189 protein-coding genes and 1 riboswitch are annotated in these 174,568 nt (G+C 39.3%); of the genes, 61 read left to right on the plus strand and 128 right to left on the minus strand.

The features are described from left to right. Nucleotides 1–57: 57 nt before the first annotated feature. Nucleotides 58–231: a gamma-type small acid-soluble spore protein gene (locus P4V41_RS11065; RefSeq protein WP_328084953.1), complete on the minus strand. Its 174-nt coding sequence runs from the start codon at nt 229–231 to the stop codon at nt 58–60. Nucleotides 232–371: 140 nt separating this feature from the next. Here P4V41_RS11065 and P4V41_RS11070 point away from each other — a divergent pair, with 140 nt between their 5' ends. Further along, complete coding sequence (locus tag P4V41_RS11070; protein WP_328084954.1) at nt 372–596, plus strand: hypothetical protein; 225 nt, start codon at nt 372–374, stop codon at nt 594–596. A 143-nt stretch (nt 597–739) separates the two neighbouring features. Here P4V41_RS11070 and P4V41_RS11075 read toward each other — a convergent pair whose 3' ends face one another. Genes P4V41_RS11075 through P4V41_RS11085 form a run of 3 tightly spaced genes read right to left on the minus strand, consistent with a single transcriptional unit; the run spans nt 740 to nt 2,929 of the window. Then, the gene (locus P4V41_RS11075) at nt 740–1,495 is read right to left on the minus strand and encodes an SDR family NAD(P)-dependent oxidoreductase (protein WP_328084955.1); all 756 of its coding nucleotides are present in this window, start codon (nt 1,493–1,495) and stop codon (nt 740–742) included. Then, nucleotides 1,492–2,613: an A/G-specific adenine glycosylase gene (gene mutY / locus P4V41_RS11080; protein WP_328084956.1), complete on the minus strand. Its 1,122-nt coding sequence runs from the start codon at nt 2,611–2,613 to the stop codon at nt 1,492–1,494. Before mutY ends, P4V41_RS11075 begins: the two co-directional genes overlap by 4 nt. A 1-nt stretch (nt 2,614) precedes the next feature. Further along, complete coding sequence (locus P4V41_RS11085; protein ID WP_328084957.1) at nt 2,615–2,929, minus strand: hypothetical protein; 315 nt, start codon at nt 2,927–2,929, stop codon at nt 2,615–2,617. A gap of 36 nt (nt 2,930–2,965) precedes the next feature. Between P4V41_RS11085 and P4V41_RS11090 the strand changes: the two genes are divergently transcribed. Then, the gene (locus P4V41_RS11090) at nt 2,966–3,967 is read left to right on the plus strand and encodes a metal-dependent hydrolase (RefSeq protein WP_328084958.1); all 1,002 of its coding nucleotides are present in this window, start codon (nt 2,966–2,968) and stop codon (nt 3,965–3,967) included. A gap of 13 nt (nt 3,968–3,980) precedes the next feature. Here P4V41_RS11090 and P4V41_RS11095 read toward each other — a convergent pair whose 3' ends face one another. Then, nucleotides 3,981–4,247: a YfhJ family protein gene (locus P4V41_RS11095; RefSeq protein WP_328084959.1), complete on the minus strand. Its 267-nt coding sequence runs from the start codon at nt 4,245–4,247 to the stop codon at nt 3,981–3,983. Between the two features lie 100 nt (nt 4,248–4,347). Here P4V41_RS11095 and sspK point away from each other — a divergent pair, with 100 nt between their 5' ends. Both sspK and P4V41_RS11105 read left to right on the plus strand, forming a co-directional pair. Beyond that, nucleotides 4,348–4,503, plus strand: a complete 156-nt coding sequence (gene sspK / locus P4V41_RS11100) for a small, acid-soluble spore protein K (RefSeq protein WP_328084960.1) — start codon at nt 4,348–4,350, stop codon at nt 4,501–4,503. Nucleotides 4,504–4,542: 39 nt separating this feature from the next. Then, entirely contained in the window at nt 4,543–4,710 is a 168-nt protein-coding gene (locus P4V41_RS11105) for a YpzG family protein (RefSeq protein WP_077364736.1), read from the plus strand. A gap of 228 nt (nt 4,711–4,938) precedes the next feature. Here P4V41_RS11105 and P4V41_RS11110 read toward each other — a convergent pair whose 3' ends face one another. Next, nucleotides 4,939–5,250 carry a YfhH family protein gene (locus P4V41_RS11110; protein ID WP_328084961.1) on the minus strand — a complete coding sequence of 104 codons (312 nt, stop codon included), beginning with the start codon at nt 5,248–5,250 and terminating at the stop codon, nt 4,939–4,941. 58 nt (nt 5,251–5,308) lie between these two features. Here P4V41_RS11110 and P4V41_RS11115 point away from each other — a divergent pair, with 58 nt between their 5' ends. Beyond that, nucleotides 5,309–5,989, plus strand: coding sequence for an SDR family NAD(P)-dependent oxidoreductase (locus P4V41_RS11115; RefSeq protein WP_328084962.1), 681 nt, complete (start codon nt 5,309–5,311; stop codon nt 5,987–5,989). Here the strand turns inward: P4V41_RS11115 and recX are convergent. The 3 genes from recX to P4V41_RS11130 form a co-directional block, all read right to left on the minus strand. Continuing rightward, on the minus strand, nt 5,976–6,791 hold the full coding sequence (gene recX / locus P4V41_RS11120) for a recombination regulator RecX (RefSeq protein ID WP_328084963.1): 816 nt from the start codon (nt 6,789–6,791) through the stop codon (nt 5,976–5,978). The two genes, P4V41_RS11115 and recX, sit on opposite strands and share 14 nt — an antisense overlap. Nucleotides 6,792–7,194: 403 nt before the next feature. Beyond that, the gene (locus P4V41_RS11125; RefSeq protein ID WP_328084964.1) at nt 7,195–7,401 is read right to left on the minus strand and encodes a CstA-like transporter-associated (seleno)protein; all 207 of its coding nucleotides are present in this window, start codon (nt 7,399–7,401) and stop codon (nt 7,195–7,197) included. Beyond that, on the minus strand, nt 7,398–9,500 hold the full coding sequence (locus P4V41_RS11130; protein ID WP_328084965.1) for a carbon starvation CstA family protein: 2,103 nt from the start codon (nt 9,498–9,500) through the stop codon (nt 7,398–7,400). The genes P4V41_RS11125 and P4V41_RS11130 overlap by 4 nt, the downstream gene beginning before the upstream one ends. A gap of 103 nt (nt 9,501–9,603) precedes the next feature. Here P4V41_RS11130 and P4V41_RS11135 point away from each other — a divergent pair, with 103 nt between their 5' ends. The 5 genes from P4V41_RS11135 to P4V41_RS11155 all read left to right on the plus strand — a co-directional run bounded on the left by P4V41_RS11135 (nt 9,604) and on the right by P4V41_RS11155 (nt 12,993). Next, nucleotides 9,604–10,497: a TIGR01777 family oxidoreductase gene (locus tag P4V41_RS11135; RefSeq protein WP_328084966.1), complete on the plus strand. Its 894-nt coding sequence runs from the start codon at nt 9,604–9,606 to the stop codon at nt 10,495–10,497. A 30-nt stretch (nt 10,498–10,527) separates the two neighbouring features. Next, nucleotides 10,528–11,658: an amidohydrolase gene (locus P4V41_RS11140; protein WP_328084967.1), complete on the plus strand. Its 1,131-nt coding sequence runs from the start codon at nt 10,528–10,530 to the stop codon at nt 11,656–11,658. Nucleotides 11,659–11,912: 254 nt separating this feature from the next. Further along, a complete protein-coding gene (locus P4V41_RS11145; RefSeq protein WP_328084968.1) occupies nt 11,913–12,479 on the plus strand; it encodes a GNAT family N-acetyltransferase in 567 nt (188 codons plus the stop codon). A 90-nt stretch (nt 12,480–12,569) separates the two neighbouring features. Continuing rightward, nucleotides 12,570–12,707, plus strand: a complete 138-nt coding sequence (locus P4V41_RS11150) for a hypothetical protein (protein ID WP_328084969.1) — start codon at nt 12,570–12,572, stop codon at nt 12,705–12,707. Between the two features lie 121 nt (nt 12,708–12,828). Next, the gene (locus tag P4V41_RS11155) at nt 12,829–12,993 is read left to right on the plus strand and encodes a YfhD family protein (RefSeq protein ID WP_082861253.1); all 165 of its coding nucleotides are present in this window, start codon (nt 12,829–12,831) and stop codon (nt 12,991–12,993) included. Between the two features lie 231 nt (nt 12,994–13,224). Here P4V41_RS11155 and P4V41_RS11160 read toward each other — a convergent pair whose 3' ends face one another. Together P4V41_RS11160 and rlmD are read right to left on the minus strand one after the other, a co-directional pair. Then, entirely contained in the window at nt 13,225–13,788 is a 564-nt protein-coding gene (locus P4V41_RS11160) for a maltose acetyltransferase domain-containing protein (RefSeq protein WP_328084970.1), read from the minus strand. Nucleotides 13,789–13,815: 27 nt separating this feature from the next. Beyond that, nucleotides 13,816–15,207, minus strand: coding sequence for a 23S rRNA (uracil(1939)-C(5))-methyltransferase RlmD (gene rlmD, locus P4V41_RS11165; RefSeq protein ID WP_419181304.1), 1,392 nt, complete (start codon nt 15,205–15,207; stop codon nt 13,816–13,818). Nucleotides 15,208–15,501: 294 nt separating this feature from the next. Between rlmD and P4V41_RS11170 the strand changes: the two genes are divergently transcribed. Then, nucleotides 15,502–17,934, plus strand: coding sequence for a carbohydrate binding domain-containing protein (locus P4V41_RS11170; RefSeq protein WP_328084971.1), 2,433 nt, complete (start codon nt 15,502–15,504; stop codon nt 17,932–17,934). Between the two features lie 104 nt (nt 17,935–18,038). Here the strand turns inward: P4V41_RS11170 and pdaA are convergent, their stop codons facing one another. The 3 genes from pdaA to P4V41_RS11185 all read right to left on the minus strand — a co-directional run bounded on the left by pdaA (nt 18,039) and on the right by P4V41_RS11185 (nt 21,001). Continuing rightward, on the minus strand, nt 18,039–18,854 hold the full coding sequence (gene pdaA, locus P4V41_RS11175) for a delta-lactam-biosynthetic de-N-acetylase (protein ID WP_328084972.1): 816 nt from the start codon (nt 18,852–18,854) through the stop codon (nt 18,039–18,041). 301 nt (nt 18,855–19,155) lie between these two features. Further along, a complete protein-coding gene (locus tag P4V41_RS11180) occupies nt 19,156–20,703 on the minus strand; it encodes a fumarate hydratase (protein ID WP_328084973.1) in 1,548 nt (515 codons plus the stop codon). Between the two features lie 106 nt (nt 20,704–20,809). Continuing rightward, on the minus strand, nt 20,810–21,001 hold the full coding sequence (locus P4V41_RS11185; RefSeq protein WP_066243343.1) for an SE1561 family protein: 192 nt from the start codon (nt 20,999–21,001) through the stop codon (nt 20,810–20,812). A gap of 134 nt (nt 21,002–21,135) precedes the next feature. Between P4V41_RS11185 and yfkAB the strand changes: the two genes are divergently transcribed. Beyond that, on the plus strand, nt 21,136–22,254 hold the full coding sequence (yfkAB, locus tag P4V41_RS11190) for a radical SAM/CxCxxxxC motif protein YfkAB (RefSeq protein ID WP_328084974.1): 1,119 nt from the start codon (nt 21,136–21,138) through the stop codon (nt 22,252–22,254). Nucleotides 22,255–22,365: 111 nt separating this feature from the next. Further along, nucleotides 22,366–22,683 (plus strand): winged helix-turn-helix transcriptional regulator, encoded by a 318-nt coding sequence (locus P4V41_RS11195; RefSeq protein WP_066243338.1) that lies wholly within the window; start codon nt 22,366–22,368, stop codon nt 22,681–22,683. A gap of 239 nt (nt 22,684–22,922) precedes the next feature. Here the strand turns inward: P4V41_RS11195 and P4V41_RS11200 are convergent, their stop codons facing one another. Further along, nucleotides 22,923–23,768, minus strand: coding sequence for a YfkD family protein (locus tag P4V41_RS11200; RefSeq protein WP_328084975.1), 846 nt, complete (start codon nt 23,766–23,768; stop codon nt 22,923–22,925). Nucleotides 23,769–23,889: 121 nt separating this feature from the next. Then, nucleotides 23,890–24,273, minus strand: a complete 384-nt coding sequence (locus P4V41_RS11205) for an OsmC family protein (RefSeq protein WP_328084976.1) — start codon at nt 24,271–24,273, stop codon at nt 23,890–23,892. 91 nt (nt 24,274–24,364) lie between these two features. Here P4V41_RS11205 and P4V41_RS11210 point away from each other — a divergent pair, with 91 nt between their 5' ends. Together P4V41_RS11210 and P4V41_RS11215 are read left to right on the plus strand one after the other, a co-directional pair. Further along, the gene (locus tag P4V41_RS11210) at nt 24,365–25,543 is read left to right on the plus strand and encodes an MFS transporter (protein WP_328084977.1); all 1,179 of its coding nucleotides are present in this window, start codon (nt 24,365–24,367) and stop codon (nt 25,541–25,543) included. Between the two features lie 123 nt (nt 25,544–25,666). Further along, the gene (locus tag P4V41_RS11215; RefSeq protein WP_328085113.1) at nt 25,667–26,116 is read left to right on the plus strand and encodes a redoxin domain-containing protein; all 450 of its coding nucleotides are present in this window, start codon (nt 25,667–25,669) and stop codon (nt 26,114–26,116) included. Nucleotides 26,117–26,188: 72 nt separating this feature from the next. Here the strand turns inward: P4V41_RS11215 and P4V41_RS11220 are convergent, their stop codons facing one another. Further along, nucleotides 26,189–26,635 carry a VanZ family protein gene (locus P4V41_RS11220; protein ID WP_328084978.1) on the minus strand — a complete coding sequence of 149 codons (447 nt, stop codon included), beginning with the start codon at nt 26,633–26,635 and terminating at the stop codon, nt 26,189–26,191. 377 nt (nt 26,636–27,012) lie between these two features. After that, the gene (locus tag P4V41_RS11225) at nt 27,013–27,888 is read right to left on the minus strand and encodes a YihY/virulence factor BrkB family protein (RefSeq protein ID WP_328084979.1); all 876 of its coding nucleotides are present in this window, start codon (nt 27,886–27,888) and stop codon (nt 27,013–27,015) included. A 160-nt stretch (nt 27,889–28,048) separates the two neighbouring features. On the opposite strand from P4V41_RS11225, the gene P4V41_RS11230 reads away from it, so the two are divergent. Continuing rightward, nucleotides 28,049–28,303: a GlsB/YeaQ/YmgE family stress response membrane protein gene (locus tag P4V41_RS11230; protein ID WP_066391095.1), complete on the plus strand. Its 255-nt coding sequence runs from the start codon at nt 28,049–28,051 to the stop codon at nt 28,301–28,303. Nucleotides 28,304–28,548: 245 nt separating this feature from the next. Here P4V41_RS11230 and P4V41_RS11235 read toward each other — a convergent pair whose 3' ends face one another. The 12 genes from P4V41_RS11235 to P4V41_RS11290 form a co-directional block, all read right to left on the minus strand. Beyond that, nucleotides 28,549–28,974: a GNAT family N-acetyltransferase gene (locus P4V41_RS11235; RefSeq protein ID WP_328084980.1), complete on the minus strand. Its 426-nt coding sequence runs from the start codon at nt 28,972–28,974 to the stop codon at nt 28,549–28,551. 15 nt (nt 28,975–28,989) lie between these two features. Beyond that, the gene (locus P4V41_RS11240) at nt 28,990–29,460 is read right to left on the minus strand and encodes a low molecular weight protein-tyrosine-phosphatase (RefSeq protein ID WP_328084981.1); all 471 of its coding nucleotides are present in this window, start codon (nt 29,458–29,460) and stop codon (nt 28,990–28,992) included. A 228-nt stretch (nt 29,461–29,688) separates the two neighbouring features. Continuing rightward, complete coding sequence (locus tag P4V41_RS11245) at nt 29,689–30,396, minus strand: ABC transporter ATP-binding protein (protein ID WP_144703945.1); 708 nt, start codon at nt 30,394–30,396, stop codon at nt 29,689–29,691. Between the two features lie 11 nt (nt 30,397–30,407). Continuing rightward, nucleotides 30,408–31,184 carry an ABC transporter ATP-binding protein gene (locus P4V41_RS11250; protein WP_328084982.1) on the minus strand — a complete coding sequence of 259 codons (777 nt, stop codon included), beginning with the start codon at nt 31,182–31,184 and terminating at the stop codon, nt 30,408–30,410. Nucleotides 31,185–31,198: 14 nt separating this feature from the next. After that, nucleotides 31,199–32,488 (minus strand): branched-chain amino acid ABC transporter permease, encoded by a 1,290-nt coding sequence (locus tag P4V41_RS11255; RefSeq protein WP_328084983.1) that lies wholly within the window; start codon nt 32,486–32,488, stop codon nt 31,199–31,201. Between the two features lie 10 nt (nt 32,489–32,498). After that, the gene (locus P4V41_RS11260) at nt 32,499–33,485 is read right to left on the minus strand and encodes a branched-chain amino acid ABC transporter permease (RefSeq protein WP_197192103.1); all 987 of its coding nucleotides are present in this window, start codon (nt 33,483–33,485) and stop codon (nt 32,499–32,501) included. A gap of 91 nt (nt 33,486–33,576) precedes the next feature. Then, nucleotides 33,577–34,776 carry a branched-chain amino acid ABC transporter substrate-binding protein gene (locus P4V41_RS11265; protein ID WP_328084984.1) on the minus strand — a complete coding sequence of 400 codons (1,200 nt, stop codon included), beginning with the start codon at nt 34,774–34,776 and terminating at the stop codon, nt 33,577–33,579. 230 nt (nt 34,777–35,006) lie between these two features. Continuing rightward, entirely contained in the window at nt 35,007–35,408 is a 402-nt protein-coding gene (locus P4V41_RS11270; RefSeq protein WP_419181305.1) for a secondary thiamine-phosphate synthase enzyme YjbQ, read from the minus strand. A 135-nt stretch (nt 35,409–35,543) separates the two neighbouring features. Continuing rightward, nucleotides 35,544–36,605 (minus strand): ribosome small subunit-dependent GTPase A, encoded by a 1,062-nt coding sequence (rsgA, locus tag P4V41_RS11275; protein ID WP_328084986.1) that lies wholly within the window; start codon nt 36,603–36,605, stop codon nt 35,544–35,546. A 597-nt stretch (nt 36,606–37,202) separates the two neighbouring features. Next, a complete protein-coding gene (locus P4V41_RS11280) occupies nt 37,203–38,258 on the minus strand; it encodes an SDR family oxidoreductase (RefSeq protein WP_328084987.1) in 1,056 nt (351 codons plus the stop codon). A gap of 130 nt (nt 38,259–38,388) precedes the next feature. Continuing rightward, nucleotides 38,389–38,562 carry a hypothetical protein gene (locus P4V41_RS11285; RefSeq protein ID WP_328084988.1) on the minus strand — a complete coding sequence of 58 codons (174 nt, stop codon included), beginning with the start codon at nt 38,560–38,562 and terminating at the stop codon, nt 38,389–38,391. Between the two features lie 2 nt (nt 38,563–38,564). Beyond that, on the minus strand, nt 38,565–39,032 hold the full coding sequence (locus tag P4V41_RS11290) for a redoxin domain-containing protein (RefSeq protein ID WP_328084989.1): 468 nt from the start codon (nt 39,030–39,032) through the stop codon (nt 38,565–38,567). Between the two features lie 445 nt (nt 39,033–39,477). On the opposite strand from P4V41_RS11290, the gene P4V41_RS11295 reads away from it, so the two are divergent. Further along, a complete protein-coding gene (locus P4V41_RS11295) occupies nt 39,478–40,209 on the plus strand; it encodes a Bax inhibitor-1/YccA family protein (RefSeq protein WP_328084990.1) in 732 nt (243 codons plus the stop codon). Nucleotides 40,210–40,278: 69 nt separating this feature from the next. Here the strand turns inward: P4V41_RS11295 and P4V41_RS11300 are convergent, their stop codons facing one another. From P4V41_RS11300 to P4V41_RS11310, 3 genes are all read right to left on the minus strand, one after another. Further along, the gene (locus P4V41_RS11300) at nt 40,279–40,926 is read right to left on the minus strand and encodes a hypothetical protein (protein ID WP_328084991.1); all 648 of its coding nucleotides are present in this window, start codon (nt 40,924–40,926) and stop codon (nt 40,279–40,281) included. A gap of 63 nt (nt 40,927–40,989) precedes the next feature. Beyond that, nucleotides 40,990–41,142: a hypothetical protein gene (locus P4V41_RS11305; protein ID WP_191754565.1), complete on the minus strand. Its 153-nt coding sequence runs from the start codon at nt 41,140–41,142 to the stop codon at nt 40,990–40,992. A 103-nt stretch (nt 41,143–41,245) separates the two neighbouring features. Next, nucleotides 41,246–41,689, minus strand: a complete 444-nt coding sequence (locus P4V41_RS11310; protein ID WP_328084992.1) for a DUF6376 family protein — start codon at nt 41,687–41,689, stop codon at nt 41,246–41,248. Nucleotides 41,690–41,841: 152 nt separating this feature from the next. Here P4V41_RS11310 and P4V41_RS11315 point away from each other — a divergent pair, with 152 nt between their 5' ends. Beyond that, nucleotides 41,842–42,024 (plus strand): hypothetical protein, encoded by a 183-nt coding sequence (locus tag P4V41_RS11315; protein ID WP_328084993.1) that lies wholly within the window; start codon nt 41,842–41,844, stop codon nt 42,022–42,024. 303 nt (nt 42,025–42,327) lie between these two features. Here P4V41_RS11315 and P4V41_RS11320 read toward each other — a convergent pair whose 3' ends face one another. From P4V41_RS11320 to P4V41_RS11345, 6 genes are read right to left on the minus strand one after another with little or no spacing between them, the layout of a single operon-like run. Then, complete coding sequence (locus tag P4V41_RS11320) at nt 42,328–42,774, minus strand: Hsp20/alpha crystallin family protein (protein ID WP_197132664.1); 447 nt, start codon at nt 42,772–42,774, stop codon at nt 42,328–42,330. A 12-nt stretch (nt 42,775–42,786) separates the two neighbouring features. Beyond that, nucleotides 42,787–42,987 carry a spore germination protein GerPB gene (locus tag P4V41_RS11325; protein WP_197132661.1) on the minus strand — a complete coding sequence of 67 codons (201 nt, stop codon included), beginning with the start codon at nt 42,985–42,987 and terminating at the stop codon, nt 42,787–42,789. Further along, the gene (locus P4V41_RS11330) at nt 42,984–43,379 is read right to left on the minus strand and encodes a spore germination protein GerPE (RefSeq protein ID WP_328084994.1); all 396 of its coding nucleotides are present in this window, start codon (nt 43,377–43,379) and stop codon (nt 42,984–42,986) included. Before P4V41_RS11330 ends, P4V41_RS11325 begins: the two co-directional genes overlap by 4 nt. A 10-nt stretch (nt 43,380–43,389) precedes the next feature. Further along, nucleotides 43,390–43,566, minus strand: coding sequence for a spore gernimation protein GerPD (locus P4V41_RS11335; RefSeq protein WP_328084995.1), 177 nt, complete (start codon nt 43,564–43,566; stop codon nt 43,390–43,392). Further along, entirely contained in the window at nt 43,535–44,161 is a 627-nt protein-coding gene (gene gerPC / locus P4V41_RS11340) for a spore germination protein GerPC (protein ID WP_197132655.1), read from the minus strand. The genes P4V41_RS11335 and gerPC overlap by 32 nt, the downstream gene beginning before the upstream one ends. A 55-nt stretch (nt 44,162–44,216) precedes the next feature. Continuing rightward, entirely contained in the window at nt 44,217–44,438 is a 222-nt protein-coding gene (locus P4V41_RS11345; RefSeq protein WP_328084996.1) for a spore germination protein, read from the minus strand. 162 nt (nt 44,439–44,600) lie between these two features. Here P4V41_RS11345 and P4V41_RS11350 point away from each other — a divergent pair, with 162 nt between their 5' ends. Beyond that, on the plus strand, nt 44,601–44,819 hold the full coding sequence (locus P4V41_RS11350) for a spore germination protein (RefSeq protein ID WP_066391061.1): 219 nt from the start codon (nt 44,601–44,603) through the stop codon (nt 44,817–44,819). Between the two features lie 11 nt (nt 44,820–44,830). Then, nucleotides 44,831–45,376, plus strand: a complete 546-nt coding sequence (locus tag P4V41_RS11355) for an Hsp20/alpha crystallin family protein (protein ID WP_328084997.1) — start codon at nt 44,831–44,833, stop codon at nt 45,374–45,376. A 95-nt stretch (nt 45,377–45,471) separates the two neighbouring features. Here the strand turns inward: P4V41_RS11355 and P4V41_RS11360 are convergent, their stop codons facing one another. Beyond that, nucleotides 45,472–46,215 carry an AIM24 family protein gene (locus tag P4V41_RS11360; protein ID WP_328084998.1) on the minus strand — a complete coding sequence of 248 codons (744 nt, stop codon included), beginning with the start codon at nt 46,213–46,215 and terminating at the stop codon, nt 45,472–45,474. Between the two features lie 111 nt (nt 46,216–46,326). Between P4V41_RS11360 and P4V41_RS11365 the strand changes: the two genes are divergently transcribed. Further along, on the plus strand, nt 46,327–46,668 hold the full coding sequence (locus P4V41_RS11365; RefSeq protein ID WP_328084999.1) for a DsrE family protein: 342 nt from the start codon (nt 46,327–46,329) through the stop codon (nt 46,666–46,668). Nucleotides 46,669–46,991: 323 nt separating this feature from the next. Here the strand turns inward: P4V41_RS11365 and P4V41_RS11370 are convergent, their stop codons facing one another. Both P4V41_RS11370 and P4V41_RS11375 read right to left on the minus strand, forming a co-directional pair. After that, on the minus strand, nt 46,992–47,375 hold the full coding sequence (locus tag P4V41_RS11370; RefSeq protein ID WP_328085000.1) for a YggT family protein: 384 nt from the start codon (nt 47,373–47,375) through the stop codon (nt 46,992–46,994). A gap of 56 nt (nt 47,376–47,431) precedes the next feature. Then, nucleotides 47,432–48,295 carry an aminoglycoside N(3)-acetyltransferase gene (locus tag P4V41_RS11375; RefSeq protein WP_419181306.1) on the minus strand — a complete coding sequence of 288 codons (864 nt, stop codon included), beginning with the start codon at nt 48,293–48,295 and terminating at the stop codon, nt 47,432–47,434. A 128-nt stretch (nt 48,296–48,423) separates the two neighbouring features. Between P4V41_RS11375 and P4V41_RS11380 the strand changes: the two genes are divergently transcribed. Genes P4V41_RS11380 through P4V41_RS11390 form a run of 3 tightly spaced genes read left to right on the plus strand, consistent with a single transcriptional unit; the run spans nt 48,424 to nt 52,001 of the window. Beyond that, a complete protein-coding gene (locus tag P4V41_RS11380; RefSeq protein ID WP_328085002.1) occupies nt 48,424–49,176 on the plus strand; it encodes a DeoR/GlpR family DNA-binding transcription regulator in 753 nt (250 codons plus the stop codon). After that, the gene (gene pfkB, locus P4V41_RS11385) at nt 49,173–50,087 is read left to right on the plus strand and encodes a 1-phosphofructokinase (RefSeq protein WP_328085003.1); all 915 of its coding nucleotides are present in this window, start codon (nt 49,173–49,175) and stop codon (nt 50,085–50,087) included. The genes P4V41_RS11380 and pfkB overlap by 4 nt, the downstream gene beginning before the upstream one ends. Before the next feature lie 15 nt (nt 50,088–50,102). Further along, nucleotides 50,103–52,001: a fructose-specific PTS transporter subunit EIIC gene (locus P4V41_RS11390; RefSeq protein WP_328085004.1), complete on the plus strand. Its 1,899-nt coding sequence runs from the start codon at nt 50,103–50,105 to the stop codon at nt 51,999–52,001. Nucleotides 52,002–52,346: 345 nt separating this feature from the next. Here the strand turns inward: P4V41_RS11390 and P4V41_RS11395 are convergent, their stop codons facing one another. From P4V41_RS11395 to nhaC, 3 genes are all read right to left on the minus strand, one after another. Next, on the minus strand, nt 52,347–53,132 hold the full coding sequence (locus tag P4V41_RS11395) for a phosphatidylserine decarboxylase (protein ID WP_328085005.1): 786 nt from the start codon (nt 53,130–53,132) through the stop codon (nt 52,347–52,349). Nucleotides 53,133–53,257: 125 nt separating this feature from the next. Continuing rightward, nucleotides 53,258–53,791 (minus strand): helix-turn-helix domain-containing protein, encoded by a 534-nt coding sequence (locus P4V41_RS11400; protein ID WP_328085006.1) that lies wholly within the window; start codon nt 53,789–53,791, stop codon nt 53,258–53,260. A gap of 106 nt (nt 53,792–53,897) precedes the next feature. Continuing rightward, entirely contained in the window at nt 53,898–55,298 is a 1,401-nt protein-coding gene (gene nhaC / locus P4V41_RS11405; RefSeq protein WP_328085007.1) for a Na+/H+ antiporter NhaC, read from the minus strand. A gap of 154 nt (nt 55,299–55,452) precedes the next feature. Between nhaC and P4V41_RS11410 the strand changes: the two genes are divergently transcribed. Next, complete coding sequence (locus tag P4V41_RS11410) at nt 55,453–55,923, plus strand: NUDIX domain-containing protein (RefSeq protein ID WP_328085008.1); 471 nt, start codon at nt 55,453–55,455, stop codon at nt 55,921–55,923. A gap of 44 nt (nt 55,924–55,967) precedes the next feature. Beyond that, nucleotides 55,968–56,135 carry a hypothetical protein gene (locus tag P4V41_RS11415; RefSeq protein ID WP_328085009.1) on the plus strand — a complete coding sequence of 56 codons (168 nt, stop codon included), beginning with the start codon at nt 55,968–55,970 and terminating at the stop codon, nt 56,133–56,135. 69 nt (nt 56,136–56,204) lie between these two features. Here the strand turns inward: P4V41_RS11415 and treR are convergent, their stop codons facing one another. The 3 genes from treR to treP form a co-directional block, all read right to left on the minus strand. Continuing rightward, on the minus strand, nt 56,205–56,921 hold the full coding sequence (gene treR / locus P4V41_RS11420) for a trehalose operon repressor (RefSeq protein ID WP_328085010.1): 717 nt from the start codon (nt 56,919–56,921) through the stop codon (nt 56,205–56,207). A gap of 26 nt (nt 56,922–56,947) precedes the next feature. Continuing rightward, a complete protein-coding gene (gene treC, locus P4V41_RS11425) occupies nt 56,948–58,633 on the minus strand; it encodes an alpha,alpha-phosphotrehalase (RefSeq protein WP_328085011.1) in 1,686 nt (561 codons plus the stop codon). Nucleotides 58,634–58,715: 82 nt separating this feature from the next. Next, entirely contained in the window at nt 58,716–60,119 is a 1,404-nt protein-coding gene (gene treP, locus P4V41_RS11430; protein WP_328085012.1) for a PTS system trehalose-specific EIIBC component, read from the minus strand. 296 nt (nt 60,120–60,415) lie between these two features. On the opposite strand from treP, the gene pdxK reads away from it, so the two are divergent. From pdxK to P4V41_RS11465, 7 genes are all read left to right on the plus strand, one after another. Next, on the plus strand, nt 60,416–61,228 hold the full coding sequence (gene pdxK, locus P4V41_RS11435) for a pyridoxine/pyridoxal/pyridoxamine kinase (protein WP_328085013.1): 813 nt from the start codon (nt 60,416–60,418) through the stop codon (nt 61,226–61,228). 616 nt (nt 61,229–61,844) lie between these two features. Next, nucleotides 61,845–62,195 carry a YojF family protein gene (locus P4V41_RS11440; protein WP_328085014.1) on the plus strand — a complete coding sequence of 117 codons (351 nt, stop codon included), beginning with the start codon at nt 61,845–61,847 and terminating at the stop codon, nt 62,193–62,195. A 14-nt stretch (nt 62,196–62,209) separates the two neighbouring features. Beyond that, a complete protein-coding gene (bshB2, locus tag P4V41_RS11445) occupies nt 62,210–62,854 on the plus strand; it encodes a bacillithiol biosynthesis deacetylase BshB2 (protein WP_328085015.1) in 645 nt (214 codons plus the stop codon). 202 nt (nt 62,855–63,056) lie between these two features. Beyond that, entirely contained in the window at nt 63,057–63,332 is a 276-nt protein-coding gene (locus P4V41_RS11450) for a spore morphogenesis/germination protein YwcE (RefSeq protein ID WP_066243203.1), read from the plus strand. 290 nt (nt 63,333–63,622) lie between these two features. Beyond that, a complete protein-coding gene (gene proB, locus P4V41_RS11455) occupies nt 63,623–64,756 on the plus strand; it encodes a glutamate 5-kinase (RefSeq protein ID WP_198771305.1) in 1,134 nt (377 codons plus the stop codon). A 63-nt stretch (nt 64,757–64,819) separates the two neighbouring features. Then, a complete protein-coding gene (locus P4V41_RS11460) occupies nt 64,820–66,091 on the plus strand; it encodes a glutamate-5-semialdehyde dehydrogenase (protein ID WP_328085016.1) in 1,272 nt (423 codons plus the stop codon). Between the two features lie 112 nt (nt 66,092–66,203). Continuing rightward, nucleotides 66,204–67,166, plus strand: a complete 963-nt coding sequence (locus P4V41_RS11465) for a nuclease-related domain-containing protein (protein WP_328085017.1) — start codon at nt 66,204–66,206, stop codon at nt 67,164–67,166. Nucleotides 67,167–67,375: 209 nt separating this feature from the next. On the opposite strand, the gene qoxD is transcribed toward P4V41_RS11465, so the two are convergent. The 5 genes from qoxD to P4V41_RS11490 form a co-directional block, all read right to left on the minus strand. Next, nucleotides 67,376–67,813, minus strand: coding sequence for a cytochrome aa3 quinol oxidase subunit IV (qoxD, locus tag P4V41_RS11470; protein ID WP_328085018.1), 438 nt, complete (start codon nt 67,811–67,813; stop codon nt 67,376–67,378). After that, nucleotides 67,806–68,426 carry a cytochrome aa3 quinol oxidase subunit III gene (gene qoxC / locus P4V41_RS11475; RefSeq protein WP_144704062.1) on the minus strand — a complete coding sequence of 207 codons (621 nt, stop codon included), beginning with the start codon at nt 68,424–68,426 and terminating at the stop codon, nt 67,806–67,808. The genes qoxD and qoxC overlap by 8 nt, the downstream gene beginning before the upstream one ends. 14 nt (nt 68,427–68,440) lie before the next feature. Beyond that, nucleotides 68,441–70,381 (minus strand): cytochrome aa3 quinol oxidase subunit I, encoded by a 1,941-nt coding sequence (gene qoxB / locus P4V41_RS11480; RefSeq protein ID WP_328085019.1) that lies wholly within the window; start codon nt 70,379–70,381, stop codon nt 68,441–68,443. An 18-nt stretch (nt 70,382–70,399) separates the two neighbouring features. Beyond that, nucleotides 70,400–71,380 (minus strand): cytochrome aa3 quinol oxidase subunit II, encoded by a 981-nt coding sequence (qoxA, locus tag P4V41_RS11485; RefSeq protein ID WP_419181307.1) that lies wholly within the window; start codon nt 71,378–71,380, stop codon nt 70,400–70,402. 409 nt (nt 71,381–71,789) lie between these two features. Further along, the gene (locus P4V41_RS11490) at nt 71,790–73,142 is read right to left on the minus strand and encodes an L-cystine transporter (RefSeq protein ID WP_328085114.1); all 1,353 of its coding nucleotides are present in this window, start codon (nt 73,140–73,142) and stop codon (nt 71,790–71,792) included. Nucleotides 73,143–73,597: 455 nt separating this feature from the next. Here P4V41_RS11490 and P4V41_RS11495 point away from each other — a divergent pair, with 455 nt between their 5' ends. Continuing rightward, nucleotides 73,598–73,759: a hypothetical protein gene (locus P4V41_RS11495; RefSeq protein WP_186320646.1), complete on the plus strand. Its 162-nt coding sequence runs from the start codon at nt 73,598–73,600 to the stop codon at nt 73,757–73,759. A 140-nt stretch (nt 73,760–73,899) separates the two neighbouring features. Then, entirely contained in the window at nt 73,900–75,456 is a 1,557-nt protein-coding gene (locus P4V41_RS11500; protein WP_328085021.1) for an ABC-F family ATP-binding cassette domain-containing protein, read from the plus strand. Nucleotides 75,457–75,508: 52 nt separating this feature from the next. On the opposite strand, the gene P4V41_RS11505 is transcribed toward P4V41_RS11500, so the two are convergent. The 3 genes from P4V41_RS11505 to P4V41_RS11515 form a co-directional block, all read right to left on the minus strand. Further along, nucleotides 75,509–76,486 carry a nuclease-related domain-containing protein gene (locus tag P4V41_RS11505; RefSeq protein ID WP_328085022.1) on the minus strand — a complete coding sequence of 326 codons (978 nt, stop codon included), beginning with the start codon at nt 76,484–76,486 and terminating at the stop codon, nt 75,509–75,511. A gap of 278 nt (nt 76,487–76,764) precedes the next feature. Then, the gene (locus P4V41_RS11510; protein WP_328085023.1) at nt 76,765–78,675 is read right to left on the minus strand and encodes an ABC-F family ATP-binding cassette domain-containing protein; all 1,911 of its coding nucleotides are present in this window, start codon (nt 78,673–78,675) and stop codon (nt 76,765–76,767) included. A 103-nt stretch (nt 78,676–78,778) separates the two neighbouring features. Further along, on the minus strand, nt 78,779–78,985 hold the full coding sequence (locus tag P4V41_RS11515; RefSeq protein WP_328085024.1) for a hypothetical protein: 207 nt from the start codon (nt 78,983–78,985) through the stop codon (nt 78,779–78,781). 108 nt (nt 78,986–79,093) lie between these two features. Here P4V41_RS11515 and putP point away from each other — a divergent pair, with 108 nt between their 5' ends. Then, complete coding sequence (putP, locus tag P4V41_RS11520; RefSeq protein WP_328085025.1) at nt 79,094–80,569, plus strand: sodium/proline symporter PutP; 1,476 nt, start codon at nt 79,094–79,096, stop codon at nt 80,567–80,569. A 37-nt stretch (nt 80,570–80,606) separates the two neighbouring features. Here the strand turns inward: putP and fni are convergent, their stop codons facing one another. Genes fni through P4V41_RS11535 form a run of 3 tightly spaced genes read right to left on the minus strand, consistent with a single transcriptional unit; the run spans nt 80,607 to nt 83,259 of the window. Then, nucleotides 80,607–81,650, minus strand: coding sequence for a type 2 isopentenyl-diphosphate Delta-isomerase (fni, locus tag P4V41_RS11525; protein ID WP_328085026.1), 1,044 nt, complete (start codon nt 81,648–81,650; stop codon nt 80,607–80,609). Then, nucleotides 81,610–82,155 (minus strand): glycosyl-4,4'-diaponeurosporenoate acyltransferase, encoded by a 546-nt coding sequence (locus tag P4V41_RS11530; RefSeq protein WP_328085027.1) that lies wholly within the window; start codon nt 82,153–82,155, stop codon nt 81,610–81,612. The genes fni and P4V41_RS11530 overlap by 41 nt, the downstream gene beginning before the upstream one ends. Then, nucleotides 82,156–83,259: a glycosyltransferase family 2 protein gene (locus P4V41_RS11535; protein ID WP_328085028.1), complete on the minus strand. Its 1,104-nt coding sequence runs from the start codon at nt 83,257–83,259 to the stop codon at nt 82,156–82,158. 259 nt (nt 83,260–83,518) lie between these two features. Between P4V41_RS11535 and P4V41_RS11540 the strand changes: the two genes are divergently transcribed. The 5 genes from P4V41_RS11540 to P4V41_RS11560 all read left to right on the plus strand — a co-directional run bounded on the left by P4V41_RS11540 (nt 83,519) and on the right by P4V41_RS11560 (nt 89,082). Beyond that, entirely contained in the window at nt 83,519–85,024 is a 1,506-nt protein-coding gene (locus P4V41_RS11540; RefSeq protein WP_328085029.1) for a phytoene desaturase family protein, read from the plus strand. A gap of 2 nt (nt 85,025–85,026) precedes the next feature. Then, the gene (locus tag P4V41_RS11545; protein ID WP_328085030.1) at nt 85,027–85,866 is read left to right on the plus strand and encodes a carotenoid biosynthesis protein; all 840 of its coding nucleotides are present in this window, start codon (nt 85,027–85,029) and stop codon (nt 85,864–85,866) included. Nucleotides 85,867–85,871: 5 nt separating this feature from the next. After that, complete coding sequence (locus tag P4V41_RS11550; RefSeq protein WP_328085031.1) at nt 85,872–86,978, plus strand: glycosyltransferase family 2 protein; 1,107 nt, start codon at nt 85,872–85,874, stop codon at nt 86,976–86,978. Then, a complete protein-coding gene (locus P4V41_RS11555) occupies nt 86,975–88,468 on the plus strand; it encodes a phytoene desaturase family protein (RefSeq protein ID WP_328085032.1) in 1,494 nt (497 codons plus the stop codon). The genes P4V41_RS11550 and P4V41_RS11555 overlap by 4 nt, the downstream gene beginning before the upstream one ends. A gap of 110 nt (nt 88,469–88,578) precedes the next feature. Further along, entirely contained in the window at nt 88,579–89,082 is a 504-nt protein-coding gene (locus tag P4V41_RS11560; protein WP_328085033.1) for a GNAT family N-acetyltransferase, read from the plus strand. A 378-nt stretch (nt 89,083–89,460) separates the two neighbouring features. Here P4V41_RS11560 and P4V41_RS11565 read toward each other — a convergent pair whose 3' ends face one another. The 12 genes from P4V41_RS11565 to P4V41_RS11620 all read right to left on the minus strand — a co-directional run bounded on the left by P4V41_RS11565 (nt 89,461) and on the right by P4V41_RS11620 (nt 103,400). Beyond that, the gene (locus P4V41_RS11565) at nt 89,461–90,303 is read right to left on the minus strand and encodes a phytoene/squalene synthase family protein (protein WP_328085034.1); all 843 of its coding nucleotides are present in this window, start codon (nt 90,301–90,303) and stop codon (nt 89,461–89,463) included. Nucleotides 90,304–90,308: 5 nt separating this feature from the next. Beyond that, nucleotides 90,309–91,748, minus strand: coding sequence for a phytoene desaturase family protein (locus tag P4V41_RS11570; protein ID WP_328085035.1), 1,440 nt, complete (start codon nt 91,746–91,748; stop codon nt 90,309–90,311). After that, nucleotides 91,745–93,241, minus strand: coding sequence for a phytoene desaturase family protein (locus P4V41_RS11575; protein ID WP_328085036.1), 1,497 nt, complete (start codon nt 93,239–93,241; stop codon nt 91,745–91,747). Before P4V41_RS11575 ends, P4V41_RS11570 begins: the two co-directional genes overlap by 4 nt. A gap of 278 nt (nt 93,242–93,519) precedes the next feature. Beyond that, the gene (locus P4V41_RS11580) at nt 93,520–93,690 is read right to left on the minus strand and encodes a hypothetical protein (protein WP_186320649.1); all 171 of its coding nucleotides are present in this window, start codon (nt 93,688–93,690) and stop codon (nt 93,520–93,522) included. A gap of 43 nt (nt 93,691–93,733) precedes the next feature. Next, the gene (locus P4V41_RS11585) at nt 93,734–95,002 is read right to left on the minus strand and encodes an ATP-binding protein (protein ID WP_328085037.1); all 1,269 of its coding nucleotides are present in this window, start codon (nt 95,000–95,002) and stop codon (nt 93,734–93,736) included. Between the two features lie 118 nt (nt 95,003–95,120). Further along, nucleotides 95,121–96,920 (minus strand): ABC transporter ATP-binding protein, encoded by a 1,800-nt coding sequence (locus P4V41_RS11590; protein ID WP_328085038.1) that lies wholly within the window; start codon nt 96,918–96,920, stop codon nt 95,121–95,123. Next, nucleotides 96,886–98,643: an ABC transporter ATP-binding protein gene (locus P4V41_RS11595; RefSeq protein ID WP_328085039.1), complete on the minus strand. Its 1,758-nt coding sequence runs from the start codon at nt 98,641–98,643 to the stop codon at nt 96,886–96,888. Before P4V41_RS11595 ends, P4V41_RS11590 begins: the two co-directional genes overlap by 35 nt. A gap of 135 nt (nt 98,644–98,778) precedes the next feature. Then, the gene (locus P4V41_RS11600) at nt 98,779–99,777 is read right to left on the minus strand and encodes a cation diffusion facilitator family transporter (protein ID WP_328085040.1); all 999 of its coding nucleotides are present in this window, start codon (nt 99,775–99,777) and stop codon (nt 98,779–98,781) included. A 298-nt stretch (nt 99,778–100,075) separates the two neighbouring features. After that, on the minus strand, nt 100,076–101,497 hold the full coding sequence (locus P4V41_RS11605; RefSeq protein ID WP_328085115.1) for an alanine/glycine:cation symporter family protein: 1,422 nt from the start codon (nt 101,495–101,497) through the stop codon (nt 100,076–100,078). A 366-nt stretch (nt 101,498–101,863) separates the two neighbouring features. Then, nucleotides 101,864–102,319 (minus strand): threonine/serine exporter family protein, encoded by a 456-nt coding sequence (locus P4V41_RS11610; protein WP_328085041.1) that lies wholly within the window; start codon nt 102,317–102,319, stop codon nt 101,864–101,866. A 15-nt stretch (nt 102,320–102,334) separates the two neighbouring features. After that, entirely contained in the window at nt 102,335–103,096 is a 762-nt protein-coding gene (locus P4V41_RS11615) for a threonine/serine exporter family protein (protein ID WP_328085042.1), read from the minus strand. A 142-nt stretch (nt 103,097–103,238) separates the two neighbouring features. Continuing rightward, nucleotides 103,239–103,400, minus strand: a complete 162-nt coding sequence (locus tag P4V41_RS11620; RefSeq protein ID WP_328085043.1) for a hypothetical protein — start codon at nt 103,398–103,400, stop codon at nt 103,239–103,241. 90 nt (nt 103,401–103,490) lie between these two features. On the opposite strand from P4V41_RS11620, the gene P4V41_RS11625 reads away from it, so the two are divergent. Continuing rightward, complete coding sequence (locus P4V41_RS11625; protein WP_328085044.1) at nt 103,491–104,453, plus strand: LacI family DNA-binding transcriptional regulator; 963 nt, start codon at nt 103,491–103,493, stop codon at nt 104,451–104,453. 37 nt (nt 104,454–104,490) lie between these two features. Here P4V41_RS11625 and P4V41_RS11630 read toward each other — a convergent pair whose 3' ends face one another. From P4V41_RS11630 to P4V41_RS11665, 8 genes are all read right to left on the minus strand, one after another. After that, nucleotides 104,491–105,507: a DUF4179 domain-containing protein gene (locus tag P4V41_RS11630; RefSeq protein ID WP_328085045.1), complete on the minus strand. Its 1,017-nt coding sequence runs from the start codon at nt 105,505–105,507 to the stop codon at nt 104,491–104,493. After that, a complete protein-coding gene (locus tag P4V41_RS11635) occupies nt 105,488–106,027 on the minus strand; it encodes a sigma-70 family RNA polymerase sigma factor (RefSeq protein WP_328085046.1) in 540 nt (179 codons plus the stop codon). Before P4V41_RS11635 ends, P4V41_RS11630 begins: the two co-directional genes overlap by 20 nt. 791 nt (nt 106,028–106,818) lie before the next feature. Next, nucleotides 106,819–107,241 (minus strand): DUF6526 family protein, encoded by a 423-nt coding sequence (locus P4V41_RS11640; RefSeq protein WP_328085047.1) that lies wholly within the window; start codon nt 107,239–107,241, stop codon nt 106,819–106,821. A gap of 27 nt (nt 107,242–107,268) precedes the next feature. After that, nucleotides 107,269–108,366 carry an ABC transporter permease gene (locus P4V41_RS11645; RefSeq protein WP_328085048.1) on the minus strand — a complete coding sequence of 366 codons (1,098 nt, stop codon included), beginning with the start codon at nt 108,364–108,366 and terminating at the stop codon, nt 107,269–107,271. Next, nucleotides 108,363–109,289: an ABC transporter ATP-binding protein gene (locus P4V41_RS11650; RefSeq protein ID WP_328085049.1), complete on the minus strand. Its 927-nt coding sequence runs from the start codon at nt 109,287–109,289 to the stop codon at nt 108,363–108,365. Before P4V41_RS11650 ends, P4V41_RS11645 begins: the two co-directional genes overlap by 4 nt. A gap of 23 nt (nt 109,290–109,312) precedes the next feature. Next, complete coding sequence (locus P4V41_RS11655; protein ID WP_328085050.1) at nt 109,313–109,642, minus strand: metalloregulator ArsR/SmtB family transcription factor; 330 nt, start codon at nt 109,640–109,642, stop codon at nt 109,313–109,315. A gap of 53 nt (nt 109,643–109,695) precedes the next feature. Continuing rightward, nucleotides 109,696–110,379, minus strand: coding sequence for an SIMPL domain-containing protein (locus P4V41_RS11660; RefSeq protein WP_328085051.1), 684 nt, complete (start codon nt 110,377–110,379; stop codon nt 109,696–109,698). A 316-nt stretch (nt 110,380–110,695) separates the two neighbouring features. Beyond that, nucleotides 110,696–111,625, minus strand: a complete 930-nt coding sequence (locus tag P4V41_RS11665; protein WP_328085052.1) for a dipeptidase — start codon at nt 111,623–111,625, stop codon at nt 110,696–110,698. A 126-nt stretch (nt 111,626–111,751) separates the two neighbouring features. On the opposite strand from P4V41_RS11665, the gene P4V41_RS11670 reads away from it, so the two are divergent. Then, complete coding sequence (locus P4V41_RS11670) at nt 111,752–113,413, plus strand: glutamine--tRNA ligase/YqeY domain fusion protein (RefSeq protein WP_328085053.1); 1,662 nt, start codon at nt 111,752–111,754, stop codon at nt 113,411–113,413. A 202-nt stretch (nt 113,414–113,615) separates the two neighbouring features. Here P4V41_RS11670 and P4V41_RS11675 read toward each other — a convergent pair whose 3' ends face one another. The 17 genes from P4V41_RS11675 to P4V41_RS11755 form a co-directional block, all read right to left on the minus strand. Beyond that, nucleotides 113,616–114,143 carry a M15 family metallopeptidase gene (locus tag P4V41_RS11675; RefSeq protein WP_419181308.1) on the minus strand — a complete coding sequence of 176 codons (528 nt, stop codon included), beginning with the start codon at nt 114,141–114,143 and terminating at the stop codon, nt 113,616–113,618. 45 nt (nt 114,144–114,188) lie between these two features. Next, nucleotides 114,189–115,529, minus strand: coding sequence for an FAD-binding oxidoreductase (locus tag P4V41_RS11680; RefSeq protein ID WP_328085054.1), 1,341 nt, complete (start codon nt 115,527–115,529; stop codon nt 114,189–114,191). A gap of 119 nt (nt 115,530–115,648) precedes the next feature. Further along, entirely contained in the window at nt 115,649–116,482 is an 834-nt protein-coding gene (locus P4V41_RS11685; RefSeq protein ID WP_328085055.1) for an STAS domain-containing protein, read from the minus strand. A gap of 41 nt (nt 116,483–116,523) precedes the next feature. Beyond that, nucleotides 116,524–116,754 carry an excisionase family DNA-binding protein gene (locus P4V41_RS11690; protein ID WP_066243091.1) on the minus strand — a complete coding sequence of 77 codons (231 nt, stop codon included), beginning with the start codon at nt 116,752–116,754 and terminating at the stop codon, nt 116,524–116,526. Between the two features lie 91 nt (nt 116,755–116,845). Continuing rightward, on the minus strand, nt 116,846–118,018 hold the full coding sequence (locus tag P4V41_RS11695; protein ID WP_328085056.1) for an MFS transporter: 1,173 nt from the start codon (nt 118,016–118,018) through the stop codon (nt 116,846–116,848). Between the two features lie 115 nt (nt 118,019–118,133). Beyond that, nucleotides 118,134–119,312, minus strand: coding sequence for a hypothetical protein (locus P4V41_RS11700; protein WP_328085057.1), 1,179 nt, complete (start codon nt 119,310–119,312; stop codon nt 118,134–118,136). Between the two features lie 14 nt (nt 119,313–119,326). Beyond that, nucleotides 119,327–120,286 carry a PDR/VanB family oxidoreductase gene (locus P4V41_RS11705; RefSeq protein ID WP_328085058.1) on the minus strand — a complete coding sequence of 320 codons (960 nt, stop codon included), beginning with the start codon at nt 120,284–120,286 and terminating at the stop codon, nt 119,327–119,329. A gap of 12 nt (nt 120,287–120,298) precedes the next feature. Then, nucleotides 120,299–120,754 (minus strand): hypothetical protein, encoded by a 456-nt coding sequence (locus tag P4V41_RS11710; RefSeq protein ID WP_328085059.1) that lies wholly within the window; start codon nt 120,752–120,754, stop codon nt 120,299–120,301. Next, entirely contained in the window at nt 120,751–121,707 is a 957-nt protein-coding gene (locus P4V41_RS11715; RefSeq protein ID WP_328085060.1) for a DUF3445 domain-containing protein, read from the minus strand. The genes P4V41_RS11710 and P4V41_RS11715 overlap by 4 nt, the downstream gene beginning before the upstream one ends. Before the next feature lie 91 nt (nt 121,708–121,798). Then, a complete protein-coding gene (locus P4V41_RS11720; RefSeq protein ID WP_328085061.1) occupies nt 121,799–122,218 on the minus strand; it encodes a VOC family protein in 420 nt (139 codons plus the stop codon). Nucleotides 122,219–122,307: 89 nt separating this feature from the next. Continuing rightward, complete coding sequence (locus P4V41_RS11725; RefSeq protein WP_328085062.1) at nt 122,308–123,615, minus strand: DUF4179 domain-containing protein; 1,308 nt, start codon at nt 123,613–123,615, stop codon at nt 122,308–122,310. Beyond that, nucleotides 123,608–124,129 carry a sigma-70 family RNA polymerase sigma factor gene (locus P4V41_RS11730; RefSeq protein WP_328085063.1) on the minus strand — a complete coding sequence of 174 codons (522 nt, stop codon included), beginning with the start codon at nt 124,127–124,129 and terminating at the stop codon, nt 123,608–123,610. The genes P4V41_RS11725 and P4V41_RS11730 overlap by 8 nt, the downstream gene beginning before the upstream one ends. Before the next feature lie 105 nt (nt 124,130–124,234). After that, the gene (locus P4V41_RS11735) at nt 124,235–125,242 is read right to left on the minus strand and encodes an iron ABC transporter permease (protein ID WP_328085064.1); all 1,008 of its coding nucleotides are present in this window, start codon (nt 125,240–125,242) and stop codon (nt 124,235–124,237) included. Next, the gene (locus P4V41_RS11740) at nt 125,239–126,282 is read right to left on the minus strand and encodes an iron ABC transporter permease (RefSeq protein WP_328085065.1); all 1,044 of its coding nucleotides are present in this window, start codon (nt 126,280–126,282) and stop codon (nt 125,239–125,241) included. Before P4V41_RS11740 ends, P4V41_RS11735 begins: the two co-directional genes overlap by 4 nt. 29 nt (nt 126,283–126,311) lie before the next feature. Further along, complete coding sequence (locus tag P4V41_RS11745) at nt 126,312–127,262, minus strand: iron-hydroxamate ABC transporter substrate-binding protein (RefSeq protein ID WP_328085066.1); 951 nt, start codon at nt 127,260–127,262, stop codon at nt 126,312–126,314. A 66-nt stretch (nt 127,263–127,328) separates the two neighbouring features. After that, nucleotides 127,329–128,141: an ABC transporter ATP-binding protein gene (locus P4V41_RS11750; RefSeq protein WP_328085067.1), complete on the minus strand. Its 813-nt coding sequence runs from the start codon at nt 128,139–128,141 to the stop codon at nt 127,329–127,331. Between the two features lie 175 nt (nt 128,142–128,316). Next, a complete protein-coding gene (locus P4V41_RS11755) occupies nt 128,317–129,063 on the minus strand; it encodes a L,D-transpeptidase family protein (protein ID WP_328085068.1) in 747 nt (248 codons plus the stop codon). A 144-nt stretch (nt 129,064–129,207) separates the two neighbouring features. Here P4V41_RS11755 and P4V41_RS11760 point away from each other — a divergent pair, with 144 nt between their 5' ends. Further along, nucleotides 129,208–129,777, plus strand: coding sequence for a GNAT family N-acetyltransferase (locus tag P4V41_RS11760; protein ID WP_328085069.1), 570 nt, complete (start codon nt 129,208–129,210; stop codon nt 129,775–129,777). 38 nt (nt 129,778–129,815) lie between these two features. On the opposite strand, the gene P4V41_RS11765 is transcribed toward P4V41_RS11760, so the two are convergent. From P4V41_RS11765 to P4V41_RS11775, 3 genes are all read right to left on the minus strand, one after another. Next, complete coding sequence (locus P4V41_RS11765) at nt 129,816–130,988, minus strand: toxic anion resistance protein (protein ID WP_328085070.1); 1,173 nt, start codon at nt 130,986–130,988, stop codon at nt 129,816–129,818. Further along, a complete protein-coding gene (locus P4V41_RS11770) occupies nt 130,975–131,640 on the minus strand; it encodes a 5-bromo-4-chloroindolyl phosphate hydrolysis family protein (RefSeq protein ID WP_328085071.1) in 666 nt (221 codons plus the stop codon). Before P4V41_RS11770 ends, P4V41_RS11765 begins: the two co-directional genes overlap by 14 nt. A 455-nt stretch (nt 131,641–132,095) precedes the next feature. Beyond that, a complete protein-coding gene (locus P4V41_RS11775; RefSeq protein WP_328085072.1) occupies nt 132,096–132,887 on the minus strand; it encodes a DUF4240 domain-containing protein in 792 nt (263 codons plus the stop codon). Nucleotides 132,888–133,641: 754 nt separating this feature from the next. On the opposite strand from P4V41_RS11775, the gene P4V41_RS11780 reads away from it, so the two are divergent. Beyond that, nucleotides 133,642–134,745, plus strand: coding sequence for a PRK06851 family protein (locus tag P4V41_RS11780; protein WP_328085073.1), 1,104 nt, complete (start codon nt 133,642–133,644; stop codon nt 134,743–134,745). A gap of 88 nt (nt 134,746–134,833) precedes the next feature. Further along, nucleotides 134,834–135,286, plus strand: a complete 453-nt coding sequence (locus P4V41_RS11785) for an SgcJ/EcaC family oxidoreductase (RefSeq protein WP_328085117.1) — start codon at nt 134,834–134,836, stop codon at nt 135,284–135,286. 45 nt (nt 135,287–135,331) lie between these two features. Here the strand turns inward: P4V41_RS11785 and P4V41_RS11790 are convergent, their stop codons facing one another. From P4V41_RS11790 to recQ, 5 genes are all read right to left on the minus strand, one after another. Further along, nucleotides 135,332–135,520 (minus strand): hypothetical protein, encoded by a 189-nt coding sequence (locus P4V41_RS11790; RefSeq protein WP_066390930.1) that lies wholly within the window; start codon nt 135,518–135,520, stop codon nt 135,332–135,334. 210 nt (nt 135,521–135,730) lie between these two features. After that, nucleotides 135,731–136,570, minus strand: coding sequence for a 1,4-dihydroxy-6-naphthoate synthase (locus P4V41_RS11795; protein ID WP_328085118.1), 840 nt, complete (start codon nt 136,568–136,570; stop codon nt 135,731–135,733). A 5-nt stretch (nt 136,571–136,575) separates the two neighbouring features. Next, nucleotides 136,576–137,238, minus strand: a complete 663-nt coding sequence (locus P4V41_RS11800; protein WP_328085074.1) for a futalosine hydrolase — start codon at nt 137,236–137,238, stop codon at nt 136,576–136,578. A 19-nt stretch (nt 137,239–137,257) separates the two neighbouring features. Then, nucleotides 137,258–138,454: a class I SAM-dependent rRNA methyltransferase gene (locus tag P4V41_RS11805; protein WP_328085075.1), complete on the minus strand. Its 1,197-nt coding sequence runs from the start codon at nt 138,452–138,454 to the stop codon at nt 137,258–137,260. Beyond that, nucleotides 138,451–140,592 carry a DNA helicase RecQ gene (gene recQ, locus P4V41_RS11810; protein WP_328085076.1) on the minus strand — a complete coding sequence of 714 codons (2,142 nt, stop codon included), beginning with the start codon at nt 140,590–140,592 and terminating at the stop codon, nt 138,451–138,453. Before recQ ends, P4V41_RS11805 begins: the two co-directional genes overlap by 4 nt. 164 nt (nt 140,593–140,756) lie before the next feature. Here recQ and P4V41_RS11815 point away from each other — a divergent pair, with 164 nt between their 5' ends. The 5 genes from P4V41_RS11815 (at nt 140,757) to P4V41_RS11835 (ending at nt 144,136) form a co-directional block, all read left to right on the plus strand. Next, nucleotides 140,757–141,104, plus strand: coding sequence for an ASCH domain-containing protein (locus P4V41_RS11815; RefSeq protein WP_328085077.1), 348 nt, complete (start codon nt 140,757–140,759; stop codon nt 141,102–141,104). Between the two features lie 17 nt (nt 141,105–141,121). Next, on the plus strand, nt 141,122–141,559 hold the full coding sequence (locus tag P4V41_RS11820; RefSeq protein ID WP_328085119.1) for a DUF2269 family protein: 438 nt from the start codon (nt 141,122–141,124) through the stop codon (nt 141,557–141,559). 301 nt (nt 141,560–141,860) lie between these two features. After that, nucleotides 141,861–142,154 (plus strand): hypothetical protein, encoded by a 294-nt coding sequence (locus P4V41_RS11825; RefSeq protein WP_328085078.1) that lies wholly within the window; start codon nt 141,861–141,863, stop codon nt 142,152–142,154. A 278-nt stretch (nt 142,155–142,432) separates the two neighbouring features. Then, nucleotides 142,433–142,633, plus strand: coding sequence for a DUF3311 domain-containing protein (locus P4V41_RS11830; RefSeq protein WP_328085079.1), 201 nt, complete (start codon nt 142,433–142,435; stop codon nt 142,631–142,633). Further along, nucleotides 142,634–144,136, plus strand: a complete 1,503-nt coding sequence (locus P4V41_RS11835; RefSeq protein ID WP_328085080.1) for a sodium:solute symporter — start codon at nt 142,634–142,636, stop codon at nt 144,134–144,136. 79 nt (nt 144,137–144,215) lie between these two features. Here P4V41_RS11835 and P4V41_RS11840 read toward each other — a convergent pair whose 3' ends face one another. From P4V41_RS11840 to P4V41_RS11850, 3 genes are all read right to left on the minus strand, one after another. After that, on the minus strand, nt 144,216–144,659 hold the full coding sequence (locus tag P4V41_RS11840; RefSeq protein ID WP_328085081.1) for a hypothetical protein: 444 nt from the start codon (nt 144,657–144,659) through the stop codon (nt 144,216–144,218). A gap of 18 nt (nt 144,660–144,677) precedes the next feature. After that, complete coding sequence (locus P4V41_RS11845; RefSeq protein ID WP_328085082.1) at nt 144,678–145,115, minus strand: LytTR family DNA-binding domain-containing protein; 438 nt, start codon at nt 145,113–145,115, stop codon at nt 144,678–144,680. Between the two features lie 232 nt (nt 145,116–145,347). Continuing rightward, nucleotides 145,348–146,328 carry a spermidine synthase gene (locus P4V41_RS11850; protein WP_328085083.1) on the minus strand — a complete coding sequence of 327 codons (981 nt, stop codon included), beginning with the start codon at nt 146,326–146,328 and terminating at the stop codon, nt 145,348–145,350. Nucleotides 146,329–146,470: 142 nt separating this feature from the next. On the opposite strand from P4V41_RS11850, the gene P4V41_RS11855 reads away from it, so the two are divergent. Together P4V41_RS11855 and P4V41_RS11860 are read left to right on the plus strand one after the other, a co-directional pair. After that, nucleotides 146,471–147,232, plus strand: coding sequence for a ferritin-like domain-containing protein (locus tag P4V41_RS11855; RefSeq protein ID WP_328085084.1), 762 nt, complete (start codon nt 146,471–146,473; stop codon nt 147,230–147,232). Nucleotides 147,233–147,244: 12 nt separating this feature from the next. After that, nucleotides 147,245–147,922, plus strand: coding sequence for a peroxiredoxin (locus P4V41_RS11860; protein WP_328085085.1), 678 nt, complete (start codon nt 147,245–147,247; stop codon nt 147,920–147,922). Nucleotides 147,923–147,968: 46 nt separating this feature from the next. Here the strand turns inward: P4V41_RS11860 and P4V41_RS11865 are convergent, their stop codons facing one another. Both P4V41_RS11865 and P4V41_RS11870 read right to left on the minus strand, forming a co-directional pair. Continuing rightward, nucleotides 147,969–148,334 (minus strand): YbaN family protein, encoded by a 366-nt coding sequence (locus P4V41_RS11865; protein ID WP_328085086.1) that lies wholly within the window; start codon nt 148,332–148,334, stop codon nt 147,969–147,971. Nucleotides 148,335–148,555: 221 nt separating this feature from the next. Further along, nucleotides 148,556–149,035, minus strand: a complete 480-nt coding sequence (locus P4V41_RS11870) for an acyl-CoA thioesterase (RefSeq protein ID WP_328085087.1) — start codon at nt 149,033–149,035, stop codon at nt 148,556–148,558. Between the two features lie 160 nt (nt 149,036–149,195). Next, nucleotides 149,196–149,375: riboswitch (cobalamin riboswitch) on the minus strand. 126 nt (nt 149,376–149,501) lie between these two features. Here P4V41_RS11870 and P4V41_RS11875 point away from each other — a divergent pair. Next, entirely contained in the window at nt 149,502–150,629 is a 1,128-nt protein-coding gene (locus P4V41_RS11875) for an MGDG synthase family glycosyltransferase (protein ID WP_328085088.1), read from the plus strand. Between the two features lie 13 nt (nt 150,630–150,642). Next, nucleotides 150,643–151,665: a metal-dependent hydrolase gene (locus P4V41_RS11880; RefSeq protein ID WP_328085089.1), complete on the plus strand. Its 1,023-nt coding sequence runs from the start codon at nt 150,643–150,645 to the stop codon at nt 151,663–151,665. A gap of 396 nt (nt 151,666–152,061) precedes the next feature. Here P4V41_RS11880 and P4V41_RS11885 read toward each other — a convergent pair whose 3' ends face one another. From P4V41_RS11885 to P4V41_RS11920, 8 genes are all read right to left on the minus strand, one after another. After that, nucleotides 152,062–152,274 (minus strand): hypothetical protein, encoded by a 213-nt coding sequence (locus tag P4V41_RS11885; RefSeq protein ID WP_328085090.1) that lies wholly within the window; start codon nt 152,272–152,274, stop codon nt 152,062–152,064. Between the two features lie 114 nt (nt 152,275–152,388). Next, a complete protein-coding gene (locus tag P4V41_RS11890; RefSeq protein WP_328085091.1) occupies nt 152,389–153,756 on the minus strand; it encodes a GH1 family beta-glucosidase in 1,368 nt (455 codons plus the stop codon). A gap of 15 nt (nt 153,757–153,771) precedes the next feature. Beyond that, nucleotides 153,772–154,674 (minus strand): carbohydrate ABC transporter permease, encoded by a 903-nt coding sequence (locus P4V41_RS11895; RefSeq protein WP_419181309.1) that lies wholly within the window; start codon nt 154,672–154,674, stop codon nt 153,772–153,774. Between the two features lie 3 nt (nt 154,675–154,677). Then, nucleotides 154,678–155,577, minus strand: coding sequence for a carbohydrate ABC transporter permease (locus tag P4V41_RS11900; RefSeq protein ID WP_197222921.1), 900 nt, complete (start codon nt 155,575–155,577; stop codon nt 154,678–154,680). A 66-nt stretch (nt 155,578–155,643) separates the two neighbouring features. Continuing rightward, nucleotides 155,644–156,954: an ABC transporter substrate-binding protein gene (locus tag P4V41_RS11905; protein WP_328085092.1), complete on the minus strand. Its 1,311-nt coding sequence runs from the start codon at nt 156,952–156,954 to the stop codon at nt 155,644–155,646. A gap of 102 nt (nt 156,955–157,056) precedes the next feature. Beyond that, nucleotides 157,057–158,067 carry a LacI family DNA-binding transcriptional regulator gene (locus P4V41_RS11910; RefSeq protein WP_328085093.1) on the minus strand — a complete coding sequence of 337 codons (1,011 nt, stop codon included), beginning with the start codon at nt 158,065–158,067 and terminating at the stop codon, nt 157,057–157,059. A 142-nt stretch (nt 158,068–158,209) separates the two neighbouring features. Next, entirely contained in the window at nt 158,210–159,451 is a 1,242-nt protein-coding gene (locus P4V41_RS11915; RefSeq protein WP_328085094.1) for a helix-turn-helix domain-containing protein, read from the minus strand. Nucleotides 159,452–159,600: 149 nt separating this feature from the next. Continuing rightward, nucleotides 159,601–161,346: a M4 family metallopeptidase gene (locus P4V41_RS11920; protein WP_328085095.1), complete on the minus strand. Its 1,746-nt coding sequence runs from the start codon at nt 161,344–161,346 to the stop codon at nt 159,601–159,603. 226 nt (nt 161,347–161,572) lie between these two features. On the opposite strand from P4V41_RS11920, the gene P4V41_RS11925 reads away from it, so the two are divergent. The 3 genes from P4V41_RS11925 (at nt 161,573) to P4V41_RS11935 (ending at nt 163,443) form a co-directional block, all read left to right on the plus strand. Further along, entirely contained in the window at nt 161,573–162,235 is a 663-nt protein-coding gene (locus tag P4V41_RS11925; protein ID WP_328085096.1) for a DUF4047 domain-containing protein, read from the plus strand. Next, nucleotides 162,204–162,746 carry a signal peptidase I SipW gene (sipW, locus tag P4V41_RS11930; RefSeq protein ID WP_328085097.1) on the plus strand — a complete coding sequence of 181 codons (543 nt, stop codon included), beginning with the start codon at nt 162,204–162,206 and terminating at the stop codon, nt 162,744–162,746. Before P4V41_RS11925 ends, sipW begins: the two co-directional genes overlap by 32 nt. A gap of 82 nt (nt 162,747–162,828) precedes the next feature. Next, nucleotides 162,829–163,443 carry a TasA family protein gene (locus P4V41_RS11935; RefSeq protein ID WP_328085098.1) on the plus strand — a complete coding sequence of 205 codons (615 nt, stop codon included), beginning with the start codon at nt 162,829–162,831 and terminating at the stop codon, nt 163,441–163,443. Between the two features lie 72 nt (nt 163,444–163,515). On the opposite strand, the gene P4V41_RS11940 is transcribed toward P4V41_RS11935, so the two are convergent. The 6 genes from P4V41_RS11940 to P4V41_RS11965 all read right to left on the minus strand — a co-directional run bounded on the left by P4V41_RS11940 (nt 163,516) and on the right by P4V41_RS11965 (nt 168,063). Further along, the gene (locus P4V41_RS11940; RefSeq protein ID WP_328085122.1) at nt 163,516–164,616 is read right to left on the minus strand and encodes a threonine aldolase family protein; all 1,101 of its coding nucleotides are present in this window, start codon (nt 164,614–164,616) and stop codon (nt 163,516–163,518) included. A gap of 16 nt (nt 164,617–164,632) precedes the next feature. After that, nucleotides 164,633–165,334, minus strand: a complete 702-nt coding sequence (locus P4V41_RS11945; RefSeq protein WP_328085099.1) for a hypothetical protein — start codon at nt 165,332–165,334, stop codon at nt 164,633–164,635. Continuing rightward, nucleotides 165,331–166,074, minus strand: a complete 744-nt coding sequence (locus P4V41_RS11950; RefSeq protein WP_328085100.1) for a hypothetical protein — start codon at nt 166,072–166,074, stop codon at nt 165,331–165,333. Before P4V41_RS11950 ends, P4V41_RS11945 begins: the two co-directional genes overlap by 4 nt. Then, nucleotides 166,055–166,957, minus strand: coding sequence for an ABC transporter ATP-binding protein (locus tag P4V41_RS11955; protein WP_328085101.1), 903 nt, complete (start codon nt 166,955–166,957; stop codon nt 166,055–166,057). The genes P4V41_RS11950 and P4V41_RS11955 overlap by 20 nt, the downstream gene beginning before the upstream one ends. After that, a complete protein-coding gene (locus P4V41_RS11960) occupies nt 166,954–167,340 on the minus strand; it encodes a GntR family transcriptional regulator (RefSeq protein ID WP_328085102.1) in 387 nt (128 codons plus the stop codon). Before P4V41_RS11960 ends, P4V41_RS11955 begins: the two co-directional genes overlap by 4 nt. A 138-nt stretch (nt 167,341–167,478) precedes the next feature. Further along, on the minus strand, nt 167,479–168,063 hold the full coding sequence (locus tag P4V41_RS11965) for a vWA domain-containing protein (RefSeq protein ID WP_328085103.1): 585 nt from the start codon (nt 168,061–168,063) through the stop codon (nt 167,479–167,481). 97 nt (nt 168,064–168,160) lie between these two features. On the opposite strand from P4V41_RS11965, the gene P4V41_RS11970 reads away from it, so the two are divergent. Beyond that, nucleotides 168,161–168,661: a hypothetical protein gene (locus P4V41_RS11970; protein WP_328085104.1), complete on the plus strand. Its 501-nt coding sequence runs from the start codon at nt 168,161–168,163 to the stop codon at nt 168,659–168,661. A 268-nt stretch (nt 168,662–168,929) separates the two neighbouring features. Here P4V41_RS11970 and P4V41_RS11975 read toward each other — a convergent pair whose 3' ends face one another. The 4 genes from P4V41_RS11975 to P4V41_RS11990 form a co-directional block, all read right to left on the minus strand. Then, nucleotides 168,930–170,042: an FAD-dependent oxidoreductase gene (locus P4V41_RS11975; protein WP_328085105.1), complete on the minus strand. Its 1,113-nt coding sequence runs from the start codon at nt 170,040–170,042 to the stop codon at nt 168,930–168,932. A gap of 62 nt (nt 170,043–170,104) precedes the next feature. Further along, complete coding sequence (locus P4V41_RS11980) at nt 170,105–170,965, minus strand: amidohydrolase family protein (RefSeq protein ID WP_328085106.1); 861 nt, start codon at nt 170,963–170,965, stop codon at nt 170,105–170,107. A gap of 116 nt (nt 170,966–171,081) precedes the next feature. Beyond that, nucleotides 171,082–171,420 carry a hypothetical protein gene (locus P4V41_RS11985; RefSeq protein ID WP_328085107.1) on the minus strand — a complete coding sequence of 113 codons (339 nt, stop codon included), beginning with the start codon at nt 171,418–171,420 and terminating at the stop codon, nt 171,082–171,084. A 143-nt stretch (nt 171,421–171,563) separates the two neighbouring features. Next, nucleotides 171,564–172,685 (minus strand): NADH-dependent flavin oxidoreductase, encoded by a 1,122-nt coding sequence (locus P4V41_RS11990; protein WP_328085108.1) that lies wholly within the window; start codon nt 172,683–172,685, stop codon nt 171,564–171,566. Between the two features lie 134 nt (nt 172,686–172,819). Here P4V41_RS11990 and P4V41_RS11995 point away from each other — a divergent pair, with 134 nt between their 5' ends. Then, a complete protein-coding gene (locus P4V41_RS11995; protein WP_328085109.1) occupies nt 172,820–173,074 on the plus strand; it encodes a hypothetical protein in 255 nt (84 codons plus the stop codon). A gap of 145 nt (nt 173,075–173,219) precedes the next feature. Continuing rightward, nucleotides 173,220–173,678 carry a TspO/MBR family protein gene (locus P4V41_RS12000; protein ID WP_328085110.1) on the plus strand — a complete coding sequence of 153 codons (459 nt, stop codon included), beginning with the start codon at nt 173,220–173,222 and terminating at the stop codon, nt 173,676–173,678. A 59-nt stretch (nt 173,679–173,737) separates the two neighbouring features. On the opposite strand, the gene P4V41_RS12005 is transcribed toward P4V41_RS12000, so the two are convergent. Next, nucleotides 173,738–174,451: a VCBS repeat-containing protein gene (locus P4V41_RS12005; protein WP_328085111.1), complete on the minus strand. Its 714-nt coding sequence runs from the start codon at nt 174,449–174,451 to the stop codon at nt 173,738–173,740. Between the last annotated feature and the right edge of the window lie 117 nt (nt 174,452–174,568).

Consider the following 174,568-nt stretch of genomic DNA (forward strand, 5'->3'; position numbering starts at 1 on the left):
GGTTTGTCTACGTTCTGAAATGCTCCCTAGTGATTAGGGAGCATTCCTGGATAGAGGTTATTTTTGTTGTTGGTTTTTACCTTGTTGAGACTGTTGGTTTTGTTGGCGAACTTCTTGAGCGTTAGTTTCGCTAGCAAATTCAGTCCCGTAAGATTGACCAGCTTGTTGTTGAGCGTTTTGTTGCTTTTGACGAGCTTGTTGCTGTTGTTTTTGTTGTTGTTGTTTGTCCATGTTTTTCACCTCCACGAAATATAATTTACCCGGGGTAATCAAATTTTATAAGTATTTTTAATAATATATTTTTCCAGTATTAAAACCAGTAAATATGGGGGATAAATGAATGATTACCCTAATTTAAGGAGGGATAGCAAATGTATGTAGGAAGAGATATGACTGAACTTAGTATGACTAGCAAGAATGATTGGAGAGATGAAGAACTTGCTTATTTTCACCACTCGTTGCAACAGGTGGCTCCTTATTTGAACGAAGAAGGCACTAGTTTGCACCGCGAGATCATTAAAGAGATCGAAGCAAGAGGCGGCATGAAACGCGATGAAGCTGATTGGACGCATGGGACTGAGGTTAAGTACGATTGATTTAAAGTTTTAGTTCATGATTGCTTGGAATTGGGATTGCTCATAAACTTTGTGAATCGCTCGTCCAACTTCCAAAATTAGCCGCTGAACGAGCATAAAAACAAGCCCTGCGCTTCGCTGGGGCTTGTTTTCCTTCATATCCATTAAAAATTACTATAAGACTGGCCGCCATCCACGTTCAACGTGCTCCCGACGACCCAAGATGCCTTTTTAGATGCCAAGAAGACAACTACATTCGCCACTTCTTCCACTGTCCCAAACCGTCCAGCAGAAATATGTTCTTCCACAAACGAATTGATTTTATCTTGATCTTGTTCCAATCTTTTTTTCCAGTTTCCTGTTTCATGCAAGATCGATCCAGGTGCAACACCGTTTACACGAATCCCCTTCTTGATCATCTCGTCACCAAATGATTTTGTGAACGAGATCATGGCTGCCTTACTTGCATTGTACGTAGGCTTACCGCCAGACTCTCGGCCAAAAATAGAGGAAATATTAATAATAGCTCCACCGTCTGAGTTCCCGCCAATTATCGCAGCTGCTCTCTTACTTAAATCAACAGCTGAAAGAAAGTTCAAATGCATGGCTTCTTCAAACTGCTCGATGCTTGTCTCCATAACAGAAGAACCATTGCTCCCACCTGCATTGTTAACCAAAATATCGATCGTTCCAAACCTCGTAACAAACTCATCCATTACACGCTCACGATCATCCGCAATCGTTACATCACCTTGGAAAATTTCAATCCCATTTTTTTGAGCAGCTTCCAGATCAGCTAAATTACGACCGACGATTCCTACTTTTGCACCTTCTTCTAAAAAGGCATGAGCGATGCCTTGACCGATCCCTTTTGATCCACCTGTAACAAGCACAACTTTTCCTTCAAGTTCTAAATTCATACGATTAACGCCTCCTTTATGAGCCGAATAATTTTTTGATGAGAGACAGGGAACGGATGATTTTCAAGCTCATCTACACTGACCCATTTCCAGTCATCAGGCAGTTTTTCTAAATTATCTTCACTTTCAATTTCCCCTTGCAAAATTTGAATTTCCCACTTCAAGTGAGAAAAAACATGCTCAATGTAGCCCGCTTTCCCCTCTACACCAGCTCGCAAATTCGTCTGTTCCTGCACATATCCAACTAACGCAGCTATCTCAGCATCCTTGTGCTCTCCAACATACTCGGTGTTTGGAAATTCCCACATGTTAGCAAGCAATCCTTCTGATGGTCTTTTGTGAATGAGAATTTCTCCATTACTATTAACCAAAACACCTGCAGTCATCTTAGCTTTCCGTACTTTTGTTTTTCCTAACTTTACAGGAAGTTCGGCTTGCCTTCCACTTTCAAACCCTCTGCATAATTCTCGCATCGGACATAATAAGCAAGCTGGTGATTTCGGCGTACATATTAGTGCACCTAGCTCCATTAAAGCTTGATTAAAAGAAGATGGATCTTCGTGTGAGATCAACTCCCTTACTGCTTTTTCAAAAAGCACACGCGTTTTTGGTTTACTGATGTCTTCTTCGATCAATAGAATTCGTGATAAAACACGCATAACATTACCATCAACTGCTGGCTCTGGAATACCGTACGCAATACTAAGGACCGCTCCTGCTGTATATGGGCCAACTCCCTTTAAACCTGCGATCTCTTTTGGCGTATTCGGTACTTTTCCTCCATAAGATTCGCATACTTCTTTTACTGCGGTTTGTAAGTTTCGAACTCGGGAATAATAACCTAGACCCTCCCATGCTTTTAAGACTTTTTCTTCATCCGCATAAGCGAGGTCCTGAAGCGTTGGGAACAGTTGAGTAAATCGTTCGAAATAAGGAATAACCGTATCTACTCTTGTTTGTTGAAGCATAATCTCAGAGACCCAGACACGATAAGGATCTTGATTTTCTCTCCAAGGCAATGTTCGTTTGTTCTCATTATACCAAGTTAACAAATGGTCTTGAAATTGTTTCACATATGAATCATTGAGGGAAAATATACTATTACTTGTTGTGTTCAATTTACAGATCTTCCTTTGTGTTTAGCTTTTCAAACGCCCAGCAATGGATTTTTTCTAGCCCTCCTGTTACACATTCGTTAAGGACTGAAAAAACAGGATGCTGAAGTGTGGTTCGATTTTTTTTAATCGTATCATATGATTCTTGATCATTAACTTGGAAACATTCAACATATAGGGAAGGCTGATCTGCCGCCCTATACCATTGAATATCAGAAGCTCCAAAAGCTTTAAGTTCACTAATCACAGAAACCATTTGAGACTCATAATATTGAATGGAATCCGGACTTACTTTATACTCCATAAAAACCGTTAACATATTATTCACTCCATTCCTACATAGGAGGTGATCGCCTTGGATACAGGCACACATATTGTAATGGGGCTCGGGTTAGGTGGATTAGCGATGCTGGACCCTGCGATTGCAAATGATCCAGTGACCTCCCAAGCCATTCTTGCTGGGACACTAATCGGTTCCCAAGCACCAGACTTTGACACAATACTTAAACTTAAAAATAATGCGGTATACATCCGCAATCATAGAGGGCTTACCCATTCATTGCCTGCTCTTGTGATCTGGCCGCTACTTTTATTCGGTATCATCTCTTTATTTGTTCCTGAAGCCGACAACGGAAAGCTTTTGTTATGGACAGCAATCGCAGTTTTCCTTCATGTGTTCGTTGATATCTTTAACGCTTACGGTACACAGGCACTTTACCCTGTTTCAAAGAAATGGATCGCGCTAGGTGTCATTAGTATCTTTGATCCCTTTATCTTTTTCTTGCATCTAGGAGGCTTGCTGCTCTGGTATGTCGGTGTTGATCCAGGATACACGTTTCTAACGGTATATATCATACTCGTCGTTTATTACATCATTCGAATCAAGTCCAGACAGCGAGTAAATAAGATTGTGCTGAAAAAGATACCAGAGGCTGAAGAGATTTATGCTAGCCCTACGATTCGTTGGGGACATTACCATCTAGCGATAAAATCAAAGCATGAATTCTTTGTTGCGGGTTTAAAAAATGGAAAAGTTACCGTTTGGGACACTTTTGATCGTCTTGCTGTTCCAAAAACCAAATTGATCGATGCTGCGAAAAAAGATAAAAACATATCTGCCTTTCTGTCCTTCTCTCCTGTGCACAGGTGGGAAGTCGAGAAAAACGATCACGGGCATCTCGTTCAATTTATTGATCTTAGGTATCGAAGTAAAGGACACTACCCCTTTGTCGCGATGGTACAGCTTGATGAAAACTTAAATATCATTACTTCATTTACGGGATGGGTCTATTCTGAAGACCGCCTGAAAAAGAAGATGGAATTCTCTCCACTCGACCTCATCAACAATAATGAATAGTAAGAAGACGGGCTTATTGAATAGGCCCGTCTTTTTTTACAAATCGCTGAAATTTAGGATTGTTTGAAAAATACTCGTGAAGCTTATGGCCATATGAAGTAATCAGCTGAGTTACCATTTTCTCTGTAACTTCTTGTCCTTCATATTCCCACCCAGCCTTCGCTCGAGTAGACTCAAAATCTTCCCATAATCCTTCCACCCATTCCCTTGCTTCTTGATTATTAAGAGCTGGGTTCTTTTTTTGCAGTAGTTTCGCCAATCTGTCAAAACGCTCTTCCATTATTCTCCCTCCTTATCCAATTTTTAAAGAAAACCCCGTCACATAAAGGGTTCTCTCACGTTTCATACTAGTTGAGAACCGATAATAAGGAGGTAATCACATGCGCAATAAATCGAAAAACTTCCCTAATCGGATCTCCTTCTCAGGTGAGCCGAGATCAAAAGAAGAATTCTCTTCTAAACGGCCAGATGGAACCATTCGTGACCATCCGCAAGAACGAATGTTTTTATCCAATCAACACCGAGATGATCAGTAACTCTTGCGGTTATGAATTTTATTCTGGGGGGTGAATCAGTTGAACAAGAAAGACTACTTCTCATCAACGCGATTTAACGGTAAATATTCTGACCCCTTTCACTCACCGCGTGCCAATTCGAAGCATGCGTACAATCAAGTGAACGGGGAGACCCAGCAAGCATTAAATAACTATGTGCTTGAAATTCAAACACGTAAGCGTTCATAGTGACGAATAAAGGAGCGGTCCTGTACCGCTTCTTTATTTTGTTCACGGTGTTTTAAGTGGTTGATCTCCGTTACAGGTGCTCGCTTTCCGGGGAGGCGTGCGGTGAGCCACCTCGTCGCCTTGCGACCTTAGGTGTCTCACCTGTCCCGCTGATCCCCCAGGAGTCTCGCACCTTACACTCCAATCAACTTCAAAGAAGCTTTGAACAAAAAACAAAGAAAAGAGCCTTCAAAATTTTTCAAGAACTGAAATCGGCAATGCTTCTAGTGCACTTTGTTTATTTTTATAACCCCAGGCAAAAATACCATTTAGGTACAGCACAGAAAAGGTTGAACCTGGATCTCCTTGAATTCCGTACTCTTTTCCGCTTTCGATCGTTGACGGGTCCATCAGATAGCATTTACCCATTGCGATCTTGCGTTCATAAACAGCGTATTCACTTACCATACCCATTTGTTCTGCTTTTTGTGCTTTTGCTCGAAGGGAAGCAATTTCGCCTTTAATTTCAACTTCTGTCATCTCGCTGAATCTTTTTTCCATTTGATTACTTCCTTTCTTTTCTGTACCCTATATATGCTTGAGAACTAACTACATAGGAGTGATATCTTTGAATAAGACTGTCATTATTACGGGCGGCGGCTCTGGCTTAGGACTCGCACTAGCCCGTGAATATAATAAGAAGTACAACGTATATCTTGTTGGCCGTGATGAGCAAAAATTAGAGCAAGCTGTTCAATCATTCGCTCACAGTGATAACAAAGTATCGTTTAAAGTTTGCGATATTACTGATTACGAAAAAACCGAATCCATGCTTCAATCCATTTTTCAATCTGAGAACGTTCACTTGTTAATCAATAATGCAGGTATGGGAGTTTTCGAGCCTCTTGAAGACTTATCAAAAACAGATATCACAGGAATGCTTGAAACAAATGTTTATGGCACCATTTTTCCGACTAAAGTCGCTTTTAGGCTATTTAAACAGCAAGGCGCAGGTAAGGTCATGAACATCATTTCCACAGCCGGCTTACGCGGAAAGGTAAATGAATCCGTCTATTGTGCTTCTAAGTTTGCCGTTAGAGGATTTACAGAGAGCCTCGTAAAAGAATGGGATGGCACTAATATCTATCCAACAGCCGTTTATATGGGCGGAATGGATACCCCTTTCTGGGATGACTCCAATCATATTGCAGATCGCTCACGCTTAAAATCTCCAGAGCAAGTTGCAGCACTAATTCTTGAACAAGACGACAACAGACCTGAAATCTTCATAGATCGTTAAGTTCATCACTGCTAAGCAGTTCTGAAATCACTCCGGAATCGAAGCCTTTGCTGTAAAGAAATTTCTTCATGCGTGACTCGTATTCAAAGCCACTAAACTTTTTATATTTTTGATGAGCTTTGCTAGCATGCGCCAGCAAGGCTTCTTTTTCATCTTCGGCAGATTGACTGATCTTTGCTTCTTGAAAAGCCATTTCAATCACTTCCCACGAATAGCCTTTTTGCTGAAGCTGCTGAGCGATCCTCTGCTTCTGTTCTTTTTCAGATCGTTTCTTGCCACTTGAAAATTGCTTTTGAATAAATGTAATACTAGCTTCAAGTTGATCTTCATAACTGAATTGATCAAGAGCCTCTTCCGTGTTGTGATCACTGATTCCTTTTTTCTTCAGCTCCTGCCGAATCATTCCAGGTCCTTTGAACGATGTGTTCATACGGCTTCTTACGAGTGATTTTGCGAATGTTTGGTCATTCACAAAATCATACTCCGAAAGTTTTTGTAGAACGCGTTTGATCGTAGCTTCAGGAACTTCCTTCTTTTCTAGATATACCTCAATCTCATGAGCCGTTCGCATTCGAAAAGATAAATAGTGAAGAGCTTTATTAAAAGCTTTTCGATATTGATCTTCTTCAATGATGGATTCCCATTCTTTTTCATCGATTTCCATACCTTTTTGAAGTGAAAACTTTATTAAAACATCTGCGTCTACGCTAAACGCAAATTCTTCTTTTGGGCCATTTTGTATAAAAATATTGAATCGTTCGTCGTTTTTTTGCTGAGCAGAAATCCTTGTTATAACAGCCATCTACCCACCTTCTTTCACCAATTAGTGTACCATATTTATTGAATTTCGTACTGTTTGAACAGTCTGCGAACCATTGATTTGTAACTATAAGAGAATGTTAACGAAACAAGCACTTTATCGTTGGATGAAGCAGAGGATATAAGCAGCATTGGTGGTTAGAGTTGATTTTCAAGTGTAGAAAGTCCAGTTACAGGTGCTTACGCAGCATTCTCAGGTGCAATTCCGTACATTACAGGTGATTAACCTCACTTTCCCGGCGAACGCGTAATAAGTAAAAGAACACGTACCGTAAAAAGCAGATTCCACACCAGAGGCTCATCTACTCATCAAATAAAAAAAGCACCCTCCCCGTTTAGAGAGAATGCTTTTTCTTGAAAGTGCAACCTGCACTTATGAAGGCTTATCAACAACGTTTTGCATTTGCGCCATATTTATTTTCAAGCAACTCCTCAAAAAACTCTTTTTCAGTCGGCGGTGTGCGCTCTGGATGATTTTCTTTTAGGTGCTTCACATAAGCTTGATAATCAGGCAGATTTGAGATGCCTTTTCCGATATATAAAAGGATCTGAAAGATGTCCCTTACCCATTTCCAAGCTGCTTGGAATGTCACGAAACATCACCAAGCTTTGTTTGCACAAATGGCTCTTCTGATGTTTCTAAAGGCTTCTCGCTCTTGACCGCCTTGTACCAGATGCGCATCGCATCAATTAGAACACCTAGAATAAGCAACATAAAGATCGCGGTTAAATAAGCGTTTAACGTATTGTTGAAGACTAGCTTTTCAGCAGCTTCCATGGAAGGTACAGTTGCAGGCAAGTTCCCGCTTGCTATAGCCTCTTTCATGACCTCAGCTTGTTTCAAGAAACCAATTTTCGGAACATCAGAAAAAATCTTTTGCCAAGCAGCTGAGAACGTGACAATCATCAGCCAAGTAAGAGGAACTAATGTAACCCATACGAACTTCTTCTTGCCCATCTTCAAGATAACAGTTGTTGCCACGATAAGTGCGATGGCCGCTAACATTTGGTTAACGATACCGAACAACGGCCATAGTGTATTGATTCCGCCTAACGGATCAGTTACACCGACAACTAAGAAATAACCCCAGCCCGCAACGACTAACGCACTCGTGAAATATACAGCCGGCATAGAGTCTGTTTTTCGAAGCGGCTTATATATTTGTCCGAGAAGGTCCTGAAGCATAAACCTGCCTACACGAGTACCTGCGTCAATGGTGGTCAATATGAACACAGCTTCAAATAGTATCGCAAAATGGTACCAGAATGCCATCAACTGTGGTCCACCGATCACTTGCGAAAAGATTTGGGCGATCCCAACGGCTAACGATGGAGCACCACCTGTACGAGAAAGAATCGATTCTTCATCCACATTTTTAGCGAGCTCATTGATTTCATCCGCTGATACCGTGAATCCCCAGGAAGATATCGTTGTAGCAGCGGTCGCGACATCCGTTCCGATCGCAGCACCTGGTGAGTTGATCGCAAAATAGATCCCAGGAGTTAAGAGCGTTGCCGCTACCATCGCCATAATCGCAACAAATGATTCAGTTAACATTCCTGCGTATCCGATCATAGGAGCATGCTGCTCGTTCGCAATTAATTTAGGAGATGTTCCTGAAGAGATCAGAGCATGGAAACCAGAGATAGCTCCGCAAGCAATCGTAATGAACAAGAACGGAAAGAGATTCCCTGCGAAAACAGGTCCTGTACCATCAATAAATTTAGTAAGTGCAGGCATTTGAATCTCAGGCATTACGATAAGAATGCCGAGTGCCATCATTCCGATTACCCCTACTTTTAGGAATGTACTTAAATAGTCTCTTGGTGCAAGAAGCATCCAAACAGGTAGAACGGATGCAAGGAAGCCGTAAACAATAAGCATCCAAGCTAAAGTCTCACCATCGAATGTAAAAAGAGGTGCAAGTGTTGGTGAGTCCGCTACCCATTGTCCGCTGACTAAAGCAAAAATCAACAATACAAAGCCAATAATAGACGCTTCACCTACTCTTCCCGGACGTAAATATCTCATATAAACACCCATGAAAAGAGCGATTGGAATGGTCATCGCAATCGTATATGTACCCCATGGGCTGGACTTAAGAGCATTAACAACGACTAGTGCAAGCACGGCAATTAAAATAACCATAATAGCAAAAACACCGATAAGCGCTAGCATTCCACCAACTGGCCCTATTTCTTCTTTTGCAATCTGACCAATTGATTTACCTCTACGTCTCATGGAAATAATTAATATAACAAAGTCTTGTACAGCACCAGCAAGAACGGCTCCGACAATGATCCAGATCGTCCCAGGCAGATATCCCATCTGTGCGGCTAAAGTGGGACCAACTAGTGGACCAGCACCTGCGATCGCTGCGAAATGGTGTCCATAAAGAACCCATTTGTTTGTTGGTACATAATCCTTCCCATCTGCATATCTCTCTGCAGGTGTTGCATTGTTTTTATTAAGGCTGAAGATTTTTGTAGCAATAAATCGTGCATAAAAGCGGTAAGCAATAGCATACGTACACAATGACGCAACAACAAACCAGATCGCATTGATCTTTTCATCTCTTTGGAGCGCGATAATCGATAAGGCGATTCCTCCAGCTAAAGCAATACCAATCCATAACAGCGCTTTCAAAAAGGGGTTCTTCTTTTTTGTTTGCACATTTCTTTGGAGCTCCATAAGCCTTCTTTCCTCCTCAATAGGGTAATATAATATGTACAAGATGAATTATAACAAATATTCTTAATTTTTAAATAAATAAAATGGAAAGAGGTGGATTATCTTGAAAAAAATCTTAGTAACCGGAGGCACTGGCTTTGTAGGCGGCTTTCTGACCAAACACCTTACATCGCTTGGAAATGAGGTCTTTATTCTGACAAGAAAAGATAAACAGTCAGTAGAAAAAGGCGTTCATTATGTTCAATGGATGGGAAGCAATGAACCTGACCTGCCTCCGATTGATGCGGTTGTTAATCTTGCTGGAGAATCTATAAATGGCAGATGGACTGATGAAAAGAAAAAGTCGATCTTAAACAGCCGTTTAAAGGTAACAGAAGAACTATTAAAGCTTGTTGAAAAGATGTCTCAAAAGCCTTCTGTTTGGGTTAATGCTTCTGCCATTGGGTATTATGGAACTTCTGAAACAGAAACTTTCACAGAGAGGTCATCCAAGCATGGATCTGACTTTTTAGCTGAAGTCGTAAAAGCATGGGAAACGAAAGCATCAGAAGCAGAATCTCACAGCATCAGAACGGTTTTTACACGTTTCGGTTTAGTTTTAGGTAAAGAAGGTGGGGTACTTCCCCAGCTAAGCCTTCCCTATCGTTTTTTTGTAGGTGGTACGGTTGGTTCAGGAGAACAGTGGGTTTCATGGGTACATGTGGAAGATGTAGCAAAACTCATAACAGAAGCTATTGAGAATGAAGAATATTCAGGACCTGTAAATGTCACTTCCCCACACCCTGTTAGAATGAAAGAATTTGGTCAAATAACTGGTGACGTTATGCATCGCCCACATTGGCTTCCTGCACCTTCTCTAGCTTTTAAAATCATGTTTGGAGAAATGAGTATGTTGATTCTAAAGGGACAGCAGGTACTTCCTGAAAAAGCGCAAAATCTAGGCTATGTTTTCTCTTATCCAAACTTAAAGGGGGCTTTACATGATTTGTTACAATGATAATAAAAATAATTTATCAGGTGACACATTATGAAAACATTAATCCAACAAGCGAAAGTATACCCAATCACAAGCAGCGAACTTCAGCAAGGAGATGTTCTAGTAGAAAACGGCAAAATCATAGCTGTAGAAACACATATAGAACCGTCAGCTGACATGGAGATCATCCCAGCTGAAAACCTGCATCTTCTTCCCGGATTCATTGATGTTCATACACATCTAGGTTTGTATGATGAAGGAACAGGCTGGGCTGGAAATGATGCTAACGAGACGCATGAGGTGCTAACTCCTCATATTCGTGCAATCGACGGCTGCCATCCTTTAGACATCGCCTTTAAAGATGCTGTTCGTTTTGGAGTAACTACAGCGCACATCATGCCCGGAAGTGCAAATGTTATTGGTGGAACGACCTCTGTCATTAAAACGCATGGTCATGACATCAGAAAGATGATTATTAAGGAAACAGCAGGACTTAAAATTGCGTTGGGTGAAAACCCAAAACGAATTCATAGTGGACGTCATAATGATTCCATCACTCGTATGGGAATTATGGGCATGCTGCGCGAAGCCTTTTACCAAGCAAAAGATTCAGCTTATCAAGATAATTTACGTGTGGCGCCTATCGCAGCTGCTCTAAACCGTGAAATTCCTGTTCGCATTCATGCTCACCGTGCAGATGATATTCTTTCAGCGATTCGTTTTGCTGAGGAATTTAACCTAGATTTTCGTATCGAACATTGTACAGAAGGTCATCTTATTGCAGACTCATTTAAAGACTTAAACCTGAAAGTAAGCGTTGGCCCTACGCTGACACGAAAATCCAAAATTGAATTGAAAAATAAATCATGGGAAACGTATCGTATACTATCCGAAAATAATGTTGAAGTCTCCATCACGACCGATCACCCTTACATTCCTATACAATATTTAAATGTTTGTGCGGCAATTGCCGTAAGGGAAGGTTTGAGTGAAAAAAAAGCGCTTGAAGGCATTACGATCGCTCCTGCCAGAAATCTTGGAATAGATGATCGAGTAGGCAGTATTGAGCCAGGGAAAGATGCAGATTTATCCCTTTGGACAGAGCATCCGTTCCACTTTTCTGCTACCCCTGTTTTGACCATGATCGACGGTGAAATAATTTACAAAAAATCTACAAAATAACTATTTTCTTTTTTGAAAAAATGTCTTATGATACAAATAGAGCAACATGCGGATTAAGCGAATCCGGAACATTTTAAAAGTCGCTCAAGAATTCAATACAACATTATTTTCATAAATTAAATATTGAAGCAAGGGAAGGCAATTGGTGCGCCACCAGCTATGACTGGTCCTAGTGGGTTCGATTCCCACCCCGAATTAATTTTTATTCTTAATTCGAGGGTGGGGGATACTTCTGCCCTCTAGGAGGGATTAAATTGTTGAAAAAGCGTGATTTATCAGAAAGTCATGTTCTTTACAATTTAATGGTGCACCCAGACGTCTTCCCTTTTGTGCGTCAAAAAGCTGCTTCTTTTGAAGAATTTTTATTTTTAACGAAGCAAACGATCGAGGAAGAAGACCAAGGAAACATTATTTCCAGAACGATTTTGGATGAGTGGCATAATCCAATCGGCACCATTAATTTATTTGATGTCCAAGATGGCTATGGCTTTCTTGGCACCTGGATTGGTCAGCCTTATTTCGGAAAAGGGTATAATTCTTTAGCAAAAGAAGCTTTCTTTTCTGAATTGTTCTATGAGAAAGATATCCACACAATCTTTATGCGTATTCGCAAAGTAAATATTCGTTCACAAAAAGCTGCTGAAAAAATTCCATATGTGACTTTAGCTAACGAAACAAGAAAAGATGTTTATGATCAGCTCAATCAAGGACAGGATATCTACAACCTTTATCAGATTGAAAAAGATAATTATCTTATGCACATGCTTCGTACGCAATCACAGCCTCTTGAAATTGTGGAAGAACAGTTAAAGGAAGCTTAATACAGGTAACTTGTACACCAACTCTGCACATACTAATAACCATCACTCCAAATTTGGGTGATGGTTATTTTATTTTAAGGAGGTTACATCATGGAAAGTAAAAAACAACAAGCAAAAGAAAGAAATGATGACCTAACTAAAGCACAAGAAATTTTATATAAAGAGGAATTAAAGTCAGCAGAATCAATCGCAGAAACACAAGAGATGACAAACGAAGATAATTCGTAAAAGGATGATTCTTCCTCTAATATTTAGCTGAAAAATGCACATTCTATAGTTGAGGACAAGTTCCTCAAATGCTTTTGTTTTACGTTTCAAAACATCGTGATATCTTTAAGGAGGTATTTGTGTGGAAAAACGTAACCGAAAGTCCTCATTGCACAACAATGCTAAAGCTTCTCAAGCCAAAGGACTTGATGTCGAGTACTCAAGTGAATTGGCAGATCAAAACGATCTTGAAGCACAAGCACGTGCTCAAGCCGCTGACCGACGCCAGAAAAAAGGTCGTCGCTAAGTGCAAAAAGACCTGCTGGGATAGCAGGTCTTTTTTTAGTATAGAATTCCTTATGCTCTTATTATGTTGTGGACAAAGTTATCCACAACGCTGTTGATAATGTTGATAATTTAAATTTGCATGAAAGTTATTGTGTGCAAATTTGTGCAAAACACAATAGTTATACACATTTTCTGTGGAAAAACATGTGGATAGTGTGTATATTTCTGAATTTTTTAAGCTTTAAATATATTATTTCATTTCAATGGTTTTAATGATTTTTGCTGGATTTCCCCCAACTACTACGTTAGCCGGAACATTTTTGGTCACTACAGCTCCAGAAGCTACAACCGCATTATCTCCAATTCTTATCCCGGGATTGATAATGGCTCCTCCACCGAGCCAAACATTATTTCCAATCTCAACAGGCTTTCCATACTCTGCACCTGAATTTCTTTCAATATGATCTATAGGGTGAGTAGCTGTATAGATATGAACGCCAGGTGCTAACATGCAATTGTCTCCAAATCGAACTTCACACACATCTAAAATGGTGCAGTCAAAGTTGGCATAAAAGTTTTCTCCAACATGAATGTTATAGCCATAATCACATTTAAAGTTCGGTTCTATTCCAACATTCTGACCGGTTGATCCGAATAATTGTTTTATCAAAGAAGTACGTTTAACCCCTTCCTCTTCTGTTGTTGCATTGTACTCTCTTGTCAGCCTTCTCGCTTGAATTCGTTCGTTTACAAGCTGCTGATCATCTGGACGATACATCTCGCCATCTATCATTTTTTCTTTTTCCGTTTTCACTCAGCATCATTCCCTTCCCGTCTTGTTCTATTTCAGTACTAATGTACAAACAGCTTCAACTTGTGATGTTTGAGGGAACATATCCACAGGAGTGATTTGCTCTACTTTATAACCATTACTTATTAACATGTGGACATCTTTTGCTAATGTTGAAGGATTACATGATACGTAAACCATTTTTTTAGGTTTTGTTTTTATGATTGTATCTAAGAAAACAGGATCACAACCCGTTCTCGGTGGATCTACTACTACAACGTCAGGTTGCCAGCCTTCTTTAACCCATTTTGGGAGAAGTTTTTCAGCTTTTCCCGCCTCATAATAAGCGTTCTTAATTTGATGTTTCTCAGCGTTCTTTCTTGCATCTATGATGGATTCTTTAATAATATCCATCCCTCTCACTTCTTGGGCATCTTTTGCTAGCCACATGCCGATCGTGCCTGATCCACAATATGCATCGACGACCTTTTCATTACCAGTGAGATTTGACTGCCTTTTTACCTCATTATATAAATTTACGGTTTGCTCAGGATTCAACTGGAAAAATGCACGCGCTGAGAGCTCAAAACGAAGATCGCCAAGATGCTCAGTAATCGTATCTTTTCCATAAATGCCTTCCGTCTGTTCACCAAAAACAAGCGAAGTTTTCTCTTCGTTTACATTTTGAACAAAGGATGTCACTTGAGGTAGTCTTTTCTTGATCTCTTCAACAAAAAGTTCTTTTTTCGGCAACTCATTCGTTGCGGTTACGATTACTAATTGAATTTCGTCTGTACGGAAAGCCGTCCTAACTACAATCGTACGGATGCTTCCAGTTTGCTTTTTTTCATCATATACAGGCAGGTTCAGATCTCTAATAATCTGTTTCACTTTATTCGTTACAATATTCGTATCTTCGTGTTGTACGAGACAGTGATCAATGTTAATCAGTTTGTGTGAGTTGCTGCTGTAAAGTCCTGCTATGATAGTATCATCGATCTTACCTACTTGGAACTGAGACTTGTTACGATACGCCCAAGGCTCTTCCATTCCAATTGTTTTTCTCACGTTTAATTTATCCCTATGAATCTTTGTGTATCGCTCAAAGGCTTGCACAACAATATCTCGTTTTTCTTTTAGCTGCGCCGGATAAGACATATGCTGAATCTGACATCCGCCGCAAGTCTCATAGATCGGGCAAGGTGGTGTAACTCTATCTTTTGACTTCTTAAATACTTTTTTTATTTTTGCTTCTGCTCGATTTGGAAAGACTTTTGTAATAATAACCGACATTTCTTCACCCGGAATCCCTCCAGGAACAAAGACTACCTGCCGTTGATGAAAACCGATCCCTTCTCCATTGATGCCTAAGCGTTTGATGGATAGAGGAATTGTCTCACCAATCTTCATAATAGGGTTATTTTGTTTAGTATTCTTCATCATTCTATTCACTCGTTTCTTAGCTAAAAGTGGCTTTCCTTATTGTAGACGAAACTTGCTTGTTCTACCAACTTCAATATTCAATTTTCAAAGGGAGGCAAAGCTTTTTGCACTGCAACACAATCAAATAAAACTTTTTGTAATCAAAAAACCATACTAAAGTCAGATTGTGTGGATTTTTCAAAATCTCTATAATAGCTATAACGAAAGCGCTTTCGTAAATGAAGCTCCTATTTTTTTATTCGTTTTCGAAACCGCTTTCGTTTCGATACTCAAAACAAAGGAGGAAGATGTTCAGTGAAAAAAATCTGTGCTTTTGCAGTCTCTGCTTTATTAATGATGCCAAGTGGGGTAATCGCATCAACTGAAGATGAGGTGAATAAAGAACTTCAACAAAAGAAAGAAAAAACAAAATGGGCCCTCACATGGTCCGATGAATTCAACAAGCTAACAATTGATCCGAAGAAATGGACATATGATACCGGCAACTGGATAAAAGATGACGATGGCAATCTCATTACACCAGGCTGGGGAAACAATGAAAAGCAGTATTATACGAACTCAGATGAAAACTCATTTATCAAAGACGGTAAATTGATTATCCGTGCTAAAAAAGAAGTTACTACTGATGACTCAGGCACTTATGATTATACGTCGGCAAAATTAAAAACGAAGGGGTTATTCAGTCAAACGTATGGGCGGTATGAAGTTCGCGCTAAATCTCCTACAGGTAAAGGATTTTGGCCAGCGGTTTGGATGTTGCCCGAAAAGGATCGATATGGTGGATGGGCCGCATCAGGTGAAATTGATATCATGGAAGCTTGGGGAAGTAAACCAAATAAAGTGGCTGGCACGCTCCATTATGGTGAGACATGGCCAAACAATCGCTATACAGGTAAAGAGTTTGTATTCCCTTTTAACGATGGAATCAATGCATGGCACACTTACGCTATTGAATGGGAACCCGGTGAAATCAGATGGTATGTAGACGGGGAACTATACCAAACGCAAAATGAGTGGTATGCAAAAGGACAAAATAATCCGATAAAGTTTTCTTATCCAGCACCTTTTGATCAAAATTTTTACTTAGTAATGAACCTTGCTGTTGGGGGATGGTTTGATGGAGATCCAGATGAAACGACTACATTCCCTCAACAGATGGAGATTGATTATGTTCGTGTGTATGAAATAAAAAATCGAGATTATCGAGAACCTGTGGAACCTACTCCAAAGCCTGTTGAACTTCCTGAAGAAGCTAAACAACCTCTTGAAGACGGAAATCTCGTTTATGACGAAAACTTTGAAAGACCTTTTACTCGTATCGATCAAAATGAAACACCATTCGATCCAACCTACTGGAACCTTGTCACTCTTCCCGACTTTGGTGGTGAGGCTTCAGCTGATAAAGAAATGATCGATAATAAGAATTTTGCAGTGATCACTCCACAAGTTCCTGGAGCATTTTCACATTCTGTTCAAGCGATTCAACTTCTTTCACTCGGCAAAAGCGGACGTTACAAAGTTAGTTTTGATGCAAAAGCAGCATCTGATCGACAAATGACTGTTAAAGTTGGCGGTGGCGCAGAGCGTGGCTGGGGCAAATACTCGAATGAAGAAATGATTAAATTAGGTGATACACTTGAAGCTTATACCTTCACGTTTGATATGCTAGCAGATACGGATCTTGCCGCTCGCTTAGAGTTTAATCTAGGGAACAATGGAAGCATTCCTGTTTGGATAGGTAACGTGCGTGTAGAAGAAGTAACAAATGAGCCTATTGATGAGTCCGCCACAAAGCCCCCACTTCCAGATGGTAACCATATATACAATGGCACATTTGATCAAGGCGATATGGATCGACTGACGTATTGGGAGTTTGTTTCAAATCATAAAAAAGATAGAGCAGTTGTTAACGATAAAACTCGTGAATTTCATGCTTATTTAAAGAGTCATTCTACTAAGAAATCAGATAAATACCTTATTCAAAAAGGAATACAGTTGATAAAAGGAAATGAATACCTTTTAACTTTTAAAGGAAAAGCCGATAAGAATCGATCCATTTCCGTTGGTGTGTTAGATGAGAGCGGCAATAAATCGTATGTAACACCTGCAAAAGTGAACCTAAACAGAAGAAGTAATACGTACGAGGTAAAATTTAGGTATGATGGTGAAACGTCAGACTACAATAGCCAGTTAATTTTTTATTTAGGTGGAAATTCAGCTGATGTTTACTTAGATGATATTGTTTTGAAAAAACTATCCAATATTCCGGATTACAACGATGTGGATATGAAACCCTTAAAAAATGGAGATTTTCTTTCCGGACTTTCTTTTTGGAACCCATACATCCATTACGATGCAAATGCTCAAATTGTGAGTGAGGAAGGTAAAGCCATAATTAACATCAATTCTGAAGGAAATGAGCCATGGAGCGTTCTTTTAGAACAAGGCAATTTAAAGTTAGTTGAGGGATTGAATTACGAACTACGTTTTTCGGTTTCCTCACAGATTGCTCGCAACATAGAGGTAACGTTTGAAAACGCACAGTACAAGCGTTATTTTGCTGAGAGCATTGAAATCGGAACTGAAAAAACCACCTATACGTACAAAATAACTCCTACTGATACAGATACGTTGTCTTTAAAGTTCCTGTTTGGAAAAAGTTCAGGATCACCACTAGGCGAACATGCGATCTATCTCGATGACGTGCAGCTATCTGTTTTAAAATAATCCTTGAACGCTTAATCCACTGTTTTCTCAAAAGCAAAGGTTTAAGCGTTTTTTGTATCCTTTTAGTACAAAAAGAAACACCTTCACAATTTATGCAAAAGTGTTCAAGACTTAAATAATAATGGTGTTGGCACAGATTTCTTAAGCTGTAAGTCGTCTAAGCTTTTGAATGTGTAGCCTCTTTTTTGAAGAGCTTCAATCGTCCGTTCGAGTGCATCTGCATTGTCTTTAGAAACCGTATGCAAAAGCATGATGCTACCTGGATGAATCTGCTTCATGATCTGGTTGTACGAATATTGCCAACCACGCTGTTTATTGGTTTCCCAATCTAAAAAGGCAAGTGACCAGAACACGTGTGTATAGCCTTCTTGTTTAGCAAGCATAATCGTTCTTTCGCTAAACACTCCTCTTGGAGGTCGAATATAATTCATATCGGTTCTTCCCGTTATCTCCGTGTATCTATGCTTTACTTTTTCAAGCTCATTCTTCAAACGTGCATCAGACACTTGGGTAAGATCTGGATGGTAATAAGAGTGATTCCCAACAATATGCCCTTCTTCAGCCATTCGTTTTATTAGGTGAGGGTGAGTCTTCATAAATTGTCCGGTTACAAAAAAGGCTGCAGGTACTTTCTTTCTCTTCAACACATCCAAAACGTTATCGGTATAACCATTTTCGTATCCATTATCGAAGGTTAAATAGATATCTTTTTTTGCTGGATCGCCAACAAAAAGGCTATCGTATTTATGGACGAGCTCCATGTATCTTGCATCTGTGATGGGAGGCTTCTCTTCCCCTTTTTTCTCAAAGTACCATTCCAGTCTTTGATTGGATACGCCTCTTTTAGCATAAATAACATGCGTTTGTGTAAAAAATATGATTGAAACCAATATTAGGCACAGGAGCCGATTGATTTTCATTAAACTTCCTCCTTCAAGCGACAACCTATACCTTTATTTTGTTGTAATTGTAGAAAACCATGCTAGGGATATAAAGGAAACGAGTGTAATGGTGATATTTTCTGCTTCAATCCACAAATTTGGATGCTCAATCCTAAAGTTTTGTGCTTCAATCCACAAGTTTTAATGCTCAATCCTAAAGTTTTTGCGATTTATCCACGAGTCTACAAAAATAGACATTTTTCTATACTCCCTATTCATCTCACGCGGTAAAAATAAAAAACCACAGTTCCAAATCAGAACTGTGGCTCACACATTCATTTTATTTAAATACAGGATCTTTAAATTGCTCTAACTTCTGTAAGGATGATTTCTCCACATGCTCATGAAGACTGTTTCCGTGTGAATCCATCGTTACTACTGCTGTAAAGCCATTTACGCGAATGTGCCACATTGCTTCTGGAACACCGAATTCCATCAGGTCGACACCTTCTACTTTTTCCATACACTCAGCGTAATATTGGGCAGCCCCACCGATAGCGTTCAAATAAACACCACCATGCTCTTTAAGAGCTGCTAATGTTTTTGGACCCATTCCACCTTTACCAATAACTGCGCGGATTCCGAACTTTTTCATGATGTCACCTTGGTAAGGTTCCTCACGAATACTTGTAGTCGGTCCTGCCGCTTTTACGACCCAATTTCCTTCAGCGTCTTTTGCCATTACTGGTCCACAGTGGTAGATGATCTGACCGTTCAGATCGATTGGCGCCGGATTATCCATTAAATGTTTATGAATAGCATCTCGACCTGTGTGCATCATTCCGTTGATCGTAACAACATCTCCAACTTTTAGTTCACGAATCTGCTCTTCGGTAATAGGAGCTTCAAGTGTAACGCTTCTCGTCTTCTCTTCTTGCTGTTCAACTGCGGCTGCAGCTTCTTCTTCAGCTTTAGTGAAGTCCACTTCTTCGCCTTCTGTATACAACCAATCTTGAATTTCTCCCGTTTCAGGGTTCAGTTTTACCCCTAAACGACGGTAAGCCCAGCAGTTATAAGCTACTGATACAAAGAAACTCGCTGGAATTCGGTTGATAACACCAACTTTACAGCCTAGCAATGTCGTTTCACCGCCAAAGCCCATTGTGCCTATTCCAAGTTTATTTGCATTCTCCATCACATACTCTTCAAGTTTACGAAGGTTTTCGTTTGGATTAACATCATCTACAGAACGGAATAACATCTCTTTAGCAAGCTCATAACCAGATGTACGGTCGCCACCAATCCCAACACCGATGAAGCCGGCACTACAGCCTTGGCCTTGTGCTTGATAAACGGAGTGCATGATACACTTACGAATACCGTCTAAATCACGACCCGCGCGTCCTAAGCCTTCTAATTCGGCAGGAAGACTATATTGAATATTTTTGTTCTCACAACCGCCGCCTTTTAGTATCAGACGAGCATCGATATAATCTTCTTCCCACTGCTCAAATTTAATAACAGGCGTGCCGTCTCCTAGGTTGTCCCCACTGTTATCTCCTGTGATCGAATCGACTGAGTTCGGTCGAAGCTTCGTATCTTTTGTTGCATCCGCAATAGCTTGACGGATCGCTTTTTTCATCTTAATCTGGTTAGCTCCTACAGGAACTTTGATTTTAAAAGTAGGAAGTCCAGTATCTTGACAGATCGGTGAAACATTTTCATCAGCTTTTAAAATATTATCAGTAATCGTATCTAAAGACATCGCAGCACGCGTTCCGGCGTTTTCTTTTAGCTTAGCTGCAAGAATGGCACGGCGAACGTCTTTTGGCAATTTCGTTGATGTTTCTACAATCAGCTTGTACATGCTTTCTTGAAATTTCTCCATCTCTTCACTTCCCCTTTATGACTTGCTATTGTAAGCGTAATCAAAATTATCAATGAGTTCATTATAACAAAAAAACCGTCTCTAAAAAAAGAAACGGTTTTCGAGCTTATTTTTCTTCCCAATCGTGACGGAACTGTTTGCACTTTTCTTCTAAGTCATCCAGCATTCCGATGATTCGGTCGATCTCTTCAATTCCAGCTGTTTCAGCATCTATAGAATCTAAAACATCAACTAATAAGTCAATACGATTTTTAATATATTCTTTTTGAGAGGATTTATCCTGAATAGAGTTACCCATGTTGATCTCTCCTTTCCATCCCTTCTACTTTAACAAGGTCAGCCGTTTTTGCCAACAGAATATTATCCTTTTTCTTTAATGTACGTTCGGTTAAGATAGATACTGTCCATTTATGGTCGCAAAGGAGATGTATGATGGTGTTAAAAACCGAATTAAAAGCGATAACCCCAAAGCATGATCCGTGGGAAGCTTATTTAGATATGAGTGAACATAAAAAACTTCAGCTATCCAATATAGAAATAACAACAACTACATTGTGTAATATGCGTTGTGCGCACTGTGCAGTGGGATACACGCTGCAAACAAAAGATCCTGAGCCTCTTCCGCTCGATCTAGTCATCAAACGACTTGATGAGATTCCTCAATTAAGAGCTTTCAGCATCACAGGCGGTGAGCCTATGCTTTCATTAAAGTCAGTAAATAATTACGTTGTTCCTTTATTAAAATACGCCAGAGAACGTGGTGCACGCACTCAGATTAATTCAAATTTAACTTTAGATTTAGCGCGCTACGAAAAAATTATTCCATACTTAGATGTGCTTCACATTTCCCATAACTGGGGAACACTGGAGGAGTTTTCTGATACAGGCTTTGCCATGATGGATAAAAAGCCTTCTGTAGAACAACGCCAAGCGTACTTTACCCGCTTAGTCGAAAACGCTCAGGCTTTAACAAAAGCAGGTGTGATGGTTTCTGCTGAAACGATGTTAAATAAAAAGACATTGCCCTATTTAGAAGAAATACATAAACACGTTCTTGAGATGGGCTGTCAGCGTCACGAGATTCACCCTATGTACCCGAGCGATTTCGCGAGTACTTTAGAAACAATCTCTCTAAAAGAAATGCGTGAAAGTATTCATCATCTACTTGATATTCGTGATAAAAACACTTGGATGCTATTTGGAACTCTACCCTTTTATGCTTGTTCTGAAAACGAAGAGGATTTGAGATTGATCAGAAGACTTCAAACAGAAGAAAATGTTACAGTGCGTAATGACCCTGATGGAAGATCGAGGTTAAACATCAACCTTTTTGATGGCAATATTATTGTTACAGACTTCGGTGACGCTCCAGCTCTTGGCAACATTAAAGACACGAGCTTACTCCAAGCTTATGAAGCTTGGAACGAATCAGCTCTAGCAAAAGAACTGAGCTGTCATTGTCCCGCGGTTCAATGTTTAGGACCGAACGTACTTGTTAAACATTCTTACTATAAAGATGTGGACTTCAAAAATAATACATCAAAGCTTTAAAGCGTTAAAAAGTTATAAACTTTACAAAAGTAAGTTTAAATCGTATAATAGGAGGCAAATATAGACTGTAGAAAAAGCATCGTTTTTTCATATAGATAGAGGTGAATGATAATGGATTATAGCACGATGTGTCCGAAGTATGAAGTAGCCATGGATATTATCGGCAAAAAATGGACAGGACTCATCATTCGCGTTTTGATGGATGGCCCTAAACGGTTTAAAGACATCAAATCCCAGATTCCCGAGATGAGCGATCGTATGCTTACAGAACGGATGAAGGAATTAGAGTCTGTGGGAATTGTGAAACGTAACGTTTACCCAGAGACACCTGTGCGAATTGAGTATTCACTGACGGATAAAGGTAATTCTCTAAAAACAATCATCAATGCCATTCAAGACTGGAGCGAACAATGGGTGGACCATTGTTAATGGCTAACCCGAGAGTGTTAATTTCCGTTTCAGGTGCTCGCTTTCCGGGGGGCGTGCGGTGATCCTCTTAGCGCTATTGCGCTGTTAAGAGTCTCACCTGTCCCGCTGATCCCCCAGGAGTCTCACACCTTACACTCCAATTAACTTTTCAATGAAGCATCATGGGGAATCCAGCACCATCTTGGGTATAACTTTAATACGCAAAAAGGAAGGACAGCTGTTTAAGGAGCTGTCCTTTTTTACATATTGCTTGTATGAAAACTAAATGATACGTGGTCTTGAACCGGAATCCAAGCACCAATTCCTTGCTGTGTAACGTTTTGGATGACGATCTCTCTTTTACCGCCTTTTAAAACGATATACACTTCTCCATAAGTAACTCGTCCTCTTTCATTTACGGCTGGAACATAACTATTTAAATATCCTACCTGTTTCGGCGACACATGGTATACATTCGATTTCTTTGTACCCGCACCAACTGCTGTCTGGAACGATAGGGGTAGCTTCGATTTTTCTGCTGCTGTGATGAGCATCATTTTTTGAACGGCTTCACTATTTGGAATAGATGCAGTTAAACCACCGCTAACTTTTTTATGAGCCGTTTGGTTATAAGACAACTTCGCAACTGCTTTTGCCCCTCTGTTATCTAAACGGTTCGTATTAATTTGTTGATGTTCCCAATTCACCGTCGTTTCTGTTGATTGATAAGACAGTGGCCATTGCCCTAAGTAAATTTTTGCACGATACCAAAAAGCTACTTTTGATCCATTTATAGACGATTCATTCAATAAACGAATTAAATCTGGATTTGTAATTGGAACATCCGACGTTTTAAGCATGGCTTTTGCGAGCTTGCTCGGTTCTAAGTACGGAAGATCTTGTGCAGAGTTAGGATACGTGTTCTCTTTTGAAATGCTAAGAACCGAACTCGGTACTTTTATATCTGCTTTTGGAGCAGCTTTTTCTATTTTTTCTGCTTGTTTTTGTTTTTGTTCTGGCTGTTGTTTTGTCTTTTCAGCTGCTAATGCTGTATTCGTTAACACAAAAAGCATAACAAAAATAATAATAAAAATTCTCTTTTTCATAATATCCTCCTTTCCCCTATTTTTTTCTAACCCACAAAATTTATCCATGCTCCTTGCTTTGATTCGTACGGGTATTGTTGGAAAATAAAAACCCTGATTCGTTAAAGAACCAGGGTATTATTTAAGCTTGAATTGTGAAACTTTCGGTAATGTTTATACTATCTTTAACGGATTGCACCATCGAGCAGTTTTTTCGAGTTACATTTAATGCTTTTTCAACCTTGTCTTCTGATAATTCTTTCCCTTTGATCAAAAAATGAAGATGGATTTCAGATACGCGGTTTGCCTCTTTTTCCACTCTGATTATTTTAGCTTGTACCGTAATATCGTCATAAGACATTCTCATACGCTCTAATACTTTACGAAGGACGCCACCGCTGCATACAGCTATAGAAGAAACGAGAAGTTGAAACGGACGATAACCATAATTCGCGTTTCCGCTTACTTCGAGTGTTCCATATTCTACTTCGGTTTCAAAACCATTTTCAGTCATTCTAAATTCCAAATTCATACACCCCTAATCTTGAAATTTACACTCAACTTTTTATGGTATCCATTGTACAATGGTTTTAGTTTGTTTTGAAAAGGAGATGCTCATGCAGCTTTCTACGTATAAATTCTCAGTTTTAGTTAGCATTGTTTTTATTTCAGGTTTCGCTCAAGGCATGCTGCTTCCTTTAATTGCAGTCATTTTTGAACAGGATGGTACATCGGCTTCCTTAAATGGTTTTCATGCAACAGCTCTTTATATAGGTATCTTGATCGCTTCTCCATTTATCGAGAAGCCTCTTAGAAGACTCGGCTATAAACCACTCATATTAGCAGGTCTGTTAGCTGTCGTATTCTGTTTTGCCATGTTTCCCGTCTGGAAAGTATTTTGGTTTTGGTTTGTTTTAAGGCTCTTGATCGGTATTGGAGATCACATGCTGCATTTCTCAACGCAAACCTGGATTACGACTAATAGTCCTGAAAAGAAGAGAGGTAGAAATATTTCTATATATGGCATTGCGTTTGGAGCAGGGTTTGGAATTGGACCCCTTATGACGAAGATGTTAGAAGTAAATGAAAACCTTCCTTTTTGGCTTGCTGCAGGTCTTTGTTTTCTCTCTTTTCTTCTAATGACGACAATACGCAACGAAAGACCTGAAACAGAGTCTGCCCGTACTTCTGGCATTACAGCCATCGATCGTTATAAGGATGTGCTGAAATTAGCATGGGTATCATTGTTGCCGCCATTTGGCTATGGATTTTTAGAAGCTACCCTTCATGGTTCCTTTCCCGTGTTTGCACTACGTAACGGGATAAGCTTAGATTGGGTAGCGCTTCTCTTGCCAGCCTTCGTGTTAGGCAGCCTTGTACTCCAACTGCCACTTGGTATTCTTAGTGATAGATTAGGCAGGAAACCGATCCTAATTTTTTCTTTCGTCTCGGGGTTCTTCTCGTTTTTGGCAACATATTGGAGCATGCATAACTTTTGGCTTCTTATCAGTTTGTTTTTCTTATCTGGAATGTTTGTCGGTTCGATGTTCTCTCTAGGAATTGCGTATATGAGTGACCTGCTTCCTAAATATCACCTGCCAGCAGGCAATATCTTAGCAGGCATCAGCTTTAGCATAGGCAGTATGTCTGGTCCTATGATTGGAGGAAGCTTCATAAGCTTGTTTGATGACGGTGCTTTTGTATTTGCGATATGCGGTATGTTATTTATACTTTGTTTACCGATACTTTTTATTAAAAATAAACATGAAATCGCGATTAAGTCCAAAACAGCTTAGAAATAATATTTTTCTTTTTACACCATATTAGTAGAGCAGGATTTTTGACTTTAGTTGCTCAATCTTTAAACTAGAAATTAGATAACTTAACTATCTTCAAAACAAGGAGTAGATATTTTTATGATGAGATTACGTTCGGATATGCCAGAACTTAGTGGAGCTACACAATGGATAAATGGAGAAGTTTCTAAAAGTGACTTGATTGGAAATAAACCAACACTTATTCACTTTTGGTCTGTAAGCTGTGGATTATGTAAGGATGCAATGCCTAACATTAATCAATTTCGCGATGACTATAAAGACGAACTGAACGTTATTGCCGTTCATATGCCTCGTTCAGAAAAAGATCTAGATATTAACCAGATTAAAGAAGTAGCAGCAGAACACGATATTACACAGCCAATCTTTGTTGATAACGATCATGCGCTAACAGACGCGTTTGAAAATGAATACGTGCCTGCTTATTATGTTTTTGATGCAGAAGGCAAGCTGCGTCATTATCAAGCAGGTGGAGATGGCATGAAGATGCTAACAAAGCGTGTTAACCGTGTACTAGGAAAAGAAACGAAGTAAGTATACAAAACCGGACAGCTTTATCGCTGCCCGGTTTCTTTTATCTTCTAAAAATATTGGTTTAGACACCATTTATTTTAGCAATCGTTCAATCCATCGAAAGAGTACAGCTAAAAACTTGAATAAAAAAAGTCCTAGCATTGCTCCCATACCATTAAGAAATATATCATCAATATCGAATATTCGTTTGAAATACTCATATTGAAGAACCTCAATAATAAAACTTGTACCAAAACCAAAGATAAAAATAAAACGCCAAGAGTTAAACACTCGGTAAATTAAAGGCAGCAACAAACCAAATGGTACAAACAAAAGCACATTCCCGATTATGTTTTTCAGGATAAGCCAATCATTATCGCTTCTCCACATCAGCCTTATGCTGTCAAACAAAACAAGATTAGCTGATCTTCCATAAACATACTCATTAAATGAGAAAAGAGTGGCTTTAATAAGAACTGCCAAATACACAATAAATACAAGTGTACCTAAAACGCTAAAGATGAATCTAACTTTTTTCATACTGCCTTTCTCCTGCCTTTTTTAAAGAAATTCCCATAAGTGCCTTTTTAGTGTAACACGCAAAGCTCTTAAGGAGATACAGGTAAAAGACACAAACTTTCTCCATTACTTATACACATTTCGTATTATCCACTCAAAACATGTACTTCTTATAAATTTTTTCATAATAGTTCCTGAAAGGATAAAAAAGCCGCCCTGCTAAGAGGACAGCTTCGTACTTGTTCGCTTTAAATTAATGAAAGTCATTCTTTTTGTTCGAGGATTTACTCGTTTTGTGCTGACTATCATTTTTATTGTTCTTATTGTTGTGGGTCTGCTTGTTGCTTTTTCCCATATTCAATAATACCTCCTTAACGACAAGGTATGTATAGTTTTACCTAGGATTCAGCCTTTAACAAGCCCCTTTTCTTGGCAAAATCAATTTTAAACTTATGAAATGTTGCATTAAGGACTCCACCTGATAATAGCACGATACCTGTTAGGTAGAACCACAGCATAAGAACAATAATCGCCCCAATACTTCCGTAAGTAGCAGAATAATTACCGAAATGATCCACATAAAAAGCGAAACCGAACGAAACAACCTGCCAAAAGAATGTAGCAACGAGTGAACCGTACCAAATTTCACTATATTTGAGCTTTTTACATGGTGCTAAATAATATAGAACAGACACAACCGTCGCGATGATAAGAAAGCTAATCAACCAACGTAAAACTCCCCAGATCATCAGGAACTCATCACTTAATCCTAAATAAGAAAAGGCTGCATTCCCAAGCATTTTTCCGAATACAGGAAAAACAAGTGCAACTACGAAAGCAAAAATAACGCCAAACGTTAAGAATATAGCCAGCAACCTTGTTTTAATGAAGCTTCGGCATTCTTTTACTCCATATGCTTCGTTTAAAGTCTTGATTACAGCGTTGATTGCATTAGAAGCTGACCATATCGTAGCTAGAATTCCAATTGATAAGAGTCCACCACTTCTTCCTTCTAATACAGCAAGTAAATTCTCCCGAACAGAATCCATTGCCTCTGTTGGGACAAAATGCTCTAACAAATCGAGTGCTTCTTTCGGTTCAATAAAAAAGGCACCAAGCGTTAATAAGAAGATAAGAAAAGGGAACAGCGAAAGCAGAAAATAATAAGCAAGCTGTGCTGCGAGTCCTGTAACGTCTCCTCGTTGAAAACCATGTATGAATTCAATTCCAAATGCTTTAGCTTTCATGTGTTTGAGTATATGCCATAATGTCAAAGTTCCTCTCACCCCTTACTTATTTTTATACATTTCCCTTTATCTTTCCCCTTCCTTAAGGTGATAAAAACTTTTTTCAGGATAAGTTTATATTTTTTTATAATGGGTAACTTAAGAATAATTCCATATTACAACCTACAAAAAAAAGGAGGAATTTTAAATGAGTTTATTATGGGCACTTATAATTGGAGGAATCATCGGTTGGTTGGCAGGTCTTTTAACAGGACGTGACGTACCAGGCGGAATCATCGGTAACATCATCGCAGGTTTTGTTGGTGCATGGTTAGGTGGATTATTATTAGGTGATTGGGGACCAATGGTAGCAGGATTTGCAATCGTTCCAGCTATTATCGGTGCAGTTGTAGTAGTACTTATCGTAAGCTGGATCATGCGCAGTATGCGTAGCCGTGCTTAATAAGATTTACTAAAACATAACCCCTTTTTCAAGTGAAAAGCTGGCTAAGGTCGATCATGATATGATCTTCCTTGGCCAGCTTTTTGCTTTGTTACAATAGTTACTAGCTTTTCTTTAGTTTGCATAAAGAATTATGTCCGTTTATTCGTTATGAACGCCCTGATTTATGATTGCTCACGATGATTTATGATCGCTGGCCAAAATTTATGATCGTTCATCAGGTTTATATTCGCTTACGATTAACATTAAAATCTCTTTTTAAACACATAGCTCGGCATCTCATAATTCATCTTTTCTGTATAAAAACGGTGAGCGTCTAAACGGTTTACATTAGAACTTAGCACTACACAATTACAGTTATTTTGAAGTGCAAAGGACTCCAAAAATGCAAGAAGTTCCTCACCATATCCTTTTGATCGTTCGTTAGAATCAGTGATCAGATCGTACAAATAAATATGCTTTCCGTCGTAAAGATTAGTCAGCATCGCAAAACCCGCCAAAGCAACAATTTTTTCTTCATGAACATTGGCGAATAACGTATAACCTTCTTTCTCCATCTGTAAAAATAGTTCATAGAAAAGATCTTCTGAAAGATGCGTACGAAGCTGATTCATTACCGGAAAAGCATCACGCACTTCTTGTTCTGATGATAATTGACGAATTTCACCCATCCAATATCCTCCTGATTATAACGATTCTCTATTTTTTATTTCAATAAGTAGCCTCTCACACCCAACAGTTACAAGGTCATACACTTCTTGAAAATTACCAGTAAAGTACGGATCAGGAACATCCTCTTCTTCAACTTCAGGTACAAGATCCATAAGTCTTGCGATCATGCCTGTTTTAGTTTGGCCCGCCATCCTATGCATGTTCCCAATATTCTCAGCGTCCATCCCAATGATATAATCGTAGTCTGTTAAATCTCTCGCCTTAACTTGCCGTGCTTTTTGACCTTCATAGGATATTTGCTTTTCTTTCAAGATATTCCTTGTTCCCTCATGCGGTGGTTCGCCTGCATGCCAGTTTCCAGTACCAGCAGAATCAATGGAAATGATTTCAGATAATCCTTCTCGTTTTACAAGATCTCGAAAAATAGCCTCCGCCATAGGAGATCGACATATGTTTCCTAAGCATACGAAGAGTACTCTAATCATGAATCATACCCCTTTCGTCTTCCTTATTAAGGTATAACAATTTCATCCAATAATAAAGAGCAAATATACACATAAATAAAACCAGGCTGCTAAAGCCCGGCTTTATATGCATATGCTGTTGAAAATAACGATGATAGCATGCAGTCTTTAATAAGCTTAACGCCCCGCGGAAAGCGAGCACCTGGAACGGAAATCAACTACTAACTAAAGCAACAAAGAATACGAAAGTTAAGCCAGATAAGCCTCTCGAACGGACTCATTTGTAATGAGCTCATTCCCTTGACCAGCCATCACAATCTCTCCTGTCTGCAGTACATACCCTCGATTCGCGATCTGAAGAGCTTGAAACGCGTTTTGTTCAACTAGAAGAATCGTCATTCCTTCTTTATTAAGATCACTTATAATATCAAAAATTTGTTCTACAATAACAGGAGCTAACCCCATTGAAGGTTCATCAAGCAGCAATAGACGCGGCTTTGACATAAGTGCACGGCCCATGGCGAGCATCTGCTGCTCACCGCCACTCATCGTACCCCCTTTTTGAGTCAATCGTTCTCTTAACCTTGGAAAATAGTCAAAAACCTGTTCCATCCGTTCCTTAATTACCTTTTTATCTTTTACGATAAAAGCACCCATCTCTAGGTTCTCTTTTACCGTCAATCTTGGAAAAATTCTTCTCCCTTCAGGAACGTGTGCAATACCCGTTTGAGCGGTAATGTGCGCAGGTTGTTTAGAGATATCCTTTCCTTCATAGATAACAGAACCTGTTTTCGGCAGAACCTGTCCACTGATCGTTTTTAAAGTGGTTGATTTCCCTGCACCGTTCGATCCGATTAATGTAACGATTTCCCCTTTTTCAACAGATATGCTGATACCTTTTAGCGCATGAATACCACCGTAATATGTGTTAATATCTTTTAATTGCAGAATACTCATCGTTCTCCTCCTTACGCTGGTGTTACGGCACTTTTTCCAAGATAAGCTTCAATCACTTTTACATCATTGCGGATTTCAGCAGGCTTTCCTTCAGCGATCTTTTCACCATGATCCAAAACAAAGATCTGTTCAGATATCTCCATTACTAGCTTCATATCATGTTCAATCAAAACGATCGTTACGTCCAGGTCCTCTCTCATTCGCTGGATAAACTCCGTTAACTCACGTGTTTCTCTCGGGTTCATCCCTGCTGCTGGTTCATCTAAAAGCAAGAGTTTAGGTTTCGTAGCCAGCGCACGTGCAACCTCAAGTCTACGCTGAGCTCCATAGGATAAATTTTGGGCATCTTCGTTCAGATGTTTAGCAAGGCCGACATATTCAAGCCAGTGGTACGCTTCTTCTTTTGCCAGCTGTTCTTCTTCTCTTACCTTTTTTGTTTGAAACAGAGTACCAACGATTCCAGCTTTCAACTGTTTGTGCAAACCTACCATTACATTTTCAAGAACGGTAATGTTTGAAAAAAGACGAATGTTCTGGAATGTACGGGCGATTCCATGTCTGGATATCTCATGTGGTTTCAGCCCTACTAAAGAAGTCGATCCGAGCTGCACATTCCCATTATCCGGCTGGTATACCCCTGTGATTAGGTTGAAAAAGGTGGTCTTGCCTGCTCCGTTCGGTCCGATTACTGCTGTTATTGAACCTTTTTCCACCGTCATATCTACTGAATTTACGGCAACTAGTCCGCCAAACTGTTTAGTAAGATTACTAACTGTTAAAATTGACATCTTTATACCGCCTCCTATGCCTGAAACCCTTTGTCAGGTTCAACCGTAATCTGTTCATTTCTGTGCTTTTTAGATCCCTCTTTAAGAGACTCTTCATCAAACACTGGGTTTTTGGATGGTATTAACCCTTGAGGGCGATAGATGGCAAATATGATTAAAATCGCTCCAAAGATAAATCGTTGCATCTTTGCTGGAGCAAGCGCTTCTGGAAAGCTGATCACACCATCAAGACTCAATTGATTTAAGTAATTTGTTACCTCTGTAAGTACCTGTAAATTTAGTATGGTAATCACGGCTGCCCCGAGGATTACACCTGGCACACTTCCCATTCCCCCTAAGATAACCATTACTAGGATGGTGATAGACTCTAGTAGCGTAAAACTCGTAGGATCAACGAATGTTTGTTTCGCTGCAAAAACAACCCCCATCATTCCTGAAAAAGAAGCCCCGATTGCAAATGCTAAAAGCTTCGTACGTACAAGGTGGATACCCATTGATTGTGCTGCGATCTCGTTTTCTCTAACCGCTTTCCATGACCGGCCGATCTTTGAGAACTCAAATCTTCTAACAGCTAAAATAACAAAAAACAAGATAGCAAGAACAATAAAGTAGAATTGATTTGGATATACAAACTGATAACCGAAAATCTCTGGAGGTTTAACAGACGCTAACCCCATTGCTCCATTCGTAATATTCACCGGCTTATCAAGGTTATTAAACACAATTCTAATGATCTCACCAAAACCAAGCGTAACGATCGCTAAATAGTCTCCTTTTACACGAAGTACAGGAATCCCTAATAAAACACCAAAAAGTGCAGCTACAAAGCATCCTATTAAAATGAAGATCCAAAAGCTTTCACCCGATAACGGGAACGTTCCGAATGGCATAAAATTAGCAGCTTGTCCTGTTGCAAAGATTCCATACGTATATGCCCCGATTGCAAAAAAGGCTACGAACCCGAGATCCAATAAACCCGCTAAACCAACTACGATATTAAGTCCCAAAGCCATCGCAACATAGATACCAACAACCGTAGCGACCTCCATATACGATTGATAACCCGGTCCTGTGCTTGAGACAAAAGGTATTACGCCAATGAGGACGACGCCTGCGATTAACCACTTTAGACGATCTGGCAACTCTGTATAGTACAGCAGCAATAACGAGAACAAAAGTAACAGAAAAGCTGTTACAGATGCTTGAGCAAGATATAGGCTCAACGAGGTAATCAGTACATAAAGGACGAGCAGAATAATTTGTGCCAGCTTGTTGCCTTTTAGTTTACTTGTCAGCTTATTCATCGCTCTTCACCTACACTTTCTCAGTAACTGCTTTGCCAAACAGTCCTTCTGGTTTGAAAATTAATACGACGATTAGGATTGCGAAAGCAAATACATCTTTATATTCTGCACCAAAGATACCACCCGTTAATAGCTGCAGATTTGCAGCTGCAAACATTTCTAAAATCCCTAACATTAATCCTCCAGCCATAGCACCACGTATATTTCCGATTCCTCCAAGAACAGCAGCTGTAAATGCTTTTAAACCTAGGATAAACCCAATATACGGATCAATCGTTCCATATTGAACAGCAAACAGAACACCCGTTGCTCCACCTAATGCTGACCCGATAAAAAAGGTCAACGAGATCACTTTGTTGACATTGATAGACATGAGCGAAGCCGTTTCACGATCTTGAGCTACTGCTCTCATCGCCATACCCCACTTCGTTTTATTAACAAAAAAGTCCAGTCCGATCATCATGATTACTACTGCAATGATCAAGATCAATGTAGAAGTTTTAAAAAACGCATCACTAAACGAAGAGGAGATACTAGAAAATTTAATTGAAAATTGCTCATTAAACATGGATGGACCTGTTAATATGTAATTTCCTCTTTTATATTCTGTAATAAAACGAACGAGATCCTGCAGCAAGAACGATACACCTATAGCCGAGATTAACGTGATCAGTTTAGGCGAATTCCTGAGTGGTCTGTACGCCATACGCTCTATCCCAACACCCATGAAACCTGTTAGAATCGACGTAACCACCAATACAAGGATTAAAGCAAGAATAGCAGGCATCGCGGCTAACCAGCCCATTCCAGTCATAAGAATCAGCATCGCAACTCCAATAAAAGCACCTGTCATAAAAATTTCACCGTGGGCGAAATTGATAAGTTCTAATATCCCATAAACCATCGTATAACCAAGTGCAATAACGGCGTAAATCGCACCAAGAGCAATTCCATCTACAAGTACTTGAGGCAGACTTTGTAAAATTTCAGCTAACATAAATATTCCTCTCTTTCACGTCTGGGGAGTGTATGTAAAAAAGAAGAGGGACATGGCCGTTGGGGTCATTCCCTCTCTTGTAAACATAAGTTTACTTACTGATTTCGCCTTCTTGAACGCCTGGATATTTAGCTTCACTGAATTTGTAGATGTATACTTTTGCAAACTTGTTGTCTCCGATATCATCGAAGCCAACCTTCGTAACAACACCTTGGAAATCTTGGATCTTACGAATTTCTTCTGCTACTTTTTCACGTGCAGGTAGATCTCCGTCACTTCCTTCAATCGCTGCCTCAAGTCCTTTTAATAGAACGCTCATAGAATCGTAGCCATAAGCTGAATAAGACTCTACGTTCTTGTTGAACTTCTCTTTGTATTTAGAAGAGAAATCTTTGCCTTCTGTTGATTTGCTCGCATCAGCTGCTACAGATGTGTAGTATACGTTCTCTACAGCATCGCCTGCGATCTCAACTAGTGTAGATGAGTCCATTCCATCACCACCCATGAATGGAATCTTAATTCCTTTGTCACGAGCTTGTCTGATCAACTGACCGCCTTCAGTGTATAATCCACCGAAGAACACTAAATCAGGTTTCTTTGACAACACTTGAGTAAGAACTCCGTTAAAGTCCTTCTCACCAACTGTGATTCCTTCATAGCCAAGAATTTCTGCTCCAGCTTCTTCAGCTGCCTTCTTAAACGCATCGGCAAGCCCTGTTCCGTAAGCTGTTTTGTCTTGGATAACGAAGATTTTCTTCGCTCCTAATTTATTAATCGCAAAGTCTGCACCTGCAGGACCTTGGAAATCATCACGTGCTACGATACGGTTCACTGTTTTAAGCCCTCTGTCCGTTACCTCTGTCGCAGTATTTGCCGGGGATACCATCGGCACTTTATACTTTTCATAAACTTCAGAAGACGGGATGGATACGCCTGAATTCAAGTGACCCACTACCCCAAGGATTGATTTATCTGAACCAATCAGCTGAGCGTTCGCTACACCTTTTTTCGGATCCGCTTGATCATCATACGGCTGAAGCTGAAGCTTGTACCCTAGATCCTCAAACTTCTTCTTGTTCTCTTCCAATGCCAGTTGCGCACCAAGCTTAATAGATTCCCCAAGTGTTGCACTTCCGCCAGACAAAGGAGTTTGCGTCGCAATTTTTATTACTTTTCCGCTTCCTCCCCCTCCATTGCTTCCTTCTGAACCACCAGAAGAGTTACAACCTGCCAAAAGTCCTAGTGATAATGCAGAAACCGCTAATACTTTTAACCCTCTCTTAATCCCCACCTAAAATCCCCCTTGTTTTGAATATTATGATAATTTCCACTATTTAAAAAAATAGTACATGAAGAAAAGGGATTAGACAACTAAATTTTTGGAAAAATAGAATTTTTATGTTAAATTTAAAAGTTTTCCCTAAAATTCAACAGATTTCTTTGATGTTCGATGTCCTAGAACTTTAGTAGGAAATAAAAAAAGACCCACTATTTGATATAGTGAATCTTTTTTGAGTATATCTATTTGCTTAGGATCTTCACATGATACTTTCGTGATCGTGGGCCATCAAACTCGCAAAAGTAGACACCTTGCCAAGTTCCTAAGAGAAGCTTGCCGTTCTGTATAAATACCACTTGCGAAGAACCAACGGTACTTGCTTTAAGATGTGAAGCAGAGTTTCCTTCAGCATGGCGATACTTAGGGTGTTCCCAAGGATACACTTCATCCCAGCGCATTAGCATATCATGAACAACATCTGGATCTGCATTCTCGTTAATTGTTATTCCTGCTGTCGTATGCGGACAATATATGTACATCACACCATCGTTTACACGCTGCTCTTCCAGATAAGCCTCCAATGTACTCGTAATCTCATACATCTCATCTCTTTGATGCGTTTGTATCGTAAATACTTGTGACAATCTCATCCCTCCTCATTCTTCTTATTTTGATGTTTCCCTATGAAAATCCTTTTTAATACTTGAAAGTTAATCTGTCAGTATCAATAGGCAAAAAAAGAGAGGAGTGGTTAGAAAACCATTCCTCTTCCATTTCAATTATTTACGGTGTACGCGTGTGCGGTCACCAGCTAGTTTTTTCCATTTTGCTCTTTCTGCATTCGCTAACTTTTGATCTTCTTTGCGAGCGAAGTACGCTAATTCACGCTGAAGTTTTACGTAACTGTTATATCGATCTTCCTTTAACTCACCTGTTTCAATCGCTTCTTGCACTTTGCACCCTGGTTCATTTTGATGAGTACAATCGCGAAAACGGCATTGATCGGCATACCCTTCAACATCCTGAAAACTGTGGCTTAAGCTGTTGTCGCCTTCCCACAATTGAAGTTCTCTCATTCCCGGAGTATCGATTAAGATCCCACCACGATCAAGAACAAGTAGTTCACGATGAGTAGTCGTATGCTTTCCTTTTCCGTCTTCTTCACGAATAACGTTTGTTTTCAATACCTCTGACCCAAAAAGTTTGTTTGCAAGTGTTGATTTTCCAACACCAGAGGATCCTAATAGAGCAACGGTTTCACCTTCTGAAATATAGGCTGCCAGATCATCAAGACCTGAACCTGTTTCTGCACTAACTGCAAATGTAGGAACTCCAAACGCAATGGTTTCCACTACATCTAAAAACTTTTGAACATCATCACAGAGATCCGCCTTGCTTAAGACGATAACAGGAGTCGCGCCGCTTTCCCATGCCATTAATAAATAGCGTTCAAGTCTGCGAAGGTTGAAGTCTTGATTTAGAGCATTTACTAAAAAGACCGTATCCACGTTCGTCGCGACAATCTGTTCATCTGTTGTTAAGCCCGCTGCTTTTCGAGAAAACTTACTTTTGCGCGGCAGTATTCCGTGCACGTAAGCTTTTCCTTCTTGGGGATTCGCCTGAACAGCCACCCAATCTCCAACTGCCGGAAAATCATGACGGCCTGTTGCATTAAAGCGAATCTTTCCTGTGATTTCACCTAATAATTCACCATGCTCTGTCAGTACACTATATAGTCCTTTATGCTCTACACTAATTCTTCCTGGAACAAGATCTTGATTTTCAAATGTTTGAAACGATTCTTCAAATGTTTGATTCCAACCTAGTGATTTTAAATTCAATGTAATACCCTCCGAATAAATGTTGTCATTTTTTTATAAACTTTTCCTAATACATTGTTGTCCTAGTATGTGGTTGATTTCCGTTCCAGGTGCTCGCTTTCCGGGGGGCGTGCGGTGAGCCACCTCGGCGCTATGCGCCCTTAGGTGTCTCACCTGTCCCGCTAATCCCCCAGGAGTCTCCCACCTTCCACTCCAATCACCTTTTCAAAGGAGAAAAAAGGAACAAAAATTATTACATAAAAACAAGGATTTTAGTTATTTAGTTAAAAGTCTTTCTTACAAATGAAAAAGAACCTAATATACATACTTAGGTTCTTTACCGAAAGAAAGGTACATAAATACCCCTCTTCATATAAAAAACCATGGCACTGTTGTACAGCCCATGGTTAAATGACAAATTTAAGCGAAGAGATTACATACGCAAATAAACTACTTGCGCTCCTTCATTGTCCCAATAGGCTGTACATAAATTACACTCTCTGAAGTCAATCCATTAAGTTGTCTCATTATACATACCTCCTTGGGTTTCATTAAGATTAGTTACTTTACTTCTACACTATAGCAGTATATGCATAAATTGTAAATAGATGCATATTTTTATTTTTTAACTGAAGCATTCTGATAGCCTTCAATGATTCGTTTTATCATCTGCATGTCCATGTGAAGGGGTGCTGCTTCTATTTGTTTGAGCATTTGTTGCGTGTTGTTGTCATCGAACGTGATGTTTCTGTTCAAGTAGTTTTTATATACGTCAATCACGCTGTTGAGAAGCTGTTCTTCTTCATTGAGAGACGGCTCGTAATCATAAGGAGCAAGCTTAAACAGTTCAAGTCCAGCTTTTTCCCTCATTATTTGAAAAACATCTGCACTAAGCGGTGGATTGTTATTTGTAATATGATAGATCTTCATTTCTCTTCCCTTTTGTAGAACACCAGATAAGACATCAGCTACATAATCAACAGGAACAAGATTTTGTGTACTGCCTTCTTCACACAATAAGTGGAACACGCGATCTCCCATTCCTTTTCTTTGAAATCTTTTCTTAAAGACTTCAAGGCTACGGAGTAAACCATAAAGCGTAAACTTTGAATCTGCTTCTCCGGTTTTAGAGTCGCCAATAATAATTGCCGGTCTTAAAATACTTACGTTAAAGCTTTCTGTAAACTCCATACATAAATGTTCAGCTTTACATTTACTTTCTTCATATGGATTGTTGAATGTATTGTTCATGCTGTGTAATTCTTCTTTAGCAAATTCTTCTTTTCCAAGAGTATATGCTGTGCTTACATAATAAAAATGTGATACCCCCATTTTCTTTGCAGCATGAAGTGCATGTTGAGTACCTGTATAATTTATTTCAAAAAGTTCATCTTTGAGATCCAAGTCAAATTTCACAAGAGCAGCCATATGATAAAACACATCAATTTGATTTGAAAGTTCTTGTTCTGCTTCCTTCGTCATACCTAAGTGAGGAGCTGTGATATCCCCTTGAATGATATGAATAACGCCGTTCAAATCAGCTGTCTTGTGAAGAAGCTGTTCAGCTTTTTGTAAGTTTCGCGCTAACACATAAAGTGTATGACCTTCACGCGCCAAATTTTGAATTAAGCGACCACCTAAAAAACCAGTTGCTCCAGTTAAAAATATATTCATTCAGCTGTTCCTTCCTATTCCTATATCAGCATACTTCTGCTTATATAGTACCACAACATGACTTGTCTGTTGCCGGTTTCAAGAGATATGCTAAATAAAGCCCAAATATAAAAGCTGCTAAAAAGCAGCCTTATTTTTCATCATCAGGTTTAGCAATATTAACAGCAGGCATCTCACTATTCATATAATCAGTAGGATGACCATCGGTTTGTTGATTCTCGTCATAAAAATAAGCATTGATCTCTTGTTCTGCATGAGCAGTCGGATCTTCAATGGGTTTATGATTCTTGCGTTTTTGGTCCACAGCTAATCTCCTTTTTTACATGTTTCACAAGCTTTAAATACTTCTTCATACTGAAGTTTTTCATTCGCATCAAACGTATGGTTGCTAAATTGAACAATGCCTTCTTGATCAATAACAAAACAAGATCGAATGGCAGTTCCATTCTCTTCGTCAAGAACACCGAACTTCTGCGTTACTTTTTTATGCCAATCGGCTAAAAGGGGATAAGGTAAAGTTCCAAGAGCTGCCGCAAAGACATTGTGTGAGTATATGTGATCAACACTGATCGCAAGCACTTCCGTATTGGCATCTTCAAAGCGTTTGTAATCCTCTTTCCAAGAGGTTATTTCCTTAATTCAGCCAGGTGTAAAATCTAGCGGATAAAAGGCCACAAGGACATTCTTCTTCCCTTTAAAGTCTGATAATGAAATATCTTTTTTTAATGTAGATGGTAACGTAAAATCGGGTGCAAAATCACCTTTTTGTAGCAACTATCCCACCTCCTTGCGTCTTTAAGAATATACTTCCCCGAACATATAAAAGAAAACGTTGGAATATATAGTCATTGCATGGTGTTGTCTTAAAAGCTGAAGACTTATAAAAACCATTTCAAGACTTATAAATTTTTTTGAGGACGTATAATAAAGTTTGGAGACTTATAAAAGAATTTTTCAGTACAAAAAAGCCAGGGAATGCAAATCCCTGACTTCATTTTTACTATTTTGTTTCAGTATCTACTATGATTTCAACTGTTTCTTCAGTTTTATCTTTAAAAACATCTTCTACTGCCAAAATTGTCGCTTTAATAGCTGCATGTAGCTTTGCATTTTTAGAAGCGTGCTCAGCTGCTAATGAACGAATGACATATTATTTTAACGCATGAAACTTTGATGATGTTTGTACGTATTTTATGTATAGAAAAAAGGAGGAATTTTCATGAGAAGTGCGAATCCCGCTTTAAAAGGCTCAACTTTTGATAAGTTCAGGGGGACGTCTTTTAGCAAGAAAATGACTTTATCAGGAACAGTAAACAAAACGTTTATTCTACTGCTTGTTTTAATGGCTACTGCTATATTTACATGGTATCAATACAATTTAGGTAACCCCGTCGGTCATTTTATCGTGATCGGTTTGGTCGGAGGTCTTGTTACAGCATTAATCGTTGCATTTGTTCCTAAAACAGCACCATTACTTGCACCGTTATATGCTGCACTGGAAGGTCTTGCGGTAGGGGGAATATCAGCCAACTTCGAAGCTCAATTCAATGGCATTACATTGCAAGCTGTCGCTTTAACATTTGGAACGTTGTTCGCCTTATTGCTCGCATATATGTTTAGGATCATAAAAGTCACTCACAATTTCCGTTTGATTGTTTTCTCAGCGACTATGGGAATCATGCTTGTTTATCTTACAAGCTTTATCTTAGGTTTTTTCGGAATGAGCGTACCTTATCTACACAGTACAGGTCCGATTGGGATTGGAATTTCACTGTTTATCGTTGTGATCGCCGCATTAAACTTAGTGTTAGATTTTGATTTTATCGAATATGGAGCAGATCGGGGAGCTCCTAAATATATGGAATGGTACGGTGCTTTTGGGCTAATGGTCACGTTGATCTGGCTGTACTTTGAAATCTTACATTTGCTTGCAAAATTAAGAAGAAACTAAAAAAGAGAAGCCAACAAATGAACTGCACCCCGAATTTTAGACACAGTCTTAAATCTGGAGGTGCTTTTCTTATGTCAGTATGTTTATCCATCTGTAGATCGTCCAGCATCCTACGCCTATATTTACTGCATATAATGCCGCTAGCATGACTTTGTTACGATGAGTAACGAGCTGCACGAAATATAACGTTCCCCATAGGATGAGAATAAACAATGTCCATATGAGGCTTCTTTCATTTCCTTGCATGACTGCTCCATAGCTAAAGATCCATGTATATGGAAGTAAGAGGCTTCCCGTAACAAAGTACATGCTATGAACACCGTGGGTTTGAAGCTTGCTTGCTAGTGGTGCTCCTTTAATCATTACCCCATATAGCAAACAAATCCCAATCATCACACCGAGAAAAAATCCGATCTGGAAGATGTCATAAAAGAAAGCTGGCAGTACAGAAAACGCCTCCATCCAAAACAATCTGCTAAAAAAGAGAATCGTTAATCCAAACAATGTATAAGGGATGGAATAAAGAGTACGAATCCCCTTCCAAACTGTATGACCTAATAAGAGTAAGCCATAAATAAAAAACAAAAAACCAAGCAGTTTGCTGGAAAAAAGCATAAGAAAACTGTATAAACAGAAAAGAACGGCAAACGCAATATGATAGAAGTAATCATATGTTGTATGCCTAGCTTTTTCAAGCGTATTATTTATTAGAATCATGTTGCACCTGCCAAGACTAGTCGTGTTTATACATTTATCGTCAAAGACTGGTTATTTTTCAAGTTAGTCCTTTGGCACTTTAACCACGCCTCGAATGTGCCAGAGATGAATGAGCTCTAATCGTTTTCGATATTGTTTCGCCTGAAGCCTGCCTTTTTTGTATCTTTTCTTCAATAGCTGCATATAATCTTCAATCTTGATATGATAGTCATCCATTCTTTTTACCCACCCTCACCAATTATCTCATTGTCATATTCCCGAAATTAGTCGAAATGTAACATGAAATTTTAAATAAATGAGTAAAAGTAAGAAAAAAGGATTACTCTCCTAATTGCTTAATATCGTTCAATAAGTCAGTGTACACTTTCACATCTTCTAACAAACCACTCTTCTCTAAGAAATCAGGGGTTAGTTCTCCGTTTTCTACCGCAGTTAAATATTTATCTATTCCATCTTGGAATGTTTGATTCTGTTCCATCACCTGATTATGAATATCTTCGAATACAGAAGGTGGTGAAAGTTCATTAAATTCCTCAATCGTCGTATTCATTTCTTGAAGTGCCTTCTCTAACTCAACACGTGCATTTTGATCTGAGACAGCTTTCTCCGCTAATGAAGGAATTTCTTTAGAAAATTGTTGTACATCGTTAATGTATTCTGTTGCTTCTGGTACATAATTAATACCGTTCGTTACGTCTTCCACCGCTGAACAGCCTGTAAGAACACTGAACGATAAAAGAACAGCCACTATTGTTTTTTTCATTTTAATCTCCTCATTTCATTAAATTTATCTTTATTTATTTTTATTTGAGGCTATATAAATTCGATTTTCACTTGTTTTTTATACGTCTTGACTGCAATTAAGTTTCAAAATAGGACATTCTAATACTAGTTAAAAACGGAAAGGCTGATAACATGTCAAAAAAAGATAAAGAAAATGAAGGTAAAAAAGATTTATATCTAGACGTTGACCGTATGATGAATGAAGGAATGGCAGGAGGTACGGTAGCTGATAAAAAGGATTTAAATCAGATCAGCTATGATTCAGGAATCGATGATCAAGAAGAACCACCAATAAAAGTAGATAAAAAGAAGTAGAGCCGCTCATTTTGAACGGCTCTTTTCAATTGATGATTATGATCGTAACTTATTCATCCTATGCAGTACTTCAATCTAATAGCAGCATAAAAAAACCTCCCCTATTAACTAGAGAGGTCTGCCCAAACCAAAATAAGTATCACAAAAAAACAGGCCTGTAATGAAGTCCTAAAAATAGGCAGAGAAATCCTATCTAGCGTTCTACTTTTTATTCAAGTAAAATAGCTAAAATCAGATTAATTGCGCATTGGACGAATACACCTGTTCCTTCCGTTGTTTTTCTAGTCGTCAAGAACACACTCGCTACTCCTGCACCCAGTTTAAGTTTACCTTTCGCTGATTAGCCCCAGGTCGTGTATCTTTTAATAACCGAATAAATAACAACCCTTTTCGATAAAAAGCTTGAACAGGCTCCTGTAAAACTTTTTCGGGCAGATGAATTTCTCGATTAAATGTGCCGAGTTGAAATTCCTCCGAACTTAAGTGATAGGAATCTAACGTTAACGATAACTTCCCCTGCACGGTCAGCTTAAACGGATCAACCATAACTTCAACATCCTCTGTACGATTCAAACCTGGCAGTGCCAACACACAGCATATTTCCTGTGGTGTGTCATAAATGTTACAAAGAGGACTCTCATTATTTTGATTAGCATTCGACCTTTGATTCTGATTTGGTGTAAAGAACTGATCACCAAAGTATTCTTCAGCCATCCTCTTCCAGTCCATCATTTGTTTCCAAGTGTCCAATTCAATCACCTCTTATGAAGGCGGCCCTAAAGGAACAGAAGGAGTATCCGGATCCGGAATCTGAGGGGCAGGACCTGTAAAACCGCCTGTGTTAAATAATTGCGATATCGGCTGTATAACCCCGGCGCTTCCTATTTGGAGCACAGATGAGTTTTGTATGCCATCCACTCTTATCTGCTGAATAACGATTGTCTGACTAACAAAAAGGTTCATGATTCCTCCTCCTCACTTTCCGGATAAGGATTTGTTAAGAAATTACGAACATGCTTAACACGTGATTGAAGCTTTAAATCATTAACTGATCCAATATGAAGGATCGATGAACTGGAAACCCCAAGAATATCTATTTTCCCTACTCTAATATAAGGGTTAGCATGATACGTTTGTTTTACCTTATACACTGGACACACAGGAACTAATACGGGCTGTGAAAAAACTTTGTATTTGCTGTATGGAACATTGAACGTCCCAAACTTTGTACTTTCTCTTTGAATAGCAAGAGCAGCAGAGAAACTATTGATCTTGTCAGTATCTCCTGTTTGTAGGACACCTGAGTTAGCAAGAGAATTCAGGATGACACAGTCTACGACAGATGTTCGATACATAGAGCACCTCTTATAGGGGAACGAGTGATGTACCTAAAACCAATGATTCAGGCGGTGTGTCAAATGCGGATCCTAGACTGATACAATCTGTATCTCCGATTAATACGACCGATGACAGCCCAACGCCGATGATGTGAATCTCTCCCACAAACAACTCATGATTGGTTACGCAAAATTTCACTTTCATCCCCTCCAGTAGACTTAGAATCTCTCAAATGCACGATAAAGGTTTCGATTCCACGATAGATGTCCTCTTTTGTTTTTTGAATAATGTCTCTTCTGCCCCGCTCATCCTTGGGCTCATATTTTGTTAGATAGTGCTTAATTCTTCCAGGAACTTGTCGCTGTACATCTTCTAATATAAAGATTCGATAAGGTTCATCTAAAGGTATATTCATTTTACTTTCAAGTGATTTTAAATAAACAGGAGCCTCTTTCTCAAAAAAGCCATCCATCACTTGAATCATCTCACGGTAGTTTGGATTTTCAATCGTACTTCGTTCCATCTTTCCTGGCATTTGAAGGGTGTTCTGACCAATATTAAACTGTTCGATCAAGTCTTTGCTATCATCCGAGTGACCGAGCCCGATGTGCAAGGTGCCTTCGAGCTTTTCTATTTTTAATTGATCAAACTTATATTCTACATTTTGAGGTTGAGACGATAGATCGCTCACTTGTTTCTTTAATGCTTTTATCTGGTCTTCTAAGTCTCTTATCTTATCATTTTGATCGAGAATCATCTGTTGAAGCTTGCTCAAGTAATAGTTGCTCTCTTCATTCATACAATCAGCTCCTTAGTTAGATGTATGCCCTCTACCTAAGGAATTTGCTTGTTAACTAAAAATTTGCTACGGCATTACTGTCATTTACATCAGGGTCTTGCGTAAACGTAACATTATAGCCGTTCTCTAGACGAAGATTATCCCCTGTATTGAACGATCCCGCTCCTGCATACGTCTTTGCATAACTTACTGGGCATATGGTCTGGACATCTCCCACATGAAAAACGCTGCCGCTCGATATGGAGTTTACTGATACAGATCCCACTATTGCTGGCATATACGTTCATCCCCACTTTCAAGTACTTCTCACATGATATGCATACGCCCAATCTTTTGTGCCTAAACCTTCCCATTCACCATTAGGCTTCTACCTACATAAATTATCTGTAAAGGACGACGTCACAATCGTTATTTTTTTAGAAAAAGGGAGGTGCTAATAGTGCCCTGTTTAATTGTAGCTCCTATTAATATTAATGCAGCAGAAGGGGTTGTGAATTTTGGCGATACCCTCGTCATTAATCCCAAATCTACAGGTAAAGGATATAACGGCTCTGGCGGAGGTAACACAGGGAATTTTATACAGACGACCAATGTGGTTAACGCAACAAACACATTAGATCCTGATATCTTTGATTCTAATAATGCCGGCAATGCTTAGGGGGTATGAGAATGTTAGGCAAAGGTCCATTAATGCCTTTTTTTAATAACCGTTCTATGGATGACTGGCTAAAATCTTTTGATCAATACGTCAATAAAGGACTCACTCAATTTGAGAAATTTGCTGACCAGATGTCATTTGAAGTGGATACAGAAGAAACAGCGGACGACTATAAGATTCGTGCAAACCTGAAAGACTATAACCCAGAAGACCTTCAGATTGAAATCCTCAATCAAGGACTTCAGATTAAAGCACAACGCGAAGAAATACGCTCTACAAAAAATAAACGAACGGGACATTTTCAACAAAGGAAGTCCATGAAACGAACGGAGCGGTTCGTACAATTGCCTTTTATGTTTCGAAATGAAGATGTAAAAGCTCAATATACGAATGGGATCTTAGCCATTTCTGTTAATAAAAATGGCGGAGAAGTGATGAATCCGACTGTACCTATACAAGTGACTTCAAACGATACCGGCGATACAAGTGCTGAGAACAGCATGAACCTCACCAACACAGCTGATGTAACAACGAACGACGAGCAGTTTGAAGAGTAGATGAAGCATTTCGTTTTCGATATGTACTTTTACTACAATAAAAAATGCTGACATGAAAGGATGATGCGTTCAACCTTTTCTGTCAGCTTTTTCTTTTATCTTCCTAGTGTCGGTGCTATCCAAACCTCCCCGGTTCCTTCAAAAACGTGCAGGTAACCCTCTCCACTTGTCGCCGATCCGATGATAGAAGAGGAAGCTCGTTTTACAGAAAAATCGATATCCCCTTTTCTTAAAAGTGCAAAGTTTCCATCCACTTGTAGTTTTTCATCATGAAGCTGTATCTTCATAATCTGTTGAAGGGGAACAGGACTTTGAAGCACGCAAAATCCAGAGCCTCTTAATCTCGTTTGAAAGAGTCCATCTTCTCCTTTTATAGAAGACGTTAGTTTTTGCCTGGCTACTCCTAATTGCACGGATGGTTCTGCCGCATAAAACATTCCGCGATCAGCAACAACTTCTTCGTCGTTTAAGTTCAACAACAAATAATGACCATATGACGGTTCTAGAAAGATTTCTCCCGTTCCCTCATACAAAGGCTTGAACAGTGATTCTTCTGTTAATATATTGGAAGCCATCTTCTTCATGAACCCTCCAACTCCACCTGCATTGCTTTTCAGTCCTAGATCACCCTTCATAAACTGCAATGCTCCTGCCTCAGCTTGAACAGCTCCTTGGCGCAAAGTGATACGAACTTGTTTTAACGATATTCCGGTTTCTTTCGCATAATACGAGGAACTTGAACCTGCACTTGTTACAGGCAGTTGCTTATATTCAAGGACTTCAAATGTCGCTCGACGTCCTTCTTGTTTTTCAATAACGTTAAAAAGAGATTCATTCATAACCATCATCCTCCTCTTCCTAGCATAACAAACTCTGACTTTGTTTAAACGAAGCGTGTTATAATTCACACAAAGATATTGGTTAAATTTAAAAGAGAGGCGTGATTAGACGTGCAAAACAAAATCGTTCTTGTAACAACTGACTCATTTGGTACTGGCAATGATCCTGCTCTTGGAGAAAACGTAATGGAAACGTATTTTACTGTTCTAAAGCAGCAATCCGATCTTCCTGCTGCAATCTTTTTCATGAATCGTGGCGTGTATTGCCTCACAGAACAGTCTCTATGTTCTCTTCATCTTAAAGAAATGGAAGATAAAGGTGTTAAAGTATTCGCCTGCAAGACATGTGTTGATCACTATAACGTAGAAAATGAGCTGGCTGCTGGCGAAATTTCAGGAATGGCACATTTTGTAGAGCTATCTGCTACATATGAAGTTATTACGATTGCATAATATATAAGAATTTTAATAGCTTATATAGCACTCGATGTTGGGATTGAATGTGGTTGATTTCCGCTCCAGGTTGCTCGCTTTCCGCGGGGCAGGCGGTGAGCCCCTTGCCGCTTTGCGCCCTTAAGGGTCTCACCTGACCGCCAGTCCCGCAGGAGTCTCGCACCTTCCACTCCAATCAACTTGCACTGAAGTGAAGAAAAAAATTCAACGCAACAATCCTCGAGCAAAAAAGAAGATTATCTACTTTCCATCTTCTTTTTTCTACAAATTTTCGAGGCATTAAAAAAACGTACACCTAGCTTGCTGGTGTACGTTTTCTGGTTTTATCTTCTTTCTTCTCGAATAATTCTCTTTTCTCTAGTCGTGCCTTCGTCTCGGACAACGGGCTCTTCTCTAATCACCGTTTCACGATGAATGTGATCTGCTTTTCTCACTGAAAATAGCCGTTTTAATAACATGCCGACTACCCCATACACAACGATGGCTACGATCGTAGACAATTCTACTATGAATCCATTGGCTAGTTCGATGTTTGGAAAAATCGCTGCAAATGGTAGAAGAAGCGGTTGACTCAGTCCGTATATGAGCTGTACAAAAGCAGCTCCTTCATTTGCATTAAACAGTTGAAAAATAAAATGTAAAACTAAGATTAGCTGAATGATGCCGACTATGAATGAAATAATTGTGGCTGGAACGGAACGCCTCATCGCAATTCCCTCATTTCATTGGATTTGCTACTAAACATACCCTTCTTTCCATAACATTATGCATTCTCGATCGGTTTACCGCACTTGTCATACTGAAGCAACCATTCTTCAGTAAAATCCACCAGTTCTTTCTGTGCAATCAACCGGCAATCAGCACTTCCTACTTTTCCTTTTTTGACAGATTGACTATTTTTCTCGTAAACCTCTCCAATCTCTTCGAACAATTCTTCTCGGTAAGAAATTTGAGTGAACGACTTCCATACTCGTTGTCCATCGCTTAAAAATGGACCTGCGTTTTTTTCTGTACTCGGTGTCGGAACACGATGTTCGGCTAAGTGTATGGAGGTATTCGAATCATAACCTACACCTAGCAGCAGAACATGCCCCTGAAGTTCATAAACTCTCCCAAGTGGTGACTGTTCACCTAAACCGAAGTCCACTGAATGATCGTTTATGATCGTTTCTTTATTTTTACCCCATGCAGCAAAAGATTCTGTTGGATGATTACTTCTTAAAACACCCGGAAACGTGCGAAAGGCTTCTACAATCGCTCCCATAAAATATGTCGGTGTTACAGCTGGATCAAACGCTGGCATCTCTTCTATTATTGTTGGCCACCAATCCTTTGGAACTGGTGGATTCAACCACCCTGCCGGATCAGAATAATGTGCCGTATGTGTAGGCATAACCAATGTTCCTTCTTCTGTAATAACGTCCATTAACGCTTGTACAACGGCCACAGGCCCTCCTACCACCCAACCTAGTGACTTCAAACTAGAATGAACGATAACGGTCATCCCTTTTTTCAGTCCTAGTCTTCGGAGATCTTCCGCTAAAGACGTTCTCGTTTTCGGATAATCTGTATGTAATTCTATGCTACTCACGCTTCTCACAACCTTAAGTTTTTTATGTACCACCATTATACCAAAAAGAAATGGAATACTTTGGTTATGATTGTTTTTGATTATTTTTGGTTGTTTATGATTGAAAAATGTAAGGGCTTACGCTACAATGTTGTCAAAGATAGAGAACATATGGAGGTGTCAGGATGCTTACACCTGAAAGACATCGTAAAATCATTGAAGTATTAGGCGAAAAGTCAGTAGTAACTATACAAGAACTCGTTGAAGTAACTAATTCATCTGAGTCTACAATACGCAGGGATCTCAGTCAGCTGCAAAAAGAAAAGAAACTAAAACGCGTTCATGGCGGCGCTTCCCTTACTCAGCAAAAAAGTGAGGAATTAAGTGTATTTGAAAAATCAGAGAGAAATTCTTCAGAAAAAGAAAGAATTGCACAATATGCTTGCGACTTAGTCGAGACTGGAGATTGCATCTATCTCGATGCAGGCACGACAACGCTAAAGATGATTCCTTATCTTAAGGATAGAGAGATCACAGTTGTAACGAATGCCATCTCCCACCTTGAAGCGTTAAGTCAGCACGAGATTAAGACGTATTTGATAGGCGGCCTCGTTAAGTCTAAAACGAAAGCACTTGTCGGAAGCAGTGCGATTAAGAGTTTGAGTTCGTACCGATTTGACAAGGTGTTTCTCGGAATTAACGGCATTCACATTGACGCTGGTTTTACTACTCCGGATCCGGAAGAAGCAGCCTTAAAAGGATTAGCGATTTCCCTTTCACAAAAAGGATTTATACTAGCCGATCATACTAAGTTTCATGAAACTTCGTTCTCAAAAGTAGCAGAACTAAGTGAGGCGATCATTATAACGGACGATATTGATGATGACGTCATCTATGATTTTCAAGACAAGACAGAAATAAGGGTTGTGACATCATGATTTATACTTGCACACTGAATCCGTCCATTGATTATGTAGCTCGAGTGGATGATTTTAAAGAAGGACAGTTAAACCGTACGTCAGATACATTTGTATACCCTGGTGGTAAAGGCATCAACGTTTCACGCGTCCTGAAGCATCTTGGGATAGACAGTACTGCACTTGGTTTCACTGGTGGTTTTACAGGTGCTTTTATCAAAGACTTTTTAACAGAAGAACAAATTCTTCATGATTTTATTAATGTTTCAGAAGTTACAAGAATTAATGTAAAGCTCAAATCTCTTAAAGAAACTGAGATTAATGGTCAAGGACCTTCAATCTCTATAGAAAATCAACTCGAATTACTGCAAAAGATCAACAACATGAGCGAAGGTGATTTCCTCCTTCTTGCTGGAAGCATTCCACCATCGATCTCAGATGATTTTTATGCAGATATCACTGAAAAATGTAATAAAAAAGGAATTCATGCCGTGATTGATACTGCTGGAGAGGGACTGCTCAAGACTTTACCGTTTCGGCCCTATTTGATTAAACCAAACCATCAGGAACTGGGAGAACTTTTTCAAGCAGACGTTAACAGCAAAGAGGATGCTATTTTTTACGGTAAAAAGCTGCTAGAAGCCGGTGTACAAAATGTCATCGTATCCATGGCTGGAGATGGAGCGATCTTTCTTGATCAAGAACGCGTACTCTTATCAAACGTACCTGTGGGAACCGTTAAAAATTCAGTAGGTGCTGGAGATTCTGTTGTAGCAGGTTTCCTTTCTCAGATCATCCAAGAGCGTGACCTCTCAACCGCGTTTCAGTACGGAGTTGCGGCAGGAAGTGCGACTGCTTTTTCAGAAGACCTATGCACATTAGAACAAGTTGAATCTTTACGAAAACAAATCGTCATAGAAGAAATACGGTAATAAGGAGGAATTAAGATGAAAATTACAGATGTATTAACAAAAGATACAATCTTATTAAACTTACAGTCTCAATCTAAAGAAGCCGTCATAGATGAACTGATTGATAAACTCTATGCAGCTGGAAAACTGAATGATAAAAAAGCTTATAAAGAAGCTATATTAAAAAGAGAAAACCAAAGTACTACGGGAATCGGAGAAGGAATAGCCATACCACATGCAAAAACGAATGCCGTTAGCGAGCCTGCCATCGCTTTCGGTCGTTCAACAGATGGCATCGACTATGAATCCTTGGATGGCCAGAACGCACATCTTTTCTTTATGATCGCCGCATATGAAGGCGCTAACAACGATCATTTAGCGACACTTTCCAGACTTTCTAGCTTTTTAATGGACCCTAACTTTAGAAAAAGTCTGGAAACTGCAGCAACGGAAAAAGAAATACTAGACGCGATCGACGCAAAAGAAAAAGAGATACAAAAAGAAGAAAACCCTACCTCTTCTTCTTCTAAACAAAAGATACTAGCTGTTACAGCTTGTCCTACAGGCATTGCTCATACGTATATGGCAGCTGATGCGCTAAAAGCAAAAGCGAAAGAAATGGATGTCAACTTAAAAGTAGAAACCAATGGTTCGAGCGGAATTAAAAACGCACTTACAAAAAAGGATATTGAAGAAGCTCATGCAATCATAGTCGCTGCAGACAAACAAGTTGAATTGGAACGCTTCAACGGCAAACATGTGATTCAAGTTCCAGTAGCTCAAGGCATCCGAAAGCCTGAACAGCTCATTCAGCAAGCGTTGGATCAAGATGCTCCTGTTTACAACAGTAGCGGAGAAGCATCGAATGTTGATGAGAAGAAAACTACTTCTCCAGGAAGATCTGGGTTTTATAAACACTTGATGAGCGGTGTGTCCAACATGCTTCCCTTCGTTGTTGGTGGAGGAATTCTAATTGCGATCTCGTTTATTTTCGGGATTAATGCAGCTGATCCGAAAGATCCTTCTTATCATCCGATCGCTGAAGCACTGAGCACGATAGGTGGCGGTAACGCGTTTGCTCTTATGATTCCTGTTTTAGCAGGTTTTATTGCGATGAGTATCGCAGATCGTCCAGGATTTGCTCCAGGTATGGTTGGAGGATTCATGGCGGCTACAGGTGGAGCTGGTTTCCTTGGTGGGCTGATTGCTGGTTTCTTAGCAGGATATCTAGTTCTTGGATTAAAAAAGTTGTTTAAGAGCTTACCTCAATCATTAGAAGGAATCAAACCTGTTCTTCTTTATCCATTATTCGGCATACTTCTAACCGGTCTGATCATGATGTTCATTGTGATTGAGCCCGTTAAAGCATTGAACGACGCATTAACGTTGTGGTTAAAAGGAATGGGAACTGGAAATCTCGTGTTCTTAGGTTTAATCCTAGGCGGAATGATGGCCGTCGATATGGGTGGACCTATCAATAAAGCAGCTTTCACATTCGGTATCGCGATGATCGATGCAGGTAACTTTGCACCTCATGCAGCCATTATGGCTGGTGGCATGGTTCCACCGCTTGGACTAGCACTATCAACAACATTATTTAAAAAGAAATATACAAAAGCAGAGCGAGAAGCAGGTAAGACAAATTACATTATGGGAGCTTCCTTTATTACTGAAGGTGCTATACCATTTGCTGCTGCCGATCCTGGTCGGGTAATCCCAGCAGCTATTATCGGTTCCGCTGTAGCTGGTGCTTTATCTATGGTATTCGGTATCGGACTACCAGCACCACATGGAGGCGCGTTCGTTATTCCAATCGTGAACGGAAATCCTTTGTTATACGTATTAGCAATTCTGATCGGTTCAATCGTTACCGCTTTTATTGCTGGTATCCTGAAAAAAGAAGTTCAAGAAGACAAAAAAGAACTCGCAGCGTGATGTGAGGGATAGAAAATGAAACAGAAAAAGGATAAAACTAACTCGCATTGGCGATAAGTTTTATCCTTTTTTGGTATTTTATTAAAATTGAAATAGTTCTTCTCAAACAGAGTTTTAATCCGAAATGTGGAGGTGGCTCGTTCAGTCCCGACAAGTAAAAGTTGAATGGGCTATGAAGGCTCACTTTGCTCATCACAGACTGTTTAACTTTTGACCTCGAGGGGCTAGTCACTAGAACTAGGCAGGAGGCTTGCCGGTCGCCCCATGGAAAGCGAGCAACCTGGAGCGGAGATCAACTACTATCAGAGCTACTAAGTAAATTGAAAAAGCTTTTTAGTTTGATAATTAAAATTCTCTCGGAATCCATTCACCAAGAAGCTCACCCATCTTAACTCTTCCTTTTTTTCCAGTGAACTTCAAAGCACCTTTTGGAATACACAATACAACGGTAGAACCAAACGAAAAATACCCAAAAGAATCTCCTCTTTTTACAACAGATTCATGATTTGTCCGTTCAATCGTATTTACATTCAAAGCACCAACCATAACATGTGCAAGAGGTTGACCACCTGCATTCATTCTAGTAACTAATCTGTAGTTACGTGTTAATGGTCGTAGTCCATGACGTAATCCAAGCTCGTTGACCGGGGCAGCTTCTCTTCCTAGTGTGTAAACGGACTCAACTTCAGCATCCAGTGGTACATGCACTTGATGATAATCCGTAGGACTTAAATAGAAAACAAATACTTGTCCCCCGCTGTATCTCTTTGCTTCTGATTCAGATCCTAACAACTCGGCCACCGTATATTCCTGCCCCTTTACGGTAAAACGGCTCTCTTCAGTAAGATGATCTACAACTGATAACACAGCGTCACAAGGACTCACAAATGCATGATCTTCTGGTGGGATTGGACGAGCATCAGATTTTAAATCACGGATAAAAACATCATGAAGAGAATGATACTCTTTTAGCTCACGAGTCGCTTCGTTTATATTTATCTTATATAATCTCACAAATGAAGGAATGAAAGGTTTACTTACTTTTGATTGTGCGAATTTTTTTAATGAACGTGCCACAACTGGATGTCCGTTCAGTTCAAATAGATTTCTATAAAATCTAGTCATGTTCATGCTCTATCACCTAACTTTAATTTAGTCTATGAATGTTATCATTATTGATAACGGTTTTTATTTGGCATTTTTTGATATACATACAGTATAAAGCATTCTACTAAATATATCAGCGTTCCCTCTTCTTAATTGCTCTTCTTAGGCTCAGGTACTAACATCTGAACGAGCTTAACCTTTTTATTATGCTTCGAAGGTCTGTTTGGCACATATTTGCCGATCAGTTCCTGCATTCCCTGACTAAGCTCTTCCCACTCTTCATCACTTAAATAAAGATCCAACTGGTTATATCCGAAAATGTCTGTTTTAAGGTCCGTATTGCCGTTAAAGTAAGCTTCCACCTCGCCAGTTACACTGGATACAAACGTCATAAACATTTTCATATGCTCTTCTTTAGACAAATTGGCTGCCTCTTCGGCGGTAATATAAGTTGAGTTTTGATTCATAGCATACGTCCGTTCTACAGCACCACGGACTTTTTTTTCTTGTACTACATAAATGATCTCATTTTTACTAAGAAGATTTAAATGCCTGTATAGCGTGGCTTGAGGAACTTCAGATACCCATTCTTTTAATTCCATTACGGTAGCGGGACCTTTGGAAAGCTGCTGTATAATTTTCATTCGAACAGGATGTAAGATAAAATCTGCTTTACTTTGCATAATACAGAATCATCCTTTTTTTATTATTGTTATCAATAATGATAATAATAAACCTTTTTATTGTCAATGAAAAAGAAGCATCCCGAAAGATGCTTCTCATTAATTGTTATGCTGCTGTATGATTCTTATCTAATTGATCAGTTTTTTTTTGCCCGATACTCCAACCTGTATAAGCAAGTAATAATGTGAACATTGGAGACAGCCATAAAAATAAAGCATATGGAATATAATCGATAACCGAGACTCCTAGAGTTGATGCAAAGAATGCACCACTCACGCTCCAAGGAACGAGCGGGTTCACAAGTGTTCCACCATCTTCTACCGTTCTAGATAAGTTTTTTAACGGAACTCCTGATTTAATATATGCATCCTTTAAAGCCTGACCTGGTAACAGGATGGAAAGATACATTTCTCCTGCAAGCAAATTGATTCCTACTGAAGAAGCTAGGGTAGTCGCGATTAACTTGCTTGCTTTTTGAGTTGTGTTTTTCACAGCTCCAAACAATAGCTCAAACATTCCTAACGCTTGGATGACTCCACCTAGTCCTAATGCAATTAGTACAAGTGAAATCGACCACATCATAGACATTAATCCACCTTTATTTACGATGGTATCTACTGTTTCATTACCTGTCTGTGTTTGTAAACCATTCTGCATAACATTGATCACTTTTTGTAGCGTCAGGTCTGGTACTAAGAAGAATCCAACGATGATTGACACCGTTACTCCAGCTAAAAGAATAGGAATGATAGGCAATTTACGGAATGCCAAAACCAATACAACGACTGGTGATATCAAAGTTAACAGATGGATTGGAAATTCACTCGAAAGCACGGATTGAATCTCTTTGATCTCTTGAAGATTCGCATTGCCTCCACTACCACCAAGTACGAAAAAGGCAATAGCAGTCAGAATGAATGCCGGAACCGTTGTCCACATCATGTGTCGAATATGATCAAACATATTTACGCCAACGACTCCTGGTGCAAAGTTTGTTGAGTCAGACAGTGGTGACATCTTGTCTCCGAAACATGCTCCAGAGACAATAGCTCCAGCAGCTAATGCTGGGTTCACACCAAGCACGTGACTGATACCCATTAATGCTACACCAACCGTACCAACAGTTGTAAATGAACTCCCTGTAAAAGAAGAAACAATAACTGTAATGATGAGTGCACTTACTGCAAACCACTCAGGCTGAATGATATCCATTCCGTAAAATAATAATGTAGGAACTGTTCCACTTAACATCCAACTTGCAATAACAAGTCCTACTGTTAAAAGAATCATGATCGGCTGCAATCCGGCTATGATTCCGTTCAATATTCCTTTTTCTATTGTCTTCCATGGTGCGCCGAAGACAACGCCTACTGCTCCCAATAAAATCAAGCAGGCTAATAAAGGTATATGTGGTTCAACTTTTATATACACGAGACTCGTGAACATCACAGCAAAAATCATTGTAAATAATCCAAGAGCCACCGGTAACTTCATTTGTTTTTTCATGAAAATCTCTCCGTTCATCTTCTTACACTTATTTACTTAAACGCTTTTACGCGTTGAAGCGTGTTGGTAACTGTTATAATACTAACGAACTTTACAGAAGCTGTCAACATTACAAACATGGTAAATTAAAGAAGACATATTTATGGAGGGCTGTATGAATAGAATTAGAAGTTCAGTGAAAGCATTAATCATTCATGATCAACATGTTTTAACAATAAAAAAAGGAAACGAATATGAAGCGAAATATGTTATACCAGGTGGTGGACAGGATTTTAATGAATCTTTATCAGACGCTGTGATTCGAGAATGCTTAGAAGAACTTGGTGTAAAAGTAGAAGTTGGTCCATTGTTGTGGGTTCGGGAATTCATTAGCAAAAATCACATTGTGAATCAAAAAGAGGAGGACGGAATACATATTGTAGAGCATATATTTGAAGCTTTCTTAGAGAATGTCCCAAAACAATTTCAGCCGCTTTCTCCAGATTCTAGTCAATTAGACATCAAGTGGCTTTCGATCGATCAGCTCTCAGAGTATAATTATTACCCCCGTGATATCATTCCTTTGATTCAGGATATGAGCTTTTCCAAATACAAAGGACCTACTTATGTTGGCGATATTAATTAAAATTCTGAGCTGAAATCATTTTTTAATAAAAGGGGGAAATCACTTTGTGGTGGTTACTACTATTCATCATAGGGATTTTAACATTAGCATTTATCATAGATTACAGAAGAAAGAAAAGAAATGATAAACATATTAGTAGCGTTGATCCTAGTGTAAGAAAAGGTGAAGTTGGTAGTCATTGGAATAGTGGTGATGGTCCTAATGGATTATAGTCACATAAAAACCGCTAAGGATAGTAATTCCTCTGCGGTTTTCTGTGTGACTTTGCTGTTTTCTATTAATTATCTTCCCCGCCTCGCAAAATCCACAAATCGAAAACGATCTAGACGATGGCGAGATTCAGTGTATTGAAAGAGGCTCGCATCTTCCAAGTACACATAGTTTTTTACAACGACAATATGTTCGAAAGTACCGAGATCCAACAATTTCTTGTCTTCTTCTGTACAATCTACAACGACAATTTCCTTTTTTGCAAAACTGATCTTCAGTCCCAACTCATTCTCTAAATAAGCGTAGATGGACCGTTCAGCAATTTCTTTCGTGAGCTTTGGTACGTATTTTTTTAAAAAGTAATCCTTGTCCAAAATGATGGTCTCTCCATCAAGTTGTCGTGATCGAATGACTTTCCATGTTAGCTCTTCAGGCTCTGTTTGAAGCTGCTGCTGTAGAAACTCATCAGGCTCGATCAAACCAAACTCATGAACTGACGTTACACTGTTTTTCCCCATGGACTCTGATAACTCTTGAAAACTTACCAAGCCCGAAACAGGGAAGCTAAACTTGTTTGTCTCTAGAACAATCGATCCTTTACCACGGATTTTTTGTATAAAGCCATTTTGGGATAGGAGGTTTAGTGCCTTCCTGACCGTTTCCCTCGATGTTTCGTATTGGTCAGCTAAATCGTGCTCGGATGGAAGCTGATTATTGGCTTTTAAGACACCATCTTGAATTTGAGTAGATATTTCTTGATAGATCTCTTGAAATTTATTTTTTCTCATCATTATTCACCATATTTAGTGTAGCATTATTTTTTCAAGTGAAAAACGATAGATTCATACGGTCTTAATGAAAATGAAGATAGATCTGTAGGTGTTCCCTCATAGTTACTGATCAACACTTCCGCAGATAGACCTGTAAGATCAATGGATTTTGGCAACTCAAAATCTGTGCTATTACCATAGAAGTTGTTTACGACAAGCAGTTTATCACCATTGTCTGCGTTACGAACATATGCGAAAATATCAGGATGATCTTCAAGGATTAATTGATAGTCACTGTATGTTATTACATCTAGTTCTTTTCTTAGTTTATTGAGCTTTTGGTAATGATAAAAAATAGATTTTTCATCTTTTATCGCTGCCTCGGCATTAATTTCTTTAAAGTTAGACGCAACCGGTATCCAGGGTTCCCCTGTCGTAAAGCCAGCATTTTCGCTATCATTCCATTGAACAGGCGTACGAGAATTATCACGTGATTTATGCTTTAGAATTTCTAGAACTTCCTCTTCGGTATAATTTTCTTTTAATAGATTGAACATATTTAACGACTCTACATCACGGTATTGATCAACCTTTGTGAATTTAGGGTTTGTCATCCCAAACTCTTCACCTTGATAAATATAAGGTGTCCCTTGCATCATATGAATCGTAGTCGCAAGCATTTTTGCGGATTGTACACGGTATTCACCGTCATCACCGTAACGTGATACGATTCGTGGCTGGTCGTGGTTGCACCAGAATAAAGCGTTCCAACCCCCACCCCTATGCATCTCAACTTGCCATGTTGAAAGAATTTCCTTTAATTTAAGAAAATCAAAATCAGCGATACTCCATTTCTCACCATTTGGATAATCAACTTTTAAATGATGGAAATTGAATGTCATACTTAATTCGTTTCGGTCAGGATTCGTATACTTGACGCAGTTATCTATCGTTGTAGATGACATCTCACCTACTGTGAGCACATCGTATTTTGAGAACACTTCCTTGTTCATCTCTTGCATAAATTCATGCACGCGCGGTCCATCTGTGTAGAATTTCCGTCCGTCTCCTGGCGCTATAGAGCCATCATCGTTAGGGAAATCTTGATTTTTTGAAATCAGGTTAATCACATCTAAACGGAAGCCATCTACCCCTTTTGCAAACCAATAGTTCATCATCTCATAAACTCTTTGACGAACTTCTATGTTTTCCCAGTTCAGGTCCGCTTGTGTCACATCAAATAAGTGGAGATAGTATTGCCCGGTTTCCTCATCAAACTTCCATGCCGATCCACCAAATTTTGAGATCCAATTAGATGGCTCTTCACCTTCGACGGAATCTTTCCAAATATAAAAGTCACGATAAGGGTTGTCTTTTGATGAGCGTGATTGTTGAAACCATTCATGCTCTGTACTTGTATGGTTTACTACGATATCCATAATGATTTTCAAATCTCTTTGGTGAGCCTCTTGAAGAAGACGATCAAAATCCTCCATCGTTCCGTAATCTTCAAAGATTTTATAATAGTCCCGGATGTCATATCCGTTGTCTCGTTGAGGCGAGTCGTAGATCGGAGTTAGCCATAATACATCTACTCCTAAATCTTTTAGATAATCTAATTTCTCTATGATTCCGTCGATATCTCCTGTTCCGTTTCCTGTCGTATCGTTAAAGCTCTTTGGATAGATCTGATAAACAACAGATCGTTTCCACCATGGTTCTTTCTTCATACTTTCACCGCCATATATGTTTTAGTAATGAAAACAACCGGAAATAAAATGTTGCTATCCCGGTCGTTTTTGTTTAATTGTCTTACTTAGATTTTTTTACTTTTGCATAAAGGTACGTTAATACAAACGGTACGACAAGTGCGATTCCCATACCGATAAAGAATGATCCCCAGCTTCCTGGCAGAATTGAAAGGAATCCTGGTATACCGCCAACGCCAATGGATGACGCACGAACACCCGCAACTGTAATTACGATTCCAGCGATTGCAGAACCAATCATCGCAAAAATGAACGGATAACGGAAGCGTAAGTTCACTCCGAACATCGCTGGTTCAGTGATTCCAAGGTATGCAGATAATGCTGAAGTTCCAGCAAGTCCTTTAAGCTTTTCATCTCGTGTTGCTACAAACATCGCAAGCGCAGCTGATCCTTGTGCAATATTGGATAGTGCAAGCATTGGCCAGAGAAAAGTACCACCTGTGTTAGAAATTAGCTGTAAGTCCACTGCTAAGAACGTATGGTGCATACCCGTAACAACAAGTAATGAGTAGAACCCACCATAGATCAAGCCGCCTAACCATGCAAAGTTATCAAAGATTGATACGAAAAAGTCTGTAACGCTATTACCAATCGTGAACGTGATCGGTCCGATAACGATAAATGCTAAAAATCCTGTTACTAGTAATGTGATTGGAGCTACCAATAATAGTTGCAAAGCATCAGGAATACGTTTTTTCAAGAAAAGTTCGATTTTCGCTAAGAAGTAAGACGCGATTAGAACGGGTAACACTTGACCTTGATAACCCACTTTTTCAATTGGCAGACCAAATAAGTTCCATGTTGGAATATCCTTTGTCTTCCCGTAATCCCATGCGTTCAAAAGGTCTGGATGGACAAGCATCAATCCAAGAACGATACCGAGTAAAGGACTTCCGCCAAACTTTTTAACGGCTGACCAACCGATCAGACCAGGTAAGAACACGAAAGCAGTATTCGCGATCAAGTTAATCATTCCAGCAAGATCAGCCCAGTTCTGGTGAACATCAATGAATGATTTCTTATCATAAAAAATACCCGGACCAGTCAGAATATTGTTGATCCCCATCAATAGACCTGCCGTTACGATTGCAGGAAGAATTGGGATAAAAATGTCTGCTAACGCTTTTATCGCTCGTTGAAGTGGATTAAGCTTTTTACTCGCTTCATCCTTGATGTCTTCTTTTGACGCGCGCCCTGTACCTGTAATATCAATGAACTCGTTGTACACTTTGTCGACCGTTCCTTGCCCAATCACGACTTGATATTGACCGTTTGTTGAAAAAGAACCTTTTACGAGATCAATGTTCTCCAGAGCTTTCTCATCTACTTTTCCTTCATCTTTAAGAGCAAGACGAAGGCGCGTTACGCAGTGAGTAGCTGCTGATATATTTTCTTTACCACCGAGAGCTTCGACGATTTGTTCAGCTGATTCGCGTATTTTGCTCATTCTGTTCCCTCCTAGAAACCGTTTCCATTTCATTTGTTAAAAAAAGCGATATTACTCTATACCCTTAATTAACATTCAATGAAAACTTGTTTACTTCTTTAATATGTCTAAGCGTTTTCATAAAAATCAAAACTTGTATATACATCTTACAAAAACAATTTAACCTGTATATACAAATATGTCAATCACTTCGATTACTTGGTGGAATTTACCGTTGTGAGCTACTTTTTCTTTTCTCCTTATTTTTTGCTATAATCTGTTACATATAGAGAAACGAGAATAAAGGAGATTTTATGATGTCACCTAAAAAAGCACTTACGATTGCAGGATCAGATACAAGCGGTGGAGCTGGTATTCAAGCTGATTTAAAAACCTTTCAAGAGCTAGGCGTATACGGAATGACTGCTCTTAATGTTGTGGTTGCACAAGACCCACATCGTGAATGGTTTCATGAAGTATTCTTGCTTCCAAGCGATCTTTTTAAAGCACAATTAGAAACAGTTGTCTCCGGAATCGGTGTTGATGCGCTTAAAACAGGCATGCTAGCTTCAATTGAAGCTATCGAGATTACTGCAGATCTGATTGAAAAACACAATCTTCAAAACGTGGTAGTAGACCCTGTTATGGTTTGTAAAGGTGCAGAACCTCTTCACCCTGAACTCGCTAGTACATTACAAAATGTTTTGGTACCTAAAGCGACGGTTGTAACGCCAAACCTATTTGAAGCTGCACAACTTGCTGGTATGGAACCGATCACAACAGTTGAACAGATGATGGAAGCGGCTCATAAAATTCAATCTAATGGAGCTAAATATGTAATCGTTAAAGGCGGCGCTAAATTAGAACATGAAAATGCAGTTGATGTCCTTTATGATGGACAAGAATTTGAAGTTTTAGAATCTGAAAGAATTGAAACAACGTGGACGCATGGCGCAGGATGCACATTCTCAGCCGCGATTACAGCAGAACTTGCTAAAGGAAAGCCAGTCCGAGAAGCTATCTTAACAGCAAAAGATTTCATTACAGAAGCAATCGCAGCAGGTTTTGAATTAAACCAATATGTAGGACCAACATGGCACGGCGCTTACCGTGATAAATTAAACAAATAATTTATGGAGAGACTGATCCTGTTGATTAGTCTCTTTTTTATGATTCACAAACTTGATGCTTTTGAAAGTGGTTGATTTCCGTTCCAGGTGCTCGCTTTCCGCAGGGCAGGCGGTGAGCCACATTTGTACGTTTCACTTTTAAGTGTCTCACCTGCCCGCCTGTCCTGCAGGAATCTCGCATCTTACACTTCAATCAACAAATCATAGAAGACAACATTTGAAAGCAACAATCTTTTAGAAAAGCGTTTTTATTAAGGAGATAACTGCTTATCCCATGAGACACTTCTCGCAGGAGGCAAAGCGCAGAAAAAAGCGAAATAAAGTTTGCAAAAAAAATCTTTGTTATTCTACTTTGAATCCTAAACGTCTTCAATGACTAGTTGATTGGAAAGGAAGATGGCAAGACTCCTGCGGGAGCAGCGGGACAGTTGAGACTCCTAAGGACGCAAAGCGTCGAGGAGGCTCAACGTACGCCCCGCGGAAAGCGAAGCCACCTGGAGCGGAAATCAACTACTTTCATACAACAGAGAGTAAATAAAACACAGGCATATCATACACGTTATTTTGAGTTTTGAATTATAATAAGTACATCTATTCTGCACTGGAGTGTGAAGATATGCAGCTCATACAGACTAACGAGGTCCAGGAAACACTGGATCAGCTTATTGGAAAAGATCTTTATTTACATTTAGAAACAACCAATGGCGCATATGCCAATCATAATAACGAGAGTGTTCTAACCGTTAACGCATATATCCGAAATGGTAAAGTCACACCTTTATCAGGAAAGATCATGGGGAGCGGTCCATACCGTGTTGGCTTAAAAATTGAGCTAGGATGGATTTATGCAGAGGGGTTAACACATTGGGAATTTGATTCTGAAGGAAGATTACTTATGGCAGGTCACGATGCTGAAGGTAGACTTGCTGTAGCTCTTCAACTTAGTTCTTCCCCATTTGACGTATAAGGAGGTTATATTTTATGGATGATCATTTACTCGTGATCTTTCCCCACCCAGATGATGAAGCATTCGGGGTGTCTGGAACGATTGCTCAACATACAAAAAAAGGTCTACCCGTTACTTATATTTGCTTAACGCTCGGCCAGATGGGTAGGAATATGGGAAACCCGCCATTCGCTACACGCGAATCGCTTCCACTTATTCGTCAAAAAGAGCTAAAAGACGCTTGTGACGCAATAGGCATTCAAGATCTGCGGCAATTTGGATTACGCGACAAAACAGTAGAGTTCGAAGATGAGAAATTTTTAGCTGATCAATTCTTAGCTGTAATTGATGAGGTAAAGCCTACTCGCCTTATCACTTTTTATCCAGGATATAGCGTACATCCTGACCATGAAGCTACAGCAAGAGCGGTAGTTCGTGCGGTGGAAAGCATGCCTGAGATGGATCGCCCGGAACTATTATGTGTCGCTTTCGCAAAAAATTCTGAGGCCGATCTTGGAGCACCACATGTTGTAACTGATATCTCGGATGTTTTTGAAGAAAAAATGAATTGCATCAAAGCACATCGCTCTCAAACACAATGGCTTGTTGATAGCGTTGATAAAGATCCAGCTATGCTCGCTTGGGTAAAGAATGAAAGATTTTGGCGTTACCCATTATAGAAACAACTATAAAATAACCCGTAATCCAAACTAGGATGCGGGTTTTTTTATGCGCAAATACTTGAATTTTCAAAAAAATGCACAAATCCATGTAGCATTTTCCTAATATTGTGGTATACTAATTGTAACAAATCGTTCACAATTTAGACGCTAATTCGTCAAAATTGTAAGCGTAAACAATACTTCAAGGGGTTGATTTGTAATGGATGTTTTTATGGTTTACTTATTTGTAGCGACTGCCACACCACTATTCTTATGGAATGATAGTCGTAAGTTAGCCTTATGGCAAACGCCGTTCATCGCCCTTTTATGGACTTACGTTGTGTTATTCATGGCTAATGATAGCTTAAGCTTATTCGTACACAGTTTCTTCATCACCGTATTTATCGCAAATGTCGTTTTTGCTCATTATGCAGCATACATCGTATGGGGTCGTCCATATTTGGCGAAGCGCAAGATGGAAAAAGCAAAATATTAATCTAAACTATAATCCCCTCTTTTATTAGAGGGGTTTTTGCATTTTATGGTATTTTTTCTCATTCAAATATCCTGATATACTCTTCCATATCCCGGTCTCACATTCCCTCATCTCCTATGACCTATATATCCCCTTTTTCTTCTGTTTTCTTCACTTTTTGCTTGTTTTCTACACTATCTCATCAATACCTGTTGTGTTTAAATCTTACCATGTTATACTCGTTACCGTTGAAATTTTGACCGGAAAACTAGTTGATATAACTTACAAAACAGGAGTGATTTTTAACAGATATGATTTTAAATGAATCAAAAAACAAACGAATTGTTATTAAAATTGGATCTAGTTCTTTAACGAGTAGACTTGGTGATATTAGTAGACATAAATTAGAGCGACTTGTTGATGAGGTCGTGAAATTGAAAGATGAAGGACACGAGGTGTTGCTCGTATCTTCCGGCGCAGTTGCCGCAGGGTATAGACGTTTAGGTTGTTTGAACCGTCCGACTTCCCTAGCCGAAAAACAAGCGGCTGCATCAATAGGACAAGGTTTGTTGATGGAATCTTACTCTGAACGTTTTATCTCTCACGGTTATACCGCTTCACAGATCTTAATTACGAGAAGCGACTTTTCCGACCGTGACCGTTATCATAACGCTCGAAATACGATTAACGTTCTTTTAGATCGCGGAATCATACCAATCGTAAATGAAAATGACACAGTTACAGTAGAGAGACTTAAGTTCGGTGACAACGACACACTTTCTGCTAAAGTAGCAGGACTTGTGGATGCCGATCAGCTCATCATTCTCTCTGATATCGATGGCCTGTACACGGATGATCCTCGAAAAAATCCTGATGCAAAACTCCTAACAAAAGTTAGTGAAATCACACCAGAAATTGAGGAATCTGCAGGAGAACCCGGAAGTGCAGTGGGTACAGGCGGCATGCGTTCAAAGATCGATGCAGTTAAAATTGCGATGGCATCTGGCATTTCATCTTTCCTTGGGAATGCAACATCACCAGATATCATTCACAAAGCAGTCATCGGCAAAGCTAGAGGAACATACTTTGTCCCTGGTAAAAATGAATTCAACCTGGATACAAAGCGTCAATGGATTGCTTTCCATTCTGGTCCAGAAGGTGAAATTGTGGTCTCAAATAAAGCTAAACAAGGCATTGATGAGCTCAAAAGCCTTTATCCTACAGGCATTCGCTACGTAAGTGGTCATTTTAAAAAAGGGTCTGTGGTTCGTATTAAAGATTTAGATGGAAATGAAGTTGGTCTTGGTGTTTCAAATTATTCTTCTAAGCAGTTAATCAAGATTAAAGGTATCTCTCGAGACGAGCTAGCTGATGTCGGACCTGAAGAAGCCATTAATAACAACGATCTAGTCTGCCACACTCGTCTGGCAGTACCTATTCACTAATATAAGAAGTAACGAAAAGTTGATATAAGAATGTGTGTTTTTTAAATAACAGGGAGGCGTTGGATGAGTACTTTTAATAGTACGACCAAAAATGTTCATGTGAAAGACCAAGCAAAGTTAGCACAGAAAGCTTCAAAAAAGCTTGCACTGCTTAGTGAAAAAGAAAAAAACGAAGCTTTATTGATTATTGCAGACACGTTAGAAAGAGAAACAAACTTTATTTTAGAACAAAACAAAAAGGATCTAGTCAATGGTGAGAACAATGATTTCTCTGAAGCTTTGATGGATCGTTTACGTTTAACAGAACACCGCGTTAAAGAGTTTGCAAACGGCCTACGGGAGGTAGTTGAGTTAGAGGATCCTGTAGGTGAAATCTTGTCTGACTGGACGCTGGATAACGGATTGAACGTAGAACAAGTTCGTGTACCCCTTGGTGTAATCGGCATGATTTACGAAGCACGACCGAATGTAACTGTTGACGCAACAGGACTTGCTTTAAAATCAGGAAACGCCATCGTGCTAAAAGGTGGATCGAACGCTATTCATTCGAACTCAGCGATTGTATCTGTTATTCATAAAGCGTTGGGAACAACAAAAATTTCAGAAGATGCTGTTCAATTTATTGCTTCTACAGATCGCGAAGCGGCGGGTCAATTGTTTACGATGAAGGAGCATATTGATGTCTTGATTCCTCGTGGTGGCGGTAATCTGATTAAAACGGTTGTCGAGAATGCTACGGTTCCTGTCTTAGAGACAGGTGTCGGCAACTGTCACATCTATATCGATCAGTTTGCTGATGTTAGTAAAGCTATTAACATCATGGAGAACGCAAAAACAGATCGTCCAGCTGTATGTAATGCCGCAGAAACGTTTATTTTTCATGAAGCGTGGCTCAATGAGCATGCGGAACAAGTTACAGCTCTATTTGAAAAGCACGGTATTGAAGTGCATGGAGACGAAAAAGCAGCAGAGTTCTTGCCAGATGTGATACCAGCCAATGAAAAGGATTGGGCGGAAGAGTATCTAAGCTTGGCTGTAGCAGTGAAAGTAGTTAGCTCTGTCGAAGAAGCAGTCGCTCATATTGAACGATATGGCACAAAGCATTCAGAAGCGGTCGTGACGGAAAATGCAGAGAATGCCGTTGCTTTCTTAAACAGTGTTGACGCAGCTGCCGTTTACCATAACGCATCTACTCGCTTCACTGATGGGTCAGCGCTTGGATTCGGAGCTGAGATCGGCATTTCTACCCAAAAATTACATGCTCGCGGTCCAATGGGTCTGCCAGCACTTACGACAATCAAGTATCGTATGACAGGTGACGGTCAGGTTAGGTAATTTTTTTGAAAGCAGTCCCTTTTGGGGGCTGTTTTTTTTGTCGATTTTTTGTAGACACAAAGAAGGTGAAGTTATATTGGTAAGAGAATTTGATTAGAAAAGGAGGTCATCTATGTTAGTTAAAGATCGCAGTAAATCTATAAGGATAAGAAAGCTTGAAGTTATGCAACGACGAGTTATTAAGCATCATCCCAAATATTTTACCATGGAAGATGAATTAAGCGGCAGGTTAGCCGGACATTTCGGTGAGCAATCAAATGACTACTTTTTAAAGCCTTTTCGAGACTTTTCTGTTGTGCATGACCTTAGGCTTACAGCGCACGAAAGTTATTTTCAGATCGACACCCTGCTTCTTTCCCCTCGTTATCTTTTGAACCTCGAAGTGAAGTACATTACCGGAACACTAATTTTTGACCACCTTAATCAAGTCATCCGCGTTAAAGATGATGGAACGGAAGAAGCTTTTAAAAATCCTATTTTTCAAGTAAAGCGACAACAGTCACATTTAATCGAATGGATGACAAAGAACCGTATACCTCCTATTCCCGTTCGGTCTCTGGTTGTGATGAGCAATCCAAGGACCATTATTAAAGCCCCTCCCTCAAATAAAGATGTGCTTCAATATATTACCCATAGTCCCTATTTGCAGGAGAAAATTAAAGTGATTGATAAGATGTATACGGACGAGAAGCTGACGATAAAAGAAGTCACTAAACTCTCCAATATGCTTGTACGACATCATGTCCCTGAAAACCCTGATCTTTTAAAAAGGTATGGTATTGAAGACAAAGATATTATCAAGGGTGTTTATTGTACGGAGTGTTTTTATTTGCCTGTGGTGCGAAAAAAAGCTGTTTGGCTTTGTCCTAAATGTTTGAATAAAAGTAAAGACCTTCACCTTTCTTCACTTTCTGATTATGTACTTTTGTTTGGGAAAAACATCACTAATAAAAAATTATGTGAGTTTCTGTGTCTTTCATCCAGACATACAGGGAAGCGACTACTTAATGAAATGAACTTACCTCATACTGGTGGAAAGAAAGGGAGAGTTTACACACTACCTGATCCGTATTGAGATTATTCATGAGTCGATGACAAACTTTTTAAATCGCTCATAAACTTCTCGAATCGCTCATAAACTTCTCGAATCGCTCACAAACTTCTCAAATCGCTCACAAATCGACAATTTACTTAATACAAACACGTGCAAGAGCCAATAAACACAAAAAACCTCTTGCTAAAAGATCAATCCCTTAGCAAGAGGCTTTAACATACTAATTCTTATTAATGACTCCCATGATCACCGTGATCACCAGAATCATGTTCACTTCCGCCGCCATGATCACCGTGATCTTCATGATTCTCAGTGTTCGGTGCGTGCTGGTGCTTATCGTGCTTCGCGTGACCTGCTGTCATTACCCAAACAGAACCGATGACGATAACGATCGCAACGAATGCTGCAAATAGGATGTTACCGATCTGTACACGGCTCGTTAGGTTACTCTTAGTCGAGTTCTCGGTTACGTGCATGAACATCAAGAGCTGAAGAGCAGCTTGTAGGAACGCAAAACCGAAAATGATAATTAAAATCCAAGTCATAGAAAGATCTGTTTCAAGCGCAATCCATAGTGCGAATAATGTTAGCACGATGGATAACACAAAACCGATTAAATGTTTCCACGGAAAGCCGTGGTGTTCATTAGCTGCAGTTTTACTAGCCATTATGCATCACCATCCCCATCAGATAAACGGCTGTGAAGATAAAGATCCACACTACGTCTAAGAAATGCCAGTATAGACTGGTGATGAAAACTTTTGCAGATGTAGCTGGCGTTAAACCGCGTTTCGCTACTTGGATCAAGACCATCGTTACCCAGAAGATACCGAACGTTACGTGGGCACCGTGAGTACCGACAAGAACGAAGAACCCTGACCATGCTGCACTTGTACCAATGTTCGCACCTTCATGAATGAAGTGTAAGAACTCTTCAATCTCAAAGTAAAGGAATCCAAGACCAAGACCCAAAGTGATGGCCATCCACGTGATCAAACCTTTTACATTTTGACGGCGCATCTCATGAACCGCAAGTCCACAGGTAAAACTACTTGTTAAGAGCAAGAAAGTTTGGATCAACAAACTCTTTACTTCAAATAGCTCACCAGGTGATGGACCATCAGCGATACGATGTTCTAAAACCATATAAGTTGCAAATAATGTTGCGAACAACGCAATTTCTGCCCCGAGGAAAATCCAGAAACCGAGAATATTTAAACGCCCAGTCTCCGAACGATACTCTAAAGGCGTGTTGGGGTCGTGTGTTTCTGCATGTGCCATTTTTTCACGCCTCCTTATTTAGAAATCTTTTCTGTTTCGATTACTTCTTCAACACTTACATAATAACCATCATCATACTCGAATGAACGATAGAACAATGTTCCAAACACACCGATTATTCCAGCGATCGCCATCCACATCCAGTCGAATACCATTCCGAATCCGGCAACAAAGAAGAAGGATGCCATGATGAAAGGAACACCAGAGTTACTTGGCATATGAATCGGTTTAATATCTTCAGCTTTTAGCTTCTCAACTTTTCCAGCTTGCTTCTGTCTCCAGAAGTGATCAAGACCTGTTACCTCTGGAATTTTAGCAAAGTTATAGAATGGAGGCATTGCTGTAGGAGTAGACCATTCTAAAGTACGGCCATCCCAAGCATCTCCAGTTGTTTCACGCTTCGCATAACGGAAGCTGTAGTACATGTTGTAAACAAGGATTAAGAACGCGATTCCCATCATGAATCCACCGATCGTAGATACCATGTTCAATGGACCCCAGCCAGACTCTTCACTGTACGTGTAAACACGACGAGGCATACCATCTAGACCAAGGAAGTATTGTGGGAAGAAACATACGTTAAATCCGATTGTGAATACCCAGAATACCCATTTACCGATACGTTCGTTCAGTTTGTAACCAAACATCTTCGGATACCAGTAGATCAAACCAGCGAAACAAGCAAATACTGTACCTGCGATCAACACATAGTGGAAGTGAGATACTAGGAAGTATGTGTTGTGGTACTGATAGTCAGCAGCTGCCATGGCTAACATGACACCCGTAACCCCACCGATTACGAAGTTCACGATAAATCCGAGTGACCAAAGCATCGGCGTTGTAAATTGAATCTTACCTCTGTACATCGTAAACAACCAGTTAAAGATCTTAACACCGGTTGGAATACCGATTGCCATCGTTGTGATCGAGAATACAGAGTTAACAAGTGCTCCAGAACCCATCGTAAAGAAGTGATGGACCCATACCAAGAAACTGTATCCTGCGATTAAAAGCATAGACCAGATCATGGCTTTGTAACCAAATAGCGTTTTTCTAGAGAACGTAGAGATGATCTCTGAGAACATACCGAATGCCGGTAGAATTACGATATATACCTCTGGGTGACCCCATAGCCAGAAAAGGTTCGCCCATAGCATATCCATTCCTGCTCCTTGCAGAGTGAAGAAATGGCTGCCGAATAAACGGTCAAATGTCATAAGTGCTAGTGCAACAGTAAGGATTGGGAAAGCGAAAATAATGATAACCATTGTTACAAGTGATGACCAAGTAAACATCGGCATACGGAACAATGTCATTCCCGGTGCACGCATCTTAAGGATCGTCACTAAGAAGTTAATACCCGTTAAGAGCGTACCAATACCTGCTATCTGTAGCCCGAGCAGATAATAGTTCTGTCCAGGTCCTGGACTAAGCTCGTTACTCGCAAGCGGCATGTAACTCGTCCAGCCTGCTGATGGAGAACCACCAATTACGAATGAGATGTTGAACAACATCGCACCAATAAAGAACGTCCAGAAACTAACTGCGTTTAAATAAGGATAAGCTACGTCACGTGCTCCGATTTGTAATGGAACAACGACGTTAATTAAACCAATCAAGAACGGCATCGCCATGAAGATGATCATGATCGTACCGTGCGTTGTAAAGATTTCGTTATAGTGCTGTGAATCGAGGAACTTAGCCTCTGGAACCGCTAGCTGTGTACGCATTAAGAGGGCATCTACCCCACCGCGGAACAGCATTAATACAGCGGAAACGATATACATGATACCAAGTTTTTTATGGTCAACAGTTGTAAGCCATTCGTCCCACAACCATTTCCACTTATTATATTTAGTAAGATAGAACAGGATACCCACCATCGTTAGTACGATGGATACGTCAGCACCATATATCATCGGGTCGCCTGTTACGAAAAATTCATCCCATTTCATATTGAAATGCCTCCTCTGTTAATGGGCATGAGAATCCCCATGAGACTCTGATTCTGATTCTTCTAGCTTCTTCATCTCTTCTTCACGCTTTTTCTTTTCTTCCTTCGCTGCTCTTGAGTGAGGAATTTTCTCTTCATAACCTAAACGTTCACGAGCATCTAGCGCGTACTCAGCATTTGTAGCATGGTCTACCCAATCTAAGTGAGTGGAAGAGAAAGTCATTTCTTTTACGTGACCAGGAAGCATCAGCTTGTCATATTGCCCCTTGGAAAGTTCAGGAGCATGAGCTTTCGTTTCACTCGCCCATTTTTCAAACTCTGCATCAGACATAGCCATCACATCAAACGTATGATTTGTAAATCCTTCTCCTGTAAAGTTGGAGTTACGTCCTTCATACGTCCCTTGCTCGTCAGCTTGCAGATAAAGCTCTGTCTCCATGCCTGCCATCGCATATTTCTGACCACCTAACTGAGGTACCCAGAACGATGCCATTGAATCAGCTGAAGTCAGCTTGAACAAAACAGGTCGATCTTCAGGAATGTGAAGATAGTTAACTGTTTCAATATCTTGCTCTGGATAAGAGAATACCCATTTCCAGTTTACAGATGTTGCATGAATCACCAATGGCTTTTGATCTTTCGATTCTTCAGGAGGTCCTTCAAGAGAATAGATACTCTTAACCGTTGGAATCGATAATGCAATAACGATAATGATAGGAATGATCCACCAAATCGTTTCAAGAAGATGACTTCCTTCATTATCAGGATCATAGCCTTTGTGGTTTTTGCGATCACGATATTTATAAACAATAAAAGCAGTAAGTGCGTAAACAACTAGTAGGATAAATAACATAAACCAGATGGAATACATGATCAGATCCCTCTGTTCAGCTCCTACAGGTCCTTTTGGATCTAAAACAATCATATCGCTGCAGCCGCTAAGCATAAATACGGCCATCAATAACCCGAATGTAAAAAACGGCTTCAACCGTCGCATCACCAGGTCCACCTTCCTTTCTCTATTTACAAGCATTTACTTTTGCCTAATAAAAAACGAACCAAGAGTGATTATAGAGCATTGTGAATTAAATCACAATGTAAAACATAGGCAAAAATTTAAATGACAAAAACCTTTGCTTTCATAGTACCAGAATCCTAATAAATGTGACTCTATCCACAACAAATGTCACGATTACTTCAAATAAAGCTCACAACTTTATCACAGTTTTGACATAGAATGTTCACGATTTTGGAAGAGACTTCTTTCATTGGTAAAGACTCTTGAGCTTTTTAAAAGTTCAGTTTTTACTTTTTACCCTAAATCCAGCCAACATACACCTGCCTATGTAAATTTTACAAATAAAAAACGACCTTGTCTTTTTAGGACAAGATCGTGATTTCTTAAATACTTAAGCACTTACTTCAACTTGATTTTCAGTATCATTATAAACATTTGTATCAAGCTGATTTTGAACCTTACTAGTTAACAGTCCTGATGTCATGGCACCACTTACGTTAACAGCAGTACGACCCATGTCGATCAATGGCTCAACAGAGATTAACAAACCTGCTAGAGCAATTGGAAGATCCATTGCGGAAAGTACAAGTATTGCTGCGAACGTAGCTCCACCACCAACACCCGCTACACCGAACGAACTTAGTGCTACAACTACTACTAGTGTCAACAAGAACGATGGAGACAACGGATCGATTCCGACTGTTGGAGCGATCATAACGGCTAGCATCGCTGGATAGATTCCTGCACATCCGTTTTGTCCGATCGAAAGACCGAATGAACCTGAGAAGTTTGCAATTCCGTCAGGTACACCCATGCTCTTTTGCGTACGAATATTTAACGGAAGTGCTCCTGCACTCGTACGAGAAGTGAAAGCAAAGGATAGTACCGGGAAAGATTTTTTCATATAAGTAATCGGGTTTAAACCTGCAAATGTTAATAGTAATAAGTGAATTCCGAACATAATTAGCAAAGCTACGTATGAAGCAATTACGAACTTACCTAGTTTTGCAATTGCATCCATATCGCTTAGAGCAACTGTTTTGGTCATTAGCGCGAGAACCCCATACGGAGTTAGACGAAGAATCAACGTTACTACTCGCATGATAACCGCATAAAAGGCGTCAACAATCTTAGCAAAAAGCTCTGCATGCTCCTCTTGCTTGCGTTTGACTCCAAGATAAGCCACGCCCAGGAAGGCTGCAAAGATAACGACAGCAATCGTCGAAGTCGGACGAGCTCCTGTAAAATCTAAGAATGGATTAGCTGGTAAAAATGAAAGAACCTGTTGCGGAAGTGTCAAATCTTTTACCTCAGCAAACGTCCCTTCCATCTGTTCACCACGAGCCGTTTCTGCATCTCCTTGCTCAATCTGTACCGCTTCGAGATCAAAAACAGTAGAAGTTGCAATTCCGACAACCGCGGCAATTGCAGTCGTACCTATTAAGATTCCGATGATTAATCCACTAAGTTTTCCGATGTTTCCTTTTAAGTTCAGACGCGTAAACGCTGAAAGAATGGAAATAAATACGAGTGGTACGACGATCATTTTGAGGAAAGTTACATAACCACCGCCGACTAGATTGAACCAGTCAGTCGATTTAGCAGCAACCTCAGAGTCCGCTCCATATCCGTACTGAAGTCCGAGTCCGAACAAAATCCCTAGACCGAGACCCGTAAAAACACGCTTAGAGAATGAAACGTGCTTTTTTTGCATGTAATACAAAACACCCAATAGTATAAGCATAATAGCAATATTCGATAAAACTAAACCAGTAGTCACCTACAAGCCCCCCTTTAGTTAACTAAATTAAATTAATACAATTAAACCCATCTGTCAAGTAGGGATTAACAGTGAAATGTTTTTAACGGCCACCTCCTCACACAAAAAAAGACAAGCTTTAAGAAAGAAGTTAGCGTGTCATTAGAGTGTGTATGCTTTAGTCTCAGGTGAATATTTAGTTGTGATACAGATATATTCATCTTAAAACTAAGATATGCTTGTTTTTGTAACAAATTTCTATGACTTGGTACTAAAATCCTGTGAATCAATATTCATTCTGCAAAATGTCTTCAAAATGTCTGGTTTTAACACTTCGTTAACTATCTATTCTAAATCTTCTTTTGGGTAATTTGTGAATTCATAATCGCTCGATCTCGTGGACAAAATACAAATTATAAAGAGATGAGGAGTGAAAAAACATGGCACGAGGAAAATCGTTCGAACATAAAAAACAAGGTCATCCAGGAAGGTTTCCTGATAACACACTTCAAAATCGCCTTGTTGAAAAGTCTGATGAGACAGATTCGGTTAACCTTGCGACAAAAGAAGCTTTTAAGAACAGAACTGGTGAGCAAGAATAGATAAGTTACAGGCACTCTTGGAATTTCTTCCATGGGTGCTTTTTCTTTTATAAGATTACGTATGCACCTATTGAGTTCCTTCCCCATTCAATACTATAATCAAGAGGGTACAAATTACTGACAGAAAAGGTGTTATATAGATGAGTATTTTAACGGTGCAAGGCTTAAGCCATGGTTTCGGCGATCGTGCCATATTTAATGATGTTTCCTTCCGCCTGCTTAAAGGTGAGCACATCGGTTTGATCGGTGCAAACGGTGAAGGTAAATCAACGTTTATGAATATTATTACAGGCAAACTAAAGCCTGATGAAGGTAAAGTAGAGTGGGCTAAAAAGGTGCGTGTCGGTTATCTTGATCAACACACGGTTCTTCAAAAAGGCATGTCGATCCGCGATGTATTGAAAAGTGCGTTTCAATACTTGCTCGACATGGAAAATGAGATGAACAGCATGTATGAAAAAATGGGTGAAGCAACACCTGAAGAGCTTGAAAAGATGCTTGAAGATGTTGGCGTTATTCAAGATACATTAACAAACAACGACTTCTACGTAATCGATGCTAAAGTTGAAGAGATCGCACGTGGACTTGGGCTTGATGATATCGGTTTAGACCGTGACGTACATGATTTAAGTGGTGGACAGCGTACGAAAGTATTGCTTGCTAAGCTCTTATTAGAAAAGCCAGAGATCCTCTTACTGGATGAGCCAACAAACTATCTGGATGAACAGCACATCGAGTGGCTGAAGCGTTATTTGCAGGAGTACGAAAATGCGTTCATCTTGATCTCGCATGACATTCCGTTCTTAAATAGTGTTATCAACTTGATCTATCACATGGAAAATCAAGAACTGAACCGTTATGTCGGAGATTATGACCACTTCAAATCTGTTCATGAGATGAAAAAATCTCAGTTGGAAGCAGCATTTAAGCGTCAACAGCAAGAGATTGCCGGATTGAAGGATTTCGTTGCACGAAATAAAGCACGTGTTTCCACTCGAAACATGGCCATGTCTCGTCAAAAGAAACTCGATAAAATGGATGTCATTGAACTCGCTAAAGAAAAACCAAAGCCAGAGTTCAACTTTAAAGAAGCGCGCACGCCAAGCAAGCTGATCTTTGAAACGAAAGAACTTGTTATCGGATATGACGAGCCACTTTCTAAACCATTGAATCTGCGTATGGAACGCGGACAAAAAATTGCTTTAGTCGGTGCGAACGGTATCGGTAAAACTACGTTACTTCGCAGCATCTTAGGTGAGATCACGCCTGTTTCAGGTTCCGTTGAGCGCGGTGAAAACCTGGAGATCGGATACTTCGAGCAAGAAGTGAAATCAACAAACTATAATACATGTATCGATGAAATCTGGAGCGAGTTCCCCGGTTTCTCTCATCATGAAGTTCGTGCTGCTCTTGCGAAATGTGGTCTAACGACAAAACATATCGAGAGTAAGGTAGAAGTGCTGAGCGGTGGAGAAAAAGCAAAAGTTCGCCTTTGTAAGCTCATCAACCATGAAAACAATGTTCTTGTTCTCGATGAGCCGACAAACCATCTAGACGTAGAGGCGAAAGATGAATTGATGCGTGCACTGAAAGCTTTTAAAGGTAGTGTTCTGTTGATCTCCCACGAACCTGAATTTTATAAAGAAGTCGCAAATGACGTCTGGAACTGTGAAAGCTGGACGACTAAGGTGTTTTAATTAATCGTGTTTGTTAGCCCTCATCTTTTGATGGGGGTTTTTATTTGGAAGTTTATTTTGGCAGAGGAATGGTATAGGTTGCTGCTTTTCTTTCACCTGTAGGCTTCAGTTTCATACTATAGAGGAGTTTTTTTACGGATGATTGTGATTCCATGTGGAGAAATGAGCGTAGATCTTTGTTTTTGACCACAGGACTAAACAAAAGTGCATAATCAATGATTGCTTTTTTATGAGCATTCAAACAAGTGTTGGAGCAGCTTGCACACAACCAGTTTCGTTTTATTCTGATTAGTGCGACCTGAGTACAGTTTGGACAAAAAACACCTGTTAAAATTTCATTGCGATGAATATTGAACAATTTTAAAATGTCAGGATTATGCGAAGTATGTACTTTTAAGAGCATAGAAGAAATTCTTTTTAAATCTCGCTTTTGAAGAATAACTTCAGATTCTAATTTTTCAATTTCTTTGATTTTGTTAGGTAAGGTCCTACCTCTTATAATTTTTTTTGCGTTTTTTCCGTACTTTGGGGAAATTCGAATATAAGATTTTGGATTCGTAATTACAACTAAAGTATGAATCGGTATACGGGGAAATTTGTGTCTAAGAAGCCAATTGGAAAAATGATTTTTTTGTATTTCAACTTGATTTACGGGGTCTGGGAAAGTTTCATCTATCCCTTCTCTAGTACGCACAATCTGATCATATTGATGATCAAAATACAAATTACCTATTAAATTCTTCACTTCAATTATAATACAGAATTTCGAATGGATAATTACGGCGTCCAGTTGGAAATAAAGTTGGCTGTTATCGTTTCTGGGGATTCGCAGATCGTGAAAAATGTGGTAATCATCGTGTGGTAGTTCAGAAAGGAAATAATCCAATGATAGTTCTCCCCTAAAGCCCGCTAAGTACTTTCTATAACTGCTCTCAATCAGTTGCTTCTGATTATGACTTGGGAGAATTCTTTCTAGTAAAGCTTCAAATTTTAATAGTTTAAGCGGTTTGGTTCTAGTTTTTTTAATCAATTTATCACTTCCTCTTATACTTGGACATGAACAGTTGATTCGCTAACTATGGTGTAGAATCCTTTTTTAGTAAAAGAAATTTTTATAGGCCCGAAATTTGGTTTTATAGGCCCTAAATTTCTATTTATGGGCCTTCAAAAAATTTTATGGTCCTTCAAGTAAATTTATAGGCCTTCAAAATCATTTATAGGCTTTTCGACAAATATCGCCAACCGTCCCCCCTTCCCACAAAAAAAACACCCCTGCTAAAAGCAAGAGGTGCCCACCCAATCACCTAATCAACTATTCAACTCTTCCACCAACAGAGAAAGCTCTTCCCATCGTTCCATCGCGGCTTCAAGCTCACTCTCCACTTTTTTCTGCTCAACCATAAGCTCGCTGATCTTCCCAAAATCGCTGCCAGCAGCTACGATTTCAGATTCGATCTGTTCCTTCTTCTCTTCTAAGTTCATGATTCGCTCTTCAATCGTATCCCAATCTTGCTGATCTTTGTAAGACAGCTTCTTCTTCTTTTCTTTGCGGTGTGGTGCAGCGGGTTCAGTCATCTCTACAAAAGATGCCTCTTTCTTCACCGTAGCAGCCATTTCATCACGCTCTTTTTTCTCATCCATATAGTCCGTATAGCTGCCTTGAAATCTTTCAACCTCTGCGTTCCCTTCGAATGCGAGAAGATGATCGACAACCCGGTCTAAAAAGTAACGGTCATGGGAAACAGTCAGCACTACGCCAGGAAAGTTTTCTAAATACTCTTCTAAAATTCCTAATGTTTGAATGTCCAAGTCGTTTGTAGGTTCATCCAAAAACAGAACGTTCGGCTCTTCCATTAAAACTTTTAACATGTACAAGCGGCGCTTCTCTCCACCTGATAACTTACGAATATACGTATATTGCATATAGCGAGGAAACAGGAAACGCTCGAGCATCTGTTCAGCCGTTATCGTCTGGCCATCTACCGTCGTGATGACCTGTGCTGTTTCCTTGATATAATCGACAACGCGTAAGTTGCCATCAAGTTCTTCGTGATCTTGTGTGTAATAGCCGATTTTAACCGTTTCCCCTACTTCAACAGAACCCGAATCAGGTATCATTCTACCTGCTAACATATTTAATAAAGTGGTTTTTCCGCTTCCGTTCGGCCCGATAATTCCAAGTCGTTCACCTGGAACGATCAGATAGTCGAGGTTTTTAACTAGCTCTTTTCCATCTAAACTTTTACTCAAGCCTTCAACTTCAATCACTTTTTTACCAAGTCGTTGTGATCCGATCGCAAATTCTACAGAGCCTTTCACTGCTGGGCCTGTTTCTTCTTGCAAACTTTCTACACGCTGAATTCTAGCTTTTTGTTTCGTTGTACGTGCTTTTGCACCGCGTCTCAACCATGCTAACTCGCGGCGTAGAGTATTTTGCCGCTTATCTTCGTTCTGCAGAGCGATTTCTTCACGCTCAGCTTTTTTCTCCAAGTATGTTTCGTAATTTCCCTCATATACATAAAGCTTCCCATTATCAAGCTCGAAGATATTGTTAGTTACGCGGTTTAAAAAATACCGGTCATGGGTAACCATCAGTAAGGCGCCTTTATAGTTTCCTAAAAATGTTTCCAGCCATTCAACCGTTTCATTATCAAGATGATTTGTTGGCTCATCCAAAATCAGCAGATCAGCAGGTTGAATGAGTGCTTTTGCAATCGCTACTCTCTTCTTTTGTCCACCGCTTAAATGCTTCACTTGACGAGAAAAATCACGAAGACCAAGCTTAGTTAACACCGTTTTTGCGATAGTGTTTGCTTCCCATGCCTCATTTTCATCCATCTTTTGTTGACTGCTCATCAAACGCTTTAGCATCTTTTCGTTTGACGGGTCAGACTCTAAATCTAATAAGGCTTGTTCGTATTCACGCATCGTCTTCATGATAAGAGAATCTCCGTAATAAATTTGATCTAAAACGGACATCTCTTCATCAAGTTCAGGTTCTTGGGCCACATATTCGATTTGAAATGTATTCGCATGTGATAAAGTTCCTCGTTCAGCTGGTTCTATCCCTGCTATTGCTTTTAATAATGAAGACTTACCTGTTCCATTCGGGCCGATGAGGCCAATTCTTTGCTTGTCGCTGATCGAAAAAGTGATATCGTCAAACAACGTTTTTTCACCATATGTTTTATATAAATTTTCAACTAATAAAATACTCAAAACCATATCATTCCTTAGGCTAATGTCTTTGTTTTCTATTGTATCTTAACCGTGTCAGAATAGCATCTCTCGGTTATGATTTGCATTCTTTTCGGAATATTTGTTATAGTGATAAACATGTTCTGAAAAGAAGTGGGCACGTTTTTTGCTCAAAACGGATGCCACCTATTTTCAATTCACACATCGGCTTTGCTTTTTTCTTGTAGTTGATGCTGGGTTCATTTAATCCAGCAAGCTTTTTAATGCGTTTATTGACCGCGCTTTTGACTTCAAGTTTTTTTCTGCTATTCCCCGCAAGCTCTTTTTGCAAATAAAAAGCTCTAAGAAACAACCTGCCAACTTTTTCATAAACAAGTCATCCGTTGAGCAAACTAACATGACCCATTTCATGAAAAAAGAAAAGGAGAGAAATTTTTACATGCAAACAGGAGTTATTATTTCTTTAGTTATTTACATGGCCGGTATGCTTTATATCGGGTACTGGGCTTACAAAAAAACATCTGATCTAAATGACTACATGTTGGGTGGAAGAGGATTAGGTCCTGCTGTTACTGCACTTTCAGCCGGCGCATCTGATATGAGTGGTTGGATGATGATGGGTATTCCAGGTGCGATGTTCACTGATGGAATCAGCAGCATTTGGATCGCTGTCGGACTTACGATTGGTGCATATTTAAACTATATTCTAGTAGCACCTCGTCTTCGTACGTATACAGAAGTTGCAGATGATTCGATTACCATTCCTGATTATCTTGAAAATCGCTTCAATGATACACAGAAAATTCTACGTATCGTATCAGGGCTCGTAATAATAATCTTCTTTACTCTTTACGCGTCTGCTGGGCTTGTATCCGGCGGTAAGTTGTTTGAAAGTGCATTCGGTACAACTTATCTAACTGGAATGTTAATTACGGTTGGGGTAGTTGTAGCTTATACACTATTTGGTGGATTCCTTGCAGTAAGTTGGACTGATTTTGTTCAAGGCTGTATCATGTTCATTGCTTTAATCTTAGTACCAGTCGTTGCTTTTACTGATATTGGTGATACGCAAACATTAATTGACACTGTACGTGGTGTTGATCCATCCCTTTTACAAGTATCAAAAGGATTGACCACTCTTGGATTAATCTCTTTATTAGCTTGGGGATTAGGTTACTTTGGACAACCACATATCATCGTTCGTTTTATGGCCATCACATCTGTTAAAGACATTAAAACAGCAAGAAGAATCGGTATGAGCTGGATGATCATCTCTCTTATCGGTGCATCTCTTACTGGTTTGATTGGTGTTGCTTGGTTTGCTAGAGAAGGAAGAGAACTTGCTGATCCTGAAACAGTATTTATTGAATTTGCAAACCTGTTGTTCCATCCACTAATTACTGGTTTCTTATTAGCTGCCATTCTAGCTGCAATCATGAGTACAATTTCTTCTCAGTTGTTAGTAACATCCTCTTCTGTAACAGAAGACTTTTATAAGCAATTCTTAAAGAAAGATGCTTCTCAGAAGGAACTCGTTATGATCGGCCGTATTGCGGTACTCATTGTAGCCGTAATCGCTGTATTGTTGTCATTGAACCCTAGTGATACCATTCTTAGCCTTGTAGGTTACGCATGGGCAGGATTTGGTTCAGCATTTGGACCTCTCGTCTTATTAAGTCTATTCTGGAAGAAGATGACAAAATGGGGCGCTCTAGCAGGTATCATTGTTGGTGCTGTAACAGTCCTTACTTGGGTACAGTTCCCTGATCTAAAAGAACAAGTATATGAAATGATTCCTGGATTCTTCTTAAGCTTGATCGCCATTGTTATTGTAAGCTTATTGACAAAAGATCCATCTAAAAAGGTTCAAAACCAATTTGATGACATGGAAGAAACTCTTGATGAATTAAAATAATACAAAAAAAGCGTTCCTGATTAACAGGAGCGCTTTTTTATGTCTTCATAATAAGCCGGTCTGAGTGTGCAAGCTCTTCTATACGGCCAGCACCTATTCCAAACATAGCCACACGCAACTCGAATTCAATTCGTTCCATCTGTACGAGCAATGCCTCGACATCATTTTCTACAGCTGAGGGGAGAAGCAGTCTTCCAAAACCAGCAAGATTAGCACCTAGAGCAATTGTTTTTGCAGCATCAACACCGTGTTTAAGACCCCCACTTGCGATTATCGGGATATCAAAATTGTTCTTTCTGACAGCAAGAATGCTTTCAGCAGTAGGCAGTCCCCAATCTAGAAAAGCTTCAGCAGCTTCTTTTCGAATGCTGTCGTTTGAACGATAACTTTCTACTTGTACCCAAGACGTTCCACCTGCTCCAGCTACATCAATGAACTGAACACCCACGGATGTAAGGCGATCTGCCGTTTTTTCGTCGATTCCCATTCCTACTTCTTTTACACCGACCGGCACATGCAGAGAATTTGCGATTTCTTCAATCTTAGATAGCAAATTTGAGAAATTTGTATCTCCTTCTGGCTGAAACACTTCCTGTAACGTGTTTAAGTGCAGTACAAGCATATCTGCTTCAGCCATTTCGATCGCTTTTTTACATTGATCTGCCCCAAAGTCGTAATTGAGCTGAACCGCTCCTATATTTGCGATGATTGGAATATCAGGAGCATACTTCCGAATTTGAAACGTATAAGCAAGATCCTCATTCTCAACCGCAGCTCTCATTGAACCGAGGCCGATCGCCCATCCTTTTTCTTGGGCAGCCATCGCTAAATGTTTATTTATCCGATAGGCGGTATCTGTCCCACCTGTCATGGAAGAGATTAAAAAAGGCGTCCGCACCTGTTTATTTAAAAATGAGGTTGAAAGTGAAATTTCTGCAAAAGATAATTCAGGCAGAGCGTTGGGTACGAATCGATAGTTTTCAAGCCCTGTCGTAATGTTTTTACCTTCAACGTCTTCATTCAAACTAATTCTGATATGTTCAGTTTTTCGCTTTTCCGTAAGGTCCTTCGAAATATCCAACTACTTTCCTCCTCTTTCGTTCAAGCGTCTTGTTCTTAAGGTTCAGGATTCGAATCAGCCTGAACCTGTTATATCTCTGGATAAATATAAAAGGAAGATTAAATAGAACGGCATACAGAATCATAATGTTGCCGATCCAAACAGGGTTCCATAAGAAAAACAACAAAGCTGGTGGCATGGAAAGCCAATGCGTCAATTCTGCACGACGAGTCTCTGCTAAAAAACGGGCTAAATATTCTGCAGAATCTCCCTCTAGTGTTTTCTTCGCGAATCCTCCCCGATAAAAATCTCCACCATCAGGCAGTATCGTTTTCCATTTGCGTATTCCTATTTTTTCATACCATTGTCCACTGTTTTCCCAGCCAAAAGCTGTATCCCATCTGCTCTCTTTTATAAAGGAAGAAAAAGGGATTCGATGAATGATATAAGCCACAGTTAAATGAAAGATGAGCCAGGCAAGAATATTGATCACTACCGTCCAAAGCGGAGAAAGTTCTATCAGCATTTAGGCATCTCCTTTTTCAGAAACCGAGATTTCTCTACCTTTCCACTTTACTTCTTTTTTGATCATACTCAAAATAAAAGACCAGATGTACACTACAGAAAAAAACATGAACTGCAGCGGATGGGATAGAGCTGAAACAATTGTATTCGTTCCGATTTTCTTCATTAAGATCTTAATCTGAACCGCATAAAGCAGGTAGAAGATTCCCCATATTAAGACCTCGTTGGATTCTTGAACAAACAAGAAAGGAAGCTGAATGGCTAGACTTATTCCTCCTGTAATCCAAGCTACTGTCAGTAATAAGGGCATGAGTGGCGTTTTTGCTGAACCAAGCGCGAAGCTTTTGCACCATCCTAAAAATAGTGCTGTCAGACCTTCTGCATACATTCGGAAATAAACCGTCTTGTATCCTGAGAAACAAGTAACATTTACATCTTGATTCATAGCTACTCTTCCCATTTCCATATGTTCAAGAACTTGGTGCCTAATCCCTTCATGGCCACCGATCTCCGTATAGGTTTTTCTATCGATCATGAGGCAAGGACCAAACGCTCCAGCTGGTTTTGTACGAAATAACGTAAAGCATTGCATAGCGGCCATTACGATTATGTTAAATAGAGAAGAAAATTTCTCTGAAACACTTTTCATATGATGAAACGGTTGAACACTTATCAATCCCCGTTTTCTTTCCCATTCACCGCACAAGCGTTCAATTCCGTCTCTCTCTATTTCTAAATCTGCATCTAAAAATAACAATAGAGAACCTGTCGCTTGTTTTGCTCCATTCCAGCATGCCCATGGCTTACCTAACCAACCGATAGGAAGACGTTCTGGCTTTACAACGGTAACACCGAACTCCCGAGCGACTTCTTCAGTTCTATCTTCAGAATCATCGTTTACAACAATTACCTCATGAAGCTTCATACTTTGGTTACTCAGTGTAGGCAATAATTTTTTTAAGTTTGCTTCCTCATTCCTTGCGGGAATAATAACTGAAACAGAATGTGGTTCCTGAGGACCTCTAGAACTTAGAGTCCGTATATTCCATAGCATGAACCATCCACAAAGCCACATGATCAATAGATACAAAGAGGTAGAAAACATGTCGACTGTCTCCTTTATTATAAAAGTTATAGTTACAGCTTTGGCTTTGTATTCTTTTTTCAAACAATTCTTAAAAAAAGAGGAATTTTTATATTCAGTCAAGAACTGAAAATAAAGATTATCTTTCTGAATATGTTAAAATGCCGTTCAATAATTTTACAATGGTTGTACATAAACTATACAATACAGAGGAACAGTCGTACAGCAACAGCTAAGAAACAACCTTAACCTTTCATTCCCAATACCGAGGAGGATTTTGATGAAGAAAAAAGTGTTAGTTGTAGGCGGCGGACTTGGTGGCCTATCAGCAGCTCTTCGATTAGCAGCTGATGGACACGAAGTAACTGTACTCGAAAAGAATGAACGTATCGGCGGTAAACTGAATCAGCGTTCTGGAAAAGGCTATACCTTTGATACGGGGCCATCCATCTTAACGATGCCATGGGTGCTTGAACAGCTTTTTGAATCTGCTGGAAAGAACATCCACGATTACATAAACATCCAGCGTATCGAGCCACAGTGGAGAACTTTTTTTGAAGATGGCACGGTTATTGATGTGACGAGTGACCTGCCAGAGATGCTGAAAGAAATCAGTAAAGTGAATCCGCAAGATGCTGCTTCATTCTTTAAATATCTGGATTATTGTAGCCAAATGTACGAACTAAGCATGAAGAGCTTCTATAAGAAAAGTTTATCTGGATTGAACGATTTGCGCACTCTTCACAGCTTCAAAGAACTTCTTGCGATGGATCCTGTAAAATCAATGGACCAAGCAACGAAGAAATTTATTAAAGACAAGCACCTTCAACAACTATTTAATTTCTTCATCATGTATATCGGTTCCTCCCCTTATCAGGCACCAGCTGTTCTTTCTCAGCTAATACACGTTCAGCTCGGCCTTGGTATTTATTATGTGGAAGGTGGAATGTACAAAATTGCTGAATCGATCTTAAGTGTTTTAAACGAATATAACGTTGATGTTCGAACGAATCAAAAAGTAATAGGAATCTTAACAGAAGGTACTACGGCTAAAGGGGTAAAACTTGAGAACGGCGAAGAGCTGTATGCAGATATCGTTGTTTCTAACTTAGAAGCGATTCCAGCATACAAGACGCTTCTCTCAAATCATCCGCAAGCTAAAAAAGCGGCTGAAGATCTAAGTAAATACGAACCTACTGTTTCAGGTCTCGTCTTATTGCTTGGAGTTGATAAGAAGTACGATGAGTTTGCGCATCACAATTTCTTCTTCTCTCAAAGTCAGGAAAGGGAATTCAATCAAATCTTTAACACGGGTATTCTTGCTGATGATCCTACAGTCTATGTTGGAATTTCATCAAAAACCGACCCGACTCAAGCACCTGAAGGGAAAGATAACTGGTTCGTCCTAACGCATGTACCTCCTCTTAAAGAAGGTGAAACGTGGGAAAGCAACCTTGAGAGCTACCGAGAGCTCGTCCTAAACAAGCTTGAACGCATGGGAGCTAAAGACCTTCGCCAGCATGTGGAGTGGGAATACACGTTTACACCTGACACTTTAAAAGAATTGTACGGACCGAACGGAGGATCTATCTACGGAATTCGAACAGACCGCAAGATGAACGGCGGATTTAAGATTCCGAGCAGAAGTAATCAGTTTACTAATCTTTATTTTGTTGGCGGCTCTACACACCCTGGCGGCGGTGTTCCAATGGTAACTCTATCAGGACAGCTGACAGCTGATTTAATAGGTGAAGATTTAAAAAATGTTTCAAAGGAGATCGGGTAATATTGCAACCAGCACAGCAGCATGGGACCATCGATAAAGTACTTTTTCGCTTCTTTATCTTTTGGTACAGCGTAGGATTAATACTTCTTGTTTTGGATATTCTCCCTCCTGCTCTTGAGTGGGCAAACAGCGTATTTTTAATCGCATGCGGTATACTAGGAGGATTTTATTTTTACCGAACTTATGGGAATTTTGGCGCTGTTTTTACGTTATTCGTTCTGTTTGGAAGTATCATAGCAGAGAGTATTGGCGTCAAGACTGGCCTGATTTTTGGTCACTATAATTATAGCGATCAGCTCGGTTTACAATGGTTAGATGTTCCTGTTGCCATCGGGTTCGCGTGGGTAATGATTATAGCTGTCTCTCACGCGATAGCTGGTGGTATCGTTAAACCATTTAAAGGTCAAACAGCTATAAAGGTTCCACTCTATGTCGTTACAGGCGGTCTGATTGCTGTTGTAATGGACGGGATTATCGATCCTGTCGCTTACCTCGTTAAAGGTTACTGGTTCTGGGATGGCACAGGGATGTACTACGGAATACCACTGCAAAATTTTCTTGGCTGGTTTCTTTTAGCTAGCTTCTTTCATATCACTTTAGAAACAGGATTAAATGTAACGAAAAAAACGGAGACATCACCGCACCCCTATTGGCATTCTCGCACGATTGCTGTGTTTTTGATGGTCACGAGCATGTTTGTTTTACTAGGATTAACATCAAAGCTGTATCTGGCGTCAATCGGCGTTTCTTTCGCTAGTATCATCCTGTTGAGTTTATATCGCTTTAGTAATCAAGCAGTCTCTGTTAATAGTGATCTTGCTTACAGCCCAGGAAAAAGGTGATATTCATGCTTCTTATTTTTGTTACAGCTGCCCTACTTTTTTTAGCGGCTACTATAATGAATAGTTTCTTTTTACCCTCTCTTAAAAAGCCCTCGTTAGGGACTTTTCATTCAGAGAGGGTTGCTGTTTTTGTACCGATGCGAAATGAAGAGAAAAATGTAGCTGGGCTCGTTGCCACCTTAAAAGAGCTTTCGTATCGTTGTATATCCTTTACCATCCTAGATGATCATTCAGATGATGATACATATAACTCTCTGTTGAAGCACATAGATGGCGACAGCCGTTTTACCGTTCTACAAGGGAAAAAGCTTCCTTCTGGCTGGGCTGGTAAAGTTCATGCCTGTCATCAGCTTAGTCAAAGTGCAACAGGTGATTATCTTTTGTTTATCGATGCGGACGTTCGACTTCATCCCCATACGATTGAGACTTCACTCGCATTATTGAAGAAGCGAAAAGCTAGTCTATTATCCGGATTTCCAAAGTTTCCTGTAACTCTGGTTTTCGAGAAGCTAATTGTCCCTCTGCAGCATTTTGTTATTTTATTTCACCTGCCTCTTCTTTTTGCAAATTTCACAAGATGGCCTCCTGCAACCGCTGCACACGGCGCTTTCATGTTGTTTAAGAGTAACGATTATCACGCCATTGGTGGCCATGCTAGCATAAAGGATTCTTTAGTGGATGATGTAGATTTAGCTAAAGCCATGAAACGAGCACGTTATAAAGTTGTTCTCGCTAACGTAACGAACTATGTTTCGTGTTATATGTACACGACAAATAAAGAAGTTTGGAGCGGATTTACGAAGAACCTGTTTCCTGGATTAGGTCGTTCCATCTTTCTCGTTGTTTTTTTATCTATTTTTTATACTGGATTTTACATAGCTCCTTTGTTTTTTTTCATATATGGCATATTCACTGAGCAATTGCTATGGATGCTGCCCTATTTGACCACGGTCATCCAAAAAGCTTATGTAGACCTTTTAACGGGTCAGAAAGCTTATCTTGCCTTCACAATGCCATTATCTGCGATCGGTTTGGTCGTGCTTGTGAATGCCTCTATGTGGAAAGGTCTGAAAAAGAAAGGCTACGAATGGAAAGGACGTTCTTATCAATGAGAAAAATTGCAATTGTCGGAGGCGGCCTTGGCGGATTATCTGCAAGTATCTCACTTGCCAGTAATGGTTGTGAAGTTCATGTATTTGAAAAAAACGAGCATTTTGGCGGGAAGCTGATGCCCGTATCTTTAGGTTCTCACACGTTTGATTTCGGACCGAACACCATCACGATGCCTCAAATATTTGATGAAGTCTTTTTAGACGCCGGTGAGAATCCTAGAGACTATTTTGAGTGGATTAAATTAAACACACATACTCGAAATATTAGCAACAACGGTGAAGTCTTTGAGATGTCGACAGATGTAGATCATGTGGTGAATCAATTAAAAAAACTTGATCCCTATGCGGCACAACGCTATTCGGAATATCTTTCTGAAGTGACTCGTTTGTATCAACTAGCAGAAAAAGAATTTTTCCCTAGGACTTTTACGAGTATGAAAGATTATCTTTCTCCCTCTCTTTTTAATGCTTTTACAAAAGTGAGACCACTGCAATCCATGGACAGCTTTCATCATAAATACTTCAAGCATCCGCTATTGATGCAAACCTTTAACCGTTATGCCACTTACATAGGATCTTCTCCCTTTCAAGCACCTGCTACATTCTCTTTGATCGCTTATCTAGAGATGATTCAAGGCGTTTATTACGTAAAAGGTGGTAACGTGAAGATTGCCGAAAGTATGGTGCGCCTAGCAAAAAAGCTCGGGGTACAGATGCATTCAAGCGTTGAAGTGAAAAAAATAAACGTTAGTAACGCTGAAGCGAAATCTCTGAGACTTTCAAATGGAGATGAAGTGATGTTTGATGCTGTCGTGATGAACGGAGATCTGCTCGAAGCGTATCCTAAACTCGTAGAAGAACGCTACAGACCATCTATGAAAAATAAAAAGGTTGAAAGCTACTCTCCTTCGATTTCTGCATTTGTTCTATTAGTCGGACTCAACAAACGGTTAACTAATCTTCTGCATCATCAAGTGTATTTCTCAAGCGATTATAAGCGAGAATTCGAAACGTTATTCAACGGAGAATATCCAGATGATCCGACTATCTATATTTCAAATTCTTCTGTAACCGATCCATCCGTCTCCCCTGACGGAGACAACCTGTTTATATTGGTAAATGCACCGCCTATACGAGCTGGGGATGAAGCAAAAAGCACGATCAATTATGAGCGTTATAAAAATCTTATTTTTGACCGTCTAGAGTCGTTCGGTCTACATATAAGGCCGCATATCCTTCATGAGAAGATGATAACCCCTCACGACATACAAGCTAAATTTGGAGCTTTTCGAGGAGCATTGTATGGTATATCAGCAAATGAACGAAAGAACACGTTCCTCCGTCCATCTAACCGCTCTAAAGACATCCGCAACTTGTTTTTCGCTGGAGGCACAACCCATCCTGGAGGCGGCTCGCCGATGGTCATCATGAGCGGCCGCAATGTCGCGCGTGAACTGCTGAAGGGGTCAGTCCCCAAACAATTATCATAAATCAATAAAAACGAGCAAACACCCTAGGCGTTTGCTCGTTTTTAAATTCATCTTTCATACTCTTTCCATTTTGTGGTACACTAATTTTTAAAAATATTGGGGGATATCTCATGGAAGTCCGACTCTTAAAACCTGATGATGCAAAAGCGTATTGGGAGCTTCGACTTGAAGCGTTGAAATCAAGTCCAGAAGCGTTTGCCTCAAGCTATGAAGAAGCGATTCAAAGAAAAGATCCCATAAAGGAAGTAGCGAGCAGATTACAAGAAGAAGGCAGTTATACGTTAGGCATGTTTAATGAAGGTAAGTTAATTGGCAACGTTACTTTAGTACAAGAAAAAGCGTTAAAGATGCAGCACCGGGGCAACATTTATGCCATGTACGTGAGCGCAGAGAACCGCAAAGCTGGCGTCGGTCGCTCTCTCATGCAAGCAGTTATCCAACACGCAAAAAACATACCAGTTCTTGAGAAACTGAACTTAACGGTAGAAGCAAAAAATGAAAAAGCAAAGAACCTATACACTACACTCGGTTTCAAAACATATGGGTACGAAGAAAAAGCACTTAAAGTAGATGGACAATATCACGACGAAGAACACATGGTGTTGTTTTTATAGTTAAATTTCAATTGCTTTCACTTTTAAGAGTGTTTTTCTAAGAATTAACCTATCCTCAACACTTTGGTTCCTTAAAATGTGTACATTTTTTGTACTTGTAAATACTGTGGCGTATACCAACAGGGGTATACACCACGTTAATTCAAGAAATTATAAATATAATTCTAGAAATTACTGAATTAATACGGCGAGATTCGGCCAAAATACGGCGAGTTTTGTAGATATATCGGCGAGTCGACATTGTTCGACTCTTATCACATAGCTTTATACCCCTCTCCCCGACATTCGAATCAACTGAAACAGAAACTAAAAAATTCAAAAAGAGCTGATAACACAGGTATCAACCACCTGGTTCTCAGCTCTTTTTCTAGTATCAGGTCATTTTACAGCAATCTGCTTTAACAGATCCCCTTTTTCAGCACTTGATACAAACACCCTTCCGCTAAACACTTTATAATTTTGCTTACGAACCTTGTTCAGAATCTCACGGTAATAGATCGCCGCTAGTTGAACAGGCATTCGCGATTCGATCGGATAGTATTCTAGCGTCTCATTAAATTTTGCATAAAAGACCTCGGCACGAAGGGCTATACTCTCCCATGCGGCAATAAAACGATCATCAACGATTTCTTTTTTCAAATCATCCTCTGTATAACCGTTTTCAGCCATCACTTTAGCTGGAACATACACTCTGTGACGATCTAGATCTTCTGCAATATCCCGCAATACATTTGTAAACTGCATACCGATGCCAAGTGAAATCGCTCCTTCGCGAAGCAGATCTTTTTGTTCAGGAGCTAATATAGGCAGCAGCATCAATCCGACTGTACTAGCAACATGATATGAGTAGTACTCTAGGTCTTCCACTGTTTCGTAATGTGTCTTATACAAATCCATTTCCTGACCTTTAATCATATCTAAAAAAGCTTGATGATCCATCTCGAAGTTTTGAAAAACATCCTGCAATGCGATCCACATTGGCTCGGCTGCAGGAATTTCGCCGTTAAGAAACTGGTTGAACTCTGTCTTAAAGACAGCTAGCTCTTTCTTGGGGCTATCTCCCTCATCTACAATGTCATCTACCGTTCTGCAAAATGAGTACACGGCCCAAACTGCACGTCGCTTATCTTCTGGTAAGAATGAAAATGCTTTATAGAAGGTTTTAGAATGAATTTTAATGATCTCTTCACAATAAGAATACGATTCCTGAACCGTTACCAACTGTTTCACGCCCTTTCAAGATATTTTGCTAGATGTTTTGCACTCTGCATAACGATGGGAACCCCTCCACCTGGATGGATCGATGCACCGACTGCGTATAGATTTTCATATGGAAGAGGCTTGATTTGTGGCCGAAACACACCAGACTGTTTCAAAGTTGGCGCAATACCAAAACTACCTCCTTGGTAAAGTCCATCTGTGAGTGCATCATTAGGAGTGCGGATCTCGCTCCACACGATAGACTCCTTCAAACCTGGATATCCTCGCCTCTCCAAAGAGTCAATAATAAAATCTGCATAACTTTGTTTCTCAGACTCCCAATCTACTGTGTCACCTGATGGAACTGGAACAAGTACGTATAATACACTTTTTCCGTGTGGCGCGAGTGACGCGTCTATTTTTGAAGGATAGAACGTATAAATAGCCGGATCACGAGGCAGCTTCTTTTGTAAAAACACTTCTTGCATATGTTCATCAAAGTGATCCGTCATAAAGAACTGATGAACATCTGCTTCATCAAACATTCTGTCTAGACCCAGATATAAAAGAAAACAACCAGAAGAAGATTCGTAGTTTTTCTTGACCGGCTTTGGTCCTGGGATGAGATGGTGAATACCAGGAAAATCACCATTATAAATGACCATGTCATGCAGATGAGTGCCTTCTTTTGTCACCACCCCGTTACACATATTACCTTGTAATGACAGTGCTTCTACAGGTTCGCTTAACCGGATCTCTACTCCTTGCTCGACTAGCTTTCTTTGGAGCAAATCTACAACACTTCCATATCCACCTTTTACATACCAGATCCCATGAGCATGTTCACTAAACGGTACGAGCGAATACATGGCAGGTGAGTTATCAGGTGATCCTCCGATATACAAGGTTTGAAACGAAAAAGCTTCCTGCATTCTCGGATGACTGAAATATGCTTCCGCTAATTTTTTTACAGATTGATAAGCTTTTAGTTTTGTAAGTGTGTGCAGGTTTTTCGGTGTCCAGAAATCCCGTCTGTTTACAAAAGAACGATCTAAGAACGCTGTCTTTCCTTGATGAAATCGTTCGTACATATCCGTTACGTATCGTAAGAATCCTTGCTCTTCACCAGGAAACATCCTTTTAATCTCGTTCAGTTGTCCGGGCAGGTCACTCGTTTTATAAAAATGAGATCCATCTGGATAATTCAACTTATACATCGGACTGCATAAGATTAACTCTAGTTCCTCACGATCGATGCCCACTTCGCTTAAAATCTCATAAATCATTTCAGGAAGCAGCACGATTGTAGGTCCGCTATCAATTTTGTATCCTTCTTTTTCAAAAAAGTTCAACCTGCCGCCAAGTCTGGAACTTTTCTCGTAGATTGTAACCTCTTTACCTTGTTTTCTTAAGTAGAGTGCTGTAATTAAGCCACCTATACCTCCGCCAACAATTCCAGCATTCATACGGATCGAACCTCCATCGTGCTATGTTTCTCTGCCATCATGGTTGTTGTGATACGCGCAGATTCCATAATTGTAGGAAGACCACTTCCCGGATGAGTACCTCCCCCAACAAGCCACAAGCCTTCTATCTCTTTTTGTTTGTTATGCGGTCTGAAGTACATCATCTGAGTTAGTTGATGGCCAAGGTTAAACGTTGCTCCCTTATAAACTGAGAGTTTATTTTCCCAGTCAAGCGGCGTGAACATATATTCCGTTTCAATATGCTGTTCCAAGTCTTTGAAATCAGTACGTTCTTGAAGCTGCTCTAGAACAAGCTTTTTAAAATCATGCTTATGATGCTCCCAGTCGATCAAACTAAAATTGTTAGGAACAGGAGCTAAAATATAAAGCGCTGACTTTCCTTCAGGTGCAAGGGTCGAATCTGTTACAGAAGGATTATGAATATAGATGGAAGGATCTTGAGACAAAATCTTTTTCTTCGTAATCTCTTCAACATTCTTACGATAATCTTCAGAAAAAACGATCGTATGATGCGGAAGGTCGTATTTCTTATTCACACCAACGTATAGCATAAAAGCTGAACAAGAATAGCTCTTCTTCACTAACTTATCGCTCGTATATTTTTTTGTAGAGCCTTTAGGCATCAGTTTTTCCATTGCATGTGCGAAGTCCGCATTCACCACCACTTCATCCGCAAATACTTTTTCACCTGAATCTAGTTGAAGTCCCTTTACTCTGCCCTCTTCAATAATGAGCTCTTTTACACCAGATGAAGTTACTACTTCACCACCGTACTCTTTAATCACTTTAACCATTGCTTCTGTAATCTTGTTCACACCACCTACAGGATGATAAACCCCGTATGCGTGTTCCATATAAGAAAGAATGGAAAAAGCGCCTGGACATTCCCAAGGTGACATACCTAAATACTTTGCCTGAAACGTAAACGCGAGACGCAGTCTTTCATCGGAAAAATACGTAGAGAGCTGATCGTGCAAAGAATTGGTTATCGTTAGTTTTGGCAATGCTTTTAGAAATTTAAGCTGCAAATAATCCAGTAAAGAATCATGCTTATTTTGTAAGATGGGCATTAGTGCTTCAAATTTTTCTTTTTCTTTCTTCATAAAACGTCTATAGCCTTCACCATTGCCGGGAAAGACCTCTTCAATATTCTCATACATGGTGGATTGATCTGTTGTAGAATCAATCGTTGCATCTTTAAATTTCAGCTGATACATAGGTTCAAGTTTCTTCAACTCGATATAATCTTCTAGGCGTCGATTCGCGTGTTGAAACATTTCCTCCAAGATGTGAGGCATATTTAAAAAGGTTGGACCCCGATCAAATGTATAACCATCTTGATGAAAAGCAGAAGTACGCCCCCCGATAAACGGTTGTTTTTCGTATACTGTCACTTGATATCCCTTACTGGCTAATAGCATCCCCGCTGTTAGACCACCAGGACCCGCACCAATTACAGCTACAGATTTCATACATGCATACCTACCTTCTACTTTTACAAACTATATACAAAATATTATACAAAAATTATACGATGCGTGTTCTAGGATTGGCAAATTTAAAAGATATAAAAAAGCACACTCAAAAAAAGATTCATTGATGTGTGCTTCTTCACATATGATGTGTATGTAACTTCGACGTAAGAAATAGAAAACCTTCCCAAAATTTTAAATGAAACAAACTTTAAACATAAAACATAAAATGCGACAAATTATTAAAAAAGCCTGTAAATTCTACAGGCTTTCTAAAATCATTCTTTTGAATGTTTTTCTTTGTGATTCAGATAGTCTTCTTCTTCATTTTTTGGCTTTTTCTTTCTAGCTTGACGCACGATTAATATGACAATAATGACAACTAACAATAAGCTGACATTCAAGAAGCCTCCAAAAAACTTAAAGAGTTCAGACATAAAGTTATCCATGCTGCTTCACCTCTTCTCAGCATTTTCCCCTTCTTTGCAAGTTTTAAACCGTTTCTCTACTAAGAACGTTAGTGAGAGGCAGCGTTACACTAACTTTCGTACCTTTACCTAGCTTACTCGTATAATCCACTCTTCCTCCCATTGATTCAATGATTCGCGTAGATACCATCGTCCCTAAACCAGTACCTTGCTCCTTCGTGGAAAAGAAAAGAGAGCCCACACGTGCAAGCTGTTCTTTGGTCATTCCTTTACCCGTATCCCTCACAATAATCTTTACGCTATCATCCTCTTCTATTAGTTTTATCGTCACACGTCCTTCTTTTGGTGTTGCCTCTACTGCATTTTTCAAAATATTTATAAGTGCTTGCTTTAACTGATTGCGGTCCGTAGTAATGACAGCATCTGATTCAATAGTATGTGTGAGCGAAATTCCTTCTTTTAGCGCATATGGGTTTAATAGAATACTTAATTCCATGACTAATAAAGGAAGAGGAAATGTTTCTATCTTCTTAAATTCAGGTTTTGCAAAATTCAAGTAATCGCTGATAATATTTTCAGCTCTTCCTAATTCACTAAGGATAAGTGGGTAATAATGCTTGTGCCTTTCGTCTTCACCTTCCATTAACTGAAGAAATCCTTTTACAACAGTTAACGGATTACGAACTTCATGTGCGATAGATGCTGCAAGCTCTCCAAGCGTATGCTGCTTCTCAGAACGGCGGATCTCATCTTTCATCATGTTTCTTTCAATAACAGATTCATTTAACACGGCTGCAAAAACAACTGCTAAAATTTGAATGGTGCCAAACACACCTATGTATAATACTAATTTTTGATTGAACACTAAAAAATCCTGATTAAAATACAGATAGATTAACAGGATGAGCAGCTGAACAAGCGCTGGCCAAGACCCTATTATTATTGAAAGATGAACCCTCTTTTTCGGGTTGGATTTCCAGAAGTACTTATAGATGAGAAAAGGGACTGCACAAGAAATTACTGCTACGATATACGCTAAGAACAGAGTTTCACCACCCATAGCAGTTCTAGTCAGCATAAGAGCAACAATCGTTATTATTCCAGAAATAGGACCACCATAAAAAATAGACAGTACCACTGGAACATACCTTAAATCCCAGTACAGTGAGGAATCATAATAGGCAAAATACATACAAAGCGATGCGGCCGAACCATATAACAGCCCTAAAAAATATGGAGACCTCCCTATTTTACGATGTTCGAACAAAAAGCTATAGCTTAACACGGGCGCAAGAACAATTAATACATGTAAAAGCAGCTTCTCAACAATCATTCTATACTCCTTAGTCCGAGTGTCTTATGTTCTATCAATACGACAAAAAAAGGGCAATTCCTTCAAGAATCGCCCTTTTATTATGACTAAAGCCTCATAACCCTACCTTAATTATCTATTAAGCATCTTGCTTCAATTGGCTGTGATAAAGAGAATAATAGAATTTCTTGTTTGTTAATAACTCATTGTGAGTTCCTTTTTCAAGGATACCACCGTCATGAAGAACGAGAATTTGGTCAGCCTGTTGAATCGTGTTCAATCGATGTGCGATCACAAAGCTCGTTCTACCCTGCATAAGACGCTGCAACGCTTCTTGTATCTTCATCTCGGTAATCGTATCAATGGAGCTAGTCGCTTCATCTAAAATAAGTAAAGACGGATCCGCTAAAATTGCTCTTGCAATAGATAGAAGCTGCTTTTGTCCCTGACTAATGCCGCTGCCTTCTTGGTTCAGTATCGTTTTATATCCTTTAGGCAGCTTTTGAACGAAAGAATGAGCATTCGCTAATTTTGCAGCATTCACCACTTCTTCATCCGTCGCATTCAACCGCCCATATCGAATATTTTCAAGGATCGTTCCCTCAAACAAAAAAGAATCTTGAAGAACAAATCCCATATGACTACGGAGGGAGCTTCTTTTCACTTTTTTTATGTCAAGTCCATCGATTAAAATCTGACCGCTATCACTCTCATAAAACCTAGAAAGCAGATTTACGATAGTTGTTTTTCCTGCACCGGTAGGACCCACCAAGGCAACCGTCTCTCCTTCTTTTACAGAAAAACTTAAACCACTCACGGTTTTTTCATCCTTTCCATAAGAGAAGGAAACATCTTTAAATTCTACTCTTCCTTTTACAGAAGGCAGTTCAGTAGCACCTGTTTCATCCATCTCCTCTTGTGATTCATCCAGGATCTCAAACACTCTCTCCGCACCGGCAACGGCAGACAATAACGTATTAAATTGGTTGGCCAAATCATTGAGCGGTCTCGTAAATTGTCTTGAATACTCAACGAATATAACGATCACACCAATCGATACTTTTCCTTCTAGAGCAAGCACGCCGCCTATTCCTGCTATTAATGCAAAGCTTCCATTGTTAAGAACGTTCATTAATTTCGGTATGAAACCGGAGAAGGTCTGCGCCCAATATCCAGACTTTCTCAACCGTTCATTCTTTTCCATGAATTCTTCCATCACTCTTTTTTCCTGCGAGAACGATTTTACAATACGTTGACCAGAAGTGATCTCTTCAATGTATCCATTGATCTCACCTAGATTTCTTTGTTGCTCTTTAAACCGCGCACCTGTTCTTTTCGTAATCCATTTTAGACCAAAGAACATGAGGGGAACGATAGATAAAGAGATCAGCGTTAGTATAGGACTTAAATAGATCATGACACCGACTGTTCCAACAAGGGTGAGTATGCTTGAGAACACTTGAATAAACGAACTGTTCAAAGTGGAGCTGACGTTTTCTATATCATTCGTCACCCGGCTCATCAGTTCACCATGTTGCCGTTTATCAAAAAAGGAAATCGATAATCGGTGAAATTGATTAAACAGATCGTTTCTCATTCTTAACACCGTATCTTGTGCGATTCCGATCATCCAATAGTTTTGCAGCCAAGTAGAAAGAGATTGCCCTACAAATACAAAGATAAGACCAAATAAAAGTTTGTTTAGTCCATCTATATTTTCTTTAACAATGTACGAATCTATAGCCATACCGATTAAAAAAGGACCGAGTAAGCTTAAAGCTGAGCTTATGATGACCATGAGCAGCACTAGACTCAGAAGGAATTTTTGATCAGAAAAATAACTTCCGATTCGTTTGATCGTACTTGCCCAATTTTTAGGTTTTACTTTTTTTCCAAATAAATGATTATGTGGATGAGGTCTGTTTGAATCCTTTGACATGCTGAAAGTCCTCCTCCCCAAACTGTGATTGAACGATTTTCACATACAGTGGTGAGGTATTTATCAGTTCTGTATGTGTTCCCCAAGCCTCAATAGCTCCATCATCTAAGAGCAGAATATGATCTGCTTCCATCGCAGTGCTGATCTTTTGCGTAATGATAAACGTTGTGCAAGAATATGTTCTTAGCGCTTTTAACAGCTTTGCTTCCGTTTTTAAATCCAATGCACTCGTACTATCGTCGAGCATGAGTATCCTTGGTTTACGAATTAGTGCTCTTGCGATTGACAAACGCTGCTTCTGTCCGCCAGAGAGGTTTACACCACGCTGACCTACTCGGGTATCATACTGACTCGGCAATTTTTCTATAGTCTCATGAATTTGTGCATCGACTGCCGCTGATACAACTTCATCAGAAGTGGCTTCCTCTTTTCCCCAGCCAATATTCTCTGAGATGGACCCGGTAAATAGAACGGCTTCTTGAGGAACCATACCGATTGCTTTTCGGAGTGTTTCAATAGGATAGTTATTTACATTTATCCCATCAACAAGCACTTCACCTTTTGATGCATCATAAAGTCTAGGTATGAGTTGAAAGAGTGAGGTCTTACCAGAACCTGTTGAACCAAGAATCGCTAGCGTCTCACCAGATTTTACAGAAAAAGAGAGATTCCTGAGAACTGGTACATCACTTTCTGGATAGTGAAAAGAAACATCCTTAAATTCGACTGATCCGTCACTTATCACTAAAGATTGATCTGTATCCTGAGATTCAACTAAGTCAATCTCTGTATGGAGAACTTCTCCTATACGCTGTGCAGATGCTTTTGCACGAGAGAAAGCCATAATAATAAATGAGATAATCGTAAGAACAGATGAAATACGGAATGAGTAGTTTACGATTGCTACCACTTCTCCTACCTCAATAGATCCCATACTCACCTGTCTGCTTCCGAACCAAAGAATAAACAAAATCCCAATATTCATGACAAACAATAAGACAGGAATCGATACTTCGATCAAACGAAGAGATGAGACTGTCTTCTCCTTCAACTCACCGCTCGCTTGTTCAAAGCGATTTTTCTCAAAATCTCTTCGTAAAAAGGCTTTTATAAGACGCATGCCCATCAGATTTTCACGCATCACACGATTCACGCCATCTAGCTTGTCTTGAACATCCCTAAACATACTGCCCACAGTCTGGAGAATCCATTTTAAGAAAAATAGCAAGAACGGTAATAAAACGACTAGCACTAGAGCCAGTTTCCAGTTTACGATTAAAGACATGATCACACCGCCTGCTAGTAATAGAGGTGCTCTAAGCATGATCCGCAAACTCATAAATACTGTATTCTGAAGCTGTGTCACATCATTTGTCATTCTTGTTATTAACGACGAGGCAGGAAACTTATTGAAATTCACAAAAGAAAATGACTGCACCTTCTCAAAAACACGCCGTCTAATATCAAAACCATAGTTCTGACTAACATGTGCTGAAAAGAACGAATTCGCAATTCCGGCTGCAAATGCGACTAGAGCCAGCCCGAACATGACAGCTCCCCAATACTTCACAACACTTAAGTCACTTTTTAAGATACCGTCATCAATAATTTTCGCCATAATTAACGGCTGCAAAAGTTCAACTCCAAGTTCAGTTAACGTCAAAAAAAGAGCAACACCTATCGCGACACGGTACGCTTTTAAATAAGAAAATACTTTCCACATAATTTGTCCCCCGAACGTTACCGATGTTTAACAAACTTAACCATCTATTTTTATTTTATCCTTTTTCGTAAAAATATTTAACTATTTCGACTTCTTATCCTATTTTTTAGTAAATGAAAACCCGCCGATTTAAAATCAGCGGGTCTTCTCTGTCTCATCTTCTGTTCCGTTCACTTCAATTTCTGCTTTCTTTGGCCACGTTTTTACATGGTCTGTTTCTAAGATACCCATCGTAACATCACCAATGTCGGTGTCTTCTAACAGTTTATCTCTCACACGATACTTTATATCATCAGCATCAGCGAGAGAAAACCCTTCTTTTAATTCAATATAGCTTTCTACATGATACCTTCTGCCTTCTTGAAGAATTCTTAGTTCTTTTATATCCACGACATCCTGATCTGAAAGAATCGTATTCGCAATTCGGTCTTCAACGACTTTTGGAGCAGCAACACCAATAAGCCCTCGTGTGTTTTCAATCCCTAACTTAAAAGCTACAACGACGAGCAGTATACCAATCAATAATGTTCCGATACCATCCAATATATACGCGCCGGTTAAGTCTGCCAATACGATCGAAATGAGAGCTAACAAAGCACCAGAAGTTGCAATTAAGTCTTCATAAAATACTAATCGGGTTGGTGGTGCAGCTAAGCTAACATTCTTAAAAGATTCCTTTACAATCCCAAATCCTTTCGCATCACTTCTCGTCTCATGTACGATCTCCTTCATCGCCTTAATAAGGATAAAGCCATCAACTAAAATCGCTAGTATCATGATGGCAATATTTAATAGTAGATTCGTTGAAGAATGAGGATCTTGTATGAGCTTCCATCCTTTTAATATCGTTTCATATGCCATGATAGAAACAACGATAACGGCTACCAAAACGAATAAGTTCACAACACGGCCAAACCCTGCCGGAAATCTTTTCGTTGGTTCTTTTTCAGAAAGAGCACTTCCAAAAAATACAAACGCCTGGTTTAACGCATCTGCAGCTGAATGCAAAGTTGTCGCAAACATAGCACCACTTCCACTAACGGCAGCAGCAATCCCTTTAGCAATAGCGAGTACTGTGTTTCCTAATGCAGCAATGCCGGACGACTTATTTCCCTTTTTAAGAAGTTCAATCAAAGGTCTGCCTCCACTCTTGTTTTGTTTTTAATCATTAATAATAGTTAGGTATGTCATTTATCCTTATTGACTACGATTCAAAGGTATTGCGTGCCCACTACAATAGCTAATTGGAGCTTCAATACCTCCCCTTGAAAAGCGAGTATCTTGTAAAGGAATTCAACTACTTCCAAAAGAACCAAATGATACCAAAACATCTTTTTAACAAAACATCTTTTTAATAAGAATTCCTGAAATGCTTCTTATTTAAACCACAATAAAAACAGGCTGCTACAAACAGCCTGTTCATAATCGTTCATTATGATACTTTCTCCTCATTATTACCCTGTGACTCTTTATAACCACCTTCCCAATACTCAGCGTTCTTTATTCCAAGTTTGGTTGAATCAAAAACAGGATCAAGCCCAGCTTTCTTTTGCTCCTCGTAATCTTTTAAAACGCGGAGTGCCGGTTTAGCTAAGATCAGTATAGCAATCAAGTTCAGCCAAACCATGATGCCTAGACCCAGATCTCCAAGCGCCCAAGCTAAGTCTGCTGTTTTCACTGCTCCGTAATACGTCGTACCTAACAATACAATTTTAAGCAGGAACATAGGAATTTTGTTATTCCGGCCTCTCATGAGGTATGCAATATTCGTTTCTGCAATATAGTAGTACGCCATAATCGTTGTGAATGCAAAGAAGAATAATGATACAGCGACAAAACCAGAACCGAATCCAGGAAGAACAGATTCAATCGCTTCTTGAGTAAAAGCTGTACCTGCTTCGACGTTAGGAAGGTTCTCAACAATAAATGACTTGTCTGCTTCGTTTTGGACATTGTACATACCCGTAAAGAGAATCATGAACGCTGTAGCCGTACATACAAGCCAAGTATCGATGTATACAGAGAAGGCTTGTACAAGTCCTTGCTTAGCAGGATGCGATACTTCTGCCGCAGCTGCCGGATGGGCCCCAGTACCTTGACCCGCTTCGTTCGAATAGATTCCGCGCTTAACGCCCCACATGATCGCTGAACCTACAATTCCTCCAAATGCAGAATCAAATGAGAACGCACTTCTGAAAATTAAAGAAAGCACCTCAGGAATTTGAGGGATATGAAAAGCAACGATGATTAACGAAACAAGCACATAACCAATTGCCATAAATGGAACCACATACTGTGCTACATTGGCAATCCTTTTAACACCACCAAAAATGATAGCGGCTAAAATGACAACTAAGAAGATACCCGTTATGGAAGGATTGATGTTAAAAGCATTATCAAGTCCAGCAGCAATTGAGTTAGACTGAATCCCTGGCATCAGTAGCGCCATAGCAGCTAGCGCGGATACAGCGAAAATAATTCCGTACCATTTCCACCCGATGCCCTTTTCAATATAATACGCGGGGCCACCACGGTATTCCCCGTCCTGTTTTACTTTATAAACTTGAGCAAGTGCAGATTCTACAAAAGCACTAGAAGCACCAATAAACGCGATCATCCACATCCAGAAAACCGCACCAGGGCCACCGAAGCCGATTGCAGTTGCTGTTCCTGCAATATTACCAGTTCCTACCCGGCCAGATAATGCAATCGCTAATGCTTGGAAAGATGAGACACCGGCTTTAGAACTTTTTCCTTCTAACATGAGTTTGATCATTTCTTTAAAGTGACGAACTTGCAAAAATCTCGTTAAAATTGAAAATAATAGCCCTACGCCTAAACAAAAATAAATCATCGGCTGACTCCACAGAATCGCCACTGCATCTCCTACAAACGTTTCAAAGCTGTTCAAAAACTTTACCCCCTTGTATTTGACTGAAAATTTTCTCTATTTTTAATTATAAGATAAATCGTATATGATTACAAATTGTGACTTGAAAAGACAATATCTGTTTTCGGTGTTTCCTTATTATGAAGTTAGTCATGGTAAGAAAACAAGATAAAATTCTTTCCAGTATGGACATTTGTATCTTTTGTCGTGTACAAGTTCCTAGTTGAATCCCATAAATTGAAAGTTAATAGTAGAATGTAAGCATTACAATTTGTGCAATAAAAAAACCACCTGATCTCCAGATGGTTTATAATTGCCTATTATGTTGGGTTAATGTGTCTTGTTTACAATCGTCTTCAGCTTTGATTTTCGGATAATCTGGTTGATCACTTCAGAGAAAACAAGACCAATAGCTATACTCCCTGAGATCATAAAGGCTTTTGCAGCTAGATTAATGGCAAGATTATAATCATTCTCCACGAAGCTTCTCATTGCATTGTATGCAATACCACCTGGTACTAACGGAATGATGCCAGCTACACTATATATAATAACGGGTGTCTTATACTTTTTTGCAAAGTATTGTGAAGCGACAGCGATCGTAAACGATGCAATCACCGTTGCTAACACCATATCTACACCATTTGTTTCTAATAGAAAATAGAAGATCCACCCGATCATCCCTACTAGGCCACAGTGAAAAAGCGAGCGTTTTGGACCGTTAAAAATGATAACAAAGGCTGCCGACGCTATAAAACTCGTAATAATCTGTTCAACAATTGTCATCGTGAACGCTCCTCCTTAAAAAAATGAAAAGATAACAGCGATTCCTGCACCTATTGCAAAAGCTGTTAAAAAAGCATCTGCTCCTTTAGCCAGGCCAGAAATAAGGTGCCCTGCCATTAAATCACGAACAGCATTCGTAATCAGTAACCCCGGTACTAAAGGCATAACGGAACCAATAATAATTTTATCCAGTTCACCGCCGATTCCTGTCGAAACAAAGAAAAGAGCTTGTAATCCAATTAAAAGTGAAGCAGAAAACTCTGAGAAAAATTTTATCGGAACTAGCTGGTGAAAATACAACAGTGACAAGAACCCTAGCCCTCCTGTAATAAAAGCTGGGATAAAGTCTCTCCATTCTCCTTGAAACATGATTAAGAAACAGCCTGAAGAGACAGCTGCTGCTAATACGTGAATCCACAAAGAATAAGGAGAACCTGATGCACTAATCTTTTTTAGCTCTTTATAAGCTTCTTCGATCGTTAATTCACCAGCGCTGATTCTACGCGATATGCCATTCACTTGTGCAACTTTTTCTAAATCTGTTGTTCGTTCTACGATTCGAATCAGCTTCGTTTTAGTTGGCTCGTCACCTTCTACAGAAAAAAGAATTCCTGTTGGAGTTACGTAAGGGTGCGACTGATAAGCACCAAAAGAAGAAGCGATGCGCATCATCGTATCCTCCACACGGTACGTTTCGGCTCCGCTTTGTAGCATAATTTTGCCTGCTAATAGACAAACTGCCATTATATCGTAGGTTTCTTGTTTCTCCATTTCCATTAAGCATACTCTCCAATTAATTACTTACCTTTATTCTACCCAAAAGTAGAGCGTTAATATTTTTACAGTTTAACTGATTGTGACTGATTTCGGCAATGGAGTTGAACAAGTTTACAGATGTTACTACAATAAATTTAATAGGTTAGTCACTATACACATCAAATAAATAACTGAACTGATCCTTTTTATTCCTTTTTTGACTTGGCAGCCCGCTTTTTTCCTGAAGTGAAACGGTAAACGAAGACAGGTATAGAATAGAGACGCACATGAACATAAGACTAACAATGCCACTTAAAATCACCATACGGCAGACCTCCTTTTGTGTATAAGCAAAGGGTATGGTATGAAACGCGTTTCAGAGCAAGAAAAACTTTTTTAAAGAAAAGGTGAAGGCATGACCAATATTCGAGATATTGCTAAGATGGCAGGTGTTTCTGTTACAACCGTATCCCGTGTAATGAACAATCATCCTTATGTAAGTGAGGAAAAAGTATCTGCTGTTAAAGCTGCTATGAAAAAATATAACTATCACCGAAATATTAACGCCGTTCATCTAAGCAAAGGAAAAACGCATTTGATCGGTGTTGTTGTTCCATTCTCTAATCATCCTTACTTCGGTTTATTGATTGAAGGAATCGCGAATGCGGCATTAGACCAAAATTATAAGCTTGCTTTAATACAAACAAGCTATGAAAAAGCGAAAGAAATGGAAGCCTTAAAGATGCTTGAAGATAAGCAGATTGATGCACTGATCATCTGCTCGAGGGTCTGTGAGTGGGACGTCATTGAAAGCTACAGAGAGTACGGACCTATTATCCTTTGTGAAGATGCAAGAAACGATAAGATTTCCTCTACATTTATTGACCACCATAAAACTTTTACCATGGCTCTAGATTACCTGTACAAAAAAGGACATCAACAAATCGGCTATACCATCGGAAGACAGACTGGGACCAACAGCAAGCAACGAGAAACTGCTTATAAAGATTTTCTAGAACGATTTGCTTTACGTTATGAACCTAGTTACATTTTTACAAGCCGTTTCAATGTTGAAGACGGTGTCAAAGTGGTAGAGAATTTGTTGGACATGAAAAATCGTCCAACTGCTTTACTTGTGACGAGTGATCAGGTAGCTGCAGGGATCTTAACAGGTTGCAGGGAAAACGGCCTGTTTGTACCCGATGACCTCGCAATCATGAGCTTTGATAATCAACCCATCTCAAAAGTTATGCATATTACAACACTTGAAATACCTTTTGTAGAAGTCGGTAAAAAACTGTTTCAGCAAGCATTGAACGGGCAGGGAGTGTCACATGAAGAAGTTCAAGTACGATTGATTGAGAGGCAGACGGTTTAAAAGCATGGGGAAATTATTCTCCATGCTTTTACTCTTTCTATTGTAATTGTATTTTTAACGGTGAAAGTTCGATTCTATTTTCTTGATCCATTGAAACAACTTCTGGATACACTATCAAGTAATTCACATCATCGTCTATTTTTTCTAACTGTAATTCTCTATATTGCGTAACGCCTTCTGAATGTTCAATTCTATTCACTACACCGTTACTTCTTAAAGGTACTCTTTTCCCGTGTTCATCAAATACTTTTACATTTACATCTTGATTCAAGTCGCCTTTCATAGAATCAAAAGTGTAATATAAAGTTGATGTAGCTTTAGCAATTGATAATTTGTTTAAGTTAACCTTGTGTAATCCATCTTTTGTAGTACTGTTTTCATTTAATTTCATAGTTTCAACAGGCAGCTGTTTCACAGGGACCGAAAAGTTCCAATCTCCCTTTTTATTTGCTATCAGCGTAAAATGTAATGGAAGCGTATAATTCTTTGGTAGCTCTTTTTCTTTCAATTCAAACTCTAGCGCTGCCACATAACTACCTTCTTTCAACTTCTGAAGGGGTCCCCTCAATCCAACAAGTTGATCTTTATCTGCTCCTCCAATCGTATATCCTGATTCAGGACTATGCTCTTTATCCATCGCTTCAACTGAAAGATCTTTACCTTCCGCTTTTATCGTAACACCTATCACATTACCATCGTAATAAGCACTAGTTATAGTTACATCGACACCATTACTCGACGCTTTTTGATTGATTTCTGTTACGAGGTTACTAGCTGCTAGTTCTTTGCCAATTTTGATATCTAGTTCTTCATATAATTTTCCGATTAGAGGAACATCAGCTAATACGGTATTTATTGGTGAAAAGACAAAACCTGAAACAAGAACAACAGAAGCTGCAATGCCTGACATCCACATAGAAACCTTTATTCTAGCTTTTAATGTTTCTTTTCGTTTTATTCTTTTTCCTTCTTGCATGCCTATTTGGATAGCACTTAAAATCTCTTTTCGTGACGGATCATTTTGCTCCTTTTTATCAACCCATTTTATGTCCATATGTTTCCACTCCCCCTAGCAAGCTTCGCAACTCTATCTTGGCCCGATGTAAATATGTCTTTATCGTTCCCTCCGGCTTTTGCATTTTCTGTGAAATGGTCTTTATTGATAAATCATGAAAATAGAACAAAATGATAACAGTTTGATAGTGATGATCCATTTGGGATATCGCATATGTTAAATCTAAATCGTGTTCAGGTTGAATACTTGTATTTTCAGTAATCTTTTGAATAAAGGCTCCTCCTGTTAGAACCGTCCTCTTTTTCTTTTGTAGCACTTCATATGAAGTTCGAATCAATATCTTCATTAACCATGTACTAAAATATTTTGGTTCCTTTAATTTGTTTATTCCGACAAAAGCTTTACAAACTGCCTCTTGCAGAACGTCTAAAGCATCATCTTTATTACGTACATACAGAAAAGCTGTTCTGTAAAGCTTGTCACTCTCATGTATGATGAGCTGCTCGAAAGCTTCTTCATTTCCTTTAATCGCTTTTTTTACTGTATTTTGATTTATCAAGTTCTTGTCCCCTTTCACCTATTAGAGAGATGTGTAAAGGAAAAAGTTTCACTACATGCGAAGAATATTATTTTTATAATTGAAATACTTATATAGAACAAAGAACGAAATCAAAAAACTAAAGTAAAATAAACAATTAGAGGCTAGAAGATTCTTATAAGGTCTATATCCAGGCATATTGTTATCTAACGTACCGCTTAATAAAAAAGGTAGAAATATAATGATCACCCCAATGATTGCTCCAAACAGTAACCAAATGCCGTCTGACCGTTTCACGTAAAGAAAGATAAGTATAACAGGGCATATCATGAATACCATCATTATGAACACACTAGTTCCAGACATAATAAACCGATAAATAACAGCTGAGTGTAAGAGACTTGGCAAAGTTAATAAAATAAAAATTAACAAAGAGAAAGGAAGCGGGCTCATGTAAAGCATTCTCCTGCTCTTCATTACTAGCATGACAATAAAAAATAGCGATAATGCTATACCAGTTATTTGGAAGATATAAAACGTAGAAGTTATCACAGATTCCCAACTGAGAGATTGTACAGTTACATAATGTATAGATTCACTTTTATAAAGTAAAAAAAAGATCCAACCGATTATTAGTACTATAGGTGGTAAGTATCCCGTCACTCTAAAAATGATTGGATCTTCCTCTTTGACTAGTTTTCTTTTATTCGCCAACTATTAACATCCTTTCATAATCAAAATTCCACTGTAATCTATACGCTTATCAAATAGAAAAACCTGCAGAAGTTATCCAACTTCTGCAGGTTTTTCTACTAGATTCTATAATGATCGGCTTTCCAGTTTGTAATTACTTGTTTAATTTCCTTTGGTTTCATGTTCTCAGCTGCTGCTTTCTCCGCAAGAAGTGGAAGTTCCTCATCTGGCGCGAATCGAAGTGCCACGATTTGCCCAGCCGTAAGCCTTCTATCTAACAACTTTCCTGTTAATACGTAATAGCGCAAGTTTTCTTCTGCACGTATCGCACGATCTTGAGCCTTTAATGGATACAAGCGAAGTAAAGCAAACGTCACCAACAGACTAAGAGACATCACGATTAATATCACGCCTAGTAACTTATCTTCTGCTTTAAACAGATAAACAATGCTTGCAATAAAACCTCCAAGCACAAGCAATGAAAGTACATAATGATAGATGGGATGCATGCGTGCATGATTGTTATAATTTTGTGTATTCATTTCGTTCTCCTCTTTCTGTTACTTTATCTATTCCCACTTAAACGTGAAGCTTGCTACGATAAACGCTCCGATCAACCAGCCGCCCAGAATCATGGCCTCCATGCCGAGATCCAAGAACGAAGCTCCAACGTTCATCGTCTCACGAAGAGCATGGCTTAAGTGAGCAATCGGTAAAATTTGTACAAATGGCTGTAAAAACTCAGGCATATCTCGAATTGGGAAGAATACGCCGCCTAAGAAAAGCATCGGAAACGATAGAAAACCTGCAATGGGTCCTGCACTCTCAGGAGTCTTAGCAATGCCTGCAATAATAAAGCCGATTGCCATAAAGGCTAACGTCCCAAGCGTTACAAACGCGATTACGGTTAACCAAGATCCTCTCACTTCAATGCCGAATGCAGCCCAAGCGACAGCTAATACAATCATCGCTTGCAAGCCGTTCAGCATAAAACGAGCTGTTATTTGTGCTGCAATAAATGTAGATGCTTTAAGTGTTGTTCCTTGCATACGACGTAAAATTCCACGCTCACGCCATGAAGAAATCTGCCCTGCAACACCATTCATGTTGTTGCTCATGATCATCATCGCCACGATTCCCGGTACTAGGAAGTCGATGTAACGAAGGTTAAGCGCTTCTACCCCTTTTGATTCTGTTATAACAACAGGCTCATAGCTCACTGATTTTTTACTGATCGTGTCTACAGCATTATCGACGAGCTGAAGTCCGACTTGGGACATCGCCATGTTTGTCTCGTTATAATAAACAGGTAGTTTAAAAGGATCTGCTTTGTTTCCTGCATAAAGATTTTCACCATAGCCTTTTGGAATGGTTATAACGAGCGTTAAATCACCTTGTTTTAACTGACTTAACACATCTTTTTCGTTTGAACTTTTTTCAAGAGATAAAGCTTCGTTTTTTTCCATTTCTTTTACTAAATTCTTCGACTGTTCACTCCTATCCTGATCAACAACAGCTGCCGTAATGGAAACACCATTACCGTTTCCTAAGAATGAACCTAACATGACCATCAGAACGATAGGAAATGCGAGGGTCCAGAACAGGACTTGTCTGTTTCTAAGAAAGATCCGAAGCTGAGCGAGTGTTAGTAGGTAGTATGATCTCATCCTTCTCTTAACCTTCTTCCTGTCATGTGGATAAACACATCTTCAAGTGTTGCTGTTCTTGTTTGAAGATCGACAAGCTTCAGCTGTTTTTCAGAAGCGATAGCGATTAAACTCGTTAAAGTCTCCTGTAGATCGTCCGTATAGAGAATATGTACATCTTTCTGACTGCCCACTTGCTTCACTCCGTCAATCTCTGACAAAGCAATATCTACTTCATCGTTAAACTTAAATTCAACCGCGCTATCAGACTGAAGATTTCTCACAAGTTCACTAGGAGTATCTAGAGCAATGAGCTTTCCTTGGTCCATAATGGCAATACGGTCGCATAACACATGTGCTTCATCCATGTAATGAGTCGTTAGAACAACCGTTTTGCCCCGTTCCTTCAAACGTAAAATAATGTCCCATAACGTTCGGCGTGCTTGTGGATCGAGCCCAGTCGTAGGTTCGTCCAAGAAAATAATCTGAGGATCATGAACAAGTGCAAGCGCGATCGCAAGTCTCTGCTTTTGACCACCAGACAAACCTTTTATTCTGCTATTCTTTTTCTCTGTTAAAAGCATGTCATCAATTAGTTCAGGAATCGAAATATGTTCGCTGTAAAAACTGCCGTAAAGATGAAGGATCTCATCTACAGTCAAGAGCTCAAAGAGTGTGGTAGATTGAAGCTGAACACCAATTACTTCTTTTACTTTATCAAGCTCTTTTGTAATATCAAATCCACCGACGATCGCTGTTCCTTCATCTGGCTTACGAAGACCAACTAACATCTCAAGCGTTGTCGTCTTCCCCGCTCCGTTTGGGCCGAGCAGACCAAACACCTCGCCATTATGTACAGAGAACTCACTTCCATCCACTGCAGTGAAATCTCCATATCGTTTCACAAGTTTCTCAACCTTTATTATTTCTTGCTGAGTTTCCATTCTTCACACTCCAAGCATACGTTTCACTGTTTCTTTTGTTTGCTGCAGCAAAACATACCTTCAAATTTTGTCCATAGCTGTTTAAGCGTAGAGATCCATTCACATGCCTCATCGATTGAATTCGGTTCTATCGCATAATAGCGAAAGCGCCCCTCTTTTCGGTGCGTTACAAGACCTGCATTCTCTAAAACTTTCAAATGCTTTGAGATCGCAGGAAGCGACATATCAAAAGGCTCCGCTAACTCTTGCACACTCCTTTCTCCTTTTGAAAGCTGCTCAATGATCGTACGCCGAGTCGGATCAGATAGAACTGAAAATACATCATTTAAATGTTCTGTATTATATTTAACCATTTGGTTAAGTATAATGCGCCATATATTAGGTTGTCAATTTGCATCTATCTTTGCTAACTATAGGTGTACTGAACTTTCACAGATGCTGTTATTTTGTTCTCTCCTGGTTGTATAGGTGTTTCGGCACTTTGTGCATACATAACGGCTTGAAACGGAACGGGTCTAGGGGGCAGCGACTGAGATACTTCTTGAACGATGATCGGTACTGGCCGAAGTGTAACTTGTAAGGCTCTTGCCATAGAAACCGCTTTTTGCTGAGCATTTTGAATAGCTAGTGACAATGCTTGATTATAAAAGGCATCTGGGTTTGAAACGGTGAATTGAATGGACGATATAGAGTTAGCTCCGTTTGCAACCGCTTGATCGATTGCCTGCCCTGTTTGCCGAATATCTTTTACCGTGACCTGCAACTGGTGCTCTACACGATATCCTCTAAATTGTTGCTGACCATTTTCATAGTTATATTGAGGTTCAACTCGAAAATTGGATGTCTGAATATCGCTTTGCGGAATACCTAATGACATAAGCGTTTGAATAACAGAAGTCGTTTTTTCAGCATTCTCTTTTTGAGCCACACTTAGATTTTGGTTTTCTGTAATGACTCCTATTGTTAGAAGAACTCTATCTGGAACAGCTGAAACAGAACCTTCACCTGATACAATTAGGCGATTCATCATTGTGAGGTCGTCTAGGTGCCTCATTCCTGTATTTTGAAAACCTGGATGATTGTAATACATAAACAGACTCCTTCCGCTTAGTTGTTCTATATAAGCTATGAGAGTGTGTGTGGGAAAAGAAGCGTATATGATGAGGGCATTTTGGGAGATTATGCTCGGTCATGGTGAGGTAATGCTCGTTCTCGTGGTTTTATGCTCGTTCACGGGACGGTTATGCTCGTTCCCGAAGTTTTATGCTCGGTCCCGATGTTTTATGCTCGCTTATAGAATTTTATGATCGTTTGCGGCAATTACGCTGTTCCCAGGTAACACTAATATCCTTCTCCATAGAAAAAAAGGCTGACATTCCGTGAGAATGCCAGCCTTTACTTTCAAATTATATTTTCGAAATAAAATTCATGAAGTTCTGAGAAGCAAATCCTCGGACTTCTTCTTCAGAATAATGTTTTAATAGTTCATTGATTAAGTTTTGAGTCATAGATGCATCTTCTAAATCCGTAATAAGTTGCGAGATGCCGTCGAAATCAGAGCCGAGACCGATTTGTTTTACTCCACCAAGTCCACAAAAATGATCGATGTGCTTAATTAAGTCACCAATACTTGCTGATCCCTCATTTTTCGTGAATGGCGGGTTATACACAACGTGCACAACTCCACCTTTACCGAACATCTCCTTTGCCATCTCATCCGTCAGGTTGCGAGGGTGGTCACACAGCACGCGTGAATTAGAATGGCTGGCAAGTGGATAATCGGCAATCTCCATCACATCCCAAAAAGCGCGATCACATAAATGAGACACATCCGTTAAAATTTTATGTTCGTTATTAAACGCGACAATCTCTTTTCCAAACATCGTCAAACCAGCTCCACGCGGTTCTTGAGCACCATCAGCGGCAAGATTCGCATGATTCCATGTTAAACCGATCAAAAGAACACCGAGTTGATGCAGAATGCTTAACTTCGTAAGATCATCACCGATCGCGTCCACTCCTTCAAGCGTAAGCACTGCTCCAATTTCTCCATCCTTCAATGTTTGAAAGTCATTCCAGTTCTTCAAATGCTTCATTTCTGGATTTTTACTAAGAACCTCTTTATAAAAATAATCTACTTGTTGAAGAGCAGATTGGAATTTTTGATCACTCGGAATAAATGGTTCAATGAAAATCGCAAAGAACTGAACGTTCACTTTTCCCTTTTGCAGCCGTTTCTTATTTGTAGCAAGCTGTGGTGCATCTGCATAGTTCAGCCTGCCGTCCGTTTCCCATAGTTTCAATAATGCATCGCAATGCAAGTCAATGACATTCATGTTGATCCCACCATTTCTTTGTTAAATAATCTCCATATCCCTAAAAGAATACGTTTAGTTGAAATTTATTTTTGTTATAATGTAAAGTATATCTTAGTTTACATATAAGGAAAGGCTTGATACGGGATGGAGAATAGTTCTTCTAATTTTATTAAAACAATCATCCAAAACGATCTGGAATCCGGAAAGCATAAGAAAATCGTTACTCGTTTCCCTCCAGAACCTAACGGATATCTTCATATTGGACATGCAAAATCAATTGTAATCAACTTCGGACTTGCAGATGAGTTTGGCGGAGAAACAAATCTGCGCTTTGATGATACGAACCCATTAAAAGAAGACCAAGAATACGTTGATGCGATTAAGAACGACGTCGAGTGGCTTGGGTTTGAATGGGAGAACCTTCGCTTTGCTTCCGATTACTTTGAAGAGATGTATGCGCGTGCTGTGCTTTTAATTAAAAAAGGAAAAGCCTATGTGGATGACCTTACGGCTGATGAGATTCGTGAGTACCGCGGAACGTTGACAGAGCCAGGTAAGCAAAGTCCTTATCGCAACCGTTCTGTTGAAGAGAACTTAGATCTATTCGATCGCATGCGTAAAGGCGAGTTCGAGAACGGTCAAAAAGTACTTCGTGCGAAGATCGACATGAGTTCACCTAACATTAACTTACGTGACCCAGTCATCTATCGTGTCTCTCACGCAACTCATCATAATACAGGTGACACATGGTGCATCTATCCGATGTATGCATTCGCTCATCCGATCGAGGATGCGATAGAAGGCGTTACACATTCGCTTTGTACAACAGAATTTGAAGACCAACGCCCTCTTTACAACTGGATTGTGGAAGAGTGTGAGATGGAAAGCCAACCTCAGCAAATCGAATTCGGCCGCCTAGGGTTAACGAATACGGTAATGAGTAAACGTAAGCTGAAGCAATTAGTAGATGAAGGTTATGTGGATGGATGGGATGATCCACGCATGCCGACAATCTCTGGACTACGCCGAAAAGGGTACACGCCTGAGTCAATCGTTGAGTTTGTAAAAGCAGCTGGTGTTTCCAAAGGTTCTGGTGTAACGGACACAGCTATGCTTGAGCACTTTATTCGTGAAGACCTAAAGGTAAAAGCACCTCGTACGATGGGTATTGTTGATCCATTAAAAGTGGTAATCACAAACTACCCTGAAGGACAGGTTGAGATGTTAGATGCTGAGATCAACCCAGAAAATCCTGAAATGGGATCACGTCAGATTCCGTTCTCCCGTGAAATCTATATCGAGCGTGAAGACTTTATGGAAGATCCTCCGAAAAAGTATTTCCGTCTCTTCCCTGGTAATGAAGTACGCTTAAAGCACGCTTACTTCATTAAATGCGAAGATTTCATAAAAGATGAAAACGGTAATGTCGTTGAACTACATTGTACGTATGATGTGGAGACGAAATCCGGCTCAGGTTTTACTGGCCGTAAAGTAAAAGGAACACTTCACTGGGTAGAAGCTACACAAGCCGTACCTGCAGAGTTCCGTATCTATGAGCCACTTATCTCTGATGCAGATATGGAAAAGGAAGAAGATAGCGAAGGCAAGACATTCTTGGATTACGTGAACAAAGATTCACTTATCGTAAAACAAGGATATATTGAAGCAAACATGAAGGATGCGAAACCTCAAGATAAGTTCCAGTTCTTCCGTCATGGCTACTTCAATGTAGATCCGAAGCATACAACTGACGAAAAAATTGTGTTTAACGAGATCGTTTCACTGAAGAGTTCGTTTAAGCTTTAAATCGTAATGAAAGAAGGGTTTCCAGCTGTGGAGACCCTTCTTTTTCTTATTGTTGTGATATGTTTTTAAGGACCTAAAAATGAGTTTATAAGCCTTCAAATCCATTTATGAGCCTTCATAAATTTTTATAGTCCTTCAAATTATTTTATAGGCTTTTCGACAAATAGCCTCACGATTTACTTAATGCAAGCCCATTAAACTCTTATTGTAGGGGAGGTCTTTCCCCATACTGCAACTCTCTGATTCGTAACCCAAAATTCATTTCTAAATGTGGATAATCTTTAAAACTTCCTTGAAAGTCTGCCCCCGATTTAAATCCTAATTTTTTCGCAATCTCTATGACTTCCATCCAATCAGACTGTCCGTTCCCATTGTCATCTCGTTCTAGATCCCAGACGACAGAATCATCATCCAGCTTAAGAGCAAAATCAATCGCTAGACCGTAGTTATGATAAGATTCGCCACCTTCAACATGAGTCACAATGGTCCCTTCTCTTGAACGGCCTTGTTCATACAGCCGATCCTGTTCAGCTGCTGATCGAAAATCATCAGTTATTACAACATTGATTCCTTTTTCCGACGCTTTTTGTATCAATATATCACGGTTCTCTGCCACAATCGGATGCAGCTCTGTAGGCAGAGGTGTATTTCTCTTTTTCCATTCCAATGTGATCAGATAAAAGATAGATGCAAGGACCGCGAGAAACAGTATACTTTTGAATATCTTCAATGAAACAAACTCCTTTGCCGAAAAGCACTCTACCTATAGTTTATATCATCGAATAGATTGCGGAAAAGAAAACACTCTTTTAGGATCGTATTTTTGATTGATTCGTTGAAGTCTCTCGGCATTTCTGCCAAAATACTCTTTTTCATAGTTTTGCAGTTCACTGTATGGAAAATTAACAAATGACCCTTTCGTGATGGTCTTCAAATATCTGAACCTTTTTTCCACCCATCTTCTATTTTCTTCTGCAACGGCTGGATCTTCCCATACGGATTGGATGCCTAAGATATAACGTGCTTTTCGGTAATAAAAAGCAGACTGTGTTTTATCGACATTTCGGATTTTCCCTCCCATTGCATACAAGGTGAGTGCTGCAAACACCGAACCTTCCGCACGTTTTTTTACAAGATTCACGATTGCTTCCACTTCTTCTCGGTCGTATTCTTTGTATACGAAGCGACCTGTCGATTTAAACTTTTCATATGGCGGATAGGTAGACTGAACTTCCGTAACAGCTTCTAAGAAGGGTAAAGATTTGGCGGAAATCTGAAAGCTGTCAATTTTGTTAAAAACATTTAACAGTGTCAATGCTTGTTCCTTCGATCCATAAAAGAACCCCCTGCCAAAGATAGCAAGTCCTTCAGATGCAGCGTTATACATGCTAGCATTCAAACACATTCGTTCATCTAGATTCACAAGCCACTTCTGCCATATTCTCAAAAACTTGCCTAGCTCTTTTGTTGTGGCACTAGGCTTATATAGCTCAAACAATGTCACTCGTTCTACTTTAGGCGGAAGCTTAAACGTCATGGAAACGACCACTCCAAAATTGCCTCCTCCTGCACCTTTGCATGCCCAAAACAGATCACTATTTTCTGTTTCATTCACTTTTAATCGTTCACCTTTATAGTTGATCAACTCTAGTTCTACCAAGCTGTCACATCCTAAGCCAAACAATCGGCTAGAGAACCCCCATCCTGCACCAAGCACAAAACCACTGACGCCAACAGTTGGGCATGTTCCTCCTGGAAATGGGTATCCACTAGAACTTACCGCTTGATAGAGATCTTTATTTTGAATGCCAGCTTGAACGTTAACCGTTCCTTCTTCCTCATTAATACTGACATCATTCAAGCGACTGATATCGATGACCAAAACACCATTACCTGTCGAATAGCCTTCGTAATGATGCCCCCCTGATCGAATTCGTATATCCTTACAATACTTTTGTGCCCACAAAATGGCGCGGCTTACATCTTCATATTCAGAGCAATAGACGATAACACTTGGAAATTTTTGAATCGCTCTGTTCCATTCTTGCCGTGCAGCGTCATATTGCGGATCATGGGGTAAAACAATTTCCCCCGTTAAACCTTGAAAGATATCCATCCTCAACACCCTTTATAAAAAATGAGTTGCATTAAAGTTTATGAGAAGGTGGCATGGTCAAATTCTGAAACAAAAATAAAAAAGACCAGGTTGCCCTGGCCTTCGTTCATTCTTTAGATTTATTGTTGTGAGCCGATCGCTTGAGCGAGATTGGACTTAATGGAAACTTTCTCAAAGGATAATCCTAATTGAATAGCGGTCATTGCAATTTCAGGTCGGATGCCAGACAAGGTTGACTTTACTCCGATCAGACCTAAAGTTTCAATAAGAGAAAAGATTTGCTGAGCAACCATCGTATCTATGATTAGAACACCAGAAAGATCAATAAAAAGATGTGTGATCTCTTTTTCCGTACACTGTTCGAGTGTGTTTTCCACAATAAGCTTTGCCCTTTGTGTATCGATAACACCGATTAACGGCAGAAGCCCCATATGATTATTCAGTGCGATAACAGGTGAACTAAGCTCGTTGATCATCTCTTGCTGCGCAATTAATTTTTCTTCACTATATTTTTGGTTTTCTTCTACAAACCAAGTAACAATCTTATTAAATGTATCAATTATTATCTCATTCCATGCATCAATGACAACTTGAGGGTACTCACCTTGATGAAGATGAACAAATTCTTGGACGAGATTTAAATATTGTTTTTGTACATTGAAGAATTCTTTCATGATTACAGTGAGAGGAGTATTTAAATGCTCATCGTCTTGAGCAATCATTAGAACCCACTTTTCAAAGTCTTTTAGAAACTTACTTTCTTCCGTTACAAAAACCTCACAAAAATGTTCGTGAAATTCATGATTTTGCATTTTAAGTGTTTCTATCGTTTTGGGATTAGTGGAAGCGTATACCCCCGTGGCCGTTGATTTATCAATTGATTGGTACCAATCTTCCGTCAACTGCCATGTTTTTTCAATTAAAAAAGAATGCAGCTCCTTATCCCTATGCATCTCTTTTCCACTCTCCCCATCTACCCAATTTTATCATTATTTTAATCTTCGTCTTTTGCATCCCAATCTTCAGGGATCGGTTCACTCAAATACTCCTCAACCATCTTCTTGTATTTTTCTAACTGTTCGAAATGAGTATTGAACTGTTCCTTGTTAATAAGATGCTGGTTACCGTCAAATATGGTACGGATTTTATTTTGCTGAACTAAGCTTTCAACTACCGCTTCTGGCATTGATAAATATTCAGCCGTTTCTTTTATGGTAAGGTACATTGTTCATACATCCTGTCTAACTTTTGGTTATTCTTAGCTTACAGCAAGAACGGTATGGATTCAATATACCCTAATTTGTTACTTCTAAAATCTAATTCATCATTTTTTTATTTTGTATCAAATGTTTTCTCATTAAAATGACAAAAAGGAGCAGAAGTACATCTACAAATCCATAAACCAAGCCGTAACTCCCTAGGTGATAAAGGAAACTTCCTAAAAGCGGTCCGATCGACATCCCCATGTATCTAAAAAAGTTATACGCACCGATTGCTGTAGCACGATTGGCTTGAAACTCTTGTGTAAGGAGAGTTGTCTGAACAGGTAGTGACATACCTAAGAACAGACCAAAGAATGAGATTGAAATAATCAACAATAAAAGGGATACATTCGAGACGAGTATAAACAACAATAAAGAAATGACGTTCAAAAAAGCAGAGAATACAATTACTTTTCGTTCATTGTATTTTCTCATTTTGCCGCCAATAAAGCTGCCCACTACGATGCCCAGTGATAATGGTAGAAATACTAGACCTTTTTGTTCGACAGACAATTCGTACCTTTCACTCATAATAGCAGGTAAGAATACTAGGAAGTTATACAGAGCGTAATACTGAATGAATCCCAAGCCAATAACAGTGTACCCAATACGGTTTTGCAAAATAGTAAGGAAATCTGAAAACCTAAAGTTCTGTTTTTTTGTTGTACTTGGTTTTGTTTCGTGCAGAAAGATGAAATTTCCTGCAAAGATGATACATACAACACAGATTAATGCTATAAAAATCATATGAAAATCAAATGAAGCACTTAAAAAACCACCCACTACAGGACCTAAAACTGGTCCTAATGATACCATCATCTGAAATGTTCCCATAGGCTGAATCCGATCTTTCCCTTCGAACAGATCCCCAATAACCGTTACTGCTACAACAGAACCCGCAGCAATTCCGATGGCTTGCATAGAGCGAAATACTAAAAGAAATTCAATGGATGAAGAAAAATAACAACCGATCGTAGCCGCTAAATAGATTAGAATGCCTGATAGCATCACTTTACGCCGTCCGATTGAATCCGTAAGTGGTCCATAGACCATCTGCATCAAAGCCAGGAAAATCGTATAGATCGAGATCGAGAAGTTAACCAAAAAAGGTGTTGTATGAAGTTCTTTCGTGACCTCAGGAATAAGAGGTACATAGATCGTTTGAGAAAAAGGACCGAGAAACGCAGCAAGTGCAACAAGGTAGACTAACAATCTGCGGTGCTTCACAAATAAAAACTCCTATCATTTTATAAAATAAAAAAGTCTGCTGAAAAAATTCAGTCAGACTTCCCTTACATTAACTTTTTAAATTATACACCTTGTTAAGCACTTTTAATAAGATTTAGTTTGATTTTAGTGTTTCTTTTTCTTTCATTTCATTCATTTTCTCAATATCTTTTCGGTGTTTTTCGTGATAGACGGCAGGTTTAAGTCCTCTAATTATGACAGGAAAAAGAGTAATAAATGGTGATACCAGAATAAAGAAAACAATCTCAAAAGTTAAAGCCGTAGCGAACTTGTCTGAGACTTTACTGAATAGACCATCTACTGTATAAGTTGCTACAACCCATGAAAAGATTGTAACCAATACATATTGTAAACAATGCTTAACATTGATATGAGAAATCATGTAGATATAAATAGAGAAGAATATTGCAAAACCTGGATAAAAGTAAATTAGCGCTGAATTAGTTAACATTTCATCTGACGAATAATCATTGTGAAAGAAATAAATAAAAAATATCATCGCTAGATATTGAACACTATAGATAGCCACTTTAGGAATTTTTAATTTTACTAATTGATTAGAAGCTAGTTTTTCCTTTGTTTCTGGTAAAGAATAATCATTAGGTTTTTCCCTAGTAATCCCAATATTTAAATCCTCTATAGAAGATCTATAAAAATAAGGCCTTCTTTCTACTTCGCTACTAACAACACTGAGATAATTCTTTTCGGCTACAAACCTCAGATCATAATCGGTGATTTCAAGGGGAATATTGTGCTCTCTTAGTGTTCTAAGCCATAAATGAATTTCCTCTTCGTCATGATGCGTAAATCTCATAACTTCCATTCTACCTTTACTGGCTCTAAAAAGAATATTAAGGGTTATGAGCTTGTTGTAAGTTGTTTCAAATGACTGTGTTGCAGAAGGGCGAACAACGGAATAAGGGGATAGCAAACACTTCACCATATCGGTGTATAAAATTTCTACTTTTATAGATTTATTCGTATTGGTGTCGATGAATGTTGTCACATAACCCGTATCTGTTAGTTCAGAATCACTCACTATACTAGTTCTCTTTTTCGTTTCCTTCGCTATAAAAATTATGAGTCCTGTAAGAATGGTTACGAAAAATAACATGATAACAAGTATAACGGGGTCTTCTTTCATAAATTTAATACCAATATATATAAAGAGACCTACAAATAGTGATAAGAAAATAATTATTAGTATAGTAGAATCTTTCCCCGCCTGACTCAATCTACTCGTATATTTTCCTTTCTTACCTATAACCTCCATTGCTACCTCCTATACTATTTAACCTCAATGACAAGTTTATCCGATTTTGCCCGTGAAACACACGCAATTATACAATTATTTTCACCTTTTTGTTCATCACTAAGAAATGAATCATAATGATTAATTTCTCCTTCTAAAACAGACAGTTCACATGTACCACAACGACCGATTTGGCAGGAATATGAAGTAATGATTCCATTTTTATGAAGAGCTTCTAATAATGTTTCAGTATGGGATACCTGTATTGTAGCTCCATTGTGTATCTTAACTTGAAATGTGTTTAACACTGTAGGCTTTGGTGGGCTAAAACGTTCAGAATGAACAGATGAACGTGGATAGCCCAACTCTATTGCTTTAGTAGTAAACTGCTCAATAAATCCTTCAGGTCCACAAAAATAGACATGCGTTCCGATTGGATGATTTTCTAAGGAGGTGGTTTGCAAACGTTGTTGTTGATCGGAAAAGTAAAAGTGGCTTTGATTAGGATAGTGTTTTTTTATGTATGTATAAAATGCACAGTTATCCTCAGATTTAGAGGCGTAATGAAGTTCAAAGGTTTGTCCGTTAACTGAGAAATCCTGCATCATAGAAAGGAATGGGGTAATCCCGATGCCTGCCGCGTAAAATACGTGATGTCTCGCTTTAAAGCTAAGAGAAAAATGATTCTTGGGGTAACTGATTTGAAGTCGATCACCGACTTTCATTCCCTGATGCCAGTAGAGTGAACCACCTTTAGAATCCTCACATAATCGCACAGCAATTTCATATTTCGTACGATCGTCGGGAGGACTCACTAAAGAGTATTGCCTTACAACAAGTCCTGACGGTGTTTTTAAGTAAGTAGAAACATGTGCACCTCCACTAAATCTTGGAAGTCCCTTTCCCGTTTCTTTGAACAGCGTAAACTTCTTAACCTGCTTTGTTATCTTTTCTATAGATGAAACCCGTACAAATAAATTAGGTTCAATAGACAAATAGACTCCCTCCTAACTTGTAGCTGGATAGCCTAAAAATGCATGGTGTAGTTCAGAATAGTGGTCTGACACTTCAAGCTTTAATTCACATTGAATGCAAGTTAATTCGGTAAGTTGTTCTTCTGCTCTGTTCAGTTCATGACAACGACAACAGAAAACGCTAATCCACTTCTCGCCATAACCAATAAATTGTGACTCATCACTCGAAAAACCGATACGAGCTGTCATCGTTTGTACGATATGAAGTTCAGAATACGGTAACACTACATAAAGGAAGGTTCCCATTTTTTGCTTTCTTAGAAAATCTTCTAGGAACGGCCGAGTTTTAGTAGAAAGGTGATACCACTCATAAGCCAACTTCTCTTTTCTCACGTGTTCGAACACACTGCTTAAAACTCTTAATCCATGCTCATCTGAACAAAATATATATTTTCTTTTTCCTTCAATGAAGACCGCATCCATACTCATAACGTCTTCAGCTGTTGGAGCTGACCTTCTAAATATTCCAACACAGCTTTTTTATAAGCAGAGATTCCTTTGTATTCAACAATATGTGCGGGAAGTTCAGACATGATTTCGTAAAATTGCTGCAGCCATTCTCTGTTTGTTGATAGTTGTTCAAGGGACAGCAAATGTGTGTGAATGGAAAAGAGAATGCTATTCGTTCTTGGCAGTCTGAATAACTTCTGCACCTCTACTCGTATATGAACAAGCTCACCTGCGTTGTCACTTGTTACGTGCTTGCGCAGCTTTCCCCACTGATCAAAGGTTTCAAGAGATGTATCAAGTCGATCACCTGCCATAAGCGACCAATTCAAACGTTCCCAAGGTGTTCCGGCTTCAAGCCTCATTAGAAATTGTAGAATTCGTTGATCTAGTCCCTCTTCCTTAAACCCAGGGATAGGATGATGAATGTTTTTAAATTTCATTCCTATGTTAAAAGCGAGAGACCAGTTAGCAGGAAAACAAAGCTGTCCTGCGTCTAAGTACAGATTATCGTCACGCTGTCTCATGTATATAAGGTCTTCTTGTACGTGTTGACTAATAAAAAACAACGGTTCACATGAAAGTGAGTTTTCATCACCAAAGATAAATTCTACTTTTTCGTCCAATATCTTATTGAAAAAAATCCAACTCGTATTCTCTTTCTCTACTGAAAAATCTTTTGGGTACTGCGAAACTAAGTGATCGATCACGAGCTCAACAATCTCCCACTGCCCTGTAATAGAATGTGGCAGCGATTGATAACAACGCTCTGGGTGATCACTTAATAGTTTACGCTTTAATAGCATCTCATTGTTATAACTTGGAGTAACCTCTATACTGAGTGGCTGTTTCATGGGGATGGAATTGTTGGAATAACGATACGTTGAATGTTTAAACGGATAAGGAAAATGCGCAAGATTACCTGTCCACTTCATACCTTCACCCTTTACAGAATATTCTTACAATTAATTGTAAAGAAAATCTATTGTTTTGGAAAGACAAAAAAGAGAACCGACTTTTAACAAGTCAGCTCTCCTTCTTCTTGTCCGGATAATCACACAGCTCAATAATCTGCCCTTGTGAATGCGCGGGGTTCATATAAATTAACCGTCTGCCAAAAGGATTTGTCCGATACGTATCTTTTAAAAAGGTATACCCTCTAGCTTCAAAGTCATCAATCGTTTGAAGAAGATCGTCCACTTCATAAGCCAGGTGATGCACACCCTTTCCCTTCTGTCGGATGAACCGCTCGATTGGAGATGTTTTACTCGTAGGTTCAAGCAGTTCTATTACCTGATTTTCAAGCTCAATCACAGCAATGTGAGTTTCTACTCCAGGCTTTTCACTTGTATAACGTTCAGTCAGCTTTCCGCCTAATACATTCGTATAAAATTTAATTGCTTCGTCTATTCGTCTCACAGCAATGCCGGTATGATCTAGTCTCATCACGTTCACCTCATTTAACTAGCATTATAGAGGGTTGTTGGCATTTAAGCAAAAAAGGTGGTCCTTAAAGAAAGGACTACCTTACCAGATTATTTGATTCTAATTTTTTCATCGCCTTTAATCCACTCGGGATAATAGCTTAAGTCAATGGTTAAAGGATTTTGTGAGTGGCCTATTGGAGGCAGCTCTATCCCTAGTCGTGTTGTACCTTTTTCTTCTTCAGTACCCATAGACTGCGAGTTGACCTCAATAGTTTTACCATGTGCATCAGTTATTGTGCTAAAAATACCATAACGGAATGGTTTTTTTGTATGCAGATCAAAGACAAGCTGCCCGTCTTCTTTCCTTAGATTTTTCAACTTATTTCCATCAGGCTGTTTTAAAATCTTCATTTTTTCTGTATCCACAACAATGACTGCATTATCTTTATTTATGGCTTGAGCACTGCTTAAGATTAAATATAATTCTTTCGGTTCTTTAAAATAGTTACTTTGCAGATAAACTTCCCGCTCAGTGCCTTTATCACCTGAACCGGTTATACCATTTGCTATGTTACCCCACACTTCATTGTTTTCATCTACTAAACGTAGGTCATCAAGTTGCAGGATGTATTTTTCATTTTCATCTTTCATCTTTAATTTAACAACAGCTCGTAATGGATAGATGGTTACCTTCTCAATATTGATCTTTTGACCTTCTAAATCCATCGTTTGTTCAACCGCATATTCTTTTTTCTTCTTAAACTCTTTAAGGGTTAATGGAATGGAAAATTCTTTGTCCTTTAACTGTAGTTCAACGATATATTCTTTTGCTTCAATAGGTGCTTCAAAGAAATATTCAATTTCTCCGCTAAACTTGGTCTCGCCTTTATCTGAAGTATGGGCATCGCCGAATGAATTATATGCTTCATCCAGTGCGGTTCCGTCTTTTGTTCTAATCTTTACATCATCAAACATAACCTCTTTTATTTTTTCTTTGGATTCAATCGAATAAAAAAGCACCATACCTATCTCATCAGCAATCGTTCCATCAATGGTAACTTTCAACCCATCTTTTTCATCTGATACGCCTTGTTTTTGATAATATTTTTTTTCAACAGCTGCCATTCTTCCTTTATCATCACGAATCATACTCACTATTTTTTCCATGCCAGGTATTTCAGAAATGTAATTAGCGAAAGCCGGTGAATTCTTAATTGAAGAAAATAATCCAATGAGTAAAAGAGCTGCCGCTATAAAACTAAAAGCACTTCTTTTCTTAATTCTAGATTTTCGTTCTTCTGTTTTTGCCTTCTGAAATCCACTTAATATCGCCTGATCAATAGAATCTAGTGAAATCGGTATATTTTCATATTCTTTCTTCAAATCGTTTAGTTGTGCTTTTTCTCTTTCAAACATGTAGATTACCTCCTTTCTCATCTAGCTTTTCTCTTAATACTCGTAATGCCTTATTCAGCCACGTTTTAACTGTACCTTCTGGACACTGCATCATGATCGCTATATCTTTAATCTTTACGTCATTAAAATATTTCAAGGTAAGGATTTCGCGTGACCTGTCGTCTAAATCTAACATCGCGTCCTTCAACTCTAATTGTGTGTGGTTCTCTGAGACACCTAACAAATTCAACATTTCATCATTCGTGACGACTCGCTTTTTTAGTTTCAACTGATCATTACAATAGTTGATCATAATTCGAATCAGCCACGTTTTAAAATAAAACTCGTTTTTTAATTTTTTTATATTTTTGTAAGCACGATACGTAACTTCTTGAATAGCTTCGAGTGCTTCTTCTTCATTACGCAAAAAAGATAGAGCTGTTTTATATAAATCGACTTTATACGTTTGAATCAAACTCAAAAACGCCTCGTCGTTTCCTTTTATCGCTTTCTTCACTAACTGTTCTGTCTCCAATTTATAGCCTCCTGACCCTTACCTATATATTAGACCGTGGAAAGCAAAAAAAGTTTTAATAAAAATAAAAAAATCAGCCTTTTTAACAAAGACTGATTTCAATAGCTATTTTTTTGCAAGCAGGTACATAAAATACGGTGCCCCAATGATGGTCACAATGATTCCCGCTGGTATTCCACTAGGATCTAATACTACTCTTCCGATCGTGTCAGCTGCTAGCAGTAAGATGCCTCCGATCAATGCTGCAACAGGAAGGAAGACTTGGTGTCTCGGGCCTACTAACGAACGTGCGATATGAGGAGCCATCAATCCTACAAAAGCAATTCCACCACTGACTGCTACAGAAGCCGACGCAAGTGCTACCGAGATCATGATCAAAGAAATTCGTTCTCTACTTACATTCACACCTACACCGACAGATACGTTCTCATGCAAATTCAACGTATTTAAAACATTGGATTTAAACATCGTATAAGGAATCAGCAGCAAAATCCATGGCAGCAATGATAAAACAAACGTCCAATCATCGCCCCAAATCCTGCCTGCCATCCAGTTCGCCATAAACGAATAATCTTCCATATCTAGTCTCGTAGATAATGTCAATGTTGCTCCATACAAGGCGGCTGCTAAACCTACACCGACTAAGACGAGCCGGGTCGGTTCAACACCTTCACCTTTTATGTAAGACATGATGTAGATCACAAACGCTGTTACCATTCCGCCAAATAATGCAAATAGCGGTAGAACGTATAAAAAGCTTGTGGTTTCCACTGTAAAAAACATGATATACACCACTACCATCAGACCAGCACCAGCATTTATTCCTAAAATACCAGGATCTGAAAGCGGGTTCTTCGTAATACTTTGGAGGATAGCACCAGACACAGCGAGCCCCATCCCCGCAAGAATAGCAACAAAGATACGTGGTAAACGGAACTCAAAAAGAATTAGATTCTCTCTCGGCGTTCCTTGCCCAATAATAGTTCTAAATAATTCTGAAGGTGTTAATGAAGCAAATCCAGTTGCCACACTTATAATGAAAACGGCTATCAGCAATAAGATCGCCGTAATCGTCGTTACTCTTACTCTCTTAATCTGGTGTGCATTCATCATGATAATTTTCTTCCTCCCTTTCTTGCAAGGTAGAGGAAGAAAGGTACCCCGATCATCGCGACTACTGCACCGACTGGTGTTTCATAAGGAGCGTTTACCGTTCGAGCAAACGTATCTGCTAACACCATGAGCACACTTCCAAAAATCGCGGAACATGGAATGATCCACCGATAGTCCGTTCCAACTAAGAACCGAACGATATGCGGCACCATAAGACCTACAAATGCAATAGCACCAACGAGCGAAACTGCAGCTCCAGCTAAGATCAACACTACCGTCATGAGAACTATTTTTGTAAATAGTGTTCGTTGACCAAGGCCGCGCGCCACTTCTTCACCAAAGCTTAAAATGGTTAACTGCCTTGAGAACATAACTGCTACAATAATTCCAACCAACACAACTGGTACGATAATTTTCAGCTGTGCCCAGTTTGTGCCTGACACACCACCTGCCGTCCAAAACGCAAGGTCTTGAGAAAGCTTAAAATATAATGCAATGCCTTCTCCTAATGAAGAAAGCAGTGCAGAAACAGCTGCACCTGCTAACGTAATTCGGATTGGAGTCAATCCACCTCGACTCATTGAGCCAAGTCCGAATACTAACATCGCACCTATTCCTGCACCTATAAAGGATAGAATCATCACGGTAAGGTAGTTCGCCCCTGTATTAAAAGCGAACACACAAGCAAGAGCGAGGCTTGCTCCTGCGTTCAAACCAAGTAGACCAGGGTCTGCTAATGGGTTTCTAGTCATCCCTTGCATGATTGCTCCACTCACAGCAAACGCCGCACCGACGATTGCTGCACCAAGCTCTCTCGGTAATCGTAGACTCATAATGATACGGTCAGCTTCTCTAGTAGGATCATAGTTGATCACAGCGTTCCATACGGTTAAAAACTGAATCTTAGCGGCTCCCACAGATATTGCAAGAACGATACTCAACAAAAGAAGTGCGAACCCTAACAATAAAATAACTGTCCCTACCGCTGGCCTAGAATACACTTTATTCTCTTTTATAAGCTTGGTTTTTGTTTTGAACATAGCGTTTGTCCCTTTTTATGAAGTGCTTATTATTTCTTTTTCGTTAACTCTTCAACGATAATATCTAGTTCTTTTTCTAGCGAGATCGGGTCATTGAAATAGAAAGACTCTGAATCAAACTTGATTGCGTTACCGTTCTTAACGGCCGGAAGTTCTTTCCAAACATCTGACTCCATAAATGAATTGTCTGGATTACCAGCACCAGATCCAACAAAGATATAATCTCCAGCATAAGTAGGGATCACTTCAGTTGAAATGGCTTTCCAGCCTGGGCCAAATACATCTTCTTCTAACTTCTTAGGAGCTTTAAGTTCTAGTGCTTGGTAGATTACTTCTGTACCACGGCCCCAGTTCTTACCATAGACATACATGTCTTTTCCGTATGCTTCCATAACCATGAACGTCTTATCTTCACCAATTGCAGATTTTACTTTTTCACGAGCATCAGCGGCTTTCTTCTTCCACTCTTTTACCCATGATTTTGCTTCTTTTTCTTTATTAACCATCTTCCCAATCTCAACGTGCTGTTCCATGTAGTCATACTTGTCATACGTCATTGTAACAGTTGGAGCAATCTCTTCATATTTCTTAATATTTTTGTCATCAGAATACGTAATGATAAGATCCGGATCTAATTCTAGTAATTTTTCATATGAATCAGCTGTTACCACTTCAGCTTTGTCTAATTTGTTTCCGTAAAACTTGTTTGCTTTTGGATATTCATTTACTGCTACTGGTGTAATTCCTAAGTCTAGCAAGTTACCTGCATAAGTTGCAGCCATCATTGCAACACGTTTCGGTTCAGCTGGCACTTCAATCTCTTTACCTTTTTCGTCTTTATAGATTCTCGTTTCATTTTTCGACGATTCCTTTTCACCAGTGCTTGCGCCTTCTTCTGAATTATTTCCGCATGCAGCTAGTACAAATACTAAAAGTAATGTCATAAAGCTAACGAGTAATTGTTTTGTTGTTCTTTTCATTTTGTTATCCCCCTATATTTGACAATAAAAATCATTCTCAATTAACTGTAAAAAAGAAAGGCGAATTTACGCCAAGTTCTCAACTAACTTTACATTCTTAATCAGATCATACGTAAGACAGACAGGTTTTCTCGTCCTCGGGTCAACACCGATCTCTGCATCAATATTAAATACATTACGTAGGACCATACGATTCATTACCTCTTCAGGCGTACCCTCTTTTAAGATGGATCCGTCTTTCATCGCGACCATATGATGAGCAAAGCGAGCCGCGTGGTTCAAATCATGAATAACCATTACAATCGTTCTCTTCTCATCCCGGTTCAACTGGTATAACAACTCTAGAACTTCCAATTGATGAGAAAGATCCAAGTATGTAGTCGGTTCATCCAACAAGATAATATCCGTTTCTTGAGCTAATGCCATCGCGATCCATACACGCTGTCGCTGTCCACCTGAAAGCGCATCTACAGATCGATCTTTGAACTCGAGGACACCTGTAACGTCTAATGCCCAATCGATTACTTCGAAATCTTTTTTAGTAAGTTTTCCGAAGCCTTTTTGATAAGGAAATCTTCCGTAAGAAACAAGTTCACCTACAGTAAGTCCTTCAGGTGAATCTGGTGACTGAGGAAGAATCGCCATCTTCTGAGCAATCTTTTTCGTAGATTCTTTACTAACGGCTTTACCATCTAGATAAACCACGCCAGATTTCGGACTCAGAATGCGCGACAAGGTTTTCAAAACCGTTGACTTCCCACACCCATTAGGTCCAATAATTGTCGTGATCTTACCGTCTGGAATGGAAATGTTAAGATCCTTTACGATGTCTCGTTCACCATATGAGATTTGCAAATGCTCAGCATATAGTCTAGACACTTTATTCGCCCTCCTCTATAACAGTAATTTGAAATTTATTTAAAGCATTGAACTTAATTGAAAATGATTATCAATCTCGTTATCATTTTATTGGATATCGAGGAGTGTGTCAACGGGAATTTTAATTTTTAAAAAAAAATCAGCCCTTTGTCATTCAAGGCTGATCTCCCATTATTTAAAACATACCAAGTGCTTTCTTAGTAGCCGGTCCTACTACACCGTCAACTGTTAGCTTCTTAGCTTTTTGAAACTTGCGAACGGCAGCATCAGTGTTGGCACCAAATATACCGTCGATTCCTTTTGTGCTGTATCCTAGATTCGTCAGCCTACGTTGAAGCTCCATAACTTCAGCTCCACGGCTACCTTTTTTTAGATTAACGATTGAGAATACCGGCACTGTTGAACTGTTTGTTACCTTATATCCATTCGCTGCTGCTAAAGCGGAGAATGATTTACCTGAAGTCGTTATAACTACAGGTGTATTTACGGAAATCCTAGCGTATAACCATTGCACCTCATTGTTGTACATACGGATACAGCCTGCGCTTACATATTTTCCTATGGAGCTTGAATTATTGTTACCATGGATAGCATAAGTTGTACCCCATGTGCCATTCGCATTTAAACCAAGCCATCTGTTTCCTAATGGATTTCGTGGATCTCCACCTGGAATGTTACCTGTATAATAAGGCCGATTTGTGATTTTGTTTACAATTTTAAATTTACCTTCTGGTGTATAGGATGGTAGTTTACCTGTAGCCACTTTGAAAACCTTCGATAATTTATTATTCTCAAAATACGCTAACTGGTTTGTCGATTTATTTATTACGATAAATGATGAAGCTGCAGCCTTTGCTGGTTGAACTAGTAAGAACATGAAACCAAACATTAGTAATGCAATCAGTACTTTTTTCGTTTTCATTCCTTCACTCCTATTCTTTATTGAAATAACAAATCCTCATATTCTATGCGAGGGTATAGGAGATGCATTACTACTTTTGTTAAAAATTTAATCAAAAAAACATGAATAATTCGCTTGTACGATGAATACAATGGTAGGTTATATTTGTCTTATACCTATGAACAGAAAGAAGATGGAATGATGCGAAATGTTATGTTAAAGAACACTCATAGAGTTGAAATTCGGGAAGCTGTAAGTGATGATGCAGTGAACATCATCGATTTTTATAATGTGGTTGGCGGTGAAAGTGATTATTTATCCTTTGGAGCTGGTGAATTTAAACGAGAAATAGAGGATTATAGTAATTACATTGTCTCTGTCTCGAATGAACCTAATTCGATCATGCTGCTTGCAACAATCGGTTCAGAGATTATTGCGATTGCAACCATTAACTCCTCGCAGAAGGAAAGAACGAAACATGTTGGAACATTGGGGATTGTTGTTTCTAAAAAGTATGCGGGGTTGGGTTTAGGCAAAGCATTGATGAATGAACTTATAGAGTGGGCAAGACAAAATGGAATCACTAGAAAGATTAGTCTCGTAACAAACGAGCATAATACGAAGGCGATCGACCTTTATCAAAAGTTCGGTTTTGAAGAGGAAGGTTTGCTGAAGCAAGATAACTTTATTAATGGAACCTATCAGAACACGGTAATGATGGGGTTAATTTTATAGTAAAAGGTACCTGCATTTAAACAGGTACCTTCTTTTATTTATTCACCTTTAATCTCAAGCAGTTTCTGCCTTAATCCGATTTCCATCGTAGCCAGCTCTTCTTCTGCAAGACGTCTCTTTACTCGTCCCTCTTCTTGAATACGGAGTGTCTCTTCTAGTGTGGAAAGAAGATTTTCCTGCGTTTTCTTTAACGTTTCAATATCTATCAAGCCGCGTTCGTTTTCTTTTGCGGTTTCAATCGTATTGGTTTTTAGCATCTCAGCGTTTTTTAGTAAAAGCTCGTTCGTTGTTTTTGAAACTTGTTTTTGAGCCTCTACTGCATTACGCTGTCTGATCAACGTCAGTGCAATAGCCACTTGGTTCTTCCACAACGGGATAGCCGTCATGATGGACGATTGAATTTTCTCTACCAGAGCTTGATTCGTGTTTTGAATAAGTCGAATTTGTGGTGCACTTTGAATCGTGATCTCACGGCTTAGCTTTAAATCATGTACCCGTTTATCGAGTCGATCGGCAAACTGAACCATATCATTTACTTCTTGGAACTTCATCTGATCGTTCGTTTGATCAGCTACTCTTCTCATTTCAGGAATTGTAACCTGGTTTAGCTCATCTAGCTTAAGTTCTCCAGCTGCAATATATACGTTCAACGCTTGAAAGTACTCTTTATTGTTTTCGTACAATTTTTCAAGCATGACGATGTCTGACATGAGAACATTCTTGCTGCCATCTAGCTTTACGGAAATTCGGTCAATCTGTGCTCCCGTTTTTTGATACTTCGATAGAACTTCTTGAACAGAGCCTGAAATTTTTCCAAACATACGGCCGATCAACGTTGGTTTGTTTGATTTTAATTCTTCAGGATTCACATCTTGAAGCTTTCTCATTAGATCTCCAATAATCTCACCGATTTGACCAGTATCTTTCTTTTTCACATGATCAAGCATGGTGTTCGAAAAAGAATGAAGCTTTGCCTGTGCAGGTGCACCGTAAGTGATCATCGTCTGGTGATTCGTCGGATCGATCTGTTTCGCCAGCTGATATGCTTTTTCTTTATTTTCTTCTGGCAGAACATCAATTAATCGTACCTGCTTGTTTTCACTTGAAGGCACAGCAGATTCTGGCTGTTCGCCAAAAGGATTAGCCAACAAGTCATCCATTAGATTTGTCGGTTCCTCTGAATGATTTAGTGGTGCATTACTTTCTTTCATTTATATCGCCTGCCTTTTTTATGGATTGGGAGTCTTTATAAGAATTAATTGAGTACTTCGCTACATCGATCTCATAATGTAGGTCATCTATATCATTTGACAGTACTTGGTATAAATCCTTTTCAATCTGAACGATGAGTTCGTCGAGAGTTCTTTTCGTTTCTACTAATGATTGCGTCAATTCCCTCGATTTTCTTGGTTGTGAGGATAGAAACAAATATTTTTCGGTGAGCTCAACAGCTGAATCCAAATGAGAAAAATAGAACTGTTCTGCTTGATAAAAACGTCGGGGCTCTTTTTGAGTTAAACTCTGGATTTTTCTTACTACACGAACAAGGTCTGCTCTTTGTTTGAAAGTAGGTAGGTCACGTACTGAAAACATGGCTTTTTGCAGTCTATAGATCTTTGGCTTTGCTTCATCTAAGTTTTTTCTGATGTATTTATACTCTCTTCTTGATAAGTGATGTTCACTAAGAAATTTCTGTTTTTGAAGAAGTCCTGTTGCTGTGTATGCGGCAGCTCCTCCAGCTACTGCGATTCCTGACGACAAAAGGTAGCTCTGGTCATACCCGATAATACTTGCCAGCCACACTCCTACTGAAGCTGGGATAGCAACAAACATGCGGATAAAAAAAGCTAAAAATCCGTTCATTGTAATCGACTCCTGACATAAACTCTTTACTATTCATACGGATGTAACAGTTTCTGAGTTTCGTTTAAATAAAAAAAGTTCATCTATACTATGTTTCTATTATTACCTTATCGAAACCTTCCTAAAATAACCATGGCTTTAAGAAGTAATGTGTTCTAAGACTTGAGGCTTATTTTATATATGGCCATTTTTGTATGAATAGTTGTACTTGTTAGTAGTTGATTTCCGTTCCAGATGCTCGCTTTCCACGGGGCAGGCGGTGAGCCACATTCGTTCGTTTCACTCTTAAGTGTCTCACCTGACCGCTTGTCCCGTAGGAGTCTCGCATCTTCCACTACAATCAACGTGTCAGTGAAGAAAAGATTTACAAGCTACAACCTTTTAGAAAAGATTCTATTTAAAAAAACCCACCCCTAAAATTTTGATGGTGAGTTTTGATTTATTATGTAATTGAATTAGTATTCGATTGGAGTTTCTCCATAAGTTTCCCATAAAAGCGGAAACTTTTTTCTCAATCCCTCTTCATCATCTTCGTCCCAGTCAAATACAATTTCTGGTTGAATATATTGCTCGTTTGTTAACTTATCATATAAATCTTGGTACTCTTCATATTCTAGACCTGTCTTTTCTTCATATGCTTCACACGCTACAGACAATAACTCTTCAAGTTGAGGCATTTCATCTTGCTCTTCTATTAATTTTAAATATGGTAACAGTGACTCAGGATTTTTAATAGCTGTTTCATAAGGTTCTTTTCCTAGGTATAGAAGGAACGCTCTAAAATAATCAAAACAATCGTCAGAACAACCTCCCATTATGATGTATGCTGCTGCCCATAAATCTGATGTGTATGACTTTAAATAATAGGTATTGAATATGAAATCGAACATGATGATATCTTTAACAGGTCTCTTTGATAGCTGATATATGAGCCATTCCATTTGCTCTTCAGCATCTTCGCCCTTTTCTTTACATTTGTCGATAAGTTCCCAGAATAGGGTTTCTGTCATGGTGGTATCTTTTAAAACTATGCTGCTTGATTCAGTGCGTACGTAGCCTTTTTTCATTTTTGAGGAAATAAGTTTATCGATTTCTTTACGACACTTCTCTTCTGATTCAAATGTTTTCGATTTTATTACTCCAACTGTTCCTACTTTTCCATATGTAACCATATAGGAATTTCCTGTCTGGTTAATTTTCCAAAACTTATTAGAAGAATCATCTTGATAAGTAAGCAACATTTCCATAAGTAATACTCCCCTCTTCCCGTATGTATTTACTTAATGCTATAAATATTATGTTATAACAAAACAAAGACGCTGAATATGTATATATCACATAAACAGCGCCTTTAGCTTACACTCACTTTATTCACTTAAACGTTCTTTCCTTTCTTACTAATACACAAATGCTAGTTATTGTCCCTAACTAGACTTCAATTAATTGTTCGTTCAATCAATTGCCTTGCATTAGATCTTATTTTTCCTCTACTTCTGGTAAATTCCCACACGCCCACATGCTGCGAAAATAGTTTTCACCGGCTATTTCCATCTGCAACACGATTTTAGCATGCTTCGCTCACATACGTCATTGGAATCATCCTCTTTCGTTATGTGTATTTGCGCGTTCCCACATACCCACACATCTCGAAATCAGTTTTCACTGGCTGATCTCTAACTGGATGTGATTATGATATGCTTCGCTTACTTATTTCATTGGAATCACGCCTTCCTTTAATTGAAGTAGTGTTTCTTTGTTAACTACATATTAACTCATTCTAAATTTTATTTAAATATTCAGAATAATCAATTTTATGTGATTTTGGGTGTTTTTATTCCTCTTTTTAGAATCATGCTCCTTCTTTCGTAAAATTTCTTTTTATTTCATCATATTTCAACAATTTAAATAATAAATGTGTTTTTTAGGCTATCACCTATTCCAGCTTTCCTACATAACATGCATGTAGAAACACAACTACAAAATAGAGGAGTGTTTTGAACCTTGACTGGAAAAATTCTAAATTATTATGCTGGCGGCAATACAGCTAGAGGTTTTCACAACTTATTTACTTCCAATCTTAGTGCTCTTGATCGCCTTTTTATTTTAAAGGGTGGACCTGGAACCGGTAAGTCGACACTCATGAAAACGGTCGGGGAAAAGTGGAACAGTGAAGGCTACGATATAGAATACATTCATTGTGCTTCAGACAACGGGTCCATTGATGGTGTAATTATTAGAGAGCTCGGATTAGGAATTGTCGATGGCACTTCTCCACATGTTATCGAACCAAAAGCACCTGGGGCTATCGAGGAGTACGTGAATTTAGGTGAGGCGTGGGATTCTAAAAAACTAGCGGACAAAAAGGCAGAAATTTTAAAGATCACAGATTCAATTTCTATTGATTATCAAAAGGCGTATGCGACTTTCCATGAAGCGCTCCTCATCCATGATGAATGGGAAGAAATCTATATTATGAATATGAATTATGAAAAAGCTAATGAAATTACAGATGAACTGATGCATCAATTTTTTTCTAAGAAAGTAAATAAACCCGCGAACGTCTATCACCGTTTTTTAGGAGCAGCTACCCCAAAAGGTGCGGTCGATTTTGTACCGAACTTAACTGAAGGTCTAGAAAAAAGATTCTTCATAAAAGGAAGACCAGGTTCTGGAAAATCAACTTTATTAAAAAAGCTGGCCGCAAATGCAGAAGCTTCAGGTTATGATGTTGAGATTTATCATTGTGGGTTCGATCCGAACAGCTTGGATATGGTAATCGTGAGAGAGCTCGGCTTCGCTATTTTTGACAGTACAGCACCTCACGAATATTTCCCTGAACGTAAAGGCGACTCCATCATAGACATGTACGAAAAGACGATAAAAAAAGGCACCGATGAAAAATTCTTTGATAATCTAAAAGAGATTAGCGGCCGTTATTCGAAAAAGATGAAAGAAGCTATCGGATATCTAGCTGATGCAAAAAGTAAGCACGATGACTTAGAAAAGATCTATAATGCCGCGATGAACTTTTCAAAGATCGACAAAATTCACAAGAAGATTGATCAAGAGATCGAAAAATTAACCGTTGCACAACAACAAAAATAATATTTGAAGCAGCCACTATTTTGATGATGGTGGCTGTTTTGATATGATGAGCATAAGACAATCTTACATATGGAGGACAGGTTTAGTGATGGAAACAGAAAATACAAAAGCTGTTGAAGATCTATATTTTAACTTCTTACATGCGTGGAACGAGAGGAATTCCCGTGAAATGGCTGATCATTTTACCGAAGATGGCGAGATGGTTGGATATGATGGCAGTCAGGCATTCGGCCCTGAAGAGATTCATGCTCATCTCGAGCCTATTTTCAACAGCTTCCCAACTCCACCTTATTATGCAAAAGTGAAAAACGTTTCCTTCTTAAGTGATGATGCTGTCATGATTCGCGCTATTGCTGGAATGGTGCCGGTAGGAAAAACAGAACTATCTCAAGAACTAAACACGCATCATACGGTAGTTGCCGTTAGAGAAGAGGATAACTGGTACATTAAACTTTTTCAAAACACACCTGCTCAATTCCATGGACGTCCTGAGCTTGTGGATCAAATGACTGAGGAGCTTCGCGCATTGCTTCCTAAATAAAAACAAGGAAACCCGCTTAAGTTACAGCGGGTTTCTGCATGTCTATTATTTTCTTAATATTTCCTTGAGCCCTTTATAAATCAATACGGCTCCAAAAACAAGAACCGTTAAAATCGCGATAATTTTAACAGCTGGACCGAATGCAGCTAAAAACGTGCCGCCTAGTGGAAGTGCAAGTAGAAAATAACCAGCTAATAAAGCCCCAATGAGTGTTAATACGTTTGTATTAGACATATTGCGCCTCCTTATAACAGTTTTCTTCTCGTTATAAGGTATGCGCGGATGTGAAGAGTGGTTAATTCTACATTATGCAGGTTTTATTAGGTAATCTGTCCAATCTAGGAGTTAATCTGTCCAATGTTCACTTTAATCTGTCCGATTCACAAGATAATCTGTCCAATGTCCCTAATAATCTGTCCAATCTAAGAATTAATTTGTCCATTCTTAAATTTTCAGCAGTTTCGTATAATCATTCTTCGGCACGATGCCTTCTTCTCCGGCACGGTTCAATAGGGTTGTAATGGCCTCAAAGCCCTTGTCACCAAGATCCGCTGTAAAATTATTCACATACAGATCGATATGAGATTTTGCAACCTCCTCTGAGAGTTCGCTCGCGTGCTGCATCACATACTCTCTAGATGCCTCAGGATTTCGCCACGCATACTCTACTGATCTACGAATCCACGCTGTAATAGACTCTAAATCTAGTGAACGGCGCGCGATGATCGCTCCTAGTGGAATGGGCAATCCCGTATCTTCTTCCCACCAGCTACCCATATCCGCCAACAAGTTTAAGCCGTAATCTTGATACGTAAAGCGAGCTTCATGAATAACAAGACCTGCATCAATCTTGCCGTCTTTTACCGCAGGCATGATCTCGTTAAACGGCATTACGATAATTTCGCCAACTCCGCCTGGTACATTTTGAGCCGCCCATAAACGGAACAGCATGTAAGCTGTAGAGCGTTCACTCGGAACAGCCACCTTTGCTCCCGACAGCATATCTGGCGTAACTTCACCTGGTTGATTCACAAGTACTAACGGACCACATCCACGACCGAGTGCACCTCCGCATGGAAGTAGAGCATATTTATCCAAAACATAAGGAAGCGCTGCGTAAGAGATTTTTAAGATATCAAGTTCATCTGACTCAGCGGCTAAGCTGTTGGTAATATCAATATCTGCATATGTAACATCAAATTCTGGAGCACCAGGAACAAGACCATGAACCAGTGCATGAAAAACAAACGTGTCATTGGGACAAGGTGAAAACGCAATACTCATTTTACTCATAACAAAACCTCCGCGATAACTTTACTAGCTCTCTCTAGTGTATCGAACGCTTCCTTCATACGCCAAGCAGAACGATCTCGCGGACCGATCGGATTTGATATGGAACGAATCTCAAGTACCGGCTTTCCAAATTCTCGTGCCGCAAGCGCTACACCATAGCCTTCCATCGCTTCTGCTACTGCATCTGGCTCACGAACCTGAAGATCCTTCGTCGTTTCAGAAGTTCCTGTCACAGTAGACAGTGTTAAAACATGACCGAGTTGAACTGCTACTCCAGCGAGCTTCAATGCAGTTAAACAGTGCATGACCAGTTCGCTATCTGCTTTTATGCGCGTGGCAGCTCCAAAACCAAGTTCGTCTAAAGTGATGAATCCATCAGGAGATTCTGCCCCAAGATCTCCTGAAATCATCTCATCTGCAATAACCAGTGTTCCAACATCTGCTTTATCTCGAAATCCTCCTGCAATTCCCATGTTGATTACAAGGTCATAGTCTTTCGTTAATAGTGCTTTTGTTGTTTGAATCCCCGCTGAGATCGGACCAACTCCAGCTAATACCACATCAACGGACGACGTACGGCCAATCCCTCTTGTGATTGCTTCTTTCTCAGCAGGTACCGAAGTCATGATTAAAATACGGCGTTCGTTATTCATCGACATGAAGATCCCCTTTCGCCGGTTAGCTTAATTTTTCAATGAACACAACTTTTAAATAGTTACCCTCTTTGAACTCTTTGTGAGTTTTAAAATCTTGAGGAAGCTTAAATTCTTCCAAAATGTTGTACGTGCCGCCTGTTTGTTTAAAAGCTGATGATATCATCTCTTTAAACTTTTTCATCCCGAATGTTGAGCAGTTAGATGACGCTACGATTACACCGTTTCTTTCTGTAATCTGAATCGCTTGTGCTAACAGCTCAGGATAATCCTTCCCAGCACTAAACGTATGTTTCTTAGAACGCGCAAAGCTCGGTGGATCTAATATCACAAGGTCGAACGACAGCTCTTTTCGAACGGCATATTTAAAGTAGTTGAACACATCTTCTACAATGATGTCGTGATCCTCATAACTCAGACCATTCACACTGAACTGTTCTTGCGTCTTGCTTCGGCTTCTATTCGCTAAATCAACACTTGTCGTTTTCGCAGCACCACCAAGAGCCGCCGCGACTGAAAACGCACCTGTATAAGAGAACGTGTTCAGAACGGTTTTCCCTTTCGCATATTGATCACGGATGGTTCTTCGCACATCACGCTGATCCAAGAACACACCGACCATCGCACCATCATTCAGATAAACTGCAAAGTGAATGCCGTTCTCTCTCACGATCAGTGGACTTGGTGCTTGTTCTCCTTCAACAAAATCATTATCATCGATATATTTGCCTTTTACAGCAAAACGCTTCTTCTCATAGATCCCTTTTACTTTAACAAGTTCTTTAAGGGAAGAGATCACTTCATCCTTAAAAGAGTAGATACCTTCACTATACCAAGTAAGAACGTAGTAGCCGTTAAAGTGGTCGATCGTCAGCCCACCGATTCCGTCTCCCTCGCCGTTAAAAACGCGGAATGCTGTCGTTTCATAATTGTTAAAAAGATCTTGTCGATGGTGAATCGCTTTTTTTAGTTTCTTTTCAAAAAACTCTTGATCGATGAGTTCTTGTGAATTTTGCGTGAGCACCCACCCACGGCCTTTATTTTGTTTGCCGTAATATCCCTTACCTAGGAATACATTCTTTTCATCAAACAGTTCAATGATCGATCCTTCTTCTTTTACGTTGCTTATATTTTGTACAGCATCCTCCGTAATCAGTGGATAGCCTGTTTTCAGCCCTTTCACATAAGAAGGTTTTACTTTCAATCGGACATTCTTCTTCATCTTGTCACCCGTTTCTTATTTTCGTTTTGCAGCAAGTAAACTTTAATCATAAAGTAACTTACTTCTTCAGGAAGTAATTCTTTGATCGGCTTTAACTTTTCTCCGCCAGCTTGTTGAATGGCATGTTCAATTTCTGAGACATATTCATCTGGAATAAGATCCTCCATATGAACGTCCATTCCTTCTTGCATGCATTGAATAAGGTGATTCTCGACCGTACTTAAGGCTAGGCCTCTATGCTCAGCAATCTCATCGACTGACATCTTCTCTTTATAGAAAGTGTATGTTTCAAGATGAGAATCAGGCGTTGCCTTTTTGGGAGGTGCTTTTGGTTTGTGGCTTTGATTCGCACCTTCTCTTCTTTCGGGATGCTCAGACAAATAAGTAGAAATGGCAGAGATAAAACGCTCACCATATTTCTCTAATTTATTTTGACCAACACCTGTCACACTCAAAAATTCAGTTTTTGACTCAGGCAGTTTCACGCACATATCTTTTAAAGCGGTATCTGCAAAAATAACGAAAGGCGGAACGTTCTCTTGTTCAGCTATCGTCTTACGGACGATTCGAAGCTCTTCAAATAGCGGATCATCTGCAGCCACTTGTTTAGTTACGACAGCTTCTTTACGCATGATCTGTTCTTTTCCGAGCAGGATGTCTTTTCCTTTTTCTTTTATATATAGAGTTGGGAAAGTACCATGCTCAACAGCAATAATCTCTTGTGAAATAAAAAACTCGATAAGATCTGTTACTTCTTTCGTACTTTTTTCTTTCATCATGCCGTAAGTTGGTAGCTTATTAAATCGCTGCTCTATCACTTTTTTATTTTTGGATCCGGTCAGTACTTGCGCGATTAACGTCTTTCCAAACCGCTTTTGTCCCATTCGCACGATACAAGACAACACGATCTGCGCTTCTCTTGTCACATCGATGCTATCGCGATCATCCGTACAGTTGCCGCACCGGCTGCATGGCGGAATTTCTTCATCACTAAAGTACCGAACGATCGATTGCTGCAAACAGCTTTCGGTATAGCAATAGTCCACCATGAGCTGAAGTTTTTCAAGCTCTTGTGCCATACGATCCTGCTCGCTAGACTGGTCAATCAGAAAACGCTGTACCTGAACGTCTTGCGAAGAATATAGCAGGATACATTCACTTGGAAGTCCATCACGTCCAGCACGACCCGCTTCTTGATAATAACTCTCCATGTTTTTAGGCAGCTGAAAATGGATAACATATCGAATGTTCGATTTATCAATACCCATTCCAAACGCCGAGGTAGCCACCATGACTGATGATTCATCTTGAAGAAATTGTTCTTGTTGTCCCATGCGCTCGTTGTCATTCATTCCTGCATGATAACGAGAAACGTTAATACCGCTTTTTTGCAGGGTTTCATAAAGCTGATCAACTGTCTTACGTGTTGCTGCGTATATGATTCCCGCTTCTTTCTCGTTCTTTTTAAGGAAATCTTTTAAGTAAGAAAGCCGGTCTTGTCCCTTAATCACAGAAAAAGATAAGTTTTCCCGTTCAAATCCTGTTAACACCGTCTTGTTCTCATCGATATCAAGCGACCAGCAGATGTCCTGACGAACGCGTGGTGTAGCTGTTGCCGTTAATGCTAGTACTACTGGCCGATTCGGTAGATTCCCGATCATTCTTTGAATACGTTGGTAGCTCGGTCTGAAATCGTGTCCCCATTGTGAGATACAGTGGGCTTCATCTACCGCGATTAAAGGAATATCGATCTGTCTCAAATGATCCATAAAGTCATAGGATTCTAGACGCTCTGGTGCAATATATAAAAGTTTATACTCACCGCTTTTCGCCTTTTCAATTCGTTCTCTCGCCTCTGTTGCTGTAAGTGAACTATTGATGAAGGTCGCGGATATACCTAACTGCAATAATGTATCAACCTGATCTTTCATTAATGAAATTAAAGGAGAAATAACAATTGTTGTTCCTTCAAAAACAAGGGCAGGTATTTGATAGCAGATCGATTTTCCGCCACCAGTAGGCATAACACAGAGTGTATCGTCACCCGCTAAAACCGATTGTATCGCTTGCTCTTGTCCATTCCGGAATGAAGAATAACCGTAATGCAAATTCAGCATTTGCTTTGCTTTTTCTATCAAACTTAAATTAGCCTCCTTCAGGTAGAGTCATCTCTTGATTATAAAGGTACTGACTCCACATAGCAAAGACACATCTTACCGTTTTCTTCCGATAAAAATAGACAGACTACTTAATAAAATGTGATACATTAGGATTTGGAGAAATGAAAAAGGAGTTTTTACATATGACAAATCAAGAAAACAACAATTTGCCACCAAAAACGTGTTCGATTGAAAGACTCGTAACGATGCCAGCTGATGTTGCTAAAGTTCTAGAAGGCAAGAAAACGGCTACTCGCCGTAACGGACGTTATGCAGACATTGGGGAGATCATGGAATTAGAAGGGCAGTCGTTCGTAGTCAACAATGTATACCGACAATCTCTTGGTGAACTAACCGATGAGCACGCTCAGCATGAAGGCTTTGCAACCGTAGAAGAGTACAAAAATGCGATTCTTTCGTACCACCCAGGCATGCCTTGGCTTCCTCATATGCAAGTATGGGTTCACGAATTCAGTCCTGCTAAAGGCTGAACTGTAACTTGATGGATATTTTGTATCGTATTTTTTTGTATATCCATATTTTAAGCGTGATCATTTCTGTTGGACCGTTCTTTATTCTGTTTCCACTGATCAAAAAACTGCGAACAGCGGCTGGGGATGAGATGGTAGCTTATCTTGGTACGTTTCGGTTTGTCGTTTGGCTCGCTAAACACGCAGGTCACGTTCTGGTGTTGTCAGGATTATTGCTTGTTTTTACCGGACCATGGTCGTGGGACACACCGTGGATCCTCATGACTTTAATCATCTTGTTCTGCTCGCTGTTCTTTTTAGCACGCGCCTTTTCACCGACGCTTCGTAAGTTTGATGATGAAGCCCACGATAAAGCGGTGTTATCTCAGAAACTGCAGCGTGCCGTTTGGATTTACCTCGGATTGTTGATGATCATGCTTTGGTTTATGGTTGGTAAGCCATATTTTTGGTTTTGATAGGTTGGAAAAAGCCGATCCCTTTTAGAGGGTGCGGCTTTTTTACGTGGCGTCCATTTGGAGTGGACACATCTAGCTTTGCAGGCTAAAAATGTGGATTGGAGCCTAAAACTCGTGGATTAAACACCTAAACTTTTGGATTCAGCAGGCAAATTTCTGGATTCAGAAGCTATTTTTGTGGATTCATTCCCTTTGTATCCAGCTGGCAAAGAAATAGTGATTTATGTAAGAAGAAATTTGCCTCTCTGTATAGAAAAAACTATGTATGAAACTCCATTTTCAGAAAAGGAGGCACATATCTATGGATTTTCATCCGATCACAGTCATTGAAATTATGTTCACCGTAACTTTGATCTCCACACTTTTCATAATTGCTTTCTTAATACCAAAAACAAAGCGAAAAATCGGCTTATACACAGCCAGCAGAATCACAGCTCTCGTTTTACTATTTTTCATCTTACGTCCCTTTTGGATTAACTATCACGTTTCCGTAAAAAAAGAACAGCTCACCTTATATTTAGAGAAGCAATTTCCAAATGAAAAGTGGCAGATTACACAAAACATCGGACGGCAATACAATCCTTATATCTTTTAGTTGAGTTCCATAACGAGAAAGGTTGGAAGTATCACTATTTTGTAAAGAATGCAGACCACATTAAGCAACACGGTGTTAGCATGCCAGATGGTGTTAAACAAATGGAGGGTAAACATCAGCGAAATGATTGGTAGAATAAAAGTCTGAAAGCCCTTTCATTATCTAATAATATTAAATATTTTAAAAATTTATATAATTCCCCTTGTCCCACTCTTTCTTAGCTGTTATGATTGTGAACATTATATTTCTAAAAACACCATAGAAGGGACATATGCAACATGAAGAAATTATTATTGATCATATTGATTTCCGCTCCATTTATCGCACAACTGGTCGTTCTACCGTTCGTAAACAAGATCGATCCTATTATTTTTGGCCTTCCGTTTCTTCAGTTTTGGTTGTTTTTGTGGATTGTTCTAACTCCTTTTTGCACATTAGGAATCTATCAACTTCAGAAATCAGAAGGGAGTCTGGATTAAATGCAGCAAGGTAATCTTACAGCACTATCTATCACGATTTTTATTATCTTAACAGTCGTTCTGATCGGATTTCTTGCCGGCAGGGACAAAGCTACCCGAAGTTCTGTTGAAGAATGGTCTGTTGGCGGAAGACGCTTTGGCGGCCTACTCGTCTGGTTTCTAGTCGGTGCAGACCTTTACACAGCTTATACATTCCTAGGTTTAACGAGTACCGCTTACACAGCTGGAAGTCTTGCATTCTTCGCGATTCCCTATTCGGTTCTGGCCTATTTTATCTCTTATTTTTTCCTTCCGAAGTTATGGAAAGTGGCAAATGAGCATAAGTTAACCACTTTAGCAGACTATGCTCGCGAACGTTTTGACTCTAAGCTTTTATCTTCACTCATCGCCATTGTTGGCGTACTCATGCTGATTCCGTATATCTGTTTGCAGCTGAGTGGTATTCAAGATACGCTTCAGGTTGCTGGGACAGGCTTTATCAATGTAAAAGTGGTCGTGATCACCTCTTTCTTGCTTGTTGCACTGTATACATTTTTCAGTGGGATCAAAGGACCAACTTATACAGCAATCATTAAAGATGTTCTAGTGTGGGCAATCATGTTGTTCATGGTCGTGTCTCTACCAATCATGCACTTCGGCGGGTGGAATCCCATGGTTGATAAAATCGTAACGGAAGCCCCTCACCTTTTAACGATTCCTGAGTCTGGGCCAAAAGGTGTTACGTGGTTCATTACAGCAGCATTCGTGTCATCCCTCGCTCTGTTTATGTGGGCACATGCGGCTACGGGCGTTTTTACAGCAAAAAGTGCAGATGCCATTCGAAAAAACGCACTGTACCTGCCGCTTTATAATATCGTTTTAATTCTTGTTGTTTTCCTTGGCTTCATCGCCTTTCTAGTTTTACCAGATGGTACGGATCCTAGGTTTGCTCTTCTTGCATTGATCCAAACGTCTTATGGTGGGATCGGTCAGGGATTAGCGTACTCAACGATTGCGCTTGCGTCACTCATTCCTTGTTCCATCATGGCAATCGGTGCATCGAACCTTTTTGCAAACAACATCTATCGTGACCTCATCAATCCGAAAGTAAAAGGCGCGAAACTAACGATGATCACTCGCGGCATGGTTTTCGTAGTTATCGGACTCGCATTATTGTTCGGCCTTGTGTTTCCACAAGCGCTCGTTTCCCTACAGTTGCTTGGTGTATCGGGAATGGTTCAGATTTTCCCTGCGATCGTTGTCAGCTTGTTCTGGAGAAATCAATCTAGAGAAGCTACCATCATTGGCCTGATTGTCGGACTCGTGGTTACCTTCACAGTCTACTCAACTGGTACAAGTCTTGGAATCTATGAAGGTTTCTGGGGATTGATGGCTAACTTTGCGACGCTAGCCGTGTTGAATCCGATCTTTGTTAATAAAGCAAAGCACTCGTCAAACGCTGTAAAGAATTACTTGTTTGATCAGTCATCAAAAAAAGAACACCTCGTACGAAAAGGAGCATAACTCTAGCTCCACATAAAAGAAAAAAGCTTGAGTCGAAATCTTTTTGACTCAAGCTTTTTATTATACTTGCCGCTAAACATTAGCGAACTTGATTCTGCTCCCGATAATGCTGCATCTTCTGATTGAATTGAAATCCTAGCACTTTAAAATAGATGGTGAACCCAAGCATGCCACCCAGATAAAGAATATGGAACAGAACCAACATCATATAGAATGTTTTACTTCCCCACTCGAACCAGTTAAAAACTTGGGACATACCTATTAAAACCAAGCCGAGAATAAGATATTGTATGATTAGTTTCCAACTACTTGCTAACTTCACTTTTGTGTCCTCAGTCCAAAACAGGTAATGCAATGCAGTGATCAGAATACTGAAAAGGAATATTTGTACGATCGACTCAAACGAAATTTCTCTTTCACCGAGCATATAGCCGAACACAACGTAAATGATGATTCCTGCTGAAAAGAATAAACTCATAATCGTTTTAAATGCTACCGTATACGCCATTACTTTTTTTAACATATCATCGCCTCCTTCATTTTAAAAACCTAACTTTTCCTTTAATATAGGAACATACTGACGGGACACTAACATGTTCTCTCCGTTCTCCATCTTTACTTCTAACCTGCCCCCGATTCGTGGGGAAATGGATTGTAATCGGTCGAGATTCAATATACTTGCTTTTGTAGCACGAAAAAAATTCACATCACCGAACAGCTCTTCAATTTGATACAACCTTAAGGACACCTCATAGACCGATTTTTCCGTATAAGCAAACGTCTTTTTATCAACTGACTCAAAATAATAAATATGATTCGGTAAAAGAAGATGAATCTTCCCTTCTTTTGTACCTAATACTTTTCTTTCAAGAGATCTTAAGGAAGTCAGAACTTTAATCACTTCATCATTTAAAGTTTTGCATTTCACAATAATCTCTATGCTTTCATGATCATCACTTTCATGTATTGTAAGCTTCATCTCACGCCCCCTTTTTGTAATTCACTTTATTTTTACCCAGTATATGTCATGATCTTCTCATCGTAAATCCACTTCTGACCATCCTGTCACAAACCGTTACCAAGTTGCACACAAGACCTCATAAATAACAAAACAATACCGTACCGTATATAAATAAAAAGATGCCACTTACTCCTATTCCATAATTTTAATAACTAAAAAAGCACTTGTAAGTTACACAAGTGCTCCTAAGTTAATTATTCAATTCTCTTCTCACAATATCTAAGAGGACGTTGTTCTGATCAGTCTGAATCTCGCCTTTGTTGCCATGATTTATCAAGTAGTAAGGTAGTTCCAACACATCCTTCAGTCTTCCTTCTGTTAAGAATGGAACAGTAACTTTTAATCGGATGTCGTCAGGCTGCATGGGGAGTGACGAAGCTAGTATATAACCCCAATCCACACCAGTCTTGTTAGAGAAATTATGAAAAGGAATCGTGAAGAGTCCACATTCTTTTAACGTCTTTTCGATGCTCCACATATATTCTGGCATCAGGTTGACGGTTGAACAAGCAATGGATAGAACACCACCCGGATTTAAATGTTCCTTTAATTGATGATAAAACTCTAAAGAAAACAATCGGGATAAACTCGGACATCTTTCAGTCGGTTCTGGTATATCAACAATAATTACATCCCATGATTCTAGGCTTTGTTCCACAAAACTTCTTCCATCTTCAATCCTTGTACTCACTTTGTGATGATTTAAAGCACCTTCATTGAATGATACTAACCGATCGAAGTTCTTTCCAAGGTCCATCATCTCAGCATCAATATCAACTGCGATAATTTCCTCCACTTCGTCATAGCGTAACACTTCACGTGCACTAATCCCGCCACCACCACCGATAATTAAGATACGTTTTGCCTCTTTCGCCGCGGCCATCGGAACATGTACAATCACTTCCGCATATTCATTCTCATCTTGTTTCGTTCCAAACATGATCTCACCGTTGCTATAGACCCATACTTCTTCTCCGACTTCGATTAATGCGATTTTTTGTGTAGACGTTTTAAACGTTTCAATCACTTTAAAGTCACTTTCAGGTCTCTGGCCTTCATTCATATAGAGTTTAAGTGAACCTCTCCCCAAAAACCTCCAATATAAGTAACCACCTGTTTCTATTATAAAAACTGCGGCTGCACCAATCGCTAGCCACATGAGTTCCTCCACTAGTAACACTCCTTATCTTTCAACGAGCTATATTCTCATTTTTATTCATGCATCGGACATGTGGTGTTGAAAAACTTGTACATAAGCAAAATTTAGGCATCTGCATAGACTAATGCGACAATCATTTTTTGGAGGTTAACTTATGAGCTATATGAATCCACAACAACAGCAGGAAGGTAGCGGACAACAGCAGAGCGACGGGCAGCAGCAAGCTCTTCAACTATCTCTGCAACTCATTAGAGAAGCTGTTGCTGGTGAAAGAGAAGATGAGTTGTTTTACGATTACTTAATTTCTGAAGCACCTACGAACGAAGAAAAGTTAATCATTGCATCTATTCGTGATGATGAAAAAAAACATAACAAGCTTTTCAGGATGATCTACAAAGATCTTACTGGCCAAGAAGTTCCACCCGTGAACGGAGAAGAGTTTCAGAAACCGAAAACTTATAAAGACGGTCTTGTAAAAGCACTGTTTGGAGAACTTGCAGCTGTAGAAAAATATCGTGTAATTCGCCAGGGACTTCCTAATACGTATTATCGAGATATTCTCTTTAACATCATTACAGATGAGATCAAGCACAGCGCAAAGTACAACTATTTATACACGTTAAACAGCCAACCAAGTTCTCCTCGTTCTTTTCAACAAGAACACAGAATGCCTCAAACGGAAAGCTTAGCTGATCAATGGGTTTCATACATTGATCCATTGGTGAAAAGAGCGTTAAAAGAGACGGAAGAAGGCATTAACCTTACCCACCTCTATCAAGAGTTTATTTTATCTGGTGTTCTTGTCGGTCAAGGGTTCACCCCTCAACAAGCAATCGAACAAGTAGAAGAGTGGGAAAAAACAGGAGAGTCTCAACTGTTAAAAAAGAGCAAAATGATGGGAAACCAAGAAAGATAGGAGAAGAGAGGGATGGAATCTACACAAATATATTCAAAGCCTTTTATTGGCGATCAATTTCCGGAGATGACAGTTCATACAACCCTTGGGGAACTTGTCCTCCCAACAAGCTATCAAGGTCATTGGTTTGTCCTCTTTAGTCATCCAGGTGACTTTACACCCGTGTGTACGACAGAGTTTGTAGCATTTCAAAAGCTCATGCCTGAGTTCACAAAACTCAACACTTACTTGATCGGATTATCGGTAGAACAAGTATACTCTCATTTAAAGTGGATCGAATGGATACAACAGAATTTGAAAGTTGAGATTACTTTTCCAATCATTGCGGATAGTCTTGGAAGGATTGCTACTAGACTTGGAATGATTCATCCTACGATGGGAACACGAACCGTGAGAAGTGTTTATATCGTTGATTCGACAGGCAAGATTCGACTTATTCTTACGTATCCAGAGAATGTTGGCCGTAATATCAACGAGATTCTAAGAGCGGTTAAGGCTTTGCAAACAGCAGATAGAAATAAAGCAGCAACACCTGCAAACTGGCCGAAAAACGAACTAGTCGGAGATCGCCTGATCGTTCCACCAGCTGCAACCGTACAAGAAGCGAAAAAACGTGCAGAACAAGCACAAGCGGGAGATATCGAATGCTACGATTGGTGGTTATGCACAAAGCCTCTTCATGATAGATAAAGAGCAGCCTTGCTTTAAGGCTGCTCTCTTTATGTCTACACATTCACTATGCGGTTTTAATTTTAACGATAAAATAATAATACTTATACATCACAACAAGAATCAAAATCACTCTTGCAATCATACTGTCTGTAAGGATAAAGGTAATCAAGATCATGGAATCTGAAAACAGGCTGATCATGATCTTTTTCTTTTTTGTCAGCGAACGATTTCTAACAAAATCATCTAGATGTTTTTTATAGATATCCGTTCCTTTGAACCACACTTCAAATTTTTTTGAACCTTTTACGAAGCAATAAGATGCCAGTAATAAGAGTGGTGTGGTAGGCAGCAACGGCAACACTATTCCAATCACGCCTAAACCTAGGAAAAAGAACCCCAATGCTACAAATATGATGTTTTTAATTTTCACTGAGGATCTCACTTCCTTTTTTAAAAAATTAGGTTTATTCATTACATTGTTGCTTTTGTTAGATGTTGGTTTCCGCTACAGGTTACTCGCTTTCCACGGGGCGAACGGTGAGCCTCATGCCGCTTTGCGCCATTAGGAGTCTCCACCTGACCGCTCGTCCCGTAGGAGTCAGTAACCTTCCACTACAACCAACTTGCAAAGAAGAGAGCTTTTAACAACCCTTAAATTCCGTTCACATTTTTATATAGCATACGCCGTTCTTTCCTTAGTGGAGCACCTTTAAAGAGTGCTTCCTCCTCTTCTGTCTCAGGAATGACACTTGGTACTGGGAAAGGCTTACCGTTTTGATCGATGGCGACCATCGTTAAGATCGACGTGGTATTTAGCGTTCTGTTTCCCGTCTCTAGATTCTGACACTCTACTTTTACGTATACTTCCATCGACGTTCTTCCGGTTGAGATCACTACACCTTCTAATATGAGGATATCTCCCACTTTAGCAGATGATAAAAAGTTTACATTATCAATGGATGCAGTGACAACCACTTTCTTGCTGTGCTTCATCGCGGCAATCGCTGCGATCTCATCAATGTACGATAAAACGGTACCACCGAATATCGTTCCCATGTGATTCGTATCAGGGGGCAATACCAACTTTGTTTGAATCGTTCTTGAGGTGTTTGCTGATAACTGCTGTTCCATACCATACCCTCTTTTCTGAAGCTTGAAAGCTCCTCTTTTTTTGAGGGAGTTAGTGAACAAAAGAAAATACCCATCACTATAGACGGGTACGTAAGAATACATAACAGAAAGAATGATCTATTAAATATCCCTCGTCCTATCTTCCCAACTCCCGAAGAAGATCAACACTATAAAAATGGCAGGTCTCCTGACTCATGCTTCACCCTACTCTAAGCCCTTCCCGTCAGATTGACAGTGGTTTTGCTTATTTCGTCAGCACTTACAGTTGCGGGTACAGTTCTGGCCTCACACCAGATTCCCTATTAAGTCTGTAACAGACACCATAATTATCGGATCTTATGAAATTTTGAATCTATCTTATTGTACCATTAACAATTTTTACTTTTTACAAAACCTTTTAATCTTCTTCATATGACGTTTAAAATCTCCTGCTATGCTTATCTCAAAAGACTGGGGAGGTTTTCTAATGATACGTCCAACAGCATTAATCCTTACAGCTAGCTATGGAAGCGGTCACGTGCAAGTCGCGAATGTCCTTGCTGAGGAACTTAAGAATAAAAGATTTCAACCTGTCATATCTGATTTATTTGGGGAAGCTCACCCTATCATGTCTCAGGTCACACAATCCATATTTATCAAAAGCTTTTCACACGGCTCTTCTTTTTATAAATGGTTCTATTATGGAACAAACAAATTGAATGCAACCACGATTACACAGTTCTCAAGATATTTAGGAAGAAAAAGATTTTTAGAATTGGTCAAGGATCACCAACCTCGTTTTGTTATTACTACTTTTCCACTTCACGCTGCACCATTTCTTATTAAAAAATCACGGTTTAACATCCCCATCTATACCGTGATCACTGATTATTTCGCTCATCCTTTTTGGATTAATTCATCGATTGATCATTATTTTGTAGCTTCTCATTCAGTAAAAAACGGACTAATCAAACACGGTGTTGATGAAAATAGAATTACAGTCAGCGGTATTCCCATTCGTACAGACTTTTATCGCCCAATTCATAAAGAGGAAGTGTTTACTAAGTACGGAGTTACGCCAAGTAAACGTGTCGTGACGATACTTGCTGGTGCACAAGGTGTGCTAAGAAATGTTAAGGTTCTTACTCAGCTATTGTTAAAAGATCCTTCTCTGCGTGTCATCGTTGTTTGTGGCAAGAACAAGACGTTGTACGAAAAGTTAACACCGCTAGCAGCACAATATCCAGACTCATTCAGATTATTTGGATACGTAGAAAAGCTACATGAGATTTTGAAGATCTCACATTGCTTAGTGACAAAACCCGGCGGCATCTCCATTACTGAAGCAGCTGCTGTGAGAGTCCCCCTAATCCTATATAAGCCTGTACCAGGCCAAGAAGGAGAAAACGCAAGGTATTTTGAAGAAAAAGGCGCAGCTTTTGTTGTTCATACCGCAGACGAAATTGTGGAGAGTGTTCAGAGGTTGTTCGATAACGAGTCTTTGTTGAGAAGCATGCAGAAGAGTTTAGAACTCATCCACCAATCTCACTCTTCCGCATTGATAGCTAATTATGCTGTTGAAGATTTACAACAGCTATCTCGAATTACACGATAGGGGGCACATCTAGATGGATACAACATCTCATATCGTTATCGGTTTAGGATTGGGAGCTCTTGCTCAAATTGATCCAGTTGTATCGAGCAGTTCACTTTCTTATGCTGTTGTACTTGGAACAGTCATCGGTTCAAATGCACCAGATGCCGATTGTGTTTTTAAATTAAAAGGTAAAGGCAGCTATTTCCGTAACCACAGAGGCTGGTCACATTCTCTACTTGCTCTTCCATTATGGGGACTTGCCGTATCAGCTATTATTCATCCATTTTTTGCTGAATCATCGTTTCTCCATTTGTTTATGTGGAGCTTCTTGGCAGTCGTTTTACATGTTGGATTCGATTTGTTTAATGTATATGGAACACAGGCTGCACGACCCTTATCGTCTAAGTGGATCTCTTTTGATTCCATACCCTTAGTCGATCCGTTCATCTTGCTTCTGCATGTTATTGGGTTTGTTTGTATTCCTTTTTTCGATCCAGGAGTGGTGTTCCTCTTAGTGTATTTAGGGGTTTTTATCCATATTCTGTACCGAACCCTTTACGCCGCACAAATAAAGACACATATTGAGAAATACTACCCTGATGCTCACAGAATAAAAGTGATCCCGCAAGCAGATTTATTAAAATGGGATTTTCTCGTTGAAACAGATGAGGAATTTTTGTTTGGCACGTATAGAGCAACTGAAATGAAACTAGAACATACATTTCCTAAGACAAACCTTGTTAACATTCTTATTGAACAAAGTAAAAAAGAAAAAGATATTGCTGATTTTCTGTACTCTACCGAATTTGCCCATCCTTTTGTGAGAGAAGGAAAACATGGCACTTATGTCATGTGGAAGGATTTACGATTCAGAAAGGATAAAAGCTACTTCCCTTATCATTCAATCATGTACCTGTCACATGATGGACAGATCTTAACGAATACAGATAAGATCTATTCGTATAAAAAATACAGAACCACTCTTAGGATGTTGGAGTCAAAAGCAATCGGCAAAGGAACAAGGTTGGATAAAGAATATTTGCAGACGAGTTAATGCATTAAAAAGACAGCAGCGACCACATTAAATTGGGAGCTACTGTCTTTTTAAGTTCTATGCTTTGTTCAACCGCCCATTATCGCCTGCAAAACAGAGATTACGTACCGTTTTGGCTCTTATACCTGATTTTCCGATTATACAGTGCGAGGTATATTGACTACTATTTCGAGAACTATTTGGAATAATCCTGGAAATTTCCAGATTTATTCCGGCGAGTTTAGGCCATAAACCAGCGAGTCGACATATCTCGACAAGCATACACTAGTCCTATACCCCTTACCTCAACATCGCATAGCAAAGTTAACTCATTCACACACCCATGCCTTAATACATCCAAACATATAAAACGGGCAGGTACGCTATCATCAGCGATTCTGCCCGTTCTAAAAAACTTCAATCTTCCTTAGCTCCGTCTTCTGCAATGGCTCGAAGGTCCGCATAGAAAAAATCATCATTGCATAACGGTGAATGTTCCTCCTTATTTTCATATCTTTCAACAATTTCCTTCAATTCACCTGTATCACCTTTTGCGTTAATGATCTCAACAAGCTCGTTCATTCCTTCCGTTGTTTCTTCGTCTATTCGTTTCTCATTCTTATCCTTCATGGTTATCCCTCCTATACGTTTTTAGCTTCCCCGCCCAGGAAAATTTTACACAAAACAAAAAAGCCCCTAACATACGCCAGAGACTTCAATGGTTATTATTATCTTAAAAATAAATTAGCTTACGGAAATGGTATCCGCCTCTTTGTTACTGTTATTATTTCCTCTGTTCTTCACGATCTCCGCATAACGATAGGCACTATCTTTCCAGATTCGCTCTTGAGAATCGAAGTCTACGTAGATGATTCCAAATCGTTTGTCATAACCGAAGCTCCACTCAAAGTTATCCATGAGAGACCATAGATAGTAGCCTTCAATATTCATCCCTTCATCGTTCAGATCAGAAACCGCTTGAAGATGCTTTTCGATATAATCGACACGGCCATGATCGTGGACGCGTCCGTTCTCTAGCACGTCATCAAACGCTGCACCATTCTCCGTAATATAGATAGGAAGATCCGTATACTCTTGTCTTAATCTTCTGATCAGATCTTTGAACTCTTCTGGCGCGATATCCCATCCCATGCCAGTTTTCTCATAGTCAGAATGAGCCCCTCTATGTAAGAAGTCACTTGCTGCAGAGAACTCAACAATGCCTCGGCTATAATAGTTAATACCAAAGAAATCACAAGACGTTGAGATGATCTCCATATCTCCTGCTTCAATAAAATCATAGGAATGAACATATTTAGAGAACAGATTCATCATATCAACAGGGTACTGTCCTTTAAAAACAGGATCTAAAAACCAGCGATTAGAGTAACCGTCAGCATTGTTCGCTGCAAGCTGATCATTCACAGAATCTGTTTTTGCATAGATCGGTGAAAGGTTTAACGTAATTCCGATCGGCGTTTTGGATTGAAGCTCGTTCTTTAAATATTGCACAGCTTTTCCGTGAGAAAGAAGCATATGGTGAACAGCTCGAACTGCTTCGTCCATGTTCGTATGTCCTGGCGCATGAAATCCTTGATGGTAACCTAAGAAACCAGCACACCACGGTTCGTTATGCGTAATCCAAGAATCCACCTCTATATCAAGCTCTTGGAAGCAAACTTTTGTTAATTCCATGAACCATTCTACTGACTCACGGTTTACCCAACCGCCTTCTTCATGAGCCCATAGTGGAAGATCCCAGTGATAAAGCGTAATCGCAGGTTTGATTCCTTCTTCGCGTAAACTCTGCGTTAATTTTTTATAAAAGTCCATTCCTTCTGCATTTAAAACACCCTTTTCAGGAAAAATACGAGGCCAGGAAACCGAGAAGCGATACGTTTCTACGCCGAGCTTCTTAATCTGCTGAATATCTTCTTCAAAACGGTGGTAATGATCACACGCTACGCTTCCATTATGCTGTTGATATACTTTTCCAGGCGTATCACAGAACGTATCCCAGATTGAAAGTGTTCTGCCACCTTCAAGACGTGCTCCCTCAATTTGATAAGAAGATGTTGCCGTACCAAACACGAATGACTTATTAAAATGCATAACTGTTTCTCTCCTCTATTCTTTGATAGAACCTGCTGAAATGCTGTTGACGATATACTTTGATAAAAATAGGAAAGCAACCATGATTGGAACCACTGAGATCGCAATCCCTAAATACATAGAACCTAAGTTTTGAGCCACTTGTGAACCTTTTAAGAAGCCCATCAACACAGGAAGCGTGAATTTTTCAGGTGAGAATAAAACAACTAACGGCATGATGTAGTTGTTCCATGACCCGATAAACGTAAAGATTGACATCGTCGCGATCGCTGGCATCATGATTGGAATCGCGATCGTATGAAAGATATTAAATTCACTTGCACCGTCGATCCTTGCCGCCTCAATCAAACTTGGATGTAGCGTTGTTAAAATGTATTGGCGCAAAAAGAACACCACGAAAGGACTCGCTGCTGCCGGAATGATTAAAGGAATATACGTATCCAATATCCCTAAGTTTTTACACAGCTCATAAAAGCCGATTAACCCTAACTGGCCAGGAACCATCATCATCACTAGCATAAAAACGAACATTGCATTCTTGCCCTTAAACACGTAGAACGCAAATCCATACGCCGTTAATGCTGAAAAATAACCTGACAATAACGTCACGAGAACGGAGATGATTAAGCTGTTCTTAAAACCCGCCCAAATATTGATATAGCTCATCATCGTTTGATAGTTTTCAACGATCGCACTACCAGGAATCAGGGTGAAGCCTGAAAGGATTGCTTCATTTGAGCGTGTAGCGTTAACAAGCATCATTAAGAATGGAATGAAGCATATGATGGCCATAGCGATCAATACAACATAGATCAAAAGTTTTGGGATGCTGACTTTCCGCTTTGGTTTTGTTTCTATAACACTTTTCTTTTCAACAGAATTTGAAAGGCTATTATCTACCGCTGTTTTTCCTATCATGCTTTACACCTGCCTTGGTTGTTTACGTTCTTTCCCATACATCCCTTTGAAAATAAAAGCAGAGAAGATGAGCGTTATAACAAATAGCCCGTATGCGACTGCTGCAGCATATCCGTAATTGTTATACTTGAAGGCTTGATTGTATAAATAGAGCACCATCGTATTCAATGAGCCATCTGGTGATCCTATTCCATCTGTTAAAAGCATCGGTAGATCAAACAATTGAAGACCTCCAATGAGCGAGGTAATCATGATATAAAGCAGGATAGGCTTTAAGAGCGGAATCGTAATCTTTGAAAACGTCTGCCAGCGATTTGCACCATCGATCAATGCTGCTTCGTAGTAGTCTTTCGATATGCCAGATACACCTGCCATTACGACGATAAATGAGTGACCAAACCACATCCAGGTTAAGATTAGTGAAACAGATAGCTGTGCACTCGTTGGTTCGTTCAGCCAGTTGATCGGGTCTGAGATGATCCCTAGCTTCATTAACATCATGTTTAATGATCCGTGCTGCCAATCTAGTAAAATACCGAATAATAGAGCAACCGAACTGATCGTAATTAAATTCGGTAGATAAAAGATCGATCTAAAAAATGCGATTCCTTTTAACTTAATTCTCATATCTGAAAAAATCATAGCTAGGATGAGAGCAAGTCCCATTTGAAGAGCAAAGTTTACACCCCATATTTTCCATGTGTTAAAAAAAGCTTCAACAAAATACGTGTCTGTGAGGAGTCGTTTATAGTTTGCTAGACCTACTAACTGTGCTTCACCACTGCCTGTGTAATTTGTAAAGCTATAATAAAAGGTTAGGGCGACCGGATATATACTGAACACTAAGAAGACGAGCCAAAACGGAGCAATAAAAAAGTATCCATAACGGTTTAAATTTTTCATCTCTCCTCCCCCTTTCAATAGATAGGCCAGTGGCGAGGAAATGTTTCCCGCCACCGTCCATAAAACTTATTTTTTCGGTACTTTTATGTCTGGATAAGCATTTTGTGCTTTTTGATAAAATTCTTTAATCGCTTCTTTTTTAGATTTCTTCCCTGTTACATATTGCTGTACGGCATTTCCGTAGAGCGTATCTAGCTGCTGATCGTATTTCGTCACAATTCCTGGTGTGATCTTAGTAGATTGATCCAGGAAGAATTGATAATTGTTCTGTCCACCTAAAAATTTGTCGCTAAAGTCGTCTTTAATCGTCTCTGTAACAGGTAGATAAGAAAGAACATCTCCTGTTTCTTTACTCCAAGATGTTAAGAACTCATCGTCTTGTGTCATCATTTTTACAAATTTATAAGCAAGTTCTTTATTATCCGATTTGTTGTAAACGCCAAGCCATGTTCCACCCCAGAAATAAGGACTCGGACCACTCGTTACCGCCCAGTCACCAACAGATTCCTTAACATTGGTTTTCAGGACGCTATGTAATCCCCATGTAGGAAGAACATACGAAAACACTTGCGTTTCTTTTTCCTTGCCACCCTCTTTTACCTTGATCGGCTTATCCATGCCTTCGAACCAAGATGGTGACCATTCAGGTGCTAGTGCTGTGTATTGATTATCACGAAGCTTTTTGGAGTAGTCCATGTACTCCATTTTTTCATCTGTAAGCTGAAGCTCATTCTTGTCGTTTACCCAAGGCTGTGGGTTGTCTCCTTGCGTGAACCAACGGATCGCACCCTCATCAGGAAACATGCTATAGCCTTTTGACTTCATCTTTTCTGCTACGTCAAACACCTTATCCATCGAGCTCATCATTTCACCAACTTGTGTTGGATCGTCCGTTCCTAATACTTCCTTTGCAATGCTTCGCTTATAATAGATTCCTCCTGGCGTTGTTTGCCAAGAAAGAGCGCGTACATCCCCATCTTTATCTTTACCAAGGTCAAATACATAAGGTACATATTTATCAGAAAGCTTATCTGCGTTATAAGGCTTTTCAGATAAGTTCTCCCAATAACCTGCATCTACCCATTGTTTTAAGAAAGCGATCTCTCCCGTGAAAACGTCAGGAGCTCCAACACCACTTTCAAGTACAGGTTTTAACTTTGTCGGATAATCAGCGATCGGAACAATCGTTAACTCCACTTTTACGCCATTCTTTTCCTCGAATGTTTTGATCGGTTTCTTTAATTCATCTGTAAAAGACCAAATTCTTAGATCAACATCTTTCTTTCCATTACCAGATGTTTTCGAATCGCTTGAACAACCTGCAAATAATCCCACCAACAAAATAGATACCAAAAAGATACTTAACTTCCTTTTCATGTATAAACCCCTTCCTTCTTTAAAATTTATTGAGCGAAAGCGGTTTCGTTTTGTTTTAAAATAAATATTCGAAACCGCTTTCGAATTATCCTAAAAAAATTTTTATTTTTTTTGTGCGCATGATTCTCGAATGATTAGTTCGACTGGAATACGCTTGGATGTGATCAGTTTTTTCTTCTGAATTATCTGTTTCATCAACAACTGAGCAGCTTGATATCCAATCATATCCGTATCTTGCTTAATCGTCGTTAACTTCGGTGTAATGTATGCCGCCATTTCAATATCATCATAACCGATAATTGAAATATCTTCGGGTACAGATAAACCCTTCTCTTTTATGGCCTCAATTGCACCGATAGCCATATGATCTCCTGCAACAAATACCGCTGTAGGTACATCATCCAGCATCAAAAGTTTTTCCATAGCTTCTCTGCCTTCACCGATTGAAAACAATCCACCATTGATAAGATAGCCATCATGAATCGGCAGGTTCAACTCATTCATCGCTTTTTTAAATCCTTTAATTCTTTCTGCTCCTGCATCAGTTAAAGCATCGCCAGCGATATGAGCGATCTTTGTATGACCAAGTGAATGCAAGTAGTTAACTGCCAACTTTCCACCTTCAATATTATCCGAGAAGACAAGACTGCAGTTCTGTTTGTTCATATCTATAACAACGATAGGAATCGTGCTGTTTATCATCTCTTGTACTTGCGGATCTTGTGGATCAGAACAGATTACTACAATGCCATCAACGGCACGGTAAGAAAAGTGTTCCAAATAGCTGATATCCCGATTACGCAGATTTCTTGAAGCGAAGATCAGATCATATCCCTCTCGTTCTGCATTCTTTCTGAAACTTTCAATTATGGCACTAAAGAAAGGATGTTTCATTCCTACTTCATTCGACTCAGAAAACATCACACCAATCGTCCAAGACTTTTTTGTAGAAAGTGATTGGGCATGTGCATTAGGCAGATATCCCATTTCTTCAACTGCTTGTAGAATCTTCTGCTTCGTTTTTTCACTCACATCAGAATAGTTATTGAGTGCTTTTGAGACGGTTGTCGTTGAAAAACCCGTCTTTTTTGCAATATCATAGATTGTAGCCATTGTTATCTCCTCTTTACCGAAAGCGCTTTCGTTAATGAAGATTATAACTGACACGAAAATAAGTTTCAATATAAATTTTCTAACTTTTTTGAACAATAAAAGACAGGGGACATTGTATCCAACCTATCTTGCATGACTTTATTTAATCTCTAGCTAAAAACAGAGAGGAAATTTCAACCGCTTTCTCGTACTGCTTTGTGTCAGCATAATAGTGATATAGCTGCTGTCCAAATTTTTCGATCCTGCTGAATTGATTATGCGATTGAAAAAATGGCAGAGCTATATCTTCTAAGTAACTGAAATAAGCTTTCATCTCACTTCTTAAGATATACAGGTGAAGTTGAAACAAGTGAAAGTATAACTGGTGCTTTAACATTTTGGCTGCTATTAATCCTTCTTCTGCACTTTTTAAATTCTGCTTTTGAGACTGAAGTTTCCCATCGATACTATTGTCCAAAAAGTTATACAATCGGTTTAAATAAATGGCTGTACTCTTATCAGCCATCTTTAACGCTTTGCGATAATAGATGTGGGCATTTTTATAGTCTTTTCTTTTGAAAAATTCAAGCCCTAGATTATGTAGAAGCATTCCTATTATACCAATTTCGTTTAGCGTTTCGCTATCCTGAATCAACTGTAGGTAACGGTTAACTTTTTGTTCAAATTCATGGTGTGTTGCACATTCTATTTGAAGCAGCATGACTGATTCTGCTTGGATGGCTCTAGAGAAGTTGTTGTTTCTCTTAAAATAGTCCATTGCTTTCTTGGCATTAATATAAGCCATCGTTTTAGATTCAACCCATTGATAAGCCATCGCTAAATGATAACAGTATTCTTCATTTCCATAGGATATTCGATCAATTGTACTCAAGAGTTCGATCGCTTTTTTACGATTCTCAATATGAAAATTGTTGTACTTCTGCAAATAATAGATTCCTTTTACATGCTTATACATGTTGTTCTCATAAGGAGTCAGGTGCTCAGTTTTCATTCGGTTTAAAATCTCTGCTGCTTTTTGTGGCTCTTTTTTCAAAAGGTAATATCGAGTAAGTACCAACTGATACTGTGATGCATGTTTTGAGAATTGAACGATCGGAAATTGATCTAATTCACTTTTTGTCTTCTCTACTTCTTTCATTCTTTGCATGATAATAGAGTTGTGCCATTGATGAAGTTTCTTCTCCATATCTTGAAAGAACTGCATTTCCTTCTGAATATCAATATCTAGCCGTTTTGAGAATAAGGCAATGATCTCCGTTGAGTACTTCGTCTGACCCCTCTCTATCTTACTAACATGTGTTGTCGTACAAATATCTTTGCCCAGTTGCTCTTGAGAAAGTCCTCTTCTTTTACGATAAAATTTAATAATTTCTCCCTCAATCATATGTGTCTCTCCTCATGAACAAATGTTTAATGATAAAAGTTTCTTTTTAAATTGTTTTTTTCCTTCTAAAGTCATGTTTTTAAGTCTTTGTGCTCACTATTTTTCCATAAAAAATCCACGAAAGAATACTCTCTCGTGGATCATACTGCTTATTGAGCTGGTACACCAATCGCATCGTATGCTGCAATTACCGCCTTTGTTTCGTTTGATGGAGCTCCATTACGGTCTGGATATAGATCTCGAGCTGACTGGATCGCTGCCGCACGCATTTCTTTGAATCCTGATGACGGTACAAGGTAGTTCGTTAAAGCACGGTAAAAGATTTTCTCTGTTTTCGAACGTGTGATACCCGTGACTTTAACTCCGTGGTGCTCTCCTCCTTCAGAGATAAGATAAGCTGCTTTATTATTGATGGAGCTGTTAATATGAACCCCACCCTTATCCAGCTCACCTAAGTAACGGTCTTCATAATGATCAGGGTATGCATTATCCTTTAATCCGTAGGTTGCAGAAAGCTTCTTAGATTTTGGATTACTCATGGAACGAAGTCCGCCATCACCAGGTACGTTTGGTGTGTAAATGTCTTCACCCATCTCCCATTCAGACGGACTTGTTAATCCGTGTGAATGCATTTCAGACAACGCACCAAAGATATCAGCTAGTGACTCATTAATGGCACCTGATTCTCCTTGATAAGTAAGGTTTGCAGTCTTAGAGATTACTCCATGTGTCATCTCATGACCCGCAACATCCATTGCACCTGCTAATGAACTGAACAGAATTCCATCACCATCTCCATAAAGCATCTGCTTTCCGTTCCATGCTGCATTGTTCCATTTAGATCCAATGTGAACCGTGCTTATAATCGGCATTCCGTTTCCATCTATACTGTTACGTTTATGAATATTTTGATAATACGTATTTACTTTGATAGAGTTCGTATGAGCCGAAACCGCTGCTGGATCAGCAAAGAACGACGTGCCTGTCTCTATTTCAAAACCTGTGAACCCAAAAAGTCCGGATAGTAGGATGAATGGTGTTTCACCCATACGGTTTGCTTTATACGTGTGAACCGGGACGATGTTCGGATTTGTCGTTGTTCCTCCCCCAATCGCCGCACCATGCAGATAGCTTTTCCCTGATGTACTATCTTTTACAGCGATAAAGTTTTGAACTTTACCGAATAAATCTAGGCCTCTTCCAGTTATCGGTGTGACTGCTGGGGCATCCGCTTCATGTACCGCGTTAAATTGATCAACGATGTCACCCGTCGTTGCATCTATAAAATAATGATAAAACCCTGGTGCAGGAACAGAAGTCGAAACTTTAACTAAGTACGTTAAGTAGTTTCTGCCTTCATGCGGATAAATCGTTAATTCTGTTTCTATGCCGTCATACTGCTTAACTTCTCCAATTTCAGCAACTACTTGCTCTTTAGCTGTTCTTTCTGCATCTTCCTTCGTGATGGACGGATCTGTAGGAATGATAGCTCTAGCTAACTTTTGAGTTACCTTTCCAAATGACGCATACACGTTGTTGTTTGCATCCAACGCAACGGTTTGTCCACTTCCGTAGATCGGAATCCCGTTATATTGCTCAACAGTACGCACGTGGTATGTATTTGTGCTACTATCTGCAAACTCTTTTACGATTTTAAACTGCTCTCCTATTGTAGATGTTGATTTAGCTCCAACCTCAGAAACCACCTGTGATTGAAGATACGCTCTAACGATTTCAGCTTTACTCAACCCTTCAGGAGCTTGGAATAAAACAGTTGTAGGATTCGCGTGTGCATTGGATCCAGGTAATGAAAATCCTCCAAGTGTAACGGACAATGCTAGAACTGCTGGGATTACCACTTTTTTGTTCAATCGTTTTTGACTTTTCTTTTTCAACCCATTCACCTCTTCATCAAATTGTGCTTCCGGAATAATTCCAATTATTAAGAACATTACAAAAGTGGTCAATTGGGTTAATTTATACTAAGTTTCTCAAGGGTTATAGGTTTTCAGGAACTTTATTCGACAAAAAATGTCCATATTTCATGAATAATTAACCCAATAACAATCTCGAACACATTCTGTAATAATAGGGTCAAATCACTAGACGAGGAGGGCTGATATGAAAGGTATGCTTCATAAAGGGACTGTTCTATTGGGGTTATGCTCTCTATCTTTTTATTGTGGTGCTCAAATTACCGGTCAAACAGAAGCAGCCTTTTCAAGCCAAGCTCAAATAAAACCGGTTGAACTTTCAGCTGCAGTTGTTTTTCCAGACACAGTGGAGAATCTTAACGGAAAAGCTAAGATCATTTATTCGGACATACTCTCTCTATACAATACCGTTCCGAACGCTGCTGATGATTTAAGTTTACAGGAGCTACAACAAACGATGGAGGAGATTACAGGATTAGAACATACACTTCACTCCCTACTTCATGACTTTGAAGACACACATAATAAGCTCTTGAACTATGAGAAACAGGTGAGGAAACTGGATTCAAATACATACCAGTTTGTCTATGAAGGCTGTAATGAGGCAAACGAATTGAGCAAAAAACTAAAATCGACAGTGGACCTACAATCTATTAGACAATTACACCTTTCAATTGAAGTTCGTATAAACAACTTAGAAGATGCTGAGAAGAAGGTTGAAGGTCCCATTAAATCAGCAAAGATGAAGAATGCTACTGATCATATAGAACAAAACGAATTTGCTGATGATTCTATTCAAAGTGAAGGAGAAACAAAACATGACGAAAAGACTGTTGAAATTCACGACTAAACTAGCAAGTACCTCTTTTATTGTGTTGCTCTGCTTCCTTGCTTTTATCATCCTATCGTCACGTATCTCAGGAGCAGAACCTTCTGTTTTTGGCTATCAGATTAAAGCCGTATTATCTGGATCGATGGAGCCTATCTTTCAAACAGGATCAATCATATCTATTAAACAGGTGGATAACACTACCTTTAAAAAAGGCGACATTATCACTTTTCAAATGGAAGATAAGCTGATTACTCATAGGATTATCGATATTGAAAATAAAAATGGCCAAGTTTCCTATCGCACAAAAGGGGATAACAATGATGGACCTGATATGTGGTCAGTTCCTTTGAATGACGTGATTGGTAGCTACACAGGATTTACGATTCCATATATCGGATATGCATTAAATGTGACTCAATCTAAGGAAGCATCTGCGCTTATGTTATTTATTCCAGGGTTCTTATTATTTAGTTCAGCTGTCTTTTCTATAGTGAGAGCAGCTAGAAAACTAGATGTTGAAAAGGCATAAAAACAGGTTAGCTCTCTATGTATATAAACCATACATACGAGTTTAATAAATCTATATTACATATCTATGGAGGTTGAGAAGAATGGGGTTTACGAAGACAATTAGCAAAGGCGTTATGACAGCTGCACTAGGTTTATCTTTAATGGGAGGAGGAACGTTCGCTTACTTTAGTGACACGTTTGAAACGAAAAACACATTCGCTGCAGGTACGTTAGATCTTTCCATCAATCCAAACGCTGTGGTTAACATTGACAACATTAAACCTGGCGATGAAGTGTACCGTGAATTTACGTTTGAGAATAAGGGCTCCCTAGACATCTATCAAGTACTACTAGATACAAAATATACGGTTGAAGATGCAAAATCAGATAATACGGATGATCTGGCAAACCACATTAAAGTTACCATCATGTACAATACGAGCAGCGCAACTGTACCTGTTGTTGAGACTACATTGGCACAGCTGAAAGAAAAACAACCTGATCTTACAGCAATTGACGAGTTTGTTGGCACAACACAGCGTCCGGATGGTATTCCTCCAGGTGAGAAAGAAAAAATGTTCGTATTGTTCCAGTTCGTAGATAATGGCGAAGATCAAAATCAGTTCCAAGGAGACAAACTTAAAGTCGACTGGACGTTCAACGCGAAACAAGCTCCAGGTGCTTATAACGACGATACAGATCCAGAGAATAACTAAATATTAGAACAAGCTAGAACTGCTAAGATTAGCAGTTCTTTGCTGTTCTATCCTAAGTTACAACGTTATTAATTATACTAAAGTTCTTGTCTTCAACTTCTTATTCAGCAGTGTGAACGTCTGTTTTAAATTACTTTTAGGTACTGTAGAATAATTGTCACCTATGCTTACTTCAAAGAAACAGCTATTCTCACCATTCTCTCGAAGATGTCCTGTTAATCCAACTCCACTTTCACCATAAGTGTCTGCAAAAATGCGTTCCACTTCATCCTTTGGTGCTTGGACATGAACATGAAACATGTTTGAAACAGGCGTTATAGGGAGTGTACGTACACCTTCACACTCGTTATAGAGCGTTGCCAATTCCTTTGCACCCTCATAGTACTCTTCCATTTTTCCAACCCGCTGATCGAAATAAAAATCTGCGCTTAAGATATATGGATATAGACTGATCAAGTCACCGCCATGTCGTCTTTTCCAAACCTTTGATGTTTCAGTAAAGTCTTTTGGCCCAGCTAGGACTGCACCTGCGACTCCACCGATTCCCTTGTAGAAAGAAACATAAACACTATCAAAAAGAGCACAAACTTCAGCGGCTGTCTTTTTATAAAAGGGCAAAATTTCTAACAGTCTTGCTCCATCCAGATGTAGTCTAATTCCTTTTTCTCTGCAGTAATCAGAGATTACCTGTAATTCTTCAAAAGTTGGAAGCTGTCCGCCGATTTCTCGCTGAGGAAGTTCCAGTAGTAAACAAGAAATGTCCTCCTTCATGTTGACTACGTTATGGAGCTTAATGATTTCATTAGCATCAGCAAGCAGCACGGGTTCAATATGGTGAAGTTCTTTCAAACCATCTTCTTCATGAATTTCCAAGTGACATAGTGGATGATACGCAACTTTCCGGATTCCCTTTTCATCACACCAAATGCGCATGGCGATCTGTTGAGCCATCGTACCACTCGGGAAAAACACAGCAGATTCTTTTCCTAAATAAGCAGCCATCTTTTCTTGAAAGCTATCAATGATGTGACCGCTGCCATACATATCACTTTCTTCCTGTCCTGTTTGAATTGAAAGAGAATCTAACAGAACAGACACATCTCTTTTTCCGTGTCCGGTTACTTGATATTTTGCATTTTTATAGGCGTCTAGTAATGGATTTTGATTTCCCAACATAACAAGCTCCCCTCTATTCGTTTATCCAGCTAATGTTCCCGTTTATCTCAATATCGTTAGGTACTTTTAAAAGAATAAAATCTCGACCAATCACAGAGCTGCGAATTTCTTGACTAAAGTGTTCACCTTTAGAGAACTGACTGAATGCAAAGCCTGGTGAGAACCTTGAAAAACTAACTGTCACTAAAGTTGGATTATTTACGGTTAGCTGTTGTCCGTTCAATAAAAGCTCTGGCGGATCCAACTCATTGGTGAAGTCTACGCCATCAATATAAGATTTCCCTACATGATACGTAGCCTCAATCTCACCATCATTTTCGCTTTTTCGCTCAGCAAAAACACTCATGATGCCTGTTTCTCCCTCTGTTAAAACAATGTCTAACGACTTTTCTTCAAAAGGAAAAGACCACTTTTTCTTTTCAGAAAAAGCTTTATCTAGATCTACAAGGTTCCCTGAATACAAATTGTCTATCGCTTTGGTTTGAGCGTCTTCTATTTTAGTCATTTCAGCTGCCGTAGCCACTTTTTGATCATTCTTGTAGTTCGGAAGGACGCTTAATGAAATAACTGTAGCAATCGCTAGTATAATTGTATATCCGCCGAGGATCCAGCGGATTTTTCTTGTTCCTAAACTTACTTTATTGGTGGATTTCATGATTCCAATTCCAGATGCGACAATCACGAAAATTACAAATAATAAGGCAACATTAATCATTTTCTTACCTCCATTCTATTAGAAATCCCCAAGCTAGCTAGCAGCAAAATGGACGAGACGAGAGCAATTTTACATATGAACAGAATAAATGATGTTTCTTCTCCAAAAAACCTTGTTATATTTACAAATAATTCTGGATCGCCACCAACTCCATCCAAAATTAAGCCTCCAAACAAGATAGTAGGAATAATTAACAAGAAACCTTTATGAAGCTGAATTAAAATACCAACAAGATACCCTGCGCAAGCAAACAGAAAAATATAAAGAATGGAAGTAATCATCCCCATGACAAATTCAGTAAACGATAATGAATCAACGATGATTGAATAATTATCTTTGAAGTAAAACGCCAAGATTTGAAAGAGATGAGTAGAAAGATAAACCGTTATGCCTGCAAAAATACTAGCTGATAAAAGAAATAGAATGTTTGAAACTTGACTGATGGTACGATTAGTCACAAACGAAAAATCATCATAACGATACGCTCTCGTTGTTATGATGATGGCTGTTATGAACGCCCAAATCATCATAAAAATGAGGATGATGTCACTTGTGTAATAGTAAAAATCATATTGTATTGAATTTGAGGAGCCACTTCCCGACCCCGTTCCATTAAAAGAAAAAAGAATGGCCAGCAGCTGGATCACGATTAACGATGTGAAAACACCGAAATATGATTTAAGCTTATAGCGGTATTGTTTCTTCACGATGTCCCAAGCCTTAACCTCTGCTAAATACATGATCGATCCCACCCTTTGTTTTACTTGTTAGATAACTACAAATATCTTCTGCAGAAACTGGCGTGATTTCTAACCCTAACTGTCTAGCATCCTCTAACTCTTGTAATGAACGATCGTTTCTTATGACCGCATATGACATATTTGCGCCGATCTCTTGCATGGAAATCGGTTCCATTTTTTCAGTCCACTTCTCCACATTAACCGTCTTTCCTCTCACGCCAATCGCGTACTCTTTTAGTTGATCGATGGGTAGGTGAAGACACTTTTCACCAGACTTAATGAGTAGTACCTCTTCTAACAGATCTTCTACTTCATCTAATAGATGGCTAGAAAGAATGATCGTTCTTGGATAGGCGATGTATTCTTTTAATAACGCTCGGTAAAAATCCTTACGTGTCGCAGAATCCATCCCGCTTGTTGGCTCATCCATGATCGTGAGTGGGCAGCGTGCCGCTAAGCCAACAATCATATTAAACGTGCTCTTCATTCCCTTTGAGAGATTTCCGTGATATTGAGTAGGATTAAAAGAAAAATAATCAAATAATTTTAGAGCTAAGTCGTGGTTCCAATTTGGGTAAAAGCTCTCTGCTGTTTCGAGCAGTTCTTTTAAAGTTAACCCTTGTGAGAAACTCATCTCGTTATCGATGAAGATTGTGTTTGCCGATACCTTTAAATTATTGAACGGATTTTCAGAGAATACTTGTATGTCACCCGCAGAATGATGAAGGTAACCAGCAATTATTTTTAATAACGTTGTTTTTCCTGCTCCGTTTCTTCCAATCAAACCTGTAATCTTGTTCTCTGCTATCCGACAGTTCATATTTTGAATCGCTTTCGATCGACCATATTGTTTAGTTAGGTCATGACAAACAACAACATTCATGATTGCTCCCCCTTTATTCTTTGGTGCATATCTCTTATCATCTTGACTAATTCCTCTTCTTCGACTTGCAGCTGTACAGCTTCTTGCGCTAACTCGGTTACAAGTGAATGCAGCTTAGAACTCTTTCTTTTACCGAGGATAATTTTTCTTGCATCCGCCGCAACAAACATCCCTAATCCCCTTTTCTTATAAAGAACGTTATCGTCAGCCAGCAAATTTATGCCTTTACCAGCAGTAGCTGGATTTACATTAAACATCTCAGCTAGTTGATATTGCGAATATATTTTTTCATCTGCTGAAATCGATTTGTTCAAGATTTCGTTCTCAAGCCATTCTGAAATCTGAACATAAATCGGTTTCATACTATCGGCATTAAGCAGCAAATGTACCTCACCTCCAACTTACCACTATAGTGCATTACATATGTAATGTACTATATATTTCCAATATATGCAATATGTTGTTTATGATGACATAAAAAAAGACACTCTCCTGTATATGGAGACTGTCTGATAGTCAGATTATTTATTTCTTCGCTGTATGATTTCTTCAATCATCATGGCATATAAATTTTCTACACCTTCATCGGTAGCTTCAAAACGAAATGCATCTTCTTCTTTAATACCAAGATTTTTTGCTTCAGCAATCACATCAATATTTGCACCCATAAAAATAAATTCCCAATTGTATTTCTCTTGCTGATGTTCGATGAGCTTCTTTACCTTTTCATGTGTAAATTCAGTGCTCGCGTTTTCCATTCCATCTGTCGTAATAACAAAGATTACTTTACCCGGTCTATCGTTTTCTTCAATACGTGAAAGCCTGTAACCCACATCCAATATGGTTTTTCCTAAAGCATCCAAAAGTGCCGTAGTCCCCCGTACAAAATAATCCTCGCTCGTTAACTGGACTTGTTCTGCTGGGACACCACTCCATAGAATTTCATACTGATCATCAAATAAAGCGGTCGTAATAAGTGTTTTTCCCTTCCGTTCAACTTGGCTTTTTACGAACGAATTAAACCCTCCAATAGTGTCCTTCTCCAGCCCTGACATCGAACCACTTCGATCAAGCAAAAATACGATTTCTGTTACATTTTTGTTCACCCTTAACCATCTCCTAACATTTGTCATGCTATAATCATAGCTAGAAAGATCCAGCAAATGGTCGCCTGTGAAGCGACATTTTAGGAGGTGGACGGATATGCTTGATCAAAAACTTTTATTAGAATTAGAAACCTATCTGAATGATTATTTCATATTGGAAGTAGAAGTTTGTCAATCTTCTAAAATGATGGAGGAATGTTTTGAAGAAAACAGTCTACGTTTTGAGTTAGATGCGTTTATTCATCACAACAAAAAGCCCACGCTGCAGGAAAAACTTTTTCAACTGATTGATGAAAAAGGTGTAACCGACGCAGAAATTTATAAGAAAGCCGGCTTAGATCGAAAGCATTTTTCTAAGATTCGCTCTAAATCAGAATATCGACCAAGAAAAAATACAATTCTTGCGCTGGCTCTTGGTTTGGAATTGGACGAAGATGATACAGAAGAGCTTCTGGAAAGTGCAGGATATTCACTATCTCACAGCGATACAAACGACTTAATCTTTAAATTTTTCATTAACAAAAAAATCTATGATCTAGATGCTGTTAATGAGTACCTGGTATATTTCAGCTTAAAGCCAATTGGGAGTACCATATAAAAAGTGTTTTCGTATATATAGTTGCTCCCCAAAAGTAGTTGATTTCCGCTCCAGATTGCTCGCTTTTCATGGGGCGAACGGTGAGCCTCCTGCAGCTTTGCGCCATTAGGAGTCTCCACCTGACCGCTCGTCCCATAGGAGTCGGCAACCTTACTCTTCAATCAACTTGCATAGAAGAGTAAAAATCATTTTAACAGCGACAACCTTTTAGAAAAAGCTTAATTAAAAGACAACTCACTTATATGGAAGTTGTCTTTTTTCATAACGATTATTCAATAGCACCTGAAACATCATAATTAGATATATCTAGTTCTGTAGATTTTCCTAATGCAAGTCTCGCGAGTTCAGCTCCTAAGTAAGGTCCACTTGTAAGCCCTGATGCGCCGAGACCGTTTGCCACCAAGATGTTATTAAAGTTAGGAAGTTGCCCAATAACAGGTAAAAAACCTGGAGTGAACGGACGGAAGCCTACTCTCGTCTCAAGAATTGAGCCTTCTGCCAGGCCAGGTGCGACAGCTAAGGCTTTCGAGAGTATGTCATGAATACCGCCTGCCGTTACACGGTTATCAAATCCTGCCTCATCTTCATGTGTTGCTCCTACAACTACACGATCATCAAAGGTGAGTATGTACTGATTTGTAGGCGGCATCACCACAGGCCAATCAGCTGTATCCGTTTTTGGCAACTCCAAATGGATGATCTGTGCTTTTTGTGGAGTTACTTTAAAGTTGATTCCAAGTGGCTTTAAAATCTCATTCGACCAAGCTCCTGCCGTAATGATAATTTGATCAGCGGGAATGGTTTGACCATTAACAGAAACACCCGAAACCTCTCTTCCTTCATAAAGCAGGTCAGCATTTCCATAAAGTATTTTTACTCCGTTTTTCTTAGCTCCATTCAATAAAGCGTCACGCATCGCTCTCCCATTAACACGAGCTCCGCCACTTACAAAGACCGAACCAAATTCGTCGGATAGAGGTGGAAAGCGTTTTTTCGTTTCTTTGGGAGAAAGAATCGTGATCTCACCAATTTCCCGAGCTTCTTCTCTACGTTTCAAAGCTCGTTCTGCCATTTTCTCAAGTTTCTCAGTATCTGCATGTAAGCTAAGTGTACCTACACGTTTGTAACCCGTATCCGTTTCACCGTCTTCCTCGAGCATCCTTATGAGTTCAGGATAATACCGAGCTCCACCTTTCGCTAGCTGATACCAAGCTTTGTTACGACGTTGAGATAGCCACGGACACACGATGCCAGCTGCAGCATCTGTTGCTTGTCCTTTGTCTTTCCTATCAATTAATAGAACCTCTGCATCAGATTTACTAAGATGATAAGCGGTTGAAGCCCCTAGAATTCCGGATCCGATAACAATTATTTTTTTCATATATAAAACACCTTTAATCTTTTGTCTGTTCTTATTGATTTAAGTTTAACCTATCTAGTACTTTATTTAATTAATTCTATAAAGTTTTCCCCTAGTATACATCTAATTTGATTATCTGAAATCTTAAGTGATTCCACCCATGATTTTTTTGCAGAGTAATCATAAACATTAAATTCTTTCATTCCATAAGGTCCATCGCAACTAAACAATACTTTTTTATATCCCAAACAATTAACTGCCATCTCTACTATTAAAGGATTTAAGTAATCACTTGAAGTATCTACAAAAACATTTGGCTGTTGCTTTGCATACTTCCAAAGTTCCTTCCAAAATGGGAGACCTGCATGTGCATATATTAATTTAAGATCTGGATATTTTTCTGGCAAATATTTATAAGAGTCTTTTTCTGACGATAGATGTATAATCATAGGTTTCTTCAATGTTTCACACACAAGTGCAACCCTATCAAGTTCTTTAATACTATATTTATGCATGAAAGGATGAGCTTTCACACCGATAAAACTAGAACTACTAAGATATTTCTCTATTTCTTCCATGGTTGATGGTATCTGTGGATTTACTGCTACCCAACCAAGAAAATGCTCCGGAAATCTCTTAATTGCAGAAGCGACTATTTCATTATTAGGCTTAGAGAATATTTTATAATGATTTCCATAGAGTCTTAAATGTTCATCCTTAACAAGACCATCATATATTTTTAGTCCTATTAGAGGAACATCTAAGATTAAAGAACGAAACAAGCGCTGCAAGTTTTGCTGGAAGATACTATCTTTTTCAAACATTGTCTCATTCATAGGTGGTATCAAAACAGTTTTGTCAACACTATTACTTTTCATTCCTTCTATCATTTTTTCAAGAGTTAACATCTTTTCATCCACATGAAAATGACAATCAATTATCATAAAAAACTCCTTTTAATAATTTTAATTTCCATTTATTACAAATTATACGCCGACTAGCATTTCATTAAAACTAAAATAAACGCCCCCTATATATTGGGAGCGAATGGTTCTACGGTTTATGTATGAAAAACGACAAGGTTTATTGCTGCTAAGAAAGCATTGAGCTCACTTTCAGTTTTGAATTTAAATGAATAACCATATGTTATTGGGTTTTGACCTTTATTAATCCTTTTAGGAAAGAGACTTAGAGCTGTGCTATTAAAAACACCATTACTTCTCTTTTTTAACCCATCATTTTGTTCCACCGTTTCTGGGTGTAATACGATACTAATTTCCTTATTCGGCAACAAATATATCACATCTTTTGTATGTATGTTTTCATATTCAATTGCCTTACTCGTTTCTTTGGTTAACTTAAACTCATTTTCCTCAAAAATCACCTTTAAATTTTCCATTTACTTAACCCCTTGCTAATACGTTACCTGTAATTTTCAAATACAAAACTATCTTGTCTATTGTAACAAAATTTTGAAGTTCCACATGCAGTAAAAGTTCAAATAAAAAAGCAGGATCAGCTCCTGCTTTTTCTTATCGTTTATTAAACTCCGGGAAACCACCCTGGTGCGTTCAAGACTGCGTTCCACAATGGATCTGGTACTACCAGTTCATTTTGCTTCGTTTTATCAAGTTTCGTTACGATTTCAGACTCTTTGCCTTGCTCGATCTTTTGTACCCAATCTGGATCGATGATTAATTCGCGCCCCAGAGCAATCAATGGAACTCCTGTTTCTAAAGCTTTGATCGCATCATCCGCTGTATAGATTGAACCTACTCCCATAACAGGTACACGATCGCCTACTCTTTCGTTAATAATCTCAATGCGTGAACGTGTATCTTCAACTCCTCGTCTAGGTTCAGACCAGAAATCCATTACCGAAACGTGAAGATAATCTAATTTTTTTGCACTAAGAGCATCGACGAGCGCTAACGTATCAGCCATTGTAATTCCTGGTGTTTCAGGTTCTTCTGGTGAGAAACGATAGCCTACGATAAATGAATCATCTCCATATTCAGCAACTGCTTTTTTCACTGAATCTACAACTGCTAAAGGAAACGCCATACGTTTTTCTAATGAGCCACCCCATTGGTCTTCACGGCGATTCGCGTGTGGAGAAAAGAACTGCTGAATCAGATAGCCGTTCGCACCGTGGATCTCAACACCGTCATAACCCGCTTCAATCGCTCGTCGAGTGGTTTCACCAAAATCACGAATGATAGAAGCTACTTCTTCTGAAGTTAGTTCACGGGGCAGAGGTTTTCCTTCACCTGAAGGAATATTGCTCGCACTCACAACATCACCGTTTGGAACAAGTTCCTGCGGCACTTCGCGACCACCATGGAAGATTTGTAGAATCGCTTTCGATCCTTTTGCTTTTATGGCAGAAGCTAAGCGGCGAAGACTTGGAATCATATCATCCGTATCTCCAGCGAACTCTCCTGGGAACCCTTTTCCGTTAGCCGTAACATTCGTACAAGCTGTAATAACCATTCCAACACCTTCAGAACGACGCTCGTAGTATCGGATTTCTTCATCAGTTACAGTTCCGTCTTCGTTTGACGAAAAATTAGTCATCGGTGCCATAACAATACGGTTCTTAAGCTCAACACCGTTCTTAAAACGATAAGACTTAAACAATGGTGCATATTTTTGATTCATCATGTTTGTCTTCCACCTCTTTATTTATTAGCTTTTTTCTTTTTTTCTACACGATTATTCTATTATTACTTTTTCCTTCTCCTTGTAAGTTGATTGGAGTGAAAGGTGTGAGACTCCTGCGGGACGAGTGGGACAGTATGAAAAGTGGAAGTGGCTCGTTCAGCTCCGACAAGCAAAAGGTGAATGGGCTATCAAGCGTTCTTTGCTTTATTGACCATTTAACTTTTGACCTCGAGGAGCTAGCCACTGCAACTAGACAGGTGAGACACTCAATGGCGCGTAGCGGCGAGGGGCTCACCGTCCGCCCCGCGGAAAGCGAGCAACCTGAAGCGGAAATCAACCACTTACAAGAACATCCTAAGGAAAAACTTAATAATAACTTTCTTTTTTAAAGTAACTATTATAATAATACCATCTGTTCTCAAATGCAAAAAATACGCTTTTGGTTTTAAGAATAATTTAAAGAGGGAACAGTATACTGCTAAGAAATATAGACAATTGCTTGCAAGATTTCTACTACAATCCAGGAGGTGACACATGAAAAAAGCCAGTATTGCCGTCTTTATTATCATTTTTGCTTTGTTCTATGTTTCCAGTCTTCTGTTCCCTATCGACCGTGAGTGGTACGATGCTTTAAACAAACCATCATGGACTCCATCAGGACAAACAATTGGCATGATATGGGCCGTTTTGTTCTTTTTAATCGCACTTTCAGCTACACTTATCTATAATCAATACGGTTTTAAACCGATTGGCTTTTGGATTCTGTTTGCTATCAACTATGTGTTCAACCAAGCTTTCGGTTATTTTCAATTTACACAAAAAGATTTATTTGCAGCGAGCGTCGACGCACTGTTGATAGCGGTGACAACTTTACTTTTAGTCATCTATGCTAGTCGTTTAAGAAAAATTTCAGGATGGCTTCTTATTCCTTATCTTCTCTGGAGCTCATTTGCTACTTACTTGTCATGGACGATCTACAGCATGAATGCTTAAACAAAAATGTCCACACAAAAAAGAGATCTAACCTATTTCAGAAGGCTAGATCTCTTTTATTATGTTCCAGAAATCGCTACGTATTGATTCTGGAGAACAAATCGATTGTTCTTCCATTCTAGCGTGTTCACCACATACCCTAAAGCATCTGCGTTATATAACCCTGCGATCTTTTGATAAGCAGACAGCTCGTAAACTCCGTCGGAATCAAAATCGATTGGATATAAACCACTTATTGGATTCACAAAACCGGTAATTGGTTTCTTCAGCTTTCCGTTCACTTCATATATTTCGTTTAAATACGCTTTGTCTCGTTTTGAAATATCAATGATATACGTTTTCCTATTACGCTTACTTACAACTCGAACTTTATAGTTATTCTCATAGTTCACATCATATTCATAAGCAGCATTGTATGCGTTGAAATTAAACATTTCTTGCGGTGTGTTCCCTATAAACGAGTACACGTAATGATACATGAATCCCCCACTGCCACCAGAATTGATGCTGACCAGCACATCTGAAACACCGTTACCTGTAAAATCTCCTAGAAACAATGTCGAATTGTATCCAGCATTGTCAGAAAGAGGCACTCTTGTTTGTACACCTGTTCTCCCATTCTTCACATAAAGCGTAATGTTTTCAATAAATGGGCTATCCTGACTCTTCGTACCTGTTAGGTATACATCATCCGGTACACGATCTCCAGTCACATCTCCCTTAGCGAACGCAACAACACTCGGAGTTACTCTATAATTGTAATGGTTATACATAACATGCTCCTTGTTTGATAAAGTATACTACCATGTTATGGGCACCTGTTGGGAATGACACTATCATTCATCCAACAAAAAAAGCCCCCTCGCCATAATTTGAACTGTAACCAATAA

Source organism: Fictibacillus nanhaiensis (genome assembly GCF_036213205.1).
In the GTDB taxonomy this organism is placed as follows: Bacteria; Bacillota; Bacilli; order Bacillales; family Fictibacillaceae; genus Fictibacillus; species Fictibacillus nanhaiensis_E.

Bases quoted from the DNA above. Each gene is read 5' to 3' on its own strand.
- P4V41_RS11070 (WP_328084954.1), top strand. From the start codon at position 372: ATGTATGTAGGAAGAGATATGACTGAACTTAGTATGACTAGCAAGAAT.
- treP (WP_328085012.1), bottom strand. From the start codon at position 60,119: ATGAGCAAAATACGCGAATCAGCTGAACAAATCGTCGAAGCTCTCGGT.
- P4V41_RS11250 (WP_328084982.1), bottom strand. From the start codon at position 31,184: ATGTCAATTTTAACAGTTAGTAATCTTACTAAACAGTTTGGCGGACTA.
- P4V41_RS11900 (WP_197222921.1), bottom strand. From the start codon at position 155,577: ATGAAAAATTTAAACCGTTATGGATACTTTTTTATTGCTCCGTTTTGG.
- qoxC (WP_144704062.1), bottom strand. From the start codon at position 68,426: ATGGCACATGCAGAAACACACGACCCCAACACGCCTTTAGAGTATCGT.
- P4V41_RS11725 (WP_328085062.1), bottom strand. From the start codon at position 123,615: ATGTTTGAAAGAGAAAAAGCACAACTAAACGATTTGAAGAAAGAATAT.
- P4V41_RS11380 (WP_328085002.1), top strand. From the start codon at position 48,424: ATGCTTACACCTGAAAGACATCGTAAAATCATTGAAGTATTAGGCGAA.
- qoxB (WP_328085019.1), bottom strand. From the start codon at position 70,381: ATGAAATGGGATGAATTTTTCGTAACAGGCGACCCGATGATATATGGT.
- P4V41_RS11575 (WP_328085036.1), bottom strand. From the start codon at position 93,241: ATGAAATCTGTAGCTGTAATTGGTGCGGGTCCTGGTGGTCTAACAGCG.
- P4V41_RS11200 (WP_328084975.1), bottom strand. From the start codon at position 23,768: ATGAAAAAGAGAATTTTTATTATTATTTTTGTTATGCTTTTTGTGTTA.
- P4V41_RS11655 (WP_328085050.1), bottom strand. From the start codon at position 109,642: ATGGTTAAATATAATACAGAACATTTAAATGATGTATTTTCAGTTCTA.
- putP (WP_328085025.1), top strand. From the start codon at position 79,094: ATGCAAACAGGAGTTATTATTTCTTTAGTTATTTACATGGCCGGTATG.
- P4V41_RS11240 (WP_328084981.1), bottom strand. From the start codon at position 29,460: ATGATTAGAGTACTCTTCGTATGCTTAGGAAACATATGTCGATCTCCT.
- P4V41_RS11335 (WP_328084995.1), bottom strand. From the start codon at position 43,566: ATGAAAGTGAAATTTTGCGTAACCAATCATGAGTTGTTTGTGGGAGAG.
- P4V41_RS11530 (WP_328085027.1), bottom strand. From the start codon at position 82,155: ATGCTGATAGAACTTTCTCCGCTTTGGACGGTAGTGATCAATATTCTT.
- P4V41_RS11915 (WP_328085094.1), bottom strand. From the start codon at position 159,451: ATGATTGAGGGAGAAATTATTAAATTTTATCGTAAAAGAAGAGGACTT.
- P4V41_RS11605 (WP_328085115.1), bottom strand. From the start codon at position 101,497: ATGATTTATTTTTGTTTAGGCGTAGGGCTATTATTTTCAATTTTAACG.
- P4V41_RS11400 (WP_328085006.1), bottom strand. From the start codon at position 53,791: ATGCAAAGTAAAGCAGATTTTATCTTACATCCTGTTCGAATGAAAATT.
- P4V41_RS11880 (WP_328085089.1), top strand. From the start codon at position 150,643: ATGGATACAACATCTCATATCGTTATCGGTTTAGGATTGGGAGCTCTT.
- qoxD (WP_328085018.1), bottom strand. From the start codon at position 67,813: ATGGCTAGTAAAACTGCAGCTAATGAACACCACGGCTTTCCGTGGAAA.
- P4V41_RS12005 (WP_328085111.1), bottom strand. From the start codon at position 174,451: ATGTATAACCATTACAATTATAGAGTAACTCCGAGTGTTGTTGCGTTC.
- P4V41_RS11355 (WP_328084997.1), top strand. From the start codon at position 44,831: ATGTTAGGCAAAGGTCCATTAATGCCTTTTTTTAATAACCGTTCTATG.
- proB (WP_198771305.1), top strand. From the start codon at position 63,623: ATGATTTTAAATGAATCAAAAAACAAACGAATTGTTATTAAAATTGGA.
- recX (WP_328084963.1), bottom strand. From the start codon at position 6,791: ATGGCTGTTATAACAAGGATTTCTGCTCAGCAAAAAAACGACGAACGA.
- P4V41_RS11360 (WP_328084998.1), bottom strand. From the start codon at position 46,215: ATGAATGAATCTCTTTTTAACGTTATTGAAAAACAAGAAGGACGTCGA.
- P4V41_RS11180 (WP_328084973.1), bottom strand. From the start codon at position 20,703: ATGGAGAAATTTCAAGAAAGCATGTACAAGCTGATTGTAGAAACATCA.
- P4V41_RS11860 (WP_328085085.1), top strand. From the start codon at position 147,245: ATGGAATCTACACAAATATATTCAAAGCCTTTTATTGGCGATCAATTT.
- P4V41_RS11585 (WP_328085037.1), bottom strand. From the start codon at position 95,002: ATGATTGTTGAGAAGCTGCTTTTACATGTATTAATTGTTCTTGCGCCC.
- treR (WP_328085010.1), bottom strand. From the start codon at position 56,921: ATGAGAAAAAATAAATTTCAAGAGATCTATCAAGAAATATCTACTCAA.
- P4V41_RS11690 (WP_066243091.1), bottom strand. From the start codon at position 116,754: ATGTACCTTACCATAAAAGAAACGGCTGAATATTTATCAATGCCAGAA.
- P4V41_RS11745 (WP_328085066.1), bottom strand. From the start codon at position 127,262: ATGAAAAGAACAACAAAACAATTACTCGTTAGCTTTATGACATTACTT.
- P4V41_RS11680 (WP_328085054.1), bottom strand. From the start codon at position 115,529: ATGGATATCTTTCAAGGTTTAACGGGGGAAATTGTTTTACCCCATGAT.
- P4V41_RS11640 (WP_328085047.1), bottom strand. From the start codon at position 107,241: ATGAATACACAAAATTATAACAATCATGCACGCATGCATCCCATCTAT.
- P4V41_RS11085 (WP_328084957.1), bottom strand. From the start codon at position 2,929: ATGTTAACGGTTTTTATGGAGTATAAAGTAAGTCCGGATTCCATTCAA.
- P4V41_RS11130 (WP_328084965.1), bottom strand. From the start codon at position 9,500: ATGGAGCTCCAAAGAAATGTGCAAACAAAAAAGAAGAACCCCTTTTTG.
- P4V41_RS11540 (WP_328085029.1), top strand. From the start codon at position 83,519: ATGAAGAAAAAAGTGTTAGTTGTAGGCGGCGGACTTGGTGGCCTATCA.
- P4V41_RS11840 (WP_328085081.1), bottom strand. From the start codon at position 144,659: ATGTTAAAAAAAGTAATGGCGTATACGGTAGCATTTAAAACGATTATG.
- P4V41_RS11495 (WP_186320646.1), top strand. From the start codon at position 73,598: ATGGCACGAGGAAAATCGTTCGAACATAAAAAACAAGGTCATCCAGGA.
- bshB2 (WP_328085015.1), top strand. From the start codon at position 62,210: ATGGATGATCATTTACTCGTGATCTTTCCCCACCCAGATGATGAAGCA.
- P4V41_RS11490 (WP_328085114.1), bottom strand. From the start codon at position 73,142: ATGCTTATACTATTGGGTGTTTTGTATTACATGCAAAAAAAGCACGTT.
- P4V41_RS11305 (WP_191754565.1), bottom strand. From the start codon at position 41,142: ATGGATGACTATCATATCAAGATTGAAGATTATATGCAGCTATTGAAG.
- P4V41_RS11990 (WP_328085108.1), bottom strand. From the start codon at position 172,685: ATGATGAATCAAAAATATGCACCATTGTTTAAGTCTTATCGTTTTAAG.
- P4V41_RS11255 (WP_328084983.1), bottom strand. From the start codon at position 32,488: ATGAATAAGCTGACAAGTAAACTAAAAGGCAACAAGCTGGCACAAATT.
- P4V41_RS11620 (WP_328085043.1), bottom strand. From the start codon at position 103,400: ATGGTGATTTTAAGTGGCATTGTTAGTCTTATGTTCATGTGCGTCTCT.
- P4V41_RS11615 (WP_328085042.1), bottom strand. From the start codon at position 103,096: ATGGAAATGGAGAAACAAGAAACCTACGATATAATGGCAGTTTGTCTA.
- P4V41_RS11245 (WP_144703945.1), bottom strand. From the start codon at position 30,396: ATGAGTATTCTGCAATTAAAAGATATTAACACATATTACGGTGGTATT.
- P4V41_RS11710 (WP_328085059.1), bottom strand. From the start codon at position 120,754: ATGAGTATGGATGCGGTCTTCATTGAAGGAAAAAGAAAATATATATTT.
- P4V41_RS11685 (WP_328085055.1), bottom strand. From the start codon at position 116,482: ATGCATAGGGATAAGGAGCTGCATTCTTTTTTAATTGAAAAAACATGG.
- P4V41_RS11890 (WP_328085091.1), bottom strand. From the start codon at position 153,756: ATGCATTTTAATAAGTCATTCGTGTTTGGTACGGCAACATCTTCTTAT.
- P4V41_RS11580 (WP_186320649.1), bottom strand. From the start codon at position 93,690: ATGGATAACTTTATGTCTGAACTCTTTAAGTTTTTTGGAGGCTTCTTG.
- P4V41_RS11440 (WP_328085014.1), top strand. From the start codon at position 61,845: ATGCAGCTCATACAGACTAACGAGGTCCAGGAAACACTGGATCAGCTT.
- P4V41_RS11980 (WP_328085106.1), bottom strand. From the start codon at position 170,965: ATGATAATTGATTGTCATTTTCATGTGGATGAAAAGATGTTAACTCTT.
- P4V41_RS11465 (WP_328085017.1), top strand. From the start codon at position 66,204: ATGTTAGTTAAAGATCGCAGTAAATCTATAAGGATAAGAAAGCTTGAA.
- P4V41_RS11560 (WP_328085033.1), top strand. From the start codon at position 88,579: ATGGAAGTCCGACTCTTAAAACCTGATGATGCAAAAGCGTATTGGGAG.
- P4V41_RS11825 (WP_328085078.1), top strand. From the start codon at position 141,861: ATGGATTTTCATCCGATCACAGTCATTGAAATTATGTTCACCGTAACT.
- P4V41_RS11830 (WP_328085079.1), top strand. From the start codon at position 142,433: ATGAAGAAATTATTATTGATCATATTGATTTCCGCTCCATTTATCGCA.
- P4V41_RS11315 (WP_328084993.1), top strand. From the start codon at position 41,842: ATGTCAAAAAAAGATAAAGAAAATGAAGGTAAAAAAGATTTATATCTA.
- P4V41_RS11755 (WP_328085068.1), bottom strand. From the start codon at position 129,063: ATGAAAACGAAAAAAGTACTGATTGCATTACTAATGTTTGGTTTCATG.
- P4V41_RS11215 (WP_328085113.1), top strand. From the start codon at position 25,667: ATGAGATTACGTTCGGATATGCCAGAACTTAGTGGAGCTACACAATGG.
- P4V41_RS11590 (WP_328085038.1), bottom strand. From the start codon at position 96,920: ATGTCAAAGGATTCAAACAGACCTCATCCACATAATCATTTATTTGGA.
- P4V41_RS11645 (WP_328085048.1), bottom strand. From the start codon at position 108,366: ATGAGATCATACTACCTACTAACACTCGCTCAGCTTCGGATCTTTCTT.
- P4V41_RS11460 (WP_328085016.1), top strand. From the start codon at position 64,820: ATGAGTACTTTTAATAGTACGACCAAAAATGTTCATGTGAAAGACCAA.
- P4V41_RS11975 (WP_328085105.1), bottom strand. From the start codon at position 170,042: ATGAAAAAAATAATTGTTATCGGATCCGGAATTCTAGGGGCTTCAACC.
- P4V41_RS11330 (WP_328084994.1), bottom strand. From the start codon at position 43,379: ATGTATCGAACATCTGTCGTAGACTGTGTCATCCTGAATTCTCTTGCT.
- P4V41_RS11065 (WP_328084953.1), bottom strand. From the start codon at position 231: ATGGACAAACAACAACAACAAAAACAACAGCAACAAGCTCGTCAAAAG.
- P4V41_RS11740 (WP_328085065.1), bottom strand. From the start codon at position 126,282: ATGTTCAAAACAAAAACCAAGCTTATAAAAGAGAATAAAGTGTATTCT.
- P4V41_RS11195 (WP_066243338.1), top strand. From the start codon at position 22,366: ATGGATTATAGCACGATGTGTCCGAAGTATGAAGTAGCCATGGATATT.
- P4V41_RS11985 (WP_328085107.1), bottom strand. From the start codon at position 171,420: ATGGAAAATTTAAAGGTGATTTTTGAGGAAAATGAGTTTAAGTTAACC.
- P4V41_RS11775 (WP_328085072.1), bottom strand. From the start codon at position 132,887: ATGGAAATGTTGCTTACTTATCAAGATGATTCTTCTAATAAGTTTTGG.
- P4V41_RS11570 (WP_328085035.1), bottom strand. From the start codon at position 91,748: ATGAATGCTGGAATTGTTGGCGGAGGTATAGGTGGCTTAATTACAGCA.
- P4V41_RS11765 (WP_328085070.1), bottom strand. From the start codon at position 130,988: ATGAAAGAAAGTAATGCACCACTAAATCATTCAGAGGAACCGACAAAT.
- P4V41_RS11370 (WP_328085000.1), bottom strand. From the start codon at position 47,375: ATGAGGCGTTCCGTTCCAGCCACAATTATTTCATTCATAGTCGGCATC.
- treC (WP_328085011.1), bottom strand. From the start codon at position 58,633: ATGAAGAAAGAACCATGGTGGAAACGATCTGTTGTTTATCAGATCTAT.
- P4V41_RS11095 (WP_328084959.1), bottom strand. From the start codon at position 4,247: ATGGAAGAGCGTTTTGACAGATTGGCGAAACTACTGCAAAAAAAGAAC.
- P4V41_RS11295 (WP_328084990.1), top strand. From the start codon at position 39,478: ATGAGAAGTGCGAATCCCGCTTTAAAAGGCTCAACTTTTGATAAGTTC.
- pfkB (WP_328085003.1), top strand. From the start codon at position 49,173: ATGATTTATACTTGCACACTGAATCCGTCCATTGATTATGTAGCTCGA.
- P4V41_RS11110 (WP_328084961.1), bottom strand. From the start codon at position 5,250: ATGGAAAAAAGATTCAGCGAGATGACAGAAGTTGAAATTAAAGGCGAA.
- P4V41_RS11375 (WP_419181306.1), bottom strand. From the start codon at position 48,295: ATGGTGGTACATAAAAAACTTAAGGTTGTGAGAAGCGTGAGTAGCATA.
- P4V41_RS11815 (WP_328085077.1), top strand. From the start codon at position 140,757: ATGACAAATCAAGAAAACAACAATTTGCCACCAAAAACGTGTTCGATT.
- P4V41_RS11660 (WP_328085051.1), bottom strand. From the start codon at position 110,379: ATGTATTACAATCATCCAGGTTTTCAAAATACAGGAATGAGGCACCTA.
- P4V41_RS11260 (WP_197192103.1), bottom strand. From the start codon at position 33,485: ATGTTAGCTGAAATTTTACAAAGTCTGCCTCAAGTACTTGTAGATGGA.
- P4V41_RS11845 (WP_328085082.1), bottom strand. From the start codon at position 145,115: ATGAAGCTTACAATACATGAAAGTGATGATCATGAAAGCATAGAGATT.
- sipW (WP_328085097.1), top strand. From the start codon at position 162,204: ATGACGAAAAGACTGTTGAAATTCACGACTAAACTAGCAAGTACCTCT.
- P4V41_RS11800 (WP_328085074.1), bottom strand. From the start codon at position 137,238: ATGTCGATGAATAACGAACGCCGTATTTTAATCATGACTTCGGTACCT.
- P4V41_RS11910 (WP_328085093.1), bottom strand. From the start codon at position 158,067: ATGGCTACAATCTATGATATTGCAAAAAAGACGGGTTTTTCAACGACA.
- P4V41_RS11450 (WP_066243203.1), top strand. From the start codon at position 63,057: ATGGATGTTTTTATGGTTTACTTATTTGTAGCGACTGCCACACCACTA.
- yfkAB (WP_328084974.1), top strand. From the start codon at position 21,136: ATGGTGTTAAAAACCGAATTAAAAGCGATAACCCCAAAGCATGATCCG.
- P4V41_RS11875 (WP_328085088.1), top strand. From the start codon at position 149,502: ATGATACGTCCAACAGCATTAATCCTTACAGCTAGCTATGGAAGCGGT.
- P4V41_RS11555 (WP_328085032.1), top strand. From the start codon at position 86,975: ATGAGAAAAATTGCAATTGTCGGAGGCGGCCTTGGCGGATTATCTGCA.
- P4V41_RS11955 (WP_328085101.1), bottom strand. From the start codon at position 166,957: ATGAATGTTGTTGTTTGTCATGACCTAACTAAACAATATGGTCGATCG.
- P4V41_RS11895 (WP_419181309.1), bottom strand. From the start codon at position 154,674: ATGATAGGAAAAACAGCGGTAGATAATAGCCTTTCAAATTCTGTTGAA.
- P4V41_RS11995 (WP_328085109.1), top strand. From the start codon at position 172,820: ATGAAAAGTGGAAGTGGCTCGTTCAGCTCCGACAAGCAAAAGGTGAAT.
- P4V41_RS11140 (WP_328084967.1), top strand. From the start codon at position 10,528: ATGAAAACATTAATCCAACAAGCGAAAGTATACCCAATCACAAGCAGC.
- P4V41_RS11410 (WP_328085008.1), top strand. From the start codon at position 55,453: ATGAATAGAATTAGAAGTTCAGTGAAAGCATTAATCATTCATGATCAA.
- P4V41_RS11550 (WP_328085031.1), top strand. From the start codon at position 85,872: ATGCTTCTTATTTTTGTTACAGCTGCCCTACTTTTTTTAGCGGCTACT.
- P4V41_RS11500 (WP_328085021.1), top strand. From the start codon at position 73,900: ATGAGTATTTTAACGGTGCAAGGCTTAAGCCATGGTTTCGGCGATCGT.
- P4V41_RS11595 (WP_328085039.1), bottom strand. From the start codon at position 98,643: ATGTGGAAAGTATTTTCTTATTTAAAAGCGTACCGTGTCGCGATAGGT.
- gerPC (WP_197132655.1), bottom strand. From the start codon at position 44,161: ATGAATGAAGAGAGCAACTATTACTTGAGCAAGCTTCAACAGATGATT.
- P4V41_RS11935 (WP_328085098.1), top strand. From the start codon at position 162,829: ATGGGGTTTACGAAGACAATTAGCAAAGGCGTTATGACAGCTGCACTA.
- pdaA (WP_328084972.1), bottom strand. From the start codon at position 18,854: ATGAAAATCAATCGGCTCCTGTGCCTAATATTGGTTTCAATCATATTT.
- P4V41_RS11970 (WP_328085104.1), top strand. From the start codon at position 168,161: ATGCTTGATCAAAAACTTTTATTAGAATTAGAAACCTATCTGAATGAT.
- P4V41_RS11790 (WP_066390930.1), bottom strand. From the start codon at position 135,520: ATGTCTAATACAAACGTATTAACACTCATTGGGGCTTTATTAGCTGGT.
- P4V41_RS11390 (WP_328085004.1), top strand. From the start codon at position 50,103: ATGAAAATTACAGATGTATTAACAAAAGATACAATCTTATTAAACTTA.
- P4V41_RS11300 (WP_328084991.1), bottom strand. From the start codon at position 40,926: ATGATTCTAATAAATAATACGCTTGAAAAAGCTAGGCATACAACATAT.
- P4V41_RS11720 (WP_328085061.1), bottom strand. From the start codon at position 122,218: ATGAGACTAGATCATACCGGCATTGCTGTGAGACGAATAGACGAAGCA.
- rlmD (WP_419181304.1), bottom strand. From the start codon at position 15,207: ATGATGAAGAATACTAAACAAAATAACCCTATTATGAAGATTGGTGAG.
- P4V41_RS11235 (WP_328084980.1), bottom strand. From the start codon at position 28,974: ATGGGTGAAATTCGTCAATTATCATCAGAACAAGAAGTGCGTGATGCT.
- P4V41_RS11770 (WP_328085071.1), bottom strand. From the start codon at position 131,640: ATGAACGGATTTTTAGCTTTTTTTATCCGCATGTTTGTTGCTATCCCA.
- P4V41_RS11835 (WP_328085080.1), top strand. From the start codon at position 142,634: ATGCAGCAAGGTAATCTTACAGCACTATCTATCACGATTTTTATTATC.
- P4V41_RS11280 (WP_328084987.1), bottom strand. From the start codon at position 38,258: ATGAATATATTTTTAACTGGAGCAACTGGTTTTTTAGGTGGTCGCTTA.
- P4V41_RS11345 (WP_328084996.1), bottom strand. From the start codon at position 44,438: ATGCCAGCAATAGTGGGATCTGTATCAGTAAACTCCATATCGAGCGGC.
- P4V41_RS11885 (WP_328085090.1), bottom strand. From the start codon at position 152,274: ATGAAGGATAAGAATGAGAAACGAATAGACGAAGAAACAACGGAAGGA.
- sspK (WP_328084960.1), top strand. From the start codon at position 4,348: ATGCGCAATAAATCGAAAAACTTCCCTAATCGGATCTCCTTCTCAGGT.
- P4V41_RS11855 (WP_328085084.1), top strand. From the start codon at position 146,471: ATGAGCTATATGAATCCACAACAACAGCAGGAAGGTAGCGGACAACAG.
- P4V41_RS11805 (WP_328085075.1), bottom strand. From the start codon at position 138,454: ATGAAGAAGAATGTCCGATTGAAAGTAAAACCTTCTTATGTGAAAGGG.
- nhaC (WP_328085007.1), bottom strand. From the start codon at position 55,298: ATGAAAAAACAAATGAAGTTACCGGTGGCTCTTGGATTATTTACAATG.
- P4V41_RS11185 (WP_066243343.1), bottom strand. From the start codon at position 21,001: ATGGGTAACTCTATTCAGGATAAATCCTCTCAAAAAGAATATATTAAA.
- P4V41_RS11700 (WP_328085057.1), bottom strand. From the start codon at position 119,312: ATGGAGGTTATAGGTAAGAAAGGAAAATATACGAGTAGATTGAGTCAG.
- P4V41_RS11325 (WP_197132661.1), bottom strand. From the start codon at position 42,987: ATGAACCTTTTTGTTAGTCAGACAATCGTTATTCAGCAGATAAGAGTG.
- P4V41_RS11905 (WP_328085092.1), bottom strand. From the start codon at position 156,954: ATGAAAAGGAAGTTAAGTATCTTTTTGGTATCTATTTTGTTGGTGGGA.
- P4V41_RS11310 (WP_328084992.1), bottom strand. From the start codon at position 41,689: ATGAAAAAAACAATAGTGGCTGTTCTTTTATCGTTCAGTGTTCTTACA.
- P4V41_RS11870 (WP_328085087.1), bottom strand. From the start codon at position 149,035: ATGGAACAGCAGTTATCAGCAAACACCTCAAGAACGATTCAAACAAAG.
- P4V41_RS11625 (WP_328085044.1), top strand. From the start codon at position 103,491: ATGACCAATATTCGAGATATTGCTAAGATGGCAGGTGTTTCTGTTACA.
- P4V41_RS11670 (WP_328085053.1), top strand. From the start codon at position 111,752: ATGGAGAATAGTTCTTCTAATTTTATTAAAACAATCATCCAAAACGAT.
- P4V41_RS11950 (WP_328085100.1), bottom strand. From the start codon at position 166,074: ATGTATTTAGCAGAGGTTAAGGCTTGGGACATCGTGAAGAAACAATAC.
- P4V41_RS11220 (WP_328084978.1), bottom strand. From the start codon at position 26,635: ATGAAAAAAGTTAGATTCATCTTTAGCGTTTTAGGTACACTTGTATTT.
- P4V41_RS11150 (WP_328084969.1), top strand. From the start codon at position 12,570: ATGGAAAGTAAAAAACAACAAGCAAAAGAAAGAAATGATGACCTAACT.
- P4V41_RS11665 (WP_328085052.1), bottom strand. From the start codon at position 111,625: ATGAATGTCATTGACTTGCATTGCGATGCATTATTGAAACTATGGGAA.
- P4V41_RS11925 (WP_328085096.1), top strand. From the start codon at position 161,573: ATGAAAGGTATGCTTCATAAAGGGACTGTTCTATTGGGGTTATGCTCT.
- P4V41_RS11735 (WP_328085064.1), bottom strand. From the start codon at position 125,242: ATGATGAATGCACACCAGATTAAGAGAGTAAGAGTAACGACGATTACG.
- P4V41_RS11075 (WP_328084955.1), bottom strand. From the start codon at position 1,495: ATGAATTTAGAACTTGAAGGAAAAGTTGTGCTTGTTACAGGTGGATCA.
- P4V41_RS11945 (WP_328085099.1), bottom strand. From the start codon at position 165,334: ATGATTAATGTTGCCTTATTATTTGTAATTTTCGTGATTGTCGCATCT.
- P4V41_RS11535 (WP_328085028.1), bottom strand. From the start codon at position 83,259: ATGTTTTCTACCTCTTTGTATCTATTGATCATGTGGCTTTGTGGATGG.
- P4V41_RS11785 (WP_328085117.1), top strand. From the start codon at position 134,834: ATGGAAACAGAAAATACAAAAGCTGTTGAAGATCTATATTTTAACTTC.
- P4V41_RS11715 (WP_328085060.1), bottom strand. From the start codon at position 121,707: ATGAAGTGGACAGGTAATCTTGCGCATTTTCCTTATCCGTTTAAACAT.
- P4V41_RS11395 (WP_328085005.1), bottom strand. From the start codon at position 53,132: ATGAACATGACTAGATTTTATAGAAATCTATTTGAACTGAACGGACAT.
- P4V41_RS11610 (WP_328085041.1), bottom strand. From the start codon at position 102,319: ATGACAATTGTTGAACAGATTATTACGAGTTTTATAGCGTCGGCAGCC.
- P4V41_RS11650 (WP_328085049.1), bottom strand. From the start codon at position 109,289: ATGGAAACTCAGCAAGAAATAATAAAGGTTGAGAAACTTGTGAAACGA.
- P4V41_RS11630 (WP_328085045.1), bottom strand. From the start codon at position 105,507: ATGGACATAAAATGGGTTGATAAAAAGGAGCAAAATGATCCGTCACGA.
- pdxK (WP_328085013.1), top strand. From the start codon at position 60,416: ATGTCACCTAAAAAAGCACTTACGATTGCAGGATCAGATACAAGCGGT.
- P4V41_RS11230 (WP_066391095.1), top strand. From the start codon at position 28,049: ATGAGTTTATTATGGGCACTTATAATTGGAGGAATCATCGGTTGGTTG.
- P4V41_RS12000 (WP_328085110.1), top strand. From the start codon at position 173,220: ATGAAAAAAGCCAGTATTGCCGTCTTTATTATCATTTTTGCTTTGTTC.
- P4V41_RS11210 (WP_328084977.1), top strand. From the start codon at position 24,365: ATGCAGCTTTCTACGTATAAATTCTCAGTTTTAGTTAGCATTGTTTTT.
- P4V41_RS11795 (WP_328085118.1), bottom strand. From the start codon at position 136,570: ATGAGTATTGCGTTTTCACCTTGTCCCAATGACACGTTTGTTTTTCAT.